Consider the following 226059-nt stretch of genomic DNA (forward strand, 5'->3'; position numbering starts at 1 on the left):
GGCGCCCGGGTGCACCCCCCCTCGGTCATTCTCGTCTCGGGGGGGGGGGGGGTACGGGGGGCCGCGGGGGGGCACCACCCCCTGTGCAATTTCTACTGGGGGGCGCGCGCCCCCCCCCCCCCGCCCCGAGCCTTTTGAGCGATCATGAGCTTGACCCTCACACCGTGTGAGGCTCGAACCTGGAGGAGTCATGTTCAGTATCGGAGACTTCGCCAGGTTCGGATCGGTGTCGGTGCGAATGCTGCGCCATTACGACGAGATCGGACTGCTGCCGCCGTGCGAGGTGGATCCGTATTCGGGCTATCGGTTCTATGCGGCCGATCAGCTCGCGCGGCTCAACCGCATCGTCGCGTTGAAGGATCTCGGCTTCACCTTGCATCAGGTGGCCGAGATGCTCGACGGGCAGCTGTCCGCGGATCGGTTGCACGGCATACTGCAACTGCGTCGCGCGCAGCTGGCCAATCAGGTGGCCGCGGATACCGCCCGGCTCGCGAGCGTCGAGGCGAGGCTCCTGCGTATCGAAAGGGAGGGCGTCATGCCCGAGCAGGAAATCGTCGTGAAAGCACTGTCCGCCACGCTGGTCGCCGAAATGAGCGATGTGGCAGCCGAATCCGGTGAGGCCGCGGTCGGCCCGATCATCGAGCGGCTGTATGCCCGTCTCGGCAAGGCGATTCCGGAGTCCGGACTCACCATCACCGGCGCGCCGGTCGTGTATTACGAAGAGCTCGAGGAAGGTCTGCGCGTGCACGTCGCGCACCAGGTCGCCGGTGAGTCTGTCCCCGGCGCCGACTTCGACCTGCGGCGCCTGCCCGAGATCACCCACGCCGCCACGCTCGCCCACCGCGGCAGGCTCACCGACCTGTGCGTGTCCTTCGAGGCGATGGGGCGCTGGGCCGACGAACACGGATACACCCCCAACGCACCCATCCGTGAGGTCTACCTCAACGCCCCCGGCGATCCCGCGTCCGCCGAATGGGTCATCGAACTGCAGATGCCGGTCGTGCGGGCCACGCGTCCGTGACCCCTCACGCCCGCGCGTCGGCCTGATCCGGCAGGGATTCGGCCGAAGGTGCTCGAAACAGTGCGGCGCACAGCAATCGCTGTGCGCCGCACTGGATTCGGTGGCTAGTCCGGTCCGCCGTTCCCACTGCCGGACGGGGGCGGGATGCGCACGACGCGGTCGTCGTACTGGTTGGGATTGCCGTCGGGCTTGTTGACGGTGCCGGCCCAGATATTGCCGTCGCCGCCGATCGCCGCGCCGTCGAGGCGGCCGTACTTGTCCTGCGCCAGCAGCGCCGGCGTGGCGGTCACCGCGTGGGTGTTCTTGTCGGCCGCGGCGATGGCCAGCGCCTTCTGATTGGTCATGGAGATGGCGACCGCGTCGGTGGCGGCCGCGCAGCCCGCGACGCCCGGATGATCGGACCAGGTCCACGCCTTCACCGCGACGCCGTCGGCGCCGATACGTTGCAGCCGGTCCTCGGTGGCGGTGCGGTCGGTGAACCAGATGGAATCCTTGCCGTCCGCGCACACGCCGCCCGCCACGCCGATCCCGGACGCCATCACCTCGGGGGCCGCGCCGGGCGCGGGGGCGGTGATACCGAGCAGCTTCCCGGCCAGCGAACTGGTGTCCCCGGCGAGCACCGGGTTGCCCGCGTCGCCGGTCAGGACCAGCATGCGACCGTGCAGGAAGCTGATGGAACCGCGATTGCCGTTGGCGCCCTTCGGAATTCCGGTCAGGATTGGCTTGGGCGCGCCGCCGTCGGTGGAGACGCGCACCACCCGGTTGTCGCTCGGCGTCGTCACGTACGCGTAGAACAGGCCGTCCTCGTCGAAGGTGGGCGACAGCGCCAGGCCGGTGACCCCGCCGTCCCCGGAGGGATCGACGTCCAGCCGCGCCACCTCGACCGGCGCGGGCGGCTCGCCCTCGTCGGTGGCGACCACCTTCAGGATGCGCCCGGTGGTGCGTTCGGTCACCAGCGCGCTGCCGCCGTCGGGCAGCGCGACCAGACCGCCGGTGGTGTCCAGGCACGAGACCACCACGGCCAGATCGGGATCCACGCACGGCAGATCCGGACGCTTGGCATTGCTCGGCGGCGTCTTGGGGGTGGTGGTCTTGGGCTCGGCGTCCTGCCAGGTCGGCTCGGTGGTGAACGGGCTGGAGGCGCGATCGTCGAAGCGCGCGCACCCCGACAGCAGCACCGCGCCGAGTGTCATGCCCAGCACGATCCGCCCGGCGCCCGCGCGGACCATCCGTGCACCCACCCCGACACGGTCAGCGGCAACCAGACTCATGGTGGAGACGTTACGGAAAACCTGCCGTCACCGCTCGGACGGGGTATCGCAAAAAGGCGTGCCGTGGCGAAACAATCCACCGTGGCGTGAATCGGACAGCGGACACGCCCGCGTTCTGCCGGGTGCCGGACGGTTGCGGCTAATACTCTGGCCCGGGTGACGAACAAGCCGAACGAGCCGTCCGCCGCGGCGGGCGACGCCACGCCCGCAGCTCCGCGCCCAGCCGGTGCACCGGTCCGCAGCCCCTTCGACTCGCCGACCGAGCAGTTCGCCGCCCCGTCCGGCGTGCAGACCACCGAGACGATCACGCCGCCCGCCGACCCCCTCGGTCAGGCCGCCGAGCAGACCGGCCCGGCCACCGAACAACTCGGCCAGATCGGCGGCCAGGCGACCGAGAAGATCACGCCGCAGAAGGTCGGTCACGGCACCGAGCGGAATCTGCCGCGCACCGACGAGGAACTCGGCCTCGATCTGGACGTCCCGCTCTACTCACAGGTCAAGAACGCCATCCCGGGCGCGGCCGACAGCAGCACCGCCGAGCCGTCCTCGACCTACTCCTTCGCGAGCATCCCCCCGGCCCCGGCCGCGCCCCCGGAGAACAACGGCCGCCGCCGTCGCGACGACCGCCGCGGCACCCTGGACCTCGGACTCCTCTTGCTGCGCTTGGTCATCGGCGGCACGTTCATCTACCACGGCCTGCAGAAGGCCTTCGGCTGGTTCCACGGACCCGGCTTCGACGGCATCAAGACCTCCATGGAAGGGGGCGGCTGGAAGCATGTCGACCTGGCCGCGCCCATGCTCATCGCGGGCGAGCTCGGCGGTGGCGTGCTGGTGGTGATCGGCCTGGCCACGCCGCTGGCCGCGGGCGCGCTGCTCGCGGTGATCCTGGACGCGTGGATGTGGAAGCAGGGCATGGTGCCCGGTTTCCAGTACTCGGCCAAGACCAACTCGGTCGAGATCGACTCGATCCTGGTCGGCATCACCACCGCGCTCATCCTCACCGGTCCCGGCCGCTACTCGATCGACCGCAATCGCGCCTGGTCCACCCGCCCGTTCCTGGGCTCCCTGGCCGCGTTCGTCGCGGCGATGGCCGCGGCCATCCTGGTCTACATCTACCTGCACGGCGGCAACCCGCTCACCGGTATCGGCCCGTTCAAGTAATAGGCCGCGGCCGCGGACGACGTGGCCATGGGCTCGAAAAACCAAGCGGCCGGGCTCGATCCACTGGATCGAGCCCGGCCGATTCGTATCCGGGGTGCGGGGCGGGGGCCCCGCGGATCTCCTCGAGGAGTGTGTGGGGGCTTGCCCCCGGCCTCACTGGCGTGCGGTCCAGGCTTCCCACTCTTGGAAGGTCTCCTGGTGGAGCTGGAGCACCCGGCTCGACTTCGCGTCGATCTCGCGCTGCAGCAGCGCCCGGTGCGCCCCGATCCGAACCTGCTCGTCGGGAGTCGCCATGAACTCGGCATTGTCGAGGTCACGCACCTCGGCCGCCAGGGCCTCGGCGTCGGCGAGCAATTCGCGGGCCTCGGCATTGCGGGCGTCGGAGCGATGCAGCATCGCCGTGTAGTCGGCCAGCATGGATTCGGCCTTGCCGACGAATTCGGTCTCGGCCTGGCCGATGTATTCGATTGTCATTCCCTTGCTTTCTCGATTACGGCACGCGCCGGACGGCACCCTTGTCGGCGGAGGTGGCGAGCGCGGCGTACGCGCGCAGCGCGGTGGTGACCGGGCGCTCCCGGTTCACCGGCTGCCACGGCCGCTCGGAGGCTTCCATCTTCACGCGGCGCTCCGCGAGAACGTCTTCGGGAACCAGCAATTCGAGCGCGCGGGTGTGCACGTCGATGCGGATGCGGTCACCGTTCTCGATGAGTCCGATGGATCCGCCGCCGGCGGCCTCCGGGGACATGTGGCCGATGGACAGGCCGGAGGTGCCGCCGGAGAAGCGGCCGTCGGTGATCAGTGCGCAGACCTTGCCCAGGCCCACGCCCTTCAGGAACGACGTGGGGTGCAGCATCTCCTGCATGCCCGGACCGCCGCGAGGACCCTCGTAGCGGACCACGACCACATCGCCGGGCTGGATCTCCTTGCCCAGGATCTTGGAGACCGCTTCCTCCTGGGACTCGACCACCACGGCCGGGCCCTCGAAGGTGAACAGGTCCTCGTCGATGCCGGCGGTCTTGAGGATCGCGCCGTCGGGAGCGATATTGCCGCGCAGTACGCACAGGCCGCCCTCGACGGTGTACGCGTGCGGGACGTCGCGGATGCAGCCGCCCTCGGCGTCGGTGTCCAGCGAGGACCAGCGGTTGGCGGTGGAGAACGGCTCGGTGGTGCGGACCCCGCCGGGCGCGGCGTGGAACAGCTGCACGGCCTCGTCGGACGCCTTGCCGGAGCGCACGTCCCAGGTGTCGAGCCACTCGTCGAAGGAGGCGGTGTGCACGGTGGTCACGTCGGTCTCCAGCAGCCCGCCGCGGCGCAGCTCGCCGAGGATGGCCGGGATGCCGCCGGCGCGGTGCACGTCCTCCATGTGGTAGTCGGAGTTGGGGGAGACCTTCGACAGGCAGGGCACGCGACGCGAGATCTCGTCGATGGTCTGCAGATCGAAGTCGATCTCACCCTCCTGCGCGGCGGCCAGGGTGTGCAGCACGGTGTTGGTGGAACCGCCCATGGCCACGTCCAGCGCCATGGCGTTGCGGAAGGCCTTGGCGTTGGCCACGTTCCGCGGCAGCACCGAGGCGTCGTCGTCGCGGTACCAGCGGGTGGCGATGTCCACGATGACCTTGCCGGCCTTCTGGAACAGCGCGCGGCGGGCCTCGTGGGTGGCCAGGGTGGAGCCGTTGCCCGGCAGCGCCAGGCCCAGCGCCTCGGTGAGGCAGTTCATCGAGTTGGCGGTGAACATGCCCGAGCAGGAGCCGCAGGTCGGGCAGGCGGAGCGCTCGACCTCGCTGAGGCCCTCGTCGCTGACGGCCTGCGAGGCGCTGGCGGAGATGGCGGTGATCAGGTCGGTCGGGGCCTGCGCGACGCCGTCCACGATCACGGCCTTGCCGGCCTCCATCGGGCCGCCGGAGACGAACACGGCCGGGATGTTGAGCCGCATGGCGGCGTTCAGCATGCCGGGGGTGATCTTGTCGCAGTTGGAGATGCAGACCAGCGCGTCGGCGGTGTGGGCGTTGGCCATGTACTCCACCGAGTCGGCGATGATCTCGCGCGAGGGTAGCGAGTACAGCATGCCGCCGTGACCCATGGCGATGCCGTCGTCGACGGCGATGGTGTGGAATTCGCGCGGGACGCCACCGGCCGCCCGCACCGCCTCGGCCACGATCTCGCCGACGTCCTTCAGGTGCACGTGGCCGGGTACGAACTGGGTGTAGGAGTTCGCGATGGCGACGATCGGCTTCCCGAAGTCGGAGTCGGTGAGGCCGGTCGCGCGCCAGAGCGAGCGAGCGCCCGCGGCATTGCGTCCGACGGTGGTGGTGCGTGAGCGAAGCGGTGGCATTGGTCCTCGGTTCGTGTCGCAGGGGGCTGTTGAGCGACTGTCCGGTGGTTCACGACACGAGAATTCGGGTCTCGCGACGTTCTTCCGGCGGCTCTCAACGTTACTCCCGGCCCATGACCCCGATTACCGCCGGTGGAAACTCTGCACCCTCGAAACGCCTAGGACTTGCCGGATTCGCCCTCGGTCTCGGTGCCTTCGGTGTGAGATTCGTCCGCTTCGACCGGTTCGTCGGTTTCTTCCGGCTCCTGGGCGAACGGGTCCGGGATGCGCCCGCCCGAGGCGTCCACGAGGTCGGCGAGCCGGTTGTAGCCGACTGCGGGCAAGGTCACATCGGTGTCGTCGGCCAGGTGCAGCCGCAGGTACCCGCGCTTGGGGATGACCAGCCCGCGCACGTCGGCCCAGTCGATGTGCCGGGAGCCGAACAGGGTGCGGGCGTCGATGCCGTTGTCCGAGACGGTGGTCCGGGTCCGCTCGATCCACACCACCAGCGCGGCCGGGATCGCGAACAGGATCCACAGCACCTTGGGCGCCCCGAAGAACGGGAAGGCCACGGAGAACAGCAGGATGAACACCCCGAGGTGAGCGAGCCGGGGGATGCGGATCACGCGACCCGCGTCCGATTCGGCACCGGGCGTGTGGGACGATCGAGCAGGTGGCACGGACTGATGCTGTGAGGACACACCCACATCCTCGCATCATGGTGAACGGACCCGAACAACCGCACTGTCTCACATAATGAGACCCCATAGGTCAGCTGTTTGACTGAACGAGTAGCGCGCGCATACCGTCGAGCGCGTGAATCGAATCGAGTTGCTCGTAATCGGCCGGCGCGTCCAGCGCTGAGCCGACGACTGTAGGTCCATTACGTCAGCTCGCAGCTGCGACGCGCCACCCTCGAACAGCCCATGGCTGTCGGGGGCTTTTTTGTGTTCAGGCAAGTCCACGACTGGAACGACAAGCAGTAAGGAACCAAGACGGTGAGCGCACCTACCGCACGGCCCGGGCCCTCGGCCCGCAAGCCGGCGCCTTCGGCCACTCAGCCGACCGCGGCTCCGGCCGCGACCCCGAACCGCCGCCAGGTCCCGCCCGAGCGGGTCACCGGCGCGCAGTCGGTCGTCCGTTCGCTCGAGGAACTGGACGTCGACACGGTATTCGGCATTCCGGGCGGTGCGATTCTTCCCGTCTACGACCCGCTCTTCGATTCCACGAAGGTCCGCCACGTGCTGGTCCGCCACGAGCAGGGCGCGGGTCACGCCGCGACCGGCTACGCGCAGGCCACCGGCAAGGTGGGTGTGTGCATGGCCACGTCCGGTCCGGGCGCGACCAACCTGGTCACCCCGATCGCGGACGCGCAGATGGACTCGGTGCCGCTGGTCGCCATCACCGGCCAGGTCGGCCGTTCGCTGATCGGCACCGACGCCTTCCAGGAAGCCGACATCTCCGGCATCACCATGGCGTGCACCAAGCACAACTTCCTGGTCACCGACCCGATCGACATCCCGCGGATGATCGCCGAGGCGTTCCACATCGCCTCCACCGGCCGTCCCGGCGCGGTGCTGGTCGACATCCCGAAGGACGTGCTGCAGGCGCAGACCACGTTCTCGTGGCCGCCGGAGATGAAGCTGCCCGGCTACCGTCCGGTCACCAAGCCGCACGGCAAGCAGGTCCGCGAGGCCGCCCGCATGATCATGGAGTCCAAGGCTCCGGTGCTCTACGTCGGCGGCGGCGTGATCAAGGCCGACGCCTCGGCCGAGCTGCTCGAACTGGCCGAGCTGACCGGCATCCCGGTGGTCACCACCCTGATGGCGCGCGGCGCGTTCCCCGACACCCACACCCTCAACATGGGTATGCCGGGTATGCACGGCACCGTGGGAGCCGTTGCGGCGCTGCAGCGTTCGGATCTGCTGATCACCCTGGGCGCGCGTTTCGACGACCGCGTCACCGGCCAGCTGGACTCGTTCGCGGTCGGCGCCAAGGTGATCCACGCCGACATCGACCCCGCCGAGATCGGCAAGAACCGCCACGCGGACGTGCCGATCGTGGGTGACTGCCGCGAGGTCATCACCGAGCTGATCGAGACGCTGAAGGCCGATCCGGCCACCGGCGGCAAGACCCCGCTGCTGGACCTGACCGAGTGGTGGGGCTACCTGAGCGGTATCCGCGATGCCTACCCGCTGGGCTGGAAGACCCCGTCGGACGGTTCGCTGTCGCCGGAGTTCGTGATCGAGAAGCTGGGTCAGCTGGCCGGTCCCGAGGCGATCTACTGTGCCGGCGTCGGCCAGCACCAGATGTGGGCCGCGCAGTTCATCAAGTACGAGAACCCGCGCACCTGGCTGAACTCGGGCGGTCTGGGCACCATGGGTTACGCGGTGCCCGCGGCCATGGGCGCCAAGATGGGCATGCCGGACTCCGAGGTCTGGGCCATCGACGGTGACGGCTGCTTCCAGATGACCAACCAGGAACTGGCCACCTGTGCCGTGGAGGGCGTGCCGATCAAGGTCGCGCTGATCAACAACGGCAACCTGGGCATGGTCCGCCAGTGGCAGACCCTGTTCTACGAGCAGCGCTACTCCAACACCGACCTGGGCACCCACACCCTGCGCATCCCCGACTTCGTGAAGCTCGCGGAAGCGCTGGGCTGCCACGGTATTCGCGTGGAGAAGGAAGAGGACGTGGAGGCCGCGATCCGCGAGGCGCAGTCGATCAACGACCGTCCCGTGGTGATCGACTTCATCGTCGGCAAGGACGCGCAGGTGTGGCCGATGGTCGCCGCCGGCACGTCGAACGACGAGATCATGGCCGCGCGCGGCATCCGCCCGCTGTTCGACGACGACGAGCAGGCTTCCGAGCCGGCCGTCATCCACGAGGCCATGTCGCACGAGAAGGCTTCGCTGGCCGCCCACGAGCGCGCCTCCCAGAAGGGGACCGAGGAATGACCACCACCCACACCCTCTCCGTGCTGGTGGAGGACAAGCCCGGCGTGCTGGCCCGCGTGGCCTCGCTGTTCTCCCGGCGTGGCTTCAATATCCAGTCGCTCGCGGTCGGTGGCACCGAGATCCCGGAGATCTCGCGCATGACCATCGTGGTGACCGTGGAGGACCTGCCGCTCGAGCAGGTCACCAAGCAGCTCAACAAGCTGGTCAATGTCATCAAGATCGTGGAGCAGGACACCGATTCCTCGGTCGCCCGTGAACTGATCCTGGTGAAGGTGCGCGCCGACGCGAGTGTGCGCACCCAGGTGATCGAGGCCGTGAACCTGTTCCGCGCCAAGGTGATCGACGTGTCGCCCGACGCGCTGACCATCGAGGCCACCGGCACCCGCTCCAAGCTGGACGCGCTGCTGCGCATGATGGAGCCGTACGGCATCCGTGAGATCGTGCAGTCCGGCGTTGTCGCCGTGGGCCGCGGACCCAAGTCCATCACCGCGACCCGATAAAGCCCGCGATAACCGCTGGCCCGATACTTCTCACTAACCAAACAATCTGAAGGGAACCACTGTGGCAGTCGAGATGTTCTACGACGACGATGCCGATCTGTCGATCATCCAGGGCAAGAAGGTCGCCGTGATCGGCTACGGCAGCCAGGGCCACGCCCACTCGCTGAGCCTGCGCGACTCCGGCGTCGACGTGCGCATCGGCCTCAAGGAGGGCTCGAAGTCCCGTGCCAAGGCCGAAGAGGCCGGCCTGACCGTCGGCACCCCCGCCGAGGTCTCCGAGTGGGCCGACGTGATCATGGTGCTCGCGCCCGACACCGCGCAGGCCTCCATCTTCACCAATGACATCGAGCCGCACCTGAAGGACGGCGACGCGCTGTTCTTCGGCCACGGCCTGAACATCCACTTCGGTCTGATCAAGGCTCCGGCCAACGTCACCGTCGGCATGGTCGCCCCCAAGGGCCCCGGCCACCTGGTGCGTCGCCAGTTCGCCGACGGCAAGGGCGTTCCGGCCCTGATCGCCATCGACCAGGACCCGACCGGCACCGGTCAGGCGCTGGCCCTGTCCTACGCCAAGGGCATCGGCGGCACCCGCGCGGGCGTCATCAAGACCACCTTCAAGGAAGAGACCGAGACCGACCTCTTCGGTGAGCAGGCCGTGCTCTGCGGTGGCACCGAGGAACTGGTCAAGACCGGTTTCGAGGTCATGGTCGAGGCCGGTTACGCGCCGGAGATGGCCTACTTCGAGGTCCTGCACGAGCTCAAGCTGATCGTCGACCTGATGTACGAGGGCGGCATCGCCCGCATGAACTACTCGGTCTCCGACACCGCCGAGTTCGGTGGCTACCTGTCGGGCCCGCGCGTCATCGACGCCGGCACCAAGGAGCGCATGAAGGCGATCCTGACCGACATCCAGGACGGCACCTTCGTCAAGCGCCTGGTCGCCAACGTCGAGGGTGGCAACAAGGAGCTCGAGGGTCTGCGCAAGGCCAACGCCGAGCACCCGATCGAGGTCACCGGCGCGCAGCTGCGCAGCCTGATGAGCTGGGTCGACCGCCCGATCACCGAAACCGCGTAAGGTTTCAGGTACTCGAAAGGGCCCGGCATCCGATTCGGATGCCGGGCCCTTTCGTCGTCGTGTCCGGCTGCTCCCTCCCCGGTTGGGCACGCCGGCGTCACGCGGCGGCGCGGCGCGCGACCTTCTCCAGATCCACGCGCAGGGATCGGGCCAGCAGCGGTGCGATGACCGGCAGCAGGATTCTCGCGAACGTGGCGGTCGGTTCGATGTGCCAGCGGTAGGCGACCCGGGTGTTCTGTCCCTCGGGGTGGAAGTCGATCTCGTACCGGCCCCCGAAGGGACTGTCGAGCACCGCGTTGACCGAGCGGCAGGGTCGTTCGTACACGGTGTAGTCGGAGGTACTGCGGATGGCGCCGGGGCCGACCTTGGTCACCATCACGTAGCGGGGAGTGCCGTCGGCCCGCATCTCGTAGTGCTCGACCGCCGCGATCGAGTCGGACAACTCGACCAAGTGCTTCATCTCGTCACCGAAGACGAGATCCCAGGTCTGCTCCGGCCCGAGCGGAAACAGGGCCTCGCCGTGGATGGTTCGGGTGGTCATGGGCGTGCCATTCGTCGTAGTTGGTGCCGGGCATGGCGTTTCGCGCACGCCATCCGGATCAGGTAGACGGGGTTCGGGGGGACCCAGCCGAGCTGCTGTGCCATCCCGAGGTCGTCACGATTCGCCCAGTGCTCGGCGATCTTGCCGTTGTCGATTCGGAACCAATGGGATTGGGTGATCGCGAAGGGCTTGCCGGTGGCCGGGAAGACGGTGTCGACCCGGCCGTCCGCGGTGTGGAAGACGATGGCGCCGGTGTGGCGACCGCGCATGGTCGAGTTGACCGTGACGAGATCGCCGTCGGTGACGGCGTGGTGGATCTCGTACGACAAACCCTCGAATGCGGCCCGCAGCCACCGCGCCAGTTCGTAGAAGGCCGCGGGCCCGTTTCCCTTCGCCGCCGGCGGCGCGGCCCGGCGTTCCCGGGTGAAGCCGTCCTCGGCGATGACCTCGTCGAAGTCTGCGCGGCTGCCGCGCGCCATGGTGTGGATGCTGCGGATCGCAGTGGATTTCGGGTCGCTGGATACGGCCGTGAAGTTGGCGTTCATCATTGCCCCAAATGGATACAGTTAGACTGTATCTAAAGTATCGGACGGGTGATGAACGAAGTCAAGAGGTCATACGACGCCTCCCGACGCCGGGACCAGGCACGAGGGCGTCGGCGGGCGGTCGTGGTGGCGGCGCAGGAGCTGTTCGAGCGGGACGGTTTCCGTGCGACGTCGATCGCGGCGGTCGCGCGTCTGGCGGGGGTCTCGGCGGAGTTCGTCTACAAGGCGTTCGGCACCAAAGCCGCACTGGCCAAGGCGGTTTTCGACTTCGTGATCGGGGGCGACGACGAAGAAGTGCCGGTCGCGCAGCGTTCGTCCGTCCAGAACGCGCTGGCCGAACCCGACGTGCGGCGCAAGATCGAGCTCTATATCGACGGCCTGGCCCTGCGTCAGCAGCGCTCCGCGAAGGTCCAGATCCTCATTCGCGACGGGCGGCACACCGATGACGCGCTGGTGGAGGTCTGGCAGAAGCTGCTCGACGAGCGGCTCGCGGGCATGACCATGTTCGGGCGCCATCTGCTGGATACCGGGCAGCTGCGCGACGGGCTCGACCTCGACGAAGTCCGCGACGTCCTGTGGACCTCCATCGCCGTGGAGTTCTACGAACTGCTGGTCCTCGCCCGCGGCTGGTCGTTGGATCGCTACGCGCAGTGGACCGCGCGCGCTATTACGGCAGCCCTGACCTGAATGCGCGAAGGCCCGCCGGGGAATCCCGTGGCGGGCCTTCGCCGTTCGCGCGGGAAGGAGGGCCGCGCGAGCGTGGTTACCAGCTGCCGAAGCTGCCCGGCAGCATGTGCCGCCACCAGCAGTCGTTGTCGTGGCGGTGGGGGCGGTTCCAGTCGTCGCGATCGCGATCGCGCCACCAGGCGTCCCGATCCCGATCCCGGTCGTGACCGCGGTCCCGATCCCACCAGGGGTTGTTCTGCTGGTGCGGCCAGGCGACGTCGGCGGGCGCGCTGTCGACGGGCACCTCGGCGCTCGCCGGAATCGTCACAGCCGCAAGAGGAATCACAGCAATAGCACCGGCGACGGCCACGCGGGCCGCCGTCCGGCGTAGAAATGTCTGCTTCATGATCTGCACAATGCCCCAGTAACCTCCGCGCGGGGAATGCTTTTCCTGTGAATTCAGGGCCGAATGGTCCTTCTGTATGACATTCACCCCGAGACACCCTGAAACTCATTGCACGGCAACGGCCCCGCAGGATTCCTCCCGCGGGGCCGTTCGCAATTCGACTGTGGCAGTGGATCAGTAGTGCGTGCCGCCGTCGATCCGGATCTCGGTACCGGTGATGAACGCACCGTCATCCGACGCCAGCATGGCCACCACACCGGCCACCGTGTCCGGCGACGCGAAGCCCTGCCCGATACCCGGCGCCAGCTTCATGAACAGGCTCAGATCGGCGTCCGCGGGCAGACCCGGCCCCCGGCCGCTGGTCATATCGCTCGAAATCGACCCCGGCGCAACAGCGACCACACGCAGCCCCTGCTTGGAGTATTCCGCGGCCAGCGCGTGCGTCATCGACATGATCCCGCCCTTGGACGCCGCATACGCGGACATGTACGGGTGCGCGAAGAACGCGGACGTAGAGGTGAAGTTGACGATCACACCCTTGTCCGAAGCCAGCAACTGCGGCAGCGACTCCTTGATCATCAAGAAGGTGCCCGTCAGATTGATGGCGATAATCTTGTTGAAATCCTCGACCGGCTGCTCATGCGTATGCGCCGACCGCAGAATCCCCGCCGCATTGATCAGCGCATCGATCCCGCCGAGCGCCTCGGTAGCGGCAGCCACCCCAGCTTTCACCGACGCCTCATCCGAGATATCCACGGTCAGGGTCGTAAGCCGATCCCCATTCCCGTTCTCCGCCGCCTGCTTGGCAGTCTCCGCCAGCCCCGCCTCATTGACGTCAGCCCCCACAACCTGCCCACCCTCGGCCAGGATCCGGTGCACGGTAGCCCGCCCAATCCCCGACCCAGCCCCGGTGATCACTACTCGACGCCCGTCAAAACGCTCCATTGCGACTCTCCTTAGCTATGTTCCAGCCTCTACAAGACACGTTACGCCTATGTGGCACGCCATGCCAGACTGGCATCCCGTCGACTAGGATTGGTTCAACCAGCCCACCCAAAGGAGGTGAAAATGTCCGCCCACCCCATACTCCGCCCCACCCTCGCCGAACGCCGCAAACAAGAAACCCGCATGGACATAGCCCGAACCGCCGCGCGGTTGTTCGCGGAACACGGAACCTCCGAGGTGACGGCGGAGCAGATCGCCTCCGAATCGGGCGTGGCCCTGCGCACCTTCTACCGCTACGCCCGCACCAAGGAGGAAGCGGTAGAACCCCTCCTGGCCACCGGCGCCCAACGCTGGCTCGAGCTGGTAGCCGCCGGCCCCCGCCGCCTCCCCACCCTCTCCGAACTGGAAGCGGCCATCCAAACCTCCCTCACCTTCGACGGCGCCCTCGAAGACCTGGAAACCACCCGCGGCCTCATCCACGCCATGGACGACGACCCAGCCCTCCGCACCCTCTGGCACCGCATCAACCTGGAAGGCGAACGCGACCTACTCCGCGTCCTCACCGATTTGGCCGGTCCTACCGCGGACCCTTTGCAGCTCCGCCTCCTTGCGGCCGCCGCAGCGGGTGCCATCCGAATTGCCGTGGAACAGTGGGCATCCGACAACGCCCCGGCCACCGGCCCGGGCTCTCCGGCAGACTTGGCGGTACGTTCGCTCGGCGCCCTCGCGGGCGGTATCAGCGTCTGAAACGGCCTCTCACGCTGAGGGTCAGCGGCTGTCGGCTTCGGAGTCGGTCATGGCGGATTCGATCGTCCATTCGGCCCGAGCCAAAAGCTCGTCGAATGTAACGACTTCGGGTTGGACCAGTTCGCGGCGGTAGAGCTCGAAAGAACGCACCTTGTCCTGATTCTCGCCGCCGCTCTCGCCGTACAGACTCGCGAGATTGCCGATGACCAGATACGACCGCGGGCGCAATAGATAGGTGAACTTGCCAGGGATGTCACTGCCATCCGCGGCAGTATCGTTCAGTCGCTCGCCGATCTGTGTCACCGCGCGATGAACTGTTCCTTGGATCTGGACCACGCCGCCGGACAATTCGAATGACGGAGCCCAGCACCCGGAGCGGTAGGGCTCCCGGACTGGTTCGAGCAGTTCTTTCCGGTGCGTTTTGATCTCGGCGAAAACCATTGACTGGATACGGCCGGAAGTCCGGAGCAGTGCATCGGTGCGTTTTCCGACCGACGCGATCGAGTGGCCGGCGACCACCTGCTCCAGCTTGTCCGGACTCCACGAGGTCAACAACTGACCCGAGAGCGAGACGCCGAAGATCCAGGGATTCCTTTCGAAGAAATCCTGCCAGACCGCTTCGCATCCCTGATTCGGAAAGTTCGTCTTCCGCACTGCATCGAAATAGTCGTCATCCGTCATCAGTCGGCTGAAAGTCTCGACTTGTTTCCTACGGTTGGCCAACGCAACCACATCGGCGGCCGTGTCGTCGCTGCTGATCAGTGCTCGAAATACCTCGGGGTTCTTTCGATAGAGGTGCGCGAGCGACCGAACATCCGCTGTGGTTCCGCCCGCAGGGAAAGCGACATCCAGCCGCGGCTGCAGGTTCAGCTGCAGAGCATCATCGCCGAACGTGTCTCGGAGAATGTCCACCAGCTCGGCGGCGATCCCGGCGTCGAACTGCAGGGATTGGCTGCTCTTGCGATGAGACTCCCGATTCTTGGAGCCGAAGGTCGACAGGTGGAGCAGAGTGTCTCCACCGTCATCGGTGACCTTCTTGTGCTCGCAGTCAACGCCTTTGTCTACGTCATGTGCCTCGATCCGCTGCTGGCCCGGTGTCAGGCGGAGCACTCGTGCCATGTCAGCACGCCTCCTGGAAGCGTTCGAAGCGAATGCGTAGCCGGTCAGTGTCGGGCCGGTCTGAGGTGCGGGTCGGTAAGGCGATTTCTCCGCCGTTCAGCTGTTGAAACCCGTACTGGATGACGGGGCTTTCGTTCGACCCGAGCAGCTGAGGACTGATGTGAATGCGATAGTTCGGGTCGATCCCGAGCAGTGCTGTGTCGTAGGCACCATGGTGGATCTTGCACAGACTCAGGCCGTTATCGACAGTTGGAGTACCGTCCTCGTCCGGATCGGGAATGATGTGCGCCGCGTCCAGCAAACGCCCATGGTCCAGGCGGCAGACAGCGCATCGCGACTTGTAGGCGAGGAGTACCCGTGCGCGGAATTCCGGCTGGTGTAGTCGACGCTTCGTAATCTGGCTGACGTACTTCCGCTCGAGTGGGGTGGGACTCGATGGTTGTGCGATGTTCAGTAGGTCGGCGTCGAGTGCGATCAGGAACTGCCGCTTTTCCGTATCGTCCTCCACGACGTAGACCGGGCAGATAGGAACATAGACGCCCGGGGATAGCCTGCGAAGCAGGATGATGGGCAGCTCGAGCTCGTATGCCCGGCGTAGCTTCGCATTGTCGCCATCGACGGTGCCCTCTCGATAGGCATAGGCGAACAATGACCCGTCAAGGTCTTGATCGGTATAGGGGCCGTCAGGTGCGGACATGATCGATAGCGTGGCCTGCATATCCCTCGGGTTGCGGATGCCGCGACTTCGATCGATCAGCCGGTGCGTTGTTCCATCGAGATCGAAGTCCCAAAGTTGTTCGCGCGTCACGGTTCCCGATGCGCTGACGATCCCCTTGAGATGCTCGATGATCTGTCCCCTGAGGATCTTCTCCGCCCCGATACTCATGCTGAGAGCATGCCACCGGTGGTGCAGCTTGTCGATCTTGTTTGCGCGACCGTGTCTGTTGCAGTTTGCCTGTGGTGCAGTTGATCTGAGGGCGCTAGCGTGGGTTATGACTGCTGATCAGGATCCGCCGGTAATCCCGGGTGTTCGTCGAAGCTATGTGGAAGCGCGGGGTGCTCGATTCCACGTGACGGAGGCTGGGGAGGGGGAGCCGGTGTTGGCGTTGCATGGGTGGCCGCAGCATCACTATGTGTACCGGGATCTGTTGGGGAATCCGCCGGTGGGGATGCGGGTGATTGCGCCGGATCTGCCGGGGTACGGGTGGTCGGGGGCCGCGGGGCATCGGTGGGCCAAGGATGATGTGGCGAGTGATTTGTTTGCGCTGATGGATGCGCTCGGGTTGGAGGGGAAGACACTGCTGGTCGGGCATGACTGGGGTGGGTTCGTCGGGTTTCGGATGATTCTGCGGGAGCCTGAGCGGTTTCGGGGGTTCCTGGTCTGCAATATGGCGCATCCGTGGGCGCCGGCTGGTGTGGTGGCTCGGCAGTTCTGGCGGCTGTTGGCGTATCAGCCGTTGATGGCGAGTGTGGGGGTGCCGTTGCAGCAGCGGACGCGGTTCTTGGAGGCCCTTTTCGGGGCGGCTGCCAAGGGGGAGGGTCGGTTCGATCCGGAGACGATTGCGATCTTCGCGGATCGGTTCAAGGATCCGCGGGTTGCGCGGGCTGCGCGGGATACGTATCGGACGTTCCTGTTGCGGGAGGTGCCTGCGTCGATACGGAATCCGGAGCGCCGGCGGGCATCGGTGCCGGTGCGGGCGCTGTTCGGGAAAGACGATGCGGCGGTGCACTATTCGCTGGCCGCGGCGGAGACAACCAAGGCGGACGACTACACGCTCGAATTGGTGGACAGGTGCGGGCATTTCGTCGTCGACGAGCGGCCCGATCTGGTGCGGGCGCGGTTGATCGCGTTGGCGGCCGAGACCGAGTAGGCAGCTAGCTGATGGTGAACACCCAGGAGCCATTGCAGCCCGACGCAGGGGCCCAGCCGGGCTCGTAGCGCCAGGAGGTTTGTGCGCTGCCGGGGGTGTAGCTGATGTTCCATCCGCCGGTGGCGGTCGCGATGGGGTTGTCGTTGTAGTTCAAGGAGGACAACGTGTAAGGGCTGATGTCCCAGTCGACATCGCCGAGAATGCTGCTGTGGACGGTGATGTAGGCGGTGCCGGCCAACTGGTTGTCCACGTATAGGCAGGCGTTCGGATAGAGGTCGGCGTGCGCCGGCGCGGCCATGCCGGTTGCCGCGGTCGCGGTCGCGGCGGCTGCGAGTGCGATTCTGACTGCGGACGTCGGTCCCATGCTTTTCACCTTTGCGGCTCGATATCAATTGATTTGTGCTGGAACGGAAGTGCTCCGCAGAGGTAGTTGATCGTGGTGACCTTGAGGGTGGCTTAACGATTGCTTGGAGGTGTGGTTGGCCTCCGGCTCCAAAACGGGTGGCTGCCGGCCAGGAAACTGACTAAGGGAGGGGTGTTTTGGAGGGATAGGACAGTCAGGGGTGCCAGCGGGTTCGGCGGCGGTGGCGGATCGCCGCAGCTGCTTCGTCCGCGCACGCATCCAGACGTTGGAAGACGTCGGCCGCGGCGTACCGAAGGATGAACCACCCCTCGAGGGCGAGAGCGTTCTGCCGACGGCGATCATGTCGGAACGCTGCCGGGCTCGAATGGAACTCGCGTCCGTCGATCTCGACGATGGTGGACGAGCGTTCATCCACGAAGTCGCACGTGTACTGGCCGACTGGATGGTTCTGGAGTAGACGGATATTGCGCTCGAGCATGGCGCGGCCGAAAATCCGTTCCGGTTCCGAGGCGAAGCCTGCTGCGGCGGCTCTGAGGTGCGCGCGCAAGGCAGGCGAGCCGTGCAAGCCCGAACAGAGGTCGAGCAGATCCTGTGGTCGCACAGTATGACCGGCGTGATTGTCGATCAAAGCCTCGGCTTCGGACTTCGAGAGGACCCGGAGGCAATCCAGCAGAGTGCGGGCAACGGACGTCACCGGAAGGTCGGCTGTGAGGTCGACCCAGTCCGGCCGGAGGTCACGGCGGTAGAGATGCAACCAAGGTGGTGTCTTTCGGCGGATGGTGGTCGGAGCGGTCGCCTCGATCTGAGGCGGTTCGGGGAGCATTCCGGCCAGCCAGGCCGCGGTGCGGTGGCTCAGGACGGCGGACGGGAGCCAACTGATCACCGCGTGGCATTTCACGAGGGTGGTCGGCTCGACGGCGCAGTAGATCCCGGGAAGCAGTCGGGTCGAAGTGCCCTGGCGGCAGCGATAGTCGATGGTGCTGTCGGGTATGCCGTCGGCTCGGAGTTCGGCGCGGGTGCGGATCACTATCCGAGCGTGGCAGAGCTGGTGAGGTGACGGTCCACCTCCAACTGGGCGAACACCGCGAGCTGTGGACAACCCTGAGGGTGTGAAGAATGCCGGGCGGACTGGCGGTGACCTGGCGGTATCGGCGCGTATGAGGGGCGAGGTGGGGCTGCGGCGGATAGGGTGGCGGGGGCGATTCTGGACGGATGGCTAGAAATTGGTCAAGTGACCGACTAGTCTTCGGGCAACCTGAAATGGAACAGGTTCACTCTTTGGCGTCGAGCGGCTGGGTCGTGGTGGCGCGGTGAGGATTGTGAGGGTCTTATGAGTCTGTCCCGGCGGGCTGTGTTGGCTGGCGCTGCTGTTGGTGGCGTCGGGGCCAGTGTGGCGTTCGGTGCGAATATTGTTGGGGCGCAGCCCATCAAGCATCGGGAAGCTGGGGCGGGTTATCTGGTTGGCGTGGGGATCGCTGACATCACCGGTGCGCCTGCGGGCCAGGGGATGATGGGGTATTCGGAGGCTGATCAGATCACCACGGGGCTGTTGTCGCGGTGTTATGCGCGCGCCTATGTCGTGGTGGATCAGGCGACAGGGGATCGGGTGGTGTTCGTCAATACGGACAATGCCTGTTTGTTCCAGTCGGTGCATCTGGTGGTGATGCAGCAGTTGCAGCAGCGGTTCGGTGGGTTGTACACCGAGCGGAACGTCAACCTCAATGCGACGCACAATCACAACTCTTGTGGTGGGACCGCGCGGGAGTACGCGTATTCGCTAGCGGCCATGGGGTTTCAGCAGAACTCGTATGAGGCCGAGGTGAGCGGGATCGTCAAGGCGATCGTCAACGCGCACGAGAATTTGGCGCCGGGGGCGATCATGCTCGGGCGCGGGGAGTTGCATGACGCGAGCGTGAACCGGTCTCGGGGGGCGTTCGAGGACAATCCGGCCGAGGATAAGGCAGCGTTCCCGGATGCCATCGACCCGCAGCTCACGGTGTTGAAGTTCCGGCAGGGTGGCAAGGATGTCGGGGCGATCACCTGGTTCGCCACGCACGGGACCTCGATGACCGACCGGAACACGTTGATCTCGCAGGACAACAAGGGGTACGCCAGCTATCGCTGGGAGCACGACGAGATGGGGGTGCGGCATCTGGATGGGCCGCCCGCATTCGTGGCGGCGTTCCCGCAGACCAATGCCGGCGATATGACGCCGAATTTGTGGATCAAGAAGATGCACCCGTCGGGGCCCACCGAGGACAATCGCACCAACTGCGCGATGATCGGCGAGCGTCAGTATCAGGCGGGGCGGAAGGCTTTCGACGCCGCGGCGCCGATGAGCAGCACCGGCGTCGACTCGGTGCTGCATTACGTGGACCTGTCGGACACCGCGATCGACGGCGCGTACACCCCGGACGGGAAGCCCGCCCGTACCGCGCCCGCCATGATGGGCGCCGCGGCGATGGCGACCAGTACCGAGGACAACTGGAATTCGCAGCTGTCGTTCCTGCAAGAAGGTGACGCCAACCCGATGGTGGCGGCGCTCGGCGGATTGAACTCGCCGATCGAGGACTGGATGCGGGATGTGCAGTCGCCCAAGCTGATCCTCGCGCCGCTCGGCGTGCTGCCGCCGCGGCCGTGGGTGCCGCAGGTGGTGCCGCTGCAGTTGATGCGGATCGGCGATCTGGTGCTTGCGTCGGGGCCCGCGGAGTACACCGTCGTGTCGGGGCTGCGGATCCGGCGGCTGGTGGCGCGGGCGCTCAACGTTCCGCTGGAGAACGTGCTGCTGCAGGGTTACGCCAACGGGTACTGCGGGTACGTGACCACGCCGGAGGAGTACGCCAGCCAGCAGTACGAGGGCGGCGAGACGCTGTTCGGACGGTGGACGCTGTCGGCGCACATGCAGGAATTCGACCGGCTGGCAAAGGCTTTGGCGGCGCGCGTCGACCTCGGACGCGGACCCGCGCCGCTGGACTGGGCCTTCGGATTGCAGCCCAACCTGCTCGTCCCGGTCCCCGCCGACACCCCGCATGCCGGTCGTGCCTACGGCGACGTGCTGACCCAGCCGCAGGCGAACTACGCGGCGGGACAGACGGTTTCGGTGGAGTTCGTCGGAGCCCACCCGAACAACGACTTCCGGCTCGACGGCACCTACTTCGAGATCCAGCGGGGCAGCGGCGACGACTGGCGGCGCGTCTACGACGACAACGACTGGTGCACCGAGCTGCACTGGTCCCGCCCGGCCGGCCAGGACACCGCCTCCACCATCGCCATCCAGTGGACGGTGCCCGACAGCGCGCCCGCGGGCCGCTACCGCATCCAGTACACCGGTGACAGCCGCGACGGCGCCGGCGTCAACCATGAATTCACTGGCACAACAGCGGAATTCGTGATCGGCTGAGCCGATGTTCATCCGACCCGCCGAGCCCGCCGACGAGAAACTCCTCTGGGCGATGCTCTACGAAGCCTCCTACGCCCGTGACCAGGGCATGGACTCACCCGACCAACTTCGAGACGTGTCCGGACTCGGGCACTACGTCGAAGGATGGGGAGCCGCAGGCGATCTCGGCGTGGTCGGCGGCTTCGACGGAGTGCCGCTCGGCGCCGCCTGGCTGCGGTTGTTCAGCGCCGGGGACCCGGCCTTCGGCTACGTCGACGCCGACACTCCGGAACTGGCCATCGGTGTCGCGCCTGAGAGCCGTGGCACCGGACTCGGCACCGCGCTGATGACCGCGCTCATCGACGCCGCGCGGAAAGACTACGACGCCGTCTGTTTGAGTGTGCGGCAGGACAATCCGGCGCTCCGGCTCTACCAGCGCCTCGGATTCGTCGCGGTCGACGGCTCCGACAAGGTCAATCTCGCCGGAACCACCAGCATCACAATGGTTCTCCGCTTCCGCTGACATCTGTGCTGCCCGCCTGTGCCCCCCCGCGGAGAGCGTGCCCGATAGTGCGGTAAGACTTGTCCCCGGATTCGGCGTCAGCGACCCGGGCATCGGGTTCGCCCTCGCGGTCAAGTTCGCCCCCAGCGACGACGGCTGCTCGCGCGGCGCGGCGGACAGCGCTGCCGGGTACGGTCGGTCAGCCGACGATCGCCGGACCGCCGTGTCAGCCGGTCAGGGAAGTCCCAGCGCCCCGGTTGTTTCGTGGCGCCGCCACAGCCGCTGGGCGAGGCCACTCGCGGTGGCAGCGGCATCATCCGCGCCGTTGTTGCGACTCAACCCTTCGGCGCGAGGTCGAACGATAATCTCCCGGGCGCGAGGTAGTCGTCGCGGTCCAGCAGCATCCGGATCTCGGGCCGCGAGCCCTCTGGCAGGCGCTCCAGCTCCGCGTGCAGCGGGGTCACGAACGCCTCGCCGCGGGCCGTGATCAACGGCAGCCAGTTGTCGTGATGGTTGGGCACGAACACCTTCGGCCGCAGGGCCTCGATGTAGCTGCGCGGGTCGCGCAGCCCGTTGGTGAACTGGTTGTAGCCCTGCACCGCGCCGATGTGTACATCAGAGGTGGGCAGACCCCGCAGGACGTCGAGAACCTCCGGCGCCTTGTCCAGCAGCGGGCCGGAGGAATCGTGCCACGTCAGCACGAAATCGCCGAGCCGGAACTGGTAGAGCAGCACCCCGCCCTCCGGCGCGAGCAGGTTCCGGGCCAGGTGTCCGGCCTCGGATCGGCCCGGGGGATAGGCGCGGATATCGCACAGGCACGGCCTGGGCCGGATCGGTGCGGAGGCGTCGGGCCCCTCGTGGCGAGGCGTGCGGGCCGAGTGCAGGTGCCGGACGGCGGTCACCGACAGCCCCGGCGCGAGTTCGAAGTCGTAGCGGTCGCCGGGCGCCGACGCGTCGGAACCCAGTTCCCGGCAGGCCAATTCGGCCCCGCCGACCTGCTTGCGAGCGGTCGCGCAGTGCGAGGCCGTCCCGTGCACCACGGCCCCGCCGGCCGCGGCGATGGCCCCGGCGTCGGCGGCGTGGTCGAAATGCCCGTGCCCGATGAAGATCGCCGCGGGCTCGAGCGCCGCGACCTCCTCCGGCGTGGTCGGCACGTACCCGGCGGTGAGCCCGCGCGGCACCCAGGCGTCCAGCAGGAACACCACCCCGCCCATGGCCACCGCGAAACTGGCGCAGCCGAACCAGGACACGAGCACCCGGTCCGCGCGCACGGCCCCGCTGCCGGGGTCCACGGCGTCCGCGCCGAAGAAGCGCTGTCGTGCCGCGATCATCCGACTGTCGGCCACCGTTCCCCCTGTCTCCGTGGGTGGCGGACCGCGCTGTCCGCCGGGGAGCATTCTGCCCCGAACCGACCGGACTGTCACTCAACGGCTTCCATCGGGACACGGAAGCGGTTGCCGAGATCTTGCCGTTGCTCTGGGCTACCGCCAGGTGAATCCTGGAATCACACCGTGACGAAGTGGTGGGTGAATGTTCAGCGCGTTGTTAATCAATCGGCGTTGCATCGTATTCAGAGGTAGCTGAACGGAGGCTGCCCCGAGGGCAATTGGGGGCCCACCATGTACAACGACGTGCATGTGGCCGCGCAGGATCGCGAGGACCGCAAATACACGATGCGCATCAGCCGGTTGGCGATCGACAAGCTCGGCATCCGGCTCTACGACCGGGTCTCGGCGGTGCTGGCCGAACTCATCGCCAACTCCTACGACGCGGACGCCACCGAGGTCGAGGTGGTGCTGCCGTGGGGCGCGATGCTGGCCGGAACCATCAGGGCCGCCGACGAACCCGCCTACGAGATCGTGATATCCGACAACGGGCACGGCATGACCGCGGCCGAGGTCAACGAGCACTACCTGATGGTGGGCTCGGACCGGCGGGTCCGCACCGGCTCCGACCTGTCGCGCGAACGGCGGCGTCCGGTCATGGGGCGCAAGGGAATCGGGAAACTGGCCGCCTTCGGCATCTGCCGCACCATCGAGGTGATCACCGCGGGCAGCCGCGACGACGACCGAACCCCGATGGGCTGGACCGTCTCCCACATCGTCATGGACCTCGACGACATGCTCTGCGACACCGAGAGCGACTACTTCCCGCGCCCGGGCGCCCTCGACGGCACGGTCACGGCCACCCGCGGCACCACGATCATCCTGCGCAACTTCTTTCGGAAAAGGGTGAATTCGGGAACCGAACTGAATCGGCAACTGGCCGCGCGTTTCGGGATCGAACGCCAGGACTGGCGGGTGGAGGTCCGCAACGCCATCGGCCGGGAGAGCTTCGTGCTCAGCCGCCTGCCGATCGACGTCATGGAGGAGACCCGCATCGATGTCAGCCGCGTCCCGGTCCGCTTCGGCCGGCAATATCTGCCGGTGACCGGCTGGATCGCCTATTCGAAACAGCCCTACCGGGACGAGGCCATGGCCGGGGTGCGCATTTACGCGCGCGGCAAGATCGTCGCCCAGACCCGGGATTTCGGTATTTCCTCCGGATTCACCGGCGAATTCAAACTGCGCTCCTACCTGGTCGGCGCGATCGACGTGGACTGGCTCGACGATGACGACGACCTGGTCCGCTCCGACCGCCAGGACATCATCTGGAACTCCCCGCGCGGCGAGGCCCTCGCCGAGTGGGGACAGGCCCTGATCAAGGAGATCGGCCGGCTCGGCGAGAAATCCATTCGCCGCCGGGTCTGGGAGGAATTCGTGGAACGCTCCCGTATCCACGAGACCCTCGACGCGATCGCCCCCGGGGACCGCCTGTTCCGTGACTCGGTGCTGGACGCGGCGCGAATCCTGGTCGCGCACAAGGACAGAGCCTCGCTCGACGATCCCGCGCACCTGGAGAACATGCTGCGGCTGGCGCTGTCGCTGGGCCCGCAGCGCAGCCTGCTCGACACCCTCAAGGAGATCGCCGAGGACGCCGACCCCGCGCTGGACGTGGTGGTCGCGCTCTTCGAACGCGCCCGCGTCGCCGAGATCTACTCGCTGGGCCAGATCGCCAGCGAACGGGTCGCCGTGGTGGATCGGTTGCGCTCGCTCATCGACGACCGCCGTTCCCTGGAACGGCCCTTCCAGGAGCTGATCGAATCCGCGCCCTGGCTGCTCGCCCCCGAATGGACCCCGCTGGGCATGAACGAATCCCTCAAACGCGTGCGCGCCAGCTTCGAACGCTGGTACGCACAGAAATTCGGGACGCCGCTGGTGACCACCACGATCGGCAGCGAGAAACGCGAACCCGATTTCGTGCTGCTGCACGACTCCGGCGAACTGTGGATCGTCGAGATCAAGCGCATGGACTACCACCTCACCGACGAGGAGTACAACCGCGCGGTCAACTACCTCTACGAACTCGACCACTTCCTCGACGAGAACCCGCGCATCGGTGCGCAATTCCCGCGCCGGCGGCTCACTTTCATCGTGGACCACATCGATCGCCTCGGCCCGGCATCACTGTCCTCGCTGGTCAGTGACCAGCGCGTGGATCGCCGCACCTGGCGCGAACTGCTCGACGCCACCCTGCGCGCGCACCGCGACTTCCTCGAACGGGTGTACGCCATGCGTGTTTCCGAGCCGCCGGGCGACGCGGCCTCGAATACGAGAGCGGGCTGAGCGGCCACCGCGCCGCACCGCCGCACCGGGCCGGATGGGCGCGACCCGGGTGAGGCGGTGGTGCGAGGTGCGGGAAATGCGGGTGTCCGGGTCGCGGGGAAGGGCCGGCCCGGACACCCGCTCCGGCGTGCCGCGAAACGCGTTGCGCGCGTGCGGGTCCGCGCCCGCCCGGGATTGTCGGAGGTACCGCTGATACGCGGCGGCTCCGGTTCCCGATAACGGTGCAAGGGAGCGCGGGCGGAGCGCAGTCGCATCGGGGCTGGCCAGAGCGCGTGACCACCCGCGATAGCCGCGGCCGTGACACCATGGACCGCGGCGCGCGGGGGGACGTGATTGTCCGGTCGGTTCGAGAAGGTTCGGTAATGGTGCACGGCACGGTGAAGTGGTTCGACAGTGAGAAGGGGTTCGGGTTCCTGACCCCGGACGTCGACGGCCCGGAGGTATTCGTGGAATACACCGCGCTATCCGGCGCCGGATTCCGGTCGCTGGCCGAGGGGCAGCGCGTCGAATTCGAGGTGCGCGGCACCAAGCCGGGGCCGGAGGCGGTGGCCGTGCGGGTCATCGCGGGAGCCGACTACTGACCTCCGCTCGCGCCTCGGGCAGCTGGATGCGGCGAACGCCGGCTGCCTTGGCTCGGATGGCAGCCCACCGTTCTGCCTGGCGCTCACCGCGCGTCGAGGACCGCCGCCGCAGCGGCGTCGGTGCGATCCGGCTTCAGCCGACCTCGAGCGGCAGCGACTCGTCGGAGACCTGGCGGGCGAAGCCGTGCGTGTCCGCTGTGGCGATTATGAACTGCCGGTCGGGAACGGGCTCGACAGACTGCAGCCGCCCTGTGCGACAGGGGTGTCCGGCGTGCTGCCGGGCAGGGCTGCCTCGACGTCGACGGCGAGCGTCTTCGTGGACTTACCGTCGTCGACCGTGATGACGTGGTGCCCCGCCGTCGCCGGGACCCACTCCACGACTGCGGCGAAGGTCTCGCCCAGTATCGAATTGAAGTGTGCCGCCGACTTTCCGATGCACTGGCCATTGTCATAGAAGGCCATCATCGATTCGGGGTCGGATCCCGCCGTGATGCGGTAGTCGGTTCCGACGTAATAGGTTTGCGCCGGCGTCTCGAATTTTACCCACGTGACGGCGGCGGATGCGGTAGGTGCGGCGCCCGTGACGATGGCGACCGTCGCGGCCAATCCGGTGATGCCACAGCCGATTCGGCGGCCATGGCGGGTGCTTGTGATCATCGTTCTCCTGTCTAGAACCCGAGGTTCCGGGCCAGGAGAAGCTATCGCTCGACCTAAGTGAAACGTATGGATTTCAACATCTGGGGGTGACCCAATCTGGGGCGGTCACCGGGGGCCGGTCCAGAGCCGCAGCTCGCCCCTGAACCGGCCGGCCGGCGCGGGCGATGCCCGGAGGATTCTCTCAGCCCCGCACTCGGCGTCGGAAGAACTCGGCTGAGCGGGCCTGTGCGTGTTCCCGCCGGGCCGGATCCACCTTCGCGAACTCCAGGGCGGCCCGCTCGAACTCGGCTGAGATGAACTCGGCGATCGGTGCGGGCACCTCCCCGGAACCCATTTCACGCGTGCGTGACTTCAATTCCGTCAATTCCCGGACGGAATCCACGAAATCACTGCTCAGCTCACATTCGCCGAGCAGGGTCGGCAAATGCATGGGAGCAACCGCATTGTCCGGATGCTCGTGTAGCCACCGCAATGCCATTGCGGGATGCAAAGAGTAGAACACCTTTTTCAACGATCGCTTGGAATCGAAGAGACGCCATTGCCGGCGGCCCAGATGCAGGTAATGTCGAGCCACCCGATCCCGGTCGGCGATTTCGTCCGCCAGCGCGCGCAATTCGTCCCGGAATCCGCTGTCGCCGCGATACACGATCGGCGACATCAGCCATTCGATGAGCACCGCGTTGCCGTTCACCAGCAGGCGCAGCGCCTTCACCAGATCCCATCCGTTGACATCCAACAGACCTGCCAAGGGCGTCTCGATGACGTCGCGGCCGGGCCACGGCGTCAGGTAGTCGTCGATCGGCCGGAGGTAGACGAAACGGCAGTCGTAGTCCGAGTCGGGTGACGGGAATCCCCAGGCGCGGCTGCCGCTCTCGATGGCGAGCAGCACGTCGACGCGGTGTTCGCGCGCGATCCGGTCGAGTTCGCCGTCGATCGTGGCGACCACCGCCGGGTCCATGGATGCGGGGATCGAGCGCAGGGTCATGGCAGGCGACGGTAGCGCCCGCGATCACGCTGGTCCATGAGTTTTCCGCGCGCCCGCGCCCCCAGAAATGGGGGCGTGATAGGTGCGTTATATGGCGGGAATTCGACACCATATGAACGAGGCCACAGAATTCCGAACCCGTGACGCCGGTCACATCGCGTAAATCCCCCGTAACGTCCGGCGAAATCGGCCCGATAGGCTCCACGTCAGAAAGTTCGTACGGATTTCAGAAGAGGTATTCCCATGATCCCCGTTATCATTGACACCGGTTCCGCTGCTCTCAGTGGCCTGCTCGACACCGGCTCGGCCGCGCTGCACGGCATCCTGAACACCCTGTGGACCGGTTCTTTCGGTCGCTAAGGACTGCTGACGTCGTTCAATCGACTTTCGAAAGCCCGGCCTCGGACTCCGTAGCTCCGACGCCGGGCTTTCGGGTTTTCATGCGCTGAAGATCGGCGGAAAGTGGCGCCCGAATTTTCGTGTGGACGTGGGCGCGGCAACCCCCCGACCTGGACGGTTGCCCAATATTGCGGTCGCCGGTCCGATGCCGTCCACCGAGACAGCGGCCGGAATCACACTGGCCCGCCGAAGCCGTACCGCGCGGCCGGTTCCGGTCGGCGCCGGTCGCGGCCACGCCGAAACCCGCAGTTCACGGCTGTGATGGCGGTTGCCTACCAGGCGGTACAGCGCCGCGAATCCCAGCCCACTAAGCTGACGCCCGTAAATCCCGGATCCCATCCTCAGGAGTACCCCACCGTGAGCCAAGCAGGCCGTCCTGTTGTTCTGATCGCCGACAAGCTCGCCCAGTCGACCGTCGACGCGCTGGGCTCCGATGTCGAGGTGCGCTGGGTCGATGGCCCCAACCGCCCCGAGCTGCTGGCCGCCGTGCCGGAAGCCGATGCGCTGCTGGTCCGTTCGGCCACCACCGTCGACGCCGAGGTGCTCGAGGCGGGCAAGAACCTCAAGATCGTCGCGCGCGCCGGCGTCGGCCTCGACAATGTCGATGTGCCCGCGGCCACCGAGCGCGGCGTCATGGTCGTCAACGCGCCGACCTCCAACATCCACACCGCCGCCGAGCACGCCGTCTCGCTGCTGCTCTCGGCCGCGCGCCAGATCCCGGCCGCCGACGCCACCCTGCGCGAGCACACCTGGCAGCGCAGCAAGTTCAACGGTGTCGAGATCTTCGGCAAGACCGTCGGCGTCATCGGCCTGGGTCGCATCGGCCAGCTGTTCGCGCAGCGTCTCGCCGCCTTCGAGACCAAGATCGTCGCGTACGACCCCTACACCTCCCCGGCCCGCGCCGCCCAGCTGGGCATCGAGCTGCTGACCCTGGACGAGGTGCTCGAGCGCGCCGACTTCATCTCCATTCACCTGCCCAAGACTCCTGAGACCAAGGGCATGCTGAACAAGGAGACCCTGGCCAAGACCAAGAAGGGCGTCATCATCGTCAACGCCGCCCGCGGCGGTCTGATCGACGAGCAGGCCCTGGCCGACGCCATCACCTCCGGCCACGTGCGCGGCGCCGGCATCGACGTGTTCGAGACCGAGCCGTCCACCGACAGCCCGCTGTTCGAGCTGCCGCAGGTCGTCGTCACCCCGCACCTGGGCGCCTCCACCGCCGAGGCCCAGGACCGCGCCGGCACCGATGTCGCCAAGTCCGTGCAGCTGGCCCTCGCGGGCGAGTTCGTGCCCGGCGCGGTGAACGTCACCGGTGGCGCGGTCAACGAGATCGTCGCCCCGTGGCTGGACATCGTCCGCAAGCAGGGCGCGCTGCTGGGCGCCCTCGCCGACGAGCTGCCGGTCTCCATCGAGGTCCAGGTGCGCGGCGAGCTGTCCTCGGAAGACGTTGCGGTGCTGGAGCTTTCGGCGCTGCGCGGCGTGTTCTCGGCTCTGATCGAGGACTCGGTGACCTTCGTCAACGCCCCGTCGCTGGCCAAGGAGCGGGGCCTCGAGGCCACCGTCACCACCCACAGCGAGTCCCCGACCCACCGCAGCCTGGTGGACCTGCGCGCCGTGTTCGGCGACGGCCGCACCCTGAACGTGGCCGGTACCCTGACCGAGCCCGCCCAGGTCGAGAAGATCGTCAACATCAACGGCCGCAACTACGACATGCGCGCCGAGGGCCTGAACTTGGCCGTCCTCGCCTACGAGGACAAGCCGGGTCAGCTCGGCCGCCTGGCCACCAAGCTCGGCGACGCGGGCATCGACATCCTGGCCGCCCAGCTCACCCAGGACCTGAGCGACGAGGGCGCCACCGTCGTCCTTCGCGTCAACAAGGAGGTCCCGGCCGACATCCAGGCCGCCATCGCCGAGGCCGTCGGCGCCGCCAAGGTCGCCCTGGTCAGCCTCGACTAGTAGATCTCGCGCAACGCGATACGGGCCCCCTCCACGGAAAGTGGAGGGGGCCCGGTGCGTTCGGTGGGGTGGGTGACCGCCGTCAGCGGCGATCGCGGGCTTCGACCGCGTCGCGCGCCTCGACCAGACTGGCCGTCGGATCCTGCTCGCGGTACGCCTTGATGGCGTGGATCTTCTTGCCGCGCAGCAAATGCTCGTCGATCGCGGTGTAGTCGATGGCGCTGTCGGGATCGTCGATGCCGAGATGTTCGAGGATCAGATCGATCTTGCGTTCCAGACGGCGGAGTTTGCGCTCGAGACGGAGATTGTCGAACATCCTCCCGACACTACCGGCGCGATCCGCCGATCGAGAGCTTCGCGCGACCGCGTCGATCCCACTGGTTGGGAGCGATTCGCCCTGGTGAAAGGGGTCATGGCGGCACCCGCTATGGTGGCCGGGACTCTCCTGTCAGCGCGGAGAGGACCACCCGCGCGTTATCGAAACGGAGCATGGATTTCATGAAACTCGCTGTCATTCCGGGCGACGGTATCGGCCCCGAGGTCATCGCCGAGGCCCTCAAGGTGCTCGATGTGGTGGTGCCCGGTGTCGAGAAGACCGCATACGACCTGGGAGCCAAGCGGTTCCATGCCACCGGCGAGATCCTCCCGGAGAACGTGATCCCGGAGCTCAAGCAGCACGACGCCATCCTGCTGGGCGCCATCGGCGACCCGTCGGTGCAGTCCGGCCTGCTCGAGCGCGGCCTGCTGCTGCGCACCCGCTTCGAGCTGGACCACCACGTGAACCTGCGCCCCTCGAAGCTGTACCCGGGCGTCACCAGCCCGCTGGCCTCGAACCCGGACATCGACTTCGTGGTCGTGCGTGAGGGCACCGAGGGTCCGTACACCGGCACCGGCGGCGCGATCCGCGTCAACACCCCGCACGAGGTGGCCACCGAGGTCTCCACCAACACCCGCTTCGGCGTCGAGCGCGTGGTCCGCTACGCCTTCGAGACCGCCCGCAAGCGCCGCAAGCACCTGACCCTGGTGCACAAGAACAACGTGCTGGCCTTCGCCGGTTCGCTGTGGTCGCGCACCGTGGCCGAGGTCGGTGCCGAGTACCCGGACATCGAGACCGCCTACCAGCACATCGATGCCGCCACCATCCACATGGTCACCGACCCGGGCCGCTTCGACGTGATCGTCACCGACAACCTGTTCGGCGACATCATCACCGACCTGGCCGCCGCCGTTTCCGGTGGCATCGGCCTGGCCGCCTCGGGCAATATCGACGCCTCGGGCACCAACCCGTCGATGTTCGAGCCGGTCCACGGTTCGGCCCCCGACATCGCGGGCCAGTCCAAGGCCGACCCGACCGCCGCGATCCTGTCGGTGTCGCTCCTGCTGAACCACCTCGGCAAGACCGAGGAGGCCGCCCGCATCGAGGCCGCCGTCGCCAAGGACCTGGCCTCGCGCTCGGGCGCCGCCTCGACCGTCGAGGTCGGCGACCGGATCGCCGCGTCGCTCTAGGGTTTACACGCCGCCGATGACGACCGAAGCCCCCGTTCCGCAACCGCGGAACGGGGGCTTCGTCGTCGTGCCGGAGCCTCTCCGGAGTGTCATCCTGGAGGGGATTCGGTGAAATCAACTGGGCCAGTGGGGCGTTTCGTCCGGATAGTGAGGCGTATCGCACAAATGCATTCGGATGCGAAAACGTAACGGGCGCAGGTCTTCCTGATTTGCCGCGAATCAGCCGCTACCGGGAACCCCTGGGTACCAACGGGACTGCCGCCAGTGCGATCAGCGACGTCAGCAGGTAGGTGATCGGAAAACCGGCCGCCGTGATCAGCGCGCCGAAGGCCGGGGCGATCGCCGCCGCCGCCAGATTCTGGCCCGTGTTCTGGATCCCCAGCCCGCGACCCGACCAATACGGTCCCGCGATCTCGGCCACCGCCGTGAAGGCCAGGCCATTGTCGGCCACCGTGATGACCGAGGCCGCGATCAGGATCGGGATCGCCGCCCACCACTGCTGCGTCCAAGCCGCTACGGCCAAGGCGGACAGGGAGATTACCGCCGCCACCGCCACCGTGCGCAGCGGCCGCAGGCGGCTGCCGACCCGGTCCGACCACGCACCCGCGCCGATCCGCCCGGCCGCGCCCAGGATCTGGGTCACCGTCACCAGCGCGCCCGCCGCGGGCAGCGACAGGCCCACATCGCGGTGCAGCCACAACAGACCGAACGTCCAGATGGTGGCCTGGGGGATGACCAGCAGCACCGACACCACGTGGATGCGCAGCAGCGTGGAGTCCCCGCGGTACGGATTCGCGGGACGTCCTGAGCCCCCGGCGGATTCGGGTCGCGGCGGATCCACAATCCCGGCCAGGCAGCCGATCGCGGCCGCGCCCGCCATCACCGCGGGCACCAGCACCGCCATCGAGAACCCGTGTGCCGCAGCGATGGCCGGGATCGCCAGCGCCCCGATCGCCACGCCCAGCGGCTGTGCGGTCTGCCGGATGCCCATGGCCAGCCCGCGCTGATCGGTCGGGAACCAGCCCACGATGACCCGCCCGCTGGCGCCGTTGGTGCTGCCCGCGCCGGCCCCGGCCAGGAACAGCAAGGCCCCCAGCGCAACGTAGTTCGAGACGGCTGCGGCGGCCAGGCCGGCCGCGAACATGACCACCGGACCGGCCACCAGCGCCTTGCGCTCGCCGACCTGATCGACCACCCAGCCCCACGCAATCAGCGTGCAGCACAGGCCGACCAGGGGCATGGCCACCAGCAGACCGGCGGTGGCCAGCGGCATTCCGCGCTGGGTCAGCGCGGGCAGCAGGAAGGCGGCGCCGTTCACCATCACGGCGCTGGCGGTCTGGGCGAAGACGCCGAGGCCCAGCATGGTCCACCGTCGTGTCGTGCCCATCTCCGTCACGGTGGTCATGGCCTCACCTCGTGTCTCACTATATGGAATCGATGTCCTACAGTTTGAACATCCGGCCTTACGGTACACCTGGGGCGCAAGACGATTTCCGGGGCGAGCTGTCTATTTGCTCACATCTGGGCGTTGATCTTGTGAGTCCCGCGGGCCGGTCCGAGATCGCTTGCGTGTAAGGGCATTCCACATTCGGTCCGGGGCGCTGCGGGCCGGTATGCCCACCCGGTCCGGGGCCCTCGCGGGCATCCCCGCCGCCGCCGTGCCCCCGCCCGGTCCCGCCCCGCGGTCGGGCGCGTTCGGGCAGGTCGAAGCCGGTCGATAGGATGCCAACCATGCGCCTAGGTCGAGTTGCCAGCCCAGATGGAGTCGCTTTCGTCAGCATCGAAGGGGACGGCTCCGACGCCGTCGCCCGAGAAATCGCCGAACACCCGTTCGGTACCCCGACCTTCACCGGTCGCAGCTGGCCGCTGGCCGATGTGCGCCTGCTGGCCCCCATTCTGGCCAGCAAGGTGATCTGCATCGGCAAGAACTACGCCGCGCACGCCGAGGAGATGGGCGGCCCGGCCCCGGCCGACCCGGTCATCTTCATGAAGCCCAGCACCTCGATCCAGAGCCCCAACGCCCCGATCACCCTGCCGCCCAGCTCTTCTCAGGTGGACTACGAGGGCGAACTGGCGATCGTGATCGGCCGCCCCTGCAAGGACGTGCCCGCCGCCCGTGCCAACGAGGTCATCCTGGGCTACACCGTCGCCAACGACGTCACCGCCCGTGACCAGCAGCGACACGACGGCCAGTGGACCCGCGCCAAGGGCTACGACACCTTCTGCCCGCTCGGCCCGTGGATCGAGACCGCCCTGGACCCTTCGGATCTGGAGATCGTCACCGAGGTCGACGGCCAGGTGAAACAGCGCAGTCGCACTTCACTTCTGCTGCACGATATTCCGAAGCTCATCGAGTGGGTCACCACCGTAATGACCTTGCTGCCTGGCGATGTCATCCTCACCGGCACCCCCGAGGGCGTCGGGCCGCTGCAGGCCGGTCAGACCGTGTCGGTGACCGTGTCCGGTATCGGCACCCTGTCCAATCCCGTTGCCGCCAAGCGCTGAACGAAAGAGAGCCATGTCTGACGTCCGGGTTCGTTTCTGCCCGTCACCCACCGGCACGCCGCACGTGGGTCTGGTCCGCACCGCCCTGTTCAACTGGGCCTTCGCGCGCCACCACGGCGGCACCTTCGTCTTCCGCATCGAAGACACCGACGCCTCACGCGATTCCGAGGAGTCCTACGCGGCCATCCTCGACGCCCTGCGCTGGCTCGGCCTGACCTGGGACGAGGGGCCCGAGGTCGGCGGCCCCTACGCGCCCTACCGGCAGTCGCAGCGCCGCGAGATCCACCTCGACGTGGTGCAGCGCCTGCTGGCGGCGGGGGAGGCCTACGAGTCCTTCTCCACTCCAGAGGAAGTCGAGGCCCGCCACAAGGCCGCCGGCCGCGACCCCAAGCTGGGCTACGACAACTTCGACCGCGACCTGACCGACGAGCAGATCGCCGCCTACAAGGCCGAGGGCCGCCCCGCGGTGGTGCGCCTGCGCATGCCCGACCGCGATCTCACCTGGAACGACCTGGTGCGCGGCGAGACCACCTTCCGCGCGGGCGTGGTTCCCGACTTCGCGCTCACCCGCGGTAATGGCGATCCGCTTTATACGCTGGTCAACCCGGTCGACGACGCGATGATGAAGATCACCCACGTGCTGCGCGGCGAGGACCTGCTGTCGTCCACCCCGCGTCAGCTCGCGCTCTACGACTCGTTGAAACGAATCGGCGTCGCGGAGTTCACTCCCGAGTTCGGTCATCTGCCCTTCGTGATGGGCCAGGGCAACAAGAAGTTGTCGAAGCGTGATCCGGAGTCGAATCTGTTCCATCACCGCGACCGCGGGTTCATTCCCGAGGGTTTGCTGAATTATCTGGCACTGCTCGGCTGGAGCATCGCCGATGATCATGACGTCTTCTCCATGGCGGAGATGGTGGCGGCGTTCGAAATCTCGAAGGTGAATTCGAATCCGGCCCGATTCGATCAGAAGAAGGCCGACGCACTCAACGCCGAACATATTCGGATGCTCACCCCCGGTGATTTTGCTCACCGGCTGCGGGAGTTCCTCACCGGACACGGACATATCGGCGCCGAGATCGACGAGAAGCTGTTCGAAACCGCGGCCGATCTCGTGCAGACCCGCATCAAGGTGCTCGGGGATGCCTGGGATCTGCTGAAGTTCCTGTTCATCGCGCCCGCCGACTTCGCGATCGACCCGGCCGCGAAGGAAAAGAATCTGGGCGCCGATGCCGCTCCGGTGCTGCAGGCGACGGTGAAAGCCCTCGAAGGCGTCTCGGAATGGGCCACGTCCCCGCTCGAGACCGCGCTGAATACCGCGCTGATCGAGGAGCTCGAGCTCAAGCCGCGCAAGGCGTTCACCCCGGTGCGCGTCGCGGTGACCGGATCCCACATCAGCCCGCCGCTCTACGAGTCGATGGAACTGCTGGGTCGCGAGGTCACCATGGACCGGTTGCGCGCGGCCCTCGCGGAGATCGGCTGACGCCGGTGTCCGGCCGGGCCTGAGGGTACGCCGAATTGATGCACAAACCGGCCTCTGACCAGCCGGTTTGTGTATCTACCGGGGGATGCTGCTAATCTTCTTCTCGGCCGCAGAGCAGCCAGGAACTTCCTCCGGGGAGATCCTGAAAGCCCAGGTCAATGGGGTATGGTGTAATTGGCAACACAGCTGATTCTGGTTCAGCCATTCTAGGTTCGAGTCCTGGTACCCCAGCTGCGAGAGCTCCGGCTCTCGAATTCGAGAAGGCCGGTGGATTGCGAAATCCGCCGGAATCTCATCCTGGTCCCGTCGTCTAGCGGCCTAGGACGCCGCCCTCTCAAGGCGGTAGCGCGGGTTCAAATCCCGTCGGGACTACAAAGTGCAGGCCCCCAGCCAACCGGCTGGGGGCCTGCACTGTTTCCGGGGTTCTTACGGCTCCTGACCGTGGGTGCTGCCGCCCAGCGGCATGGCGGGCAGGCCGAGTTTGCGGTGGTCCCAGCTGCGGGTCCGCTCGGGCACCACGCGCACCGCCACCCGCTTGTGCAGCATCTGCTCCACGAACGGCTTCATCTCTTCGCTGTAGGGCCCGGTATAGCGTTCCCACACGCTGATTCCCACTTTGAACAGCGCCTCGGGGTCGTCGACGACCTCGGCGCGGCCCTCGATGGCAATGCCGCGCAACTGGTCGTAGGTGTCGCCGGCCTCGACCATCACGGTGATGCGCGGATCGCGCCGCAGATTCACCGTCTTCTGGGCCTTGGCCTTGGTCTCGAACCAGATCTCGCCGTCGATGAGCGCGTACCACATGGCCACCAGGTGCGGCCTGCCCTCGGCGCTCAGCGTGGCCATGGTGGCGACCCGGCTGCGCTCGAGGAATCCCGTGATCTCCTCGTCGGACATCACGATCTGCGCGCGTTGATTAACTCCCATGGGCCGACTGTAATTTACGGCGTATGAGCGCGGTCACACCGGCCATTTCCTGCCACGCGCGGGGTGTCACCGGCCGGTTGCCGGGCCTCGGAGACGCCGCAGCCCCCGCCGGATCCGGCGGGGGCTGCGATCGGCGCCCGGTTCGCGGGCTGTCAGGAGTGTCGAGCGGCCGCTGAGGCTGTCGTGACGGCTGTGGCCACCCCGAGGGTCACCCGGGGCCGCAAAGTCCGTCAGAGACGCTTGTGGAGGGCGTCGGCGGCGGCCACCAGGTCCGCGGCCCAGCGTGCGCCCGGGCGGCGGCCCATGCGGTCGATGGGTCCGGAGACCGAGACCGCCGCGATCACGCCGCCCGCCGCGTCGCGCACCGGCGCGGAGACGCTGGCCACCCCGGCCGCGCGCTCGGCCGCGCTCTGCGCCCAGCCGCGGCGGCGGACCTCGGCCAGCGCCCGCTCGCCGAAGACGGCCTCGGGCAGGATGCTTCGCTGCGATTCGGGATCGGCCCAGGCCAGCAGGACTTTCGCGGCCGAGCCCGCGGTGAGCGGTAGTCGGGCCCCGATGGGCACGGTGTCGCGCAGGCCCGCGGCCGGTTCCATGGCGGCCACACAGACGCGGGCATTGCCGTCGCGGCGGTAGAGCTGCACGCTCTCGCCGGTGATCTCGCGCAGGCGCGGCAGGATGGAGGAGGCGGCGTCCAGGAGCGGGTCGCTGGCAGTTGTCGCCAGCTCCGACAGGGCCGGACCGGGCCGCCACAGGCCCTGGCTGTCGCGGGCCAGCATGCGATGCGTCTCCAGGCCCACGGCCAGGCGATGCGCGGTGGCGCGGGGCAGGCCGGTGCGGGCGCACAGCTCGTTGAGGCCGCAGGGTTGCTCGGCTACGGCGTGCAGGACGGCCATGGCTTTGTCCAGAACCCCGATACCGCTATGCTGTCTCATAGAACGATATTAGCGTCTCGCATGTTGGGAAATGCAAATTGACTGCGCGGCAAACCGGCCGCTCCCCGGCGTCGGACGCGAGCCACCGTGTCACCAGCCCGGGCACGGGAATGTCTATCGAGAGGTGATGGAGCTATGGCCGACCGGCCACGCACTCTGGCGGAGAAGGTCTGGGACGAGCATGTCGTCGTGCGCGGCGAAGGCGAGGGTGAGCACCGCCAGCCCGACCTCATCTACATCGACCTGCACCTGGTGCACGAGGTCACCAGCCCGCAGGCGTTCGACGGCCTGCGCGCCGCGGGCCGCCCGGTCCGCCGCCCGGATCTCACCATCGCCACCGAGGACCACAACGTCCCCACCGTCGACATCGACAAGCCGATCGCGGACCCGGTCTCGCGCCTGCAGGTCGAGACGCTGCGCAAGAACTGCGAGGAATTCGGTGTCCGCCTGCACTCCATGGGCGATGTCGAGCAGGGCATCGTGCACGTGGTGGGCCCGCAGCTGGGCCTGACCCAGCCGGGAACCACGGTGGTGTGCGGTGATTCGCACACCTCCACCCACGGCGCGTTCGGCGCGCTGGCGATGGGTATCGGCACCTCGGAAGTGGAACACGTGCTGGCGACGCAGACGCTGTCGCTGCGCCCGTTCAAGACCATGGCCATCAATATCGACGGTGAACTGCCCCACGGCGTCACCGCCAAGGACGTCATCCTGGCGGTCATCGCCAAGATCGGCACCGGCGGCGGTCAGGGCTATGTGCTGGAGTACCGCGGCGCGGCCGTGCGCTCCATGTCCATGGAGGCCCGGATGACCATGTGCAACATGTCGATCGAGGCCGGCGCCCGGGCGGGCATGGTGGCCCCCGACGAGGTCACCTACGAGTACCTGAAGGGCCGTCCGCACGCCCCGCAGGGCGCGGACTGGGATGCCGCCGTGGCGGCCTGGGACGCCCTGAAGAGCGACGAGGGCGCGGTTTTCGACGCCGAGGTGCATCTGGACGGCTCGGCGCTGACCCCGTTCGTCACCTGGGGCACCAACCCGGGACAGGGTGCGCCGCTGGGCGACTCGGTGCCGGATCCGGAGCAGATCCACGACGAGAACGAGCGCGCGGCGGCCGAGAAGGCGCTGGAATACATGGACCTGACCCCGGGTACCCCGCTGCGGGACGTCACCGTGGACACGGTTTTCGTGGGTTCGTGCACCAACGGCCGGATCGAGGATCTGCGCGCGGTGGCCGACATCCTGAAGGGCCGCAAGGTCGCGGGCGGGGTGCGGATGCTGATCGTGCCGGGCTCGATGCGGGTGCGGTTGCAGGCGGAAAAGGAGGGTCTGGGCGAGATTTTCACCGCCGCGGGCGCGGAATGGCGTCAGCCGGGCTGCTCGATGTGCCTGGGCATGAACCCGGATCAGCTTTCCCCCGGTCAGCGCTGTGCCGCCACCTCGAATCGCAACTTCGAAGGGCGACAGGGCAAGGGCGGGCGTACGCACCTGGTCTCGCCGCTGGTCGCGGCGGCCACCGCGGTGCGCGGAACCCTGTCCTCACCTGCGGATCTGAACTGATCGCCCGCCGGTAGCGGCCCAGATTCCGCTGCCCCCACTGACTCAGGAGAAACAACGATGGAAGCCTTCAAGGTCCACAAGGGGATCGGTGTTCCGTTGCGCCGATCCAATGTCGACACCGACCAGATCATCCCGGCCGTCTATCTGAAGCGCGTAACCCGAACGGGTTTCGAGGACGGCCTGTTCGCGGCATGGCGGACGGATCCGAACTTCATTCTGAACACCGAGCCTTACAACCGGGGTAGTGTCCTGGTCGCCGGTCCGGATTTCGGGACCGGATCCTCACGTGAGCACGCGGTTTGGGCCCTCAAGGACTTCGGGTTCCGGGTGGTGATCTCCTCTCGCTTCGCCGACATCTTCCGTGGGAACGCGGGCAAGGACGGGCTTCTGACGGCCCGGATGGCCCAGAGCGATGTGGAATTGCTCTGGAAGTTGCTCGAGGAACAGCCGGGTTTGGAATTGGCGGTGGACCTCGAGGCGCGCACCGTGTCGGCCGGAACCGTCGTGTTGCCGTTCGATATTGACGACTACACGCGGTGGCGCCTGCTGGAAGGCCTGGACGACATCGGTCTCACTCTCCGGCACAGCGACGAGATCAGCCAGTTCGAAAACGCAAGGCCGACTTGGAAACCCGCAACCATTCCGGCCCGTATTTCGCAGACGTAATCATTGATGGGCGTTAGCTGGACGCCCTCAAACCCGGTAGCTGAGCGTGTGCCATGCGTCATGTATTTCCGCGTGGCACATAGACTCTTGCCCCGAAAGGGTTTACCGTGGTACCTAGTCGGTCCGACGACGGGCCAATTAGTCTGCGGAGGATTCAATGAACAAGGCGGAACTGATCGATGTTCTGACCGAGAAGTTGGGTACTGACAGGCGCACCGCTACTGCAGCTGTCGAGCAGATGGTCGACACGATCGTGCGTGCTGTGAACAAAGGTCAGAGCGTCACCATCACGGGATTCGGCGTCTTCGAGCAGCGGAAGCGCGCGGCGCGTGTCGCTCGCAACCCGCGCACCGGCGAAACCGTCAAGGTGAAGCCGACTTCGGTCCCGGCCTTCCGTCCCGGTGCCCAGTTCAAGGCGATCATCGCGGGCAAGCAGAAGATCGCCTCGAGCGGCCCGGCCGTGAAGCGCGGTGTGGCTGCCCCGGTTTCGGGCAAGGCCGGTGCGAAGAAGACCACCGCCAAGAAGACCGCGAAGAAGGCCGCCACCAAGGCTCCGGCCAAGACCACCGCCAAGAAGGCGGCGTCGAAGGCTCCCGCCAAGAAGGCCGCCGTCAAGAAGGCAGTCGCCAAGAAGGCCGCCGTGAAGAAGACGGTCGCCAAGAAGGCCCCGGCCAAGGCCGCTGCGGTCAAGAAGGCCGCGGTCGCCAAGAAGGTCACCGCCTCGAAGGCCACCACGGCCAAGAAGGCGGCCAAGAAGGCTCCCGCCAAGAAGACCGCCGCCAAGCGCGCCGCGCGCCGCTAATCCGGCGACAACCCGTCGCTGACGGGGGTTTTCGAGCAGGACGACACGTGAGACGGCCCGGCATCGCCGGGCCGTTTCGCATGTCCGGGGCAGGTTTTCGGGCGTTGGGGGAGCGATGGGGGCCGGTAGGGGGCCGGAATCGGCCGTCCGCCGGGTGGATTCGGCCGGACAGCGGCCGGTACGGCGGCGTTCCAAGGGTTCTGGGTGGCCGCCGGATGACAGATGACCCGGTCAGCCCTGGGGTAGGTCGGCGGGGACGAGAATGCGGTCGAGATGGTCGGCGGCGACCAGGCGACCGCCGTGGAAGGACAGCACCCACACACTGCCCTTGCGATTGCGGGCCGGTGGCAGGCTCACCCCGTCCTCGGCGGCCCACCACTCCAGCAGATCCGGAATCACCTTGCCCTGACTCGAGATCACCCGGACCGAGTCGGCGGAGACCAGGTCGCGGGCGCGTTTGCGGGCGGCATCGGGTGCTGTCGCGTAACCGGATTCGGAGAACAACGGCTCCAATTCGATATCGACGCCCAGTTTCTCGGCCAGCGGGGTCACGGTTTGGACACAGCGCGATGGTGGGGCCGAGATGATTTCGGCCGCGCCGAAGGCGAGCAGGTTGGGCACCAGGGCGCGAGCCTGTGCGCGACCGGCCTTTTCGAGCGGCCGCAGGTCGTCGTCCCCGGCGTAGCGGTCGCTGCGCCCGGCTTTGGCGTGCCGGACCAGCAGCAGGGTGGCGGTGTCGGCGGGCTGGCGCAGGAAGTTGCGGATGATGGTGCGATCCATGGGATAGGAGACGGCGTCCATCACCCGGTCGAGGCGGTACCAGTGCAGGACGTCGACTTCCGAGTTGGACTCGAAGGCCCCGTCGACGACCTCGGCGGCCCAGTAGTCCACCCGCTTCAGCTTCCGATGGCCCGGGATCGGATACGTCACGTGGCCGAGATAGCGCCCCAGGCGCGAATTCAGCCCGGTCTCCTCGGTGACCTCGCGCACGGCCGTGATCACCGGCGTCTCACCGGGATCCAGCTTGCCTTTGGGCAGCGACCAGTCGTCGTACTTGGGGCGGTGCACGAGGGCGATCTCGACGGCGTCGGTGCCCGGGGCGTGCCGCCACAACACCGCCCCCGCCGCGAGGATGTTGGCCTTGACCGGTGGATCGGTGAATTCGGCGGCGGGGTCCTTGGTGGTTCTGCTCACTGGCGGTCCGGACGACGCAGCCGCATGAGGTACTCCTGGTGGTCGCGAATCTGGTCGGAGGGCACCTCGGGGCCGGGCTGGGCCTGCCAGCTGCCGTCGGGGCGCAGCACCCAGCAGCGGGTTGCCGGATGCGTGGCGGAGTCGAACACCTGTCCGAGCCGGTCGGCCAGACGCGGATCCTTCACCTGCGCCAGCACTTCCACGCGCCGGTCGAGGTTGCGGTGCATCATGTCGGCCGAGCCGATCCAGTACTCGTTCTGCGCCTGGAAGTGCAGCACCCGTGAATGTTCCAGGTACCGCCCGAGAATCGAGCGCACCTGGATGTTGTCGCTCATGCCGAGCACGCCGGGGCGCAGGCCGCAGATGCCGCGCACCACGATCTCGACCGGCACCCCGGCCTGGGAGGCCCGGTAGAGCGCGTCGATGACCTGTTCGTCGACGATGGCGTTGGCCTTCACGCGGATTCGCGCGTCGGCGCCCTCGCGCGCCAGTTCGATCTCGCGTTCGATCCGCTCGATGATCCCGGCGCGGACGCCGACCGGGGCCACCAGCAGGTTGCGGTAGTTGGCCTTTCGCGAATAGCCGGTCAGCGAGTTGAACAGGTCGGTGAGGTCCGCGCCGATCTCCGGTGCGGCGGTGAGCAATCCGACGTCCTCGTACAGGCGCGCGGTCTTGGGGTTGTAATTCCCGGTGCCGATGTGACAGTAGCGACGGATGGTGGCTCCCTCGCGCCGCACCACCAGGCAGGTCTTGCAGTGGGTCTTGAGCCCGACCAGGCCGTAGACCACGTGCACGCCCGCCTGCTCCAGCGCCCGCGCCCATTTGATGTTGGCCTGCTCGTCGAAGCGGGCCTTGATCTCGACCAGCGCCACCACCTGCTTGCCCGCCTCGGCGGCGTCGATGAGGGCGTTGACGATGGGGGAGTCGCCGGAGGTGCGGTACAAGGTCTGCTTGATGGCCAGCACCTGCGGGTCGGCGGCGGCCTGTTCGATGAACCGCTGCACGCTGGTGGAGAAGGAGTCGTAGGGGTGGTGCACCAGCACGTCGCCCTCACGCAGGGCCGCGAAAACGTTTCGGGGCGTTTCGCGTTCGCCGAAGGCGGGCGGGGTGGCGGGGACGTAGGGGGCGTCCTTGAGGTTGGGCCGGTCCACGCCGTAGACCTGCCACAGGCAGGACAGGTCGAGCAGGCCGGGCACCTCGATGACGTCGGCGGGGTCGACGTCGAGTTCGCGGAGCAGCAGATCGAGCATGTGCTCGGTCATGTCGTCGGAGACTTCCAGGCGCACCGGAGAGCCGAAGCGGCGGCGGGCGAGTTCGCGTTCGAGGGCCTGCAGCAGGTCCTCGTCGCGGTCCTCCTCGACCTCCAGGTCGGCATTGCGGGTGATGCGGAACGAATGCTGTTCCACCACTTCCATTCCCGGGAACAGCTGATCCAGGTGCGCGGCGATCAGCTCCTCCATGGGGAGGAAGGCGGCCAGGGACGGGCCTTGTGCCGCACCGGATTCACGGCTGCCGGCCCGGCGGACCCGCACGAAGCGGTCCACATTGTCGGGCACCTTGACGCGGGCGAAGTGCTCGCCGCCGGTCACCGAATCCTTCACCGTCACGGCGAGATTCAGACTCAGGCCGCTGATGTAGGGGAAGGGGTGGGCCGGGTCGACCGCCAGCGGGGTCAGCACCGGGAACACCTGATCCTGGAAGTATCCGGAAAGGCGTTCCTTTTCGCTGTCCTCCAGGTCGGTCCAGCGGATGATGTCGATGCCCTCGGCGGTGAGCGCGGGCAGCACCTGGTCCAGGAAGACGCGGGCGTGCCGCGCGGCGATCTCCTGGGTGCGGACGGCGATCATCTCGAGCTGCTCGGTGGGGGACAGGCCGTCGGCGGACCGTACCGACAGCCCGGTCTCGGCGCGGCGCTTGAGGCCCGCGACGCGCACCATGTAGAACTCGTCCAGATTCGACGCGAAAATGGCGAGGAATTTGGCGCGTTCGAGCAGCGGCTGCGACTGGTCCTCGGCCAGCGCGAGTACGCGGGCGTTGAAGTCGAGCCAGCTGAGTTCCCGATTGACGTACCGGTCCGCGGGCAGCGGCGGTATCGCGGTGGGCGGTGGGGTTGCCGCGGGCGGCGCCGCCGGTAGTAGCGGCGATTGCTTGACGGTTTCCGTATCGCTCACTCTCACGATCATTCCTTATGTCGTGGGTGTGGTGCTGTTCTGACACCGTCCAGTGCAGCGCAGATCACGCCGCGTCAGGACAGTGATGATTCGGCCCGGCACCTGTTCCCGGTTTCGTGACACGCTTGCGACACGGTGATTTCTCGGAGTAGCGCGCTGGTCGCCGGCCCGACGCCGAGCGCGGCGGCGCGCTCGAGATCCGCGGCGGTATCGACGTCCTGACGCAGTCCAGGCCAATCGCCCAGCAACTCCACCGCGCCCCCGGCGATATGGCGGCGGGCGGAGTCCGGACCGAAGAGCGGGTTCAACGCGGCGGTCAGGGGATCGTCCCCGCCGCGCACCAGCAGGGCGACGGTGCCACTGCCCTCGTGGTCGGTCACCACCGACCGGCGATGCCCGGCCCTCATGAGCAGCTCGCCCAGTTCGGCGGGACGCAGCGCGGGCAGATCCGCTTGCAGGGCAAGCAGATCGACCGGACCGTGCGCCCGCCGCACCGCGTCCGCGCCCGCGGCCAGGGCCGCGTTCAGACCGGTGGTGTGCGCGGGGACCACCTCGGGTTCGGGATGCACACGCGCGCCGAGTTCACGAACCAGATCCGACACGGCCGGATCCGGCGTCACGACAGTGACCGACGCGATGCCACGCGCCGTGGCGGCCGCCGTCACGGTGTCTGCCAGCATGGCCAGCACCAGCCGGGGCCGGTACTCGGGCGCCAGCCCATCGGCCAGCCGACTCTTGGCGAGCCCCAGGCTCTTGACCGCGATGACCGCGTGCACTGTGTCCAATTTGCCCTCCGCTTCGCTCCGGGCTGTTCGCGGCCCCCGAGGTCTCGGTTCTTCCCTCCTCCGCTCCTCCGCTTCGCTCCCCCGCTCCAAGCGCGGGGAGGCGGAGCGCAGTCCAGAACCGAGACGGGCCGCGAACCTGAGGGTCGAACCATGGCGGGGCGCGCGCATGTCCGAATCTTCCCACTCGTAGGTGACGGGCGCGTGAGCGGCGTCGAATTTCCGGGAGACGCCACTGCGGGGTGGCTCACAGCGTGCGCGCATATATTTGTCTGATGGCAAGGGCAGCGGTGTTGGGAGCGGGGTCATGGGGGACCGCGTTCGCGAAGGTGTTGGCGGAGGCGGGAACCGAGACCACCATGTGGGCTCGGCGGCCGGAGGTGGCCAAGGTGCTGGCCACCGAGCATCGAAATCCCTGGTATCTGCCGGATGTGGTGTTGCCGCCGCTGGCCGCGTCCGATGATCCGGCCGTCGTGCTGGACGGGGCCGACATCGTGGTGCTGGCGGTGCCGTCGCAGTCGCTGCGCGCCAATCTCGCGGCCTGGAAGGACCTGATTCCGGCCGAGGCCACGCTGCTGAGTCTGGCCAAGGGCATCGAGACCGGGACGCTGCTGCGGATGAGCGAGGTGATCGCGGAGGTCTCCGGCGCGGATCCGGGCCGCATCGCGGTGCTGTCGGGCCCGAACCTCTCGCACGAGATCGCGGCCGGGCAGCCCGCCGCGACCGTGATCGCCTGCCCGGACGTGGCGCGCGCGGAGGCGGTGCAGCACGCCTGTGCCACCGGCTATTTCCGGCCGTACACCAATTCCGACGTGATCGGCTGCGAGATCGGCGGGGCGTGCAAGAACGTCATCGCGCTCGCCTGCGGGATCGCCTCGGGCATGGGGTTGGGTGACAACTCGATCGCCACCCTCATCACGCGCGGGCTGGCCGAGATCATCCGGCTGGGGGTGGCGGTCGGCGCCGAGCCGGTGACCTTCGCCGGACTGGCCGGCGTCGGTGATCTGGTGGCCACCTGCACCTCGTCGCTGTCGCGTAATCGGTCCTTCGGGCACGCGCTGGGCGCGGGCGGCACCATGGAGACCGCTCTGGAAGCGACTCATGGCCAGGTCGTGGAGGGTGTGAAGTCCTGCACATCGGTGCGAGCGCTGGCCGCCGCGCACGGGGTGGAGATGCCGCTGACCAACGCGGTGCATCAGGTGTGCCACGAGGGCCTCTCGGCGGCCGAAGCGGTGGGGCAGCTGCAGGGACGCCGTCTCAAATCGGAATGACCTGCGCCCGGGTCGGGACGACCGCGTAACACTGCCGCCACAATCGACCGGGTACGGTTCGGGGCATGACCAACAGGACCAGGGTGGCGGTGGTGTTCGGCGGCCGCAGCAACGAGCACGGGGTGTCGTGTGTGTCCGCGCGCACCGTGTTGGCGAGCCTCGATCCCGAACGCTACGAGGCGGTTCCGATCGGCATCACGCGGGACGGTACCTGGGTGCTCGGCGACGCCGACCCGCGGACGCTGTCCGCGCAGGATCGGGCGCTGCCCATGGTCGACGACAAGGGCACCGCGCTGGCGCTGACGGCGGATCCCTCGCGTGCCGGCGCGCTGGTGCCGCTGGATGGTGCGGAGACCGTGCTCGGCGCCGTCGACATCGTGTTCCCGGTGCTGCACGGCGCGTTCGGTGAGGACGGCACCCTGCAGGGTCTGCTGGAACTGGCCGAACTGCCCTATGTCGGTCCGGGCGTGCTGGCCAGCGCGGCCGGCATGGACAAGGAATTCACCAAGAAACTGCTTGCGGCCGAGGGTCTTCCGATCGGCGTGCAGATCGTGCTGCGCCCCGGCGTCGCGACCGTCTCCGCCGCCGATCGCGATCGCCTGGGCCTGCCGGTGTTCGTGAAGCCCGCGCGCGGCGGCTCCTCCATCGGCATCACCAAGGTGGACAGCTGGGACCTGCTCGACGCCGCCATCGAGGAGGCGCGCCGCCACGACCCGAAGGTGATCGTGGAGGCCGGGATCGTCGGCCGTGAGGTCGAGTGCGGCGTGCTGGAATTCCCGGACGGCCGGGTGGAAGCCAGCGTGGTGGCCGAGATCCGGATGCCGGAGGACGACGCGCAGGCCCCCGACTTCTACGACTTCGACACCAAGTACCTCGACGACGTCTGCGAGTTCGACGTCCCCGCGAAGCTGGACGACGCTGTGTCCCAGGAGATCCGGGAGCTCGCGGTGCGCGCCTTCCGCGCCCTGGACTGCCAGGGCCTGGCCCGCGTCGACTTCTTCGTGACCGCCGACGGGCCGGTCATCAACGAGATCAACACCATGCCCGGCTTCACCTCGATCTCCATGTACCCGCGCATGTGGGAGGCCGCGGGGATCGACAACCGGACCCTGGTGAGCACCCTCATCGAGACCGCCCGCGCCCGCGGCACCGGCCTGCGCTGACCCTCGTCGCGAACGGCTCGGTTCATCATTTCGGATGATGGACCGGGCCGTTCGCGTGCGACCGCAGGGCGACGCCGGCCGCCCGGCCCGCGCGTAGCCTCGACGGTGTGCTCGTCGCCCTCACGATTCCCGGTCTGGCCCTGCTGATCATCGCGGTGGCCTTCGCCGACGTCGCGTATCGCAAGCTGACCGGGCGCACCGCACTGCCGTGGATGCGGAACGAGGACGGCCGGGGCGCGGCGGCCATCGGCCTGGAACAGTTCGACGCGGCCTTCAGCTCCGGTAAGCGGCTGGAGATGGAACAGCGGCAGTCGGTGCTCATGCACCGGGAGAATCCGGGCGACGGCGACGAGGGCCCGGAGGTCGACCTCACCGCGGGGAAGGCCACGCTCCGCAAGCTCTGAGCGACCGGCCTTCTCCCTATATATCTGTCAGTTGGGGATGGGGTTCGGATCCATCGGCTTCTCGGGCATGGCCTTCTTGATGGCCTCCGAAACCTCCTGCAGCGGAGTCGCTCCGGCATTGTCGGGCATGGTCAGCGCGACATAGGTGCCGCGGTCCACGGCCCACCAGGTGCCGGAGGTGACGCCGCTGGTCTGGTCGCGCAGCTCGAACCAGTTGACCCCGTTCACCACCTGCAACGGCGAGGACTTGGTGAATTCCAGCGGCCGGTCCAGACCGCAGCGCACCACGATGGCGTCACCGCCGTCGGGCAGCTGCCAGGCGTGGGTGGCGGGCGGCGCGGGCTGCACCAGTTCGGCGGTGGTGTAGTCGCCGACCTTGTCGGGCAGGGCGGGGAGCAGCGCGGTGCATTCGGGTCCGGCGGCCGCGGGCGCGGGCACCGCACCGAGGGCCAGCGGGTCGCGGCTGTGGTGCCGGTTGGCCAGCACGCCCATGACGATCAGTCCGACGACCAGGGCGACCGGCAGGGCGACGGCGGTGGCGATGAGCGCGGGCGAGCGACGCATCTCGTACTCGGCGTCGCCGTCCCCGGCGTCCCCGGCGTCCCCGCCGTCCCCGGCGTTCGCGGACTCCGGCGTCGAGTCGGCGTCGGCCTCGGTGGCGGGCGTCTCGGCCGCCGTGCCGTCGAGGGCGTCGGGCGCCGCCGCGTCGCTGTGGTCCGGTTCGGTGCCGCGGGTGTCGTTGCTCATCCGGTCGTCGATCCCCGATCGTGCCGTGCCGGGTGTGCGCATCCTCGCGGTGTGCTGCCCGGCTGCTGGTCGTCGATTGCGGGTTCGAGGGTACCGTCGAGCGGTCGGCCGCCCGCATCACACTCGCCCCGAAGGAGACCGCCATCACCACCGCCAGCGATCCGCAGTCCGTTCCGGCCGCCCGTACCGTGGGCGAGCTCGGCGAGTTCGGGCTCATCGCGCTGGTGAACGCGGGGCGCACGCAGACGCCGGGCGTGCTGCTGGGCCCGGGTGACGACGCGGCCGTGATCGCCGCGCCCGAGGGCCGGTTCGTGGTAACCACCGACATGCTGGTGCAGGACCGGCATTTCCGGACCGACTGGTCGAGCCCGCGGGAGATCGGCCGCAAGGCCATCGCCCAGAACGCCGCCGACGTGGTGGCCATGGGCGCGGTGCCGAGCGCGTTCGTGGTGGGGCTGGGCTGTCCCGCGGAGACGCCGGTCGAATTCGTGCGCGCGCTCGCCGACGGGATGTGGGCCGAGGCCGGGCGGGCGGGCGCGTCCATCGCGGGCGGCGACATGGTGCGCAGCCCGCTGATCATCATCAGCGTCACGGCCTTCGGGGATCCGCGTCGCGCGCCGATCAAGTTGTCGGGTGCGCGGCCGGGCGATGTGGTGGCGGTGGCCGGGCCGCTGGGTCATTCGGGTGCGGGGTTCGCGGTGCTGTCCGCGGGCACGGCCGGGAAACCCGAGTTCGCGGACGTGGAGACGGAGTTCGCGGACGTGGTTGCCGCGCACCGGGTTCCGCGGCCCCCGTACGACGCGGTGCTGGAGCTGCCCGATACCGCGGAGATCACCGCGCTCACCGATGTGTCGGACGGCTTGCTGGCCGACCTCGGGCATATCGCCGAATCCTCGCGGGTGGCCATCGATCTGGAGTCCGCCGCCCTGGCGGATCCGGAGCTGGAGGCGGTCGGCAAGGCGCTGGGCGTCAGCCCCTTGGACTGGATTCTGGCCGGCGGCGAGGACCACGCCTTCGCCGCGACCTTCGCCGATTCGGGCGATGTGCCGGAGGGCTGGCGGCGCGTCGGCCGGGTTGTCGCGGGCGAGGGCGTGACGGTGGATGGAACCTCCCGAACCGGACCTGCCGGTTGGGATTCCTTCGCATAGCAGGGCTCGGTACCGCGATGAAACTCGACACGATAAGTTTTCCCGACATGGGCACGAAACCACTGTCGGAAGTCATCGATACGGGCTGGGCCGAGGCCCTCGAACCGGTGGCCGACCGTATTGCCGCGATGGGTGAATTCCTGCGAGTCGAAAACGCCGAGGGGCGTGGCTATCTCCCGAAGGGGGAGAATGTGCTGCGGGCCTTCCAGCGGCCGTTCGACAAGGTGCGGGTACTCATCGTGGGTCAGGATCCGTATCCGACGCCGGGGCATCCGGTGGGCCTGAGTTTCTCGGTGGCCCCGGACGTTTCGCCGATTCCGCGCAGCCTGACCAATATCTACTCCGAGCTGACCAAGGACCTCGGCCTGCCGATGCCGTCCAACGGTGACCTGTCGCCGTGGTGCGATCAGGGCGTGCTGATGCTCAACCGCGTGCTGACCGTGCAGCCGGGCCAGCCGGCCTCGCATCGCGGCAAGGGCTGGGAAGCGGTGACCGAACAGGCAATTCGCGCGCTGGTTGCCCGTGACCAGCCGCTGGTGGCGATCCTGTGGGGCCGCGACGCGTCCACGCTGAAGCCGATGCTGGGCGATACTCCGTACATCGAATCCGCGCATCCGTCACCGCTGTCGGCTTCGCGAGGATTCTTCGGATCTCGGCCTTTCTCCCGAACCAACGAATTGCTGGGTACCCTAGGGGCCGCGCCGGTCGACTGGCGTCTGCCGTAGCGCTGATCCGTTACCTGATTCAGGAGCATGTGTATGCAGAAGAAGACTGCCCGTGGTGTTTTCGTCGCTCTGGCCGCCGGTGCCGCGCTGGCCTCGGCCCCGGCCATCGCCAATGCCGAGCCGTTGACCCTGGACCCCTACGTCCCCGAGTCCACCACCTCGGTCACGCCCGTCGGCAGCCTGCTCGACACCAACAGCGTGAGCGGACTCTCGTCCAACGTCACCTCGCGGACGGCGTGCCTGCTGCAGTCGATCAGCCAGCAGGTGGATTGCCTCAACGGCGCGGCGTGAACCGCGGCGCCGGGCCTCACCCCGTCAGGGCCCGGCGCACCATCCGCACTTGCATTGCGGGAGAGAAGGCTTCGACTCGGCGTTCACCGTCGGGTTCGAAGCCGTATTTCGTATAGAAGGCCCGCGCGCGGGGGTTCTCCTCGAACACCCACAGCGCGATGTCGCCGGTCTCCGGCAGCACCTCGTCCATCAGCGCCTGGGCCACGCCCGTGCCGTGATAGGTCGCGCGCACGTAGAGGGCGCTGAGCTCGTGTTCGGCGGCGGGTGATTCCTCACGGTTCTCGCCGCTGCCCGCGAAGCCGATGACGGTGCCGTCGTCGAGCACCGCGACCCGGATCCGCCCCGGGTACTCGAACAGGATCCGGCTCCACGCGGCCGCCCGCCGCTCCACGTCGAAGGCGTCGAGCACATGCTGGGGCACCAGGCCCCGATACGCCTCCCGCCAGCAGGCGATGTGGCATTCGGACATGCTGCGGACGTACTTCGGTTCGAGTGGAACGACCTGCCACTCACCCATGGTTGCCACCCTGTCTCGTCCCTGGAACGACAAAAGCCCCGGTTCACCCATTCTGGGTGCCGGGGCTTCCGACGAAAAGCGCTTATCAGCCGCGAACGACCTTGCCCGCCTTCAGGCAGGAGGTGCAGACGTTCATGCGGCGGGTGTTGCCGGGGGCAACCTGGGCGCGAACGGTCTGGATGTTCGGGTTCCAGCGACGGTTGGTGCGCCGGTGCGAGTGCGAAACCGACTTACCGAAGCCGGGGCCCTTGGCGCAGACGTCACAGACGGCAGCCATAGTCGCGAGCTCCTTCATGTCATAGAGGGACCCGCTGCACGATGTACAGCGTGTCCGAAAGCCTAATGTCTTGGACCGTACCTACCGGCTGAGAGCCGGTGAACGCATGCCGATGCCTGAGCGAGCAGGACCGTGCCTGCGTGAGGCAACCGCCCAAGAGTAGCCAACCCGTCCCGGGCGTGTCCAATCAGCCGTTCACGGAATGTGCAGTTCCGGTCCGTGACCTGCCCGATTGCTCGAGCAGGGTTGACCCGCAACCACAGTCTCGGGTCTTCCCGTGGCAATACCACTGCCCGGCGAACCGGGTCTGACATGGTTTCCATCGGGCAAGTTTTCCGTCCCGCCGCAACTCTGCGAGGACGCCAACACCGCTAAATTCCGGGCGGCGTTGAGATCGCGGTCCAGTATCAGCCCGCATTGATCACAGATGAACACCCGCTCCGACAGGTCCAGTTTGGCTTTCACCGCACCACACGAGGGGGACGAACACTTTTTCGAACTCGGGAAGAACCGATCCGCCACCAACAGGCGACCACCATGGCGGAGGGTCTTGTAGCTGAGTTGGCGACGAAACTCACCGAACCCGGCATCAGCGATATGTGTGGCCAGGCACCGATTCTTCAGCATCCCCGCCACATTCAAATCCTCCACAACGATGTTGCCGAACCGGGCCGCGAGCGCGGTGGTGAGTTTGTGCAGGCCGTCACGGCGCATCGCAGCGACCCGCGTCTCGAGCCCGGCCACCTTCGCATTCGCCTTGCACCACCGTCGTGACGGTGGCACCCCACGGCGGTGGTCGGGCCCTCGGCGGCGGGCACGAGCACGAGCCAGACGCCGCCGAGCCCGCTGCACCCGCTGATAGTGGCGTGGATTGAGCACCCGCCCTTCAGTATCGGTCACCCCCGGCACCGGTTGGGAGACAACCGCGAGGGCTTTCACCCCGACATCCGTCCCTACCCGCGCATCGGGCCGGACCGGCGGCCGGTCACGGCGCTGCACGTGGACGGTGAACGACACCCACCAGCGGCCACCCCGCCGAGAGATGATCATCGACCCGATCCGGGCGGTCCCGTTCACCAACCGCCGCGCGAGTTTGCGGGTCGATTCCCCGGTCCGCACCAACCCGATGCGCGGAATCTTCACCCGGCGACACCCCTCGGCGAGGCCGTAGGACCCGGTGGTCACAGTGAACGCGGCCCGCGATTGCTTTCTCTTCCAGCGCGGCAGTCCCATCCGTGGCCCGGCGCGGACACCACGCTTGGAGGCGGTGTAGTTCGCGAACGCGGTGGCAAGTTGGGCGAGTCCGCTCGCGTAAGCCTCCTTGCTGTTCTCTATCCACCAGGGTGCGACCCGGTCCTTGTCGGCGTTCCACGCCTTGCGCAAGCTGTAGGCGGACGTGCTGACCCGGGGGGTGAGATGTTCGGCTGCGATCCCGTAGCTGGTTTCTGCGGCACGTTGGTCCCAGTTGGCGAGGACGTGCCGCAGGCCCCAGTTGTAGGCGAAACGGGCTGCCCCGCAATGGGACCGCAACAACTGTTCCTGATCGCTGGTCGGTTCCAACGCGAACCGGTAGGCCTGCACCGTCGGCTCCGACACCACCTCTGGTGACGCGGTCTCGGGCCCGGTTTCGCTCACGTGTTCGAGGCTAGGTAATTCCTCGGCGACACGGCAAACCCCAACCAGTCGACACGCCACATCGATTCGCCCGGTGACGGCACGAAATTTCGCAGAACACACAAATTAGCCCAAATCGCCCAGCAGCTCGAATCCCTGGCATCAGGTTCGTATGCGGTGTGCGAATGTCAGGCGAGGGTGCGGTGTCGGTTGCCCCGACTAGGCTGGCGAGGGGATTTCACGACGTGAGCGGAAGGACGGTGACGGTGCCCGGGGTAGCGGACGCGCTCGACGGTACGGCCCTGTTGAACTGGGGTCGCCACACCCTCACCGCCCTGGAACGCCACCGGGACGAGATCAACGCCCTCAATGTCTTCCCCGTCGCCGACTCCGACACCGGCACCAACCTGTTGAGCACCATGCGGGCGGCCGTCGGCGGGGCCGAAGCCGCGGCCCGGTCGGGCGCTGCCGCCCCGACGGGCGACTCCGACCTATCGGTCCGGGACGCCGCCGACCTATCGGCCCGGGACATCGCGGCCGCCATGGCGCGGGCGGCGACCGTCGGGGCCCGCGGAAACTCCGGGATCATCCTGTCGCAGGTATTGCGCGGTATCGCGGACGCGGTCGCCGAGGGGCCGCTGACCGAGCGGGCGTTGCGGGTCGCGCTGCGGCAGGCGGCGCGGCTGGTGCGGGAGGCGTTGAGCTCGCCGGTCGAGGGGACCATGCTCACCGTGCTGGACCGGGCCGCCGAACGCGCCGCCGATACCACCGAGCGGGATCTGCTGGGGGTGGCGCTGGCGGCGGCGGACGGGGCGGTCAAGGCGCTGGGGGAGACGCCGACCCAATTGGGCGTGCTGGGCGAGGCCGGGGTGGTCGACGCGGGAGCGCGCGGCCTGCTCGTGCTGTTGGACGAATTGGTGGTGGCGGCCGGGGGCAGCGCGCCCGCGCGCCCGGTGTACCGGCGGGGCGCGCCCGAAGGGCGGCCGTCCCGGATCCCGGACCGCGAGGCGCGAAGTACGGAACCCGCGTCCTGGACGGGCGTGAACGGTTCCGGGTCCTCGGCATCACCGAGCCGTTCCGAGTTCTCGGCGGCGGAGGACGAGTACGGCCTCGGTGCGGCCGGTCCGGACGGCGATCACGTCGATCATCCGGCAGCCGCGCACGCCTCCGGCGCATCCGCATCGAATTCCATTGCGGCGGTACTCAATTCGGGTGCGCATGCGCTGCGCTCCGCGGTCGGCGGTGGTGTCCCGCACTACGAGGTGATGTTCCTGGTGCGCGGGACCGAGGAGCAGCGCATCGGCGAGCTGCGGGATCGGCTGGGGGCGCTGGGGGATTCGGTCGTGGTCGTGGGCGACGGCGCGGAAACCTGGTCCGCGCACGTGCATTGCGGGGACGCGGGCGCGGCGGTCGAGGCCGGGCTGGCGGCGGGGGCGTTGAGCGGGATCCGGATCGAGGTGCTCGACGATTCCGGGCACAGGCCGGCGGGAAGGGTCGATCGCGCGATCCTGGCGGTGGCGTCGGGGGCCGGGGCGGTGCGGTTGTTCGAGGACGCGGGGGCGGTCGTGATCGAGGGGGCGGTCACCTCGGAGGTGCTGCTCGAGGCGATTCGGAGAATTCCGCATCGGGAGGTGCTGGTGCTGCCGAACGGGGCCTTGCCCGCGCACGAGCTGGTGGCGGTGAGTGTGGCGGCGCGCGACGGGCAGCGGGAGGTGTTGATGCTGCCGTGCGCGTCGATGGTGCAGGGGCTGGCGGCGCTGTCGATGCACGATGCCGGACGGGTCGCGGCCGATGACGCGTTCGCCATGTCGGAGGCGGCGGCCGGAACCCGGTGGGGTGCGTTGCAGGTTGCGCCGGAGCGCGCGCTGACCATGGTGGGGATGTGCGCGGCGGGCGACGGGCTCGGGCTGGCCGGCCACGATGTGGTGGTCATCGATTCCGATGTGCGGGCCGCCGGTCGTACGCTGCTGGACCGAATGCTGGGCCTGGGAGGGGAATTGGTGACCATGCTCGTGGGCGGCGATGCGCCCGAGGGCCTTTCCGACGACTTGACCGCGCATGTGGCGGCGGGCTTCCCGGGTGTGGAAGTGGTGGTGTACCCGGGCGGTCAGACCGGTGACCTGGTGCAGATCGGGGTGGAATAGATGGCGACGCTGGCTGATCGGCTCGATCACGTGCTCGGGGTGAAGGCGGCGGAATCGCTGCAGGAGCACTTCGACATGCAGACCGTCGAGGATCTGCTGCGGCACTATCCGCTGCGCTACGCCACCCAGGGGCAGCCGCTCACCGAGGAGCAGCCGGAGGAGGGCCAGCACATCACGGTGATGGGCCGGGTCACCAAGACCGATCTGCGCCCGATGAAGAACCGTCGCGGCAGCCTGCTCAAGGTGAACCTGGACACCGGCGGCCCGCGCCCGGTGGAGATCACCTTCTTCAATGGCGACAAGGTCCGCTATCTGGTGAAAGACGGTGTGCGGGCGATGATGTCGGGCACCGTGCACTGGTGGCGGCCGGACCGCTGGAACCTCTCGCACCCCGACTATCTGATCCTGCCCGAGCAGGGCGAGTCGATCGAGAACCTCACCTCGGTGCGCGGCGGCGGCGCGTTGCGCGGCCTGGCACAGACCGCGAAAGGCGCGGGGGGAGTGGATGTCTCGTTCTTCGAGCGCGAGTTCATCCCGGTGTATCCGTCGACGGCGAAGGTGCAGAGCTGGGATCTGCTGCGCTGCATCCGGCAGGTGCTCGATCAGCTGGACCCGATCGACGACCCGCTCCCGGAATCGCTGCGCACCGAGCATGCGCTGCTGCCGGTGTCGGACGCGCTGCGCCTGATCCACCTACCCGAGCACAAGGCCGATATCGAGGCCGCCCGCGGCCGGCTGCGTTTCGACGAGGCGATGGCCCTGCAGCTGGTGCTGGCCGAGCGCCGCCATCAGACCGAGGGCCGCACCGCGAAGCCGTGCCCGCCGCGCACCGACGGCATCGCCGCCGCCTTCGACAAGCGGCTGCCGTTCGAGCTGACCGAGGGTCAGCGCGCGGTCATCGACGAGATCTCCGCGGACCTGTCGCGTCCGCACCCCATGCATCGGCTGTTGCAGGGTGAGGTGGGTTCGGGCAAGACCATCGTGGCCCTGCACGCCATGCTGCAGGCGGTGGACAACGGTCAGCAGTGCGCCCTGCTCGCCCCCACGGAAGTCCTTGCCGCCCAGCATTATCGGTCGCTGTCGAAGATGCTCGGCGATCTGGGCACGGCGGGGGAGCTGGGCGCGGACGAGAACGCCACCAAGATCGTGCTGGTGACCGGTTCCATGTCGGCGGGGCAGAAGAAGGCCGCTCTGCTGGACGCGGTGACCGGTGACGCCGGTCTGGTGATCGGCACCCACGCCCTGATCCAGGACAACGTGGAGTTCTTCGACCTGGGCATGGTGGTGGTCGACGAACAGCACCGGTTCGGTGTCGAGCAGCGGGATGCCCTGCGCGCCAAGGCGAAAGGCGCGGCGAGCCCGCACCTGCTGGTGATGACCGCGACGCCGATTCCGCGCACCATCGCCATGACCACCCTCGGTGATCTGGAGACCTCGGTGCTGACCCAGCTGCCGCGCGGCCGGTCGCCGATCACGTCGAAAGTCGTTCCCGCCAAGGTGAAACCGGCGTGGGTGGATCGCGCGTGGGAGCGCATCCACGAAGAGGTGTCGCAGGGCCGGCAGGCGTACGTGGTGTGCTCGCGCATCGGCGACGAGGAGGAGAACGGGAAGGGCAAGGGCCGCAAGGCGAAAGCCGAGGAGGAGAAGGAAGGCCCCACCACCCATTCCGCCGTCGACATGTACGAGATGCTCGCGGCGGGCCCGTTCAAGGGCCTCCGCGTGGGCCTGTTGCACGGCCGGCTGCCCGCGGACGAGAAGGACCGCGTCATGCGGGATTTCAACGACGCCGAGATCGATGTGCTGGTCTGCACCACGGTGGTCGAGGTCGGTGTCGACGTCCCGAACGCCACCGTCATGGTGATCGTGGACGCGGACCGCTTCGGTGTCAGCCAGTTGCATCAGCTGCGTGGCCGGGTCGGGCGTGGCAAGCACGCGGGCCTGTGCCTGCTGATCACCGAGACAAATCCGATGGGGACGGCCATGGCCCGCCTGGAGGCGGTCGCGGGCACCACCGACGGCTTCGAACTCGCGGTCCTGGATCTCAAACAGCGTCGCGAGGGCGATGTGCTGGGGTCGGCGCAGTCCGGCACCGCCCGTAGCCTGCGCCTGCTGTCGCTGCTGGACGACCTCGAAGTCATCACCGCCGCACAGGAAGTGGCGCGTGAGATCGTGTCCTCGGATCCGGGCCTGAAGAACCATCCGGGTCTGGCGGGCATGATGCGCGCGGCCGTGGACGGCGAACGTCTGGAGTATCTGGCCAAGTCCTGACGGACTATTCGGCGGTGGCGTCGTCGGGGGTCAGCCCGGCGAGTTCGCGCCACCGCGCCATCTCCTCCTCGTGCGAGCCGGACAGCGTGGCCTCGGTGACGTCCACCGCGGCGGCGTCGTCGCTGTCGCCGTCGCGGGTGAGCAGCATCAGCGGCCAGCTCGGTTCGTCGGTGTGGGCCGGGCCGAACGGCTGCCAGTCCCAGGGCCCGCCGAAGCGCCAGGCGCGGCCGGAGGAGTCGGCGACCTCGTCGCCCGGTTCGAGGAAAGCGTAGGGGCGGAACCGCAATTCGACGGTCCGGGGGATGCCGTCGTCGGGATCGAACACCGGTTCCCGATCGGTTGCTCCGGGCTCGTCGGCGAGACCGGCACGCAGGTAGGCGATCTCCCGGCGCGGCCGGGGCAGCCGGCCGGTGGCGCGCGGCGGTTCGTGCTCGCGCAGCCCGGTCACGCGGACCAGGGTCGGCGGAATCCCGACTCGGCACGGCGCGTCGGCCGCGAGTTCGCCGTCGGCGGGCCGGATTCGGAACAGCTCGTGTTCCCAGCCGGGTGCGCCGGGTTTGGTCGGCACCGTGACCACGCCGTTCCAGCCGTCGCCGTCGGGATCGTCGGCCCACCAGGGCCATTCGACGCGGACCTGGTCCGCCGCCAGCTCGGTGACCCGCGCCGCGGTGAACGGACAGGACAGCTCGAGGATGTCACCGACCCGGTATTCGAACGCCACAGCCACCGAACCTAGCCCGTCCGTGGCGTGGACGTCCCCTTCGCCGGGCTAAACGGCGGCGGGGAATTCGTCGGCCTTGACGCCCTCGATGAAGGATTCCCACTCGCGCACGGTGAAGAGCAGCACCGCGCCGTTGCTGCCCTCCTTGCTGTGGGCGACCACGATGCCGCGGCCGGGCCAGTAGCCGACCTGCACGCAGCTGCCGTTGGCGCCGCCGACGGTGCTGGTCCGCATCTGCAGTCCGTCCGGCAGATCTGCCTTGGTAGTCATGAGCGGGTTCCCTTCGTCCTTTCACAGTCGGGTTCGGACGCGAGGCGAAGAAGAGCAGCCGGGGTCCTCGATGCGGGACAACGCCGTCTGGCATCGGCTGACGCGGTTCACACTACCGGCTCGGTGCTGGAAGTGTGCCCGGTATCGGCTGTCAAAATGGTGACCCGTCATGGGGATTCAGAGTGGTGTTCGCCCGTACGGGGATTCGGCGAATTCGCCCGTACGGGCACCCGGGTTCGGCGCGGAACAGGTCACACCTCGAGGTCTTCCTCGATGCCCTTGAGGCGGTGGCGGGCCATGGCCAGGTTGGCCCGGGCGCGGTCGAGCGCCAGATACAGGAACAGGCCCTTGGATTTCCGTCCGGTCATCGGCCTGATGATGTGGTACTGGCTGCTCAAGGTGATGAGGACGTCCTCGATCTCCTCCTTGATGGCGAGCTGGTCGATGGTGCGCATCTTGGCCCGCACCACCTCGGTGTTGCCCGCGGCGGCGACCTGGAGGTCCAGCGCCTTCGAGCTGCCGAGCATGCCGAGCGCCATGCCGCTGTTGTAGTCGACCACGGCCGCGCCGATCGCGCCGTCGATCACCATCATGTCCTTCAGTGCGATATCCATGTTGGACATGGGGTTTCCTTTCAATCGGTGTTTCACTTGGGGTTCGAAGTCTGTGTTCCGGGCGGCAGCGCGGCGGCGGGATCGGCGTCGCCGGTGACGGCCGCGAGATGGTCGGCGATGGCCCGGGCGGTGGGTCGCGATTCCAGGTGCACGCGGCCGATATTCGTGCCGGGCCCGGCGAGCACGGTGAGCGAGGCGGTCCAGCCCACGGCGTAGATGACGACGTCGCCGCTCTCGCCGTGCACCACCACCTCGTGGAAGCCGCCGCCGTGCGCGGTCGCGGCGAGCCGGTGCGAGAGCGAGAGCTGTGCGGCGGTGAGCGCCGCCATGCCCGCCGGCTCGATGTGCGCGGGCAGATCGTGTGCGATGAGCAGCCCGTCGGTGGACGCCACCAGCGTGCCGGTCAACTGCGGCACCCGGTCCCGCAGCGCCTTCAGCTCCCTGTGTACCTGCGTGTTCGGTTCTGGGCCGGACATCGCCACTTTGGTCAACCTTCCTATCAATTCGCCGAGCCGCCTTCGCCGCGCGGTCACGCGAGCTCCTCCAAGGCCGCCTCCCTATCCGTTCGCGGTCATGCCAGTTCCTCCAGTGCCGCCCGTAGCCGGATGAGGACGTCCCGGTCGGGCGGTTCCCAGCGGTCGGGGACGGCGACCGCCGCGGCCTGCCGCACCCGGCGGCGCAGCGGCGGGGCGGAATTCGTTGCCGCCGCGGAGTTCTCGTCCGCGGCGGGGGATGGTTCGGCCGGTGCCCGGTCCGGCTCGGCGACGGCGCCGATGTGGTCGGCCAGGGCCACCATGACCGGCGCCTCGATCAGCCCCGCCGCGGTGAGTTCGCGCACCGCGAGCAGGCAGCCGTAGGTGGTGCGGCCCAGATCCTCGGCGAGCCCGCTGATGCTGCGGCGGGCGTCGACCGCGGCGAGCACTTCGGCCTGGCCGCCGGTGAGCACCACCCGCCGCCGCTGCACCCGTCGCACCGGGACCACGGCGACGCGATCCACCAGCTCCACCGGCCACACGCCCGCGGCCGGGTCGCCGCGGCGGGCGCATTCGTGGATGAGCGCGCCCGGGGTGATGCGGCAGGCGTGGGCCAGCCAGTGCGCCGGCTCTTCCCGGAACTCCACCCGGGCGGGCGCGGCCAGCAGTAGGTAGGCGGCGTCGAAGACCGACAGCAGCGCAAGGGTTTCCAGCCGCGGGCCGGTCGGTAGCTGGTCGGGGGTTCCGGACCGGGCGCGGCGCCAGCCCTCGGCATCGGTGAGCCCGGCGGTTATCGCCAGGCGATCGAGTCCGGTGGTGCGCCGGCAATCGGCGGCCACGATAGCGCCCTCGACGAGATGAAATGCGCCATCGCCCACGGTGAGTACGCCGGTGCCGCGTTGCTGTTCCAGCCGCCGCAGTTCGATGACAAGTTCACTGTCCATGATCATCCTCGGAGAATTCGGCGAGAATTATCCGCAGCTGGTACCTGGCCATGGCGAGATTACCGGTGTCGCCGTCGAAGAGAACGTGCACGAATAGCCGTCCGTCGAAATCACCGTCGATCAAATTCAGCAGGTGATATCCGCCGGTTCCGCACACGATGATCTCGGTGATGTCGTCGCCGGGGCGGCCGGTGGCCATGGCCGGGGAGGTGAGCACCGAGCGCACGACATCGGTTGCGGCAGCAGCGTCTTCGTGTTGATCGACGACGTCGTGGCGGCCGGCGGCGGCGATGGCCAGCCCGCTCGCGCCGTCCACGAGGGTGACGCTGCATGCACCGGGAATGTCCATGATGCGTTTGAGGCATCCGTCGATACCGATCACTGCCGCCCACCGCTTGTTCCGAGAAATCTTCGAGCGAATCCAGACGCTACACAGGATGGGCGGGAGATGGGGAGCAAACGCCGGATTAATCCGGGTAACTCATGATTTTCCAGGTGCGCGATCAAGAATACTAGACAGTATTAATACCTTTCGGTATTTGATGCAATCGGGCGAAATGGATATCCAAAATGGGTGAGGGCAAGCATGATGCAAGCCCCGCTTCCGGCTCTCCGGCCTCAGCGGGGCAGACGGGGGTACGGCAGATCCGAACTGGTGTGCTCGTCGATCGCCAGCGGCCGCCCGATCTGTGGGAAGGCGCGCTGGGCGCAGGACGGGCGCTCGCACACCTTGCAGCCCGCTCCGATGGGTACGGCCGCGGCGGGATCCTCGATCTCCAGACCGCGTGAATAGACCAGGCGGTCCGCGTATTCGATATCGCAGCCCAGTCCGATGGCGAATTCCCCTCCGGCGCCGCCGAACCCGCTCGGCGTGGGCGCGGTGGTGCGGGCCACCCACAGGTAGCGCCGTCCGTCGGGCATGGACGCCACTTGCGACAGCATCCGGCCGGGCTGGTCGAAAGCCTCGTGCACCACCCACAGCGGGCAGCTGCCGCCCACCCGGGAGAAGTGGAACGCGGTGGCGGACTGGCGTTTCGAGATATTGCCCGCCCGGTCGCTGCGGATGAGGAAGAACGGCACCCCGCGCTGCCCCTGGCGTTGCAGCGTGGCCAGGCGGTGGCAGACGGTCTCGAAGCCGACCTCGAAGCGCAGCCCCAGCAGGTCGATGTCGTAGTGCAGTTCCTCGGCCGAGCGCAGGAACTTGCCGTAGGGCAGGATCAGCGCGCCCGCGAAGTAGTTGGCCAGCCCGATCCGGGCCAGCGTGCGGGATTCACCACTGAGGACGGGGTTCTCGTCGAGCACCTCGTCGAGCAGGGCGCCGTGCAGCAGGAAGGCCAGGGTGGCGGCGATCTGGAAGGCGCGCTGTCCGGGCCGCAGCCGGCGGGCCAGGGTGAGCGTGCGGGTCTCGGGTTCGTAGTGGCGCTTGGGGATGTTCGGGTCGGCCCCGTCGCCGCGCACCAGGACGGTGACGCCCGCGCGTTCCTCGGCCACCCGCGCCAGCTGGCGGTCCAGGGAGCCGATGGTCAGTCCGCTCTCCTCGAACAGCCGCTCGGCGGCCAGGTCCAGCTGGGCGATGTGATTGTGGTGATCGTAGAAGAAGTCGCGCACGTCCTCGTAGGGCATCGCGACGCCGGGCACGCCGGCGGGGGTGGCCACCTTGGAGGACAACAGATCCAGCTGGTCGGTCGCGGCCCGTAGTCGGCGATGCATGGCCACAACGATTTTCGCGACCTCGGGCATGCGGGTGGCCAGATCCTCGACCTCGGCCACCGGCGCGGCATTGCCGCCCGCGGCCTCCACCAGGATCTCGTGCAGGTCCGAGACCAGCCGCGCGTCGGAGTCCGCGGCGAAGAACTGCACGTCCAGGTCGAAGGTGGAATTCAGTTTGAGCAGCACGGGAATCGTGAGCGGTCGCTGATCACGCTCGAGCTGGTTGAGGTAGCTGGGCGACAGGTCCAGGGATTTGGCCAAGGCCGCCTGGGTCATCCGCCGTTCCTCGCGCAACCGCCGTAGTCGGGCCCCCGCATACATCTTGCGCACGTGGGGGATGGTACCGATTCGGCTTCGCAAACATCGCAATTTGAGGAGACTCGCGGTGATTTCGCCGACGCTGCGTGGTGCTTCACCGTGCCGTCCAGCATGCGTAGCATGCGAATTCGAGACTACCGGCGGTTTTGCGCGCGAGTGCCCATCGTACGACCAACGCCACGCCGACGGGCTGGAACGGCGGTCGGAATGTGCCCCGAAATCGGCGCGCTCACCCCAGAATCAGGTGAACCTGGAGTTCGCCGACCAGGAATCCGAGCACCGCCCCGATCGCGACCAGCTTCCATTCGTCCTGCTTGAAGGCGGGGCGCAGCAGGCCCTCGTACTCGTCGTCGGACAACTGCTTGGTCTTCTCGATGACCAGACTGCGGACATCGAGGGCCTCGATGGCGTGCTGGTCGAAACCGGAGTGGGCGGCGGCCTTGATGTGGTCGAGGACGAAGGTGACCGCGTCGCGTTCGATGGCGGTGTAGCTGTCACCCGCGACCATCATGACCAGCGGGCGGGCCGGGCCGGTCTGGAGTTCCAGGAACTCGCTGACGTGGTGGCTCAGCAGGGATGCCAACCGGTCGGCTCGTTCGCCGTGGAGGACGGCCTCGAGAATGCGTGCGGGGGTGAGGATCTCGGTGGCGATCAGGTCGCCATAGTCGGTGCAGACCTGCTCGCGCCGCTTGTGGAACAGGCCCTGCCACTTGAACGGTCCAATACCGATCGGGCGGATCGGACGGAAGATCATCTGCAGCGCCAGCCAGTCGGTGAGCAGTCCGGTGAAACCGCCGAACGCGGGCATGAGCAACGGGTTGTGGGTCAGCGACCAGGTGAACATCTGCACGAAACCCAGCACGGTGCCGAAGATCAGCCCGGAGCGCACGATGAAGCGCAGCTCGTTGTTGCCGACCCGGCGCACCATCTCCACCAGCAGCGACTTGTCGTCGACCAGGGCGCTGATGGCCATGCCGCGCAGGTCCATCACCTGGTCGATATTGGTGCGCAGGTCGAAGACGATGTCCTCGATCAGGTGCGGCAGATCCCGTTGCGCGCGTTCGATGATGGCGCGTTGCGCGGCCTCGGGCATGTTCACCCACAGCCGCGGCTCGTGTTTCATCATCATGGTGCGCACCATGTGGTCGACGCCCGCGTCGAGGGGTTCGCGCAGGCGTGTGGTGAGTTCGCCGATGTCGATGCGGGCGATGATGTCCTGCGGATCGATCAGCTTGCCGAACATGAGGTCCACGGCGATGGTGGCCATGCGCGGCGCGGAGCGGGGGATGACGCCCTGCCAGCCCAGCCACGGCGGGATGCCCTTGAACTCGAGCGGCTTCATGAGCATCTGCACGGCGACGATCTTGGTCACCCAGCCGATGAGCGCCGCGACGAGCGGGATGGAACAGTACAGCAGCCAGTGGTCGGCGAAATCCGCGATCACGACCCGCTCGGCCCCTGTGCCCTGGTTGCCATGCCCTGCTCCTCGATGCGACTATTCGTACCCAGCCGTACGGCTATTTGTCGCGGCTCAGGCTAGGAGACCGTGGTGCCCACAGGCAAGACCGAGAGTTCGCCCCCCACCCAGCGGGTGGTGGCGATCGTGGAACTGCTCGCCGCCCAACGCGACTCGCTCACCGCCGCCGAGATCGCCGACACCCTCGGCTTGAACCGCTCCACCGCGGGCTCCATTCTGGCCGCGCTCGCCGACCGGGGCTGGGTCCGCCGCCTCCCCAACCTCAGCTACGAACTGGGCGGCCGCCTCGCCGCCATCGGCGCCCGCGCCGCCGCGGGCCGCCATGATCGTGCCTGGTTGGAGCGCGAATTGGAGGAACTGGCCGACCGTGTGAATTGCGGCGCCGCCCTCACCGCGCTCAGCGGCGGCCACCTCAAATTCGTCGCCGTCACCCGCGACCGCCTCACCATCGGCATGGAATCCGGAGTCCGCATCCCCCTGCTGGCCCCCGCCGGCGCCGCGATCATCGCCCACACCGGCAAGGCCCGCCAACGCGACTGGCTCGATACCCGCGGCACCGAACGACGTGACGAATATCGCGCCGTCCTCGACACCCTCCGCGCCGCCGGCTACTGCGCCTGGCGCCTCGAACCCGACAGCCTCCCCGGCCTCCGCGTCCTCTCCGACGTCGCCACCCACCTGGCCGAACACCCCGGCGACAAGGACCTCCGAGGCCGAGTCCTGGCCCAGCTGGCCACGTTCGGCGGCAGCGCCTACGACCAGCCCACCTTCGACTCCGAAGCCACCCTCCCCCTCAGCTACATGAGTGCCCCGGTTTTCGACGACAGCGGCCACGCCGTCATGGAACTCCAGATAGGCCCCCTCCGCCCCGACGTCACCCTCCCCGAACGCCGCCACTACCTAGCCGAACTCTCCGCCGCCGCCCGCCGCATCGGCGACGGCCTGGAATCGATCCCCGCCCGAACCCACCGCTTCCCCTCCTGACCCGCCGCCGCGGTCAGCCCTCACCCCACACCACCGCCTGCGCGGCGATAACGGCGACACCGTTGAACGTGACGGCGGGCGAGCCGTGCAGGCGATAACCCTGCTCCAGCAACGCGCTGATCCGCTCGCAGAACGTCGCGTCATCGGGGCCGGTGATCAAGCGGTAGCGCAACAGAGGCCGGTCGGTCATCGCGCCAGCCTAGAACGGCGCCTCGTCGGGCGCCTATTGGAGTTCGCGGGTGGTGGCGATCAAGAAGGTGATGGTGTCGCGGACTTTGGCGTCGGTCATCTTCAGGGGGACCGAGCTGGTGGCGGCGATCTTGTCGTCGATCGCGATCATGCCTTCCCAGGTGCCGATTCGGGTGAGGAAGGAGTCGTCGGCGGAGCGCCAGACTTCCTCGTCGAAGCCGTCGAGGCGGTGGTAGCGGCCGCCTTCGGGGTCGGTGTGGTCTGGTTTGCGCATATTGCGGAGGGTCAGCCAGGCCACGTAGGGGGCTCGGGGCTTGAGGTTGAGGTAGCAGGAGCCGGTCATGCCGATGGTGGCGTTGATGGTGCCTTGGCTGAGTTCGGCTACCTGGGCCTCGGGGACACCGAGGGTGGTGTGGAAGAAGTCCAGCATGCGGGTGCACACGTCTTTGTTGGTGTGCGCGGAAGGGGTTGAGCCCGGGTCGGATTGGGAGGCGGCGGGCGAACCGCAGGCGGTGAGGAGGAACGCGGCTGCGAGCAGGAGGCATCGGAGGATCCCCCACCGTCTTCCGAACACCACGACCTCCTTTTCGGGGCGGAGCGTAACAAGACCGCGGTGGCACGCCAACCGGGCTGGCACACTTGCGCCACCCCGCCCATGGTCGCTCGAGACGTGGATCACGCTGGCGCGCAGGGAGTTCCGGGGGCCGTGTCCGAGAAGCCGCCTACAGCACCTTCGCGATCGCGGGGACGATCTTCTGGATCGCGACATCCGCGGAGGTCGGGGTCCAGGTCTGGAAAGACTGCGCGGTGGCCGGGTCGTCGACGATGACCAGACGGGCATGGGTGAGATTGGACGACAGGAACGAGCTCGGCAGGCCGCGCAGGCCGCCATTGCCCGCCTGTTTGTCGGTGCGCACCACGATGACCAGGTCGACGTCGGGGACCGTCTCGCCGGACGCGGACAACGGGCGCGGGGAGGTCTCGTCGGGTTTGGCGCGGAAGTCGGTGGCGTAGCGGAAGCCGATGTCCTGCAGGAACTTCGCCTGCTCGCTCGAATCCAGATCGACGGACAGGGAGCTGTCGCCGAGGTTGTAGGCGGCGACGGTCTTGTTGAGGAACGACGGATGCGCGGCGCGGACCTGGGCCGGGGAATCGCTGGGGGTGGAGGTGGTCTGGGTGATGGGGTCGCCGCCGGAATCCTGGTGCGTGGCCAGGTAGACCGCGGTGCCGGAAACACCCAGCAGCGCAACGGCCGCCGCCCCCGCGAGGGCGCGCCGGCGTGTGGTGCGGGAGCCGCGGGTCGTGGACAGGGTCCCCGAGCCGACCGGCTGTGGCCGGGTGATCCGCTCGGTCGGCCGCTCGGACTCGACGATCGGTGGCGCGGACGGCATCCGGCCCTGCACGGCGAGCGCGGCGTCATCGGTGAAGTCCCGGCAGGTGGCGTAGCGGTCGTCGGGATTCTTGGCCAGCACCTTCGCGATCACCGCGTCCAGTGCGGGCGGCAGATCGGCGCGCAGCGTGGCCAGCGCGGGCGGCGGATCCTGGAGGTGGCCCAGCGTGGCCTGGGCGATGGAATTCACCGGGAACGGCGTACGCCCGGTGAGCAGCTTCACGAAAGCGCAACCGAGACTGTAGATATCGCCTCGATGATCCAGCGGCCCGGCGACCAGCCGCTCGGGGGCCGCGTAGGCGAGGGTGGCCATCATGGCGTCGGTGGCGGTGAGTTCGCGGCCGTCGGTCACCGACTTGGCGACGCCGAAATCGGTGAGCAGCACCCGTTCCTCGCCCGGATGCGCGTCCTCGTCACGGGAGAGCAGGAAGTTGGCGGGCTTCACATCCCGGTGCAGCAGCCCGCGCCGATGCGCGTAATCCAGGGCCTTGCCCACCTCGGTGACGATGCGCAGCGCCCGCTGAGGCGTCATGCCCTCGGGGTGCTGTTTCAATTCCACCGAGGCGTCGGTGCCGGGGATGTACTGCATGGCGATCCACAGCCGCCCGTCCTCCTCCCCGCGTGCGTAGACCGTCACGATGTTCGGATGATCCAGCTCCGCAGCGAGATTCGCCTCGCGTGCGAACCGCGCCCGATACACCTCGTCGTGCGACAGATCGTTGCTGAGCACTTTCAGCGCGTCCAGCCGCCCCGGGAACATGGGATCCTGCACCAGATAGACGGTCCCCATCCCGCCACTGCCCAGCACCCGGATGATCCGGTGGCCGCCCACAACGGTGCCGGGCCGCAACGGCATGCTTATCCGCCTCTCCGGGCCTTCAGTGGCCCGCTCATTGCCGTTGCCGAATCACGTTCGGCTGTACCCGGCGAGCTACCCCGAACTCGCGAGATCAGTTGTCGCCCTTGTCCAGGCCCTTGGAATGTAGCAACGATCGCCGGACCCGGCCGAGTGTCAGATGTGGCCATAGGCGAGCAGCTGATATTGGGCCGAAAGCCGTTGGCGCAGATCCTGGGACTGATCGGCGTACACCTCGGCGACGTAGCGCTGGTAGGGCAGGTAGCACATGAACTTCGCGCCGATGGCGTACTTCACGTCCTTCAACTGCAGGCAGCGTGCCGTCGCCAGGCCGGGCGGCGGGTCGACGGGCTTGTAGCGGTCGAGCAGTTCGTCGGCGAAGGCGGCGATGAAGCGCTGGGCGGCCGCATCGTCCTTCGTCCGATAGATATTGCTGAGCGAACTGGCCATCACGTCGATTCCGGCGTCGGCGTACGCGCGGCGGGAGGCGGCCGGTCGATCGTCGTGGGTGAGGGCGGCGTGCGGGCCGTACAGTCCCTCGCTCGCCCGGACCTGGCCCTTGCCCGCGGGCAGCACGCGGCTGAGCAGATCGTCGGGATCGCTGAGCAGGCCCGCCAGCTGGTCGGGCGGGGTGGGGCGATAGTCCCGCATCGATTCGGTGGCCTTGTCCAGCATTCGCTTCGCCACGTCCATCAGGAATGCGGGACCGTCGGGAACGGTCAGGTCGTCCTCGACGTGCAGCCAGTACAGGTACTCGCCCTGCGGGTACAGGGCCCGCACCCATTCGAGGGAGGTGAGCGCGGCCCGTGCGGCCGGATAGCCGGGGATCTGCACCGGCCCCTTGTCCGGATACTCCGGACTCGCCTGCGAGGCGAGGAAATCCGCTGCCGTCGCCGCCTGCGCGGGCTTGCCGAACCGCAGCACGGTGAGATGCACGTTCAGCCCGAGCGAGACGTCGTACCGATGCCGTCCACCGGTCTGCCAGCCCGCGACCAGCCCCGGCGCGCGATCGTTGAACCCGTCGATCCCCATCGGCGGATAGTCCGCGGTGATCGCGCTCCCGCCGGACCCGTACCCCAGCCGCTCGTCGATCTCCAGGGGCAGCGGGACGTGCTCGCCCAGCCGGATCGCCTCCTGCACCACGTCCCCGACGCTGATGTCGGGCTTCATGGTGGTGATCTGCCGCGGCACCACCGGATAGTTCCCCGGATCCAGTTGCGACACATCGACGGTCGCGGCGGGTGACGCGGGCGCGGCGGGGTCGGTCGGTCCGGATCCGCAGCCACCGGCCAGCGCGGCCGCCGCCGTGAGGGCCAGCAGCCGGGTTCTCGCTCGTGCGATCCTCATCGCTATCCGCTCCTGGCCAGCATCGAATACTGCGCCGACACCCGCTGCTCGAACGAAGCGGGCGCGCCGCCGCCGAACCGGGCCTGCGCCCCGATCACCGCCACGTACCGGCCGTAGACCACCGCGCACAGATACGTGGCGTCGCGGATCGGCTCGGGTTCGTCGAGCCGCACGCAGTGCGCGTCGGTGATACCGCCGGGGTTCGGGACCTCGTCGTCGTCGCGGCCCAGCCGGGTCAGCGCGGTCTGTAAGCCGAAGGCCGCCTTCAGATCCCGGGTGCGGTACACCGTCGCCCCGTTGCGGGCGACCAGATCCACCCCGGCCGCCTCGAACGCGGGCCGCGCCACCGCCGTGTCGCGCTCGAAATGCAGTGCGCCCGCGGGCGTGTAGACCCCACCCTGACCGCGACCCCCGGACTGGTCGGAGTCGGAGCTGTCGTACTGATTGGGCAGCGTGAGATCCAGGATCTTGTCCGGATTGCCGGCCAGGTCCGGAAGATCCTCGAGCGGAGTGGGTTTCAGCTCCGCCATCGCGGTGAGCTGGGCGCGCAGCATCTCCCGCAGCCGGGTGCCGAGCGCCGCCGGATCGTTCTGCGGGATCACGGCATGGCCGATGATCACGTACACGCCGCGCGCCGCGACCACCTCGCCCTTCTCGTCGGTGCGGGAGGACGCCCGCACACTGTCATGGGTGTCGGCGGGCAGATCGGCGGTATCGATCGGAATCGGATGCCGCCCAGGGTCGTTCAACGCCTCCCAGTACCCGTCGACGGCCGCGCGGGCGGCCTGCTCGGTGGGGAAGCGCTGGATCGCGAGGGTGATGTGCTTGCGCGCCCGCACGCTGTCGTTGTTGCGCCAGATGTAGGCGCCCGCGATGAGCCGATTGCGTTCCGCGACCGGCCGCCAGTTCTTCGGGAACGGCCCGTTGTCGTCGTCGAAGTCGGCGCCGGAGTTGCTCAGCAGCCGGGCCCCGCCCAGATACCGGACGTCTGGATCGATGCGGTCGGGCCCGGCCAGATACGTCATCATGCGCCGCGATTCGATCGCGTACGCGTCGGCGACCGTGCCGTAGAACGGCACGAATTCCGCCGGGGCCGACGGATACGGTCCGACCTTCAGTTTCGGCAGATCGGCCGCGGTCATGCCGGGTACCGCGTGTCCGGACACCGGCCACGACCCGACCGCGTACCCCGCGCCGAGGACCGCCACGGCGGCTGCCGCCAACGCCATTGTCCGCAGTCGTCTCATCCGGTCACCTGCTCGTCAACAGGACGTACTGGGCGGCTGTCTTCTGATATAGCTCGGCCAGGTTGCGCGCGCCGACCTGCACGTTGTATTTGTCCACGTGGAAGGTGCACTGGTGGAACATGACCCGCCCGTTCTCCAGATCCGCGAAGCAGCCGATATCCCCGGGGAAGCGCGGCGGCGGGTCGACGGCGCGATGCTTGTCGGAGGGTTCCTTGGCCGGATTCCACTTGTCCCACAGCGCCCGCGCCGCCGCGCCGGTGCGGCTGTGGAACACCAGCGCGTCCCCGTAACCGACCAGATCGACATCGCCGATGGTGAGGAATTCCAGGTCCGCGCTGTCGAGGCTCTGCAACGAGCCGCGCCCGGTATACACCCCGTCCGGGTCCGGGCGCAGCGGCAGTTCCGGATTCGTCGGCAGGGTGCGGCCGAGAATGCCGTCCGGGTCGAGCGGAATGTGCTCGAACCGGTCGGTCGGCGTGGGCTGGAACGTGTCGAGCAGCGGCAGCGCCACGTCGAGCATGCGTTCGGTGCGCGCGCTCAGATCCGCCAGATCCGGCGCGGCGGCCAGCTCGTCCACCAGTTTGATGTACACGACGTAGCGGTCGCGCACCGTCCACGAGCCCAGCGACGCCACGTTCGGTCGCCAATGCGCTTTGCTCGCAGGGTATTTGACCAGCGTCACCGGCTGATTGCCGGTGTTGTAGGTGAAGTCGTCATGTTCGAGCACCGGCCCCACCGCCGCGGCGCGTCCGGGGTCGGGCAGTTCCAGCACCGCGATGCTGAGCCTGCGGTGCTTCTCCTCGGTGGCCGCGCCGGTGCACCAGGTGGTCACCCACCCGCCGCGCAGATCGTGGACGACCTCGTCGAAGGTGTCGTTGATGACGATGTCGCCCAGCCCCTTGTGATTGGTGACCAGGTGCGGGCGGACATTGTTGGAGCACTCGTAGGTGTAGTCGTGGTCGGCCTCGAACGGCAGCGCCACGTAATCCGACAGCCGCTGTGACTCCCGGATCCGGGATTGCTTGCCGGTCTTGGCATTTCCCACCGTGCGCGGCGTGGTCTGGTAGTTGCCGACCTCCAGGCTCGCCGGGTCGGTCGGCTGCCGCACCGGGTGGCCGGGAACGCTGCTCGCGCAGCCGGTTCCGGCCGCGAGCGCCATCGTGAGGCCCAGCAACGCCGCGAACAGTCTCACCGGCCCCTCCTCCCGGGGCGGATTTTACCGTCGCTCAAGACTTCTCGCGCAGCTTCGGACGCGACTGCTCCCGCACCGTCGGACGCGCCGGGTGTGGTCTCGGACACGATCGCGCGGCGATCCGGGCACCGTGACGTCTCGGTCCGCGCGCCCCGCCCGGCCGCTGCCGGGCCGGTCTTCGTTAGCACGGCGGCGAATTCCGTGGTCGGGGGCGCGTAACCCTCACCGGCAGGCATGTATCGCGGTGATTAACACAAATTCGCAAGCGAGGAGTCCGGCCTGTGAAGATTGCACCGAACGGGACTTCGATGCCCGATCCGTATCCCCGGGCAGGTACCTTCTACGCATGTTCTCCAAAGTCCTGGTCGCCAACCGCGGCGAGATCGCCATTCGCGCCTTCCGCGCGGCCTACGAACTCGGCATCGGTACCGTCGCGGTTTTTCCGTACGAGGACCGCAACTCCGTGCACCGGCTCAAGGCCGACGAGGCGTACCAGATCGGTGAGCCCGGCCACCCCGTCCGCGCGTATCTGTCGGTCGAGGGCATCATCGAGGCCGCCAAGAGCGCGGGCGCGGACGCCATCTACCCCGGCTACGGCTTCCTGTCGGAGAACCCGGACCTGGCCGCCGCCTGCGCCCGCGAGGGCATCACCTTCATCGGCCCGGCCGCCTCGGTGCTCGAACTGACCGGCAACAAGGCCCGCGCCATCGCCGCGGCCAAGGCCGCCGGACTGCCGGTGCTGAGGTCCAGCGAGCCGTCCGCCGACGTGGACGCGCTGATGACGGCCTCGGAGTCGATGGAGTTCCCGCTGTTCGTGAAGGCCGTCGCCGGTGGCGGCGGTCGCGGTATGCGCCGCGTCGCGGACCCGGCCCAGCTGCGCGAGTCCATCGAGGCCGCCGCGCGCGAGGCCGAATCCGCCTTCGGCGACGCGACCGTGTTCCTCGAGCAGGCGGTGGTCAACCCCCGCCACATCGAGGTGCAGATCCTCGCCGACCAGCACGGCAATGTCATCCACCTCTACGAGCGCGACTGCTCGCTGCAGCGCCGCCACCAGAAGGTGATCGAGCTCGCGCCCGCCCCGAACCTGGATCCCGCACTGCGCGACCGCATTTGCGCCGACGCCGTGGCCTTCGCCCAGCAGATCGGCTACTCCTGCGCGGGCACCGTGGAATTCCTGCTCGACGAGCGCGGCAACCACGTGTTCATCGAGATGAACCCGCGCATCCAGGTCGAGCACACCGTGACCGAGGAGATCACCGACGTCGACCTGGTGCAGTCGCAGCTGCGCATCGCGGCGGGGGAGAGCCTCGCGGATCTCGGCCTGAGCCAGGACGCCATCCACATTCGCGGCGCCGCCCTGCAGTGCCGCATCACCACCGAGGACCCGGCCAACGGCTTCCGCCCCGACACCGGCCGCATCACCGGCTACCGTTCCCCGGGCGGCGCGGGCGTGCGCCTCGACGGTGGCGCGAACGTCGGCGCGGAGGTCGGCGCCTACTTCGACTCCATGCTGGTCAAGCTGACCTGCCGCGGCCGCGACTTCAGCGCCGCGGTGGCGCGGGCCCGGCGCGCGGTCGCCGAATTCCGCATCCGCGGCGTGACGACCAATATCCCGTTCCTGATGGCGGTGCTCGACGACCCGGACTTCCGGGCGGGCCGGGTCACCACCTCGTTCATCGACGAGCGGCCGCAGCTGCTCACGCTGAAGAGCTCCGCCGACCGCGGCACCAAGATCCTCAACTACCTGGCCGACGTCACCGTGAACAAGCCGCACGGCTCACGGCCGACCAAGGTGTACCCGCACGACAAGCTGCCCGCCCTCGACCTGACCGTGCCGCCGCCGGCGGGCTCGCGGCAGCGGCTGCTCGAGCTCGGCCCCGAAGGCTTCTCGCAGTGGCTGCGCAACCGGGAGGGCGTGGCCGTCACCGACACCACCTTCCGTGACGCGCACCAGTCGCTGCTCGCCACCCGGGTACGCACCAACGGCCTGCTCGACGTGGCCGGGCACGTGGCGCGCATGACGCCCGAACTGCTGTCCATCGAATGCTGGGGCGGCGCGACCTACGACGTGGCGCTGCGCTTCCTCTACGAGGACCCGTGGGAGCGCCTGGCCGCGCTGCGCGAGGCCGTGCCGAACATCAACCTGCAGATGCTGCTGCGCGGCCGCAACACCGTCGGCTACACGCCGTACCCCGAAAAGGTCACGCGCGCTTTCGTTTCCGAGGCCACCGCCACCGGCATCGACATCTTCCGCATCTTCGACGCGCTCAACAATGTCGACCAGATGCGCCCGGCCATCGACGCCGTCCGCGAAACCGGCACGGCCCTGGCCGAAGTCGCGCTGTCCTACACCGGCGACCTGTCCAACCCGAACGAGGACCTCTACACCCTCGACTACTACCTCAAGCTCGCCGAGCAGATCGTCGAGGCCGGGGCGCACGTCATCGGCATCAAGGACATGGCCGGCCTGCTGCGCGCGCCCGCCGCGTCCACCCTGGTCACGGCGCTGCGGCGGGAGTTCGACCTGCCCGTGCACGTGCACACCCACGACACCCCGGGCGGCCAGCTGGCCACCTACCTCGCCGCCTGGCAGGCCGGGGCCGACGCCGTGGACGGCGCGTCCGCGCCCATGGCGGGCACCACCTCGCAGCCCGCGCTCTCGGCCATCGTCGCCGCGGCCGCGAACTCGCCCCACGACACCGGGCTGAACCTGCAGAACGTGTGCGACCTCGAGCCGTACTGGGAAGCGCTGCGAAAGGTGTACGCGCCCTTCGAGTCCGGGCTGCCGGGCCCGACGGGCCGCGTCTACCACCACGAGATCCCCGGCGGGCAGCTGTCGAACCTGCGCCAGCAGGCCATCGCGCTGGGCCTGGGCGACCAGTTCGAGGAGGTCGAGGCGAAATACGCCGCGGCGGACCGGATGCTGGGCCGCCTGGTCAAGGTCACCCCGTCCTCCAAGGTGGTCGGCGACCTGGCGCTGGCGCTGGTCGGCAGCGGCGTCGACGTCGACGACTTCGCCGCCGACCCCGCCCGCTACGACATCCCGGACTCGGTGATCGGCTTCCTGCGCGGCGAACTCGGCACCCCCGCCGGTGGCTGGCCCGAGCCGTTCCGCAGCCGCGCCCTCGAGGGCCGCGGTCCCGCCAAGCCCGAAACCCAGCTCACCGCCGCCGACGAGGCCGGACTGAACGGCACCTCCGCCGAACGCCGCGCCACCCTCAACCGGCTGCTGTTCCCCGGACCCACCGCCGAATTCATCGCCCACCGCGAGAAGTACGGCGACACCACCGGGCTGTCGGCCAACCAGTTCTTCTACGGCCTGCGCCACGACGAGGAACACCACGTCCAGCTGGACAAGGGCGTCACCCTGCTCATCGGCCTGGAAGCCATCTCCGAGCCCGACGAGCGCGGCATGCGCTCGGTCATGTGCATCCTCAACGGGCAGCTGCGCCCCATCCAGGTGCGCGACCGCTCCATCGCCAGCGAGATCCCGGCGGCGGAGAAGGCCGACCGGAACAACGCCGGTCACATCGCCGCCCCGTTCGCCGGTGTGGTGACCCTGGCCGTCTCCGAAGGCGATTCGGTGTCCGCGGGTGACACCATCGGCACCATCGAGGCCATGAAGATGGAAGCCGCCATCACCGCCCCCCGCGGTGGTGTGGTGCGCCGCGTCGCCATCGCCAAGGTCCAGCAGGTGGAGGGCGGCGACCTGCTCGTCGACGTGAACCTGAACGAGACCGCCGCCGAATGACCCGCATCGTGGCAGGTACCGCCGGGGGCCGACGCCTACGCGTCCCCCCGGCGGGCACCCGCCCCACCTCCGACCGCGTGCGCGAGGCCCTGTTCAGCTTCCTGCACGCCCGCATGGATTTCGACGGCCTGCACGTCCTCGACCTCTACGCGGGCTCGGGGGCCCTGGCCCTGGAAGCCCTGTCCCGCGGCGCTTCCCACGCCCTCCTCATCGAGGCGGACCGCAAGGCCGCCGCCATCATCCGCGGCAATATCGGCGACCTCGGCCTCCCCGGGGCGGAACTTCGCCAGAACAGCGTCGGTTCCGTGCTCTCCGGCGCCGCCCCCGAGCGCTACGACCTGGTCTTCTCGGACCCGCCCTACGACCTCGACGTCGCCGACGTGCAGTCCGACCTGCGGTCGCTGGCCGAGAACGGCTGGCTGCACGACGACGCCCTCATCGTCGTCGAACGCTCCACCCGCTCGCCCGACCTGGTCTGGCCCGACGGGTTCGCACCCCTGAAGTCCCGCACCTACGGCGAGACCCGACTCGACTTCGCCGAGTTCGCCGAAGCCAACTGACACAAGGGCTTTCGCTGTTTCAGCGGGTGTGCCGCGGCCGCGGTCGATAGAATCACCTCGGGGTGATCGATCGCGGTGAGGGGGTTCGAGCGATGCACACGGGACGCGTTGCCGTCATCGGCCTGGGGGCCGCGGGCCTGTCCGCGTGCGTCGCGGCCGCGGAACTCGGGTGGTCGGTCATCGGATTCGATCGGAGCACCATCGGCGCGGACGCCGCGGCCTCCGCGGGACGGTCGAAGATCATCAGGTTCGGTTACACGGACCCGTTCTACGCCGAGCTGATGCGCGATACCCGGCCACGCTGGGAGCGGCTCGAGCACGACACCGGAACGTCGTTGATCGATCTGTGCGGGATGCTGCACTTCGGGATCGGCGGCGAATCGGGGACCGACGCGGTCATCGAATCGCTCGAACGGTCGGGGCAGGACCGCGAAATCCTCACCGGCGGTGCGTCGGCCACGCGGACCGGGCTGCACCTGCGGGCCGGGGAGATCGGCGTCTACGAACGCAATGCCGGGATGATGACTCCGGCATCGGTGCTGCACGCGCTCGCGGTACGGGCGAATGCGCTCGGCGTGACCCTCCGCGAGCATGCCGCCGTCTCGGCGATCGACGAGACAGGAGGCTCCGTCACGGTGGTGACATCGGACGGGCCGGTGCACGTGGATCGCGTGATCATCGCCGCCGGTGGACAATTCGGGCGATTCGCACCGGCTGCCGCCGCCCATATCACCGTCACCCGCCAATATCAGATCGTCTGCGAATCGACCGAGCCCATCGCGGGCGGCCGCGGGTGCAGCTGGATGGATGTCACGGCCGACGAATGGTACGGGATGGTCAACGCGGGCAACGGTGTACAGATCATGGGCGTCCACGAGCCCGCGACCATCGTGGATACCGACCAGCCGATCGAGGACGCCGAACTGAAGGCGTCGGTCGACGCGCAACTCGAGTATCTGCGGGAACGGCTGGCCCTGAACTCCCGGCAACTCACCCTCCGCGAAGTCCGGACCTGCCACTACACGAACACGGCAGCTAAGGATTTCGTGATCGACCGCCTGCCGGGCCGCGCGGCGGTGCTGCTGAGCGCCTGCTCCGGGCACGGCTTCAAATTCACCATCACCAGCGGCCACCTGGCGGCGCGGCTCGCCTGCACCGACGCGGCGCCGGTACCCCGATTCCAGCTGTCCGCCCTCGCCACCGAGGCGCGGCCATGACCACCCCGGCCCCGCAGCCGCCACCCGAGCCGCCGGTGAGCAGCAATACCGCGGCCAAAGTCACGCTGATCATCGGAATCCTCGTCACCGTCCTGGGCTCGATGTGGGGCATCATCTCGAGTTCCGGCGGCAAGGTCGTCGCCCCGATCGACACCATCATCGCCGGAGCGCTGACCGCGGTGGGCGGCGGCATCGTCGGCGCGTCGATGCAGGATCTCTTCTCCCGCACCAACGTCGAACGCGGGCTCAGCGCGGTCTCGCGCATGATGTCCGATGTCGTCGCCGAGAACTCGCGGGTCCTGACGGCCGTGACCGACCGGCTGACCGATGTCGCCGACGGGATCGGCGGCTCCGCCCGGGCATCCCACGACAACATCCGGAACACCTTGGCCGGGTCCCTGTCCGCGCGGTTCATCTCCGACGAGCAACAGCTCGCCCCGCTGCGAAAAGTGTGGCATCACTATCACGTCACCCAGGCGGGTCGTGAATTGCGCTGGCTGTATTCAATATTCCCCTTGGACGCGGGCACCAGCCCCTCGACGATCACCACGCCCATCGTCCTGGTCGATCTGGCGGGCGTCGGCCACGTCTACAACGCCGAGGTCGGCATGCGCACGAATCGACTGTTCGTCAACTTCACCCGCGCCGACGGCACCGAGCCGAGCTGCTCGGAGATCTTCCCGCACATGCAGACCTTCCGCGACACCCACGCGGGCTTCGGTATCCGCCAGACCTGGGACGGCTCCCACCTGCTCGGTCGCGCCATCATGAGCGAACGCCCCGTCATCCCCGACGCCGAACCCGGCATGATCCCCGCCGAACACAACCCCACCCTCGACGACGTCTGGCTCACCGGCTTCCTCCAGAACCGCGTCCACCTCGACGACCTCCCGGCACGCCAGTCCTGAGGGCCGACCGGCCCTCGCGAAATTCTTCGGCGACGCCCGACGGATTCCTCACCTCCCGCTGGTCTCAATACCTGACAGGAACAGACCGGAGTTGGGAGTGCGTGATGACGGAGTCGAAGCAGACCGCGGTGGTCACGGGTGCGAGCCGGGGATTCGGGCGGGGAATCGCCGCCGCGCTCGTCGCCTCGGGGATGAAGGTCGTCGGTATAGCCCGCGACGGGCAGGCGCTGGAACAGGTGGCGGACGAGCTCGGGGCGGCGTTCGTACCCGTCACCGCCGATGCCACCGACGAAGCGGTGGCGCAGCGCGTGATTCACGAATTCGCGCCGGCGGTGCTGGTGCTCAACGCGGGGGCCACGCCGCCGCTGGCGCCGATCCACGAGCAGAGCTGGGAGAGCTTCACCCGCAACTGGCAGACCGACACGAAGCACGCGTTCGTGTGGACCGGGGCCGCGCTGCGCGAACCCTTGACGCCGGGCAGCGTGGTGATCGCCATGTCGAGCGGGGCCGCATTGAACGGGTCGCCGCTGAGCGGCGGATACGCCGGGGCCAAGTCGGCGATCCGGTTCATCCGGACCTATGCGGCGGACGAGTCGGAGCGGGCCGGGCTCGGGATTCGGTTCGTGGCCCTGCTGCCCCGGCTGACCCCGGCCACCGGGCTCGGGGCGACGGCGGTCGCGGCGTATGCCGCCCGGCAGGGCATCGACGTCGACACCTACGTCGCGGAGATGGGGCCCGCGCTCACGCCCGAACAGGTCGGCAAAGCGGTGCTCGAACTTGCCGGGGATCCAGGGAGCGCGGCGGAATACTTGGTGAGCGGCGCCGGGCTGCGGCTGATCGGCTGAGGTGGCGCGACCATGACCATCAGCGCACCCACAGGAGCATCGGACATGTCCCCGGGCATCGAACGCCACCGCGGCACCGAACGGTCGTCGGACGCCGAGCCGGCGTCCGGCACGGAGCGGATGTCCGGCACGGAGCGGCCGGCCGGCGGCGAGCGGATGCCGGCCGCCGAGCGGGTGTCCGGCGGTGTCGGAGCGGCTGCCTTCGAGCGGCCCTCCGAACGCGAATTCGCCGGTCTCACCGAGCGATTCCGGCCGGAACTACTCGCGCACTGCTATCGGATGCTGGGGTCGATCCACGATGCCGAGGATCTGGTGCAGGAGACCTATCTGCGGGCCTGGCGGGGATACGGAGGGTTCGAGGGGCGCGCGTCGGTACGGAACTGGCTGTACAAGATCGCGACCATGGCATGCCTGACCGCGTTGGAAGGACGGGCACGCAGGCCGCTGCCGTCGGGGCTGGGGGCGCCCGAGGACGATCACCGGGTGGCCGTCGCGGCCCGCGAACCCACCGTGCCCTGGCTGCAGCCCGCGCCGGACGCGTTGTTCGGTTTCGACGACCCGGCCACGATCGTCGCGGATCGGACCGGAGTGCGACTGGCTTTCCTTGCGGCACTGCAACTTCTGCCCGCCCGGCAGCGCGCCGTCCTCACGCTGCGCGACGTGCTCGCCTTCCGTGCCGCCGAGGTCGCCGCCATCCTCGACACGACCCCCACCGCCGTGGACAGCGCGCTGCGGCGGGCCAGATCGCGGCTGGCACAGGCGGGCCCGGTACAGACCGATCTGGCGGAACCCGATGAACGGATGCGGCGTCGCCTGCTCGACGACTACGTCACCGCGTTCACCACCGCCGACCACGCCGCGCTGGTCGCCCTCCTGCGCGCCGACGTCGAGATGGAAATGCCGCCCACCCCAACCTGGTTCACCGGGCGCGACGCCGTCGCCGGATTCCTCACCGCCCGAATCCTCAGCCGCGGCCTGTGGCGCATGCTCCCCGTCCGCGCGAACGGGCAGCCCGCGTTCGTCGTGTACAAACGCTCGGCCGAGGGGCGTGACGAGGCGTACGGAATCCAGGTGCTGACGCTGATCGGCTCCCGCGTCGCCCGCATCACCGCGTTCAACGACCCGGCCCTGGTCCCGGCCTTCGGGTTCCCGGTCGTGGCCGAAGCCTGAATCGGGAGAAGCCGCCGGAGTCGTTCTCGACCGGCACCGCCTTCCGCGGTTTCCGGATTGCGAACCATCGCTGACCAGGCATGTCCGCTTTGTGAAGTTTGGGGCGGGCACGGACGGCACCCCGGAATGCGGTAGCGTGCGGCCATGGCTGGAGCACTGTGCCCCGGGTCCTTCGACCCGGTGACCAACGGACATCTCGACGTGATCGCCCGCGCCGCCGAGCAATTCGACGAGGTGGTCGTGACCGTGGTGGTGAACCCCAACAAGCAGGGGATGTTCACCGTCGAGGAACGCATGGAGCTGATCCGCGAGGTGACCGCCCACCTGCCCAACGTGCGCGTGGAATCCTGGCGTGGACTGCTGGTGGACTTCGCCAAGCAGCAGGGCGTCACCGCGATCGTGAAGGGCCTGCGCGACGCCACCGATTACGGCTACGAAGTCCAGATGGCGCAGATGAACCGCAAGCTCACCGGCGTCGACACCTACTTCATCGCCACCAACCCCGCCTACAGCTTCGTCTCCAGCTCCCTGGTCAAGGAGGTCGCGACACTCGGCGGCGACATCGCCGACCTGCTGCCCCCGGCCGTCCACAAGCGCCTCATGGCCCGCATCGCCGAACGCAAAGCCAACGCCTGACGAACACGCATTCGCTGGGCCGCAACCCCATACGGCCCAGTGGGTGCGCGAATTCGAGCCTCCCGCCACCCGGCGCGGCTGTCCAGCGACGCTGTCTCGCGCGCGGCTGTGTCGAGGCCCCGGCGCGGTGAAGCCTGTTCGAGGCCCCGTGTCGGTGAAACCGGCTGAGGCCCCCGCGTCGTGGCTGATCCAGGACAGGCCATGTTCCACGGTGCTGTGCATCTGTGGGTCACAGCGCGCGGATCGAGGCCGGGCGGGCCGGTAGTGCGGGGGCGGGCTCGATTCGTCCGTCGGGTCGCGGGCGGGATCGGGAGAGCGCGGAGCGCAGGCGGCGGGCGGCGCGGTCACGGATGAGGTCGTCCCAGGTCCAGCGGACCACCTCGAAACCCAGGGCGCGCAGGTAGGTTTCGCGGATTCGCTCGCGGTGGATGGTGGCCGCGAAGTCCTGGCCGGGGCGGAGTAGGCGGCCGTACTCGGTGGGGCCGTCGAACTCGCACAGCACGCCCGCGGACTCGTAATAGAAGTCGACGCGCGCCACGAAACGGCCGTCCGGGGTCAAGACATTGCCCTGGGAGCTCGGCAGCGGCAGCGCGTGCCGCTCGATCATGGTGCGGCTGACCGATTCCCCGATGCTCTGGCTGCGGCCGTCGAGCAGGGCGATCACCTCTTTCGCCTGGCCGATGCCGTAGCGGCCCTTGGCCTTCGCGATCTCCTCGCCGAGTTCGGCCGTGGTCAGTCCGAACCTGCCGGCCAGCGCGTCACCGGCGACGACCGCCGCCTCGAACGGCAGCGTCAGCGCCAGATCCACCACGGTCCGCGCCGGGGTGGTGACCGGCAGTCCGTCGACCTCGACCGCGCGATCCACCGGCGAGCCATGGACTTTCGCGAACGGGCGGGTCCGCCCGCCGCCCTTGCGATTGCGGGTCACGCACACCCGGTCCAGCGGCGTCCGCCACAGGGTGGTCCCGTACAGCACGGCCGCCGACTGATGACTCACCACGCTGCCCGCCGCCATCTCCGGCAGCAACGCCCCGATCAATTGCCGATGCTGTTCCCGCCGGTCCAGCGCGGTCGGGACCGGTTCGTGCACCCGCTGTCCGGATCTGCCCCGCGATCCGGCGACCGATGGCAGTCCCTTGCCCCGGTGCGTGCCACACCCCGCGAGCAGCGCCCTGCGCGATTCCCGTGCCCCGCACTGTCGTCCACCGTCCGCGGCCCTCACCTGCCTCCCGCTGGTCGTCGTGGGCTCGGCCGAGCTGGTTGCCGGGGAGTCGGCCGATCCGGTCGTAGGGGCGTCGCCTGAACCGGTCGCCGGGGAGTCGGTCGAGTCGGTCGGAGCGGCGTCGACGCCGGTCGAATCGGTGGCGGTGGTCGGCATGGCGGTCATTCGCCCTCCCGCCGCGGCGGCCGCGGCCGACGATGCCGCACGCACGATCCGCACCCCCGCCCGGGGGGTCGCTGGGGCCGTGGTCCGCTCGTATCTCGCCGTCCCCCAAGGCATCCGCGCGCACGGTCCATGTCGGAACCCCTTTCGTCGTCGATACTGGCTTGGACGTCGACGCGCCGAAAGGGGTTCCCGCGTTCGCGGAGAACATGTGGGGGAGTGGGCTCAGAACACCCAGAGCCGCAGGGTGAGGAAGCGCATGGTGCCGACGACGGCCGTAATGCCCAGGACGGCAACGGCTTCGGCGATATCGCCCATGCCGGGTGCGGTGACCTCGAGAATCGCCAGGCCCGCCGAGGTGATGGCGAGCCCGGCCAGCGCCAGCGCCCCGCCCTCGATCTGCGCGGTGTACCAGCGCACCCGGTCCGCGGCCTGGAAGGTGAGCCGCCGGTGCATCTCGTTGGCGAGCGCGGTGCTCACGATGGATCCGGCCAGATTGGCCACCTGCGCGCCGCCGCCGTAGAGGGCGAGGAACAGCAGGATGTATCCGACGTTGCTGAGGCCGCCGACGAGGGCGAAGCGAATCAATTGCGCGAGGGCGGCATCGCCGCGCAGCCAGGCCCCGATCCGGGCCGACCAGCGGACGCCGGTCGCGCGCAGGGCGTCGGCGCTCCGGTCGAACGCCTCGGAGCCGTAGGCGAAGGCTTCGGAACCGAGGGTATAGGTGTGCACCAGACCGGGCACGGGCATCGTCGCCCGCTCCGGAATCTCGTGGACAGCCATCGTCTACCCCATCCGAACACACCATTACTTGTCTTGCTCATCAACGGTAAACCAAGTGGAGCTATTTCCTCCACTTGTTTTCGGGTCACGATCTGTGAACTAGGCCATGTTGCGGAAAACCCGCGACACGCCGTGTCGGACCTTGTTGACAGCGCGGAGATTGGCAGACTGGCGGAAGCGGAGAGTCTCGCCGTGAGTCCTGGCAGGAGAGTGGGGTAGCACATGTACCGGGTATTCGAAGCGCTCGACGAACTGGTGGCCATCATCGAAGAGGCCCGCGGCATCCCGCCGACCCGAAACTGCATCGTGCCGCGCGGCGAGGTGCTGGAGCTACTCGATGACGTCCGCGAGGCGCTGCCCGGCGAGCTCGACGACGCCCAGGACGTGCTCGATCACCGCGACAAGATCGTCACCGACGCCCGCACCGGCGCCGAGACCACGGTCAAGACCGCCAACGACCAGGCCCACCACACCGTGTCCTCCGCCCGCGAGGAGGCCGACCGCATCCTGGCCGACGCCAAGGCCCACGCCGACCGCATGGTCGCCGAGGCCCGCGCCCACGCCGACCACCTGGTCGCCTCGGCCGAGGAGGAGGCCGAGCGCACGGTGTCCGACGGTAAGAAGGAGTACGACTCCCTCACCGGCCGCGCCCGCGCCGAGGCCGACCGTCTCGCCGCCGCCGGCCAGGCCTCCTACGACCGCTCGGTCGCCGACGGCAAGGCCGAACAGGATCGCCTGGTCTCCCAGACCGAAGTCGTCCGGGCCGCCCACACCGAGTCCGCCCGCCTCATCGACACCGCCCAGGCCGACTCCGACCGCCTGCGCTCCGAATGCGACGACTACGTCGACGGCAAGCTCGCCGACTTCGAGGAGACCCTGCACAACACCCTGCGCATCATCGGCCGCGGCCGCCACCAGGTGCGTTCGGACTCGTCCGTGCCGGACTACGCCTCCGAGTTCCGCACCGAGTCCCCCGGCTTCCGCCGCTGATCGACAACCCGGTTCCGCACCGAGCTTCAGGCTTCCATCGCTGAACATCACCCGAAGGTTCGCGGCCGTCCCGATTCTGGACCGACGGAGCGGGGGAGCGAAGCGGAGGAGCGGAGGAGGGAAGAATCGGGACCAGGGGCCGCGAACCCGCCCGGAGCGAAGCGGAGGGCAATTGAATACTGCCCATTTGGGTGGCGAGCGGGGCTTTCGGTATTGTTGGGTGGTTGCCCATTCCCAGCCAGCTCGAAGGTGAGTTCAGAGATGTCCGCCGATTCCGGTAATGCCTCGCGTCATCGTCACAAGATGACCGACGCGGGTTTCGTGCTGGATGTACGCAGTCTCGGACGCGCCCCGGGCTCCATCAAAGAGCTGCGTCGCACCGTGACGACCGCGGAGAAGATCGGCCTCGATCTCGTCGCGATCCCGGCCGGTGCCGATGTCGAGCTGGATCTCACGCTGCAGTCGGTCTCCGAGGGTGTCCTCGTCACCGGCACGGTCACCGCTCCCATCGAGGGCGAATGCTCGCGCTGCCTGGACTCGTTCACCGACGAGCTCGCGTTGCAGCTGACCGAGTTGTTCGCCTACCCGGACAGCGCGACCGAGCAGACCACCGAGGAAGACGAGATCCCGCGTCTGGTGGACGATTTCATCGACCTTGAACCGGTGATCGTCGACGGCGTCGGCATGGAGCTGCCGCTGCAGCCGTTGTGCGAGCCGGACTGCCCGGGTTTGTGCCCGGAATGCGGCGTCAAGATGGCGATTGCGGGTTCCGGCCACGGTCATGAGATACTTGACCCTCGCTGGGCCGGGCTCGCGAATTTCGCCGCTGAGTCCACCGACGCAGACACTGCGTCGGACCCATCAACCGATTCCACCCTTGCGGGACACAACGGTGCCGCAAGTAAGACAGAGGAGAGCTAGTCGTGGCCGTTCCGAAGCGTCGGATGTCCCGTGCCAACACCCACGCGCGTCGCAGCCAGTGGAAGGCCACCGCGCCGACCCTGATCACCTGCCCGAACCGCGCCTGCGGTCAGCAGACCCTGCCGCACATCGCGTGCCCGAGCTGCGGCACCTACAAGGGCCGTCAGGTCACCTCCGCGATCTGATTCGCGTATAGCCCACCGTGACCGCCAGCAAGGACGCGGCGGATTTTCCCGCCGTAGGTGACGCCGCCGACCATGCCAGCCTGCTCGAGGCGCTCGGCGTAGACGTACAGCCGGAGCTGTTGCGCCTCGCGCTCACGCACCGGTCGTACGCCTACGAGAACGGTGGCCTGCCGACCAACGAGCGCCTGGAATTCCTGGGCGATTCGGTGCTCGGCCTGAGCATTACCGAGCGCCTGTATCTGGAGCACCCGGACAAGTCCGAGGGCGAACTGGCGAAGCTGCGTGCGAGCGTTGTCAACATGCACGCGCTCGCCGAGGTCGCTCGCGGGCTCGGGGCCGGCGGTCTCGGCCGCCACCTCCTGCTCGGTAAGGGCGAGGAGCTCACCGGCGGCCGGGACAAGCCCAGCATTCTCGCCGATGGCATGGAGTCGTTGCTGGGTGCGGTGCACCTGCAGCACGGCATCGATGTCGCGCGGGAAGTGGTGCTGCGCCTGTTCGCCGCTCTGCTCGAGCGCGGTCCCCGGATGGGGGCCGGGCTCGACTGGAAGACGAGCCTGCAGGAGCTGACCGCCGAGCGCGGCATCGGCGTGCCCAGTTATGAGATCACCTCCACCGGACCCGACCACGACAAGGAGTTCACCGCCACCGCGGTGATCGGCGGGCAGGGTTACGGCCAGGGGGTGGGCCGCTCCAAGAAGGAAGCGGAGCAGAAGGCCGCTGGCGCGGCCTACCGGTCGTTGAACGCCGATAACGTGCCAGAGGGCACCGTGGCGGACGGCTCGCAGAGCTAGATGCCCGAACTTCCCGAGGTCGAAGTCGTCCGGCGCGGACTCACCGAGCATGTGGTGGGCCGCGTCCTGGACAGCGTCACCGTCAAGCACCCGCGTTCGGTGCGGCGGCACGCGTTCGGCGGGGACGATCTCGCCGCCCGGTTGACCGGTCTGCGCGTCGACGCCGCGCACCGGCGGGGGAAATTCCTGTGGCTCACCTTCGACGAGCCCGACACCTCCCTCGTCGTGCACCTCGGCATGTCCGGGCAGATGCTGGTCCAGCCCGCGTCCGCGCCGCTCGAGAAGCACGCGCACATCATCGCCACTCTCGACGACGGCAATGAACTCCGTTTCGTCGACCAGCGCACCTTTGGCGGCTGGCAGCTCTCCGACCTGGTCGAGGTGAACGGCACCTGGGTCCCGGAATCCGCGGCCCACATCGCCCGCGACCCCCTGGACGAGCGTTTCGACGCCGACGCCGTGGTGAAGACCTTGCGCGGCAAGCACTCCGAGATCAAGCGCCTCCTGCTCGACCAGACCGTCGTCTCCGGCGTCGGCAACATCTACGCCGATGAGGCGTTGTGGCGAGCGAAGATCCACGGCGAGCGCCCCGCCGCGAACCTGACCCGCCCCGCGCTGCACACCCTGCTCGCCGAGACCCGCACCGTCATGGACGAGGCCCTGCGCGCGGGCGGCACCTCCTTCGACGCCCTCTACGTCAACGTGAACGGCCAGTCCGGCTACTTCGAACGCTCCCTCAACGCCTACGGCCGCGAGGACGAGCCCTGCCGCCGCTGCGGCGCCCTCATGCGCCGCGAGAAGTTCATGAATCGCTCCTCCTTCTCCTGCCCGCGCTGCCAGCCCCGCCCCCGCGGCTGAGGATCGTGGAGCGAGCGAAAGGGGGAAAGTTCATGAAGCGTTCGATTAACGCGAGACTGCGCCGTCAAGGGCGGTTCCGCGCCTGAGACCAGCAGGTTTTCTTTCGAGCCGGGCAGTCCGACTATCTCAGACCCGGCCTGTCGCTCAGGTTCAGGCGCTACCTTTTCAGTAGCGGCACGCGTGGTGCCGGCTGGAGGAAACACATGCGCAAACTGACCTACTACGTCGCGGCCACCATCGACGGATTCATCGCCACCGATGACGGCTCGGTCGACTTCTTCCCGGTCGGGGGTGATCACGGGCCCGCGATCATGGCGCAGTATCCCGAGACGCTGCCGACCAAGGTTCGTCAGGTGCTCGGCGTCGACAAACCGTGCCAGAACTTCGACACCGTGATCATGGGGCGCAAGACCCACGACTTCGGCGTGCGGACCGGCACGTCCAGCCCGTACTCGCATCTGCGGCAGTTCGTGGTGTCCACGACGCTGCCGGAGAGCCCCGCGGCCGGGGTGGACCTGATCTCGGAGGATCCGCTCGCGCGGGTGCGGGAACTCAAGCGGGAGAAGGGGCTCGGCATCTGGCTGTGCGGCGGCGGTGAGCTCGCCCAGACCCTGCTGCCGGAGATCGATCAGGTGTTCCTGAAGCTGTACCCGATCGTGCTGGGGCATGGGCGGCCGCTGTTCGGAGCCGCCGGACGGCTGCCGGAACCGGCCAAGTTCCGGGTGCTCACCAGCCGGATCTTCGAGGACGGCGTGGCCTTCCTCAAGTACAGCCGGATTCGCTAGCGGTCAGAGGATCGCGAACGCGACCACCAGGCCGATCGAGAATTGAGCGGCCGCCACCACCAGGGACTCGGTGCTGAATTCCGGCTTCTTCAGCAGTTCGCCGATATCGATGCCGATCACGAATTCCAGCACTCGCACCGAGATCACCTGGGCCACAATGCCGACCAGGCCGAAGACGGTGGCGGCCAGCAGCCCCTCGGACAGCTTGCCCGCCTGCGCGTAGATGGCCAGTACGACGATCAGCGCCATGCTGATCATGGCCGACGCGCTGACGACGACGGCGTTGGGCAGGCCGCGCGACACCATGGCGCGCAGCGGGCCGGGGGTGGTCACGTCCACGGCCTGGAAGCCGATCAGCATGAGCACCAGGCCGAGCAGGGCGTAGGCCAGGATGGCGCCTACGCCGCGGCCGAGTGAATGCCAATACCCGGCTTCGAGGGCGAGAGCGGTGGTCATCGGTGGTCCTCCGAGGTGTGGTTACTGCGGGATGCGGTGCGGGACGAAGGTGGAGCTGTCATCGGTGATGAGGCCGACGGTCTCCCGGATGCCCAGCCCCGCGGACGTGTCGCCCACGATCCAAGCACCGAGTACCGGTCGCATACCGTCGAATTCGGGCAGCGGGTCCAGCAATTGGTAGACGTAGCCCTCGTCGCCGTAGACGCCGCCGGTCGCGGTCTCCAGGCCGGCGCCGACGATGGTCATGTTCGCGCCCTCGCGGCCAAGTTTGGGCTTGCGAATGTACTCGGTGAGCTCGTGCGGGTCGTCGAGGTAGGTGGGCAGCAGATTGGGGTGGCCGGGGTACATCTCCCACAGCACCGCCAGGATCGCCTTGTTCGACAGCAGCGTCTTCCACAGCGGTTCGATCCACATGGTCTCCGGCAGCGACTCCACCACGCGGCGGCCGAAGTCGTCGTCCAGCGCCCATTCCCACGGGTACAGCTTGAAGATCGCCTCGATCGGGGCCTCGGCCAGATCCACGAAACGATCCAGCTCCGTGTCGAATCCGACCTCCTCGATGGGCAGGGCGATGGTGTCGAACCCGGCCTCGGCGGCGGTCTCCTGCATGTACGCGGTGGTGACGTTGTCCTCGCCGGAACCGTCCGAACCCGACCAGGTGAAGTGCAGCTGACTGCCCGGCAGGTTCTCGCGCAGTTCACCCCAGCGCTCGACCAGCTTCTCGTGCAGGGAATTCCACTGATCGTCGTCGGGGTGGGTGTCGGTCAGCCAGTGCCACTGCACGATCGCCGCCTCCAGCAGGGAGGTGGGCGTATCGGCGTTGTACTCCAGCAGTTTCGCCGGGCCGCGGCCGTCGTAGCGCAGGTCGAAGCGGCCGTAGACGTGCGGGTCGGAGCGGTGCCAGGACTTGGTGATGTGCTCCCAGCTCCATTGCGGCAGACCGAAATCGGCGAATCGCTCCATGAGGACGACCTGTTCGACCGCGTGCAGGCACATCGAGTGCAGCACCTCGACCTGCGCCTCCATGGCGAGGATCTCGTCCATGTCGAACTCGTAGTGCACCGATTCGTCCCAGTAGGGCCGCGGCAGGCCGTCGGGGTACTGCCCGGGAGAGCCGTAGACCAGACCCTGACCCTCGATGATCCGCTGCCAGCCCGGCCGCGGAGTGCTGCGAACCCGCCGCACTAGGAACCTCCACCGATCTTCGCTCCGAGGCCGCCGCGCTGAATCGTGCTGCCGCTCTTGGTCTTCACTGTCGCGCCCTTGGGGGCCACCGTGGTGCCACCGGTGGGCGGGCGCCCGATGGTGGTGTTGCCGCCGTAGTAGTAGCGGTAGGAGTGGCCCAGGTAGATGAACGTACTGGTGTGCGTTCCGGGATGCCCGCCGGATGTGGCGCTCGAGCAGTAGTTGTCCGGGACCACGATCTCCTGGTTGTCGCGGTCGGCGGTCACGGTCTGCCCGTTGCCGATCGGCACGATCTCGCCCTTGTCGGCGACCACCGTGCAGGACGCGGTCACGTCGGGTCCGCTCCATGCCGAGGCCACCAGGTAGCCGCCGCCGACCAGCGCCGCGATGCCCGCCACGGCGGCCCCGCCGATCAGGATCCGCTTCTTCTTGCGCTGCTTGGCTTCCGCGGCCTCCGCCTCGGCCTGCTGCTGCTCCTCGGCCCGTTTGCGCGCCTTCTCCCGGGCTCGCACCTCGGCCACCGTCGGCGGGCGCGGCTGCGTGATCCCGGCTTCCTGCGAGATGATGCTCCCGCGCCGCGGCGGCTGCGGAACCGCGGGCACCGGTGGTGCGTCGGGTTCCAGCGAGGGCATCGGCAGGGTGAACGGCGGCTCGACGCCGGGCGGCGGGGTGACCGCGCCGAGCGGGGCGGCGCCGGGGCTGCCGAAAGTGCCCGCGCCGCCGGGGGATTCACCGGCGAGCGGAGGGGTCGGGTACGGTCCGCCCGCATCCGGCGGGGTCGCGGACGCTCCGGATAGTGGCGGCGTCGGATGGCTCCCGCCACCGGGCTCCCCAGCGGGGAACCGGAGCGTCGGCGTGGGACCCGAAGGCCCGGAACCGGACTCGCTGGGCGAATCGGACGTGGCTGCGGGCTCGTCGGTCGCGGTGTCCTTGTCGCCGCGGGGTCCGCCGGGCATAGGAATGGTGGGGTCGGAGCCCGTGCGCGCGCGAATGGTCGGGGCGTTGCGGTCGCTGCGCGGCGGGGTGGGCGTATCCGGCGTCGGCTCGGCCGGACTGCCGGAAGCGGCGGATTCGCTGGGAGGACTGGGGGGTTCGGACGGCTGCGCGGGGTCGGGGGTGGGACGGTCCGGGTTGTCCGGACCGCCGGGACGGTCAGTGGCCATTCGTCGACTCCGTGGGCTCGCCGCGCGTTAGCGTTCTTCGAATCCTGTCATTCCGCCCGCGGCGGTACCCCAGTCTTCCACCACCAGGCTTACCCGTCCCGGTGTTGTACCGGAACGTAGCAGGCCGAGTAGCGATTCGCAGGCATCGCGGGGGCCTTCGGCGATGACGTGCACGCGGCCGTCGCGATGATTGCGGGCGTAACCGGTCAGGCCGAGCTCCAGGGCGCGGGCACGGGTCCACCAGCGGAAGCCGACGCCCTGGACCATGCCGTGCACCCAGGCGCTGAGCCGGACCGGGTCGTCGCTCATTCGTCGACGCGGAAGGTGAGGTTGACCGTGGTACCCGCCTTGAGCGTGCGGCCGACCGTGCATACCTTGTCGATGGCGCGCTGCGCGGCGACCAGCAGCCGCTGGCGTGACTCCTCGTCGAGTTCGCTGAGGTCGAGCTCGACCTCCTCGTTGAGCTCGGGGTAGAGCTCGTTCTCGCGGTCGGCGTCGCCGGAGACGTGGACGGTGGCGTCGAAGGAGTCGCCCAGGCGGCGCGCGAGGGTGAAGTCGGCGCTCAGGCCGGTGCAGCCGGCGAGCGCGATCTTCAGCAGCTCACCCGGGGTGAATGCGCCCGGCACGCCCGCGGACGCGATCAGCACTTCGCCGCCGCGGTTGTTGCGGCCGGTGTAAGCGCGGGTGCCGGTGCGTTCGGCCCAAAGCTTGACCGGCTCGGCCGCCGGGTCGATGGCGGGGGTCTGCGGTGCGGCGATCTGTTCGGACATGGGTCAAATCCTCCCATTTTGGTCACCCGGGACGACCATCTGGTCGCCGATCGTTCGGAACACCGAGGTGGTCAGCGGAATTCCGCCACCAGCTCCGGTGTGACCTGGGTCAGGCTGTCGGCGACGTAGGCGGACGCGGCGAGCGCGTCGGCGGCGGGCGGGTATTTCGGGTGCGGGACGGCGATCACCGTCATCCCGGCGGCGTGCGCGGCGCGCAGCCCGTTGCTGGAATCCTCGATCGCCACACAGACGCCCGGGTCCAGGCCGAGGCGGGCGGCGGCCTCGAGGTAGCCGTCGGGAGCGGGTTTGCCGCGCTCGACCTCCTCGGTGGACACCGTGGCCGCGAACAGGTCGGTGACGCCCATGTGGTCGAGCACCACGTCGATGAGCCGGCGCGGGGAGGAGCTGGCCAGGCCGAGGGTGTAGCTCGCGGCCAGCCGGCGCACGGTGGCGACGGCGTCGGGCATGAGCGGGAGGTGGTCGGCGTAGCGGGCGGCCATGCGCGCGATGACGTCCTCGGCGACCTCGTCGGGGGTGCGGCGGCCGTCGAGCAGGTCCTCGCTCAGGTATCGCGACCATTCCGCGGTGCTCATCCCCATGAACCGGTCCTGGGTGTCAGGCAGCCAGCGCCCGCGCATCTCGTCGATGTACTCGCGCCGCACCTCCTCCCAGATGGGTTCGGTGTCGATGAGCACACCGTCCATGTCGAACACGATCGCGGCAACAGACATGGCGTCCATGGTGGTTCATGGCGGTCCACTGACTGGGACCGCCCTCCGGAACCGCGCCGCCGGATCGCGTCCGGGATTAGCGTCCGAAGCGAAACAGGCATACCCGCAAGTGAATACCGAGGTGGACCGTGGGCACGGTCAGCGACATCTATGACCCCGAGCTGTATGTGGCGGGACCGATCCACGAGATCTTCGCCGAGCTGCGGCGCACCGATCCGGTGCACTGGCAGGAGATGCCGGGCGAGCCCGGGTACTGGGCGATCCTCAAGCACGCGGACGTGGCGCACGTGGCCCGCCATCCGGAGTTGTTCTCCGCCGAGGTCGAGGGCGTGATCCTGGAGAACCAGCCGCCCGAACGGCTCGAGCAGACCCGCAACATGCTGCTCATGATGGACCCGCCGCGGCACACCGAATACCGCAAGCCGCTGGCCGAGCATTTCAAGGCGCGGGTGGTCGGCGATATGGAGGATCGCGTCCGCGAGCTCACCGTCGCCCTGCTCGACAGTGTCGACGGCGATGTGGAATTCGTGCACGATGTGGCGGGCGTGCTGCCCAGCCAGGTGGTCGGCGGCCTGTTCGGGATTCCGGCGGAGGACTGGCCGAGCCTGCGCCGCTGGGCCGAACAGTCGGTCAGCCAACAGGATCCGGACCTGGTCGGCGATTTCGACGTCACCGCCGAGCTCACCAATATGGCCATCTACGCCATCCAGTTCTCCATGGCGCGGCGCACCGAGCCGCCGAAGGAGGATCTGACCTCGCTCATCCTGGCCGGTTCCTTCGGCGGAACCGCCATGTCGGATCTGGAGTTCGGCAGCTTCTTCACCCAGCTGGTCACCGCGGGCAACGACACCACCAAGACCATGCTCTCGTCGGGACTGCAACTGCTGATGCAGCACCCCGAGCAGCTGGCGGCGATGCGCGCGGACCCGTCGCTGATTCCCGGTGCGGTGGAGGAGATCCTGCGTTTCGCCAACCCGCTGCACTACTTCCGCCGCACCGCCACCGCCGACACCGAGATCGGCGGTGTCCCGATCAAGGCGGGCGACAAGGTGGCCATGTGGTACACCTCCGCCAACCGCGACGAGGACGTGTTCGCCGATTCCGGCAGCTTCGACATCCGCCGCAACCCCAACCCGCACCTGTCCTTCGGCCTGGCCCAGCACTTCTGCCTGGGTGTGCACCTGGCGCGGCTGGAGGGCCGGGTGTTCTTCGAGGAGCTGCTGGTGCGCTTCCCGAAGCTGGAGCAGACCGGCGAGGCGCGCCGCATCCGCTCGAACCTCAACAACGGCCTCAAGTCGTTGCCGGTGCGCATGACCCGGTGAGCGCCACGCCGCCGACGCGCTGAACACGCGGCAGCCGTCGCGAATGCCCGGCCACTGTTCGCGCGCCCATCACCGCGCGGACGCCCGGCCGTCACCCGCCCCGGCGAATCTGGCCGCACCCCGGGGAATTCGCCGTCGTGACCGAACCCACGCCGGCCCTGCCGAACCCCGGGGCTGCGAACAGGATCAGGGAGCTCCCGGGGAGCTCCCTGATCTTCTACGGCTGGAAGCGGTAACCCATGCCCGCCTCGGTGAGCAGGTGTTTGGGCTGTGAGGGGTCGTCCTCGAGTTTGCGCCGGAGCTGGGCGAGATAGACACGCAGATAATGGGTTTCGGTGGCGTAGGACGGGCCCCACACCTCGCGCAGCAGTTCCCGGCGGCCGACCAGTTTGCCCTGGTGGCGGACCAGCATCTCCAGCACGCCCCACTCGGTGGGGGTCAGGTGGACGTCGCGGCCGTGGCGGGTGACCTTCTTGGCCGCCAGATCGACGGTGAACGAGGCGGTTTCGATGACCGGTTCCGAGGTGTCGGCGGTGACGGCCGAGCGGCGCACGGCCGCCCGCAGACGGGCCAGCAGTTCGTCCATGCCGAACGGTTTGGTGACGTAGTCGTCGGCGCCCGCGTCCAGGGCCTCCACCTTGTCGGAGGAATCGGTGCGGGCCGACAGCACGATGACCGGGGTGGTGGTCCAGCCGCGCAGCCCGCCCAGCACCTCGATGCCGTCCATATCGGGCAGGCCGAGGTCGAGAATGATGACCTCGGGGTGCTTCTCGGCGGCGGCGCGCAGGGCGGCGGCGCCGGTGGAGGCGGTGGTCACCTCGTAGCCGCGGACCGACAGATTGATGCGCAGGGCGCGCAGGATCTGTGGTTCGTCGTCGACCACCAGCACTTTGATCGGCGCTGCCGCCGCGTTGGTCACCTGTTCTCCTCGGTCGTGTCCGCGGGTTCGTCGCCCCCGGGTAGATCTATCACCATGGTCAGGCCGCCACCGGGGGTGGGTTCGGCGTGCACCACGCCGCCCATGGCGTCCACGAATCCGCGCACCACCGACAGGCCGAGGCCGACGCCGGTGGAGGTGTCGCGATCGCCGAGCCGCTGGAAGGGCTCGAAGAGCTGATCTTCCAGGCCGGTCGGTACCCCGGGCCCGGTGTCCACCACCGTGATCGCGACCCGCCGGCCGACCTGCTCGGCAGCGACCCGCACCATCGAATCCCTGGGGGAGTAGCGGGCCGCGTTGTCGATCAGGTTGGCCAGGACCCGTTCCAGCAGACCGGAATCCGCGTACACCGCGATGGTGCCGACATCCACCTTGACCCGGTCCATGGTGGTGCGGCGCATGCCGCGGGTACCCATCCCCATGAGCGCGTGATGCACCACCTCGTCGAGGTAGACCTTGCGCATCTGCGGCGTGATCACCCCGACCGCCAGGCGCGAGGAGTCCAGCAGATTGCCGACCAGGGCGGTCAGCTGATCCACCGATTCCTCGATGGTCTCCAGCAATTCGGCGGTGTCCTCGGGGGAGAACTCCACGTCGTCGCTGCGCAGGCTCGACACCGCCGCCTTGGCCGCGGCCAGCGGGGTGCGCAGGTCGTGGCTGACCGCCGACAGCAGCGCGCGGCGCAGCTTGTCGGCCTCCATGACCGCCTGGGCCGCACTGGCCTCGGCGCGCAGCTGTTTCTGCTGCACCAGTCCCGCCGCCTGGTTCGCGACCGCGCCCAGCACCAGGCGGTCTGCGGACGTCACGGCTCGTCCTCGCAAGAGCAGCCAATGCATGTCATCGCCCGCCTCCACCGCGGTCTCGGCGTCGCCGACCTTGGTCGGCGGCTGATCTCCCACCGACGCGATCACCTCGTCGTCGGTGACGAGGCCGACCGCGTCCTGGCCGTAGGTCTCCCGGGCGCGTTCGAGCAGATCCTGCAGGTTCGCGCCGTGCAGCACCGAGCCCGCGAACAGGGTCAGCAGCTCGGCCTGGCGAGAAGCCTTGCGCGCCTCGAAGGTTCGCTTGGCCGCCACATCCACCAGCGCCGCCACCGCGACCGCCACCAGCAGCAACACCACGATGGTGAGGAAGTTGTCGAGCTGGTCGATGGTGAGGCTGTAGCGGGGCTGGGTGAAGAACCAGTTCAGCAGCACGCCGGACAGCAAGGCGGACAACGCCGCCGGAGCGACGCCGCCCAGCAGCGCCACCGCGATGACGCCGATGAAGAACAGGGCGCTCTCGCCGCTGAGATCCAGCAGTTGGTCGAACCAGAAGTAGATGACCGCGCAGATCAGCGACGGCACGAGGACCGCCGCCGACCAGGAGCCCAGTTTGCGTTCGCCCCGAGTCAGCGCGGACCAGCGGAAGCCGCCTTGGTTGGATTCCTCGTGGGTCACCATGTGGACGTCGATCTTGCCGGACTCCTGCACCACGGTGGCGCCGATGCCCTCGTCGATCATGCGCGCCCAGCGCGACCGCCGGGAGGTGCCCAGCACCAGCTGGGTGGCATTGACCTGCCGGGCGAAATCCAGCAGCGCGGTGGGGACGTCCTCGCCGGTGACGGTGTGCAATTCGGCGTCGAGTCCGGTGGCCAGATCGCGCAGACGGTGGAGACGTTGCGTCGAGACTCCGGCCAGTCCGTCGCCGCGCACGATGTGCAGCACGATCAGCTCGGCGCTGGATTTGGCGGCGATGCGGCTGGCGCGCCGCACGATGGTCTCCGACTCCGGGCCGCCGGTCACCGCCACCACGACGCGTTCGCGCGCCTCCCAGGTGGTGGTGATCTGGTGGTCGGCACGGTATTTGGCGAGCGCGGCGTCGACCTGGTCGGCCAGCCACAGCAGCGCGAGTTCGCGCAGCGCGGTCAGATTGCCGGGCCGGAAGTAGTTGCGCAGCGCGGCGTCCACCTTCTCGGCGGCGTACACGTTGCCGTGGGACATTCTGCGCCGCAGCGCTTCCGGGGTGATATCGATCAACTCGACCTGGTCTGCGGCGCGAACCACCCAGTCCGGCACGGTTTCCCGCTGCACCACGCCGGTGATCTGCTCGACCACGTCGTTGAGGCTCTCGAGGTGCTGCACATTGACCGTGGACACCACGTCGATGCCCGCGTCGAGCAGGTCCTGCACGTCCTGCCAGCGCTTCTCGTGCTTGCCGCCGGGAATGTTGGTGTGCGCCAGCTCGTCCACCAGCACCACGGCGGGATGCCGCCGCAGCACCGCCTCGACATCGAGTTCGGGCAGCGTCGCGCCGCGGTACTCGACCAGCTTGGGCGGGATGCGCTCGAGTCCGGCGAGCAGTTCGGCGGTCTTGCTGCGGCCGTGGGTCTCCACGACGGCGGCCACCACGTCGCGGCCGCGTTCCAGCCGTCGATGGGCTTCGGCCAGCATCGAGTAGGTCTTGCCTACGCCGGGCGCGGCCCCGAGGTAGATGCGTAATTGGCCGCGTTTCACTCGTCCATCATCGCGCGGGGTGCGCGGATGTCCTGCGGTGCCATGCGGACGGGTTCGCGGGCGGCTTCGGCGTTGGCCATGGCGCGCAGTATGAGCGCGCAGCCGATGAACCCGAAGATCACCATCAGGGTGACGGCGACGTGCGGCACGGTGTCTCCTTGGATGTGTACGGCGATCGCCCCGGCCGTGGCCGGGCTCCCCACTTCATACCTCCGATGCTGGTCAAGTCCCCGATCCTGACGGTTTCTTTACGGGGTGTGTCGGGTTGTTGACGTCATCCGAGCGAGCGAGTCCGCCGTGGCCGCTCCCTACTGGTGTCGCCCATGCGCTCGTTTCGGAGCGATACCCTTGAACAGGAGGTCTGGTGGAAAGGTGACGATGCGGGGCTACTACGGTACGAGGTCGCATCGCGCGTAGCCGCCGTGTAATCGCCTGGGGCTGATCTGGAGCTGCCGATGCACGAGCCGATCGATCTGGTCGATTCAGCTGAACGAACCCGCACAGCGCTCGCCACTGTCGTGGCACTGTTTTCAGAGGCTTGGGCATCCGGGTTCCCACCCGACCTGTCGGCATATCTACCCGGTGAACCGGTTGATCGGCGGACGATATTGATCGAACTGATCAAGATCGACCTCGAATACCGCTGGCTTCGTCATCACTTTCCCAAACGGCTGACCGAATATCGTGCGGAATTCGCGGAGCTGCAGAATGGTCCGCTGCCGGCCGAGCTGGTCTACGAGGAATTCCACGCCATGCGCCGCGGTTCCGCCGCCGCCGATGCGACTGCCACGCGTGCCGAGGCCACTGCCATGGCCGGCCCTGAACCGGCATGGCTCACGAGTGATTACCGCAGCACGATGATTGCTCGTCCTCGTGCCCAAGTAGTTCTCGACGCCATCGATGTCGGCGAGCGTATCGACGATTTCGACCTCCTGATGAGGATCGGATCCGGTGCCTTCGCCCAGGTGTATCTCGCTCGGCAGCAATCGATGCAGCGACTGGTCGCGGTCAAGATTTCCCACAATCACGGCATCGAGCCGCAGACCCTCGCCCAACTGGACCACGACTACATCGTGCGCATCTACGACCAGCGGCTGATCGCCGATGGCGAGCTGAAGCTGCTCTACATGCAGTACCTGCCCGGAGGAACACTGCTCGATGTGCTGCGCTGTCAGCGCGCGAGACCCGCGGAACACCGCAGTGGGCAGCTGCTGCTCGATGCCATCGACGAGGTACTCGCGGCGAAGGGCGAGGTTCGGCCCACCGAATCCGCCGTTCGGACCCGGACCGCGGCACTGACGTGGCCGGAGACCGTCGCCTGGCTGGGCCGCCGACTTGCGGACGCGCTGCAGCATGCGGCCGAACGCGGGGTGTTGCATCGAGACATCAAACCCGCGAACGTGCTGCTGAGTGCTGAGGGAATCCCCAAGTTGGCCGACTTCAATGTCAGCTCCAGCAACCGCATCAAGGGCACGAGCCCCCTGGCGTACTTCGGCGGTTCACTGGCGTACATGTCGCCCGAACAGCTCGAGGCCTGCCATCCGGACTTGCCGGCGACCGCCGCCGACCTCGACACTCGAAGCGACATCTTCGCGCTGGGTGTCATGCTGTGGGAGCTTCTCACGGGCCGCCGCCCATTCGCGGACGAGGCGTCGGCCGGCGAGTCGGAGACATCGCTGGCCCGCATGCTCGAGCTGCGGCGCAAACCCGTCGAGCCGGAGTTCCTGTCGGAGCTTCCGCCGGATTGCCCGATGGCGCTGCGCCGAGTGCTGTTGAAGTGTCTGTCGCCCAACCGCGAAGACCGCTACTCGTGCGGCACGGAATTGGCTCAGCAGCTCGACTTGTGCCTCGAGGACAGGGCCCGTGACCTGGTCTACCCACCGCCGAACAGTTGGCGGGCACGACTTTCCCGACAGCCCACCCTCATCCTGTGGTCATCTTCGCTGGTCGGCGTCAGCCTGGCTCATATCTATGGGGGCGTGCACATGCGGGCACTGCTCGCCGACCACCTGACCGATGCCACCATCATGCAGCTCCTCAGGGGCGTCATCGTTTTCGAGCTCTGTGCCCTGCCCTTGTCCGTCCTCGTCTACGTGTACATGTCGCGTGATCTGCTCGCGGTTCCGCGCGGCTTGCGCCATGGCAGACGCTACGACGAGGTAATGCTCGCGCGGGTGCGGTCGCGAACACTGTTCTGGGGCGACCTGTGTGCGATGAACACTCTCCTGTTCGCGGTTCTCGGGACCGCGATGGGGGTGGTGCTGCTCATCCGGTTCACCGACCTCCCGGCGCGGATGGTGGTCCACGCGGTGACGACCGTTCTGGTGATGGGCACCGTCTCGGTTGCCTACACGTTCTTCCTTTCGACGTTCTACGTCGTCCGCTGTGTTTATCCCATCTACTTGCGCCGCGGCCGTACCACGGCGGATGACTCCGCCGATCTTCGCGCGCTGCGTCGCAGAACCACGGCCTATCTCGCGGTGACGGCATCAGTGCCGCTGGTCGGGGTGCTGGCCGGATTCACCACCCTCGAACCGGAGGAGCTTCCGCTCGTGCGCGATTCGGTTCTGGGGTTGTGCGCGGCCTCCGGGCTCGCATTCGTCGCCGTCTACTGGTTGTTCCGCAAGCTGCACGCAGACCTGCGCGCGCTCGAGCGGGTGGTCTAGCAAATCAGCCACGGCCTGCCCGAGGTACGGCCGTGTCCCATGTTGTTGACAGGATCCGCGCGGGATTCGAGACAGGCCATGGCGTTCAGCCGAAAATAGCTACCGATCAGCTATCGTTCGTGACGCACGTGTCCATCACCGGTAGTCAGGGGAGCGTTTCCAAGTCGAATCCAGCGAGAGGGTGGTCGAATGGCTCGTCGGTATGGAGGATCCCGGACCCGCGCGTCGCGACGCGCCCTGGTGCCGATCGTCGGCGCGATACCACTGGCCGTCGCCGTGACCTGCTCCATCGCCACCGCCGAGGCAGCGGCGCAACCCGGCGACCCGGCCCCGGTGCTTTTCGAGCAGCTGCAGAACGGCCTGGCACAGCCCGGCGTGCCGGCGATTCCCGCCGCCGTCCTCGATCAGGCGAAGAACGCCGCGGCCGCCGCTCAGGCCGCCGTCGGCGACGGACTGCACCCGGTCCCCGTCGCCGCCGGCTACTCGGACAACGCCACCAACCTGAACGTGGGCAGTGGCGCCGCCGGTCTGATCATCGGCGCGGTCCTGGGGACGGTATCGGGCGCCGTGGTCGGGGCAGTGCCGGGAGCGCTCATCGGGGCTGCGGCCGGTGCGGCCGTCGGCGGGGTCGCGGGTGGCCTCGCCATGGGTATTCCGACCCTGGGAGTGGGTGCGCCCATCGGGATCGGGGGCGGCGCCCTCGCGGGGGCCGGCGTCGGTGCCGTGATCGGTGCGGTGCTCAGTGCGATCGTGGCCGGTGTCACCATCGGCGCCATCAGCGCGGCTGTCGGTTACGAGCTCGGCGCGGCCACCGGGATCGGCAACGCATTGCAGGGCGGCTGAGGGAGCGACCGGCCGCGGTGCCGGCGGGATCCGGGCGGGCCGGAAAAGACCAACCGGTACCAGATCTCGCGTAGGCAGTGTGGGAACCCTAAGCTGACGTCCGTGAATTCCGGGCGGGCAATGGTCGACGGGCGTTTCGAGTTGATCGAACCACTCGGCAGCGGTGGCATGGGCACGGTGTGGCGCGCGTACGACGTGGCCCTGCACCGTGAGGTCGCGCTGAAGGAAGTGAAGGCCGAGGGCGAGGCCACCGCCGCCGAGGTGCAGCGCGAACGCGTGCTGCGCGAAGCCCGCGCCCTGGCCCGCATCACCCACCCCAATGTGGTGGCGATCCACCACATCGTGGACACGCCCGCCGAGCAGCATCCGTGGATCGTCATGGAGCTGGTCGCGGGCGGCTCGCTCGGGGACCGGCTCGGCGACGGGCCCATGACGCCCGCGCACGCCGCCCTGGTCGGCCGCGGCATCCTCGCGGGCCTGCGCGCCGCCCACGCCGTCGGCGTCCTGCACCGCGACGTGAAACCGCCGAACGTGCTGCTGCGCACCGACGGTTCGCCCGTCCTCACCGATTTCGGCATCGCCGCCGTCAACGACCTGACGGGGCTCACCTCCACCGGCAGCGTCGTCGGCTCCCTGCCCTACGTCGCCCCCGAACGCCTCCAGGGCCACGAGGGCAACCCCGCCTCCGATCTCTGGTCCCTCGGGCTGGTCCTGTTCGCCGCCGTCGAGGGCTACCAGCCCATGCGCCGCGACACCGACGTCGCGACCCTCGCCGCCGTCCTCATGGGCTCGGTCCCGGCCCCGCGGCAGGCCGGACCGCTCACCCCGGTCCTGCAAGCCCTCCTGGTCCCCAATCCGGGCCACCGCCCGCCCGCCGACCAGATCGACCGGATGCTCTCCCAGGTGATCGCCACCGGCGACACCGCCCCGGAACAGGTTGCGCACCACCAGTTCTCGGGCTCGCACGGCACGGTCACCTCCCCCCAGGATCTGACCCCGCCACCCCAGGCGTTCCAGACGTTTCCGGTGACCCCGCAGCCCCAGGCCTACGCGACGGTGGCTCAGCCCCAGCCGTTCGCGGCTGCGGCCCAGCCGCAGCCGTTGCTGACGACGCCGCCGGGATTCGCGACGACCATCCCGCACCCGGGCGGCTACACCGCTCCGCAGGCGTTCGTTCCGATGCCGCCGAACCCCACACCCGTTGCGCCGCAACGCAATGCGCGACCGTGGATCTTCGCCGGTGTCGCCGTCGGCCTGGTGGTCGCCGTGGCCGCCGCCATCGCCCTGTGGCCCTCGTCCGACAGCCAGGGCGGGGTGAGCCTGCCGACCGGCCAGACCGATCCCACCGACATCATCCTGAGCAGCGGGGTCGCGCAGCCCACGATCATCGCGCCCACCACCGCCAAGGGCGCCCCCGCCGTCGATCTGCTGACTCCGGACGGAGTCCGCAAGGCCATCGCGGCACTGGAGAAGGTCACCGGCGGAAAGCAATTCACCGAAACCACCATCTATCCCGAACACGTGTCCTCCGGCGCACCCGTCGCGACCGAGCCCAACCACTACGACACGTTCAGCTACAGCAACGGCGCCGCCAAACGCGACGGCGTGGGCGGCCAACTCACCGGCAAAACGCTCGATCTGAGCTCTATCAACTGGGATATCCTCCCGGGCCTGCTGGCCGAGGCAACTCAGAAACTGAAGGTCTCCAACCCGACGACTCGCTACATCATCGTCGACACCGACGGGACTTTCAGTGACGGGCGGCAGGTCCTTCGCGTCTACATCGACAACGTGTACAACGACGGCGGCTATGTCTCCGCGAGCCTGGACGGAACCATCCTCAGGGTGCTCGGGCGCTAGGTCATCGGGCTGTCCGAGGCCTGAGACAGCAGGTCCTGACAGTTCTTTGATGGACCTGGCCGGTATGTGGACGACATCCGTACGGCCCCCGGAGCGACGCTGTAAGTGGAGCGTCAAGGCGACCGGGCGGTCCGCTAAGAAGGCGTAAAGGCCCTCGGAATCGGGGCTGACGGGCGCTTGACTCACTCCGGCGCGTCTTGGGACGCGCCGTTCAGAGAGAGGTCAACAGAGATGTCCGTCGTGGTGTTCACGGTGCTGACGGTGGCGTTGTTCGCGCTGTTCGGCTTGATCCAACGCGGGGTGGAGCGGCTGTGATCCAGAACGTTGTGGGTCTGATTCTGGCCGTGGGGATCGCCGTCTATCTGGTGGTGGCGCTGCTGTATCCGGAGAGGTTCTAGTGAGCACTACGACCGCCGGGATCCTGTTCGCGGTATCCCTGATCATCGCGCTGGTCGCGGTGCATGTGCCGCTGGGCGATTACATGTACCGGGTCTACAGCAGCGAGAAGCACAGCAAGGCCGAGAAGGGGATCTATCGACTGATCGGCGTGCAGCCGGGGGTCGAGATGACCTGGGCCGTCTACGCGCGCAGCGCGCTGGCGTTCTCGGCCATCAGCGTGCTGTTCCTGTTCTTCCTGCAGCTTCTTCAGGGCAAACTGCCGTGGCACCTGAATGATCCGGGCACGAAGATGACCCCGGATCTGGCGTGGAACACCGCCATCAGCTTCGTCACGAATACGAACTGGCAGAACTATGCCGGTGAGTCGACGATGGGTCATGTCGTTCAGGCCGTGGGTCTGAGCGTGCAGAACTTCGTGTCGGCGGCGGTCGGGATGGCCGTGGCGGTCGCGCTGGTGCGCGGTTTCGCCCGGCACCGGACCGGCGAGCTCGGGAACTTCTGGGTGGATCTGGTGAGGGGAACCACCCGAATTCTGTTGCCGCTGGCCGTGTTCTTCGCCATCGTGCTGGTCGCGGGCGGTGTGATCCAGAACCTGCACGTGTACGACCAGATCGCTCGGACGGTGGGCAACACCGGTTCACAAACCCTGCCGGGTGGACCCGTTGCCGGCCAGGAGGCGATCAAGCTGCTCGGCACGAACGGCGGCGGATTCTTCAACGCGAACTCCGCGCACCCGTTCGAGAACCCGACCGCGTGGACCAACTGGGTCGAGATCTTCATGCTGCTGGTGATCAGCTTCTCGCTGCCGCGCACCTTCGGGCGCATGGTCGGCTCGCCGAAGCAGGGTGTGGCCATCGCCGCCGTCATGGCGACCCTGGCCGTGCTCAGCCTGACGGCGATGAACATCTTCCAGTTGCGGCATCACGGCACGGTGCCGTCCGCGGTCGGCGCGGCCATGGAGGGCGTGGAAACCCGCTTCGGCGTCTCGAATTCGGCGACCTTCGCCACGGCGACCACGCTCACCTCCACGGGTGCGGTGGATTCGGCGCACGACTCGTACACCAGCCTCGGCGGCATGATGACCATGTTCAACATGCAGCTCGGGGAGGTCGCGCCCGGCGGTACCGGGTCGGGGCTGTACGGGATGCTGATCCTCGCGGTCATCACCGTGTTCGTGGCGGGCCTGATGGTCGGCCGCACCCCGGAGTACCTGGGCAAGAAGATCACTCCGAAGGAGATCAAGCTCGCGGCCGCCTACTTCCTGGTGACGCCGCTGATCGTGCTGACCGGAACCGCTGTCGCGATGGCCCTGCCGGGGGAACGCGCGAGCATGGCGAACTCGGGTCCGCACGGGCTGTCGGAAGTGCTGTACGCCTTCACTTCCGCGGCCAACAACAATGGTTCGGCCTTCGCCGGTCTGTCCGGCAATACCGTGTGGTGGAACACCGCACTGGGCCTGGCCATGGTGTTCGGCCGCTTCCTCCCCATGATCTTCGTGCTGGCGCTGGCGGGCTCGCTGGCGGCGCAGGGCCACACCCCGGCCTCCGAGGGCACGCTGCCGACGCATCGGCCGCAGTTCGTCGGCATGGTCGCGGGGGTCACCGTCATCCTGGTCGCGCTCACCTTCCTGCCGATGCTGGCGCTCGGCCCGCTCGCTGAAGGAATCCACTCATGAGCACTCCCACCATCGATTCCGTGCCCGTGCGGACGGCGCACAGCAACCCGAAACGCAGTGTGTCAGCGGGATTGTTCGACCCGAAGATGCTGATCAAGTCGCTGCCGGACGCGTTGAAGAAGCTGGATCCGCGCATCATGTGGCGCAATCCGGTGATGTTGATCGTCGAGATCGGCGCGGTCTGGACCACCATCCTGGCCATCGCGAACCCGACGTTCTTCGCCTGGGCGATCGTCGTCTGGCTGTGGCTGACAGTGATTTTCGCCAACCTGGCCGAGGCCGTGGCCGAGGGCCGCGGCAAGGCGCAGGCCGACACGCTGCGAAAAGCCAAGACCGACACCGTCGCTCGTCGTCTGGCGAACTGGTCGCCGGGCGCGCGCGTCGTCGAGGAGCCGGTGGCGGCTCCGGAGCTGCGTCGCGGCGACTACGTGGTCGTCGAGGCGGGTCAGGTCATCCCCGGCGACGGTGATGTCGTGGAAGGCATCGCCTCCGTGGACGAGTCGGCCATCACCGGTGAATCGGCTCCCGTCATCCGCGAATCCGGCGGTGACCGGTCGGCCGTGACCGGCGGCACCACGGTGCTGTCGGACCGTATCGTCGTCCAGATCACCCAGGAGCCGGGCGGCTCGTTCATCGACAAGATGATCGCGCTCGTCGAGGGCGCGTCGCGGCAGAAGACGCCGAACGAGATCGCGCTCAACATCCTGCTGGCCGCGTTGACGATCATCTTCGTGTTCGCGGTGGCGACGCTGCAGCCGGCGGCGATCTTCTCGAAGGCCAACAATTCTGGCGTGCTGGACAATCCGGCCCTGGACGGCCATGGCGTCACCGGCATCGTGCTGGTCTCGCTGCTCGTCTGCCTGATCCCGACGACCATCGGCGCGCTGCTGTCGGCCATCGGCATCGCGGGTATGGACCGCCTGGTGCAGCGCAATGTGCTGGCCATGTCCGGTCGTGCCGTGGAGGCCGCGGGCGACGTGAACACCCTGCTGCTCGACAAGACCGGCACCATCACCCTGGGCAACCGCCAGGCCTCGGACTTCGTGCCGATGCCGGGCGTGACCGCCGACGAATTGGCCGACGCCGCACAGCTTTCCAGCCTCGCGGACGAGACCCCCGAGGGCCGCTCGATCGTCGTGTACGCCAAGGTGGCGTACGACAAGCGCGAGCGCACCGCCGGTGAGCTCACCGGCGCGACCTGGGTGGAGTTCACCGCCCAGACCCGCATGTCGGGTGTCGACCTGTCCGACGGACACCAGTTGCGCAAGGGCGCGGCCAGCGCGGTCACCGAGTGGGTGCGCGCCCACGGCGGCGAGATCCCGAGCCAGGTCGGCGAGACCGTCGACGGCATCTCGGCCTCCGGCGGCACCCCGCTGGTGGTCGCGGAGATCAAGCGGGACACCGCCAAGCTGCTCGGCGTCATCCACCTCAAGGATGTGGTGAAGCAGGGTATGCGGGAGCGCTTCGACGAGATGCGCCGCATGGGCATCCGCACCGTCATGATCACCGGCGACAATCCGCTGACCGCCAAGGCCATCGCCGACGAGGCGGGCGTGGACGACTTCCTCGCGGAGGCCACTCCGGAGGACAAGCTCGCGCTCATCACGAAGGAGCAGGCCGGCGGCCGCATGGTCGCCATGACCGGTGACGGCACCAATGACGCGCCCGCGCTCGCGCAGGCCGACGTGGGTGTCGCCATGAACACCGGAACGTCCGCCGCGAAAGAGGCGGGCAATATGGTGGATCTGGATTCCGACCCGACCAAGCTGATCGAGATCGTCGAGATCGGCAAGCAGTTGCTGATCACGCGGGGCGCGCTGACCACGTTCTCGATCGCCAACGACATCGCCAAGTACTTCGCGATCATTCCCGCGCTGTTCGTGTCGATCTTCCCGGGCCTGGACCTGCTGAACGTCATGCGGCTGCATTCGCCGCAGTCGGCGATCCTGTCGGCGGTGATCTTCAACGCCCTGGTCATCGTGGCCTTGATCCCGCTGTCACTGCGCGGCGTGAACTATCGACCGTCCAGCGCGTCGAAACTGTTGAGCCGCAACCTGTCCCTGTACGGCCTCGGCGGCATCGTCGCGCCGTTCATCGGGATCAAGCTCATCGATCTTGTCATTCGATTCTTCCCGGGGATGTCCTGATGCGTATGTCGGCCTGGATCAGGCAACACGTCGCGGCGCTGCGCGCGCTGCTGGTGCTCACCGTGATCACCGGAATCATCTATCCCGCCGTCGTTCTCGGTGTCTCGCAGCTGCCGGGCCTGAAGGACAAGGCGAACGGCTCGCTGATCGAGCGGGACGGCAAGATCGTCGGGTCCAGCCTGATCGGCCAGGCCTACACCGACGCCAAGGGCAACGCGCTGGTGCAGTACTTCCAGACGCGGCCGTCCAATGCGGCGTGGTCCGAGGAGAGCACCGACGGCTACCACGCGCTGAACTCCGCCTTCGGCAATATGGGCCCGGAGTCCACCGTGGACACCCTGGACGCGGAGGATCCGAGCAAGGACAAGCTCAGCCTGCTGAGCACGGTCTGCGCGCGCAGCGCGGCGGTCGGCACGCTGGAGGGCGTGGACGGCAGCCGCCCGTACTGCACTTCCGGCGGCGTCGGCGCGGTGCTGGCGGTCATGGGCGAGCGTGACGCGCACGGCCTGGTCACCCGCCCGACCCGGGTGATCAGCGTCAACGAGGCGTGCTCGGCCGATCCGAAGCACGAGACCACCCCGTTCCAGGAGGCGTACGAGGGCGTGAAGGTGGAGTGCGCCCAGCGCGGCGAGGACTACTCCGCCGGGCAGATCGTCCCGATCCGCGGTGACGCGTCCTCCGACACCTCGGTGCCGACCGACGCGGTGACCGCCTCGGCCTCCGGCCTGGATCCGCAGATCTCCCCGGAGTACGCGGCCATCCAGGTGGCGAGGGTCGCCAAGGCGCGCAACGTGTCCGCCGACCAGATCGAGGCCGTCGTGGAGGCCCACAAGAGCGGCCGGACCCTGGGCTTCCTGGGGGAGCCCACAGTCAATGTCGTCGAGCTGAACTACGACTTGGACAGCAAGTACCCGTTCCGGGGCTGATCAGCCGATACCTGGGGTCCGGTCGCCTCGCTCACGAAGGCGACCGGGCCCCTTGGTCTTTCACCGCTACGGCGAACAGGTGGTCGGGTTCGGCAGTTCGCCGCACGGGGTATTGCCCCGCGACCGCAGCACGTCCTTGCCGGTCCCACCGGTGAGGAAACGCAGGAACGCCGCGGCCGGTGAGTCGGCGGGGAGTTCACCGTTGCTGTAGGCGTATTCGACGCTCCAGAACGGATAGGCGTGGGCGAGTACCTGTTCCCGGGTGGGCGTGTGACCATCGATGGTCACCGGCTTGACGCCGGTGGCCTTCGCGGCGTCGGAGAATTCGCTGTAGCCGATGGAGCCCGGCAGATCGGCTACCGTTCGCAGCATGTCATTGGTCACCGGGACCTCGCAGAAGGCGGGACCAGGAGGCTTGGTGGCGGCGATGGTGCGGCAGCTGGTGGCGGCCGGCGCGGGCGGCTGGTCGTCGCCGAGCACATGCAGGCGGAACGTCTCCCGGGAGCCGGATCCGAGCATCCGATTCACCACGCGCACCGGCAGATCCGGGCCGCCGACCAGCTGCCAGTTGTCGATCCGGCCCGCGTAGATGTCTCGGATCTGCTGGGTGGTCAGGTCGTGAACTCCCACCGCGGGGTTGACGATCATCGTGAACAGTGACAGCGCGAGCGGGCGGGGGAGCAGCGTCGGGTAGCCGACGCCCTTCGGGCCGTCGGTGATCGCGAGCAGTCCCGGCTCGTTCTTGCCTTGCTCGTCCACCCGGCTCAAACCCCGGTCACTGCTGTCGAATTCGAAGTCGAACGCCAGCGCGGAACAGTTCTTCGCGTACGCCGCCGCGGCTTCGCGGATGGTGGGCTCGAAGGCTGTGGACCCGACCAGCGTGAGCTTGCCGGACCCGCAATCCGCCGCGTCCTTCCTGCCCGAATCATCCAGTCCGACGACGAATTGCACGGCGATGACCGCGACCAGGAACCCGATGAGCGCCAGCAGTTTCGGTGAGGCGCCGATGCGGCTGCGGGTCTCCGACACCCGCCCGCCCTTGAGTTTGGCCCGCACCACCGGCGGCGGATATTCCCCGGCCCCGGCCGTCCGTTGCAGGATGGCCAGGATCTTGTAGTGATCGCCCCGATCCATCGGCACCTTGGGCAGGTCGATGATCCCGACCCGATGCTGCGCGTCCTCGCGGCTCCCGATCCCGGTGTCCGGTTTCAGGCTGTCACCCATCGCGTCGTCGGACAGTTCGGTCACCGCCATACCGATCACCCGCCGATGCGGGAAATGGATGTGCATCCCGACCCGATCGCTCTCGGGCGACGCGTAATCGGTGCTGTCGACGTCGGTGAGGCCGTTGTTCTCGATCCGCACCAGCACCACCGAGAGATCCTGCAGATCCGGTGCGGCTCCGTCGCCCTCGGGCCGCAATTGCGGTAGCACGCCGGGGAAGACCGATTCGATCTCCCCGGTCACCGGGGTGTCCATCTGCACCCGATATCCGAGCCGTTTCCGCCCCACCAGCACGAATTCCCAGACGAAGGCCATGATCGGCACCGCGATACCGATCAGGGCCAGCACGATCTCCACGGGAAAGCCGTTCACAGAAACCCCGAATTCTGTTGTCCTACCGCTTCGCCGGTAGAGCGTACGGGATCACCACCAGCCGAGGATCGGCCGCAGTTCCCGTCCCAGTTCGGGGGCCAGGGAGCGCGAATAGCTTGCGGTCAAATGGTGTTCGTCGTGGTAGACGAGAATATTGCCCTCGACGACCGCGCAGACGGTGGGCTCGCAGACCGCGTCGTTGGGGTCGATCAGGTGCATGTTCGGGAAGGCGGACGCGGGACCCTCGGCGGGGTTCTGGGGCGAGAGCGCCTCGGAGCGCTTCAGGCCGCAGCCGACCCGATCCCCGCCGCTGGCCAGGCAGTCGATGGCGCGGTAGCGGATGCCGTTGCGGCGCAACCACGGGGTGTCACGGATACCGATGACCTCGAGGCCGCGATCGGACAGGGCCGACCAGACGTCGATGTAGTCCTGCGGGGTTTCGTCGCCGCCATTGTCGCTGGGCCGGGTGGCCGTGGTGAAGACGTAGTCGGGGCGCTCGATGCCGAGCCGGTCGATGACCTCGGCGGACCAGTCGCGGCAGTCCGGGTTCTGCTGGCCCTTGTACATGGGCTCCTCGGCGACCGTCAGCGGGCAGCCCATCTTCAGGTAGACGACGACCCGGAAACGATACTGCTCGCCGAGCAGCTGCAGCGCCGGAATCCAATGCTCGGCATGGGAATTGCCGACCACCGCGATGGTGCGCTGGGCGTTCTGGTCGCCGTAGGTGCAGGTGATCACCGCGCGGGTGTCGAAGTCGGAGATGCAGCCGTCCCGGGTGGGGTAGGCGATATCGGCGGGAGCTTCCTCCGTGGTGGGGCGCATGGGGGCGCGCGGCACCAGGGCGTGATCGGTGAGAGCCGCCGCGCCCGGGTACTTCGCGGGATCCAGCTGGCCGACCGCGTGCGCCTTCGCGCCGTTGTTCCACTGCCACGCCACCGTCGAACCCAGCAGCAGCACACCGACAATCGTGACCGCGATACCGGTGAGCAGACTGCCCCGCCCGGCGAGCAGGCGGACCGGGAACGCGAGCGCGCGACCGGCGAATCGGCCGTCGAGCAGCCGGGCCGGTCCGGTGACTACGCGACCGCGCTCCGGGGCGGCCACAGGCTTGGAACGCTCCCGCAGCGGCTCCTCCACCAGATGGTGGGTGCCGTAGGCGAGCAGCAGCGAGACCACGATGATGACCAGACCGTCCAGCGCTCCGGCCCGGCGCAGATGCTGTTCACCCAGATAGAAGATCAGAATCGGCCAGTGCCACAGGTACAGCGCGTACGCGAAACCACCCAGCTGCACGATCGGGCCGGTGGCCAGCAGCCGGTTCACCACCGGCTGATCGGCGGTGTCGCGGCCCGCGCCCGCGAGAATCAGCGCGGAGGTGGCCAGCACGGGGATCAGGGCGGCGGGGCCGGGGAACACCAGGACGCCGTTGACGACCCAGCCGCAGCAGGCGATCACCGCGATTCCCATCCAGGCCAGTGCTTCCCGCGCGGGGGTGGGCAGCCGGACCAGGGGCGCGCCGAGCGCGAGCAACGCGCCCGCCAGCGGTTCCCAGGCGCGCGCGAAGGTGTCGTAGTAGTTCCAGCCCTGCTGGGTCGAAACGCCCTCGGCGGCATAGCCGAACGAGATCACCACGGCGATCGTGAACACCACCGCGAGCGCAACCCGCAGCATTCCGTCCCGGCCCAGCCACCGCACGATCGGATGCGCGGCAATGAGTTTCCAGGTGAGCGTGAGCCGCAGTCCGGTCGCCACCAGCGCCACCACCAGTAGCAGCGCCAGATACATCTGCCCCTGCACCGACATCGACCACAGATGCTGCAACGGACTCACCGACGGGTCCGCGGCCAGGTAATCCGACCAGGACAGCGCCAGATACCAGTTCTGGTAGTAGAACAGCGAAGCCAGCGTCTGCCCCGCGATATCCGACCAGCGCGTGTGTGGCAGCAGCACGACCGCGGCCACGACCACCGCGGCCAGCACCACCACCATGGCGGGCAGCAGTCTGCGCAGGGTGCGCCGTACGGTCCGCAGCACACCCACCGAGCCCGTGCCGGCGCGCCGCACCAGCATGCCGGTGAAGAAGAAGCCCGACAGCACCAGGAACACGTCCACGCCGCCCGACACCCGGCCCGCCCAGATGTGGAAGGCGACCACGAGGGCGATAGCTACGCCGCGCAGGCCGTCCAGATCGTGTCGGTAGGAGCCGGGCCTGACAGGGGCGCCCGGGGCCGGCTGGCGGTCGCGATCGGGCGCGGTCGGATGATCGGTGCTGGATATGGACATGGCGGCTGCCATTGTCGGTCAGGGGTCGTGGAAATCCCCAATCGCCACACAGGAGGTGTCCGGAATATCCCCCTTTGTGCTGGTCGGACGAATGCGAAATAGCGCAGCCAGAGATAGGGAGCGGCCACCGCAATAGTGACAGCGGTCACCGGAACGCCCGTGCGGGTGAATTCCCGGAACGAGATCGGATGGTCCGAACAACGCGCGATCCCGAGCGGCACCACGGTCGCGCTGCCCCCGACTGCTGTGAGATTGCCACCGAAATCCGCGCCCAGGGCCAGCGCCCACCACGGCGCGTCCGTCCCCGGGTCGGCGACGTGCTCGACCGGCTCCGCGGCCAGTGGGCTCGTGGTCGCCACGGGTGGGATGGTGTCGATGACACTCGACGGCACCGTCCAGACCGCCGGTATCGGCACGGTTGCCACGAGCCTGTTTCCGCCGGTGAGTTCGGTCGTGATTTTCGACGCCCGCGTGATCACACCGGTTTTCGCCGACGGCGGGGTCCCTCATTCCGTCGACCGGGGTAATCGCGTTGCGGCAGACCGGAAATCGACATGAGCGCATTCGCCCCGGGTAATGCCACCGGGGACGGGCCGGGGCGGAAAGCGGGTGGCCGGACAATTCCGCGAAAACCGCCGACGACGCGATTCCGCACGTGATCAGCAGCGTCGGATCGCAAATGGGGACCCGCTAGTCGGGGGCGGTCCGAGCGGTCAGCTCGTAGATCCGGTAGGCGGTCCGAATTACCGGGTGCGAGACATTGCGGACCTCCACCCCGCCCGCGGTGCGGCCGAACTCGGTGCCGCCGTGGGCGTGTCCGTGGATCGCGAGGTGCGCGCCGCCCGCGTCCACCGCGTCGGCCAGCTCCGCGCAGCCGAGGCCCGGATAGATCTCGGCGGTTCGCCGACGAGGGTGTCGACGACGGGGGAGAAGTGCAAGCGCGCGATGCGCAGGTCGCTGTCGAGGGATTCGAGGGCCGCGCGCAGGCGGGCGGCGTCGGCGGGGCCGCGGCGGTACCGGGCCCGGTACTCGGCGCTGCCCTCGTCGGGATTGCCGGGGTGGCCCGGGAATCCGCCACTGCCGCCCATCACCCCGGCGATGCCGAGCCGAATACCGTTGACGGGCACTGTGATCGCGGTGCCGTCGAGCACCTGAACGCCGATCTCGCCGAGCCGCACCGCGATCCGGAAGCCGAGCCGGCACGGCCCACACGGTCAGCCAGCCACACGAACGACCGGCGTGTCAACGCTATTCGGCCGGCGGCCGCCGAGACCACCTCACCTAGTCGCCGAGCGGCTCCAGCCGCAGCGGGACGCCGATGCGGTTCCACAGGTTGATCTGCGCGGTCACCGCGACCAGACCGGCCCGCTGGCCGTCGTCGAAGTGCTTCTCGACGCCCGCCCAGATCTCGTCGCTCACCCCGTGCGGGCCGAGCTGTGTTGCGGCCTCGGCGTATTCGAGCGCGGCCCGCTCGGCCGGGGTGAACAGCGCCGACTCGCGCCAGGCGGCGAGGTGCCAGAGCCGGCGCTCGGTCTCGCCTTCCTTGCGGGCCTCGGTGGAGTGCATGTCGACGCAGAAGAGGCAACCGTTGAGCTGGGAGACCCGGATCTTCACCAGCTCGCGCACGGTGGCGTCGAGCGGGCCGCGCCGGATCGCGGTCTCGGCGGCGAGCCAGGCCTGGTAGACCTCGGGAGCGGCCTCGTGCATGGTCAATCGCGACATGGTGTCGTCCTTCCTGGGATGGTGTATCCCTTGGACGAGACAGGTCTTGCGGACGTGACGGGCGGGCTGCTGTGGCCTCGATCACACTCGAGGTACGGCGGTCGCGCTGTCGTTGCCTTGGATTAGCCGAAATTGGCCGAAACACCCCGAGGCGGACAATAATCCGCACGTGGGAACCGTTCTACTGATCGCCCTGAGTCTGTTGTGCTTCGTCACCGGACCGGCGTTGGCGCTGGTCATCGTGTCCGCGGTGCGCCGGTCCGCCCGGCATGTCGCCGCCGAACTCCGGCGTGGCGCGGATGAATCGGGTTCCGGTGGATCGGTCACGCGATCCACCGGAACCCGATCCGGCACCGGTCACCCCTGAGCCGGTGCGTGGGCGGGCCCGCTACGGCCGCGTCAGTGAGGCGTAGCGGGCAATGTGCTGGTCGGTGGTGCCGAACTCGTACTGGACGGCGGTCAGACGCTTGAAGAAGTGGCCGATGGCGAGTTCCTCGGTCATGCCCATGGCGCCGTGCAGCTGCACCGACTCCTGGCCGATCCTGCGGGCGGCGCGGCCCACGGTGGCCTTGGCGGCCGAGGCCGCGCGGGCCCGTTCGGCGGCCGGGGCGTCCAGCTTCAGGGTCACCAGATACGTCGCGGCCACGGCCTGTTCCAGCTCCAGCAGCATGTCCACCATGCGGTGCTGCAGGGCCTGGAAGCTGCCGATCGGGACGCCGAACTGGCGGCGCTGCTTGGCGTAGGCGACGGTGTCGTCGACCACCTTGCGCATGGCCCCGACCGTTTCCGCGCACACCGCCGCGATGGCCTCGTCCACGGTCGCGGCGATGGCCTCGCCGGCGGACGCGAGCAGCAGGGCGTCGGCGGGGACGCGCACAGCGTCGAAGGTCAGGTCGGCGGCCTGACGCTCGTCGATGGTCCGGTAGGCGCGTGCGGTCAGGCCCGCGGGCGGCGCGGCCGGGTCGACATCGACGGCGAACAGGGCGATCTCGCCGCCCGCGACCGCGGTCACCAGCAGGTGGGTGGCCAGCGGGGCCGCGGTCACCACCGTCTTCTCGCCGGTGATCACCCAGTCGTCGCCGTCGCGCACCGCCGTGGCCGCCACCGCGGTGTAGTCGTAGCCGGATCGCGGCTCCAGCGCGGCGAATCCGGTCACCACCTCACCGGCGGCGATGCCCGCCAGCAGGTCCTCGGCGCGCTTGCCGGTGGCGCGGCGCAGCAGGCCGCCGCCCACCACGACGGTGTCCACGTACGGCTCCAGCACCAGGGCCCCGCCCAGCGCCTCGGCGATGATCATGGTCTCGACCGGTCCGCCCCCGATGCCGCCCGCCGACTCCGGCAGGCTCGCCCCGAGAATCCCGACCTCCTCGGCCAGGCCGCGCCAGATCTCCGGCTGCCACCCGGCCCCCGTGCGCGCCGCGGCCCGGCTCGCCTCCAGGGGGTAGCGGGCCGTCAGGAACTCGGTGACGGTGTCGCGCAGCAGTTCTTGTTCCGCGGTGAAAGAGAAGTCCATGTCACAGTCCCAGGGTGGCTTTGGCGATGATGTTGCGCTGAATCTCGTTGCTGCCGGCGTAGATCGAGCCGGCCCGGTCGTTGAAGTACCGCAGCGCGGCGACCGCCTGCCATTCCTCGCCCGCGACGAAACCGTCGGCGGGCGGGGTGAAGTCGGCGATCGGGCCGCCCGGCATGGTGGCGTGCGGCTGATAGGCGCGGCCCCGCGGACCGGCGGCCTCCAGTGCCAGCTCGGTCAGCGCCTGGCTCAGCTCGGTGCCCAGGATCTTGAGCGTGGACGCGGCCGGACCCGGGTCCTTGCCGCTGGAAACCAGTGCGAGCGTGCGGTATTCGAGGATCTCCAGCACATCGGCGCGCAGCCGGGCATCGGCCAGCTTGGCGGCGAAGGCGGGGTCGTCGATGAGCGCGCCGCCGCCCGGGGCGACCTGCTCGGTCGCGGCCTGCGCCAGCTCCTCGGCCATCACCTGCAGGGCCGGGGCGACCGCGCCGCCGCCGCGCTCGAAGTTGAGCAGGAACTTGGCCACGGTCCAGCCGTCGTCGATCTGGCCCAGCACGTTCGCCTTCGGCACCCGGACCTGGTCGAAGAACACCTGGTTCTGCACCTGCTCGCCGGAGGTCATGACCAGCGGCCGGATCTCGATGCCCGGGGTGTGCATATCGATCAGCAGGAAGGTGATGCCTTGCTGCTTCTTGGCCTGCTTGGAGGTGCGGACCAGCGCGAAGATCCAGTTCGCCTCGGTGGCGTGGGTGGTCCAGATCTTGGAGCCGGTGACCACCAGGTCCTCGCCGTCGGCGACCGCGGCCATGGACAGCGAGGCCAGGTCCGACCCGGCCTCGGGCTCGGAGTAGCCCTGGCAGAAGAAGACCTCGCCGGTGAGGATGCCGGGCAGGAAGAAGTCCTTCTGCTCTTGCGTGCCGAACGCCATGATCGCGTGCGAGACCATGCGAATTCCCATGGGGGACAGGTTCGGCGCCCCGGCCAGGGTGCATTCGCGGCCGAAGATGTAGTGCTGGGTGAGGCTCCAGTCGCAGCCGCCGTACTTCACCGGCCAGGCCGGGGCTGCCCAGCCGCGCTCGTGCAGGATGTGCTGCCACTCCATGCTGGCCTCGTGGTCCGGGTAGACGCTGGTCGCCAACCGTCCCGCTCGGCGTAGATCGTCCGTTAACTTTTCGTCGAGAAAGCTGCGCACTTCATCACGAAACGCCAGATCAGCAGGCGACCAGTCAAGGTCCACGATGACTCCTTGTCCGAGAACTGGCATCAACCATCTCATCGCATCCCCCCTGCTGGCAAATGTGCTGGCACCCGCCATCACTTGAATCCCTTGAACATTCCAATGTGGAGGTTTATCCTGGATTCACGTTCCACAATGGAATATCTGGCAGCGCCCGACCGTTAAGGATCGACATGGACATCACCACCGGCACCCGCGCCTCCGACGCCGAGCGCGCCCAGATCGCCGATCTCCTGGGCCGCCACCTGTCCGAAGGCCGCCTGGACCTCGCCGAATACAACGACCGCCTCACCAGCGTCTACGCCACCGCCACCCGCGAAGACCTCCAGCTGGTCCTGCGGGACCTGCCGAAACTCTCGAAGACCGTTGCGCCGCAGACCACTTCGCGCACCCGCCTCCCGCTCTGGCAGCAGATCGAGGGCAGTGCCTGGCTCGGCGTGAGCCTGCTGTGCCTGTTCATCTGGGCCGCGATCTCGGTGGCCGCAGGCGAATTCACCTATCCCTGGCCCATCTGGGTCATCGGCCCCTGGGGTGCGGTGCTGATCTTCCGCGTCGTCATGGGCTGGGAATCCGCCGCCTGGAACCGCTACCGCGCCCGCTGACCCGCGACCCGGATCGCGCCGTGGCGCAGAAGGGACGCGGGGTCGGCATACTCGGGGCAATCTTCGGTGAGCGGGTAGTCTGAGCCGCTGTGCACCTGAAGAGTCTGACGTTGAAGGGGTTCAAGTCCTTCGCGTCCGCGACGACGTTGCGATTCGAGCCGGGGATCACCTGTGTGGTGGGGCCCAACGGGTCGGGCAAGTCGAACGTCGTCGACGCGCTCACCTGGGTGATGGGTGAGCAGGGCGCGAAAGCGCTGCGGGGCGGGAAGATGCAGGACGTCATCTTCGCCGGTACCGCGGGCCGCGCCCCGCTCGGTCGTGCCGAAGTCACGCTGACCATCGACAACTCCGACGGGGTGCTGCCCATCGAGTACTCGGAAGTATCGATCACCCGCCGCATGTTCCGCGACGGCGCCGGCGAGTACGAGATCAACGGCAACTCCTGCCGGTTGATGGACGTGCAGGAACTGCTGTCGGACTCCGGCATCGGCCGCGAGATGCACGTCATCGTCGGTCAGGGCCAGCTCTCGGCGATCCTGGAATCGCGACCGGAGGATCGGCGGGCCTTCATCGAGGAGGCCGCGGGCGTGCTCAAGCACCGGCGGCGCAAGGAGAAGGCAGTCCGCAAGCTGGACGCCATGCAGGCCAATCTGGCCCGACTCACCGACCTCACCACCGAACTGCGCAGGCAGCTCAAGCCGCTGGGCCGTCAGGCCGAGGTGGCGCGTCGCGCCGCGACCGTCCAGTCCGAACTGCGGGACGCCCGACTGCGGCTCGCCGCCGACGATCTGGTCAGCCGCCGCCGCGAACTCGAGAGCCAGCAGAGCAAGGAGGCCTACGCGCGTGAGCAGCACGTCACCGTGCAGGCCGAACTCGATGCCGCCAATGCCGCACTGGCACAGCAGGAATTCGAGCTGTCCAAGCTGACCCCCAGCGCCGAGGCCGCCGCGCAGACCTGGTTCCAGCTGTCCGCGCTGACCGAACGCGTCAACGCCACTATCCGGATCGCGCGTGATCGCGCGCGCAACCTGACCATCGAGCAACCGACCGGCACCGGTCGAGATCCGGAACAGCTGGAGCGCGAAGCGGATCGGGTCGAGGCCGAAGAAGCCGAACTGCGCGAAGCCGTCGAAATCGCCACCGAGACGCTGGAAGCGGCCCGCGAGCAACTTTACGAACGCGAGCAGGCCGCCAAGGCCGCCGAGCAGGCGCACCTGGCCGCGGTCCGCGCCGTCGCCGACCGCCGCGAGGGCCTGGCCCGGCTCTCCGGCCAGGTCGACACTCTGCGCATCCGCGCACAGTCCGTGGACGGCGAGGTGGCCCGCATGTCCACCGCCATCGCCGAGGCCCGCCGCCGCGGCGAGGACGCCAATGCCGAATTCGAGGCCGTGCAGGGCGAACTCGACGAACTCGACGACGGCGAGGAAGGCCTCGACCACGCTTACGAGCACGCCGCCCAGGCCCTCGCGCTGGCCGACCAGCGCGTCACCGAACTACGCGAGCAGGACCGCGAGGCCGGCAAACGCGTCGCCTCCCTCACCGCCCGCATCGAAGCCCTCGCCATGGGCCTGCGCCGCAAGGACGGCGCGGCCTGGCTGCTCGAGCACCGCGCCGACGGACTGCTCGGCCCGCTGTCCGGCCTGATCCGCGTGCACGGCGGCTTCGAGTCCGCGGTCGCCGCGGCCCTCGGTCCGCTGGCCGACGCCGTGGCCGCCGACACCGGGCCAGCCGCGCACGCCGCGGTGCGCGCGCTCAAGGAGACCGACGGCGGCCGCGCCGCCCTGGTCTACGCCGACGCCGCGCACCTCCCTGCGGCGCAGGCGAATTCCCCCCTGCCCGGCTCCGCCCGCTGGCTCGCCGATGTGGTCGACTGCCCCGCCAACCTGCGCGGCGCGATCACCGCCCTCACCGCGGGCATCGCCGTCGCCGACGACCTCGCCACCGCCGCGCAGGTCATCGCCGCGCGCCCGGAACTGCGGGTCGTCACCCGCGACGGCGACATCACCGGCAGCGGCTGGCTGCTCGGCGGCTCCGACCGCGCCCCCAGCCAGCTCGAGGTGCAGGCCGACATCGATTCCGCCACCGCCGAATTGGCGTCCTGGCAGCGGCAGGCCGAGGAACTGGAAGCCGCGCTGGCCGGGGCGCTCGCGGAGCAGACCGACCGCAAGGAAGCCGTCGACCACGCCCTGCTCGCCCTGCACGAATCCGACCAGGCCCTGGTCGCCATCTACGACCGGCTCGGCCGCCTCGGCCACGCCGCCCGCGGTGCCCAGCGCGAATGCGACCGGCTGCTGGCCCAGCGCGCCGACGCCGAGACCGGCCGCGAGGAAACCCTCGCCAAGCTCGCCGAACTCGAGGACCGGCTGCGCCACGCCGAGGACGAACAGGCCGACCTGGACCCGGAATCCGCGGGCACCGAGACCGCCGGGTACGCCCGCGAGGAGGCCGCCGCCGCCCTCGCCGAGGTCCGCTCCATGGAGGTCGAGGCCCGCCTGGCCGTGCGCACCGCCGAGGAACGCGCGGAATCGGTGCGCGGCAAGGCCGATTCGCTGCGCCGCGCCGCCCGCGCCGAACGCGAGAACCGGGCCCGCGCCGAACGCGCCCAGTCGGCCCGCCGCCAGGCCGCCGCCCTCGCCGCCGTGGTCGCCGCGTCCGCGGAGAAGATCGCCGCCGAACTCGAGCAGGTGGTGGCCCAGGCCGCCGCCCGCCGCGACGAATTGGTGCGCCGCCGTGGCGAATTCGCGGCCCAGGCCGATCAGACCAAGGAGCGTTCACGCGCCCTGAACACCCAGCTCGCCCAGCTCACCGACGCCGTGCACCGCGACGAGGTGGCCCGCGCCCAGGCCGCGCTGCGCATCGAACAGGTCGAGACCACCATCGCCGAACAGTTCGGCGTCAGCCTCGACGACCTCATCGCCGAATACGGCCCCGACGTCCCCATGCCGCCCACCGCGCTGGAGATGATGGAGTACGAGCAGGCGCGTGAGCGAGGCGACGCGGTCAGTGAGCCGCAGCCCATGCCCTACGACCGCGCCACCCAGGAACGCCGCGCCAAGCGGCTCGAGAAGGACCTGGTCACGCTCGGTAAGGTGAATCCCCTGGCGCTGGAGGAGTTCGCGGCCCTCGAGGAGCGCTACACCTTCCTCAACACCCAGCTCGAGGACGTCAAGAAGGCCCGCCAGGACCTGCTCGACGTGGTCGCCGAGGTCGACGAGCGCATCCTGCAGGTCTTCACCGAGGCCTACGAGGACGTGGAACGCGAGTTCACCGGCGTCTTCGGCCGCCTGTTCCCCGGCGGTGAGGGGCGGCTGCTGCTCACCAACCCCGCGGACATGCTCACCACCGGCGTCGAGGTCGAGGCCCGCCCGCCCGGCAAGAAGGTCAAGCGGCTGTCGCTGCTCTCCGGTGGCGAGAAGTCCTTGGCCGCGGTCGCTTTCCTGGTGTCGATCTTCCGCGCCCGGCCTTCTCCCTTCTATGTGATGGACGAGGTCGAGGCCGCGCTGGACGACACCAACCTGCGCCGGCTCATCGGACTGTTCGAGCAGCTGCGGGAGAAGAGCCAGCTGATCGTGATCACCCACCAGAAGCCGACCATGGAGATCGCCGACGCCCTCTACGGCGTCAGCATGCGCGGTGACGGCATCACGCAGGTGATCTCGCAGCGGATGCGCGGGGAGAACCTGGTCGGCGCGACGCCGTAGATTCGCCGCGGTGTCCCGCTGAGCGGGAATTCATCCCGATGTCAGAGTGAAACACCTGCGCGTCCCATTGGGTTGCCGCTAGCGTCCGGCCCCATGAAGCGCTCCATCGCCGTCCTGGCCGCCGGACTCACCGTCGGCCTCGCCGCTCCGCTCCCGCTCGCCCTCGCCGACACCGGATCCGCCGGGTCCGGCTCGGGCACGGGATCCCTGTCGGGTTCCGGCGGCAGCAACGCCAACCTCCCGCCCTACAGCCAGTGGATCAGCGACGTCACCACCGTCGCCAACGCCGCCCAGGCCTACCTGACCACCGCGCTGCCGGGCGTCACCAAGCCGGCCATCGTCCTCGACATCGACAACACCTCGCTGGAGACCAGCTACCACGCGGCACCCATCACCCCGGCCATCCCGCCCATGCTGACGCTGGCCAAGTGGGCGAAAAGCCAAGGCGCGTCGATCATCTTCGTGACCGGCCGCCCCTCGGTGATGAACATCTACAGCCAGATCAACCTGACCACGGTCGGCTACCCGGTCGACGGCCTCTACGGCGGCGGCCTCACCACCGGGTCCTCCGGCGCGGGCGCGCTCGCCGACTACAAGACCGCCACCCGCGCCTCGATCGAGGCCCAGGGCTACACCATCGTCGCCAATATCGGTAACAGCGCTTCCGACCTGTCCGGCGGCCACGCCCAGCAGACCTTCAAGCTGCCCGACTACAACGGCGCGCTGAACTGATCCACCCGGACCCCGATCGAGCCCGAGCTCGTCAATCCAGTAGCGACTTCAACCGCGCCGCACCGGATTCGGCGAGCCACGCCTCGAAAGTCCGCAGGCCGGGATGGATCTCGCGGACCGCCGGGATATCGGCGTGCCAGCCCCGGCCCTCCCGGGACAGCCGCCAGACCACAGCGACCTCGGGGCCCATGGCCTCGGCATCGGCCGGCGAGGCCTCCACGTAGCGGACCTGATGCCCGGTCGCGGCGGTGATGGCCGTCGCGGCCTCGGTCATGGTGAGAGCGTCACCGGCCAACTCCAGGACCTCGCCGTGGAAGCGGGCCGGATCGTCGAAGGCCAGCTGCGCGATCACCGCGATGTCCTCGATCGCGATGGACTGGATCGGCTTGTCGGCCGGGAACAGATGCCGGTGCACGCCGTCGTTGATGCCGTCCACCGGGAAGCCCCGCATGAGGTAGTTCTCCATGAACCGGACCGGACGCAGGATCGTCCAGTGCAGGCCGCTCGCGCGCAGCGCCGCCTCCACCCGGCGTTTGCCCTGCGCACCCCACTGGCCGTCCTCGGTCAGCGAGGCGACGGTCGTGAACACGATGTACTCGACGCCGGCCGCGGCCGCCGCGTCGATGAAAGCGGTGCCGCGCGCGACCTCCAGGTCGACATCCCAGCCCTCGGGGCCGTAGGCGGCGGGCGGCACCAGGAACGCCGCTCCCACACCCGCCAGGGCCGGCGCCAGGGTCTCGGGCCGGTCGAAGTCGCCGACGGCGAGCTCCGCGCCCGCCGCGGCGAGGGCCTGCGCCGCAGCCGATTCCGGATCACGCACCAGGACGCGCACCGACCGGCCGGTGTCGAGCAGCCGGCGCGCGGTGACGCCACCCTGCTTGCCGGTCGCGCCGGTCACCAAGATCAGGTCATGACGAGAGGACGCCAGATCCTTCTGAGTAGACATTCTCACCCGTTCGTTCGGTAGTATTCGGGTCGGTCGACCCGGATATGCACGCTAGGACCACCGCGTTTCCGTTGGCCAGCACCGGAAAGGACGCGCGTAACGAAATGCCCGCACCCACCAGCGGCCTCGCCCCCAAGTCCCGCGCCGACGCGCGCCGCAATCGCGCCCTGGTCCTGGCCGCCGCCCACCGCGCCCTCGCGGAGGGCGGGCTCGCGGTCTCCCTGGCCGAGGTGGCCCGCCGCGCCGGGGTCGGCGCGGGCACCGTGTACCGCCATTTCCCCACCAAGACCGCGCTGCTGGAAGCCGTTATGCAGCAACGCATCGACCGGCTCACCGGCCTGGGCCACCGGCTGCGCGACGCCCCCGACGCCGGGACCGCCTTCTTCGCTTTCTGCGCCGAGGTGATCACCTCCAGCCATCGCAACCAGGCCGTGTGCGACATGGTCAACAATGACGGCTGGCCGCGTGAACTGGTGCGCGATGCCGGAGCCCGTTTCCACGCCGCCCTCGGCGACCTGCTCACCGCCGCCCAGCGGCAGGGCTCGGTCCGCGCCGACCTCACCGTTCCCGACGTCCTCGCCCTGTTCACGGGATGTGTTGCGATCCAACGCCTGTCCCCGGACCGCGAACTGTCCCGCCCCGCGGCCCTCGTCCTGGACGCCATGCGCACCCGCCCTCCGGCGCGGCCCGTAACGAAAGGCGGGAACGCGATCGCCGCGCGTGACGAAACGGCCATCCGTGACGAAACCCCGGCCCCGCATTGCCCGATCTGCGCCACCCCGATCCACCCGACCGGCACCGGCCGCCCCGCGCGCTATTGTTCGGCAGCCTGCCGTCAGAAGGCCCACCGCCGCCGCCACGCGGTACCCGCCTGACCCCTCCGCCGGGCCCCGATGAAAGCCGTTGGGGCCCTTCGTGACCTGCGTGTGCCCAAACGGATGCGAAGGTGTGACGAGGGGGCTGAATCGGCGAAAAATACTGGTAGAAGGCCATATACGGCGTTGCGGTATGCCCCCCGCGAACCGCCGGTGGGCAGTACGCTCCCTGCGTGGTTTGGGTGTCGGCCGCGGCGTTCGGTGCCGCATGGTGGCTCGGTTTGTATCTACTGGCGCGGGATCCGCGAAAGCTGTTGTTACGCAGAGCGGCAATCGGGTTGCTGGCGTTCGCCGCCGCGGTGGTGGCGGATCGGATGGCAGGGGGGAGTCCCTGGTTCGACGGTGTGCGCATCGTGCTGGTGTGCGCCCCGGTGCTGGCCTTCAGCGGTGTCTTCGTGCGGCTGCTGCCCGCCGGGGTGGAACGCGTCGACCGCTGGTGGCGGGTCGGGCTGGTGCCGCTGTGCGCGGTGCTGGCGATGCCGGCCGCGGGCGGCTTCCTGCCCGCGGGCTACGTGCTCGGCGCGGTCACCCTGCTGGCCCTGCTCGGCACCATGCTGGCCATGCTCGGCCAGCAGGCCGAATGGTCCGAGGACTCACGCCGTTCCGCGGCCGGGCTGCTCACCGTGGGCGCGCTGCTGCTCGGGATGAGCGCGGCGCTCATCCTGCTCGGGTTCAACGTGCTGCCCAGCACGGCCATGCTGTCGGTGACCGCCGCCGACCTGGTGGTGCTGGGCCTGGGCATCGCGGTGCTCGACGCCTACGACGAGGGTGAGGCGCTGCGCGCGGACATGACCCACTCGCTGGTCATCTCGGCGGCCACCGCGGCCGTGTTCGGCGGCCAGGCGGCGCTCACCCTGGCCCTGGCGGGGGAGCGGCCCGCGCTGGTGGCGCTGTTCTTCGGGGCCATCGCCGGTTCCATCACCCTGCAGGTGCTCAACGGCCCGCTGCACGCGGGCGCGGACCGGGTGGCGTTCGCCTCCGATCCGCGACTGTTCGCGGCCCGGGTCGAATTGCGCAGCGCCACCGAGGCTTTGCTGCGCAAGGGCGTCGACGACTAGAGCGGGCGCCGGCGACTAGAGCAGGTCGCTGACGTCGTCGGGGACGTCGACGGCGTATTTGCGCAGCGTCTCCATGGGCACCACCTCGAGGGCGTTCTCATGGGTGGCGGCCAGCACCACGGGTGCGGCCACCCCGTCCTCGTGGGCGTGCAGCCAGCGCACGGCCACCACGCACCAGCGGTCACCCGGTTGCAGGCCGGGGAAGTTGTTCTCCGGCCGCGGGGTGACGAGGTCGTTGCCGATCGACTTCTGGTGCTCCAGGAATTCCGCGGTCACCACCGTGCAGACGGTGTGGCTACCCAAATCCTCGGGACCGGTGCTGCAGCATCCGTCCCGGTAGAAGCCGGTGAGAGGATCGGTGCCACACTCCTCCAGCGGTCCCCCAAGCACATTTCGATCGGTCACGTCGCCGATCCTATTGTCTCGGTGTCGCATTCGCCGCTCCTTCCGCACTGTGGCACGTAGTCGAGCAGACCGGTTGGTAGATGGTCGGATTTTCGGCCCACACCCCGGCGTGTCGTACATCCCACGGCCCCGCCGTGTGATATCGGCCACGGCCCCCGACGCGACGGTAGGTGCGTGAATCCGACATGGCAACCACCTCTGAAAGGATGGGGACGTGACGACTGCAGAAGTTTGGATTCTCATCGCCGCCATCGCCGCGGTGCTGCTCGTGGCGCTGGTTGCCGGATATGCCCTGAACAAGCGCCGCCGGATCTCGCTGACCCCGGAGGTCACCGAGACCAAGGAGCTGACCGACAGGTCCGGCGGATACCAGGCCGCGAGCGGATTCAGCTTCAGCCAGGGCACCTCCGCGCCCGAACGCGAGCAGGTCCCGGCCACCAAGAACAAACCGGTGCCGCTCCCGCCCGAGCGCACCGACGACGAGGGGCAGCCGCACATCGGCGACGACGCGGCCATTCCGCGCGACTCCGGCAAGCGCAGCATCCACGAGGTGCGTCTCCCGGAACCTGTCCAGGGGCCCGAACCCGCCGCTGCCGCGGAGACCGTCACACCCGCCGAGGACACGACCGCGAGCGCGGCCGACACCGCGAGCGCCGCCGAGGCCGCCGAGGAGACCGCTCCCGCCACCGATGCGGCAGTCACGCCCGCCACCGACGCCCCCGCCGAGTCGGATGACGCCGCGGCCCGCGCCGCGGCCGTCGAGGCCGCCGAAGCGGCCGGGGAGATCGCCGCGGGCAAGGCCGCCGGTGATGTCGCCGAGCAGCCGCTCTCGCAGGAGGCCGCGGCCGAGGAAGCCGCCGAGGCCGCCGTCGCCGCCGCCGAGATCGCGGCGGGCGCCGAGGCCGCTGTCGCCGCCCACGCCGGTGCGCACGCCCCCGAGACCACCGCTCCGGCCGAGGCCGCCGCCCCGGCGATCGCCGAGATCGAACCCACAGCGGGACGTCTCACCAAGCTGCGCGGCCGCCTGTCCCGTTCTCAGAACGCCGTCGGCAAGTCCCTGCTGGGGCTGCTCGGCGGTGGCGATCTGGACGAGGACTCCTGGGAGGAGATCGAGGACACCCTCGTCATGGCCGACCTGGGCACCGCCAGCACCGCCGCCATCGTGGAACGTCTGCGCGAGGAGATGGCCGGACGCAGCATCCGCACCGCCGCCGACGCCCGCGCGCTGCTGCGCGAGGTGCTCGTCGAGGCGCTACGTCCGGAGCTGGATCGCTCCATCCGCGCGCTACCGCACCACGATCACCCGTCGATCCTGCTGGTCGTGGGCGTGAACGGCACTGGAAAGACCACCACCACCGGCAAATTGGCGCGCGTGCTCGTCGCCGACGGCCGCCGCGTGCTGCTGGGCGCGGCCGACACCTTCCGGGCCGCGGCCGCCGATCAGCTGCAGACCTGGGGTGAGCGCGTGGGCGCCGACACCGTGCGCGGCAAGGAGGGCGCGGACCCCGCCGCTGTGGCGTTCGACGCGGTGTCGGCCGGCATCGATCGCGGCGTGGACGTGGTGCTCATCGACACCGCGGGCCGCCTGCACACCAAGACCGGCCTGATGGACGAGCTGGGAAAGGTCAAGCGCGTGGTCGAGAAGAAGGCCGCCGTCGACGAGGTCATCCTGGTGCTGGACTCCACGGTCGGTCAGAACGGTCTGATGCAGGCGCGGGTCTTCGCCGACGTCGTGGACATCACCGGTGTGGCGCTGACCAAGCTGGACGGAACCGCCAAGGGCGGCATCGTCTTCCAGGTGCAGCATGAGCTGGGCGTACCGGTCAAACTGGTCGGTTTGGGTGAGGGTGCGGATGATCTTGCTCCCTTCGAACCCGGCGCCTTCGTCGACGCCCTGCTGGGTTAACCCCTACTGAACTGCGCCGATATCGAAACCAACATCATCCTCACAATGCTGTCGTAACAGTGGTGCGGGACCGGAAACGTGACCGCAACACTGCAATCTCATCCGTTCACCTACGCGAAACGCCGCAGGATCACGGAGGAAACACCGACTGACGAATCTCATTGCAGGCTTATGCGCAGGTTGCTGCGGGGCCAGAGATGAGGAGGACATAAGGTGGCGTTTCCCGTAATCGGTGCAGCCGACACCGGCGACACCGCATGGATGCTGGCCAGTTCAGCACTCGTGCTTCTGATGACACCCGGATTGGCGTTCTTCTACGGCGGTATGGTCCGCTCGAAGAACGTCCTGAACATGATCATGATGAGCATCGCCTCGATGGGCGTGATCACTGTTCTATGGGCGCTGTACGGCTTCTCCGTCGCCTTCGGCGACGACAAGGGCAGCCTGATCGGCAGCCCGACCCAGTACTTCGGGCTGAAGTCGCTGTTCGGTGGCACCTACCTGGCCAGCAGCACCGACCAGACGATCAAGTCGGCCATCCCCCTGGCGGGAACGGTGCCGGCGACGGTCTTCGTGGCCTTCCAGCTCATGTTCGCGATCATCACCGTCGCCCTGATCTCCGGTGCGGTAGCCGACCGCCTGAAGTTCGGGTCCTGGGTGCTGTTCTCGGCCGTGTGGGCCACCGTGGTCTACTTCCCGGTCGCGCACTGGGTCTTCGCCTTCGACGGCGTCACCGGTGAGCACGGCGGCTGGATCGCCAACAAGCTCAAGGCGATCGACTTCGCCGGTGGTACCGCGGTCCACATCAACGCCGGTGTCGCGGGCCTCGTCCTGGCGATCGTGCTCGGCAAGCGCAAGGGCTGGCCGAAGACCCCGATGCGTCCGCACAACCTGCCGTTCGTGATGCTCGGCGCCGGTCTGCTGTGGTTCGGCTGGTACGGCTTCAACGCCGGTTCGGCCGTCGGCTCCAACGGCATCGCGGGCGCCACCTTCGTCACCACCACCGTCGCCACCGGTGCCGCCATGCTGGCCTGGCTGCTCGTGGAGAAGATCCGCGACGGTCACGCCACCTCGTTGGGCGCCGCCTCGGGCATCGTGGCCGGTCTGGTCGCCATCACCCCCTCCTGCTCCTCGGTCAACGTCATCGGCGCGCTCGCCATCGGTGTGGTCGCCGGTGTCCTCTGTGCTCTCGCGGTGGGCCTGAAGTTCAAGTTCGGCTTCGACGACTCGCTCGACGTGGTGGGCGTCCACCTGGTCGGCGGTATCGCGGGCACCCTGATGGTCGGCCTGGTCGCCGCCCCCGAGGCCCCGGCCGCGGTCAAGGGTCTGTTCTACGGCGGCGGCTTCGATCAGCTGATCAAGCAGGCCGTGGGAGCCGGTGCGGTGCTTGCCTTCTCGGGCATCGCGACCCTGATCATCGCGCTCGCCATCAAGTACACCATCGGTCTCCGGGTGAACGAGGAAGCCGAGTTCCAAGGCTTGGATGAGTCCGAGCACGCAGAATCGGCATACGATTTCGCTGCTGTGAGTGGTGCGGCGCGCACCGCCGCCGTCAAGGAGGCATGACGAACATGAAACTGATCACTGCGATCGTGAAGCCGTTCACCCTGGAGGACGTGAAGACCGGCCTGGAGCAGGCGGGCGTGCTCGGCATGACCGTCAGCGAGGTGCAGGGCTACGGCCGTCAGAAGGGCCACACCGAGGTCTACCGCGGCGCCGAGTACTCGGTTGATTTCGTCCCGAAGGTCCGGGTCGAGGTTGTGGTGGACGACGCCTCCGTCGACAAGGTCGTCGAGGTCATCGTCGAAGCCGCCCGCACCGGCAAGATCGGCGACGGCAAGGTCTGGGTCACCCCGGTCGACGCCATCGTCCGGGTGCGCACCGGCGAACGCGGTTCCGACGCTCTGTAATTCGAGCGGGATCCCCGTGGCGGCCCCGGCCCCGTCGGTGTCGAAACCGGCGGTGACGGGGCCGTCCCCGTGCCGGGGCGGCGAACTGAATTGAATCGAGAGGGGCGGTTGTGGGTTTCCAGCAGGAACGCGAAGACAAGGCCGAGGACACCAAAGTCCCCGGAGGCGCCTCGGACCTGGTCCGGGCCCGCAACCAGCTGCTGGGCGAGCACGGCTCGAACGGCCGCGCCACCCGTCTCGACGCCGAGGCCCTGCGTGAGGCCCTGGTGGATCTCTACGACCTGTGGCTGACCACCAAGGGCCACGAGGTCGGCATCACCGCCGACAGCGGGCTCGCCCTGGTCGCGGTGGGCGGACTGGGCCGCCGGGAGATGCTGCCCTATTCCGACCTGGATCTGGTGCTGCTCTACGACGACGTCGACCCCGCCCGGGTCGCCGAGGTCGCCGATCAGCTCTGGTATCCGTTGTGGGACGCCCACATCAAGCTCGATCACAGCGTGCGCACCGTCCCGCAGGCGTTGCGCGTGGCCGCCGACGATCTCACCGCCGGCCTCGGCATGCTCGAGGCGCGGCACATCGTCGGCGACGACGGATTGAGCAATCTGCTCATCGGCGGCGTGCGCCGGGACTGGCGGGCCGGGATCCGGTCCCGTTTCGACGCCCTGATCGAGCAGGCCCAGACCCGCTGGCGCCGGAGCGGAGACGTCGCCCACCGCGCCGAACCCGATCTCAAGAACGGGCGCGGCGGACTGCGGGACATCCAGTTGCTGGACGCCCTCGCCATCGCACAACTGACCGACGCCATGCCGGGGCTCGGTCCGGAAGTGCCGGGCGGCGGGCTGAAGCAGGCGCACCGCCGCCTGCTCGATGTACGCACCGAGCTGCATCGGGTGGCGGGCCGCGCCCGCGACCAGCTGCGGGCCCAGGACGCCGACGAGATCGGGGCGGCCCTGCGGATCGGTGACCGCTTCGATCTGGCCCGCACGCTCAGCGACGCGGCCCGCACCATCGGCTACTCCACCGATGTCGGGCTGCGGACCGCCGGGAACGCGCTGCCCCGCCGCGGGCTCGCGCGCTTGCGCCGTGTTCCGGTGCGCCGACCACTCGATGAGGGGGTGGTCGAGCATTCCGGAGAAGTGGTGCTCGCCCGCGATGCCCGCCCGCAGCGCGATCCCGGCCTGATCCTGCGGGTGGCCGCGGCGTCGGCGCAGACCGGGCTGCCGATGTCGGCCACCACCCTCAACCGCCTCGGCGAGGACGCGCCCGAGCTGCGCGAGCCGTGGCCCAAGGAGGCGCTCAACGACCTGCTGGTGCTGCTGGGCGCGGGCCGCGGCAGTGTCGACGCTGTCGAGGCCCTGGACCGGACGGGCTTGTGGGGCAGGCTGTTTCCGGAATGGGGCGTGGTGCGCGATCTGCCGCCGCGCGACGCCATGCACACCTGGACCGTGGACCGCCACCTGATGGAGACCGTCGCCCAGGCCGGGGCGCTGTCCACCCGCGTCTCGCGCCCGGACCTGCTGCTGCTGGGCGCGCTGTTGCACGACATCGGCAAGGGCCGCACCGAGGACCACAGCGTGGTCGGCGCGGAACTGGCCGTATCGATCGGAAATCGCCTGGGGCTGTGGCCCTCCGACGTGCAGACGCTGGCGGCCATGGTGCGCCACCACCTGCTGCTGCCCGATACCGCCACGCGCCGCGATACTTCCGACTCCGACACCGTGAAGATGGTGATCGACGCCCTCGACGGCGACCCGCACCTGCTGGAACTGCTGGCCGCGCTGGCCGAGGCCGACGCGCTGGCCACCGGGCCCGGGGTGTGGAACGACTGGAAGGCCTCGCTGATCGGCGACCTGGTCCGCAACTGCCGCCACGCCATGGCGGGCGATCCGCTGCCGGAGCCGACCCCGATCCCCGAGGAATTGCGCGCTCGGGCGGCATCCGGTGGCGTGCACGTGGATCTGAAGCCGGGGGACGGGCGCTACCACCACGTGGTCACCGTGGTCGCCCCGGACAGTCCGGGCCTGCTGTCGGAGGCCGCGGGCGTGCTGGCCGTGCATTCGCTGCGGGTGCTGTCGGCCGAGCTGGCCAGTGTGGGCGAGTCGGCCATCGACACCTTCGTGGTGGCCCCGCGTTTCGGTGATCCGCCGGACGCCGGTCTGCTGCGGCAGGAGCTGATCCGCGCCATCAACGGCGACCTGGATCTGGCGTCGGTGCTGGCCCGCAAGGAGCGCGACGCGGTCGGCACCCAGCCGAGTCCGTTCGCGCAGGCGCGGCCGCGGGTGTTCTGGCACGAGACCGCCGAGCCGGGGCGGGTGTTGCTGGAATTGCGGGCCGAGGACCGCATCGGGTTGCTGAACCGGTTGGCCGCGGCGCTGGCCGAATCGGGGGTGAACGTGTCGTGGGCGAAGGTGGTGACCATGGGTTCCGCGGTCGTCGACACCTTCTGCCTGGATCTGGGCGATACCGACACGCCCGGGCGGCGAGCCGAGATCTCGGCGGCGGTGCTTGAGGTGGTGCCGCCCCAACAACCGAAGAAATCGCCTGAATCGGACAGCTGAATCGGATCTTCCAGCGGTTTTCCGGTTGGAGAGCAGGAGACGGAAGTAACCGGCAAACCAGGCGTTTGCCCGTTGATCAGAATGTTGCAGGAGATTTGCTGCAATGCTGTCGAGTGACCGGCGTCACACCCTAGTATTCCGCGTGCACGTGTCCGTCATGAGTCGCGAACACGAGGGGAGTGAGTCGGTGGCAATCGAAGTCGTTTCCGCGTCGATGATGACGAGCGATCTGACCGCGCACATCGCCCGCTGTGTCGGTGGCGACCGCTGGGTGGTCTCCTGGCTGCCCGGCCGGACCCTCACCGGGCAGCAGGCCGTGACCGCCATGACCATCGCCTCCGCCGTCACCGGCGAGAGCCCGTCGGACGCCGGCTGGGCGATCCTCGACGGGCTCGCCCTGGAGCTGGGCCTCACCGCCCGCGAGGCGGTCGGCATGGTTGCCATCGAGAAGCACGACCTGCGCCGCCCCGGCCCCCGCCCGCGGTCGCTCGAATAACCACTACCCTGGTATCTCGAGTGAACGTCCCTCGAGATCAGGAGCATCGGTGTTCGAATCCCTTTCCGACCGGTTGGCCGGTGCCCTCAAGGATCTGCGTGGCAAGGGACGCCTGTCGCCGGCGGACATCGACGCGACCGCTCGGGAGATCCGCCTGGCCCTGCTCGAGGCCGACGTCGCGCTGCCCGTGGTGCGCGGCTTCATCGCGAAGATCAAGGAGCGCGCCAAGGGCGCCGAGGTCTCCGCGGCGCTGAACCCGGCCCAGCAGGTCGTCAAGATCGTCAACGAGGAACTCATCAATATCCTCGGCGGCGAGACCCGGCGGCTGCGCCTGGCCAAGAACCCGCCCACGGTCATCATGCTGGCCGGTCTGCAGGGTGCCGGTAAGACCACCCTCGCGGGCAAGCTCGCCAAATGGCTGAAGGGCCAGGGCCATACGCCGCTGCTGGTCGCGTGTGACCTCCAGCGTCCGGGCGCGGTCACCCAGCTGCAGGTGGTCGGTGAGCGGGCCGGGGTGCCGGTCTTCGCGCCGCACCCGGGCACCTCCATCGGCGGCGGCGAGAACCCGCTGGGCGTCTCCGCGTCCGATCCGGTCGACGTCGCGAGCGCCGGCATCGAGGAGGCCAAGGCCAAGCAGTACGACGTGGTCATCGTCGACACCGCCGGTCGCCTCGGCATCGACGAGGAGCTCATGCGGCAGGCCGCGGGCATCCGCGACGCCGTCAACCCCGACGAGACCCTGTTCGTCCTCGACGCCATGATCGGTCAGGACGCGGTCTCCACCGCCGAGGCCTTCCGCGACGGTGTCGGCTTCACCGGTGTCGTGCTCACCAAGCTCGACGGTGACGCCCGCGGTGGCGCGGCGCTGTCGGTGCGTGAGATCACCGGCCAGCCCATCCTTTTCGCCTCCACCGGCGAGAAGCTCGAGGACTTCGACGTCTTCCACCCCGACCGCATGGCCTCGCGCATCCTCGGTATGGGTGACCTGCTCACCCTGATCGAGCAGGCCGAGCAGGTCTATGACGCCAAGCAGGCCGAGGAGGCCGCCCGCAAGATCGGCTCCGGCGAGCTGACCCTCGAGGACTTCCTCGAGCAGATGCTGGCCATCCGCAAGATGGGCCCGATCGGCAACCTGCTGGGCATGCTGCCGGGCGCGGGCCAGATGAAAGACGTTCTCGCGCAGGTCGACGACAAGCAGCTCGACCGCGTGCAGGCCATCATCCGCGGCATGACCCCCGCCGAGCGCGCCAACCCGAAGATCATCAACGCCTCGCGCCGCCTGCGCATCGCCAACGGCTCGGGCGTGGCGGTCTCCGATGTCAACCAGCTCGTGGACCGCTTCTTCGAAGCCAAGAAGATGATGGGCGCGATGAGCCGCCAGTTCGGCTTCCCCGGCGGCAACCGGGGCGGCAAGAACACCAAGAAGGGCGGCAAGAAGGGCAAGAAGGGCGGACGCGGCCCGACCCCGCCCAAGGTGCGCGGCGGCTTCCCGGGCATGCCCGGCCTCCCGGGCGGCATGCCCGGCGGCATGCCGGACCTCTCCAACCTCCCGGCCGGCCTCAACGAACTCCCCCCGGGCCTCGAGGGCTTCGATCTCAGCAAGCTGAACTTCCCCAAGAACTGACGGATAGCAGCGGGTTTCGTGTCGCCGTGTGCGGCGGTCGGATCGTCGGTACGGTTCGGGCGTGAAAATCGATCAGGTTTCCGATTCCGTGTACGTCGTGGCGGGGACGAACGTCAACTGGGCGTTGGTCAGTGATGATCGTGGTGTGACCGTGGTGGACGCGGGGTATCCCGCCGATACCGCCGCGGTGCTGAGTTCGGTGTCCCAGATCGGGCATCAGCTCGGCGATATCGCGGCGGTCCTCGTGACCCACGCGCATCTGGATCACATCGGGGCGATCCCGGCCTTGGTGGAGCGGGCCGGGGTGCCGGTGTACACCGGGGCCGAGGAGGTTCGGCACGCCAAGCGGGAGTATCTGCAGCAGATCACGCCGCTGCAGATGGTGGGGCAGTTGGGGAGTCGGCGCGGGGCGGTGTGGGTGGCGCAGACGCTGCGGGCCTGCGTGGGGCATATCGGGATGAGCGTGCCGACCGCGGTGGCGGCGGATGCGGAGACCCTGGCGGCGCTGCCAGGCGGGTTCGTCGCGGTGCCGACGCCCGGTCACACGAACGGTCACACCGCGTACTTCATGCCGTCGGAAGGCGTGCTGTTCTCCGGGGACGCCCTGGTCACCGGTCACCCCATCGCGCGGGGGACCGGTTTGCAGTTGCTGCCGGGCGTGTTCAACCACGACGAGCCCGGCGCGCTGGCGAGCGCGCGGAGCCTCGCCGACCTGGGGGCCGAGGTGATGGTGCCCGGGCACGGACTCCCGATCCGCGAGGACCTGCCCGCCCTGCTGGGCGCTTTCGCGAAGTCCTGAGTCTCAGCTCGCCGGCTGTTTCACGAGCGCGGTGATCCGCGCCTCGATCTCGGGGGTCAACTCGACGATGGCGAAGCTGGTCGCCCACAGGCCGCCGTCGTCGAGATTGGCCGCGCCCTCGAATCCGAGGGTGGTGTAGCGGTTCTTGAACTTGGCCGCGGGCTGGAAGAAGCAGACGTTCTTGCCGTCGCGGAAGCGGCGGCGGCCGGAGGCTTCTTCGAAACCGATCGATTCGGTGGCCGTGCGATAGTGATCCCATGCGGCTGCATTTCCGTGGCTTTGTCCTGCCCGACGGTGAACTCCGCGATCTGTGGGTGCGCGACGGGGTGATCTCCGCCGAGCCGGTGCCCGGCGCGGATACCGTGCACGCCTCCGGCTGGATCCTGCCCGGCCTGGTCGACGCGCACTGCCATGTCGGCATCAAATACGGTGGCGGGCACGAGGATTCGGATGGGTTGATCGCCCAGGCCGAGGTCGAGCGGGACGCCGGGGCGTTGCTGCTGCGCGACGCGGGCTCACCGGTCGACACCCGTTTCCTCGACGAGCGCGCCGACCTGCCGCGCATCATCCGCGCGGGCCGCCACATCGCCCGCCCCAAACGCTATATCCGCGAACTCGGCATCGAACTCGACGACGAGCGCGACCTGCCCGACATCGTGGCCGAGCAGGCCCGCCGCGGCGATGGCTGGGTCAAGATCATCGGCGACTGGATCGACCGCGCGGTCGGCGACCTCGCGCCGCTGTGGTCGGATCCGGTCCTGAAGGCCGCCATCGACGCCGCCCACCGCGAGGGCGCCCGCGTCACCGCCCACGTCTTCGGCGAGGACGCCCTGCCGGGCCTACTGGGTGCGGGCATCGACTGCATCGAACACGGCACCGGACTCACCGATGACACCATCGCCGCCATGGCCGCCCAGAGCACCGCCCTGGTCCCCACCCTCGTCAATATCGACACCTTCCCCGGAATCGCCGACGGCGCAACCAAATTCCCCACCTACGCCGCCCACATGCGCGACCTGCACCGCCGCTCCCGCGACACCGTCGCCAAGGCCCACGACGCCGGGGTCCCCGTCTACACCGGCACCGACGCGGGCGGCTCCATCCGCCACGGCCGCATCGCCGACGAGATCATCGCCCTGACCGAAGCCGGTTTCAGCCCCCACGACGCGCTGGGCGCGTCCGCCTGGAACGCTCGCGACTGGCTCGCCCACCCCGGTATCACCCCGGGCGCCCCCGCCGATTTCGTCGTCTACCAGGAAGACCCCCGCGTCAACCTCCGCATCCTCACCACCCCGTCCACGGTCGTCCTGCGCGGCCGCGTCTACGACCGCCGCGACCCGGTGACCGCATACCGCTGAGCCTGCCGGTGCGTGGATCAGCGGCGCCCCGGTCTCGGTCGAGATCGCAACTGCGGAGCTTCGCTGATCGGTCCGCGCTGACCGAACCACGGCGTATAGGTATCCGAATCCGTCACCCGGCAGCCGAAATGCCGGAACTTAGGATCGCCCCCTGCATTGTCGCGGAGAGTTTCCGCAGCATTCCGTGGGAGGGAACCATGCTCGAACCATCCGATCCCAGCGTCCGCGTGGCGGGGCCGTCGGACCAGTCGCCCGGGGAGTCCGAGGAAGTGAATCTCGCTGGGGGGCCGACGGTTTCGGCTGACGGTCCGGGGGAGTGGCCGCGGGAGGCGGGCGGGTATCCGCCGCCGGGGGGAGTTGTGCCGTCGGGTGACGCGCCGGGGATTCCCACCTCGGCGCCGCGGAAGCGGCGGTGGTGGGTGTGGGGCGCGGTGCTGGCGGTGGTGATCGTCGGGGCGGCGTCGGCGTTGTTCGGGTGGGTGCTCACCCGGCCGGATCCGGTGGCGTTCCCCGTCGGGTCGTGTGTCGCGGTCGAGACGCTGGTGAAGCCGGTGGGGTACGGGTGCGGTGACGACCACTCGCTGTACAAGATCGTGGGTCGCGAGGATCTGGTGTTCCCGGTGGAGGGGGCGTGCGCGAAATACTCCGACGCCACCCGAGCCGTGACCGAGCCGACCGCGTCGGATAAACAGGTGAACACCATCTTGTGCCTGACCCCGACTCGGTTCAATCTCACCGATCCGGGATCGTTGCAGGCCGAGGACTGCGTCGATGTGAAGGGTGCGGGCGACACCCTGACCCGGGTCGACTGCGGGATGACGCCCGCGCCGGCGAAAGTCGTTGCCGTCGAACTGCATACGAAGGTTCCGGTGACCGATCAGGCGTGTAAACAGCATCCGGTGGCGCGGATGGCGTTCGCGCAGTCCTCACTGGGCGGCCGGGCGATCGTGGTGTGCGCCAATGACACCGACGCCACGTCGATGGGCACCGCGAAACTCGGTGACTGTGGTGACCGCAACACCATGAAGAAGGTGGCCTGCACCGATCCGGGCGCCTCGCAGCGGGTGTTGTCGGTGCGCACCGTCTACGGCAAGCCCGCGCGCCCGGAGTGCCCGGACGATCTGGGGGCGAACTCGGTGTTCACCCGCGGCAACGACAAGACGGATCTGGTGCTGGTGGTCTGTATGGGCCCGGCGGATCTGAGTGATTCGCGGTACGCGGTGGTCGGTGACTGCATCACCGACGACAATGTCCGCGCGACCTCGGCGTCGGCGACGCACCGGATCGATTGCGGGGACCCCGGGGCCCGGTACGAGGTGACCGATCGCCACGACTCGAACGACAACGTGTGTCCCGCCGGCACCGCGGTCAGTCTGACCTACGGTCCGGGCACCACCGCGGGCCTGACCATCTGCATGCGTCGCCGGTAGGACTGTTCTGTCGATTCGCCTGCGCGGGGATAGTGAATCGTGCATGCTTCACACGTTTCATTTCTCGACCCCTGATGAGGAGAACGACCGTGGGTTCCATCGAAGCCCTGGCCATCAGCGTGCTGGCCGGACTGATCGTGAAGCTGCTGACCTCGGGCAGCTCGACCCCGAACTAGCGGCGGGTACGGTCACAGCCCATCGGGACCCTCCGGTGGGCTGTCGCCGTTTCCGGGGGTTGCGGGGCGATTTCTCCGGTCGGATGGGGGTCTGGCAGAATGAACGACCGTCCTCATCGAGGACAGTGTCAGCCCGTCTCCGGTTCCGTACCGCGCGGCGGTCACAGCACTTGACGCAAAACCGGGCCCACCGCGAGTGGGTCGCTGAATTGCGACGTGACCAACCTTTGAAAGGAAGCAGCTGATGGCTGTTCGTATCAAGCTGACCCGTCTGGGCAAGATCCGCAACCCCCAGTACCGCATCGTCGTCGCCGACGCCCGCACCCGTCGTGACGGCCGCGCCATCGAGTCGATCGGCATCTACCAGCCGAAGCAGGAGCCCTCGCTCATCCAGATCGACTCCGAGCGTGCCCAGTACTGGCTGGGTGTCGGCGCGCAGCCGACCGAGCCGGTGAAGCGTCTGCTGGAGATCACCGGCGACTGGCAGAAGTTCAAGGGCCTGCCGGGCGCCGAGGGCACCCTGAAGGTCGCGGCCCCGAAGCCGTCCAAGCTGGACCTGTTCAACGCCGCGCTGGCCGCCGCCGAGAACGAGCCCGTCGCCGAGGCCGTCACCCCCAAGAAGAAGGCCGCCAAGAAGGACGAGGCCGCCGAGGCCGAGGCCGCTGAGGCCACCACCGAAGCCGCCGAGTAACCGTGAACGAGCGCAGCGAGCGAACCAATGGCACAGCCGCCTCGGCGGTTATGCCGGAGGCGAGCGCCAGCGAGGTGCAGGCATGAGCGCCGTTGTGGCTGATGCTGTCGAACATCTCGTTCGCGGCATCGTCGCCAATCCGGACGACGTCCACGTCGAGCTGATCACCAGCCGTCGTGGCCGCACCGTCGAGGTGCACGTGCACCCCGACGATCTGGGCAAGGTGATCGGTCGCGGCGGTCGTACCGCGACCGCCCTGCGCACCCTGGTCGCCGGCATCGGCGGCAAGGGTATTCGCGTCGACGTGGTCGACACGGATCAGTAGATGACGGAGCTCGTGGTCGGACGGGTCGCCAAATCGCACGGTGTGCGTGGCGAACTCGTCGTAGACGTCCGCACCGACGAGCCGGAACTGCGGTTCGCGCCCGGCAGCGTCCTCACGGGGAAGCTGCCGCGGGCGAAGCAGACGCAGGAATTCGTAGTGGAGTCGGCCCGGGAGCACTCGGGCCGGCTTCTGCTGCGTCTGGACGGGCTCGTCGATCGCACCGCCGCGGATGCGTTGCGCGGCATGCTGTTCGTGGTCGACACCGCCGATCTGCCGCCGTCGCAGGATCCGGACGAGTACTACGACCACGAGCTCGAAGGGCTCCGCGTCGAACTCGCCGACGGCACCGTCGTCGGCACCGTCAACGAAGTGCTGCATTCCGCTGCGGGAGAACTGCTCTCGATCAAGGCCGGGGACGCCTTCCCGCCCGCGGGCCGGGAGATCCTGGTGCCGTTCGTGCTGGCCATGGTGCCGACCGTGTCCGTCGCCGACGGGCTGATCGTCATCGACCCGCCCGAGGGCCTGCTGGACCCGGAGTAGCGGCATGCGTATCGACGTCGTCACGATCTTCCCCGAATACCTCGAGCCGATGCGAGCGGCCTTGCTGGGCAAGGCCATCGACAAGGGACTGCTCGAGGTCGAGGTGCACGACCTGCGCCGCTGGACCCACGACGTGCACAAATCCGTGGACGACACCCCCTACGGCGGCGGGCCCGGCATGGTCATGAAACCGACCGTGTGGGGCGACGCCCTCGACGAGGTGTGCCCGGACGACGCCCTGCTCGTGGTGCCCACCCCCGCGGGCGTGCCGTTCACGCAGGAGACCGCGCAACGCTGGTCCGGCGAACAGCACATCGTATTCGCGTGCGGCCGCTACGAGGGCATCGACCAGCGGGTCTTCGATGATGCCGCGCGGCGCGTGCGGGTCGAGGAGGTCAGCATCGGCGATTACGTGCTGATCGGCGGCGAGGCCGCGGTGCTGGTCATGACCGAGGCGTTCGTCCGGCTGATCCCGGGCGTGCTCGGCAATCAGCAGTCCCACGAACAGGATTCGTTCTCCGACGGCCTGCTCGAGGGCCCGTCCTATACCCGGCCGGTGAGCTGGCGTGGACTGGATGTGCCGGAGATCCTCTTGTCCGGCAATCACGCCAAGGTCGCACAGTGGCGGCACGAGCAGTCGCTGGAACGCACGGCCGCGCGCAGGCCCGATCTGCTGCCCGAGGCCGCGGCGACCGAACTCGGCTGAGACCGGTCAGCGTTTCGGGATCGCGGCGAATGCGTTGTCCGAGCCCGTGACGAGGATTCCCCACGGCGCGGGATAGAGCCGTGTGTGCGAGATGTCCAGATTCATGGTGAGCGTGGGCTTTTCGCCCGCCGCGGTCGGCCCCGGGCCGAGTACGACGGTCCGTTTGCCGTTACCGGTGTCGTAGGCCACCAGCCACGCCTTGGCCCCGCCGCTCTCCCGCATGAGCAGGAAGACCTCGTTGCGGCTGCTCACCATCAGCGGCAGCATCTCTTCCTTACTCGCGTCCAGCGGCACGGTCCAGCGGACGCTGCCGTCGGGGGCTTGCAGTCGCATGTCCTTGTTGTCGGCGATGACATAGCTGTCCATCGTGAGCGACGACCCGTCGGCGAGCAGGGCGCGGAATTCCTTGTCGGAGGCCGCTTTCCGGCTGCCGAGCGAGGATCCGTCGGCCATGTCGACGGTGTCGACGGTGCCCTCGGTCACCACGATCGCCATCCGGCCGGGGCCGCGCAGGAAGCTGCCCTTCTCGGGGATGTCGCGATGCCAGACCGTGGATCCGGCGGTGCGGTCGAGTCCGCCGACGATGGTCCGGCCGCCTGCCGCGGCGCAGCGGAACACCACCACGCCGGGACCTTCGGCCAGGCTGGGCGCATCCGAATCGAACAGGGCCGGAAGGTCTTTCGGCAACGGCGTGGCGCAACCGAGCGCGCCCGGATCGATCGACCAGCGCTGCTCGCCGGTGCGCGGATCGAAGTGGACGAATTGCCCGGTGGCGGAGTCCGACTCGAACCACTGCTCGGCGGGAGTGTCCCACAGCCGCTTGCCGGAGGTGGTGTCGTAGGCGGTCAGTCCAGGGGTGCCCTGCCATCCGGCCAGCATCACATGTCCGCGGTCGAGCACCTGGATCTTGCCCTGCTCGGGCGGAGCGCCGGTGGACGCGATCTTCCAAAGCTGTAGTCCGGTACGGATATCCACGCGGGTGATCCCGTCGTCGGCCAGGGTGTATACCCCCGTGGACATGACCCCGAAGGATTCGTTCGGGCCCAGCGACAGCGTCTTGACAGCGCTCAGGTCCAGGTCGGGCACCGTGGAGCCGTCGGCGATGGTGGCGGAACCGCTCGAACCGCAGCCCGCCGCGGCAGCCGCCAGCCCCGCCGCCAGGGCGACGCGGGCGTAGGCCCGGAACACTCGACGTGGAACACGTACGCGCAGAGTCGGGATCGGCACGGGGGCGATCCTGCCACCGGCCTCGCGGCGCGCCGATCCGAGACTCGCGGGACAGAACGGACCGAATCGCGCGTGGGCGTTGCACCGGGTGTCGGGCGACGGCGGTAGTGTCTGCGGGCGTGACGACAGCCTCCGAAACCGTCAGCGCAGCATCCGCAGGTGCCACCGGCACCGTCCGCCTCGCCAGCGTCGGCCGGCGTATCGCCGACGAGCTGGGCGTGCGCGAGGAGCAGGTGCGCTCCGCCGTCGAACTCCTGGACGCCGGCTCGACCGTGCCGTTCATCGCCCGCTACCGCAAGGAAGTCACCGGCGGGCTCGACGACGCGCAGCTACGCACCCTCGACGAGCGCCTCCACTACCTGCGTGAACTCGACGAGCGCCGGGGCTCGATCATCGAATCCATCCGTGGCCAGGGCAAATTGGACGACGCGCTGCACGCGCAGATCATGCTCGCCGACACCAAGGCCCGCCTCGAGGACATCTACCTGCCGTTCAAGCCGAAGCGGCGCACCAAGGCGCAGATTGCGCGCGAGGCCGGGCACGAGCCGGTGGCCGACGCGCTGCTGGGCGACCCCGCCACCGATCCCGCGCAGTACACCGCCGAACAGCTCGACGGCGCCCGCGCCATCCTGGTGGAACGCTTCGCCGAGGACGCCGACCTGGTCGGTGAACTGCGCGAACTCATGTGGGAGCGCGGCCAGGTGTCCTCGACCGTGCGCGCGGGCAAGGAGGAGGCGGGCGCGAAGTTCGCCGACTACTTCGAATTCTCCGAGCCGTTCCACAAGCTGCCCTCGCATCGCATCCTCGCGCTGCTGCGCGGTGAGAAGGAGGAGGTGCTCAACCTGCACCTCGAACCCGACACCGAGGAGCTCGAGGACGGGCAGCGCTCCATCTACGAGGGCCGCATCGCCGTCAAGTTCGACATCGCCGATCGCGGCCGGGCCGCCGACGGCTGGCTGCTGGACACCGTGCGCTGGGCGTGGCGGACCAAGCTGCAGGTCAGCCTGGGCATCGACACCCGGATGCGGTTGCGCCAGTCCGCCGAACGCGACGCCGTCGACGTGTTCGCCGCCAACCTGCGCGACCTGCTGCTGGCCGCGCCCGCCGGCACCCGCACCACCATGGGCCTGGACCCGGGCTACCGGACCGGTGTGAAGGTGGCCGTGGTCGACTCCACCGGCAAGGTCGTCGCCACCGAGGTCATCTACCCGCACAAGCCGCAGGGCCAGACCGAGAAGTCCCTCGCGGTGCTGGGCGCACTGGTCGCCCGGTTCAACGTCGAGCTCATCGCCATCGGCAACGGCACCGCCTCCCGCGAGACCGACGCCCTTGCCGCCGAACTGATCTCGCGCATCCCCGAGCACAAGCCCACCAAGATCGTGGTGTCCGAGGCGGGCGCGTCGGTGTACTCGGCCTCGGCGTACGCCTCGGCGGAGCTGCCGGACATGGACGTGTCGCTGCGCGGCGCGGTCTCCATCGCCCGCCGCCTGCAGGACCCGCTGGCCGAGCTGGTGAAGATCGACCCGAAGTCCATCGGCGTCGGCCAGTACCAGCACGACGTGTCCGAAACCCTGCTGGCCCGCTCGCTCGGCGCGGTGGTCGAGGACGCGGTGAACGCGGTCGGCGTCGACGTGAACATCGCCTCGGTCCCGCTGCTGTCGCGGGTGTCGGGCATCTCCAACTCGATCGCCGAATCCATTGTGGCCCACCGCGATGCCAACGGCCCGTTCCGTAACCGCGCCGGGCTCAAGGACGTCCCGCGCCTGGGCCCCAAGGCCTTCGAGCAGTGCGCAGGCTTCCTCCGCATCCGCGAGGGCGACGACCCGCTCGACACCTCCGGCGTGCACCCCGAGGCCTACCCGGTGGTCCGCCGCATCCTCGACGCCAGCGGCAAGGGCATCAAGGAGATCATCGGCAACACCTCCGCGCTGCGCGCCCTGCGCCCCGCGGACTTCACCGACGAGCAGTTCGGTGTCCCCACCGTCAGCGACATCATCTCCGAGCTCGAGAAGCCCGGCCGCGACCCGCGACCGGAGTTCAAGACCGCCGAATTCGCCGCGGGCATCGAGAAGGTCGCCGACCTGAAGCCCGGCATGGTGCTCGAGGGTGTCGTCACCAATGTGGCCGCCTTCGGCGCGTTCGTCGACGTCGGCGTCCACCAGGACGGCCTGGTCCACGTCTCGGCCCTGTCCCACAACTTCGTCAAGGACCCGCGCGAGGTCGTGAAGTCCGGCGACGTGGTCAAGGTCAAGGTCCTCGAGGTCGACGTCCAGCGTCAGCGCATCGGCCTGTCCCTGCGCCTGGACGACGAGCCCGGCAAGCCCAAGCCGGACCGCGGCGACCGCGGCCCCCGCGGGAACCAGGGTGGCGGCCAGCGCGGCGGGCGCGACAACGGCGCCCGCCAGGGCGGCAACCGTCAGGGCGGCCAGGGCGGCGGCAACCGCAACCAGGACCGCCGCAACCAGCCCGCTGCCAGCGGCTCCATGGCCGACGCATTGCGCCGCGCCGGCTTCGGCAAGTAACGCCACACGACGTGCGGGCCCCGGAATCCCCGGGGCCCGCACGGCTTTTCGGGCCTGCCCGATCAGTTCGGGGCGAGCCGCCACGGCGAGGTGATCTCGCCGCCTCGCGGCTCGCCGGGGCGCGCGCAAGTTCAGACGTTCGGCGAGGCCGGAGATGACCAGCCGGCCTTCGCTGCCAGCCCTGGCGCCGCGCCCACGCAAAGCCGTCGACAGCGAGACGCTCTCGGACCGGGAGGGATCGGCGGGCTAGCGGTGGAGCGGAGAGCCGACTCGGTGCAGGGTGCCGTCGGGGTCGACGTAGGCGAATTCCCGTAGACCGTAATCGGTGTCGGCCGGAGCGGTGAGACAGCCGGGGAGGTCCGCGGCGGACCATTCCGCGTGCAGGGCGTCCGCGTCGGACACATAGAGGTAGACGGCCGAGGCGGTGCGCTTCGGATCGTGCTCGCTCCATTCGGTGAGGTGCAGCGCTATGCCGCCGCGATCGGCGAAGCCGTAGCGGGCCTCGCCCTCGTAGGCGCGGGCGGTGAAGCCGAGGCGGCGGTAGCGGTCCAGGGCCGCGTCGAGGTCGAGGACGGGGATGACCGGGGCGACGCTCTCGAAGGCGATCTCGTTCGGCATGCGGATTCCGTTCGTCGACGGCGGTATGCCCGGGACGGTACCGGTGCGGACCGACAGCCCGGCCGTCCTGACGGGTCGAGCGGGTGGTGAAAAGTGGAGCGGCCGAGGGGGATCGGGTCCGGCTCGGCCGTTCCGGGGCGGCTATTCGACGCCGAGCGAGACTTCGGTCGATTTGATCAGGACCTTGACGGGCGTGCCGTCGGCCAGGCCGAGGTCGTCGGCGGCGTCGCGGGTGATGGAGGAGGTGATCTCGTCGCCACCGGTGAGGCGGATGCGGACGACGGCCATGGCCTCGCCGCGGGTGACCTGGGTGACCGTTCCATCGAGTTGATTTCGTGTACTCAGTCGCATGGTCGCCAGCGTAGTTGTCTGCCAGGTTGCTGTATCTCGTCGTCGGGTGATTGTGATCTCCGCGTGCCGATCTTGGACACGGGTAGCGTGGCGGGGGTTGCGGTTCGCGCGAGAATTCCGGAGGCGACACGGGCATGCATGTGCGGCAGTGGTGGGAAGATGTCGTGGTGGCGCACGGCCGATTGCCGCTGGCATGCCTGCTGCTGGGGTTCATCATCGGATTCCTGTTGATCCGGATCAGTGTGCGGCTCATCCGCAAACAGGTGCGGTGGTGGCCCGGCAATGTGCGGGCCGGGGACGTGCACATCCATCACATGGTGTTCGGCGTGATCCTGGTGCTCGGTTCCGGCATGGGGCTGGTGGCGCTGTATCAGAGCTCGGACGGCGTGATCAGTGCGCTGGCAGCGGTTTTCGGGCTCGGCGCGGCCCTGGTGCTCGACGAGTTCGCGCTCATCTACTACCTGCGCGACGTGTACTGGGAGGAGCAGGGCCGGACCTCGGTGGACGCGGTGTTCGTGGCCCTCGCGGTGACCGGACTGCTGCTGCTCGGGTTCCATCCGCTGTGGCTGCTCGATATCGGCGATGTGCGGGACCTGCGGTCCGAACCGAATGTGCCCGAGCGTTTGCTGACCATCGCCTTCGCGCTGATGAACCTGCTGCTCGCCGCCATCGTCATCGCCAAGGGCAAGATCTGGACCGGTCTGTTCGGCATGTTCTTTCCGCCGCTGCTGTTCATCGGCGCGCTGCGCCTGAGCCGTCCCGGCGCGCCCTGGGCCCGCTGGCGCTACGGCTCGCGGTCGGGCCTGATGCGCCGCGCCATGCGCCGCGAACGCCGGTACCGCCGCCCGATGATCCGCGCCAAGATCTTCGTCCAAGACCTCCTCGCCGGCAAACCCGACGCCGCGCACGTCCTGCGCGCCACCGAGGAGGAGCTGACCCGTACCATCGTCCCGGCCCCGCCCGCCCCGCCGCCGACGCACATCCATCTGCTCCCGGTCCGCAAGCACGAGGAGCGGCCCCCGGAGCCCGTCGACAGCCAATAGCCGGGGCCCGACCCCCGATTCCCGTCCGGGCCGCGTCGTCTGGCACAATGCTCAGGTTGCCTTGGGCGCACTTCGCCCGGGCACCGCCCAATTATCCGGAGCACGAACCGGTAGAGCACCCTCCCCGGGTAGCCGCCAGGTTCCTCTGTTCGCGCGAAAACCAATAAGGACGGACATGAACACCCTCGACTTCGTCGACGCAAGCTCGCTGCGCAACGACATCCCGGACTTCCGCCCGGGTGACACTGTCAACGTGCACGTGAAGGTTATTGAAGGCAACAAGGAGCGAGTCCAGGTCTTCAAGGGCGTCGTCATCCGCCGCCAGAACGGCGGCATCCGCGAGACCTTCACCGTGCGCAAGGTGTCGTTCGGTGTCGGCGTGGAGCGCACCTTCCCGGTGCACAGCCCCAACCTCGACAAGATCGAGGTCGTGACCCGCGGTGACGTGCGTCGCGCCAAGCTGTACTACCTGCGCGATCTGCGCGGCAAGGCCGCCAAGATCAAGGAGAAGCGCTGAGGTAGCGACCGTCCCCGACTCGTCGGGGATCGGTTCTCACAGAGCATCACCGTCGGCTCGCCACAATGCTTCATTGTCGGCTCGCCACAATGCCTCATTGTCGGCTCGCCGACGCCGAGTAGCCCGGCACCGCATGGTTCTTCGCGGTGCCGGGCTACTCTGTTCCGGTGGCAGACGAGAGCGAGTCGGTGACGAAGTCCGGGTCGGGCGATGGCAATGGGTCCCAGACGCCTGAACCCCTTCAGCCGAAAGCGAAGAAGAAGCAGCGCCCGTTCTGGCAAGAGCTGCCCATCCTGATCGGTTTCGCGGCGTTGATCGTCGCGTTGCTGGTGACCTTCATCGGGCGGCCGTACGTGATCCCGTCGCAGTCCATGGAACCCACGCTGCACGGGTGCGCGGGCTGCACCGGTGACCGCATCTACGTGCAGAAGCTGAGCTACTACTTCGGCGACCCGGAGCCGGGCGACGTGGTGGTCTTCGTCGGCCCGACCGACGACTGGAACCGGCACTACAAGTCGATCCGCTCGTCGAACACCGCGGTCCGCGGCGTCCAGAACTTCCTGTCCTTCTTCGGCCTGGTACCGCCGGACGAGAACGACCTGGTCAAGCGCGTCATCGCGACGGGCGGCCAGTCGGTCAAATGCTGTGACGCGCAAGGCCGGATCCTGGTCAAGGACAGCGCCCCCGGTTCGGAGTGGAAGCCGCTCGACGAGCCGTACGTGCTGCACAACAACCCGTTCAACGCACAGAACCCCGACATCCAGTTCAATGCCGGCGGTCGCGCGTTCCCCGAGGTCAAGGTGCCCGAGGGCAATCTGTGGGTGATGGGCGACAACCGCGCCGAATCCGCCGACTCCCGCTATCACATGCGCGACGAGCTGAACGGCACCGTCCCGGTCGACGATGTGCGCGGCAAGGCCGTGTTCAAGATCTGGCCGCCCAGCCGCATCGGTCCGGTCCGGGCCGAGAACCCGCAGACGAACTGAGAATCGCGAGATAATCGACCGGTGGGGAAGATGGCAGGCGAAGCCGCCGGCGCGCGCCGGAAGGAGCGCGGCGGCAAGAAGATTCAGCGGATCGACCGCGGCGACTGGCCGCCGCGCGTGGTGATGCGGCAGGCGGGCGGGCTACGCACGCTCGAGGCCGCGCTGATCCGCAGCGGACTGGGCCCGGTCGCGGGCGTGGACGAGGCCGGGCGCGGTTGCTCGGCCGGACCGCTGGTCGTCGCCTCCTGCCTGCTACCACCCAAGTCCTACACCTCGCTGGCCGGTCTCGACGATTCCAAGAAGCTCACCGAGAACACCCGTGAGCAGCTGTTCCCGATCATCAAGCGGATCGCGCTGGCCTGGTCGGTGGTGGTGATCCCGGCCTGGGAGATCGACGCCATCGGCATCCACGTGGCCAATATCGAGGGCATGCGGCGCGCGGTGGCCGGACTCGATCCGGTGCCCGGCTACGTGCTCACCGACGGTTTCCGGGTGCCGGGCATTCCGGTGCCGTCGCTGCCGGTGATCGGCGGCGACGCGTCCGCGGCCTGTATCGCCGCCGCCAGCGTGCTGGCCAAGGTGACCCGCGACCGCATGATGGTCGAGATGGACCGCGAGTATCCCGGCTACGGATTCGCGGCCCACAAGGGCTACAACACCCCCGAGCACAATGAGGCGCTGACCCGTCTCGGCATCACGCCCGAGCACCGTCGATCGTGGCGAAACGTCCGGGAGACCGGCCGAGTGGCTACCGACACGGCGTATGCGGGATGATGTCTCTACACCCAGTTGGGCGACAAGGAGGACGTTCCACCCGATGAGCGCCGAGGACCTCGAGAAGTACGAAACCGAGATGGAGCTATCCCTGTACCGCGAGTACAAGGACATCGTCGGGCAATTCTCGTACGTGGTGGAGACCGAGCGTCGCTTCTACCTCGCCAATTCCGTCGAACTGCGTCCGCAGAACGCCGATGGCGAGGTGTACTTCGAGGTTCGGATGTCGGATGCATGGGTGTGGGACATGTACCGGCCCGCCCGCTTCGTGAAGCACGTTCGCGTGATCACCTTCAAAGACGTGAATATCGAAGAGCTGGAGAAGACCGACCTGCGGCTTCCCGACTGATCCACAGGCTGGAGGTTATCCCCAGCCCCGCTGTTTTCCCAGTTCGGCATGGCCGCGTCCGGTACGGGCGCGGCCATGCTGGCTGAATGGCACAGCATCTGGCGCTGGGAGCGCAGGGGGAAGACCTGGCCGCGGACTATCTCCGCACGTCGGGCATGTCGATCGTCGCCCGCAATTGGCGATGCCGCTACGGCGAACTCGACCTCATCGCCCGCGAGGGCGACATCACCGCCTTCATCGAGGTCAAAACCCGCCGCAACCTGACCTGCGGCCGCCCCGAGGAGGCCGTCACCCTCCTCAAACAGCAACGCATCCGCACTGTGGCCCGCCATTGGCTGCACGCCAACCCCGGCCCCTTTCAGCGCATCCGCTTCGACGTCGTCTCCGTCATCCTGCGCCCCGGCCGCCCACCGGAGATCCTGCACCTGAAGGCGGCGTTCTGACATGCCCCTCGGCAGGGCCTACTCCGTCGCCGTCAACGGCGTCGAAGGCCAACTCGTGGAAATCGAAGCCGACATAGGCCAGGGCCTCCCCTCGGTCCACCTCGTCGGCCGCCCCGACACCACCCTCCAGGAATCCCGAGACCGAGTCCGAGCCGCCGTATCCAACACCGGCGAGAAATGGCCCGATGGCCGCGTCATCCTGGCCCTGTCGCCCGCCACCCTCCCGAAGGTGGGCAGCGTCTACGACCTCGCCCTCGCCGGCGCGGTCCTCGACGCGGCGGGCGCGATCCCGTCGAACCGCCTCGCGGAGTCCGTCCTACTCGGCGAACTGGCCCTCGACGGCCGCGTCCGCCGAGTACGCGGCATCCTCCCCGCGGTCCTCGCCGCCCGAAACGCCGGCCGCCGAACCGTCATCGTCCCTGCCGCCGCCCTTCCCGAAGCGGGCCTGGTCGACGGCATCCGAGTCCTCGGCGCAGCCACCCTCCTGGAACTGCTCGACTGGCTGCGCGGCGGGGGAGAACTGGCCGTCCCGGATCCGGTCCTGCCGGTAGCCGATCCGCCGATCGGAGACCTCAGCGAGGTGGTGGGCCAGGACGAGGCGCGCTGGGCGCTGGAGGTGGCCGCGGCCGGTGCGCACCATCTGCTGCTGACAGGTCCGCCCGGCATCGGGAAAACCATGCTGGCGCAACGCCTTCCAGGCCTGCTGCCACCGCTGCGTGAGCGGGATTCCCTCGAGGTGACCGCGATCCATTCGGTCGCGGGCACGCTCTCCGGCGACGCACCGCTGATCACCGCGCCGCCCTTCGTGGCACCCCACCACTCCTCGTCTGTCACGGCGATGATCGGCGGCGGTTCCGGTTCCGCGCGCCCGGGCGCGGTGAGCTGCGCCCATCGCGGTGTCCTGTTCCTCGACGAATGCGCGGAGCTGGGCGCCAAGGTCCTCGAAGCCTTGCGAACTCCCTTGGAGGAGGGCGAGGTTCGCATCGCGCGCAGGGACGGAGTCTCCCGCTTCCCGGCGAGATTTCAGCTCGTGTTGGCGGCCAATCCGTGTCCGTGTGCTCCCGCCCGGGATATCGACTGCATCTGTGCGCCCCTGGCTCGCCGCCGCTACCTGGGCAAACTCTCGGGCCCACTGATGGATCGCATCGATATCGCCGTGCAGATGCACGCCCAGGCCGCGGGCGCGTTCACCGGCGACGAGGTCGAGACCAGCGAGGTCGTCCGCGCCCGCGTGACCGCGGCCCGCGCGGCAGCCGCGAAGAGGTGGATCGAACTCGGCATGTCCACCAACGCCGAAGTCCCCGGCCACGTTCTCCGCCAACGCTTCCGCCTCCCCCGCGAGGCCCTCGCCCCGGTCGAGAACGCGCTCCAGCACGGCCGCATGTCCGCCCGCGGTGCGGACAGAGCCATCAGAGTCGCCTGGACTGTCTGCGATCTTCGTGGTGGCGACATTCCGAATGCCCAGGACGTCCTGCAAGCCTTGAGCTTCCGGCAGCGAGGTACCGCATGAGCGAGAACGAACATGGCTCCGCTGGAGTCGGTGAGGGCGGGACCCGGGAGGCCGGCAACGCTGAACATGGCCGCGGCTCCGGTTGGACCGGCGTGTTGTCCGGGAAGGCACTTCACGACGGCGGTTCGGTCGCGAGCGGTGATGCGGAGGAGCGGCGGTTGGCGTGGGTGTACTTGTCGCGGGTGGTGGAGGGGCCTTGTGCGGCGTTGTCGGCGTTGATCGATTCGGTGGGGGTGGTGGAGGCGGCTCGGGCGGTGCGGGAGAGGGAGTTGCCGGAGGTGTTGCGGGGGCCTACCGAGCTGCGGCGCGGGATCGAGCAGGCGGACGCGGATCTGGCGCACATCGAGCGGCTGGGCGGGCGGGTGGTGACGCCGGAGGATGCGGAGTGGCCCGCGTGGCGAATGCTCGGGTTGCGCCAATTGGATCCGGCGCATGATGCCGATGGGGCCGTGCCGCTGGTGCTGTGGGTGCGCGGGAGCAGGTCGCTGCTGGAGACGACCGAGCGGGCGATCGCGGTGGTCGGGGCGCGGTGCAGTACCGGGTATGGCAATCACGCGACCGGGGAGATCGCCGGGGAGCTGGCCGCGCGGGGATGGACCGTCGTGTCCGGGGCCGCGTTCGGGATCGACGGAATGGCTCACAGGGCCGCGCTGGGAGTCGGCGGCATGACGATCGCTGTACTCGCGTGCGGTCCTGATCGCCCGTATCCGGTGCAGCACGATCATCTGCTCGCCGAGATCGCCGATCGTGGTCTGGTCGTCACCGAGTACCCGCCCGGAACATCCGCGCGCAAGCACCAGTTCCTCGCTCGGAATCGGTTGATAGCCGCCCTCGCCGACGGTGTTGTCGTGGTGGAGGCCGGGATTCGTAGTGGATCACGGAACACCGTGAAGTGGTGCCGGAGGTTGGGGCGGCCGGCGATGGCGGTGCCGGGGCCGATCACCTCGGCGGCCTCGGTCGGGTGTCACCGGATGATCCGGGAGGGGGAGGCGTTCATCGTGACGCGGGCCGAGGACATTCTCGATGAGGCCGGGCCGTTGCGGTTGTCGTTGCCGGGAGCGGTCGCGACCGCTCCCGAGGACAACCTGTCCGGGGATGAGGCATTGGTCCTGGCCGCGTTGCCCGCGACCGGGTCGCGGCTGCCGCGGGCGGTGGTCACCGATACCGGCCTGGCGTTGCCGACGGTGCGAGCCACCTTGTCCGCGTTGGAGATCGCCGGTCTGGTCGGCTGCGACGGCAACGGCTGGTACCGGATGCGGTCGCCGGGGACCGGCGCGGGCGGCGCCATTGTCGCGAGCCATGAGGACCATCGGTGATCCCGTCCGCCGGAATGGGTGTGGCGCGATCGCGCGGCGGGGGTGCTTGAAAAGGCGGCGGAATGCGGTCAGCGTGGGGGGATGAGTGGGTTGCCCGAGGATTTGGAGGCATTGCTGGCCGAGTACGGCCGGCATTTGCGGTTGGGCCGGAATCGGTCGGCGCATACGGTGCGGGCCTATGTCGGGGATGCTCGCGGATTGCTGGAACATTTGCTGGAGCGCGCGGTGGATTCCGGTGTGGGGGAGGTGGATCTGGCCTTGCTGCGGTCGTGGCTGGCGGCGCAGGCATCGGGGGGAGCGGCCCGGACCACGATGGCGCGACGGGCGTCGTCGGCGCGGACATTCACCGCATGGCTGACGCATACAGGTCGGCTGGCCGTGGATCCGGGGCCGCGCCTCGGGTCGGCGCGAGCACATCGGGTGCTGCCGTCGGTGCTGGGGAAGGAGCAGGCCCGAGCGGCCATGGAGGCGGCGGAATCGGGTGCGGCGCAGCAGGATCCGATGGCGCTGCGGGACCGGCTGATCGTGGAGATGCTGTACGCCACCGGGATTCGCGTGAGCGAGCTGTGCGGGCTCGACATCGAGGACGTGGATCGGGAACGGCGCCTGGTGCGGGTGCTGGGCAAGGGCAACAAGGAGCGTTCGGTGCCGTTCGGCGGGCCCGCCGAACAGGCCCTCGAAGCCTGGCTGCGGTTCGGCCGGTCGGCCCTCGCGACGCCGGACTCGGGTCGCGCGCTGCTGCTGGGCCGCCGCGGCCGCCGCATCGACCCCCGGCAGGCGAGAACCGTGGTGCACGAGGTGGTTTCCGCGATTCCCGGCGCACCCGACATGGGCCCGCACGGGTTCCGCCATACCGCCGCCACCCATCTGCTGGAGGGCGGCGCCGACCTGCGCGTGGTGCAGGAGATTCTCGGCCACGCCAGCATGGCCACCACCCAGCTCTACACCCACGTCTCGATCGACCGGCTCAAGAAGGTGCACGACCAGGCGCACCCACGCGCCTGACCGGCCCGTTCGTCGGGGCCGGGAAGCGGTGGGTGATCTACGGCCTATCGGAAAGCTATCGACGACCTATCGACACCCGTGCTAGCGTCAGTTAGGTAACCCTAATTATGCACTGACCATGGAGGTGTCCTTTGGCACGCACACGCATCACGCTGGTGGTCCAGAACACGGTTCACCTGACCGATCACCTGATCCGGGTCCGATTGGGTGGCCCCGGCTTCACGTCCTTCCAGCCCAACGACAGCACCGACGCCTACGTCAAACTGATCTTCCCGGCCCCGGACGGCGACGTCATGCGCACCTACACCGTCCGCGAAGTCGACCGCGCCGCCCAGGAGATCGCCATCGACTTCGTTCACCACGGCGATGAGGGCGTCGCCGGCCCCTGGGCGGCCGCCGCCCAGCCCGGCGACACCATCGACCTGTTCGGACCCGGCGGCGGCTACGCCCCGCGCCCCGACGCCGACTGGCACCTGCTCGCCGGCGACGAATCCGCCCTCCCCGCCATCGCCGCCGCCTGCGCGGTCCTCCCCGCCGATGCCGTCGGCCAGGTATTCGTCGAGGTCAGCGGCCCGTCGGACGAACTCGCCTTCCCGCACCCGGAGGGTGTGGAGCTCACCTGGATCCATCGCGGCGACGCCGAACCCGGCGAGCGGCTGGCCGCCACCGTCCGCTCCGCACCCTGGCGAGACGGCCAGGTCCAGGTCTTCATCCACGGCGAGGCCCGTGCGGTCATGCACGACCTGCGCCCTTACATCCGCAAGGAACGCGCCGTCCCCGCCGAATGGGCGTCCTCCATCTCCGGCTACTGGCGACGCGGCCGCACCGAAGAGGGTTTCCGTGCCTGGAAGTCCGAACTGGCCGAACGCGAAAAGGCCGCGCCCGCAGCCGTTTAGCCGATCGCGCCGTACGCCACGCGGATGCGTGACGTCCGTGCCGGCCGGAGGGCGGCGGCTGTGCGCGCCGGGAAGGAGTCGGGTACGCGCCGCCAAGCACTCGATCACCGGGTGTGCCAGCCGAATTCCCCGCCGGCGACACCCGGTCGCTGAGATCCGGTTTGGGGCATATCGGCGGGTAGCGTCGATTGTCATGACGACGCCGCCCGCCGAGACCCCCGCCCTACGCGAACGCCTCCGCGCAGCACTCCCCGCCGCCATGAAAGTCCGTGATCGTCACGCCACCGCCGCTCTGCGCTCGGCGTTGGCCGCGATCGACAATGCCGAGGCCGTCGACGGTTCCGATGTTCGCGCCGGAGCGATCGAGGGCAGCGCCGTCGGCGTGGGCGCGGCCGAGCGTCCCCGCCGCGCCCTGACCGAAGCCGAGGTCGTCGCCATCGTCCGCGCCGAGATCGATGAACGTCTGACCGCCGCAAGGGAATACGCCGAGTTCGAGAGTGGGGCGGATCGCGCGGCCGGTCTCCGTGCCGAGGCCGCCACCCTCGCCGCTCACCTCAAGGGTTGACCTCGCTTCGGTGATGGCGAACCGCGCGCCGACCGATCATGATCCGGTCGAGTGCGGGGTGGTCCGCGCCGCTCAGTGGGGCTCGAGCGCGGCGATGTAGCGACCGGAGAACCAGCGTTGGACGAGGCGGACGACCGGTGCGCCGAGGCGGGCGTACCAGGGGTCGGGGTTGGAGAACGAGGCGATGATCCCGTACACGGAGTCGTCGGCGGGGTCGTATTCGACGGCGAAGAGCTCCTCACCGCGCAACGGGTGGCCGGGGAGCGTGCCGTAGGCGAATCCGCGGCGGTTCGGTTCGTCGACGACATAGACGACGCGGCAGGGCGCGGTGAAGCCGATCGGGCCCACGCCGATGCGGACGGTGATGTCGGTGCCGGGCCGGGCCTCGGGTGTGGTCGCATGCTGGAAGACGCCGCTGCCGCGTTGCATGCGGTAGGTGAGGACCTGTTCGGCGGCCTGGTCGAAAAACGCACGGCCGGAACCGATTCGGCGCCGCAGCCGGAAGTGGTGGTACCCCGGCGGGAACTCGCCCGCGGTCGCGCCGACGTCGGGATAGGTGAAGGTCTGCTGCGGCATCGATCCATCATGGCCCGCCTCGTGACCCGGTGGATGGATCTGTGAGGGGTTTCAACCGGATCGGCGCGCGATGGATCAGGCCGAGTGGATCGACGTAGTCGCCGTCGCGCCGGGCGCCCCAGTGCAGGCAGGGGGAGCAGGGCGGATGTCCGGTGTCGAGCACGCCGATCACGGCGCCGCGAGTCAGCCTGCGGCCCACCTCGATCGACGCGGTGACCGGCTCGTAGGTGGTGCGCAGTCCGCCCGGGTGATCGATGGATACCACCGGTTTCCCGGCCACGAGTCCGGCGAACACCACGATCCCGTCACCCGCCGCCAGCACCGCCTGGCCCCGGCTCCCCGCCAGGTCCACGCCACGATGTCCGGGCAGCCAGTCGTGCTCGGGTTTGTCGAAGACTCGAACCACGGCGGGCCGCGGCGCGAGCGGCCACCCGAACTCCCCGCCGGGCGCCGCGGACGCGGGCGCGGCCAGGACGACCGTCATCATCACCATCGCCGCGGACGGAAATGCGCGGCGAAATTCCGGATCGAAGTAGTTCGCGGACATGCGAATCAGCGTGCGCCCCGCGACCGTCGTCCAGCCCCTTCCGCCCCGCGAGTGTGGATGAAATTCAGTATTGTGAATAGAACAAGCGCAGCGTTCTGACCTGCGTCGACGGGTCCGGATCCGCCCCCGCTCCGGGCCCGATTTCGATCTGACGGAACCGCTGCGTAAACTGATTCAGCGGTTTGCGTTAACGCGGACCGACTTCGCGCGCCCACAGTGAGTGTCGCCGGCTGGTCCCCCTGATTCGTTCTCGGAGGGTTCCGGTGGCCGTGGGCGCCAGGGCAGGGATCGCCGATTCCTGTGTCAACCAGCAACGAGAGGAAGTTACGGAGCCATGGCTGTCGTAACAATGAAGCAGCTGCTCGACAGCGGCGCGCACTTCGGTCATCAGACCCGCCGGTGGAACCCGAAGATGAAGCGTTTCATCTTCACCGACCGCAACGGCATCTACATCATCGATCTGCAGCAGACGCTGACCTACATCGACAAGGCCTACGAGTTCGTCAAGGAGACCGTTGCCCACGGCGGCACCGTCCTCTTCGTCGGCACCAAGAAGCAGGCCCAGGAGTCGATCGCGTCTGAGGCGACCCGTGTCGGCATGCCCTACGTGAACCAGCGCTGGCTGGGCGGCATGCTCACCAACTTCCAGACCGTGCACAAGCGGCTGCAGCGCCTGAAGGAGCTGGAGTCGATGGAGCAGACCGGCGGTTTCGAGGGTCGCACCAAGAAGGAAATCCTCATGCTGACGCGTGAGAAGAACAAGCTGGAGCGCACCCTGGGCGGCATCCGGGACATGGCCAAGGTTCCCTCGGCCATCTGGGTTGTCGACACCAACAAGGAGCACATCGCCGTCGGCGAGGCTCGCAAGCTGAACATCCCGGTCATCGCGATCCTGGACACCAACTGCGACCCCGACCTGGTCGACTACCCGATCCCGGGTAACGACGACGCGATCCGTTCGGCCGCGCTGCTGACCAAGGTCGTCGCTTCCGCCGTCGCCGAGGGCGTGCAGGCTCGTGCCTCGCGCGCCGGTGGCGACTCGAAGCCGGAGGCCGGCGCGGGCGAGCCCCTCGCCGAGTGGGAGCAGGAGCTGCTGTCGCAGGCTGCCCCGGCCGAGGCTGCCGCCGAGGCCCCCGTGGAGACCGCTGCCGAGGCGGAGCTGAAGGAAGACCCGGCCACCAAGACCCCGGCCGACTTCTGATCCACCGCCGCCAGGCATCTGTTCACCTTGCCGACCGCTGTCGTTCGATGACGGTCGGCAAGGTGTGACCACCACAGACTTTCACTCACACAGGGAGGCTCGCCCGAGATGGCGAACTACACCGCCGCCGATGTGAAGCGGCTCCGCGAGCTCACCGGCTCCGGCATGATGGACTGCAAGAAGGCGCTCGAGGAGAACGCGGGCGACTTCGACAAGGCCGTCGAGTTCCTGCGTATCAAGGGCGCCAAGGATGTCGGCAAGCGTGCTGAGCGCGCCACCGCCGAGGGCCTGGTCGTCTCGCAGGACGGCGTCCTGATCGAGATCAACTCCGAGACCGACTTCGTGGCCAAGAACCAGGAGTTCCAGGACGTCGCGAACGCCATCGTGGCCGCCGCCGCGAAGGCCCGCCCGGCCGACCTGGACGCCCTGAAGGCGGTCGAGGTCGACGGCCAGACCGCCGACCAGGTGCTGCAGGCGCTCGCCGCCAAGATCGGCGAGAAGCTCGAGCTGCGCCGCGTCGCCGCGTTCGACGGTCAGACCACCGTCTACCTGCACAAGCGTGCCACCGACCTGCCGCCGTCCGTCGGCGTGCTGATCGAGTACACCGGCACCGACGCCGACGCCGCCCGCGCCGCCGGCATGCAGGTCGCGGCCCTCAAGGCCAAGTACCTCACCCGCGAGGACGTCCCGGCCGAGCTCGTCGCCAAGGAGCGCGAGATCGCCGAGGCGACCGCCAAGGAAGAGGGCAAGCCGGAGGCCGCGCTGCCGAAGATCGTCGAAGGCCGCGTCAACGGCTACTACAAGGACGTCGTCCTCCTGGAGCAGGCTTCGGTCACCGACTCCAAGAAGACCGTCAAGGCCCTGCTGGACGACGCCGGTGTCACCATCACCCGCTTCGCCCGCTTCGAGGTCGGCCAGGCGTAATCGCCTGACATAGTCGAAAAGGCCCCTCGCCCATCGGTTCCCGATGAGCGAGGGGCCTTTTGTCGTACCTGTTCAGCTGCACATCCCGTGGCAGGGGTCGGTCGACGGTTTCGGGAAGAGCCATGCGAGCAGCCCATTGACAGCACCGGTCAGGATGCTGCTTCCAGTGTCGGTGGCGACCGGGGTGGCCACCGAGGGGACCGGTGTCTCAGCCGCGGCCGGACCCGCCGCGACGGTGAGAGCGGCGGCGAGTGTGAGTCCGGCGAGTCCGATGCGGATCGTGGGGTTCTTGATATTCACGAGCCGAACATATGTGAAACGCAATTGCTTACATTTGGAAACGAGGGCCCCAGCTTCCAGGGGCATCCGATGGCTCGAACAGGCTCGCGTCCATCGTGATTCGATGAGCGAAGGGCCGTTCGCGTACCTGGCTCGGGCGCTCGGCTGCAGACGGAGCGGCCACCCGGGTGGTGGCCTTCATGGTGTGAAGTCCGATCTGCGGTGGGTGATTGTCTACTCGGGGTCGTTGGCGCAGCCGTGGCAGGGCTTTCCGCCCATCAGGATGGTGATCGCGTCGATCAGGTTGCCCATGACGCTCGCGCTGCCGGGGGAGATGTAGGGGACGACCGGGCTGTTGGCGGAACCGGTGTAGGGGTTCCAGGATCCGGTGCCGGAGCCGGTCGTCGTGCCCGCGACGGCGGTCGGCGCCTCGGCGGGGGTGAGGGCGATCTCCGCGGAGGCGGGCGCGGCGACCGTGGTGAGGGCGGCGGCGAGGGCGAAGGCGGCGAATCCTGTTCGGGCCGTGAGATTCTTCGAGTTCACGAGCCGACGATATGTGAAATGCGAGTGCGTTAAATCTGAATGCGTGCCCCCGATTTCTTGGTGGCACATCCTTGCCGGGCCCGGCCGGTACGGTGGGAAGGGCATAGCTTCGCGATTGCTGGAACAGTTGCCGCGAGGACTCTCGTGCGCCCGGATTGTGACGAACCGGTAGGCCGATACGAGGGTCGCCTCACGCTCGTGACCGGTCGTGAGGCAGGATGGATGGAGCTTTGTTGCCGTCCCGTGCAATTCGTCGGCCGGGATGGTCTTTTCATGTGCCTGCGCACGCTCGAACGTCTGGACAAGGAGACCGATGACGGACCCGGATACCGCCCCCGATCGCAAGGGCTATCGCCGAGTGCTCCTCAAGCTGGGTGGCGAGATGTTCGGCGGTGGCCGTGTCGGGCTCGACCCGGATGTGGTGCAGGCGGTCGCGGAGCAGATCGCGGAGGTCGTCGAGGACGGCGTCCAGGTGGCCGTGGTGATCGGCGGCGGCAACTTCTTCCGTGGCGCCGAGCTCGAGGAGCGCGGCATGGAGCGGGCCCGCTCGGACTACATGGGCATGCTCGGCACCGTCATGAATTCCCTTGCGCTGCAGGACTTCCTGCAGAAGCAGGGCATCGACACCCGGGTGCAGACCGCCATCACCATGGGTCAGGTCGCCGAACCGTATCTGCCGCTGCGCGCCAAGCGGCACCTGGAGAAGGGCCGCGTCGTGATCTTCGGCGCCGGTATGGGCATGCCCTACTTCTCCACCGACACCACCGCCGCGCAGCGCGCCCTGGAGATCGGCGCCGAAGTGGTGCTGATGGCCAAGGCCGTGGACGGCGTCTTCACCGCGGACCCGCGGGAGGACCCCGACGCCACCATGTTCACCCAGATCACCCACAAGGAAGCGCTGGAGCGGGGCCTCAAGGTCGCCGATGCCACCGCTTTCAGCCTGTGTATGGACAACCAGATGCCGATGCTGGTGTTCAATTTGTTGACCAAGGGAAATATCGCCCGCGCCGTCGCCGGTGAGAAGATCGGCACCCTGGTCCGGTCGTGACCGACGACAAGAACCATGACGCAGTGGAGGAAACGCCGTGATTGAAGAAGCGCTCTTCGACGCCGAGGAAAAGTTCGAGAAGGCCGTCTCGGTGGTGAAGGACGACCTGGCCTCGATCCGGACCGGTCGCGCGAATCCTGGTATGTTCGCGCGGATCGTGGTCGAGTACTACGGCTCGATGACGCCGATCACCCAGATCTCCTCGATCACCGTGCCCGAGCCGCGCATGGTGGTGATCAAGCCGTACGAGCAGGCGCAGATGCAGCCGATCGAGACCGCGATCCGCAATTCGGATCTCGGCGTGAACCCCACCAACAACGGTGACATCATCCGGGTCTCGATCCCGCAGCTCACCGAGGAGCGGCGCCGGGAAATGGTCAAGCTGGCCAAGTCCAAGGGCGAGGACGCGAAGATCTCGATCCGCAACGTCCGCCGGAAGGCCATGGAAGAGCTGGGCCGCATCCAGAAGGACGGCGAGGCGGGCGAGGACGAGGTCGGTCGCGCCGAGAAGGAACTCGACAAGACCACGCAGAAGTACGTCGCGCAGATCGACGAGCTGGTGAAGCACAAAGAAGGCGAACTGCTCGAGGTCTAGGACGGCCGATCTTCGGCCGGGGGTAGGGAACGGACGACAAGTGAGCGACGGGACAATCGTGGCCGAAGAGACTGCCGCCACCGGCGAGCTGCCGGAGGAAGCCACCGCATCGCCGGCCGCGAATTCGGCCACACCGAACAATGCGGGCGAGGCAGCCTCGGATGGGAAGCCGAGCGCGCCCGCGTCGAAGGCGGGCCGCAACCTGCCCGCGGCGCTGGGCGTCGGATTCGGGCTGGGGTTGTCCCTGATCGCGATCCTGCTGTGGGCCCCGAAGGTGCTCGTCGGCGTGATCGCGGTCGCGGTGGCGGTGGCCACCTGGGAGGTGACCAAGCGGCTGCGTGAGGCCGACGTGCTGGTGCCCCGGATTCCGCTGTTGATCGGCGGGCAGGCGGTGGTGTGGCTGGCCTGGCCGGTCGGACCGGAGGGCGTGCTCGGCGCGTTCGGCGCGACGGCGCTCACCCTCATGGTGTGGCGGCTGTTCGACCACGGCCTGACGGCCACCCCGCGAAACTACTTGCGCGACACCGCGATCTCGGTGTTCACGCTCACCTGGATTCCGCTGCTGGCCTCGTTCGCGGTGCTGATGCTGTCCGAGGACAAGGGCAACCTGCGGGTGCTGACCTTCATGATCCTGGTGGTCTGCTCCGACGTGGGCGGTTATGTGGCGGGCGTGCTGTTCGGCAAGCACCCGATGGTGCCGCACATCAGCCCGAAGAAGTCCTGGGAGGGCTTCGGCGGTTCGCTGGTGTTCTGCGTGATCGGCGGTCTGCTGACGGTGACGCTGCTGCTGCAGGCGAATTCGATGATCGGCGTGCTGCTGGGCGTCGGGCTGGTGCTGGTGGCGACCAGCGGCGACCTGATCGAATCGCAGGTGAAGCGGGAGCTGGGCATCAAGGACATGGGCACGCTGCTGCCCGGGCACGGCGGGATCATGGACCGGCTCGACTCGATGCTGCCGTCGGCTTTCGTGGCGTGGCTGGTGCTGACCGCCTTGCTCTGATCGATCGCGCGGCTTCGGTCACCTGGTCCAGGTGGTGTGACGAGCGCATCGCACCCCGCGGCGCCGAACGCGTGTTTCGGATGGAACACTGGAAGGGTTATGACTACCCCGTTGCCCCTCGTTTTCGACGCCCCTCGTCGCGGTATGCCGCCGCGGCATCTCGCCGACCTCGATTCGCGGGAGCGCAAGGCGGTGGTCGAGGAGCTCGGCCTCCCCAAATTCCGTGCCGACCAGATCGCGCGCCAGTACTACGGCCGCCTGGTCGCCGACCCGGATCAGATGACCGATCTGCCCGAGGCGATGCGTTCCAAGGTCGCGGAGGCGCTGTTCCCGCAGCTGCTGACCGAGATCCGGCACATCGAATGCGATGACGGCACCACCCGCAAGTCGCTGTGGCGCGCCAATGACGGCACCCTGCTCGAGTCGGTGCTCATGCGCTACCCCGACCGCAACACCCTGTGCATCTCGTCGCAGGCCGGTTGCGGCATGGCGTGCCCGTTCTGTGCCACCGGTCAGGGCGGTCTGAACCGCAACCTGTCCACAGCCGAGATCGTCGACCAGGTTCGGGCCGCCGCGGCCGCCCTGCGCGACGGCGACGTCGCGGGCGGACCCGGCCGCCTGTCCAACATCGTGTTCATGGGCATGGGCGAGCCGCTGGCCAACTACAAGCGCGTGGTGAACGCGGTCCGCCGCATCACGTCTCCGTCGCCGGAGGGCTTCGGCATCTCGCAGCGCTCGGTGACGGTCTCCACGGTCGGCTTGGCGCCCGCCATCCGCAAGCTCGCCGACGAGGACATGTCGGTGCGGCTGGCCGTCTCGCTGCACACCCCCGACGACGAGCTGCGGGACACGTTGGTGCCGGTCAACAATCGCTGGCCGGTCGCCGAAGTCCTCGATGCCGCACGCTATTACGCCGACAAGTCCGGCCGCCGCGTCTCCATCGAGTACGCGTTGATCCGCGACATCAATGATCAGGGCTGGCGCGCCGACATGCTCGGCAAGAAGCTGCACAAGGCGCTGGGCCCGCTGGTCCACGTCAACCTGATCCCGCTCAACCCGACGCCGGGCAGCAAATGGGACGCTTCCCCGAAGCCGGTGCAGGACGAGTTCGTCCGCCGGGTCCAGGCGCAGGGCGTCACCTGCACGGTCCGTGACACCCGCGGGCAGGAAATCGCCGCCGCCTGCGGCCAGCTCGCCGCGGAAGGCTGACCCGGACGCCGGTCTCGGCCGGGCTTTGGTCAAGTCGGCTATCCGGCATGACTTTCCGTGCCAGCAAACAGTGGGTAACCACTCTGGCGGGCCATCACCGATGTGGCGGCCTACACCCACCTGACATCCGCCGATGTTCGCGAGTTCGGCGACCGGCTCGACGAGATCCGGCGGTCGGTGGAGCATGACCTCGGTGAGCGCGACGCCCGCTACATCAGGAACTGGGCAACGCCGTGTACGTCGTACCGGTCTCGATGCTCTACGAGTTCGGGATGTGCGTCTATCACCTGGAGATCCCGAAAGTCGTGGCGGGGCGCAAGGATCCGCAGGAGCTGCGGGGGCCCGCGACGAGATACTCCGCAAGGCGAGCAAACAGCCGAGACCCGGGGGGAGTGGTATCTCCGGCAGTTCCTCGGCAGCGCGAACTTCCCGTCCGGTCCGGTCGGGAGAATCTTGACCGGGTCATTGGGGTACCAGATCGAACACCATTTGTTCCCGGACCTACCGAGCAACCGGCTGCCGGCTGTTTCCCGGCAAGTCCGGGGCCTCGCCGCACAGTACGGGCTGCCCTGCAACTGCCGATATGGAACGCCACCGGCTCGATATTCCGGATTCCCTTCGCCGGGAGGGCGCTTGACCTAGCGTTTGCTTCATGTTGCAGCAACCGCTCGTAGGGCACGTGAACGAAGCCGATATCCCCTGGGTGTGGGCGGGTGATGTCGGCTTGCAGTTGCTGCGCGTCTCGCCGTCGGGGTTCGTGCTGCGCAATCGGTTCAAGGCCGGATTCAGCCTGCCCACGCACAAGCACACCGGCGCGGTGAACGCGTACACCTTCTCCGGCGACTGGTTCTACGCCGAGCAGGGCATCCACTACACCGCCGGGACCTTCATCCACGAGCCCGCCGGGTCTGTTCACACCCTCACGGTCGCCGAGGACGCCGATGTCCTGTTCATCGTCGAGGGTGCGTTCATCGACCTCGACGCCGACGGCGCTGTGACGGGTGTCGTCGATTCGAAGACCATTCAGGACGCCTACTTCGCGCTCTGCGATGTCGCCGGTATCGCCCGCCCGACCGGAATTCTCGAATAGCGCCCCCACCGGCGGATTGTTGCCCAAACGTAGCTAAGCCGCCGATTTCCTGTCGCCGGGTGTCCCGTGCTTCCTACACTGGGGTGAACGCGGACGCTTGCCGGGCGTCCGATCGGCCGAGGAGCGCATGATGCCAATGCCGCAGCTCACGACCATCTCTTCCTTCGTCATCGTCATCGACGGCCTCCAGATCGCGTCCTTCGCGGACCTGGGCGGCATCGTGTCCGAGATCGAACCGGTGTCCTACCTCGAAGGCGGTGGCGGCGGTCCGATCCAACTGCCCGGAAAGGTCAAGCCGCCCCAGGTCACCCTGTGCCGCGGCCGCACCGGCACCGCCGACCTGTGGGCCTGGCACCAGTCGGCGCGCAACGGCCAGATGGCCGTGGCGCGCCGCGACTGCACCCTCACGATGTACGACCACGAGGGCACCCCGGTTCCGTGCTACCTGCTCGAGCACGCGTGGCCGTCCAAGATCGAGGTCTCCGCCCTGCGGGACGGCCCCGGTGAAATGCTGTACAACAGCGTCACATTGGTCTGCGAGAACCTCCACCACATGGCGGCCTGACCGGTCGCGGTCGGGAGGCGGCGACCGACGGTCGCCGCCTGACCCGAGGACGTCGGCCGGCGCGCTCCGTATCGCCCGGGGTGGGAGCCGCGAGATATCGGCTGAAAACCAGTAGCCTGACGGCAGGCCCGGCGATTGCCGAGCCGCTCGAGGCCTCTCTGCGGTCCTGTTCTCGAATCGCGATGCCGCCCGAAATTTCTCGGAGAGGCACATGTGGCAACGACCGCAGGCGAAACGAATGACCGGGATTTCGCAGACGGCGGGACGGAGAGCGCCGACACCGACGCCGGGATCTGGGACGAGGACGAGTCCCCGGCCCTGCGCCGGGCGCGCAAGGAAGCCGGGCTCACCGCGAGTGGGGATTCGACGCGGGCGTATCTGAAGCAGATCGGCCGGGTTCCCCTGCTCTCCGCGGAGGAGGAGGTCGATCTGGCGGTCCGGATCGAGGTGGGGCTGTACGCGGCGGAGAAGCTGCGGATCGAATCCGAGGGGCCGTCCGGTCTCACCGCCGCGCGCTGCCGCGATCTGACCTGGATCGTGCGTGATGGCGTCCGGGCCAAGGATCATCTGCTCGAGGCGAATCTGCGCCTGGTGGTGTCGATCGCCAAGCGGTACACCGGGCGGGGCATGGCCTTTCTGGATCTGATCCAGGAGGGCAATCTGGGTCTCGTGCGCGCGGTCGAAAAGTTCGACTACAGCAAGGGATTCAAGTTCTCGACCTATGCCACGTGGTGGATTCGCCAGGCGATCAGCCGTGCCATGGCCGATCAGTCGCGCACCATTCGCATTCCCGTGCACATGGTGGAGATCATCAACAAGCTCGGGCGCAGGCAGCGTGAGCTGCTGCAGGAGCTGGGTCGTGAGGCCACGCCCGAGGAGCTCGCGCAGGAGTTGAACATCACGGCCGCGCGGGTGCTGGAGATTCAGCAGATGGCCCGGGAACCGATCTCGCTGGACCAGACGATCGGTGACGAGGGCAGCGGCCAGTTCGGCGACTTCATCGAGGACACCGAGGCCGTCGTCGCGGTCGAGGCGGTGGCGTTCACCCTGCTGCAGGAGCAGCTGCAGGCGGTGCTGGGCACGCTCAGCGAGCGCGAAGCCGGAATCGTGCGCCTGCGTTACGGACTGGGCGACGGGCAGCCCCGGACCCTCGACGATATCGGGAAGATCTACGGCGTCACGCGCGAGCGGATCCGGCAGATCGAGTCGAAGACGATGTCGAAGCTGCGGCATCCGTCGCGCTCGCAGTTGCTGCAGGATTACCTGGAGTAGCGCGGGCGGGTGGCCGGGCGGATCTGCCGCCCGGCTTCGGACGTCAGAGGGTCGCGATCATCCGCTGCGCGGTGGCGGCGTGACCGTACTGGTTCGGATGGAATTGCGCGCCTTCGCCGTTGTCGACCGAGGTGCCGTTGACCCACCGGTCCGGGATGGCCTCGCAGACGTCGTGGCCGTCGTAGAGCTCGTAGGTGCTGAAGTAGGTGGTACCGGGCTGGGAACGCAGCATGGTGTTGAGGCCGCCGATCACGCTGTCGTGGATCCAGTCGGCGTCCGCGGCCAGGACCGGCTGGCGGCCCGCGCACAGGGATGCGTTGTCGGGCAGGATCTTCGGGTAGCCGACCAGGACGATGCGGGCCTGCGGGGCCTGGGTGCGGATGGCGGCGAGCAGCTGGGCGAGCTTGGCGGCGGTCATCGAGAGGCGCCCGGGCATCTCCGGGCCGTACTTGTTCTTGCAGCCCGCCACCAATTCGGCGACCGCACCCGCGCTGCCGCTGGCGCTGCCCGTCGCGAGACTGCCAGTGCCGCTGCCCGTTCCGAGGGTGCCCGCGAGCACACAGTCCTTGACCAGCTGCCCGAAGCCGATATCGTTGCCGCCGACGCCCAGGGTGACCAGCGTGGTGTCGGCGGTGACCGCGGAGAGCTGAGTGCTGGTCACCGAGTCGATGGTCGCGCCCCCGCAGGTGACATCGGTGAGCGCATACCCGCGCTGAGCCGCGAACAGATGTGCGTAGTTGCGGTCCGACCGGGAACAGCTCTTGTCGAGAATGGTCGAGATGCCCACCCCCGCCGCATACGAATCGCCGAGCGCCACATACTTTCCGCTGTCGGCGGTGGCCGGGGTGATGCTGGTCAGGGAGGCGGCGACGATCATCGCAATTGCGGACAAGCAGTGTTTCAGTTTCAAGGCGGAGTCCTGGTGGCAGAGCGGGGAGGGGATCGCCGCCGACCCTAGAAGATGACCTACCACCCGGTAGGTTGGTTGGCGGAATCGTTATCGATTCGGCCCGCCGCCGCTGAGCGGCCGCTCTCGCGGGTTGGATGACCGGAGCCGTCGCTGGAGTATTCTGTGGCGCGTGAGCGAGGCTGACGACTGGTCGTGGCTGCGTACGACAATCCCGATCGTCGACATGGCGATGTATCTGGCCATGCCCGAAGACATCGCCCGCACGGTGGAAATTCGCGACGGCATGATCGTGCACTGTGAGTCTCCGTCGCCCAATCATGTTGCGATCAGCGACAACATCAAAGGGGCGCTGCGCGAGGCGGTGTCCAAACGATCCGGTGATCTGCCATGCCTGCGTGCGAGCGGTGAACTCGACATGCTGATCTCGGAGGTCCCGTTCCATTACAAGCGGCCCGACGCCATCGTCTATCGCTGTATCGACGAGCCGCGGGGGAGATGGAAGACGAAGCCGATGGCTTCGGACACCTTGCTGGTCGTCGAGGTCGTATCTCCCAACACCGTGACCGCGGACCTGGTCGAGAAGCGGGCCGAGTATGCGAGACTCGGTATCCCCTCCTATTGGATCGTCCGCATGGTCCAGGACGACGGCCCCGCCGCGTCCATTGAGATGCTCAGGCTGACCGCGGACGGCACCTATATCAGCGAGAACATGTCGCTGCGGGCGCGCGGCGACGCGTTGGCTGTCGACGTCGCCGATCCGCTCGACGTCACGATCAGCTGGAATCGACTGGATATCGGTCTGGACTGATACTTCTCAGCGCGCACCGCGGGCGCGTCTGAGCACCTCCTCCTCGGTGAGAGCGCTCGATGGGTGATGGCTGAGGCACATCGGCACATTGATCTTGGTAAAGCCGACTCCCTCGGTGGCGCCGTAGAAGCGCCCGGCGGGCAAGCGGGAAATATCGTCCAGCCGACCGCCTTTGGCGCGGGCCAGCTCCTGGGCGGCCTGAATGTGCACCGGCGCGTTCAGCAGACCGATGATCTGGGTGGCGGCATTGCCGGTGACCATGGGGTGCAGGGCTTTCGGCGCCTGGGTCGCGTACACGAGTCCCAGCCCGTACTTGCGTGCCTGTGTCGCGAGAGTGAGGGTGCTCGCGCTGGACGGTGTCGTGTGGCGCGACGGCGCGAAGGTCTGTGCCTCGTCCAGAACCAACAGTCCGCCGAGCGGGCGGTCGGCCGCCGGGTTGCGCTTGATCCAGGCGAACAGTGCCATCTCCAGCTGGCCGACGAAGGTCTGCCGTTGCTCGGGTGTCGCGAGCCCGATGCAGCTGATCACCGACACTCGCGCTCTGCTGTCGCCTGCCGGGGTCAGCAGGACTCCTGGATCGAGGCGCTGGCCCGCGCCGCCGAAGACGGGATCGTTGATCATGGCCGCATGCAACTGGTCGGCCATTTCCTGGGCAAGCTGAGCGGCCTTCCGGACCGTGCTGACATCGTCCGGAAGGTTGGCGAGCAGTTCCACGAAGTCACCCAGTTCCTTGCCACCGCGCCTGGCGAAGTAGGTCAGTGACTCGGTCAGGACCGCGGTCCCGGTAGGGAGTTTGCGTCCGGCCAGGCCGGTCCGCGGTAGGAGACCGGCGACCGATGCGTCGATGGCGGTCCGGAACTCATCGGGATCGTCGACCACTCCCTCGAAGTCGGGCAGCGGGTTCAGCGCTATCGGACGTCCGGCCTCACGACGTGGCGTCCAGACGACCACTTCGACCTCGGCGAAGTAGCGCGCGGCCCGTTCGGGGTCGTTCGGGGACCAGGTGCCCGGCGGCGACGGCCACGAGTCGCCGAGGCGGGCGAGGTCATTGTTGGTGTCGACCAGAATCGACGAAACACCCTGTAATGCGGCTTCTTCCACCAGTCGCCGCAGCAGGACGGTCTTTCCCGACCCGCTGCCGGCGAAAATAACAGCGTGCTTGCGCAACTGGATCAGCGGGACGTGGAATGCCGTGCCGGTCTTGGCATCCCGGCCCAGCGTGATCGACGGCTCGGCCGGTGGGTCGTCAGTGACTGCGGCGGCCGGTGTGTCGATCTCCAACGGTTCGATGCCCGGTTCCCTTATGCCGTTCCGTTGCGGCACGGGCACATCGCCGGTCGTCGGCGTCAGGAACTGATCGAACAGATGGGTTCGGGTAGCCGGACGTCGGGCCTCGAGCCAATCCCCGAACCCCGGTGTCATCCGGAAGTCGGTGAGCAGGGATTCCAGCGCGGTGAAGGTTCGTAGATCGTCCTCCGAGATCGGGATCGCGATACCGTGCGCGGCCTCCATCTCGGCAACCGCCTTCACCGTCGCCTTTCCCGAGGAGAACGGGGTGTTGCGCAGGACGACCAGATGCCGCTTCGGGCTGTCCGGTTCGATCTCCGCCTCGAGGCAGGCCGACCGCAGACGGGACAGCACCGCCGAATGATGGCCATGTGCGATGGCTCGGAAGCTCCAGTGCTCTTCGTCCTCTGTGGCTTCGTCGAGGGTGCGGCGCAGCCTGCCGTGGAGGGCGGGCTGGACCTTGCTCCGAGGATCGATCGTCAGCTCTGCACCGCTGGCATTCTGTTCGCGGATGTAGCAGCGCAGTGCGGCGTCCATCAACGCGGGCATCCGCTCGTCCTCGCGTTCTGGATCCAGCGGGTTCAGGATGTCCGCCATATCCCGCAAGGCGGCGAATCGGTCATCCCACAGACTCAATTCGCCGGCCGTCGGTGGCGTCGCGATCCGTGCGGTGTCCATGGATGGCTTGCCGAACTGCTCGAGCTCACTGACCGTGTTCGCGTCCAGGCATCGCCGCACATGCTCTTCGACCAGCTGAAGGAGCCTGCGCGGCGTGAGGCTGGGGACCGAGACGTCATCGAACGCCACGGGCCGTACCGGCCAGGTGGGGTAGGGCGGTTCGAAACCTGATTCACCGTAGAGGGTTCCGAGGTGGCGTTCGACGATCGCCCGGGCGACGGCGGCGGACGGCATCGCGGTCGACAGGTCGACTCGGGTGAAGCGGTCGACCGCGGAATTCACGGCGCGGGTGGCGATGAGCTCCCACGACCTCGGAATACACGCGGCCACGATCAGAGTCCGCGTGGTTTCCTCCCGCATGCGCATGAGTCCATCCGCGAGCTGATTGGCGAGTTCGTCTCTGCCGGACTGCCCGGATCTGGCTATCACGCTGTCGATTTGATCGACGGCCAGCACGATCGGGCCGGTGAGGGCGAACAGCCGGGACAGGTCATTGAAGATCAGCTGCGGAATCCGCGCGCCATCGCGAAAGCCCCAGGCAACGCGTTCGCCGTTATCGATGCCCTCCTCATTGATCAGGAAGCTGCGGCCGATCTCCTTCTGCTCCTTGCCGTTCGCCTGGAACAGGACGAGGGCACGCAGCGTGTCCTGGCATTCGAGTACGACATTGGGATCCAGCTCGGCTACCCGTTCCACGAAGGTATCCAGGTCTCCTCGGCTCAAGGGTATGTTGCCACGCAAGCGCATCCGGAGCTCGGAACCACAGTGGGTGCGCTCGGCGAGGAGGTCGAGCATCCGGCCGAGTTGTCCGCCATCGGAATCCGATAGACGGGTCACGACCCCGTGCACCGCGCCGGTCCAGAACGAGCGGCCGTCGAGCAGTTTGGGCATGAAGAACGAACCGCCCTGTTGCTGCACATGATGTCTGAGCCAGCCGAGCATATGTGTCTTACCGACACCGGCGTCACCGGTGAGGGCAATGCCGGTCGGTGTGATGCCCGGCCGGTTCGTGGCGGCGGTGACAGCGCGGGTGATGACGTCGCTCGCTCGTGGATGCAGGCCGTCGACGTGATAGGTCATCGGGCTCCACACGGCATCGGGCCCCAGCGCGCTGCTGAACTGAACCGAGGCGAGCGCGTGGTATTGCTCCTCGTTCACCGTGACACCTCGATCGCGAGCAGATGCCTTGCGGTGCCCCCCAATACGAGCGCGTCCGTGTGATCCCGATCGGTGAGCGTCCGCTGGTCCGATTCCGCCCGAATATGGACATCGTCGCGGCGCGACAGCAATTCGAGCGCCCTGTCGATCTCACCCCTGGGCAGTTCGTTCAGCCGTTCGCGCAAGTGCGTCAACCGGACCGCCATGCCGTGCCCGGATGTCAGTTCCAGGTACGCCGCTTCGACTTGCCCGGCCACATCCGGCCGGAAGACATCGGCCAGGGACTGCCCGGTGTCGTCGAGGTGGCGACGCAGCCCGGCCAGCACGGAGTACAGGGCTCCGCCCGCGCTCCCGGACTTGTCCGGCCGTTCGCGTGACAGCTCCTCGGCGCACCACACCGCACCCCGGTCGGTGAGTTCGTGTAGGAAGGCGCGGTTCACCATCGTGCTGGCGACCAGGTCGAGGTCATTGAGATGTCTGCGGTTCCTGCCGTCGAGTTTGATGCCCGCCGCCTCGTGAAGCTCGGCGTTGGTGAGTTCTCGCGCTTCCGCCATCAATACGAACAGGACACAGCGCTCATTCAGCGTCAGACGGTCGATGGACATCTGGTTTCCGGTACCTTTCTATGGTTTTCAGGAGAGTGGGTCGTCGATGACGGTGAATCCATTCGACGCGACGGTGATCTCCGTTCCGCGGCGATGACGGGTGGCGGGCCCCTCCGCACGAACCGTGCGGCCGTCGCGATGCGCGGACAGCGCTGTCGCGTAGATCCTGTCGTCGGGCGCCGTGACTGTGACGGTGCGAATTCCATCGGCGGCTGCGCCGTCCAGCTCGAGCGTTCCCCGGATCTTGACGCGTCGTCGTGCGCCGCCGGGATCGTCGGACAGCGCGATGATCGACCCCTGCACCACCCCGGACACCGGCTCCGCGTTCTGGCGGGCACGACCGTTGCTCAGGCGGCGGATCCTTTCGCCCGCTTCCGCGGGGACCGAAACGCTTTCGTCCGAGCGAGGTGCGAGCCATGACCAGTGGAAGTCGAGTTCGAATGCCTGGGGGTCGTCCGGTCCGGTCAGTTCGGCGAACGCACGGCACTCCGCCGGAGATATTCCGTGGCGCGCGAGATAGTCGAGTGAATGGGGCTCTGGACCATCCGCGGCCCGCAGGACTGCGGTCGACAGTGCCGAGATGCGTACAGCTGTACGGCGGCTGAGGTGGTTCGGATCGCCCTCTCCGATCGGGAACCCGACTCTCAGCGTCAGCGGCTCCCCGGTCATCGACAGCCAGGAATCGTTCAAGAGCTCGCGAACCTGGTCACGGGTGGTGACGCCCAGAATCGATGGCCGGGCTTCGCCGAGCACCTCGGCGGCGCAGACCGTGATCAGTTCACCGAGCGCCAGGACGGTGCGGGATGCCGCGGAGAACGCGATCGAGCCGGCGTTGTGGACCGTGCGGTACGACAAGACGTCGATGGCCGGAGATGTCAGGTCCTGCCACACGGCCTCCGGCGACCGCCCTTCCGCGTCGGCGACACACAGCGTCAACTCGCGCAACCTGCTACCGGCGTCGGCCATCGAGTCCGTCGGCGGCACCAGGACCTCGAAATCCCGCAGACTCCAGATACTTCCGTTGCGCCATCGGCCGGAGACCGTCCAGCCGTGAGCGCTCAGATAGCGGACGACATTGTCGATCGGCGGACTTTTGTGCATGTCGCAGTCGCTATCGGGCGGGGCCCGCGGAACTGCTGGCGACGAGCGCGCGCAGGCTGGCGGCCGTGAGGATGTTGCCGACCGGTATTTTCACCCGTACTTTCCGGCGTCGATCGGAGGTAGCCAACGGCTCGTGGTCATCGAGCGACAGCCAGTATCCGATGTGCCGGAGTAGAAGTCCTGACGTGTACAGGTCCGCGTACTCGGAGGACTGGACCGGAACGTGGACCAGGAAAAGATACCGCGGCACCGTGAAATCCTGACCGGCGAGTTTGTTGTACTGAGACTGGTCGAGATTGTCGAAATCGATCGATCCGTGCCGGACCTGGAGCTTGGCGACTGTCTTCACCTGGACCTCTATCCGAGGTGAGAAACCCCGCGGGGTGCGCCCGGGAGCCTTGAGGCACAGATCGACGCCGTCGAGGTCGACATCGTCCTGCGACCAGATGAGCCCTGCGGCCGACGCGAGAACACGAATGTAGTCGGCCCCGAATTTCCCCTGATGATTTCGTGCGTCGAGCACGATCTTCCCCCTGAAAACGCCTGCACCACCAGCTGATCGGATAACTGTAGGCATTGATCGGTTCCCGGGCAACCGCTCGAGGAATTGCTCATCAAAAACTGTTGTCCGGTTTGTTATTTCATCGAGCCTCGTTCATAACGACAACCTGAAATCAGGCCTCGAAGTATTCTTCTGTGAAACCGAGAATTTGCGACGCCAATGTGTTAGATGGTCTGGCTGCGGGCGTCAGTCCGCGAGCAGGGTGGCGATGCGGTGGCGGTCGGCGGGGGTGGCGGGGAGTTGGACGACCAGGAGGAGGTCGGGGTTGTCGACCGGGCGGAGTTGGTGGACGTCGAGGTCGAGGGGGCCTGCGGTGGGGTGATTCAGGGTGATGGTGGCGGGGCGGAAGTCTTGGACGGGGTATTCCTGCCACCAGGTGCGGAATTCGGGGCTGACCGCGGTGAGGTCGGTGATGAGGGCGGTGAGAAGGGGGTTGTCGGGGGTGCGGCCGGCTACGGCGCGGAATTGGCCGAGGATGGCTCGGGCGGCCCGTTCCCAGCGGGGCATCATGGCGCGGGTGCGGTCGTCGGTGAACATCCACCACAGCAGATTTCGGCGGTCGGCGGGGAGTTCGGCGGGGTCGATGCGGACGCGGGCGAAGGCGGCGTTCCAGACGACGAAGTCGAAGCGGGCGTCGTGGACGACGGCGAGGTCGGGCATCAGGGCATCGACCAGGCGTTGTAGTCGGCCGTCGTCGATGTCCTTGTGCTCCAAGGGATCCGCGAGGCCCGCCAGGGTGCGCAGGTGGCGGTGCTCGGCGGGGGACAGGAGCAGCGCGCGGGCCAGGGCGTCGACCACCTGGGGGCTGGCCGCGATCTTGCGGGCCTGTTCGAGCCAGGTGTACCAGGTCAGGCTGACCCCGGCGAGCTCGGCGACCTCCTCGCGCCGCAGCCCGGGGGTGCGGCGGCGGCCGGGCTCCAGATCGTTGAGCAGGCCGACGTCCTTGGGGGTGAGCCGGGCCCGGTGCGCTTTGAGGAACGCGGCCAGTTCGGAACGGTGATTGTCGGGCATCGCATCCTCTTGTGGCTAGCAGTATCGGTACCAGGACCAGGTGTCGGCGCGTCCCTAACGTCAGAGGCATCGGTGATCGACACGCATCACCGCTCACGGGGAGAACGACATGACGAACGACAAGGGACCGGTTCTGGTCATCGGCGCGACCGGCCGGCAGGGCCGGGCGACCACCCGGCAGCTGCTCGAACGCGGCTGGGAAGTACACGCTTTCGTGCGCGACCTGGAGTCGCCCGCCGCGACCGCGCTGCGCGCCGCGGGCGCGAACCTGATCCAGGGCGACCTCGACGACACCGACTCGATCCGGGCCGCCATGGAAGGCGCGTACGGCGTGTTCATGATGCTGACCATGATGGAAGGCGTCCACATCACCACGGAAGGCATTGCGGCCGAACAGCGCCGGGGCCGAACGGTCGCGGAGCTGGCGAAGGAGCTGGGCATCGAGCACTTCGTCTACAGCTCGCTGCGCGGCGCGGGCCAGGACACCGGCGTGGAGTACTACGCGGCGAAGACAGCCATCGAGGCGTACATTCGCGAACTCGAACTGCCCGCCACCATCCTGCGGCCCACCTTCTTCATGGACAACCTCAACGCCTTCAACCGGCCGGTGCTCGACGAGAACGGCGTGCTGCGGCTCGATCTCGCGGTGCGCGGCGACATTCCGGTGTCGCTGATCTCCACGCGCGACATCGGCGCCTTCGCCGCGATCGCCTTCGACCGGCCCCAGGAGTTCCTCGGCCGCATGGTGCCGCTGGCCGGGGACTACCTGACCCCGCCGCGGATCGCGGAGATCATCGGAGCGCACGCCGGACTGCCCGCGCGCAGCACTGTGGTGCCGCTGGAACAGGTCCGGGCGTTCGACCCGCACGTCGGGCAGATGTTCACGCACTTCAACGAGAGCCCGGACGGGCCGCTGGACCTGGCGGAATTGCGGGCCCAGCACCCGGGGCTGCTGGATCTGGCGGCGTGGCTGCGGTCGGTCGAATGGAAGCCGTGACGGGACACGGTCGCCGAGGGCGGCGCGGAGCTCGTGGTTCGCGCCGGCCTTTCCGCGTGCGCTCACGCCGGACCTCCCGTATCGGCGAGTCGGTCGACCGACTCTAACCGGATCCGGTTGCGGCGCACGGCGACTCGGAGTCGATTCGGCGACGGCTGTTGCCGTCCGGGCGGACGGATCGGGTGGCGGGGTGCGAAGTTCTCGTATTGCCGCGGTGTCGCCGGACCGCGGCGCAGCCTGGATGGCATGAACGCACACCGAAGTCGAATGGACTCGGCGACAACGCCGTTGAAGCGGGCCGCCGCGGCGGCCCGGCTGGATATCGCCGTCACCGATCTGCCGGAGCTGGGTGGTGGCTGGACCGTGGGGGAGGTGTGGCGGCTGCGGCGGGAACGGCCCGATTGGCTCGACGACGCGCGGCGGCGGTTCACCGGGCGCGGGCCGCGCGGGCGGGCCCGGGCGCGCGGGGATCGCATTGGTCCCTCCGGCGGGCGGTGATCGGCGTGTTCTCGGTGCCACCGGCTTGTTCGGGTATCACGGTCGCCGTGGCGTGATCGCCGGACGGCAGCGGGCTTTCAGGTGTGACCGGTGTGATCGGGGGTGTGATCAATGCGGGGGATAGGTCGGACAAAACGGTCATGTGGTGTGACTAGAGTGAACGCGCTGGAAATGGTGCTAGGCAGGGATGACGGGTGTGACTGAACCTCTACGTGAGGCGCATGAGCGGGCCAGTTGGGCGGAGTTGTTCTTCGACCTGGTGCTGGTGTTCGCGGTGACGCAGGCCGCGCATGTGGCGGTGGCCGGAGAGAGCTGGGGAGCCGTCGGGCAGACGGTGTTGCTGCTGGCGATCATGTGGTGGTCGTGGGTGGGGACGACGCTGTCGGTGCACGGGGTCGAGGACTCGAATCGGCAGCGGATCTTCCTGTTCGCGTGCGGGCTGTGCATGTTCGTGATCGCCATCGCCGCGCCGCACGCGTTCATCGGGCGCGCGCTGCCGCTGATCCTGGCCGTGGCGCATCTGGTGCTGCGGCTGCTGCTGTGGGTCGAGATGCGGCGCAAGCGGGCGCTCTCGCAGGCGGGCGTGTTCGGCAGCTGGGTCAATCCGTTCACGATCACCCTCGTCGCGGCGGTGCTGCTGGTGATCGCGGCGCTGGTTCCGGAAGGCGGGGCGCGCAACGCACTCTGGATCGTCGCGGTGCTGCTGGCCTTCGGCGGCCCGGCGCTGCTGGCGCGGCGGATGGAGTCGGTGCAGTTCGGCGCGACGCATCTGCCGGAGCGGTTCGCCACCTTCGTCATCATCGCGCTCGGCGAGACGGTCGCGTCGGTGGGTTCGGAAGCGGCGGAAGCGCATCTGGGCGTGATGTCGTGGATCGCGGTGGTGCTGATCTTCGTGCTCGGCTGCGGCCTGTGGTGGCTGTACTTCGCCTACGGGTTCTCCGCGGTCGAGCATTCGTTGCGCACCAACCAGGTTCGCGGCACCGTGGTGCGGGATGTGCTCAGCTACGGCCACATTCTGCTGGTGATCGGCCTGGTCGGGGTGGCGGTGGGCGCGCGCAGCATGGTCGAGCATCCGACCGCGACCGCGCACGGCGTCAACGCGTTCCTGCTGCCGATCGGCGCGACCCTGTACGTGTCGACCTTCCTGTTCACCCGTTGGCGCATGTTCGGCGCGGCCACCCTCGGCCGGTTCATCGCCGCGCTGGTGCTGGCGGCGCTGACCCTCGCCTCGACCCTGCTGCCGGAGATCGTGACGCTGGCCGCGGTGACCGCGGTCCTGGTCGGTCTGAATGCCTGGGAGTACTGGGTGGTTTCGACCGGACGCCCCCTGCTGCTGATGACCCGCACGCGGGCGAACTGACCCTCAGCCCTCGACCTCGGCCAACCGGCGGCGCAGATAGTCGCGCTCGGCGTCATTGGCGGTGAGGTCGAGGGCTGCCCGGTATTCGATGGCCGCGCGATCATCGCGGCCCAGCCGCCGCAGCAGATCGGCCCGCGTCGCGGTGACCTGCCGGGCCACCTCCGACCCGGCCGGGGCCGCCACCGTGTCGAGCAACTCCAAGCCCGCCTCGGGCCCGGAGCGCATGGCCACGGCGATGGCCCGGTTCACAGCCACCGTGGGGGAGGGGATCCGGGCCCACAACATGTCGTACAGCTCGGCGATCCGCGCCCAATCCGTCTGCTCCGGACCCGCGGCGGTGACATGACAGCCGACGATCATGGCCTGTAACTGATACGGCCCCAGCCGATCCCGGCGCGCGGTGCGCCGCAACTCGGCCAGCCCCGCCGCGATGAGCTCCCGATCCCACCGCCCCCGATCCTGCTCGTCGAGCGGCACCAATACCCCGTTCAGCGTCCGGGTCGCGGCCCGCGACTGCTGGAGCAGGACAAGCGCGTTCAGCCCGCCCGCCTCGGGATCATCGGGCATCAACTCGACCACCAGCGCGGCCAGCCGCCGCGCCTCCGCCGCCAGATCCGGCCGTTGCAGATCCGGCCCCGCCCCGGCCAGATACCCCTCGTTGAACAGCAGATAGATCACCCCGAGTACGGCAGTGGTGCGCTCGGGCAGCAGATGCGGGGGCGGCACCCGATACGGGATGCCCGCGTCGCGGATCTTCTGCTTGGCCCGCACCAGCCGCTTGGCCATGGTCGGCTCGGGAACGCCGAACGCGCGGGCGATCTCGCCGGTGGTCAGCCCGGTCAGCGTGCGCAACGCCAGCGCCACCTGCGCCTCGAACGCCAGCGCCGGATGGCAGCAGGTGAAGATCAGCCGCAGCCGATCGTCGGGAATATCGGTGCCGGACACGGCCTCTCCCACATCGGGGATCGCGGTGCGGGCCAGTTCCCGCAGTTTCCCGGCCCCGACACCTTCGCGGCGCAGCCGGTCGACGGCGCGGCGACGGGCCGCGGTCAGCAGCCACGCCCCGGGCCGCTCGGGCACGCCGTCGCGCGGCCAGGTGCGCCAGGCCAGCGCGAACGCCTCCTGCGCGCATTCCTCGGCCAGGTCCCAGTGGCCGAACCCGCCGATCAAGGTGGCCACCAGCCGCGCCCATTCGGTGCGGAAGGCGTCGGTGATCGCGGCGTCGACCTCGGTCACAGCGTCAGCACCGGCCGGATCTCGATCTGCCCGAACCGGCTGGCGGGATGGCGGGCCGCGATCTCGATGGCCGCGTCCAGATCCGCCACCTCGATCAGCGCGAATCCGCCGATCTGATCCTTCGACTCCGTGAACGGCCCGTCGGTGAGCAGCACCTCGTCCCCGCGCACCCGGACCGTGGTGGCGGTGTGGCTGGGATGCAGGCCCTCGTGGGCGGTGAGCACGCCGCGGGCGAGCAGGTCGTCGAGCCAGTCCCGGAACTCGCTCATCCCGTCGTCGGTGCGGTGCTCGTCGACCCGGCTCTCGTCGGCGCTGATCAGCAAGAGATATCGCATGGTCGTCTCCTTTCACCCGCACGACGAACGGGACGGACGCGGATGGACATCACTATGCCGACCGCCGCTGTCCATCGCCGGGATTCCCGTTCGTCGATCCGGTATCGAGTCCACCCACAGACCGGAGACGACCATGCCCACCGTGACGTCCGCCGACGGCACCACCATCGCCTATCACCGCGCCGGCGCAGGCCCGGCCATCGTGTTCCTGCCCGGCGCCTTCAATGACAGCGGCACCTGCGCGGCCCTGGCCGAACAGCTCGCCGACCGCTACACCGTGGTCCGCCCGGACCGCCGCGGCCGCGGCGACAGCACCGACGCCCTCGCCCCCGCCGACGCCGGCCGCTACGACGTGCGCCGCGAGATCGAGGACCTGGACGCGGTCATCGCCGATATCGGTGGCAGCGCAGCGGTTTTCGGCTTCTCCTCGGGCGGCATCCTGGCCCTGCGCGCCGCCGCGGCGGGATCGCGCATCACCCGCCTGGCCCTCTACGAACCGCCGTTCGCGCTGGGCGGCCGCGCCGATCACACGCCGCGGCGGTTGCCCGAACGACTGGCCGACCTGATCGCCCGGGGCGAGCGCGGAGCCGCCGTGGAATTGATGCAGCTCGAGGGCATCGGCCTGCCCCCGGCCGTGGTCGAGCGGGTCAAGCGGTCACCGATCCGGCCGCAACTCGAGGCGATCGCCCAGACGGTGGTCTACGACGCCGCCATCTGCCGTCCGCCGAACGTGCCCACCGAGGAGATGGCCCGCCTCGATATCGAGACCGTGGTGATCAGCAGCCCCGAATCGTGGCCGGGCGTCCGTTCCGCCGCCGAGGCCCTGCCCGCCCGCCTCGCCCGCGCCCACTACGCGGAGGTGCCCGGCGGCGCGGACCACGGCATCCCAGCCGCGGCCACCGCGACGCTGCTCGACGCGTTCCTCGGTGCGGACGTGACCCGCTGAGCCGGACCGGAATCGACGCGGAGCCACCCGAAAACCGTTGCGCCCGCCCGGATCGTGCGACCGGCGCCGCGGGTGACCGGCCCCGTCGGTACCGTGGCGGACATGAATTCGCTGATGCACCGGATCCTGGATATCGCGCCGGTCTGGGTGTACCTCGTCGTCGCGCTGCTGGTGTTCGCCGAGGACGCGATCTTCGTCGGCTTCGTCATTCCCGGCGAGACGGCCGCGGTGCTCGGCGGCGTCGCCGCCAGCCAGGGCCACGTGCAGTTGTGGCTGATGATCGTGCTCGTGATCGCCGCCGCGATCATCGGCGACAGCGTCGGCTACGAGGTCGGCAAGCGGGTGGGCCCGAAACTGTTGCAGGCCCGGATGCTGGACCGCCACCGCGGCCGCCTCGACAGCGCCCAGGACTACCTGGCCCGCCGCGGCGGCTGGGCGGTGTTCCTGGGCCGGTTCACGGCCTTCTTCCGGGCCATGATGCCGGCGCTGGCGGGCACCTCCCGTATGCCGTACCGCCGCTTCCTGATCTTCAACGCGATCGGCGGAATCGTGTGGGGCGCAATCTTCGTGGTGCTCGGCTTCGTCGCGGGACAGTCCTACGAGGCGGTCGCCAAGACGGTCGGCCGGGATCTGGCCCTGGGCGCGGCCGCGATCGTGGTGGTCGCCCTGATCGTGTGGAAGCTGCGGGAACGCCGCCGCGAGCGCTCCTTCGAGGCCGACTACGAGGTGTCCCATGCCGGCCCGATGACCCCCGAGACCGACTGATTCCCAGCGATCTCCCAGGGAACGCCGCGGCCGTACCGCGCATACTGGGGCCGTGGTTCGGATCGACGCACCGCTGCAACTGAGCGGACTGGTGAGCGCCTGGCGGTGGGACGCCTCGACGGCGCTGGTCGTCGCGCTGCTGGGCTTCGCCTACGCGTCCTGCTTCGTGCGGGGCCGCCGACGCGGGGAACAGCTTCCGGTGATCCGGGCGGTGTACTTCGGCGTCGCCGGGCTGGGCGTGTGGCTGTACACCGGCCTCGGGATGCCCGGGGTGTATTCGGACACCTTGTTCTGGGTGCGCGCGCTGCAGGTGCTGTTGCTGCTGTACGTGGTGCCGTTCGCGCTCGCGGCCGGAGCGCCGTTCACCGTGTTGCGCGCGGCGCTCGGCGAGGCGGGGCGGAAACGCCTGGACGCCATGCTGTCCGGCGACGTGGCCCGGCTGCTCACCCATCCGGCCACCGCGTCGATGCTGATCCTGCTGCTGCCGTGGGCGCTGTTCCTCTCGCCCTGGTACGAGGCGGTGCTGCGGCACGGCGCGGTCGACGCGGTCACGCGAATTCTGGTGGTGGCCATCGGGTTTCTGTACTTCTACTCCCGCTTGCAGATCGATCCGGTGCCGCGGCATTTCACGCAGGGGCTGTCGCTGCTCATCACGGTCGGCGAATCGCTCGCCGACGGCATCCTGGGCATCGTGTTGTGGCTCGGCCCGCTCGTCGCCGCCGGGTACTACGGTTCGCTCGGCCGCACCTGGGGACCTGATGTCCGCCTGGATCAGACGATCGGCGCGGGCATTCTGTGGCTGCTCGGGGATCTGCTCGGATTGATCTACTCCCTGGTCGTGATGCGGCGTTTCGCCGACGACGAGCAGCGGGAGGCGGGTGCGCTGGACGCCGAACTCGATGCCGTCGAGGCCGAGGAGCCGGTCTCCACGGGCCTGTGGTGGGAGCACGATCCGCAGTTGCGGGAACGCTTCCGCCGCTGATCGCGCGGGCCCAATTGTGGCCCGCGTCACCAGTTCTGACACTGAGTGATGTTCGCTATCAAAGGAACATTTCTGGCTATTCCTCAGTACTTTCTTATTGGACGCTCGATCAGGGAAGCTCGAACTGCGTCCCTTCCGATCTTCCGGGCCAACCCGGTGGAAGCCCGCCCGTAAGAAAGCCAGAAGTCATGCAGTTCAGCAAATTCACCGCCACCTCAGCGCTGGTTATCTCGGCCCTCGGCATCACCGCCGGTGTCGCCTACGCCGACCCCGCCCCGGCTCCGGCGCCCGTTCCGGTTCTGCCCTCGCTGATCGACGGCGTGAACCAGGGCATCGACCAGGTGGCCCCCGCCATCCATTGGAACGCCCGCATCGAGGGCGACGCCATCGTCGTCGATACCGACAAGGGCTCGATGACCACCGACAACGGCCAGCTCCAGGTGCGCGACGACAACGGCATCGTCGTCGCCGCGGTCCCGCTGTCGTACACCGTCGACGATCTCGACTACCCGATCCAGGCCGGTGTCGAGGGCCTGCGCGCCACCCTGACCCCGAATACCGATCGGGCTGCCGCGCGCCCGGCCAACCTGCCGCTGCACGAGGTCACCAGCGACCACCAGGCCAGCTTCGATGACGCCGTCTCGGCCGCGGCCACCCAGTTCGGCCTGGCCACCGCCATCGGCACCCTGGTCGGCACCGTCATCGGCGGCACCCTCGGCTTCCTGATCGGCGGCCTCGCGGGTGGCGGCGTGCTGTCCATCCCCGGCGCCCTCGCCGGCGCCGCGACGGGTATCACCCTGGGTGGGGCGGCCGGTCTGGTGCTGGTCGGCGTCCCCGCGGCGATCATCGTCGGCATCATCTTCTTCAACCGCGTCAACAACCCGGCTGAGCAGTAACCGGTAGTTCGCGCATCGCGGCCCGCGACCATGCCTCTCCATGAGGGTGTGACGCGGGTCGCTTCGTGTTCTGGGAAGTTGCTCAGATCACCGAACAGATGATCGGCAAACACCGTCTTTACGCAAAACATACGTTCAGGACCGTTTTCGCCACGATTTGGCAACAAATAGGCAACATTTGCTGACTTATCTTGTCTCGGGTGCTCGATGAGGACCTCGCTCCCGTGAGGGAAGCGCCCAGTCAAGAAAGCGACGAAAAGTAATGCGTTTCAAGAAGTTTGCTGCCACCTCGGCTCTCGCCATCGCGGCCGTCGGCATCTCCGCCGGTACCGCCGATGCCGCCCCGGCCGCCGCCCCCGAGGGCATCCACTGGGATACCAAGATCGAGGGTGCTTCCGTCGTTCTGAAGACTGACGCGGGCTCGCTGACCACCGAGAACGGTCAGTTCCAGGTGCGCGCCGCCGATGGCGCGGTCGTCACCCAGTTCCCGCTGAGCTACGTGACCGGCGATGTGGCCCACCCGGTCGCCGCCCAGATCGACGGCAACACCGCGACCCTCACCCCGAACCTGGACCCGGCCGCCGCCTTCCCCGCCCCGGCGCTGCCCGCTCCCGCCCTGCACAGTGTCGCCAGCCAGGCTGATCAGGACGCCGCCATGTCGGCCGCGGTCAACCAGTTCGGTCTGTCCACCTCCATGGGCACCCTGCTCGGCACCGTCATCGGTGGTGTCGCGGGTTGCGCCATCGGCGCCGCGGGCGGTGCGATCGCCGGTGTCGTGATCATGTCCGTGCCGACCGGTATCGCGGGCTGTGTCGCCGGCGCGGCCATCGGCATCCCGCTGGGCGCCGCGTCGGGTCTGGTGCTGACCGGTGTGCCCGCGGCCATCGCGGTCGGCATCGGCCTCTACAACCGCATGACCGCTCCGGACTCCGCCCCGGCGAACTGAGGCGGTAGCTCCGCCGGTCGCGACCACAGGCCGGCGGGCGAACACAATTCGGTCCGGATCGCGTGCAGGGCGATCCGGACCGAATGTCGTTGTGGGGCTACGCGACTAGCGCGGGCGACGCGACAGGATGGAGTCGCGGATCAGGATGATCGCGAGGCCCGCCGCGAACAGCACGAGCGAGACGTAGCCGATATTGCCGGTACCCGACGAGCTGCCCTGCTGGTTCTCGAACAGCATGGTCAGCAGGATCACGACGACGACCCAGCCGGCGATGCGGAAGGTCCGGCGGGACTCGCCGCTCCAGCCCCACGCTGCGGACGGAACCTCGGCGGTGTCGACCTTGGTGACGACCTCAGAGGGGTGCGCGGGTTCCAGTTCCGTGGCGGCCACTGTGGCTCCTTTACGGCTCGAATCGATTGCTGGCCAATATCGTGACATACGACCCAGCGTCGTAGCGACCAGGGGGCGGGGGACAATAAGTGCGTGTCCGACGTTGTGAGAGTTCTGCTGCTGGGCAGCACCGGTTCGATTGGTACGCAGGCACTGGAGGTGATCGCCGCCAATCCCGACCGCTTCGAAGTGGTGGGACTCGCGGCCCGCGGGGGTAACACCGAACTACTGGCGAGCCAGATCGCGGCCACCGGCACCACCAATGTGGCGGTCGCCGACGAGGCCGCGGCTGCGGAACTCGGTGTGGCGCTGGCCGGTCCGGACGCCGCGACCGAGCTGGTCCGCCGCACCGACGCGGACGTGGTGCTCAACGCGCTGGTCGGCTCGCTCGGGCTGGAACCCACCCTGGCCACCCTGGAGTCGGGGCGGCGGCTCGCCCTGGCCAACAAGGAGTCCCTGGTGGCGGGCGGTTCGCTGGTGACGCGGGCGGCCACGCCGGGGCAGATCGTGCCGGTGGACTCCGAGCATTCGGCGCTGGCCCAGTGCCTGCGCGGCGGGCGCGCCGACGAGGTGTCGAAGCTGGTGCTCACCGCCTCGGGCGGCCCGTTCCGGGGCTGGACCACCGAGATGCTGGAGTCGGTGAATCCGTCCGAGGCCAAGACCCATCCGACCTGGTCCATGGGTCCGATGAACACGCTCAATTCGGCGTCGCTGGTGAACAAGGGCCTCGAGCTGATCGAGACGCACCTGCTGTTCGGCATCGGCTACGACGACATCGACGTCACCGTGCACCCGCAGTCGATCGTCCACTCCATGGTCACCTTCAAGGACGGCTCGACCCTGGCCCAGGCCAGCCCGCCCGATATGAAGCTGCCCATCGCGCTGGCCCTCGGCTGGCCGGACCGGGTGCCCGGCGCGGCCGCCGCCTGCGACTTCTCCACCGCCTCGACCTGGACTTTCGAACCCGTCGACAACGAGGTGTTCCCGGCCGTCGAGCTGGCCCGCAGCGCCGGTAAGGCCGGTGGCTGCGTGACCGCGGTCTACAACGCCGCCAACGAGATCGCGGTGCAGGCGTTCCTCGACGGTCTCATCCGATTCCCCGACATCGTGCGAACCGTTGCGCGCGTCGTGGAGTCCGCCGACCGCTGGGCCGCCGAACCCGGTAGCTTGGACGAGGTGCTCGCGGCCGATACGTGGGCGCGCGACACCGCTCGCACGATCGTGCGCGGCTGACTGCAGGAGAGGGCTCGTAACCGGATGGTCTACGCGATCGGCTTCGCACTGTTCGCCCTCGGGATCACGGCCTCGGTCGCCCTGCACGAATGCGGTCACATGTGGACCGCGCAGGCCACCGGCATGAAGGTGCGGCGCTACTTCATCGGTTTCGGGCCCAAGATCTTCTCGTGGCGGCGCGGCGAGACCGAGTACGGTCTCAAGGCGCTGCCGCTGGGCGGCTTCTGCGATATCGCGGGCATGACCGCCCTCGACGAGCTCGAGCCCGAGGATCTGGACCGGGCCATGTACCGGCAGGCCACCTGGAAGCGCCTGCTGGTCATGTCCGGCGGCATCCTGATGAACTTCCTCATCGGCTACATCCTCATCGTGATCCTGGCCGTCGGCTGGGGCCTGCCCCGCTTCGACCAGCCCGCGGAAACCCAGCTCGGCAAGCTCGGCTGCGTCTCCGACATGACCGCCGACCAGAAGCTGATCGACTGCACCGGCACCGGCCCCGCTCAGTCGGCCGGACTCCAGCAGGGCGACAAGGTCACCAAGGTCAATGACGTCCCGATCACGACGTGGAAGGAATTCCGCGCCGAGACCGAGAAGCAGACCGGCCCCTTCACCTACACCTTCGAACGCGACGGCAAGACCATGACCGCCCCGGTCACCCCGAAGATGGCGGTCGTCTACCCGGAGAAGAACGGCGCCCCCAAGACGGTCGCCAAGGTCGGCGTCGGCCAGGACTTCTACGGCCCGGTGCAGTACAACGTCCTCTCTGCCATCCCCGCCGCCGGCGCCTTCACCGGCCAGATCGCGGTCCGCACCGTCGAGTCCCTCGCCCAGATGCCGTCCAAGGTCGTCGACCTCTGGCACGCCGTCACCGGCGGCACCCGCGACCCGGAAACCCCCGTCTCGGTCTACGGCGCCTCCAAGATCGGCGGCGAAACCGCCGAACACGGCCTCTGGTCCATGTTCATCCTCACCCTGGCCAGCCTGAACTTCTTCCTCGGCGCCTTCAACCTGCTGCCGTTGCTGCCCTTGGACGGCGGCCACATGGCCGTGGTCATCTACGAGAAGCTCCGCAACCTCTTCCGCAACCGCAAGGGCCTCCCCGACGGCGCCCCCGTCGACTACCTGAAGCTCTTGCCCGCCACCTACGTCGTGGTCGTCCTCGGCGGCGCGTACATGATCCTTACCTTGGTCGCCGACATCGTGAATCCGGTGAAGCTCTTCCCGTAGTTCGCCTGAAAAGGCCGAACGAATTCGGCTGTTACCTATCCGCGTGGCGGTCTCGGCCCGCACCATTGGATGAGAGTGAAGCGCGCTCGAGGATAGTCAGTGCACCGTGCTGTGGTCAGGTTCCATCGCCGACACAGATAAGGACAGCCGATGATTCCGATCGACGGCGGCGTAATGCGTGCTATCGCACCACATTTCACCGGCCAGGCGGGGGTCCGGCAAGCCCAGATCATCGCCGAGGTCGCTCCGGTCCTGCAATCGACGCTGGAGAGCTTCGACATCACGACCTCGCTGCGGATCGCGCATTTCCTCGCGCAGACCTGCCACGAGTCGGCCGGCTACCGCACCACCGAGGAGTTCGCCAGCGGCGACCAATACGAGGGGCGCGTCGACCTGGGCAACATTCACCCCGGCGACGGCCGCCGCTACAAGGGCCGGGGCCTGCTGCAGCTCACCGGCCGGGCCAACTACCGCACCTACGGGGAAGCGCTCGGCGTCGACCTGGAAGGCAATCCGCTGCGGGCCGCCGAACCGGCACTCTCGCTGCGGATCGCGTGTGAGTACTGGAAACGGCACAAGATCAATCCGGATTGCGACCGCGACGACATCATCACCGTGACCAAGAAGATCAACGGCGGCCTCAACGGGCTGGCCGATCGCCGAACACTGCTCGCGAGGGCGAAGAGCGAGCTGGCCCGCATCGAGGCGCATCGGATTGACGGCCGACATCCCGACCCCCGTCCGGTATTGCACCGGGGTTCGGTGGGCGAGGCGGTCGGCGCACTGCAGACCTTGCTCCGGACGTTCGGCTTCGAATTGGCGATCGACCAGGATTTCGGACCCGCCACCGAGCTCGCCGTGAAGGAGTTCCAGCGCGCCCACGGTCTGACGGTCGACGGGATTGTCGGCCCGAAGACGTGGGATGCGCTCGACCCCCGGCGGGACCCCGCCGAGGACCCGAACTTCCCGCGAATTCGCGCCTACCGATCATCGGACGATCCCGAATGGCCGGCCTACTGGTCGATTGAGCCCACCGAAAGGGACTTCGCCGCGATCGCCGCACAGGAGGCCCGATAATGCCCATAGACCTCACCGACTATGCCCACACCGCCGCCGACCGCGGCTGGGGCAGCGGCTGGCCCAACTGTGTCGCCGGCTCGGACCTGGCCACCGTGGTGTCCGCACGGTCCGGTACCAGCCTCGCGGTCCGCAAAGCACTGGCGGTGCTGGTGGACACGCTGGTCGACTGGACCGAGCGCCCCGAGGGCGGCAACTACCGGCTGAAGCCCGAACAGTGCGGCGGATTCAACTGCCGTCCCATCGACAACACCAGTGTCGCCTCCAACCACTCCTGGGCCATCGCGGTGGACCTGAACTGGAAGGACAACCCGTTCAGCTTCGACCCCCAGCACACCGTGACCGACCTGGTGGCCACGGTATGGAAGTGGTACGGATTCGCGTGGGGCGGCAACTACCACGGCAAGAAGGACTGGATGCACTTCGAGTTCATGGGAACCCCGGCCGACGCGGCCGAACGCACCCAGGCCGCCCTGGTGGACCTGGCCGTCGGCGCGGTCCCCGGGCTACCGCTGAACCTGGACAGCGCCGGCCCGGCGGTGGCCATGCTCCAGGCGCGCCTCGACCGCGACTTCCCCGATTTCGCCCACCTGGTCGTCGACGGTGACTACGGCCCCAAGACGAAAACAGCCGTCCGGGAGTTCCAACACCGTGCCGGCTTGGCCGAAACCGGTGACGCCGACCGAATCACCCTCGAGAAGCTGGGTCTGGTGTCCCCATAGAAACCCCGCAACCGTTGCGCCTGAGGGCATATCGGGTGCGGCGTCGGCGAGGGCATGCTCGAATCGGAGCCGCGGTTCTGCGGCGTTCGGTTTGTCGGAACTGGCTCTCAGGGCCGCACCTGGGAGATTTCGCGCAGCAGGTCGCGGCAGAGGCGGTCGGCTCGGCGGGTGGTCTCGGGCTGGCGGAATTCGGGGGTCAGGGCGAGGACCTGGGCGCATGCGGTGTCCAGGTCGATGAGATGGCCTACCGAGACGAAGACGGGTTTGACGCCGGTGCGGGTGCGCAGGGCGCGGCCGACCGGGTCGTCGTCGATGGTGATGACGCTGGAGGAGCCGCGTTCGGGGGCGGGTTCGGTGTAGTCGCCCCAGGCGTTCTTGGCGACGCCCACGGTGGGGATTCCGGTCAGGAGGCCGAGGTGGCAGGCGAAGCCGAAGCGGCGGGGGTGGGCCAGGCCCTGGGCGTCGCAGATGATCAGATCCGGTGTGGTGGTGAGGGTTTCGAGGGCGGCGACGGTGGTGGGGAGTTCTCGGAAGGCGAGCAGGCCGGGGACGTACGGAAATGCCGTGGTGCCGCGGGCGGTGGCGGTTTCGAGGGTGTCCAGGGTGGTTGCGTCGAGAACGACGATGGCGGCGGCCACATTTCCCTGGTCGTCGTAGGCGGAATCGAGGCCGGCAACCGTCCGGAACTGCGGTGGCCGGGGATTCGCGGCGATGACCGCGCTGCGCAGCCGATCTTGAAGTGCCACTGCCTGTTCCGGTGTGGACGGCCAGTCGCCGGGATTCGCTACCTTCACTTCTCGGAGCGTAAACCTTCGCGTCGATTGCAACGAATATGGACTGTAGGTCCCGGCCGCTTCCGAGTCCCGCTTCCGGCGCGGGTACCGTTGTCGCCGCCGTCACAGGGCGACCGGTATTCGAGCCTCGGTAAGCTCGGAGCCGGTAAGGGTGAGGAATCAGTGGAAAGTAGGCAGCCGATCGTGAGCAGTGCCATCGCATTGGGGATGCCGGCCGCACCGGCGGCCGTCCTCGCACCACGGCGTAAAACGCGCCAGCTGATGGTGGGCAATGTCGGAGTGGGGAGCGAGTTCCCCGTCTCGGTTCAGTCGATGACCACCACCAAGACCCATGACATCAACGCCACCCTCCAGCAGATCGCGGAGCTGACCGCGTCCGGCTGCGACATCGTGCGTGTCGCCTGCCCGCGTCAGGAGGACGCGGACGCGCTGGCGACCATCGCCAAGAAGTCGCAGATCCCCGTGATCGCCGACATCCACTTCCAGCCGCGCTACATCTTCGCCGCCATCGACGCCGGGTGCGCCGCGGTCCGCGTCAACCCCGGCAACATCAAGGAGTTCGACGGCCGCGTCAAGGAGGTCGCCAAGGCGGCCGGTGACGCCGGTATCCCGCTGCGCATCGGCGTCAACGCCGGTTCGCTGGACAAGCGGCTGCTCGAGAAGTACGGCAAGGCCACCCCCGAGGCGCTGGTCGAGTCCGCGCTGTGGGAGGCGGGCCTGTTCGAGGAGCACGGCTTCGGCGACATCAAGATCTCGGTCAAGCACAACGACCCGGTGATCATGGTCGAGGCCTACCGCCAGCTCGCCGCCCAGTGCGACTACCCGCTGCACCTGGGCGTGACCGAGGCCGGTCCGGCGTTCCAGGGCACCATCAAGTCCGCCGTCGCCTTCGGCGCGCTGCTCAGCGAGGGCATCGGCGACACCATCCGCGTCTCGCTCTCGGCCCCGCCCGCCGAGGAGATCAAGGTCGGCTCGCAGATCCTGCAGTCGCTGAACCTGCGCCCCCGCAAGCTGGAGATCGTCTCCTGCCCGTCCTGCGGTCGCGCCCAGGTCGACGTCTACACCCTCGCCAACGCGGTCTCCGCGGGCCTCGAGGGCATGGAGGTCCCGCTGCGCGTGGCCGTGATGGGCTGCGTCGTGAACGGCCCCGGTGAGGCCCGCGAGGCCGACCTGGGTGTCGCCTCCGGCAACGGCAAGGGCCAGATCTTCGTCAAGGGTGAGGTCATCAAGACCGTGCCCGAGCACCTCATCGTCGAGACCCTCATCGAGGAGGCCCTGCGCATCGCCGAGGAGATGGGCGACGAGGCAGGTTCCGGCGCCCCGGTGGTCACCGCGGGCTGACCCACCCCGATCGACACGGCCCGGCCCGCGCGAGATTCGCGCAGGACCGGGCCGTCGCCGTCTCCGATCCCCCTGGGCGCGTGATATTTTCGCTGGTCGCCGGGCGGCTGGTGGCAATCTTGCGGCGCGCGGCGGGAAGTTCTGGCAGGCTGTGAGCGTGCGGAGTGTGCTGGAGCCGACTCGCCGGGGCCGGATGTCCGGGGCCCGTCAGCTCGCGAACCGCGACCTGACGCAGGTTCTGCGTGTGCTCGACACCGATCCCGTGGCGACCTGCATGGTGGCCGCGCGCCTGCAGGAGTTCGGACTGGATCAGCGCGGCGTCTACGGCGAACTGTGGAGCCGCGGCGGCCCGGAGGATTCGCTGTGCTTCTCGGGGGCGAATCTGGTGCCGCTGCGCGGCGGCCGCGAGGATTTGCGCGCCTTCGCGGAGAAGGCGATCAAGAATCCGCGGATCTGCTCGTCGGTGGTGGGGCGACGCGAGCTGACGCTGCCGCTGTGGGAGTTGCTGGCCGGGCACTGGGGGCCGCCGCGGGAGCTGCGCGCGGATCAGCCGCTGCTCGCGCTGGATCGGCCCGCGGGCATCGCCCCGGATTTGCGGGTGCGCCGGGTGCGGCCCGAGGAGATCGACCGGTATCTGGTGGCGGCGATCGCCATGTTCACCGAGGAGATCGGCGTCGACCCGCGGAGCGGGGACGGCGGGCGCAGTTATCGCCGCCGGGTGGCGGGACTCATCGAATCCGGCCGGGCCTGGGCGCGTTTCGAGGACGGCGAGGTCGTCTTCAAGGCGGAGGTCGGCGCGTTGTCGCGACGTACCGGGCAGATTCAGGGCGTATGGGTCCATCCGGACAAACGCGGCGAAGGGTACGGGACCTCCGGGACCGCCGCCGTGGCCAATGTGGTGGTGTCCTCGGGGCGCACGGCCAGCCTGTATGTCAACTGCTACAACGAGGTTGCGCGCCGCGCGTACGCGAAGGTCGGTTTCCGGCAGATCGGCACATTCGCGACAGTGCTGCTGGATTGACCGAAATTTCGAGCGCGGGGTGGCGGAGCGGGATATCGGCGTGAAATCCGTTCCGGTGCAGTGTGTCGCACCGGTTTGCCAGTAGTTGGCTCCTAGCATCGGATCCGATGTCAACTCGGGTCTTCTCCACGCTGATCGCCGCCGCGGTCGCGGTCGCCGCGGCCGGCTGCTCCTCGGGTCCCCAGGGTCCCGCCCAGGCCGCCGAGGCCTTCGTCTCCGATTTCGCCGACCACGATGTGGACGCGGCCGCCGACCGCACCAGCCAACCCGAAAAGGCCCGTGCCGCACTCGGTTCGGCATGGGACCAGTTGCAGGCGGAGAAGCTGGTGGCGACCACCGGCGCGGCGCGGATCACCGGCGACACCGCCATCGTCGACTACACCTACGAATGGCATCTGCCCAAGGACCGCGTCTGGACCTACCAGGGGCAGTTGCAGATGGGCCGCGCCGGCGGCCAGTGGCAGGTGCGCTGGTCGGCCGCCGACATCCATCCGCAGCTGGGCAATACCCAGACGCTGCAACTGCGTTCGAATCCGGCGCCGCGGGCCCGGGTGAACGAACGTTCCGGCGGGGACGTGCTGGTGCCGGGCGCGCTGTATCGGGTGCAGTTCAAACCGTCCGCTTCGTCTGATCCGAACGGCGTCAGCATCGCGCTCGCGAATGCGTTGCGCCGCTTCGACGAGAAGATCGACGCCGCCACGCTGCTGCGGACCGCGCGCCGCGCCGACGGCCCCTACACGGTGGCCCAGCTCTCGGAATGGGAGTTCGGCGAGGTCAATTCGGTCCTCATGGGCTTGTCCGGGGTCACCTTCAACAAGGAGTTCGACCTGGTCCCCACCGACCGCCACTTCGCCCCGGATCTCATGACCCAGATCCGCAAGACCGTCATCGACGAGGTGGACGGCAAGGCGGGCTGGAGCGTGGTGACCGTCAACGCCAACGGCGTCGACACCGACGTGCTGGAGGAGGTGGATCCGCAGACCTCCCCGTCGTTCTCGCTGAGTGTCGACCGCTACGTCCAGAATGCCGCGCAGCACGCGGTGGACGTCCGCAAGGAGCAGGCCATGATGGTCGTGGTGCAGCCCTCGACGGGCGCGATCCTGGCGGTCGCCCAGAACGAGGCGGCCGACAAGGACGGTCCGGTGGCCGCGACCGGTCTGTACCCGCCGGGTTCGACGTTCAAGACGGTGACCGCCGCCGCGGCCATGACCGCCGGCCACGCCACCCCCGACACGGTGGTCCCGTGCCCGAGTCAGATCGTGGTGGGGGAGCGCACGATTCCGAACTACGACCTGTTCAGTGTCGGCAGCGTGGCCATGGCGACCGCCTACGAGCGGTCCTGCAACACGTCCTTCGCCAAGCTGGCCTCCGAACTCGAGGGCGACGATCTACGCACGGCCGCGGCCGCGCTCGGCCTCGGTCTGGACTACACGATCGCGGGCCTGCCGACGGCCTCGGGTTCGGTGCCCGCCGACCACGATCTGGTGCAGCGCGCCGAGGACGGCATCGGGCAGGGCAAGGTGCTGGCCAGTCCGTTCGGGATGGCGTTGGTGGCGGCGACGGTCGCGCACGGTTCGGCGCCGACGCCGTATCTGATCGCGGGTCATCAGACCCAGGTGTCGGGGGACCGGCCGCAGTTGAAGCCGGAGGTGATCGACGGTCTGCGGTTGATGATGCGCAAGGTGGTGCTCGGCGGTACGGCAGAGCGCATCGTCGATCAGGGTGAGGTGTACGGGAAGACCGGTGAGGCCGAGGTGGACGGCGGTTCGCATTCGTGGTTCATCGGGTACCGCGGTGATCTGGCCTGGGCCACCCTGGTGGTGCGAGGAGGCAGTTCCGACAATGCCGTGGCGGTGACCCGCGATATGGTCGCGGCCCTGCCTACCGGGTATTGAGGCTGCCTGTCGGTGTTCTCGAGGCGAGTTCTGGGTCGGTGAGTACTCGGGAGTGAAGTCAGCGCCCGGTGTAGCGGCCGTCGACCTTCACGCATGCGGCGGACTGGATCTCACCGACGTTGTCGGTCACGAATCGCTGGTCGGCGAGGGTCCTGATGGGTGGTCCCTCGACGGATCCGTCACCGAGCATCTCGGTGACACCGGCGCCCGCGAGAATCATGCCCGCGGTGGTGACTAGCAAAAGGGCCGAGCGCTTCATATCCCGCTCCCTTGTTTTTGGGATGAGTAAGGAGACCCGAACGGTGTGGATTCGGTGATCCGGTCCTCGATGAGAGGTTGGCTGATTGTTTGCCGATGAAGAAAACGGTAATCGGTGACGTATGCCGAGGCAAGGCGCAAATGTGCTGCCGCACTCCGCTTGTGGCGAAGAACGGCAGGTTGCGGCGACTATCCGACCGTAAAGTTCACTTTCAGTTCGTGCGCTGCAGGGTTGCGGCCAGATGGTGCGTGAGAGGTTGCTCGACGGCAGCCATGCGCAAGGAGTAGTCGAGAGTGTCGCCTGTGACGGAGATGGTCCGGCCCAGCGCGGTCACCGACTTCGCGGTGCTGCTCATCCCGATCGAGGTGGAGTCGAGTTCCAGGCGCAGCTCGCCGTCCTCGCTGACCAGCCGGCCCTCGCAGATCTCGGTGATGCCGGTGGGGTGGGCCAGGATCAGTTCGATCCGATCGTCTGGCAGCGCGCGCAGATAGCCGGTCTCACTGTGCATGGGACGGCTGCCGTCGGCGGCGCGGGTGCGCTGCCGGTAGGTCAGGAAGGGGCGGCCGACATGGCCGAAGTGCACTTCCTCCAGGTACTCGAACGAGTCGATGGTCGGGTATTCGCCGCGGCCGCGGCCGCGCCACGTGCCCAGCAGCGGGGCCAGGTGGGCGATATCGGGGTGGGGCGCGACGGTGGTTTCGGGTTCGAGCACGGCGGACAGCTTAATCCGCCGCCCGCGTCGCCGGGGGAGGTCGGGGCACTCGCGCGCCGACTTTCCGGATAGGGGTATTGATCTTTCAGCTGCGGCTTGCCCGCCGATAGCCGTAGCCGGCGGGGACGGCGAACACGATGATCAACCCGAGCGACCACATGACCGTCTTGAGCAGCGGCCCGGCGACCGGACCGCCCGCGGCCAGCGCCCGCATCGTGTCGACCGCCACCGACATGGGCTGATGCTCGACCACCGGTTGGATCCACTGGGGGTAGGCCGCGAGCGGCACGAAGCCGGTGCTGAAGAACATGAGCAGCGAGGACAGCAATGCGACCGCCTCGACCAGGGCGGCCTTGGCGGTGAAGACCGCGATGGCGGTGACCATGGTGGCGAAGGCCAGCCCGAACAGCACCGGAATGCCCAGGAACGCGAGCGCCTGCCAGGGACCCCGCTGGAAGCGGAAGCCGAGCGCCATGCCGAAGCAGATGATGACCACGGTTCCCGCGAAGATCCGGATCCCTTCGGCGATGATCCGCGCGGCCAGTCCGGAGGCGCGGTGCACGGGCAGCACCCAGAAGCGGGCCAGGATCCCCGCCTCGCGTTCCCGGCCGAGCATGACGCCACTGGCCACCGTCCCCGACAGCGCGCCGACCAGGGTCACCATGGGCGTGGATCCGTACAGGGCGCTGTGCCCGGAGAACTTCTCGATCTGCGAGCCCACCACGATGTCGAGCATGAGCAGCAGCAGGCACGGCACGACGAGGGTTTCGAGCAGGGTGACCGGGTCGCGCACCCAGCGGGTCAGCAGCCGCTGGGTCTGAATCCAGGTGTGCCGCAACAAGGCCGGGGCGGAGCCTTCGCCGAACAGGAGGGTGTCGGTGGCTTCGGGGTGTGCGAGGGTGGCCATCACGACCTCTTCAGGTTCTGCCGGGCGATGAAGTAGCAGGACACGGCGACGGTGCCGACGAGCCACAGCGCCGTCGGCATCATCAGTGACCAGGTGACCGGGTGCGCTTTGCCGCCCGGGTCGCCGCCGAGTGCGCGCAGCGCCTCGGCGAATTGCGAGACCGGCTGGTTGCGGACGAAACCCTGTACCCAGTGTGGGAATTGGTGGGCGGGGGCCAGGCCGGTGGAGAGCATGCCGAGGATCAGCGGTGGCAGCACCAGCATCTGGGTGGTGGCCTCGGGGCTGCGGGTGGCGGTGCCGATGGCGTCGGCGCCGAGGCAGAAGTTGATGCCGATGAGCAGGCCGAGCACCAGGAATCCCAGGGTGTGGGCGAAGCCGGCGGAGAACCGGAAGCCGATCACATAGGTGCTGATCACGCCCGCCACGAGACCGATGAGCAGCCGGAACACATTGGAGGCCATGCGCGCCGCGGCGGGCACGATGGGGTTCATGGGCATGGCGTCGAAGCGCCGGTCGAGTCCGGAGACGGCGTCGGTGGCGGCGCGGAAGGCGGCGGAGACGCCGGTGAACGCGCAGGCCTGCAGGATGACGATGGGCGCCATGAACTGCGCGTAGCTGCTGAATCCCAGTCCGGCGAAGGTCATCACGCGGTTGAGCGGGATGTAGAAGCTGGCGGTGAAGGTGACGGGTGCGGCGATGGCGGTGATGATCTCGCCGGTCTTGACCGAGGGCACGATCAGCCGCACGGTGAGCACCCACCATTGGGCGAGGGTGGCGGGTGTGGCGCGGACGTCGGTGAGCCACCCGGTGCGTGCGGCGGTGGCGGTGGCGGTCATGCCCGGGTCCGATCCTCGGCGGCGCGGTGGCGGCCGCCGTCGGCGCGGAGCCGGATCGAGGGTGAATCCTCTTCGGGTTCCTCGGCTTTGGGGATGTGCCCGGTGAGTTCGAGGAATACGTCGTCGAGGGAGGGCCGGCGCAGCGCGATGTCGACCAGTTCCAGTCCGGCCGCGTCGAGTCGTCGCAGCGCCTCGGCGAGGGTTTTCGCGCCTTCGGGCGCGGGGATGGCGAGCCGGTCCGAATCCTCGGTCAGCGCTTCGCGAACGGTGTCCGGGAGCAGGTCGCCGAGGGCGGTCATGAGGGCGGGCAGGTCTTCCAGGCGGAGCGGGACGATTTCGCAGTAGCTGCCGCCGGTGCGCGCCTTGAGTTCGTCGGCGGTGCCGGCGGCGATGACGAGGCCGTGGTCGATGACGATGATGCGGTCACACAGCGCGTCGGCTTCTTCGAGGTATTGGGTGGTGAGCAGGGTGGTGATGCCGTGTTTGCGGAATCCGCCGACCAGGTCCCAGACGCCTTGCCGGCTGCGGGGGTCGAGTCCGGTGGTGGGTTCGTCGAGGAACACTACTTCGGGTCGTACGACCAGTCCGCAAGCGATATCGATGCGTCGCCGCATGCCGCCGGAGTAGGTGCCGACGCGGCGTCCGGCGGCCTGGATGAGGTCGAATTCCTCGACGAGTTCGTCGGCGCGGGCGCGGGCGGCGCGTTTGCGCAGACCCATCAGGCGGCCGAACATGACGAGGTTCTCGTAGCCGGACAGGGCGTCGTCGAGGGCCGCGAACTGTCCGGTCAGCATGATCGAGCGGCGGACGGCGGCGGCGTCGGCGACGACGTCGTGCCCGGCGACCACCGCTCGCCCGGCGTCGGGTGCGATGAGGGTGGACAGGATGTTGACCATGGTGGTCTTGCCCGCGCCGTTGGGTCCCAGAATGCCCAGGACCTCGCCGGGTGCGGCCTTGAAGGTGACTCCGCGCAGTGCTTGGACCGCGCCGAAGGACTTCTCGACGCCTTCGACGACCACGCCGTCGACCGAGGTGTCCGCCGAGCTGGTGAGGGTGGCCGGTTCGGCGGCGGCGGGGGTGGCAGCCGGCTCGGCGGTGCCGGGGGTGGCCGGTTCGGCGGTGCCGAGGGTGCCTGCTGTGGTGTTCACATCGGTGGTATCGGGTTTGCCATTGTCGGTGTTCACGGCGTCCCTCCCAGGTGCGCGTCGAGAATTCGGGCGATGGCCGCGAGCGCGTGCGGTGCGGTCAGTTCTTCGTGGCTGACGTCGATGTCGTGGTTGGTGATGGCACCGGTGATCCAGGGCCGCCAGCCTTCGGGGCCGAAGATGTCGGAGGTGTGCACGGTGGCGCTGAAGTACAGTGCGTCGCCGTGGAAGACGGGCCGCTGGTAGCCGGTGCGGGTGGCGGCGGAGGCGTTGTAGGAGGCGGCCATCCGTTCCAGGGTGGTGGCGTCGACCAGGTCGACCCCGCCCATGCGGTCGCGGATCATGGCGGCGGCCTGCGCGGCGGTGGTGTCGGCGGGGATGTCGGTGATGCCGAAGACGGACCCGAAGGTCGCGACGAAGGAACCGGCGGTGAGCTTGTCGATGCTGTCACCGTCGATATCGGTGCTGTCCGCGTCGAGTAGGGCCAGGGTGGCGACCTCGTCTCCGGTTGCCTCGAGCTGGGCGGCGACGGCGTGCGCGATCAGGCCGCCGAATGACCATCCGAGCAGATGATAAGGCCCGTTCGGTTGGAGTCTGCGAATTTCGGCCACGTAGCGTTCGGCGAAGTCGCCGATGCTGCGGGCGTGCGGTTCGCCGGAAAGGTCCGGTGCCTGCAGGCCGTAGATCGGCCGTCCGGGAGCCAGGGCCTCGGCGAATCCGAGGTAGGTCCAGGCGATGCCGGACGATGGATGGACGCAGAAGAGCGGTGGCTCGTCGCCGCCGGGCCGGATGGGCAGCACCACATCCAGGCCGAGTCCGGGACCGGCTTCGGCGCGCGAGGCGGCCAGCGCGGCGGCCGCCTGCTGCTCGCGCAGTTCGGCCATGTGCTTGCGTTCGGCCTCGGCCGCGAATTCGGCGGCGGGCGAGGTGGCGAAGTACGCCGCGGCGGCGAGCGCGTCGGTCCACAGGTGGGCGAGCATGGTGATCTCGTGCCGGGGCAGCAGGGTCTGCGGGAAGGTGAAGGCGGCCTGCAACCGGTCTCCGGCCACCACCGCGTTGATCTCGATCTCGGCGGTGACGGGCACGTCGGCGTGTTCGGTGGTGCGCAGGTCGCCGAATTCGTCGGTGGGCAGCCAGCCGAGGTCCTCGAGCCCGGCCGGGATGTCGGCGGTGGCGTAGCGGCCGAGGTAGTTGAAGCCGATGCGCCCGGGCACCCGGTGCGGCAGGGCCGCGGCGGTCTCGGGGTTGAGGTAGCGCAGCAGGCCGTAGCCGATGCCCTTGTCCGGCACGGCCATCAGCTGGTGTTTGACGGCCCGGATGGCCGCGCCCATGGCGGGTCCGCCCGCGAAGGCGTCCCGGATCGGGATGTGGGACAGGTCGAGTCGCACCGGGTAGACGGTGGTGAACCAGCCGAGGGTGCGGGACAGGTCCGCGCCCGGCACGATCTCCTGCTGCCGTCCGTGTCCTTCGAGCCGGACCAGTACCGCCTCGGACGGGTCCATGCGCCAGCGCATGACGGCCAGGGCGAGCGCGGCCAGCAGGGTGTCCTCGACGGTGCCGTCGAAGAGTCCGGGCAGGGTGGTGAGCAGGGTGTCGGTGGCCTCGGCGTCGAGTTCGATCTCCACGGCGCGCACCGTGGGGACCCGGTCGACGGCCGGGTCCAGTTCGCGCGGCCCGACCGGCGGGTCGGGGGTGGCGGTCACCTCGCGCCAGTAATCCAGTTCGGCCGTGCGGGTTTCGCGCCGTGCGGCCTCCTCGAGGGCGTGCGCCCAGCGGCGCAGCGAGGTGCCGGTCTCGGGGAGGATCGGGGTGGCGTCGCCGCTGATCTGTGCCCAGGCCGCGATCAGGTCGGGGACGAGGATGCGCCAGGAGACGCCGTCGGTGACGAGGTGGTGGGCGACCAGGATGAGCCGGCCGCGGCGGTCGGCGGGGCTGCCGGGCGCGGGGTCGAGCCACACCAGTTGCAGTACGGTGCCGGTGGCGGGATCGAGGCGGCCGAGTGCGGAATCGGTTTCGGTGATGGCGTATTCGCGCAGGTCGACCGCGTCGGCGGTATCGAATTCGATGCGGTACAGCAGTGCGTCGACGTCGACCGAGCCCGGTTCCCCGATGCTCATCCGCCATTCGCCGTCTTCCTGGGCGAGCCGGGCGCGCAGCGCGTCGTGGTGGTCGACGACGGCGGTGACGGTGGCGACCAGTTGTTCGCGGCTGATCCCCTGCGGCAGTTCCAGGACCGCGGTCTGCGCGAATCGCCGGTGGTCGCCGCCGCGTTCGAGCATCCAGCGCACGATCGGGGTGAGCGGCAGGTCGCCGACGCCGCCGCCGGGCAGTTCCTCGAGGACGACGGTGTCGCCTCCGGCCGCGGCGAGCGCGGCCAGCGCGGCGACGGTGCGGTGTTCGAAGATCTGCAGTGGCGTCAGTTCGATGCCGCGCAGTTTGGCCCGCGACACCAGCTGGATCGCCAGGATGCTGTCGCCGCCGAGGGCGAAGAACGAGTCGTGCACGCCGACCTTGTCGCGGCCCAGCAGTTCGGCGATGATCTCGGCGAGCGCGGTCTCCAGGTCGCCGCTGGGCGCGCGGTATTCGGTCTCGGCCTCGAACACCGGGGCCGGCAGTGCGCGCCGGTCGAGTTTGCCGACGGCGTTGAGCGGGATGGCGTCGAGCACCACGAAGGCCGAGGGCACCATGTAGCCGGGCAGCCGGTCGGCGGCGTGGGCGCGCAGGTCGGCGAGGTCGATCTCACGGCCGGGTTCGGGCAGCAGGTAGGCGGCCAGGGCGGTGGCCCCGCCGGGGCCGGGAACGCCGAGGGTGACGGCGAATTCGACGCCGTCGGCGGCGGACAGCGCGGCGTCGATCTCGCCGAGTTCGATGCGCTGTCCGCGCACCTTCACCTGGAAGTCGGTGCGTCCCAGGTATTCCAGGCGCGGTTCGTCGAGGTAGCCGGTCCAGCGTACGAGATCGCCGGTGCGGTAGAGCCGTTCGCCGGGCCGCCCGTACGGGTCGGCGACGAAGCGGGCGGCGGTGAGGCCGGGTCGATTGTGGTAGCCGCGGGCCAGCGCGTGCCCGGCGAGGTACAGCTCGCCGGCGACGCCCATGGGGACCGGTCGCAGCCGGTCGTCGAGGACGAGGGTGGCCGCGCCCCGGATCGGCGCGCCGATGGTCACGGGCTGCCCCACCACCAGCGGGTCGGAAGCTGTTGCCCAGATAGTGAATTCGGTGGGACCGTACAGGTTGATCAGGGTGCGCCCGGTGGCCCAGCGCGCCACCAGATCCGGCCCGATGGCCTCGCCCGCCACGGCCAGCACGCGCACGCTGGACACGGCGTCCGGGTCCAGGGTGGCCAGCGCCGACGGCGTGATGACCAGGTGTGTGACCCCTTGGGTGGCGATGAGTTCGGTGAGCGGTTCGCCGCCGAACACGTCGGGCGGGGCCACGATGGCGGTGCCGCCGGATCCGAAGGCCATGAGCGCTTCGAAGGCGGAGGCGTCGAAACTCGGTGAGGCGACCTGGAGTACGCGGCAGTGCTCGCCCAGCGCCAGCTGTTCCCGTTGGGCCCGCACCAGATCGGCGATGCCGCGGTGCGATACGGACACGCCCTTGGGTGTGCCGGTCGACCCGGAGGTGTAGATCAGCCACGCGGGCTGGTCCGGGTGGCTGCGCATGGCGCGAACTCGCCCGCCCCCGAGCGGGATTCGCACGCTGGAGGCGGCCGGGTCGTCGAGCACCAGCCAGCCGATCCGGTCGGGCAGCGCCTCGAGGTGCGCACCGGTGGTGAGCCCGAGCACCGCGTCCGAGTCGGCGAGCATGTGGTCGATGCGGTCGAGGGGGTGGCGCGGGTCGATGGGCAGGAACGCGGCCCCGGCCTTGGCGCACGCCCAGATCGCGGTGATGAGTTCCGCGCCGCGCGAGAGGGCCAGCGCCACCACGGTTTCCGATCCGGCTCCGGCGGCGGAGAGTTGCATGGCCAGCCGCTGCGAGGCGGTGTCGAGTTCGCGGTAGGACACCGCGCGCCCGTCGGCGATGATGGCCGGGCACAGCCGGTGCGCGGTGGCGGCGGCCCGGAACACCTCGGCCAGGGTGGTGATTCCGCTGGTCCGGGGTCCGCGCACCGGGACCAGGGCGGCGCGTTCGGCGAGGTCGAGCAGTTCGATGTCGGAGAGCCGGATGCCCGGGTCGGCGGTGACGGCGGTGAGGACGCGCCGCCAGCGGGTGACCAGTCGCGAGGCGGTGGTCTCGTCGAACAGGTCGGTGGCGAAGGTGAGGGTGCCGTCGAGTCCGGCCTCGTCGAAGCCGGGCAGCGGGGCGCGCAGGTCGAAGGTCAGGTCGAACTGGGAGGCGTCGCGTTCGATGGGTTCGACCTCGACCCGCAGGCCCGGGAATTCCACGGTGGGCGGTTCGAAGTTCTGCAGCGACAGCGAGACCTGGAACAGCGGGTGCTGGGCCGTGGATCGCGGCGGGTCCAGGACCTGCACGAGTCGTTCGAACGGCACGTCGCCGTGCGCGAACGCGTCCAGGTCGGCGGTCCGGACCTGCGCCAGGAAGTCCCGGAATCCCAGGGCCGGGTCGACCGGGGTGCGCAGCGCGAGGGTGTTGACGAACATGCCGACCAGGTCGTCGAGGGCGGCCTCGCCGCGCCCGGCCACCGCGGTGCCGATCAGGACGTCCGGGGTGCCGGCCAGTCGGGACAGCAGCACCGCCAGCGAGGCGTGCAACACCATGAACAGGCTGGTGTCGGTGGCCGCCGCCAGGGCGGTGAGCGCTTCGTGGGTGCCGGCGTCGATGCGGAATTCGAGGTCGCGGCTGTGCAGGCTCTGCACCGCGGGCCGCGGCCGGTCGGTGGGCAGCTCCAGCACGTCCGGTGTCGAGGCGAGACGCTCCTTCCAGAACCGGACCTGTTGTGCGGCACGGGATTCGGGATCGTTCTCGTCGCCGAGCAGTTCGCGCTGCCAGATCGAGTAGTCGGCGTACTGCACCGGCAGCGGCGGCCGTTCGGGCTCGGCGCCGTGGGTGCGAGCGAGGTAGGCGGTGACGAGGTCGGTGGCGAGCGGCGCCATGGAGGCCCCGTCCGCGCTGATGTGGTGCACCACCAGCACCACCACGTGTTCGGCGGGTTCGCCGGGGCGCGGGGTGAGGCGCAGGACGTGCACGCGCAGCGGGGCTTCGCGGGTGAGATCGAAACCGGTCCCGGTGTTCTCGGCGATGGCGGCGTGCAGGTCGGGGCCGTCGTCGGTGTCGGCGAAGCTGATCTCGGGGGCCGCGGCGTCGGCGCTGAGCACCACTTGGCGGGGGCCGTCGGCGTCGGCGGGATAGATGGTGCGCAGCGATTCGTGCCGCGTCACCACGTCGGCGACCGCCCGGCGCAGGGCGTCGACATCCAGTTCGCCGGTGAGGCGCAGGGCGGCGGTGATGTTGTAGGCGGCCGAGTTCGGGTCGAGCCGGTTGAGCACCCACATGCGTTGCTGGGCGGGGGACAACGGGATCCGGTCCGGCCGGATGCGCGGGGCCAGGGTCGGCAGGCCGGGGAGTTCCGCGCCGGGCACGATGCGCGAGGACAGTTGTGCGACGGTGGGCGCGTCGAACAGGTCGCGCAGTGCGATGGTCGCGCCGAGGGCCGCGTTGACCCGGGCCACCACGCGGGTGGCGGTGAGGGAGTTGCCGCCCAGTTCGAAGAAGGACCGGTCGATGCCGACCTGGTCGGTCTCGAGGACGTCGGCGAACACCTGGGCGACGGCGGTCTCGACGGCGGTGCGCGGGGCGAGGTACCGCTGGTCGAGGGTCGCGAAATCCGGTGCGGGCAGGGCGTTCCGGTCCAGTTTGCCGACAGGCGTGAGCGGCACGTCGTCGAGTTCGATGAGGTAGCTGGGCACCATGTAGCCGGGCAGCGCCGCGGCGATGCGGGTGCGCAGCAGTTCGGTGTCGAGGCGCTGTCCGGCGGCGGCGACCACGTAGGAGACCAGCACGGTCTGCCCGCCGGGGCCCGGGCAGCCGAGGGTGGCGGCGTAGTCGACCTGCTCGTCGGCGGCCAGCACGGCGTCGATCTCGCCCAGTTCGATGCGCAGGCCGCGGATCTTGACCTGGAAGTCGCTGCGCCCCAGGTATTCCAGTTCCAGCTGGGTGCCGTCCGCGGTCTTGACCTCCACCCAGCGCACCATGTCGCCGGTGCGGTACATGCGCGCGCCGGGCGCGGTGAAGGGATTGGCGACGAAGCGGGCCGCGGTGAGCCCGAACCGGTTGAAGTAGCCGCGGGCCAGCGCCGGCCCGGCCAGATACAGTTCGCCGGTCACCCCGAGCGGCACCGGCCGCAGCCAGCTGTCGAGCACCAGGGTGGCGGCGCCGCGCACGGGGGCGCCGATGGTGATCTGCTCGCCGGGCCGCAGCTCGCCGGGGCCGGTGGCCCACACGCTGAATTCGGTGGGCCCGTACAGGTTCACCATGCGCCGTCCGGCCGACCAGGCCGCCACCAGTTCGGGTCCGGCGGCCTCACCGGCGACCGACAGGCAGGTCAGGTCGTCGAGTCCGGCGGGGTTCATGGTGGCCAGCACCGACGGCGTGATGACCGCGTGCGTGACCCCTCCGGTGCGCAGCAGCTCCTCGAGGGCGTCGCCGCCGTAGACGTCGGGCGGCGAGATGACCAGCCGCCCGCCCGCGCCGTGCGCCATGAGCAGCTCGTGCACCGAGGCGTCGAAGCTGGGCGAGGCCACCTGCAGGGTGCTGGAGGTCTGGTCCAGATCGAGCAGGCTCTGCTGGGAGGCCACGAGATTGGCGAGTCCGCGGTGGCTGAGCAGCACGGCTTTCGGTTTGCCGGTGGATCCGGAGGTGTAGATGAGGTACGCGGTCTGGGCGAGGTTGATGGGCCCGCCGCGTTCGTCGTCGGTGATGTGCGCGTCGGAGACGGTCATGACGCGCCGGATGGTGTTGAGGTCGTCGAGCAGCAGCCAGTCGATGGTGCCGGGCAGGGTCTCGCCAACCGAGCACACGGTGACGCCGATGGGCGCGCGCGAGTCGGTGAGGATGTGCTCGATGCGTTCGACCGGATAGTTGGGGTCCAGCGGCAGGAACGCCGCGCCGGTCTTGGCCAGCGCCCACACCGCGACCACCGATTCCACCGACCTGGTCAGGGCCAGTACCACGAAGGTCTCGCGACCGACCCCGCGCCGCAACAGGACTCGCGCGAACCGGTTGGACCAGGCGTCGAGGTCGCGGTAGGTCATGGACACGGCGCCGGAGCTGATCGCGACGCCATCGGGGTTGGCGCGCGCGCCCGCGGCGAGGATGTCGGGCAGGGTGCGCAGCGGGGTGGGCGCGCCGCCGCGAACCGGCACCAGCTGCGCCCGCTCCAGGGGGTCGCAGTGCTGCAGCTGCGCGGTGCGGCGTTCGGGGTGTTCGGCGATCTGGTCGAGCAGCAGCAGGAACCGGTCGAGCAGTCGCCGCGCGGCCGCCTCGGGCAGTTCGTCGGCCATGAATTTGACGGTGATGCGCAGGCTTTCGCTGCCGTCGGCGGCGCGCTGCGGGATCACCATCAGGTTCAGCGGGTAGGGGGTGGCGTCGGTGCCGGACACGTCCAGGATTCGCATGCCCGCGATATCCAGTGCCCGCGAGAGGGTTTCGCGGTCGATGGGGTAGGACTCGAACACGGTGAGGGTGTCGAACAGTTCCGGCAGCCCGACCGCCCGGTGGATGGCGGCCAGCCCGACGTGCTGATGGTCCAGCAGCCGCGCCTGCTCGGTCTGCACCCGCGCCAGCAGATCGCCCACGCGCTCACCGGGATCCAGTCGCACCCGCACCGGCAGGGTGTTGATGAACAGCCCCACCATCTCCTCGACGCCGCCCAGCTGCGGCGGCCGTCCCGAGACGGTGCCGCCGAAGACCACGTCGGTGCGTCCGGTGAGCATGGCCAGCAGCAGCGCCCACCCGGCCTGCACCGCGGTGTTCACCGTGGCCCCGGCGGCGCGTACGGTCTCGGTGAGCTGCTCCAGTTTCGCCGTGCCGAAATCGGCGGAGACCATGCCGGATTCGGTGGAGGTGATGCCCGCCAGCGTGGGGATCGCCCGGGTGGGGGAGTCGACCCCGGCCAGGGCCTCGGTCCAGGCGGCCAGCGAGACGGCGTCGTCCTGTTCGCCGAGCCAGGTCAGGAATTCGCGATAGGAGTGCGCCGGGGTCTGCGGGATCTCGTGCCCGGTGACCGCGGCCAGATAGCCCGCGAGGAGTTCGCGCACCACCAGCGGCGTGGACCAGCCGTCCAGCGCCAGATGGTGATTGGTCATCAGCAGCGTGTACGCCTCGGCGTCGGTGCGGATGAGGCTGAAGCGCAGCAGCGGCGGCCGGGTGAGATCGAAACGGGTGCCCGCGTCCACCGCGATCAGGCGCGCCAGTTCCCGCTGCCGTTCCGCCGGCTCCGCGATGCCGGTGAGATCGATGTCCTGCCAGGGGATCTCGGCCTGGCCGAGCACCAGCTGCCGGGGCCCGTCGGGGGTCTCGACGTAGGCGACGCGCAGCACCTCGTGCCGCTCCAGCAGGGCCGCCGCCGCGGTGCGCAGCCGCCCGGAGTCGACGCGCCCGGCCAGGTTCAGCTGGGTCTGCACGGTGTAGCCGTCGGCGGTGTCGGTGTCGTAGCGGGCGTGGAAGAGCAGGCCGTACTGCAACGGTGACAGCGGCCAGACCTCGGTGAGGTCGGGGTATTCGCGTTCCCAGGCGTCGATCTGCGCCTGCTCGACGGCCACCAGCGGGAAGTCCGAGGGCGTGTGCCCGCCCGCCCCGGCGCGCCGGGCGTGGGTGACCAGCGCGGTCACCGCCAGCCCCCACAGCCGCGCCAACTCCTCCACCTGCGCGGCGGACAGCACCCGCGACGCGTAGGCCCAGGTCACCTCGAGTCCGGCGGCGGTGTGGAAGGCATTGATGTCGATGACGGCGGCCAGCGGCGCGGCGTCGTCCTGGGTGGCGGCGAATCGGACCGGTACCCACGGGGTTTCCGCACCGCCGGGATGCTCCACGCCCGCGCCCGTGCGGCCGAGATAGTTGAAGCTGATCTGCGGTGTGGGCGCGCCCTCGAGTTCGGCCGCCGTCGCGGCGTCGAGCCGGCGCAGCATGCCGAAGCCGACGCCCTTGTCGGGGATGGCCCGCAGCTGCTCCTTGACTGCCTTGAGCGCCGCGCCCGCCGCGGGCCCGCCGTGGAAGGCGTCGTCGAGATCGAGCTCGCCCAGGTCGAGGGCGACGGGGAACACGCTGGTGAACCAGCCGATGGTGCGGGAGATGTCCGCGCCCGGCAGCACCGCTTCCTCGCGGCCGTGGCCCTCGACGGTGAGCAGGGTCCGCGGCGTCTGCCGCAGCTGACTCGAGGCGAGGGCGAGCGCGGTCAACAGCGCGTCCTCGAGTCCGCAGTGGAACCGCGCCGGAATGAGTTCCTGTGCGGCCGTGGCGGTATCGGGGTCGATGAGGGTGCGCAGCTGACCCATGGTGGCCACGGTGTCGAGCTCGGGGTCCAGGGCGCGGGTGCCCAGCCGCGGGTCGGGCGCGGTGAGGACCTCGCGCCAGAAGGGGAGTTCGGTGGCGCGGGCCGGGGCCTGTTCCGACTGCCCGTGCGCCCAGCGCCGGAAGGAGGTGCCGACGGGCGCGAGGGTGCCGCCCGCCCACGCGGTGGCCAGGTCCGGCAGCAGGATGCGCCACGAGACGCCGTCGGTGACCAGGTGGTGCAGCACCACCCACAGCAGGGGCAGGGCCTCGCCGCGGTCGATGAAGACGAACCGGGCCACCACCCCGGCCGAGGGGTCGAGCAGGTCGGCGGCGCGCTGCAATTCGTCCTCGCCGTCGCCGTCGCTGTCGGGTTCGGCGGTGACGGTGTCGATGAGGGCTCCGGCCTCCACCGCGCCGGGCTCGCCGACCCGCCACACCCAGGGGTGCTCGCCGGTGCCGGGCTCGTGGGTGAGGGTGCTGCGCAGCAGGTCGTGGCGGTCGAGCAGGGCCTGGACGCCCGCGGCGAGCTGGGACCGGGCGGCTTCGCCGGAGGCGAATATGTCTTCAGTGTGCGGCAGCGGAATCAGCACGGCCTGAGCGAATCTCGGCCAGGTGTCGCCCTGCTCGAGCATGTCGTGCACGATCGGGGTGAGGGTCACCGGGCCCACCGCCCCGCCGGGCAGCTCCTCGATCACCGGCGCGGTGACCGCGGTGGCGACGGCGGCCAGCCCGGCGACGGTCTTGTGCTCGAACACATCCCGGGCGCGCAGCCCGAGTCCGGCGGTCTTGGCCCGCGCCACCAGCTGGATGGCCACGATGCTGTCGCCGCCGAGGGCGAAGAAATTGTCGTCGGCCGACACCGATTCCACACCCAGCACGGATTCGAATACCGTGGCCAACGCCCGTTCGGCGTCGGTCGAGGGTGCGCGTCCGGCCCGCGGCCCGGATCCGAAGTCGGGTGCGGGCAGCGCGCGCCGGTCCACCTTGCCCGCGGGGGTCAGCGGCAGCGTGTGCAGCACCATCACCACCGACGGCACCATGTGCGCCGGAAGCTGCTGGGCGACGGTGGTTTTCACGTCTTCGGGCGCGACCACCGAATCGGCCGCCAGCACGTACGACACCAGCGCGGTCGCCCCGCCGGGTGTGGTCGCGCCGATCGTGACCGCCATCTCGACGCCCGGGTGCCGGGCCACGGCCGCGTCCACCTCGCCGAGTTCGATGCGGAAGCCGCGCACCTTCACCTGGGTGTCGCCGCGGCCCAGATACTCCAGCTCCCAGCGGCCGGACCGCCGCCGCCAGCGCACCAGGTCGCCGGTGCGATAGATCCGGGCGCCGGGATCGACGGGGCTGGCCACGAACCGTCCGGCGCTGAGCCCGATGCGCTGGTGGTAGCCGCGCGCCAGACCCGCACCGCTCAAATACAGTTCGCCGACCACCCCGGGCGGCACCGGCCGCAGCCACGGGTCGAGGACCAGCGCCCCCACCCCGCGCGACGGCGCGCCGATCGTGATCGCCTCGCCCGGCGTCAGCGGCGCGCTGAGGGTCGCGGTGATGGTCGCCTCGGTCGGCCCGTACCCGTTGATGACACACCGCCCGGCCCACCGCACCGGCAGCTCCGGCGGGCAGGAGTCGCCGCCCACCACCACGGTCCGCAGCCGCGGCAAGGTCTGCGGTTCCAGCGAATTCGCCACCGCCGGAGTCACATTCAGGTGCGTGACCTCGAGCGTGCGCAGCACCCGCGCCAGATCCTCGCCCGCGTAGGCGGCCGGGGGCACCACGCCCACCGTCGCGCCGACCGCGAACGCGACCAGCAGCTCCTCCACCGAGATGTCGAAGCTGGGGGAGACCGCGTGCGCCACCACGGCGTCGGAGCCGACCCCGAACGCCGCCCCGGACCCGGTCACCAGATTCGTCAAACCACGATGGGTGACCGCGACGCCCTTGGGCAGACCCGTCGAGCCGGAGGTGTAGATGAGGTACGCGACCTGGTCCAGGCGCACGGGCGCGGACCGGTCGGCGTCGGTGATAGGAGCGGAATCCGTTGCGGCGATGGTGTTCTCGGTCTCCGGATCGTCGAGGACCAGCCACCGCACCCGGTCCGGCAGCGCGGCCCGCGAGCCCGCCACCGTGACGCCGGCGACCACGCCGCTGTCGGTGAGCATGTGCTCGATCCGGTCGATCGGATAGCCGGGATCGACGGGCACGAACGCCGCGCCGGTCGCCGCGACCGCCCACATGGCCAGCACCGACTCGGCGGAGCGGGGAATCGAGATCGCCACGGCGCGTTCGGGTCCCGCGCCCGCGGCGATCAGCACCCGCGCCAGCCGGTGGGCGTACTCGGTGAGCTCGCGATAGGTGAAGGCGGTGCCGTCCACCCGCAGCGCGATGGCCGACGGGGACTTCGCCGCGCCCGCCGCCAGGATCTCCGGCAGGGTGTGGGGCCGGCTGCCGTCGCGGCCGCGCGCGGGGGCCAGTGCGGCGCGTTCGGCCTCCGACAGCGCGGTCACCGCGGTCAGCGACTGTTCGACGCCGCCCGCCAGGAAGCGGTGCAGGAAGTCCAGGAACCGGGCGTGCAGTGCCGCGAGTTCGGGTTCGTCGTAGCGGTTGGGATTGGCCTGGAAGTCGATGTGGGTGGGTTCGCCACCGGTGCCCGGATAGACGTTGACGAACAGGTCGTCGATCATGCCCGAGGTCAGCACGTGCAGCTGCCCGGTGACCCCGCCGAGACGGATGCGGGTGTCGGCCAGCATGAGGTTGACGGTCGGCCCGAAGCCGGCGACCTCGTCCATGGCCCAGCCCAGGTCGCGGAAGATGTCCTCCTGCCGGTACCGCTGGCGGCGCAGCGCCGCGGTCAGCTCACCCTGGGTGGCGCGCAGCAGGTCGCCGACGGTGGCGGTGGGGGACAGCGGCAGGCGCAACGGCACCACATTGGCGACCATGCCGCCGGATCGGCGCAGCGTGGCGGTGGTGCGGCCGGACACCGGCAGGCTCAGCACGATCTCGCCCGCCCCGGTCATGGCTCCGACGTAGGCGGCGAAGGCGGCCACCACGACCGGCGCCGGACTGGTGGACTGCGCGGCGGTCAGCGAATCCAGCAGGGCCGCCGTGTCTTCGGGCAGCGCGCCGCTGAGCAGTCGCGGGTGGGCGTCGACCGCGCCGGTGCGCCGCCCCAGCAGCGCGGGCTCCGGCATCCCTGCCAGGTGCTCACGCCAGTAGTCGCGGTCGGCCTGCAGCTTGTCCGAATTCCGGTAGGCCGCATCGGCTTCCACGATGCGTTGCAACGGTTCGGCCTTGCCGGCCGGGACCTCCTGCCCGGTGGCGGTGGCGTTGTAGATCTCCGAGGTGCGCTGCAGCATGGTGAGCGCGCCGACGCCGTCGAGCAGGATGTGGTGGAACCGCGAGTACCAGTACCAGCTGTCCTCGCCCAGCCGCAGCATCACCATGGTGCACAGGCGGTCGCGGGTCAGGTCCAGCGGCGCGGTGTACTCGGCGCGCATCCACTCCTGGGCGGCGGCGCGCGGGTCGGGCGCGCCGGTGCAGTCCACGGTCTGGACGGCGTCGTCGAGGGTGGTGTCGACCAGCTGCCAGGGCAGTTCGTCGATCTCGATCAGCCGCAGGTAGCCGGTGCCGAACTCGCGTCCGGCCCGGCGTGCGGCGTCGGCCAGCAGTTCGGCGTCGATCGGCCCGGTCAGCTCCACGTACTGGGCGATGGAGACGGGGGTGTCCCCGGCCAGCTGCTGGGCGAACCAGATGCCGCGTTGTGCGGCGGAGAGGGCGAACGCTCCCGAGGTGTCAGGGGCCGCCGAGGTGTCAGGGGTGGAGGGCAGGGGACTGCTGAAAGCCATACTGCGGGAACCTTCTGCGGGCTGCGGCGGCTTCGGCGCGGTCAGGAGGCCTTCCGCGCCAGGTTCAGTTCGGCCTCGCTGAGCGGGGCGTCCGAGCCGGTGAGGTACTGCACCAGCGTGCTGCGGTCATCGAGCACCAGCCAGCGGCTCGGGTCGGTGACCAGATCCAGTCCGGCCTTGGTGGTGACGCCGAAGTCGGCGCGGGCCACGCTGGACTCGGTGGTCACCGGGACGGGAGTGGCGCCGGTCTTCTCGATGGCCAGGCGGGAGACCACGGCCTCGACTCGCGGCGTCTCCGCGATCACGATCTTGGCCCCGGGGTGGACCCCGAGAGCGAGCAGCATGCGCGCCACCCGGTTGCTCCAGCGATCCAGTTCGGCGTAGCTCAGGTCGCAGTCGGCGGTGGTCACCGCGATGGCCGTGGGAGCCGCGGGCGATTCGACCGTCTTGCACATGAACATCATCCTCTCGGAGGGGCCGCTTGCGGTGGCGTTCGGTATGTATCCACTGTCGCCGCCGCGAGCCGCCGCCGGTAGCGACCACAGTGCTGCCGGAATCCGCTCCGAGGGTGCGCGTTGTCCCACCCTGGGGTGGGTGGAAGATCAGCCGTTCAAGGCGTCCATGGCCGCCGAGATCATGGTGATCGAGTCGCGCGGGCTCAGCGCCATGGCCCGGAGCTGGTCGAACATCACCCCGTAGCGGCGCACCTCCGGGTGGCCCTCGATCAGCTCGTCGCTGGCGATGCCCTCCACGTACACCAGCTCCGGGTCGGCGGGGTCGGGGAAGTCGAGCAGGGTGAAGGAGCCCAGCATGCCCGGGTGCGCGCCGGCGTCGAAGGGCAGGATCTGCAGGATCACGTTCCGCTTGTTGGTGTGGTCGAGCAGCTGACTGAACTGTTGGTTCATCACCTCGGGGCCGCCGACCATGCGGCGGATGACGGCCTCGTCGAGCACCACCCACAGCTCCAGGGGGTTGTCCTTGGTGAGCACCTTCGATCGCTCCTGCCGAGCCCGAATCCGTTGCTCGATAACCTGATCCGACACCTTGGGCATGGTGGTCTGGTAGACCGCGCTGGCGTACGCCTCGGTCTGCAGCAGTCCGGGGACGTAGGTGGATTGGAAGAACCGCGCCGAGAGCGACTCGGCCTCGAAGTTGATGTATGCGCCGTAGACCTCCGACACCGCATCCTCGAAAGACCTTGCCATGCCGGGGCGTAACGCGTCGACCAGCAACTGCAAGGCATCTGAACGCGCGGGTTCACCGATGCCGTAGAGGTCCAGCATGGCCGTCAGGGTGCGGCGCTGCGGCCTGGCCTGGGCGGTCTCGATCCGGTACAGCGTGGTGACGTTGATGCCGGTCTTGGCGCTGACCACTTCTTTGCTGAGCCCGGCGCTCTCGCGCATCTCGTGGAGCATCGCGGCGAGCCTCCGCAAACGGACAGTGAGCACGGTGCGCTTGCCTGCCATGACGACCCTTTCGCTTGGCGCACTTGCTAGAACGCAGTATTGCGTTCTTGCATTTGTAAGAGCATGATCCAGCTAGCCTATTCGTGAACAACCGATCCGATGACCGGTATAGCTGAATCCGGAGACCAATCATGTTGGTGCGATTAGTGATGCTGTCGGGTGCGTATAGGGAGTCTCGATGACCATGTCGATAGCCGGCGTTCTGCCGACCGCTCCGCAATTGCTCTGTGCGTTCCAAGGGAGGCGATTTCAAGATCGAGTGTTGCTGCGGTCCGCGCACGCACTCGCCGAACTGCACGAACGTCGCGCCCAGGTACGGGATCCCATGATGGTCAGCGAGATCGATTGCCGCCGCGGCGAACTCGTTGACGATATCAACGATTGGGTGGAGCAGGAACTGCCGCAGCACCGCAACGGCGCCACCATGCACACCGAGAGCCTGGGCGCCGTGGTGGACCGCATGGCCCGGAGCTGGGTCGAAGCCAACCAGGTGATCGATCACGAGGGCGCTTCCAGTGACAACACCCATAAACACTGGTACCACCTGGCCGAACTGGTTGACGGCTACACTGATCTCGTATTCGACGTGGCCGGTGGCCGTCGCCGTTTGCCGGAACAGTGACTCCGAATGCATTGACACAATTGATGTATTGCCACCGAATCGTTGATTCGTCCCGCCCGTAGACGGCGGGCGCAACGGGGCGCCCCGCCCGGCGTGCCGCGTGGTCGACTGGCGCGGCACGCCCGCCCTGAATTAGTGGGAAGCGTTTAGAACCAACCGTCCGGTGTTTTATTCGCGAAGTATTTCATTCACACGGACTCGAATTCATGACCGTGCGGGTGAAATACGGCGTTCCGCACTATGAGGGGGGAGTTCGACATGAACCAGGGCGAGGGCGCCGCCACCGACCTGTATCAACGGGCCCGCGCCGGCGACTTCCGGCTGGACGTCGCCACCGCGCGCCACTGCGCCGCAACCTTCCTGCGGTTCGCGGCCATGCTGGATCCGCACATCGACCGCAGCCACCGTGTCCACACCCTCGGTGGCTTCGGCGATTTCGGGTCCGCCCGGCAATTGCGGCGCGGCTTCGAACGCAAGGGCCGCGACCTCACCGGCACGCTCACCGCGCTGCGGAGCTCCGCCGAGGACATGGCCGCGGCCTATCTACTCGCCGCGGGCCTCATCCGCGCCACCGACGACACCCATTCCCGCGCCCTCCTGACCACCGCCGCGGGTCTCTGACCCGCACCCCGCTCGAGCGAAAGTGGTTGGGTCAGCGAGGTTTCCAGTAGTTGTCGGGCCCGACCAGTTGCAGGACGGTGCGCGACGGCGCGTCCAGGCTGGGCTGGAGCGAGGCGTCGACCGCGAGATCGATCGACAGCGAGTACGCCTCGTACAGGTACCGGTACTGCCAGCGACCCCAGCTGGAATAGGTTGCGGCCCACAGGGTATCGAGGTCGGACTGGCAGACGCTGGCGCCGATGCCCTGGGTGGGGCACCACACGTCCCAGGTCTGCTTCTGGCCCTTGAGGCTGGTGTAGATGGCCTCGGCCTCGGTGCTGGAGGGGAAGGCGAACACCTCCAGCGACGTCATGAGCTTGTCGGACTTGTCGATGTAGGTGCCCGTCACCATCTGGACGCACTTGTTGGCCTGCAGCGCGGTCTTCACGTTCTGCGACATATTGCTCGCGACGCAGTCCTTCACGCCGGAGGAGCGGCGGGTGAACACCACACCCTTGCTGTCGGTGAAGCTCGACGGGAGCAGGGCGTCGGCGGTGAACGGGGTCTTGTCGGTGCCCTGCTGGTTGAGGGTGGCCTTGTCGACCCCGGAGGTGCCGAGGGTGCCGGAGGTGGACGGGGCGGTGGTGCTGGTGGTGGTCGTCGGTGCGGTGGTGGTGATGCTCGAGCCCTTGGCGCCGTCGGTGGTCTTGTCGTCGCCGGAGAGCACGACCACGCCCACGCCGATGGAGATGACGAGGACCACCAGCAGGACGCCGAGGATCACCTTGAGGGCGGTATTGGTCGAATTCGATGGGGGCGCACCGTGATATGTCACCAGCGGCTGCGGTGCGGACCAACCGGTCGGTGAGGTGTGGGTCGGCGGCAGCGGCGCTGTCGACGAGCCGAAACCCGCCTGCGTCAGGTACACCGTCCGCAGCGTGTCACCCCACTCCTGCGCGGACGGCCGGGCGTCGGGCCCGAATCCGCCATTGCCGAAGGCCCGGTCGAACAGCGCCCGCACCCGCGGATCGAGATCGGCGGGCACGCCGCCCGGCTGCCACGGCGCGCCGGGCGGGCCCGCGCTGTCGGGCAGCAGGGTCCGGTAGAGCAGCGCCGCCAGGTCGTACCGATCCTTGTACCGATCGTGCGCCCGGTCGGCGGGCATCAGCCCGGCGGTGTCGATGAGATAGGCCAGCGGCGCGGCGGGCTGCCACAACACGTTCGCGGCCGACAGGTCCCCGTGGATCAGCTGCCGTTCCTCGAGCACCCGCACGATCTCGCACAGCCGAACCGCCAGTCCCGCACGGAGATACGGTGTGGTCTGCCCGGGTGCGGCCCACAGGTGATCCAGGGTGCGCGGCCTGCCGTCGGGTTGCAGATAGTCCATGGGGATCAGCGGCAGGACCGCGCCGATCAGCGCCGTGTCGTGCTGGACGAGGTCGATCGGCCAGTTCACCGCCTCGGCCGCCCCGGACGATCCGCCCGTGGCGGCGAGCACGGTCTGCCGCCCGAAAAGCATGGCCTGCCGGGCCCATTCGATCGCATCCGGCGCGGTGACCGGGTTCCGGTAGAGCTTGTAGAGCCGCTGGTGCCCGCGTGGATCCCGGCAGAGGTACTGCACCGAGCGCGCGCCCGCGGCATAGAAGGGTTCGCCGTCGACGTCGTAGGACTCGCCGGACAGACCTGTGACAACCACCATCGAACAGCCCCCGCCCGATACCTGAGTTCCAGGCGAGTTTACCGGCCCGGGCGTCGCCACGCCCGGGCCTCGACGCAAGACACCGCTGACCGTCCCCTCATGACCCGGTCAGCGGTGCGGGTGCGGCCGCGCCGTTCAGCGCAGCGCCGCACGTCCTTTCAGGCGGCCCAGCAGTACCAGGGCGACGAGGGTGACGAGGACCAGCAGGGTGGTGCTGGCGGCGGCGTCGAAGACCGCGCCGCGGTCGGTGGCCGCGAAGATGCTCACCGGCAACGTCTTCCAGGTGGCCGGGTACACCATGATGGTGGCGCCGAGTTCGCCCATGGACAGGGCGATGGCCAGTCCGGCCGCGGCCCCGAGGGCGGGCAGCAGCAGCGGCAGGGTGATGCGCAGCAGGACGCGCACCGGGCCCGCGCCGAGTGATTCGGCGGCCTGCCGGTAGCCCGGATCGAGCCGGTCCAGGGCGGCGGAGACGCCGCTGAACGCGTACGCCAGCACCAGCACGGTGTGGGCCAGGATGACGATCCACCTGGTGCCGCCCAGCAGCAGCGGGCGTTCGTTGAAGGCGATGAGCACGCCCAGCCCGATCGCCACCGACGGCACCGCGACCGGCACGTGGAACACCGCGTCGGTGAGCCGCCGCAGCCAGGCCGGGGCCTCCATCGCGGCCAGGGCCGCCCAGGTGCCGAGGATCAGCGAGAACAGGCTCGCCAGCAGCGCCGTCTGCAAGCTGACGGACAGGCTGGCGGACTCCTCGCCGGAGAGCGCCCGATCGAAGTTGGCGAAGCCGAGATCCGAGGGCAGTGGCCCGGTCCAGTGCCCGGCCAGCGCCGCGGCCACCACGGTCGCGATGGGCGCGACGAACACCACCGTGACGACGATCCCGAAGACCGCGAGCACCACGGCCCGCCCGCGACGCGTCCACACCAGCATGGGTCAGCTCTCCTCGCGCGCGCCGGTGAGGCGCGCGAACAGCAGTCGGTATCCGAGGTACAGGCTCAGCGACAGCAGCACCTGCACCGAGGCCAGCACGGCCGCGCCGGGCAGATCGAAGGTGACGATGCCGCGGGTGTAGATCAGCGCGGGCAGCGTGATCACGCCCTTGGCGCCGGTGAACAGCACGATGCCGAATTCGTTGAGCGTGAGCAGCAGCACCAGGCTGCCGCCCGCCGCCAGCGCGGGCCACGCCTCGGGCAGCACCACCTGCCGCAGCACCCGCCACGGCGAGGCCCCGAGACTGGACGCCACATCCAGCTGTTCCCTGGGCAATTGGGCGAACGCCGCCAGCAGCGGCCGCACCACGAACGGGGTGAAGAAGGTGACCTCGGCCAGGATCACGCCCCAGGGTGTGCTCAGGAAGTCCAGCGCCGGCTGCGTGCCCCCGGTGATCCGATCGATGAACGCGTTCACCGCGCCCGCCGTCCCGTACAGGAACGTGAACGCCAGCGTCACCAGGAACGACGGCAGCGTCAGCACCGAATCGATGAGCCGCCCCACCACCTGCGATCCGGGAAACGGCACGAACGCCAGCACGATCGCCAGGAACGTCCCCAGCGCCACGCACCCCGCCGTCGAGCTGACCGCGATGGTGACGGTGCGCCACAACGCGTTCCGGAACGACTCCTCGGCCAGCACCTTCGACCAGGTCCCGACCCCTCGACCGGACCTGGTCTCGGTCGACTCGAGCAGCACCCGGACGATCGGATACACCGCGATCAGCAGCACCACCAGCACCGGCGGCAAGGTCCACAGCACGGGTCGCCACGACCGTCCGGCCTTCCGGGCCTCGGGATCGGAAGGTGCGGAGGGGGATTCGAGCAGTGCGGTCATGCGCGAACCTCGGGTTCCGCTGCGGCGGAGGGGGTCCCGATGCCCGGCGGGATCAGAACACCCGCCGGGTCGGCGAAGCGGACGCCGACGTGGTCGCCGGGGGCGATGTCGGTGTGGCCGAGGATGTCGGCGGCGAGCGCGGTGGGCAGGCCCGCGATATCGAGGTGCAGGCGGGTCGAGGCGCCCTTCCAGACGCTGGTGATCACGGTGGCGCGCAACGCGTCTCGTTCGGTGAGCGGGACGACGCGGACGGTGTGGGGACGGACGCAGAGCTGGGCTTCGGCGTTCGGGACCCAGTCGGGGCGGCCGACGCCGGGCGGCGGAGCGTCGGCGCGCAGTGTGTGCTCACCGGCGGTGACCAGGGCCGCGGTGCCGGAGACGTGCTTGACCTCGCAGGCGACCAGGTTCGCGCCGCCGAGGAACGACGCGGTGAACCCGGTCGCGGGCCGCTGCCACAGGTTGCGGGCGGTGTCGATGTCGACCAGCCGGGCGTCGCGCATCACCGCGATGCGGTCGGCCAGCGCCAGCGCCTCGGACTGGTCGTGGGTGACGTACAGCATCGCCGTGTCGGGCAGCGCTCGGCGCAGCTGCTGGAGTTCGCCCAGCATGCTCTGCCGCAGCTGCGCGTCCAGGGCGGCGAGCGGTTCGTCGAGCAGCAGCACCTTGGGCCGGATGGCCAGGGCGCGCGCGATGGCGACGCGCTGCTGCTGCCCGCCGGACAGTTCGCGCGGCAGCCGGTCGGCGTAGCCGCCCATGCCGACCATCTCGAGGGCTTCGGTGACGCGCCCCCCGATCTCGTTGCGCGCCACCCGATGTGCCTTCAGCCCGAAGGCCACGTTGTCGCGCACCCGCATGTGCGGGAACAGCGCGTAGGACTGCACCACCACCCCGATCCCGCGCTTGGCGGGGGACAGGTCGGTGACGTCGCGGCCGGCCAGTCGCACCGCGCCCGAGGTGGGCCGGACGAATCCGGCCAGGGCCTTGAGCGCGGTGGACTTGCCGGAGCCGCTGGGCCCGAGCAGCGCCACCGTTTCCCCCGCGGCGACGCGCAGGTTGAAATCGGCCAGTGCGACAGTCGATGTGCGACCGCGGCCGTAGGTGACCCCGACCCGGTCGAACACGATGGCCGGTTCGGCGGTGGTGTCGGTGACCACCGTGGATGTCGTCAACGCGGAGGACATGGCTGCTGCTCCTGTGGGTGGGTTAGCTACCGGTGGCCTTGGTGTAGGCCGCCAGGTCGGCGTCGAGCTCGTCGAGGACCTTGGTCCAATCCGGGTGCAGGACCTCGACGTTCTTGATCACCTGCGCGGGCGACTGCGCGCCGGCGGCGGACGGCGCGGCGTCCTTCAGCTCCTGGCGGGCGGGCACCGCGTAGGCGTCCGGCAGCGCCTTCTGCGCGTCGGCCGACAGCAGGAAGGTCATCAGTTTCTTGCCCGCGTCCGAGTGCGGCGCGCCCTTGGCCAGGCCCATCAGGTAGGGCACCGCCACGGTGGACTGCTTGCCGCCCGCCGCGGCCGGGAAGAAGACGTTGAACTTCGAGCCCTTCTCCTTCACGGTGGCCAGGTTCATCTGCACGTCGCCGTTGGCCAGCAGGATCTCACCCTTGTCGACCTTGGCCTGGAGCTTGCCGGTGGAGGACGACGGGCCGACATTGTTGGCCTGCAGCTTGCCCAGGTAGTCCAGCGCGCCCTGCTTGCCCATCAACTGCTGCAGCAGGATCAGCACCGCGGTGCCGTCACCGGCCTGGCCGGGGGTGGAGTACTGCAGCTTGCCCTTGTACTCCGGCTTCAGCAGGTCGTCCCAGGTCAGCTTGGACGCGTCGACCGAGGGGTTGGCGATGAAGCACAGGTAGTTGCCCGCCAGCGTCACCCACTTGCCGTTCGCGTCCTTGTCGGTGGCCGCGACGGCGGCGGTGTCCACACCGCTGGTCTGCAGCAGACCCGACTTGTCGGCCTTCTGCATGAACGGCGGCAGCGTGACGACCACGTCGGCCTGCGGGTTGGACTGCTCCTTGTCGACGCGGCTCACGACCTCGGCGGACCCGGCCTCGACCAGGTTGACCGCGATGCCGGTCTGGTCCTTGAACTTCGCGAACTGGGTCTTGTACCAGTCGCCGACGCCGTCGGCGGAGTAGACGGTGACCGTCTTGTCCCCGGAGTCGCCGGCGCCGGTGCCGCCGCAGGCGGTCAGGCTGAAGGCGACCGCGGTGGCGGAGGTCAGGATCAGGGCGGTCCGGGCGATGGTGCGTGCGAGGCGGTTGTTCGGATTACGCACGGTGACTGCAACTTTCAGTTCAGGGGAGGTGACGGATCGTAGGAACTGGGGGGGGGGTGATCCGCGGCCCCGGCGAGGCGCGCCGGGGCCGCGGAATTCTCTAGCCGCGCTCGGCGAGCAGCAGCTGCGCGAACTCGGTGACCGAGGGCAGCACGTGGGTCGCGCCCGCGGCCCGCAGCTGCTCCTCGGTGTGCGCGCCGGTGAGCGTGCCCGCGACGATGCGCGCGCCCGCGGCCAGACCGGTGGCGATGTCGCTGGACGTATCGCCCAGCACCGCCACGCGATCCACGGCGTCGATCTCCAGGCGCAGCACCGCGGTGAGCACCATGTCCGGGTAGGGGCGGCCGCGACCGGCGTCGGAGGGCGCCAGGGTCAGATCCGCGATGTCGTTCCAGTCCAGCGCGTTCAGCAGCTTGTCCTGCGTCTCGCGGCTGAAGCCGGTGGTCAGCGCCACCTTGATCCCGGCGGCCCGCAGCGCGGCGATGGCTTCGGCGGCGCCGGGAATCGGGGTCACCCCGGCCGCCTCGGCGAGCTCGGTGTAGGCGGCCTCGAAGGCGCGGTTGGCGGCCTGCGCGCGGTCCTCGTCGCCGAGCAGTGTGCGGAAGCACCAGATCTTGGACTGACCCATGGTGTCTCGCACGAACGTCCGGGCGGCCTCGCGCTCCGGGCCCTCGGTGGGCACGCCCGCGGCGGTGACGGCCACCTCGAACGCCTGCTCCACCAGCCCGTCGTCGGCCACGGTGGTGCCCGCCATGTCGAAGACGGCGAGTTCGATCTGCTTGTCGGACACGATGATTCCTTAGGTGAGGTTCGGTCAGAGCTCGAGGAGGTCGGCGGTCTGTTCGCCGAGCGCGGGGCCCAGCGTCATACCGCGTCCGCCCGGACCGGTGATGACCCACACGCCGTCCGCGGCCTGCGCGCGGGTGACGATGGCGCCCGGGTCGATGGACTGGCTGTACACCCCCGCCCAGCGCCGCACGATCGGCGGCAGCTTGCGGCCCAGCAGCTCCTCCATCACGCCGGTGAGGTGCTCGTAGGGGGCCTCGTCCACGTCGAAGGTGAACGGCTCGTCGTATTCGTGGGTGTCGCCGATGGTGAGCCCGCCGTGCAGGCGCTGCACGGCCAGGAGCTGCATCTTGTGCTGGGCGGCCGTGAACGGCTGCGCCTCTTCGCGATTGAGCCGGTCCAGTTCCGGTCCGGCGAAGGCCGGGTAGTAGCGGAAGCTGTCGCCGTCGGCGATCGCGGTGGTGAGCGGTTCGCCCAGGGGAGCGGTCTGCATCATCTGCAGGCGCACCCGGCGCACCGGGAGGTCGCCGGCCAGTTCGCGGGTCAGGCCGGTGTGCGCCGCACCCGGGCAGACCAGGACCAGGTCGCCCTCGTGGCGGCGGCCGCGATCGTCGATCACGGTGGTGCCGGTGACGGTGCGCGCCTCGGTGCCGGCGAAGAAGCTGTAGCGCCCGCTCGCCTCCAGGTAGCGGCGCAGCGCGGGCAGCGCCTGCCGCGACTCGACGGCGGCATCGGTCGAACAGTGCAGGCCCGCGAGGAATTTGCCGCGCAGCGCGGGGTTGAGCGCGCGCACCCGCTCCGGGTCGAGCAGTTCGAAGCCGCGTTCGGCGGCCGAGGGGTGCGCCACGGCGGCCTCGGCGACCGCGAGCTCGTTCTCGCCGCGGACCAGGGTGATGGAGCCCGCGGGCCGGAAGCCCACGCCCGGCACCTTGCCGCCGATCTCCTCCCACAGCTGCCGGGAGCGCAGCGTGAGATCCAGTTCGTTCACGCTGCGCCCGGATACCCAGACGAGTCCGAAGTTGCGGACGGTCGCGCCGCGCGCCTCCACCTCGCGTTCGAGGTGGACGACGTCGTGGCCGCGCCCGATGGCGGCGAGAGCGTGGGCGGTACCGAGGATCCCTCCGCCGATGATGACCAATCGCATGGATGTCATCGTGGGCAATGGTCTAGACCTACGGGTGTTTCGTGTGGAAACGGTAGGTTAATAATTGGTATAGACCAATCCTGTGTACGCTGGGGGCATGGAGACGAGGGAGGCCGCCGGGGTGGAAGACCAGGCGGGGCCGGGCCGTCCGGCGGCCGGAACAGCCGGCGCGGGAACCGATTCCGCGTCCGCCGGGCGCATGCCCAAGTCGTACCGGGTGCGCGCCGAACTGGAGGCGCTGCTCGGTGAGCTCTCCGAGGGCGACCCGGTGCCGTCCGAGCGCGAACTCGCGCTGCGCTGCGGCGTCGCCCGCGAGACCGTGCGTCAGGCGGTGCGGGAACTGCTGGTGGAGGGGCGGATTCGCCGGCAGGGCCGCGGCACCGTGGTCTCGCGCCCGAAGATGGTGCAGCCCTTGTCCTTACGCTCCTACACCGAGGGTGCGATCAAATTCGGCCGCAAACCGGGCCGTCTGCTCGTCGACTGGTCCGACGTCCCCGCCGATCCGGACACCGCTCACGATCTCGCCGTGAAACCGGGCACCCCGGTCATGCACCTGGAACGCATCCTGCTCGCCGACGGGGAACGCATCGGCCTGGAGAGCACCTGGATGCCGTTGCACCGCTTCGCCGTCCTGCGCGAGTTCTACGACCCGCAGACCTCGCTCTACGTCGCCACCCGCGGCATGGGCGTGGTGTACGCGGTCGCCACCGAACGCATCGAGACGGTCCTGGCCTCCCCGCGCGAGGCCGCCCTGCTGGAATGCACGACGGCCCTGCCCATGCTGCTGCTGCACCGCCGCAGCGTGGACGGGGAAGGCGTGCCGATCGAACGCGTGCGCTCGCTGTACCGCGGCGACCGGATCGCCTTCCAGGCCAGGCTCACCGACTACTGAGTTCGCGGTCAGCCCAGCTGCGGAGCCACTTTCGCGCCCAGCAGCTCGATGCTGTGCAGCACCTTCTCGTGCGGCAGCGTGCCGACGCTGGTGTGCAGCATGAACCGGTCCAGTCCGAGGGTGTCGCGCACCTCGGCGATCTTCTCGCCGACGTAGTCGGGCGTGCCCACGAACAGCGACCCGCTCTGCGAGCGCAGCGCGTCGAACTGGTCGCGTGTCATCGGACCCCAGCCGCGCTCACGCCCGATGCCGGTCATGGCCCGCGCGTAGGAGCCGTAGAAGTCCGCCACCGCCTGCTTGTCGGTGTCGGCGATGTACCCGTGTGCGTGCACCGCCACCGGCTGCGGCTCGTGCCCGCCCTCGGCCAGTGCCCGGTGGTACAGGTCCACCAGCGGCTTGAACCGCGCCGGCTGCCCGCCGATGATGGCGATGGCCAGCGGCAGGCCCAGGAGTCCCGCGCGCACAACGGATTCGGGGCTGCCGCCGACGGCGATCCACACCGGCAGCGGCCGGTTCTCGGTGCGCGGGTAGACGATGGCGTTGTCCAGCGGCGCGCGGAACTTGCCGGACCAGGTGACGGGTTCGTCCTCGCGGATCTTCAGCAGCAGCGCGAGCTTCTCCTCGAAGAGCTCGTCGTAGTCGGTGAGGTCGTAGCCGAACAGCGGGAACGATTCGATGAACGAGCCACGCCCGGCCATCAATTCGGCGCGGCCGTTCGACAGGCCGTCCAGGGTCGCGAAGTCCTGGTAGGCGCGGACCGGGTCGGCGGAGCTGAGCACGGTGACCGCGCTGGTGAGCTGGATGCGCTCGGTCCGCGAGGCGATGGCGGCCAGCACGACCGCGGGGGAGGAGGCGGCGAAGTCCTTGCGGTGATGCTCGCCGACGCCGTACACGTGCAGCCCGGCCTGTTCGGTGGCGACGGCCTCCTCGACCACCTGCCGCAGGCGTTCGCCCGCGGTCGGCACCGGCCCGTCGCCGCCGACGGGATTCGTTTCGGCGAATGTCGTCAGTCCCAGTTCCACGGCCGTTGCCCTTCTCGAGTCTTGTTGCCAAGTCAACCGACAGCATAAACGGACCGTGGTCCGGAAGAATTCCCGCGTGCCCCGGACCTGGGAATCCCACCATTCGGACCGGCAGATAGTCTGGTACCCATGTCTGTGCGCACCCGCAAGCCCCTCGCACCCGGCACGCAGTCGCCCATTCGCGAGGTCCCCAAGAACATCGAACGGCCGGAGTACGTCTGGAAGAAGACGGTCAACGAAGGCCGCGAGCCCTGGGTGCAGACCGCGGAGACCATCGACAAGATGCGGATCGCGGGCAAGATCGCCGCGCAGGCGCTGGAAGAGGCGGGCAAGGCCGTCGCGCCGGGCGTCACCACCGACGAGCTCGACCGGATCGCCCACGAGTACATGCTCGACCACGGCGCGTACCCGTCGACCCTGGGCTACAAGGGATTTCCCAAATCCTGCTGCACCTCGCTGAACGAGGTCATCTGCCACGGCATCCCCGACTCGACCGTGATCGAGGACGGCGACATCGTCAATATCGACGTCACCGCCTACATCCACGGCGTGCACGGCGACACCAACAAGACCTTCCTCGCCGGTGACGTGGACGAGGAGGTGCGCCTGCTGGTCGAGCGCACCGAGGAGGCCACCAAGCGGGCCATCAAGGCGGTCAAGCCGGGTCGCGCGCTCAATGTGATCGGCCGCGTCATCGAGGCGTACGCCAACCGCTTCGGCTACGGCGTGGTCCGCGACTTCACCGGCCACGGCGTCGGACCCACCTTCCACTCCGGCCTGGTCATCCTGCACTACGACCAGCCCGCCGTGGAGTCGGTCATCGAACCGGGCATGACCTTCACCATCGAGCCCATGATCAATCTGGGCGGTATCGACTACGAGATCTGGGACGACGGCTGGACCGTGGTCACCAAGGACCGCAAGTGGACCGCCCAGTTCGAGCACACTCTCGTCGTCACCGACGAGGGCGCAGAGATCCTGACGCTGCCGTGAAAATCGCCATGCCCCAGCGGGGCGTCACCACGCGCGGCATCGGCTCCCGCGGCCCCCGTCGCAAGCCCTCCCGTGTCCTCCCCCCGAACCCCCGGGACGAGGGCCTGGGCGCCCTGCGCGCCACCATGCGCCGCCACGTCGAACTCTCCGCCGGTCGGCCGGTCGACGACGCCGAGAAGCAGGACGTCGTCGCCGACACCCGCGGCGATTACGACAACCGGGACGCCTACACCAGCAGCGGCCGCGACCACTACGTCTACCGCCCGCGGGCGGAGTACAGCACCCGGTGAGTCGGCGCGCGTGAAGGGTGCGCTGCTGGTCGCCGGAACCACGTCCGACGCGGGCAAAAGCGTTGTGGTGGCGGGGCTTTGCCGGATGCTGGCGCGGCGCGGGGTGCGGGTCGCGCCGTTCAAGGCGCAGAACATGTCCAACAACTCCGTCGTCACCCTCGACGGCGGGGAGATCGGGCGGGCGCAGGCCTTGCAGGCGCGGGCCTGTGGGCTCGAACCCAGCGTGCGGTTCAATCCGATCCTGCTGAAGCCCGGCAGTGATCGGCGGTCGCAGCTCGTGGTGCGGGGCAAGGCCGTCGACACCGTCGGAGCCAAGGACTATTTCCGGCATCGGCGGGAACTGCGAAACGTGGTCGCCGGGGAATTGGCCGCACTGCGCGACGAATTCGATGTGGTGATCTGTGAGGGCGCGGGTTCACCCGCCGAGATCAATTTGCGGGCAACCGATCTCGCGAATATGGGATTGGCGCGCGCCGCGGGACTTCCGGTCGTGGTGGTCGGCGACATCGATCGCGGCGGCGTGCTGGCCCACCTGTTCGGCACCGTCGCGATTCTGGAACCCGAAGACCAGCAACTGATCTCGGGCTTCATCATCAACAAATTCCGTGGCGACGTGGACCTGCTGCGGCCCGGCCTGGATCAGCTCACCGCACTCACCGGCCGCCCCACGCTCGGCGTCATCCCCTTCGCCGAGGACCTGTGGATCGACGCCGAGGACTCCCTCGGCACCGTCGCCGACGCCCCCGTGGGCCGCTCCCGGCCGCCACTGGGCCGCGACTGGCTGACCGTGGCCGCCATCCGCTTGCCGCGCATCTCCAACTCCACCGATGTCGAGGCCCTGGCCTGCGAGCCCGGCGTCTCGGTGCGCTGGGTCGATGACCCGTCCCGCCTGGCCGGGGCCGACCTGGTGGTGATCCCCGGCAGCAAATCCACCGTCAGCGACCTGGAGTGGTTGCGCCGCACCGGAATCGCCGACGCCCTCACCGCCCGCGCGGCCGCGGGCGGCCCCATTCTCGGCATCTGCGGCGGCTACCAGATGCTGGCCCGCACCATCGTCGACCGCGTCGAGTCCGACGCGGGGACCGTCGCGGGCCTGGGTCTGCTGGACCTGGACATCGAATTCGCGGATCCGAAGGTGCTGCGCCGCTCCGGCGGCCGGGTCCTGGATCGCGCCGGTGACACCGATCTCCCCGTGCACGGCTATGAGATCCACCACGGCCGCGTCACCCGCACCGCCGACCGGCCCTGGTTCGAGCTCGACGGCACTCCGGAAGGCAGTGTGCGCGAGTCGGTGTGGGGCACGCACCTGCATGGGGCCCTGGCGGCGGACGAGTTTCGCCGGGCCTGGCTGCACCAGGTCGCCCGGCGCGCGGGTCGCACCGATTTCGTTGTCGCCGAGGATGTCTCGGTCGACGAGGTGCGCGCGTCCCAGCTCGACCTGCTCGCGGATCTGATGGAGAAGCACCTCGATCCGGACGCCCTCGAGCGTCTGATCGACGCCGGCGCGCCCCTGGATCTCCCGACTCTGACCGTGGGGAAGTGACCACGGTCACAGTAATCCGACCGACCGGCGGTCGGCCTCCACACCCCTCCTGTAGCGTGATCGACCATGGAATCTCGGCGGATCACGGTCGGTGACCGCGAGTGGGCGGTGCGAGTCGGCGGGCCCGACACCCGGCACCACGTCCTGCTGCTCCCCGATGCGGGTGATCCGGCCGATGTTTACGACCAGGTCTGCGAACGGCTGCAGACCTCGGACCTGCACACCATCGCCTTCGAGTCGATCGACGGCCTCGACGCCGCGACGGTGGTCGACATCCTGGGCCGGCTGAAGGTCCCCTACGTCAACCTGGTCGGTATCGGCGCGGGCGCGGAACTGGCCTGGGAACTGGCCGCCCGCCACTTCAGCCACTTCATGAGCCTCATCGTGGCCGGTGGCGGCCACCCGGCGGTGCCCGGTGTGGACGGCACCGTCCGCGACGCCTCCTGCCCGCCGGTGGAGATCCCCACCACCCTGCTGGCCACCAAGCCCTTTCCGCGCGAGGTGGCCGAGGGCTCGGCCCGGTTCGTCTACGGCGAATTCCGGCTGGTCCCCATGGATGTCACCGCCGTGGCCGCCGAAGCGGGCCACGAACTGGCCACCGAGGTCGTGCTACGCACCAGCTTCTGGTGAGCCGGCGGCCGCGACGGGCCTGGAGGCGGTAGCCTCCGCCGCTGCTTCGGCCTGCCACTTCAGCCAGGAGTCCAGTTCCCGCAACGCCTCGGTGCGCGGCTTCTCCGACGACAGGAACACGTCGTGCCGCGCACCCTCGATCGGCACGATATTGGTACGCGTACCCAGACAGCCCGACCAGCGCTGGATCTGCCGCACATCGAGCACCACGTCCGACACATCGGCCGCGGGTCCGTAGTTGCGCATGAACTTGGTGACCTTGGAGCGCAGGATCAGCGCGGGCACCCCGATGTCGAGCCCCTTGTGCAGCCGCAGGTGCCCGCGCCGGATGGCGCGTAGCCAGCCCGCGTGAACGGGGAAGCCGCTCAACGGTTTCCAGTCCAGGTTGTAGTCCCACTCACCGGCCTGGGTGTGGTGCAGGCTGTCGCCGTAGCTGGTGGACACGCCCAGCGGGAGCCGGGCGAAAGCCCGCAATCGGCCCAGGCCCTCGACCAGCGGCGTACCCACCGAGCGGTAGTAGCCGGGCCCCTGCAGGTCGAACCACGGGCTGTTGAGCACCAGTCCGGTGATGCCCTGCGCGCGCACGCCGCCCGCGGCTTCGAGCCGGTTGAGCCACAGCGAGGTCACCAGACCGCCGGTGGAGTGGGCCATGATCAGTACCGGCAGCTCGGTCTCGGCGCGGATGACCTCGAGCGAGCGGTTGAGCTCTTCGTCGTAGAGGGCCAGGTCGCTGACATAGTGCGGGGTCTGCCCGGCCCGCGTGGAACGCCCGCATTTGCGCAGGTCCAGCGCGTAGAAGGCGTAGCCCTGGGCGGCCAGGTGCTGGGCCAGGTGTTCCTGGAAGAAGTAGTCGGTGAAGCCGTGCACGTACAGCACGGCTCCGGTCGCGGCGGGGGCGTCGGCGGGGGTGTAGCGGACCAGGGTGGCGACGGCGTCGCCCTGACCGTCGGGGTCGGGGCCCATCGACAGCGTCAGCTGCTGGTAGTCGGCGCCCAGGACGTCGGGCTGCCAGGCGGTGGTCGAAGACGTGGTGGAGGACGTTTCGCGGGTCACCCGCTCAACATAGACCGCGGTGCGTAGATGTCTATTTGGGAGGGATCTCTCACATTCGGGGATTTCGAAGCGGGATTCGGGAATGGTCAGGGGCAGAATTGAGTCCAAGTGAACGACGGGTAACCTAACCCCCACCTGGTGACCCAAAAAAGACAAGGAAGTCGATCCCCGCCGTGTCGAACGCTGCCACGATTGAAAAGACCGATGTAGTACTCATCGGTGCCGGCATCATGAGTGCCACCCTCGGTGCCCTTCTTCGTCAGGTGCAGCCGGATTGGTCGATCACCGTCTTCGAGCGCCTCGAAGCCGCGGCCGCCGAGAGCAGCGACCCGTGGAACAACGCGGGCACCGGCCACTCGGCCCTGTGCGAGCTGAACTACACGCCGCGGAACGCCGACGGCTCGGTCGAGATCGCCAAGGCCATCGACATCAACGAGCGCTTCCAGGTCTCGCGCCAGTTCTGGTCCTACTCGGTCGAGAACGGCGTGCTGGCCAACCCGTCGAACTTCATCAACCCCATCCCGCACGTGAGCTTCACCCACGGCGCGGACGGCGTCGAATACCTGCGCAAGCGCCACGAGGCGCTGTCGCGGCATCCGCTGTTCGAAGGCATGGAGTTCATCGACGACGCCGACGAGTTCGCGCGGCGACTACCGCTGATGTCCAAGGGTCGTGACTTCTCCGACCCGGTCGGCCTGAACTGGACCGACTACGGCACCGACATCGACTTCGGTGAGCTCACCAAGGAACTGCTGGCCTACCTGGGCGCGTCGGGCGCGGACATCGCGTTCGGCCACGAGGTGGTCAACCTGACCAAGCAGTCCGACGGCTCCTGGCTGGTGAAGGTGCGCAACCTGCGCAGCCACAAGGTTCGCGTCATCAACGCCAAGTTCGTGTTCGTGGGCGCGGGCGGCGGCGCGCTGCCGCTGCTGCAGAAGTCGGGCATCAAGGAGATCCGCGGTTTCGGCGGTTTCCCGGTGTCGGGCCTGTTCCTGCGCTGCACCAACCCGGCTCTGGTGGCACAGCACGAGGCCAAGGTGTACGGCCAGGCCTCGGTCGGCGCGCCGCCGATGTCGGTGCCGCACTTGGACACTCGCGTCATCAACGGTGAGAAGGGCCTGCTGTTCGGCCCGTACGCCGGCTGGACGCCGAAGTTCCTCAAGGACGGCAAGCTGACCGACCTGATCAAGTCGGTGAAGCCGAACAACCTGTTCTCCATGCTGGGCGTCGGCGTCACCGAGATGGGCCTGGTCAACTACCTGGTCGGTGAGCTGCTCAACTCGCAGAACGACCGGATCGGCTCGATGGAGGAGTTCATCCCGCGCGCCGACGGCGACGACTGGGAGCTGATCATCGCCGGTCAGCGCGTGCAGGTCATCCGCCGCAAGGGCGCGGGCGGCGTGCTGGAGCTGGGCACCGCGGTCGTCGCGGCCGAGGACGGCACCATCGCCGGTCTGCTCGGCGCCTCGCCGGGCGCGTCCACCTGTGTGAGCGCCATGCTCGACGTGATGAAGAAGTGCTTCCCGCGCGAATTCTCCACGTGGGAGCCGAAACTGAAGGAAATGGTGCCGTCGCTGGGCGTCAAGCTCTCCGAGAACCAGGCCCTGTTCCGCGAGGTGTGGGACTGGTCCACCAAGGCCCTGCAGCTGGACGTCGCCAACACGCCGGAGCCCGCGGGTATCGCTTCTCACGCGGAGATGTGATAGCAAGACGCGATGATGTCAACGGTTGCTCTCAAACGGTCGTGGTCCCAAGACCTGGACACCGCGACGCTGTACAAGCTGTTGAAACTTCGCGTGGAGGTTTTCGTCGTCGAGCAGAAGTGCGCCTACCCGGAACTGGACGGGTTCGATCTATTGCCGGAGACCCGTCACTTCTGGCTCGACGACGAGGGTGAGACCATCTGCACCCTCCGTCTCATGGAGGAGCATGAGGACGGCGTCAAGTCCTTCCGGATCGGCCGCCTCTGCACCACCCCGGAGGCTCGCGGCCACGGCTACACCACCCGCCTGCTGCAGGCCGCCCTGGCCGAAGCGGGTTCGGCGACGGTCCGCCTGAACGCCCAGACCTACCTGCTCGACATGTACACCAAGCACGGCTTCAAGGTCGACGGCCCGGAGTACATCGAAGACGGCATCCCGCACATCCCCATGCGCCGCGGCTGACCCCGCCCCGCACCCTTCCGCGCCCGCTGTGAAACCCACAGCGGGCGCGGCTGTTTCATCGGCGCTGCTCCGGAACGGCGGGCGGGCGGGCGCATCGGGGATGGGGTCGTGGGGGTTCGGCCGGTGGGCGCGCATAGAGTTGGGGCGTGTCTGTTCCTGTGGCTTACTCCGAGAGTGTTCGCGCGGCCGGTGACGAGGCCGGGTTTCCGTTCTCCGCGGTGGTGGGGCAGGAGCGGCTGCAGCTGGCGTTGATCCTGTGCGCGGTGCATCCCGGCATCGGCGGGGTGCTGGTGCGCGGGGAGAAGGGCACCGCCAAGTCGACCGTGGTGCGCGCGCTCGCGCAGCTGCTGCCCCCGGTCGTGGACGAGTCCGGCGCGCGGCCCGCGCGGCTGGTGGAACTGCCGGTCGGCGCGACCGAGGACCGCGTGGTCGGATCCCTGGACCTGGAGCGGGTGCTGCGGGACGGGGAGCAGGCGTTCAAGCCGGGCCTGCTGGCCGCCGCCCATCACGGCGTGCTCTACGTCGACGAAGTGAATCTGCTGCACGACCATCTGGTCGACGTCCTGCTCGACGCGGCCGCCATGGGGCGGGTGCACATCGAGCGCGACGGCGTCTCGCACACCCATCCGGCCCGATTCGTGTTGGTGGGCACCATGAATCCCGAGGAGGGGGAGCTGCGGCCGCAGCTGCTGGACCGCTTCGGCCTCACCGTGGACGTCGTCGCCTCCCGCGACGTGGACACGCGCATGGCCGTGGTCCGCCGCCGCCTCGACTACGAGGCCGACCCCGCCGCCTTCGCCGACCGCTACGCGGGCGCGGATCGCGCGGTGGCCGAACGTATTCTGACCGCCCGCGACCACCTCGCCGAGGTCAGCCTCGACAATGTCGAGCTGCGCCGCATCGCCGCCCTGTGCGCCGCCTTCGACGTCGACGGCATGCGCGCCGACCTGGTGGTGGCCCGCACCGCCACCGCCCACGCCGCCTGGCGCGGCGCCACCGAGGTCACCGAGTCCGACGTCCGCGTCGCGGCCGAACTCGCGCTGCCGCACCGCCGCCGCCGCGACCCCTTCGACGAACCCGGCATCAGCGAGGAACAACTCGACGACGCCATGCGCCGAGCCGCCGACGAAGCCGCCCGCGCCGAGCAGG

The 226059-nt window shown here is 68.7% G+C and carries 209 protein-coding genes, 2 tRNA genes and 1 pseudogene (1 of these 212 cut by a window edge); 119 read left to right on the forward strand and 93 right to left on the reverse strand.

Translation table 11 applies throughout. The annotated features are described in order from the left end of the window. Positions 1-190: 190 nt before the first annotated feature. Positions 191-1021, forward strand: coding sequence for a MerR family transcriptional regulator (locus ACFRAQ_RS20095; RefSeq protein ID WP_379101638.1), 831 nt, complete (start codon positions 191-193; stop codon positions 1019-1021). A 104-nt stretch (positions 1022-1125) separates the two neighbouring features. On the opposite strand, the gene ACFRAQ_RS20100 is transcribed toward ACFRAQ_RS20095, so the two are convergent. After that, a complete protein-coding gene (locus ACFRAQ_RS20100; RefSeq protein ID WP_379102186.1) occupies positions 1126-2250 on the reverse strand; it encodes a PQQ-dependent sugar dehydrogenase in 1125 nt (374 codons plus the stop codon). Positions 2251-2448: 198 nt separating this feature from the next. On the opposite strand from ACFRAQ_RS20100, the gene ACFRAQ_RS20105 reads away from it, so the two are divergent. Beyond that, a complete protein-coding gene (locus ACFRAQ_RS20105; RefSeq protein ID WP_379101640.1) occupies positions 2449-3453 on the forward strand; it encodes a DoxX family protein in 1005 nt (334 codons plus the stop codon). 153 nt (positions 3454-3606) lie between these two features. Here the strand turns inward: ACFRAQ_RS20105 and ACFRAQ_RS20110 are convergent, their stop codons facing one another. The 3 genes from ACFRAQ_RS20110 to ACFRAQ_RS20120 form a co-directional block, all read right to left on the reverse strand. Continuing rightward, a complete protein-coding gene (locus ACFRAQ_RS20110; protein WP_379101642.1) occupies positions 3607-3927 on the reverse strand; it encodes a hypothetical protein in 321 nt (106 codons plus the stop codon). Between the two features lie 16 nt (positions 3928-3943). Further along, entirely contained in the window at positions 3944-5785 is a 1842-nt protein-coding gene (gene ilvD / locus ACFRAQ_RS20115; protein ID WP_379101644.1) for a dihydroxy-acid dehydratase, read from the reverse strand. 158 nt (positions 5786-5943) lie between these two features. Further along, positions 5944-6444 (reverse strand): PH domain-containing protein, encoded by a 501-nt coding sequence (locus ACFRAQ_RS20120; protein ID WP_379101646.1) that lies wholly within the window; start codon positions 6442-6444, stop codon positions 5944-5946. A gap of 318 nt (positions 6445-6762) precedes the next feature. On the opposite strand from ACFRAQ_RS20120, the gene ACFRAQ_RS20125 reads away from it, so the two are divergent. From ACFRAQ_RS20125 to ilvC, 3 genes are all read left to right on the forward strand, one after another. After that, positions 6763-8721 carry an acetolactate synthase large subunit gene (locus tag ACFRAQ_RS20125; protein WP_357279268.1) on the forward strand — a complete coding sequence of 653 codons (1959 nt, stop codon included), beginning with the start codon at positions 6763-6765 and terminating at the stop codon, positions 8719-8721. After that, positions 8718-9221: an acetolactate synthase small subunit gene (gene ilvN / locus ACFRAQ_RS20130; protein WP_040860049.1), complete on the forward strand. Its 504-nt coding sequence runs from the start codon at positions 8718-8720 to the stop codon at positions 9219-9221. The genes ACFRAQ_RS20125 and ilvN overlap by 4 nt, the downstream gene beginning before the upstream one ends. Positions 9222-9294: 73 nt before the next feature. Continuing rightward, entirely contained in the window at positions 9295-10296 is a 1002-nt protein-coding gene (ilvC, locus tag ACFRAQ_RS20135) for a ketol-acid reductoisomerase (RefSeq protein ID WP_213561376.1), read from the forward strand. Positions 10297-10393: 97 nt separating this feature from the next. On the opposite strand, the gene ACFRAQ_RS20140 is transcribed toward ilvC, so the two are convergent. Both ACFRAQ_RS20140 and ACFRAQ_RS20145 read right to left on the reverse strand, forming a co-directional pair. Further along, positions 10394-10837: an SRPBCC family protein gene (locus ACFRAQ_RS20140; protein ID WP_379101650.1), complete on the reverse strand. Its 444-nt coding sequence runs from the start codon at positions 10835-10837 to the stop codon at positions 10394-10396. Then, a complete protein-coding gene (locus ACFRAQ_RS20145; RefSeq protein ID WP_379101652.1) occupies positions 10834-11385 on the reverse strand; it encodes an ester cyclase in 552 nt (183 codons plus the stop codon). The genes ACFRAQ_RS20140 and ACFRAQ_RS20145 overlap by 4 nt, the downstream gene beginning before the upstream one ends. Before the next feature lie 48 nt (positions 11386-11433). On the opposite strand from ACFRAQ_RS20145, the gene ACFRAQ_RS20150 reads away from it, so the two are divergent. Further along, the gene (locus ACFRAQ_RS20150; protein WP_379101654.1) at positions 11434-12069 is read left to right on the forward strand and encodes a TetR/AcrR family transcriptional regulator; all 636 of its coding nucleotides are present in this window, start codon (positions 11434-11436) and stop codon (positions 12067-12069) included. Between the two features lie 76 nt (positions 12070-12145). On the opposite strand, the gene ACFRAQ_RS20155 is transcribed toward ACFRAQ_RS20150, so the two are convergent. Together ACFRAQ_RS20155 and ACFRAQ_RS20160 are read right to left on the reverse strand one after the other, a co-directional pair. Beyond that, positions 12146-12454, reverse strand: coding sequence for a hypothetical protein (locus ACFRAQ_RS20155; RefSeq protein WP_379101656.1), 309 nt, complete (start codon positions 12452-12454; stop codon positions 12146-12148). Between the two features lie 174 nt (positions 12455-12628). After that, a complete protein-coding gene (locus ACFRAQ_RS20160) occupies positions 12629-13399 on the reverse strand; it encodes an SDR family NAD(P)-dependent oxidoreductase (protein ID WP_379101658.1) in 771 nt (256 codons plus the stop codon). Positions 13400-13522: 123 nt separating this feature from the next. Between ACFRAQ_RS20160 and ACFRAQ_RS20165 the strand changes: the two genes are divergently transcribed. Next, positions 13523-14146 (forward strand): TetR/AcrR family transcriptional regulator, encoded by a 624-nt coding sequence (locus ACFRAQ_RS20165; RefSeq protein WP_379101661.1) that lies wholly within the window; start codon positions 13523-13525, stop codon positions 14144-14146. A 21-nt stretch (positions 14147-14167) separates the two neighbouring features. Here ACFRAQ_RS20165 and ACFRAQ_RS20170 read toward each other — a convergent pair whose 3' ends face one another. Together ACFRAQ_RS20170 and ACFRAQ_RS20175 are read right to left on the reverse strand one after the other, a co-directional pair. Continuing rightward, positions 14168-15265, reverse strand: coding sequence for a Shedu immune nuclease family protein (locus ACFRAQ_RS20170; RefSeq protein WP_379101663.1), 1098 nt, complete (start codon positions 15263-15265; stop codon positions 14168-14170). A gap of 1 nt (position 15266) precedes the next feature. Then, positions 15267-16151 carry an HNH endonuclease gene (locus tag ACFRAQ_RS20175; RefSeq protein ID WP_379101666.1) on the reverse strand — a complete coding sequence of 295 codons (885 nt, stop codon included), beginning with the start codon at positions 16149-16151 and terminating at the stop codon, positions 15267-15269. Positions 16152-16257: 106 nt separating this feature from the next. Between ACFRAQ_RS20175 and ACFRAQ_RS20180 the strand changes: the two genes are divergently transcribed. Continuing rightward, positions 16258-17136 carry an alpha/beta fold hydrolase gene (locus ACFRAQ_RS20180; protein ID WP_379101668.1) on the forward strand — a complete coding sequence of 293 codons (879 nt, stop codon included), beginning with the start codon at positions 16258-16260 and terminating at the stop codon, positions 17134-17136. 4 nt (positions 17137-17140) lie between these two features. Here ACFRAQ_RS20180 and ACFRAQ_RS20185 read toward each other — a convergent pair whose 3' ends face one another. Together ACFRAQ_RS20185 and ACFRAQ_RS20190 are read right to left on the reverse strand one after the other, a co-directional pair. Further along, positions 17141-17500 (reverse strand): hypothetical protein, encoded by a 360-nt coding sequence (locus ACFRAQ_RS20185; protein WP_379101670.1) that lies wholly within the window; start codon positions 17498-17500, stop codon positions 17141-17143. Between the two features lie 193 nt (positions 17501-17693). Beyond that, a complete protein-coding gene (locus tag ACFRAQ_RS20190; protein ID WP_379101672.1) occupies positions 17694-18527 on the reverse strand; it encodes a DUF559 domain-containing protein in 834 nt (277 codons plus the stop codon). A 303-nt stretch (positions 18528-18830) separates the two neighbouring features. Here ACFRAQ_RS20190 and ACFRAQ_RS20195 point away from each other — a divergent pair, with 303 nt between their 5' ends. Next, positions 18831-20900: a neutral/alkaline ceramidase gene (locus ACFRAQ_RS20195; RefSeq protein WP_379101674.1), complete on the forward strand. Its 2070-nt coding sequence runs from the start codon at positions 18831-18833 to the stop codon at positions 20898-20900. A gap of 4 nt (positions 20901-20904) precedes the next feature. After that, the gene (locus ACFRAQ_RS20200) at positions 20905-21402 is read left to right on the forward strand and encodes a GNAT family N-acetyltransferase (RefSeq protein ID WP_379101676.1); all 498 of its coding nucleotides are present in this window, start codon (positions 20905-20907) and stop codon (positions 21400-21402) included. Between the two features lie 314 nt (positions 21403-21716). Here ACFRAQ_RS20200 and ACFRAQ_RS20205 read toward each other — a convergent pair whose 3' ends face one another. Next, positions 21717-22727: an MBL fold metallo-hydrolase gene (locus tag ACFRAQ_RS20205; RefSeq protein ID WP_379101678.1), complete on the reverse strand. Its 1011-nt coding sequence runs from the start codon at positions 22725-22727 to the stop codon at positions 21717-21719. A gap of 273 nt (positions 22728-23000) precedes the next feature. On the opposite strand from ACFRAQ_RS20205, the gene ACFRAQ_RS20210 reads away from it, so the two are divergent. Both ACFRAQ_RS20210 and ACFRAQ_RS20215 read left to right on the forward strand, forming a co-directional pair. After that, positions 23001-25046, forward strand: coding sequence for an ATP-binding protein (locus tag ACFRAQ_RS20210; RefSeq protein ID WP_379101680.1), 2046 nt, complete (start codon positions 23001-23003; stop codon positions 25044-25046). Between the two features lie 362 nt (positions 25047-25408). Then, a complete protein-coding gene (locus ACFRAQ_RS20215) occupies positions 25409-25627 on the forward strand; it encodes a cold-shock protein (RefSeq protein ID WP_379101683.1) in 219 nt (72 codons plus the stop codon). A 204-nt stretch (positions 25628-25831) separates the two neighbouring features. Here the strand turns inward: ACFRAQ_RS20215 and ACFRAQ_RS20220 are convergent, their stop codons facing one another. Next, positions 25832-26284, reverse strand: coding sequence for a hypothetical protein (locus ACFRAQ_RS20220; protein WP_379101685.1), 453 nt, complete (start codon positions 26282-26284; stop codon positions 25832-25834). 181 nt (positions 26285-26465) lie between these two features. Then, complete coding sequence (locus tag ACFRAQ_RS20225; protein WP_379101687.1) at positions 26466-27269, reverse strand: DNA polymerase beta superfamily protein; 804 nt, start codon at positions 27267-27269, stop codon at positions 26466-26468. Positions 27270-28025: 756 nt separating this feature from the next. Here ACFRAQ_RS20225 and serA point away from each other — a divergent pair. Beyond that, positions 28026-29624 (forward strand): phosphoglycerate dehydrogenase, encoded by a 1599-nt coding sequence (gene serA / locus ACFRAQ_RS20230; RefSeq protein WP_379101690.1) that lies wholly within the window; start codon positions 28026-28028, stop codon positions 29622-29624. 82 nt (positions 29625-29706) lie between these two features. Here serA and ACFRAQ_RS20235 read toward each other — a convergent pair whose 3' ends face one another. Continuing rightward, entirely contained in the window at positions 29707-29940 is a 234-nt protein-coding gene (locus tag ACFRAQ_RS20235; RefSeq protein ID WP_357279213.1) for a hypothetical protein, read from the reverse strand. 182 nt (positions 29941-30122) lie between these two features. On the opposite strand from ACFRAQ_RS20235, the gene ACFRAQ_RS20240 reads away from it, so the two are divergent. Beyond that, entirely contained in the window at positions 30123-31130 is a 1008-nt protein-coding gene (locus ACFRAQ_RS20240; protein WP_357097590.1) for a 3-isopropylmalate dehydrogenase, read from the forward strand. A 226-nt stretch (positions 31131-31356) separates the two neighbouring features. Here the strand turns inward: ACFRAQ_RS20240 and ACFRAQ_RS20245 are convergent, their stop codons facing one another. Beyond that, on the reverse strand, positions 31357-32535 hold the full coding sequence (locus tag ACFRAQ_RS20245) for an MFS transporter (RefSeq protein ID WP_379101694.1): 1179 nt from the start codon (positions 32533-32535) through the stop codon (positions 31357-31359). Positions 32536-32861: 326 nt separating this feature from the next. On the opposite strand from ACFRAQ_RS20245, the gene ACFRAQ_RS20250 reads away from it, so the two are divergent. From ACFRAQ_RS20250 to ACFRAQ_RS20265, 4 genes are all read left to right on the forward strand, one after another. Beyond that, the gene (locus ACFRAQ_RS20250; protein ID WP_379101696.1) at positions 32862-33635 is read left to right on the forward strand and encodes a fumarylacetoacetate hydrolase family protein; all 774 of its coding nucleotides are present in this window, start codon (positions 32862-32864) and stop codon (positions 33633-33635) included. A gap of 13 nt (positions 33636-33648) precedes the next feature. Continuing rightward, complete coding sequence (gene gltX / locus ACFRAQ_RS20255) at positions 33649-35115, forward strand: glutamate--tRNA ligase (RefSeq protein WP_379101698.1); 1467 nt, start codon at positions 33649-33651, stop codon at positions 35113-35115. A gap of 159 nt (positions 35116-35274) precedes the next feature. Further along, positions 35275-35346, forward strand: a tRNA-Gln gene (locus ACFRAQ_RS20260). A 68-nt stretch (positions 35347-35414) separates the two neighbouring features. After that, positions 35415-35487, forward strand: a tRNA-Glu gene (locus tag ACFRAQ_RS20265). A gap of 54 nt (positions 35488-35541) precedes the next feature. On the opposite strand, the gene ACFRAQ_RS20270 is transcribed toward ACFRAQ_RS20265, so the two are convergent. Next, on the reverse strand, positions 35542-36042 hold the full coding sequence (locus tag ACFRAQ_RS20270; RefSeq protein ID WP_379101700.1) for a pyridoxamine 5'-phosphate oxidase family protein: 501 nt from the start codon (positions 36040-36042) through the stop codon (positions 35542-35544). 230 nt (positions 36043-36272) lie between these two features. Further along, entirely contained in the window at positions 36273-36974 is a 702-nt protein-coding gene (locus ACFRAQ_RS20275; protein WP_357097580.1) for an IclR family transcriptional regulator, read from the reverse strand. Positions 36975-37109: 135 nt separating this feature from the next. On the opposite strand from ACFRAQ_RS20275, the gene leuC reads away from it, so the two are divergent. From leuC to ACFRAQ_RS20290, 3 genes are all read left to right on the forward strand, one after another. Further along, positions 37110-38534, forward strand: coding sequence for a 3-isopropylmalate dehydratase large subunit (gene leuC / locus ACFRAQ_RS20280; RefSeq protein WP_379101701.1), 1425 nt, complete (start codon positions 37110-37112; stop codon positions 38532-38534). 57 nt (positions 38535-38591) lie between these two features. Then, positions 38592-39200 (forward strand): 3-isopropylmalate dehydratase small subunit, encoded by a 609-nt coding sequence (gene leuD, locus ACFRAQ_RS20285; RefSeq protein ID WP_379101703.1) that lies wholly within the window; start codon positions 38592-38594, stop codon positions 39198-39200. A 157-nt stretch (positions 39201-39357) separates the two neighbouring features. Beyond that, positions 39358-40002, forward strand: coding sequence for an HU family DNA-binding protein (locus ACFRAQ_RS20290; RefSeq protein ID WP_379101705.1), 645 nt, complete (start codon positions 39358-39360; stop codon positions 40000-40002). A gap of 231 nt (positions 40003-40233) precedes the next feature. Here the strand turns inward: ACFRAQ_RS20290 and ACFRAQ_RS20295 are convergent, their stop codons facing one another. From ACFRAQ_RS20295 to cofC, 3 genes are all read right to left on the reverse strand, one after another. Further along, positions 40234-41196, reverse strand: coding sequence for an NUDIX domain-containing protein (locus ACFRAQ_RS20295; RefSeq protein WP_379101707.1), 963 nt, complete (start codon positions 41194-41196; stop codon positions 40234-40236). Continuing rightward, the gene (locus ACFRAQ_RS20300; RefSeq protein ID WP_379101709.1) at positions 41193-43379 is read right to left on the reverse strand and encodes an RNA degradosome polyphosphate kinase; all 2187 of its coding nucleotides are present in this window, start codon (positions 43377-43379) and stop codon (positions 41193-41195) included. Before ACFRAQ_RS20300 ends, ACFRAQ_RS20295 begins: the two co-directional genes overlap by 4 nt. Positions 43380-43441: 62 nt before the next feature. Beyond that, positions 43442-44152: a 2-phospho-L-lactate guanylyltransferase gene (gene cofC, locus ACFRAQ_RS20305; RefSeq protein ID WP_379101711.1), complete on the reverse strand. Its 711-nt coding sequence runs from the start codon at positions 44150-44152 to the stop codon at positions 43442-43444. 272 nt (positions 44153-44424) lie between these two features. On the opposite strand from cofC, the gene ACFRAQ_RS20310 reads away from it, so the two are divergent. The 3 genes from ACFRAQ_RS20310 to ACFRAQ_RS20320 all read left to right on the forward strand — a co-directional run bounded on the left by ACFRAQ_RS20310 (position 44425) and on the right by ACFRAQ_RS20320 (position 46987). Continuing rightward, a complete protein-coding gene (locus ACFRAQ_RS20310) occupies positions 44425-45420 on the forward strand; it encodes an NAD(P)H-dependent glycerol-3-phosphate dehydrogenase (protein ID WP_379101713.1) in 996 nt (331 codons plus the stop codon). 65 nt (positions 45421-45485) lie between these two features. Next, positions 45486-46583, forward strand: coding sequence for a D-alanine--D-alanine ligase family protein (locus ACFRAQ_RS20315; protein WP_379101715.1), 1098 nt, complete (start codon positions 45486-45488; stop codon positions 46581-46583). 107 nt (positions 46584-46690) lie between these two features. Next, entirely contained in the window at positions 46691-46987 is a 297-nt protein-coding gene (locus tag ACFRAQ_RS20320; RefSeq protein ID WP_379101717.1) for a DUF6191 domain-containing protein, read from the forward strand. 27 nt (positions 46988-47014) lie between these two features. Here ACFRAQ_RS20320 and ACFRAQ_RS20325 read toward each other — a convergent pair whose 3' ends face one another. Next, positions 47015-47734, reverse strand: coding sequence for a DUF3515 domain-containing protein (locus ACFRAQ_RS20325; RefSeq protein WP_379101720.1), 720 nt, complete (start codon positions 47732-47734; stop codon positions 47015-47017). 188 nt (positions 47735-47922) lie between these two features. On the opposite strand from ACFRAQ_RS20325, the gene ACFRAQ_RS20330 reads away from it, so the two are divergent. From ACFRAQ_RS20330 to ACFRAQ_RS20340, 3 genes are read left to right on the forward strand one after another with little or no spacing between them, the layout of a single operon-like run. Further along, entirely contained in the window at positions 47923-48882 is a 960-nt protein-coding gene (locus tag ACFRAQ_RS20330; RefSeq protein ID WP_379102189.1) for a thiamine-phosphate kinase, read from the forward strand. 47 nt (positions 48883-48929) lie between these two features. Continuing rightward, entirely contained in the window at positions 48930-49607 is a 678-nt protein-coding gene (locus tag ACFRAQ_RS20335; RefSeq protein ID WP_379102191.1) for a uracil-DNA glycosylase, read from the forward strand. Between the two features lie 33 nt (positions 49608-49640). Further along, the gene (locus ACFRAQ_RS20340; protein WP_379101722.1) at positions 49641-49898 is read left to right on the forward strand and encodes a hypothetical protein; all 258 of its coding nucleotides are present in this window, start codon (positions 49641-49643) and stop codon (positions 49896-49898) included. A gap of 16 nt (positions 49899-49914) precedes the next feature. Here the strand turns inward: ACFRAQ_RS20340 and ACFRAQ_RS20345 are convergent, their stop codons facing one another. The 3 genes from ACFRAQ_RS20345 to tnpB form a co-directional block, all read right to left on the reverse strand. After that, positions 49915-50415 (reverse strand): GNAT family N-acetyltransferase, encoded by a 501-nt coding sequence (locus tag ACFRAQ_RS20345; protein WP_379101724.1) that lies wholly within the window; start codon positions 50413-50415, stop codon positions 49915-49917. A gap of 85 nt (positions 50416-50500) precedes the next feature. Further along, entirely contained in the window at positions 50501-50692 is a 192-nt protein-coding gene (gene rpmB, locus ACFRAQ_RS20350; RefSeq protein WP_011210730.1) for a 50S ribosomal protein L28, read from the reverse strand. Positions 50693-50887: 195 nt separating this feature from the next. Beyond that, the gene (gene tnpB, locus ACFRAQ_RS20355) at positions 50888-52327 is read right to left on the reverse strand and encodes an IS607 family element RNA-guided endonuclease TnpB (RefSeq protein ID WP_379101727.1); all 1440 of its coding nucleotides are present in this window, start codon (positions 52325-52327) and stop codon (positions 50888-50890) included. 224 nt (positions 52328-52551) lie between these two features. Here tnpB and ACFRAQ_RS20360 point away from each other — a divergent pair, with 224 nt between their 5' ends. Both ACFRAQ_RS20360 and recG read left to right on the forward strand, forming a co-directional pair. Beyond that, positions 52552-54450, forward strand: coding sequence for a DAK2 domain-containing protein (locus ACFRAQ_RS20360; RefSeq protein WP_379101729.1), 1899 nt, complete (start codon positions 52552-52554; stop codon positions 54448-54450). Beyond that, positions 54451-56718, forward strand: a complete 2268-nt coding sequence (gene recG / locus ACFRAQ_RS20365; protein WP_379101731.1) for an ATP-dependent DNA helicase RecG — start codon at positions 54451-54453, stop codon at positions 56716-56718. It begins immediately after the preceding gene. A gap of 4 nt (positions 56719-56722) precedes the next feature. On the opposite strand, the gene ACFRAQ_RS20370 is transcribed toward recG, so the two are convergent. The 8 genes from ACFRAQ_RS20370 to ACFRAQ_RS20405 all read right to left on the reverse strand — a co-directional run bounded on the left by ACFRAQ_RS20370 (position 56723) and on the right by ACFRAQ_RS20405 (position 63212). Further along, positions 56723-57439 carry a hypothetical protein gene (locus tag ACFRAQ_RS20370; protein ID WP_379101733.1) on the reverse strand — a complete coding sequence of 239 codons (717 nt, stop codon included), beginning with the start codon at positions 57437-57439 and terminating at the stop codon, positions 56723-56725. A 48-nt stretch (positions 57440-57487) separates the two neighbouring features. Then, positions 57488-57709 (reverse strand): DUF397 domain-containing protein, encoded by a 222-nt coding sequence (locus ACFRAQ_RS20375; protein WP_357097547.1) that lies wholly within the window; start codon positions 57707-57709, stop codon positions 57488-57490. 251 nt (positions 57710-57960) lie between these two features. Beyond that, complete coding sequence (locus ACFRAQ_RS20380) at positions 57961-58332, reverse strand: hypothetical protein (RefSeq protein ID WP_357097545.1); 372 nt, start codon at positions 58330-58332, stop codon at positions 57961-57963. Positions 58333-58355: 23 nt separating this feature from the next. Further along, positions 58356-58799 (reverse strand): roadblock/LC7 domain-containing protein, encoded by a 444-nt coding sequence (locus ACFRAQ_RS20385; protein ID WP_357097543.1) that lies wholly within the window; start codon positions 58797-58799, stop codon positions 58356-58358. 95 nt (positions 58800-58894) lie between these two features. Continuing rightward, entirely contained in the window at positions 58895-59740 is an 846-nt protein-coding gene (locus tag ACFRAQ_RS20390; protein ID WP_379101736.1) for a hypothetical protein, read from the reverse strand. After that, on the reverse strand, positions 59730-60122 hold the full coding sequence (locus ACFRAQ_RS20395; protein ID WP_357097539.1) for a hypothetical protein: 393 nt from the start codon (positions 60120-60122) through the stop codon (positions 59730-59732). The genes ACFRAQ_RS20390 and ACFRAQ_RS20395 overlap by 11 nt, the downstream gene beginning before the upstream one ends. Positions 60123-60358: 236 nt before the next feature. Next, positions 60359-61780 (reverse strand): short-chain fatty acyl-CoA regulator family protein, encoded by a 1422-nt coding sequence (locus ACFRAQ_RS20400; protein WP_379101738.1) that lies wholly within the window; start codon positions 61778-61780, stop codon positions 60359-60361. A gap of 217 nt (positions 61781-61997) precedes the next feature. Beyond that, entirely contained in the window at positions 61998-63212 is a 1215-nt protein-coding gene (locus ACFRAQ_RS20405) for a DUF445 domain-containing protein (protein ID WP_379101740.1), read from the reverse strand. 105 nt (positions 63213-63317) lie between these two features. Here ACFRAQ_RS20405 and ACFRAQ_RS20410 point away from each other — a divergent pair, with 105 nt between their 5' ends. After that, complete coding sequence (locus ACFRAQ_RS20410) at positions 63318-64229, forward strand: helix-turn-helix domain-containing protein (protein WP_379101742.1); 912 nt, start codon at positions 63318-63320, stop codon at positions 64227-64229. A gap of 13 nt (positions 64230-64242) precedes the next feature. Here the strand turns inward: ACFRAQ_RS20410 and ACFRAQ_RS20415 are convergent, their stop codons facing one another. The 6 genes from ACFRAQ_RS20415 to ACFRAQ_RS20440 form a co-directional block, all read right to left on the reverse strand. Next, positions 64243-64419 carry a DUF1737 domain-containing protein gene (locus ACFRAQ_RS20415; protein WP_379101744.1) on the reverse strand — a complete coding sequence of 59 codons (177 nt, stop codon included), beginning with the start codon at positions 64417-64419 and terminating at the stop codon, positions 64243-64245. A gap of 33 nt (positions 64420-64452) precedes the next feature. After that, positions 64453-64992 carry a hypothetical protein gene (locus ACFRAQ_RS20420; RefSeq protein WP_379101746.1) on the reverse strand — a complete coding sequence of 180 codons (540 nt, stop codon included), beginning with the start codon at positions 64990-64992 and terminating at the stop codon, positions 64453-64455. 148 nt (positions 64993-65140) lie between these two features. Then, positions 65141-66664, reverse strand: a complete 1524-nt coding sequence (locus ACFRAQ_RS20425) for a serine/threonine-protein kinase (RefSeq protein ID WP_379101748.1) — start codon at positions 66662-66664, stop codon at positions 65141-65143. A 156-nt stretch (positions 66665-66820) separates the two neighbouring features. Beyond that, positions 66821-68011 carry a hypothetical protein gene (locus tag ACFRAQ_RS20430; protein ID WP_379101750.1) on the reverse strand — a complete coding sequence of 397 codons (1191 nt, stop codon included), beginning with the start codon at positions 68009-68011 and terminating at the stop codon, positions 66821-66823. A gap of 2 nt (positions 68012-68013) precedes the next feature. Next, positions 68014-69258, reverse strand: a complete 1245-nt coding sequence (locus ACFRAQ_RS20435) for a hypothetical protein (protein WP_379101752.1) — start codon at positions 69256-69258, stop codon at positions 68014-68016. Between the two features lie 4 nt (positions 69259-69262). After that, on the reverse strand, positions 69263-70450 hold the full coding sequence (locus tag ACFRAQ_RS20440) for a hypothetical protein (RefSeq protein ID WP_379101753.1): 1188 nt from the start codon (positions 70448-70450) through the stop codon (positions 69263-69265). A 346-nt stretch (positions 70451-70796) separates the two neighbouring features. On the opposite strand from ACFRAQ_RS20440, the gene ACFRAQ_RS20445 reads away from it, so the two are divergent. From ACFRAQ_RS20445 to coaD, 7 genes are all read left to right on the forward strand, one after another. Next, complete coding sequence (locus ACFRAQ_RS20445) at positions 70797-74201, forward strand: pyruvate carboxylase (RefSeq protein ID WP_379101755.1); 3405 nt, start codon at positions 70797-70799, stop codon at positions 74199-74201. Beyond that, positions 74198-74761, forward strand: a complete 564-nt coding sequence (gene rsmD, locus ACFRAQ_RS20450) for a 16S rRNA (guanine(966)-N(2))-methyltransferase RsmD (protein WP_379101757.1) — start codon at positions 74198-74200, stop codon at positions 74759-74761. The genes ACFRAQ_RS20445 and rsmD overlap by 4 nt, the downstream gene beginning before the upstream one ends. Positions 74762-74853: 92 nt before the next feature. Then, positions 74854-75978 carry an FAD-dependent oxidoreductase gene (locus ACFRAQ_RS20455; protein ID WP_379101760.1) on the forward strand — a complete coding sequence of 375 codons (1125 nt, stop codon included), beginning with the start codon at positions 74854-74856 and terminating at the stop codon, positions 75976-75978. Beyond that, positions 75975-76886, forward strand: a complete 912-nt coding sequence (locus ACFRAQ_RS20460) for a hypothetical protein (RefSeq protein WP_379101762.1) — start codon at positions 75975-75977, stop codon at positions 76884-76886. Before ACFRAQ_RS20455 ends, ACFRAQ_RS20460 begins: the two co-directional genes overlap by 4 nt. A 104-nt stretch (positions 76887-76990) precedes the next feature. Beyond that, positions 76991-77731 (forward strand): SDR family oxidoreductase, encoded by a 741-nt coding sequence (locus tag ACFRAQ_RS20465; protein WP_379101764.1) that lies wholly within the window; start codon positions 76991-76993, stop codon positions 77729-77731. A gap of 12 nt (positions 77732-77743) precedes the next feature. After that, a complete protein-coding gene (locus ACFRAQ_RS20470; RefSeq protein WP_379101767.1) occupies positions 77744-78901 on the forward strand; it encodes an RNA polymerase subunit sigma-70 in 1158 nt (385 codons plus the stop codon). A 144-nt stretch (positions 78902-79045) separates the two neighbouring features. Continuing rightward, positions 79046-79537 (forward strand): pantetheine-phosphate adenylyltransferase, encoded by a 492-nt coding sequence (gene coaD, locus ACFRAQ_RS20475; protein WP_379101769.1) that lies wholly within the window; start codon positions 79046-79048, stop codon positions 79535-79537. Positions 79538-79766: 229 nt separating this feature from the next. On the opposite strand, the gene ACFRAQ_RS20480 is transcribed toward coaD, so the two are convergent. Together ACFRAQ_RS20480 and ACFRAQ_RS20485 are read right to left on the reverse strand one after the other, a co-directional pair. Further along, entirely contained in the window at positions 79767-80924 is a 1158-nt protein-coding gene (locus ACFRAQ_RS20480) for a hypothetical protein (protein WP_379101772.1), read from the reverse strand. Positions 80925-81146: 222 nt separating this feature from the next. Continuing rightward, the gene (locus ACFRAQ_RS20485; RefSeq protein WP_379101774.1) at positions 81147-81704 is read right to left on the reverse strand and encodes a GtrA family protein; all 558 of its coding nucleotides are present in this window, start codon (positions 81702-81704) and stop codon (positions 81147-81149) included. Between the two features lie 222 nt (positions 81705-81926). Here ACFRAQ_RS20485 and ACFRAQ_RS20490 point away from each other — a divergent pair, with 222 nt between their 5' ends. The 6 genes from ACFRAQ_RS20490 to ACFRAQ_RS20515 all read left to right on the forward strand — a co-directional run bounded on the left by ACFRAQ_RS20490 (position 81927) and on the right by ACFRAQ_RS20515 (position 86234). Then, on the forward strand, positions 81927-82694 hold the full coding sequence (locus ACFRAQ_RS20490) for a DivIVA domain-containing protein (protein ID WP_379101776.1): 768 nt from the start codon (positions 81927-81929) through the stop codon (positions 82692-82694). A gap of 303 nt (positions 82695-82997) precedes the next feature. Beyond that, entirely contained in the window at positions 82998-83615 is a 618-nt protein-coding gene (locus ACFRAQ_RS20495) for a YceD family protein (protein WP_379101778.1), read from the forward strand. A gap of 2 nt (positions 83616-83617) precedes the next feature. Then, on the forward strand, positions 83618-83800 hold the full coding sequence (rpmF, locus tag ACFRAQ_RS20500) for a 50S ribosomal protein L32 (RefSeq protein WP_033088742.1): 183 nt from the start codon (positions 83618-83620) through the stop codon (positions 83798-83800). A gap of 17 nt (positions 83801-83817) precedes the next feature. Beyond that, positions 83818-84591 (forward strand): ribonuclease III, encoded by a 774-nt coding sequence (gene rnc / locus ACFRAQ_RS20505; protein ID WP_379101780.1) that lies wholly within the window; start codon positions 83818-83820, stop codon positions 84589-84591. Further along, positions 84592-85449 (forward strand): bifunctional DNA-formamidopyrimidine glycosylase/DNA-(apurinic or apyrimidinic site) lyase, encoded by an 858-nt coding sequence (gene mutM / locus ACFRAQ_RS20510; RefSeq protein ID WP_379101783.1) that lies wholly within the window; start codon positions 84592-84594, stop codon positions 85447-85449. A gap of 203 nt (positions 85450-85652) precedes the next feature. After that, on the forward strand, positions 85653-86234 hold the full coding sequence (locus ACFRAQ_RS20515) for a dihydrofolate reductase family protein (protein ID WP_379101785.1): 582 nt from the start codon (positions 85653-85655) through the stop codon (positions 86232-86234). Between the two features lie 3 nt (positions 86235-86237). Here ACFRAQ_RS20515 and ACFRAQ_RS20520 read toward each other — a convergent pair whose 3' ends face one another. The 6 genes from ACFRAQ_RS20520 to ACFRAQ_RS20545 form a co-directional block, all read right to left on the reverse strand. Next, on the reverse strand, positions 86238-86690 hold the full coding sequence (locus ACFRAQ_RS20520; RefSeq protein WP_379101787.1) for a DUF350 domain-containing protein: 453 nt from the start codon (positions 86688-86690) through the stop codon (positions 86238-86240). Between the two features lie 21 nt (positions 86691-86711). Then, positions 86712-87875, reverse strand: coding sequence for a glutathionylspermidine synthase family protein (locus ACFRAQ_RS20525; protein ID WP_379101789.1), 1164 nt, complete (start codon positions 87873-87875; stop codon positions 86712-86714). Further along, positions 87875-89038 carry a hypothetical protein gene (locus ACFRAQ_RS20530; protein WP_379101791.1) on the reverse strand — a complete coding sequence of 388 codons (1164 nt, stop codon included), beginning with the start codon at positions 89036-89038 and terminating at the stop codon, positions 87875-87877. The genes ACFRAQ_RS20525 and ACFRAQ_RS20530 overlap by 1 nt, the downstream gene beginning before the upstream one ends. Before the next feature lie 27 nt (positions 89039-89065). Then, positions 89066-89347: an acylphosphatase gene (locus ACFRAQ_RS20535; protein WP_357279096.1), complete on the reverse strand. Its 282-nt coding sequence runs from the start codon at positions 89345-89347 to the stop codon at positions 89066-89068. Continuing rightward, entirely contained in the window at positions 89344-89808 is a 465-nt protein-coding gene (locus ACFRAQ_RS20540) for an OsmC family protein (protein ID WP_379101793.1), read from the reverse strand. Before ACFRAQ_RS20540 ends, ACFRAQ_RS20535 begins: the two co-directional genes overlap by 4 nt. A 71-nt stretch (positions 89809-89879) precedes the next feature. Further along, positions 89880-90539 (reverse strand): HAD family hydrolase, encoded by a 660-nt coding sequence (locus ACFRAQ_RS20545; protein ID WP_379101795.1) that lies wholly within the window; start codon positions 90537-90539, stop codon positions 89880-89882. 128 nt (positions 90540-90667) lie between these two features. On the opposite strand from ACFRAQ_RS20545, the gene ACFRAQ_RS20550 reads away from it, so the two are divergent. Further along, positions 90668-91861, forward strand: a complete 1194-nt coding sequence (locus tag ACFRAQ_RS20550) for a cytochrome P450 (protein WP_379101798.1) — start codon at positions 90668-90670, stop codon at positions 91859-91861. A gap of 217 nt (positions 91862-92078) precedes the next feature. Here the strand turns inward: ACFRAQ_RS20550 and ACFRAQ_RS20555 are convergent, their stop codons facing one another. The 3 genes from ACFRAQ_RS20555 to ACFRAQ_RS20565 are packed head-to-tail and all read right to left on the reverse strand — an operon-like array spanning position 92079 to position 95442. Further along, entirely contained in the window at positions 92079-92780 is a 702-nt protein-coding gene (locus tag ACFRAQ_RS20555; protein WP_379101800.1) for a response regulator, read from the reverse strand. Beyond that, positions 92777-95293 (reverse strand): ATP-binding protein, encoded by a 2517-nt coding sequence (locus ACFRAQ_RS20560; protein WP_379101802.1) that lies wholly within the window; start codon positions 95291-95293, stop codon positions 92777-92779. The genes ACFRAQ_RS20555 and ACFRAQ_RS20560 overlap by 4 nt, the downstream gene beginning before the upstream one ends. Then, positions 95290-95442: a hypothetical protein gene (locus ACFRAQ_RS20565; RefSeq protein ID WP_379101804.1), complete on the reverse strand. Its 153-nt coding sequence runs from the start codon at positions 95440-95442 to the stop codon at positions 95290-95292. Before ACFRAQ_RS20565 ends, ACFRAQ_RS20560 begins: the two co-directional genes overlap by 4 nt. Positions 95443-95748: 306 nt before the next feature. Here ACFRAQ_RS20565 and ACFRAQ_RS20570 point away from each other — a divergent pair, with 306 nt between their 5' ends. From ACFRAQ_RS20570 to ACFRAQ_RS20600, 7 genes are all read left to right on the forward strand, one after another. Beyond that, a complete protein-coding gene (locus ACFRAQ_RS20570; protein ID WP_379101806.1) occupies positions 95749-97959 on the forward strand; it encodes a protein kinase in 2211 nt (736 codons plus the stop codon). 189 nt (positions 97960-98148) lie between these two features. Then, positions 98149-98802 carry a hypothetical protein gene (locus ACFRAQ_RS20575; RefSeq protein ID WP_379101808.1) on the forward strand — a complete coding sequence of 218 codons (654 nt, stop codon included), beginning with the start codon at positions 98149-98151 and terminating at the stop codon, positions 98800-98802. A gap of 102 nt (positions 98803-98904) precedes the next feature. Beyond that, positions 98905-100662 carry a serine/threonine-protein kinase gene (locus ACFRAQ_RS20580; protein WP_379101810.1) on the forward strand — a complete coding sequence of 586 codons (1758 nt, stop codon included), beginning with the start codon at positions 98905-98907 and terminating at the stop codon, positions 100660-100662. 326 nt (positions 100663-100988) lie between these two features. Further along, positions 100989-101060 carry a K(+)-transporting ATPase subunit F gene (kdpF, locus tag ACFRAQ_RS20585; protein ID WP_379102194.1) on the forward strand — a complete coding sequence of 24 codons (72 nt, stop codon included), beginning with the start codon at positions 100989-100991 and terminating at the stop codon, positions 101058-101060. Next, entirely contained in the window at positions 101060-102736 is a 1677-nt protein-coding gene (gene kdpA / locus ACFRAQ_RS20590) for a potassium-transporting ATPase subunit KdpA (protein WP_379101812.1), read from the forward strand. Before kdpF ends, kdpA begins: the two co-directional genes overlap by 1 nt. Continuing rightward, complete coding sequence (gene kdpB / locus ACFRAQ_RS20595) at positions 102733-104883, forward strand: potassium-transporting ATPase subunit KdpB (RefSeq protein WP_379101814.1); 2151 nt, start codon at positions 102733-102735, stop codon at positions 104881-104883. Before kdpA ends, kdpB begins: the two co-directional genes overlap by 4 nt. After that, positions 104883-105809 (forward strand): potassium-transporting ATPase subunit C, encoded by a 927-nt coding sequence (locus ACFRAQ_RS20600; RefSeq protein WP_379101816.1) that lies wholly within the window; start codon positions 104883-104885, stop codon positions 105807-105809. The genes kdpB and ACFRAQ_RS20600 overlap by 1 nt, the downstream gene beginning before the upstream one ends. A 66-nt stretch (positions 105810-105875) precedes the next feature. On the opposite strand, the gene ACFRAQ_RS20605 is transcribed toward ACFRAQ_RS20600, so the two are convergent. Both ACFRAQ_RS20605 and ACFRAQ_RS20610 read right to left on the reverse strand, forming a co-directional pair. Continuing rightward, positions 105876-107405 carry a substrate-binding domain-containing protein gene (locus ACFRAQ_RS20605; RefSeq protein WP_379101818.1) on the reverse strand — a complete coding sequence of 510 codons (1530 nt, stop codon included), beginning with the start codon at positions 107403-107405 and terminating at the stop codon, positions 105876-105878. Positions 107406-107456: 51 nt separating this feature from the next. Continuing rightward, positions 107457-109688: an acyltransferase family protein gene (locus ACFRAQ_RS20610; RefSeq protein ID WP_379101820.1), complete on the reverse strand. Its 2232-nt coding sequence runs from the start codon at positions 109686-109688 to the stop codon at positions 107457-107459. A 375-nt stretch (positions 109689-110063) separates the two neighbouring features. On the opposite strand from ACFRAQ_RS20610, the gene ACFRAQ_RS20615 reads away from it, so the two are divergent. Beyond that, entirely contained in the window at positions 110064-110246 is a 183-nt protein-coding gene (locus ACFRAQ_RS20615) for a hypothetical protein (protein WP_379101822.1), read from the forward strand. A gap of 185 nt (positions 110247-110431) precedes the next feature. Here ACFRAQ_RS20615 and ACFRAQ_RS20620 read toward each other — a convergent pair whose 3' ends face one another. Further along, on the reverse strand, positions 110432-110866 hold the full coding sequence (locus ACFRAQ_RS20620) for a hypothetical protein (protein WP_379101824.1): 435 nt from the start codon (positions 110864-110866) through the stop codon (positions 110432-110434). 103 nt (positions 110867-110969) lie between these two features. Continuing rightward, entirely contained in the window at positions 110970-111410 is a 441-nt protein-coding gene (locus ACFRAQ_RS20625) for a carboxymuconolactone decarboxylase family protein (RefSeq protein ID WP_379101826.1), read from the reverse strand. A gap of 169 nt (positions 111411-111579) precedes the next feature. Between ACFRAQ_RS20625 and ACFRAQ_RS20630 the strand changes: the two genes are divergently transcribed. Further along, positions 111580-111777 (forward strand): hypothetical protein, encoded by a 198-nt coding sequence (locus ACFRAQ_RS20630; RefSeq protein WP_379101828.1) that lies wholly within the window; start codon positions 111580-111582, stop codon positions 111775-111777. Positions 111778-111798: 21 nt separating this feature from the next. Here ACFRAQ_RS20630 and ACFRAQ_RS20635 read toward each other — a convergent pair whose 3' ends face one another. Further along, positions 111799-112923 (reverse strand): acyl-CoA dehydrogenase family protein, encoded by a 1125-nt coding sequence (locus ACFRAQ_RS20635; protein WP_379101830.1) that lies wholly within the window; start codon positions 112921-112923, stop codon positions 111799-111801. A gap of 1 nt (position 112924) precedes the next feature. Then, complete coding sequence (locus tag ACFRAQ_RS20640) at positions 112925-114157, reverse strand: acyl-CoA dehydrogenase family protein (RefSeq protein WP_379101832.1); 1233 nt, start codon at positions 114155-114157, stop codon at positions 112925-112927. A 173-nt stretch (positions 114158-114330) separates the two neighbouring features. On the opposite strand from ACFRAQ_RS20640, the gene ACFRAQ_RS20645 reads away from it, so the two are divergent. From ACFRAQ_RS20645 to ACFRAQ_RS20655, 3 genes are all read left to right on the forward strand, one after another. After that, positions 114331-114759, forward strand: a complete 429-nt coding sequence (locus ACFRAQ_RS20645; protein ID WP_379101834.1) for a DUF1707 domain-containing protein — start codon at positions 114331-114333, stop codon at positions 114757-114759. A gap of 89 nt (positions 114760-114848) precedes the next feature. Next, positions 114849-118460: a chromosome segregation protein SMC gene (smc, locus tag ACFRAQ_RS20650; protein ID WP_379101836.1), complete on the forward strand. Its 3612-nt coding sequence runs from the start codon at positions 114849-114851 to the stop codon at positions 118458-118460. Positions 118461-118553: 93 nt separating this feature from the next. Then, the gene (locus ACFRAQ_RS20655; RefSeq protein ID WP_379101838.1) at positions 118554-119192 is read left to right on the forward strand and encodes an HAD family acid phosphatase; all 639 of its coding nucleotides are present in this window, start codon (positions 118554-118556) and stop codon (positions 119190-119192) included. A 31-nt stretch (positions 119193-119223) separates the two neighbouring features. Here the strand turns inward: ACFRAQ_RS20655 and ACFRAQ_RS20660 are convergent, their stop codons facing one another. Then, entirely contained in the window at positions 119224-120138 is a 915-nt protein-coding gene (locus ACFRAQ_RS20660) for an NmrA family NAD(P)-binding protein (protein ID WP_379101840.1), read from the reverse strand. A 104-nt stretch (positions 120139-120242) separates the two neighbouring features. Between ACFRAQ_RS20660 and ACFRAQ_RS20665 the strand changes: the two genes are divergently transcribed. Next, a complete protein-coding gene (locus ACFRAQ_RS20665) occupies positions 120243-121013 on the forward strand; it encodes a TetR/AcrR family transcriptional regulator (RefSeq protein WP_379101842.1) in 771 nt (256 codons plus the stop codon). 173 nt (positions 121014-121186) lie between these two features. Then, positions 121187-122071 carry a hypothetical protein gene (locus tag ACFRAQ_RS20670; protein ID WP_379101844.1) on the forward strand — a complete coding sequence of 295 codons (885 nt, stop codon included), beginning with the start codon at positions 121187-121189 and terminating at the stop codon, positions 122069-122071. A gap of 15 nt (positions 122072-122086) precedes the next feature. On the opposite strand, the gene ACFRAQ_RS20675 is transcribed toward ACFRAQ_RS20670, so the two are convergent. Next, positions 122087-122476, reverse strand: a complete 390-nt coding sequence (locus ACFRAQ_RS20675; RefSeq protein ID WP_326357779.1) for a DUF2237 domain-containing protein — start codon at positions 122474-122476, stop codon at positions 122087-122089. Between the two features lie 214 nt (positions 122477-122690). Here ACFRAQ_RS20675 and ftsY point away from each other — a divergent pair, with 214 nt between their 5' ends. The 13 genes from ftsY (at position 122691) to trmD (ending at position 136995) form a co-directional block, all read left to right on the forward strand. After that, the gene (ftsY, locus tag ACFRAQ_RS20680; RefSeq protein ID WP_379101847.1) at positions 122691-124382 is read left to right on the forward strand and encodes a signal recognition particle-docking protein FtsY; all 1692 of its coding nucleotides are present in this window, start codon (positions 122691-122693) and stop codon (positions 124380-124382) included. A gap of 261 nt (positions 124383-124643) precedes the next feature. Further along, on the forward strand, positions 124644-125948 hold the full coding sequence (locus tag ACFRAQ_RS20685; RefSeq protein WP_357281594.1) for an ammonium transporter: 1305 nt from the start codon (positions 124644-124646) through the stop codon (positions 125946-125948). A gap of 5 nt (positions 125949-125953) precedes the next feature. After that, the gene (locus tag ACFRAQ_RS20690; protein WP_040859831.1) at positions 125954-126292 is read left to right on the forward strand and encodes a P-II family nitrogen regulator; all 339 of its coding nucleotides are present in this window, start codon (positions 125954-125956) and stop codon (positions 126290-126292) included. 110 nt (positions 126293-126402) lie between these two features. Beyond that, on the forward strand, positions 126403-128850 hold the full coding sequence (locus ACFRAQ_RS20695) for a [protein-PII] uridylyltransferase (protein WP_379101852.1): 2448 nt from the start codon (positions 126403-126405) through the stop codon (positions 128848-128850). Positions 128851-129037: 187 nt separating this feature from the next. Further along, complete coding sequence (locus ACFRAQ_RS20700; RefSeq protein ID WP_379101854.1) at positions 129038-129346, forward strand: hypothetical protein; 309 nt, start codon at positions 129038-129040, stop codon at positions 129344-129346. 49 nt (positions 129347-129395) lie between these two features. Next, on the forward strand, positions 129396-130970 hold the full coding sequence (ffh, locus tag ACFRAQ_RS20705; protein WP_357281591.1) for a signal recognition particle protein: 1575 nt from the start codon (positions 129396-129398) through the stop codon (positions 130968-130970). A 61-nt stretch (positions 130971-131031) separates the two neighbouring features. Continuing rightward, on the forward strand, positions 131032-131769 hold the full coding sequence (locus ACFRAQ_RS20710) for an MBL fold metallo-hydrolase (protein WP_379101856.1): 738 nt from the start codon (positions 131032-131034) through the stop codon (positions 131767-131769). Positions 131770-132026: 257 nt separating this feature from the next. Continuing rightward, entirely contained in the window at positions 132027-133127 is a 1101-nt protein-coding gene (locus ACFRAQ_RS20715; RefSeq protein WP_379101858.1) for an amidohydrolase family protein, read from the forward strand. 197 nt (positions 133128-133324) lie between these two features. After that, positions 133325-134557 (forward strand): hypothetical protein, encoded by a 1233-nt coding sequence (locus ACFRAQ_RS20720; RefSeq protein WP_379101861.1) that lies wholly within the window; start codon positions 133325-133327, stop codon positions 134555-134557. Positions 134558-134977: 420 nt separating this feature from the next. Then, entirely contained in the window at positions 134978-135424 is a 447-nt protein-coding gene (gene rpsP, locus ACFRAQ_RS20725) for a 30S ribosomal protein S16 (RefSeq protein ID WP_357092641.1), read from the forward strand. 82 nt (positions 135425-135506) lie between these two features. Continuing rightward, the gene (locus ACFRAQ_RS20730) at positions 135507-135749 is read left to right on the forward strand and encodes an RNA-binding protein (RefSeq protein WP_029930032.1); all 243 of its coding nucleotides are present in this window, start codon (positions 135507-135509) and stop codon (positions 135747-135749) included. Further along, complete coding sequence (gene rimM, locus ACFRAQ_RS20735) at positions 135750-136289, forward strand: ribosome maturation factor RimM (protein ID WP_379101863.1); 540 nt, start codon at positions 135750-135752, stop codon at positions 136287-136289. It begins immediately after the preceding gene. A gap of 4 nt (positions 136290-136293) precedes the next feature. Beyond that, entirely contained in the window at positions 136294-136995 is a 702-nt protein-coding gene (gene trmD, locus ACFRAQ_RS20740) for a tRNA (guanosine(37)-N1)-methyltransferase TrmD (protein ID WP_379101865.1), read from the forward strand. Positions 136996-137001: 6 nt separating this feature from the next. Here trmD and ACFRAQ_RS20745 read toward each other — a convergent pair whose 3' ends face one another. Beyond that, positions 137002-138222 carry a PQQ-binding-like beta-propeller repeat protein gene (locus ACFRAQ_RS20745; protein ID WP_379101867.1) on the reverse strand — a complete coding sequence of 407 codons (1221 nt, stop codon included), beginning with the start codon at positions 138220-138222 and terminating at the stop codon, positions 137002-137004. A gap of 119 nt (positions 138223-138341) precedes the next feature. Here ACFRAQ_RS20745 and ACFRAQ_RS20750 point away from each other — a divergent pair, with 119 nt between their 5' ends. Then, on the forward strand, positions 138342-140744 hold the full coding sequence (locus ACFRAQ_RS20750; protein WP_379101869.1) for a Tex family protein: 2403 nt from the start codon (positions 138342-138344) through the stop codon (positions 140742-140744). 246 nt (positions 140745-140990) lie between these two features. Here ACFRAQ_RS20750 and ACFRAQ_RS20755 read toward each other — a convergent pair whose 3' ends face one another. Together ACFRAQ_RS20755 and ACFRAQ_RS20760 are read right to left on the reverse strand one after the other, a co-directional pair. After that, on the reverse strand, positions 140991-141350 hold the full coding sequence (locus ACFRAQ_RS20755) for a bleomycin resistance protein (RefSeq protein WP_379102197.1): 360 nt from the start codon (positions 141348-141350) through the stop codon (positions 140991-140993). 153 nt (positions 141351-141503) lie between these two features. Further along, the gene (locus ACFRAQ_RS20760) at positions 141504-141713 is read right to left on the reverse strand and encodes a TOBE domain-containing protein (protein WP_357281576.1); all 210 of its coding nucleotides are present in this window, start codon (positions 141711-141713) and stop codon (positions 141504-141506) included. A 140-nt stretch (positions 141714-141853) separates the two neighbouring features. Between ACFRAQ_RS20760 and ACFRAQ_RS20765 the strand changes: the two genes are divergently transcribed. From ACFRAQ_RS20765 to ACFRAQ_RS20815, 11 genes are all read left to right on the forward strand, one after another. Beyond that, positions 141854-142756: a hypothetical protein gene (locus tag ACFRAQ_RS20765; protein WP_379102199.1), complete on the forward strand. Its 903-nt coding sequence runs from the start codon at positions 141854-141856 to the stop codon at positions 142754-142756. 175 nt (positions 142757-142931) lie between these two features. Next, a complete protein-coding gene (gene rplS, locus ACFRAQ_RS20770) occupies positions 142932-143273 on the forward strand; it encodes a 50S ribosomal protein L19 (RefSeq protein ID WP_120737548.1) in 342 nt (113 codons plus the stop codon). A gap of 167 nt (positions 143274-143440) precedes the next feature. Next, on the forward strand, positions 143441-144259 hold the full coding sequence (gene lepB, locus ACFRAQ_RS20775; RefSeq protein WP_379101872.1) for a signal peptidase I: 819 nt from the start codon (positions 143441-143443) through the stop codon (positions 144257-144259). 30 nt (positions 144260-144289) lie between these two features. Further along, positions 144290-145033, forward strand: a complete 744-nt coding sequence (locus tag ACFRAQ_RS20780; RefSeq protein ID WP_379102201.1) for a ribonuclease HII — start codon at positions 144290-144292, stop codon at positions 145031-145033. A 43-nt stretch (positions 145034-145076) separates the two neighbouring features. Then, positions 145077-145382 (forward strand): DUF2469 domain-containing protein, encoded by a 306-nt coding sequence (locus ACFRAQ_RS20785; protein ID WP_040859817.1) that lies wholly within the window; start codon positions 145077-145079, stop codon positions 145380-145382. 86 nt (positions 145383-145468) lie between these two features. Then, positions 145469-145825 (forward strand): YraN family protein, encoded by a 357-nt coding sequence (locus ACFRAQ_RS20790; RefSeq protein ID WP_379101875.1) that lies wholly within the window; start codon positions 145469-145471, stop codon positions 145823-145825. 1 nt (position 145826) lies between these two features. Beyond that, entirely contained in the window at positions 145827-147335 is a 1509-nt protein-coding gene (locus ACFRAQ_RS20795; RefSeq protein WP_379101877.1) for a YifB family Mg chelatase-like AAA ATPase, read from the forward strand. 158 nt (positions 147336-147493) lie between these two features. Continuing rightward, positions 147494-148651, forward strand: coding sequence for a DNA-processing protein DprA (gene dprA / locus ACFRAQ_RS20800; protein ID WP_379101879.1), 1158 nt, complete (start codon positions 147494-147496; stop codon positions 148649-148651). 81 nt (positions 148652-148732) lie between these two features. Continuing rightward, on the forward strand, positions 148733-149656 hold the full coding sequence (locus tag ACFRAQ_RS20805; protein WP_357281566.1) for a tyrosine recombinase XerC: 924 nt from the start codon (positions 148733-148735) through the stop codon (positions 149654-149656). A gap of 131 nt (positions 149657-149787) precedes the next feature. Then, the gene (locus ACFRAQ_RS20810; protein WP_379101882.1) at positions 149788-150552 is read left to right on the forward strand and encodes a siderophore-interacting protein; all 765 of its coding nucleotides are present in this window, start codon (positions 149788-149790) and stop codon (positions 150550-150552) included. A gap of 193 nt (positions 150553-150745) precedes the next feature. After that, a complete protein-coding gene (locus ACFRAQ_RS20815) occupies positions 150746-151117 on the forward strand; it encodes a hypothetical protein (RefSeq protein WP_379101884.1) in 372 nt (123 codons plus the stop codon). Positions 151118-151189: 72 nt separating this feature from the next. Here the strand turns inward: ACFRAQ_RS20815 and ACFRAQ_RS20820 are convergent, their stop codons facing one another. Further along, positions 151190-151693, reverse strand: a complete 504-nt coding sequence (locus ACFRAQ_RS20820; RefSeq protein WP_379101886.1) for a DUF1990 family protein — start codon at positions 151691-151693, stop codon at positions 151190-151192. 7 nt (positions 151694-151700) lie between these two features. Beyond that, a complete protein-coding gene (locus ACFRAQ_RS20825) occupies positions 151701-152186 on the reverse strand; it encodes a M23 family metallopeptidase (protein ID WP_379102203.1) in 486 nt (161 codons plus the stop codon). Between the two features lie 388 nt (positions 152187-152574). Between ACFRAQ_RS20825 and rpsB the strand changes: the two genes are divergently transcribed. Beyond that, positions 152575-153441 carry a 30S ribosomal protein S2 gene (gene rpsB / locus ACFRAQ_RS20830; protein WP_357281558.1) on the forward strand — a complete coding sequence of 289 codons (867 nt, stop codon included), beginning with the start codon at positions 152575-152577 and terminating at the stop codon, positions 153439-153441. Positions 153442-153549: 108 nt separating this feature from the next. Further along, entirely contained in the window at positions 153550-154365 is an 816-nt protein-coding gene (gene tsf, locus ACFRAQ_RS20835) for a translation elongation factor Ts (RefSeq protein WP_379101888.1), read from the forward strand. Positions 154366-154437: 72 nt separating this feature from the next. Here the strand turns inward: tsf and ACFRAQ_RS20840 are convergent, their stop codons facing one another. Beyond that, complete coding sequence (locus ACFRAQ_RS20840; RefSeq protein WP_379101890.1) at positions 154438-154665, reverse strand: hypothetical protein; 228 nt, start codon at positions 154663-154665, stop codon at positions 154438-154440. Positions 154666-154878: 213 nt separating this feature from the next. Beyond that, the gene (locus ACFRAQ_RS20845) at positions 154879-155187 is read right to left on the reverse strand and encodes a hypothetical protein (protein WP_379101892.1); all 309 of its coding nucleotides are present in this window, start codon (positions 155185-155187) and stop codon (positions 154879-154881) included. A gap of 313 nt (positions 155188-155500) precedes the next feature. Here ACFRAQ_RS20845 and pyrH point away from each other — a divergent pair, with 313 nt between their 5' ends. From pyrH to ACFRAQ_RS20885, 8 genes and pseudogenes are all read left to right on the forward strand, one after another. Beyond that, positions 155501-156235: a UMP kinase gene (gene pyrH / locus ACFRAQ_RS20850; RefSeq protein ID WP_357092686.1), complete on the forward strand. Its 735-nt coding sequence runs from the start codon at positions 155501-155503 to the stop codon at positions 156233-156235. A 37-nt stretch (positions 156236-156272) separates the two neighbouring features. Continuing rightward, complete coding sequence (frr, locus tag ACFRAQ_RS20855; RefSeq protein ID WP_213556998.1) at positions 156273-156830, forward strand: ribosome recycling factor; 558 nt, start codon at positions 156273-156275, stop codon at positions 156828-156830. An 88-nt stretch (positions 156831-156918) separates the two neighbouring features. Next, positions 156919-157830, forward strand: a complete 912-nt coding sequence (locus tag ACFRAQ_RS20860) for a phosphatidate cytidylyltransferase (RefSeq protein WP_379102205.1) — start codon at positions 156919-156921, stop codon at positions 157828-157830. A gap of 99 nt (positions 157831-157929) precedes the next feature. Then, complete coding sequence (gene rlmN / locus ACFRAQ_RS20865) at positions 157930-159039, forward strand: 23S rRNA (adenine(2503)-C(2))-methyltransferase RlmN (RefSeq protein WP_379101895.1); 1110 nt, start codon at positions 157930-157932, stop codon at positions 159037-159039. 177 nt (positions 159040-159216) lie between these two features. Beyond that, complete coding sequence (locus ACFRAQ_RS20870) at positions 159217-159681, forward strand: fatty acid desaturase (RefSeq protein ID WP_379102207.1); 465 nt, start codon at positions 159217-159219, stop codon at positions 159679-159681. A 10-nt stretch (positions 159682-159691) separates the two neighbouring features. Further along, the gene (locus ACFRAQ_RS20875) at positions 159692-160129 is read left to right on the forward strand and encodes a 2,4'-dihydroxyacetophenone dioxygenase family protein (protein WP_357281544.1); all 438 of its coding nucleotides are present in this window, start codon (positions 159692-159694) and stop codon (positions 160127-160129) included. A 130-nt stretch (positions 160130-160259) separates the two neighbouring features. After that, positions 160260-160694: a phage tail protein gene (locus ACFRAQ_RS20880; RefSeq protein WP_379101898.1), complete on the forward strand. Its 435-nt coding sequence runs from the start codon at positions 160260-160262 to the stop codon at positions 160692-160694. Positions 160695-160898: 204 nt separating this feature from the next. Beyond that, positions 160899-161966: pseudogene (locus ACFRAQ_RS20885) on the forward strand (RNA polymerase sigma factor); the annotation flags it as partial. 43 nt (positions 161967-162009) lie between these two features. Here ACFRAQ_RS20885 and ACFRAQ_RS20890 read toward each other — a convergent pair. Next, the gene (locus ACFRAQ_RS20890; RefSeq protein ID WP_379101903.1) at positions 162010-162858 is read right to left on the reverse strand and encodes an SGNH/GDSL hydrolase family protein; all 849 of its coding nucleotides are present in this window, start codon (positions 162856-162858) and stop codon (positions 162010-162012) included. A 187-nt stretch (positions 162859-163045) separates the two neighbouring features. Here ACFRAQ_RS20890 and ACFRAQ_RS20895 point away from each other — a divergent pair, with 187 nt between their 5' ends. Beyond that, positions 163046-163684 carry a Uma2 family endonuclease gene (locus ACFRAQ_RS20895; RefSeq protein WP_379101905.1) on the forward strand — a complete coding sequence of 213 codons (639 nt, stop codon included), beginning with the start codon at positions 163046-163048 and terminating at the stop codon, positions 163682-163684. A 6-nt stretch (positions 163685-163690) separates the two neighbouring features. Here ACFRAQ_RS20895 and ACFRAQ_RS20900 read toward each other — a convergent pair whose 3' ends face one another. The 5 genes from ACFRAQ_RS20900 to ACFRAQ_RS20920 all read right to left on the reverse strand — a co-directional run bounded on the left by ACFRAQ_RS20900 (position 163691) and on the right by ACFRAQ_RS20920 (position 170086). Then, complete coding sequence (locus ACFRAQ_RS20900; protein WP_379101907.1) at positions 163691-166807, reverse strand: ATP-binding protein; 3117 nt, start codon at positions 166805-166807, stop codon at positions 163691-163693. Next, a complete protein-coding gene (locus ACFRAQ_RS20905; protein WP_379101909.1) occupies positions 166804-167412 on the reverse strand; it encodes a hypothetical protein in 609 nt (202 codons plus the stop codon). The genes ACFRAQ_RS20900 and ACFRAQ_RS20905 overlap by 4 nt, the downstream gene beginning before the upstream one ends. A 27-nt stretch (positions 167413-167439) precedes the next feature. Beyond that, entirely contained in the window at positions 167440-168513 is a 1074-nt protein-coding gene (locus ACFRAQ_RS20910; RefSeq protein WP_379101911.1) for a hypothetical protein, read from the reverse strand. 10 nt (positions 168514-168523) lie between these two features. Further along, complete coding sequence (locus tag ACFRAQ_RS20915; RefSeq protein WP_379101913.1) at positions 168524-169036, reverse strand: DUF4365 domain-containing protein; 513 nt, start codon at positions 169034-169036, stop codon at positions 168524-168526. 225 nt (positions 169037-169261) lie between these two features. Then, a complete protein-coding gene (locus tag ACFRAQ_RS20920) occupies positions 169262-170086 on the reverse strand; it encodes a helix-turn-helix transcriptional regulator (RefSeq protein WP_379101915.1) in 825 nt (274 codons plus the stop codon). Between the two features lie 109 nt (positions 170087-170195). Here ACFRAQ_RS20920 and ACFRAQ_RS20925 point away from each other — a divergent pair, with 109 nt between their 5' ends. From ACFRAQ_RS20925 to ACFRAQ_RS20935, 3 genes are all read left to right on the forward strand, one after another. After that, positions 170196-171083 carry an NmrA/HSCARG family protein gene (locus tag ACFRAQ_RS20925; RefSeq protein WP_379101917.1) on the forward strand — a complete coding sequence of 296 codons (888 nt, stop codon included), beginning with the start codon at positions 170196-170198 and terminating at the stop codon, positions 171081-171083. Positions 171084-171350: 267 nt separating this feature from the next. Then, positions 171351-171581: a hypothetical protein gene (locus ACFRAQ_RS20930; protein ID WP_379101919.1), complete on the forward strand. Its 231-nt coding sequence runs from the start codon at positions 171351-171353 to the stop codon at positions 171579-171581. 196 nt (positions 171582-171777) lie between these two features. Next, on the forward strand, positions 171778-172941 hold the full coding sequence (locus ACFRAQ_RS20935) for a low temperature requirement protein A (RefSeq protein ID WP_379101921.1): 1164 nt from the start codon (positions 171778-171780) through the stop codon (positions 172939-172941). Between the two features lie 3 nt (positions 172942-172944). Here ACFRAQ_RS20935 and ACFRAQ_RS20940 read toward each other — a convergent pair whose 3' ends face one another. Next, positions 172945-174177 carry an RNA polymerase sigma factor gene (locus tag ACFRAQ_RS20940; protein WP_379101923.1) on the reverse strand — a complete coding sequence of 411 codons (1233 nt, stop codon included), beginning with the start codon at positions 174175-174177 and terminating at the stop codon, positions 172945-172947. Continuing rightward, positions 174174-174512 (reverse strand): YciI family protein, encoded by a 339-nt coding sequence (locus tag ACFRAQ_RS20945; RefSeq protein WP_379101925.1) that lies wholly within the window; start codon positions 174510-174512, stop codon positions 174174-174176. The genes ACFRAQ_RS20940 and ACFRAQ_RS20945 overlap by 4 nt, the downstream gene beginning before the upstream one ends. Before the next feature lie 133 nt (positions 174513-174645). On the opposite strand from ACFRAQ_RS20945, the gene ACFRAQ_RS20950 reads away from it, so the two are divergent. From ACFRAQ_RS20950 to ACFRAQ_RS20970, 5 genes are all read left to right on the forward strand, one after another. Continuing rightward, a complete protein-coding gene (locus ACFRAQ_RS20950) occupies positions 174646-175458 on the forward strand; it encodes an alpha/beta fold hydrolase (RefSeq protein WP_379101927.1) in 813 nt (270 codons plus the stop codon). Between the two features lie 102 nt (positions 175459-175560). Continuing rightward, positions 175561-176223, forward strand: coding sequence for a DedA family protein (locus ACFRAQ_RS20955; RefSeq protein WP_379101929.1), 663 nt, complete (start codon positions 175561-175563; stop codon positions 176221-176223). A gap of 52 nt (positions 176224-176275) precedes the next feature. Next, a complete protein-coding gene (locus ACFRAQ_RS20960; protein WP_379101931.1) occupies positions 176276-177205 on the forward strand; it encodes a cytochrome c oxidase assembly protein in 930 nt (309 codons plus the stop codon). Between the two features lie 188 nt (positions 177206-177393). Next, a complete protein-coding gene (locus ACFRAQ_RS20965) occupies positions 177394-178101 on the forward strand; it encodes a hypothetical protein (protein WP_379101933.1) in 708 nt (235 codons plus the stop codon). A 262-nt stretch (positions 178102-178363) separates the two neighbouring features. Further along, complete coding sequence (locus tag ACFRAQ_RS20970; RefSeq protein ID WP_379101935.1) at positions 178364-179047, forward strand: ammonium transporter; 684 nt, start codon at positions 178364-178366, stop codon at positions 179045-179047. 105 nt (positions 179048-179152) lie between these two features. Here the strand turns inward: ACFRAQ_RS20970 and ACFRAQ_RS20975 are convergent, their stop codons facing one another. After that, complete coding sequence (locus ACFRAQ_RS20975; RefSeq protein ID WP_379101937.1) at positions 179153-179437, reverse strand: DUF2631 domain-containing protein; 285 nt, start codon at positions 179435-179437, stop codon at positions 179153-179155. A gap of 93 nt (positions 179438-179530) precedes the next feature. On the opposite strand from ACFRAQ_RS20975, the gene dxr reads away from it, so the two are divergent. From dxr to ACFRAQ_RS20995, 4 genes are all read left to right on the forward strand, one after another. Continuing rightward, positions 179531-180670, forward strand: a complete 1140-nt coding sequence (gene dxr / locus ACFRAQ_RS20980; RefSeq protein ID WP_379101940.1) for a 1-deoxy-D-xylulose-5-phosphate reductoisomerase — start codon at positions 179531-179533, stop codon at positions 180668-180670. A 24-nt stretch (positions 180671-180694) separates the two neighbouring features. Further along, positions 180695-181897, forward strand: coding sequence for a M50 family metallopeptidase (locus ACFRAQ_RS20985; RefSeq protein ID WP_379101942.1), 1203 nt, complete (start codon positions 180695-180697; stop codon positions 181895-181897). 150 nt (positions 181898-182047) lie between these two features. Next, a complete protein-coding gene (locus ACFRAQ_RS20990; protein ID WP_379101944.1) occupies positions 182048-182974 on the forward strand; it encodes a peptidoglycan-binding protein in 927 nt (308 codons plus the stop codon). Further along, positions 182974-183696 (forward strand): peptidoglycan-binding protein, encoded by a 723-nt coding sequence (locus ACFRAQ_RS20995; RefSeq protein ID WP_379101947.1) that lies wholly within the window; start codon positions 182974-182976, stop codon positions 183694-183696. Before ACFRAQ_RS20990 ends, ACFRAQ_RS20995 begins: the two co-directional genes overlap by 1 nt. Positions 183697-183803: 107 nt before the next feature. Here ACFRAQ_RS20995 and ACFRAQ_RS21000 read toward each other — a convergent pair whose 3' ends face one another. After that, complete coding sequence (locus ACFRAQ_RS21000; RefSeq protein WP_379101949.1) at positions 183804-184490, reverse strand: endonuclease V; 687 nt, start codon at positions 184488-184490, stop codon at positions 183804-183806. A 207-nt stretch (positions 184491-184697) separates the two neighbouring features. On the opposite strand from ACFRAQ_RS21000, the gene ispG reads away from it, so the two are divergent. The 3 genes from ispG (at position 184698) to ACFRAQ_RS21015 (ending at position 188747) form a co-directional block, all read left to right on the forward strand. Beyond that, the gene (ispG, locus tag ACFRAQ_RS21005; RefSeq protein WP_379102210.1) at positions 184698-185831 is read left to right on the forward strand and encodes a flavodoxin-dependent (E)-4-hydroxy-3-methylbut-2-enyl-diphosphate synthase; all 1134 of its coding nucleotides are present in this window, start codon (positions 184698-184700) and stop codon (positions 185829-185831) included. Positions 185832-186024: 193 nt separating this feature from the next. Further along, entirely contained in the window at positions 186025-186852 is an 828-nt protein-coding gene (locus ACFRAQ_RS21010; RefSeq protein WP_379102212.1) for a GNAT family N-acetyltransferase, read from the forward strand. A 107-nt stretch (positions 186853-186959) separates the two neighbouring features. Beyond that, positions 186960-188747, forward strand: a complete 1788-nt coding sequence (locus tag ACFRAQ_RS21015) for a penicillin-binding transpeptidase domain-containing protein (RefSeq protein ID WP_379101951.1) — start codon at positions 186960-186962, stop codon at positions 188745-188747. 58 nt (positions 188748-188805) lie between these two features. Here the strand turns inward: ACFRAQ_RS21015 and ACFRAQ_RS21020 are convergent, their stop codons facing one another. From ACFRAQ_RS21020 to ACFRAQ_RS21055, 8 genes are all read right to left on the reverse strand, one after another. Beyond that, positions 188806-189006 carry a hypothetical protein gene (locus ACFRAQ_RS21020; protein WP_379101953.1) on the reverse strand — a complete coding sequence of 67 codons (201 nt, stop codon included), beginning with the start codon at positions 189004-189006 and terminating at the stop codon, positions 188806-188808. Positions 189007-189217: 211 nt separating this feature from the next. Continuing rightward, complete coding sequence (locus ACFRAQ_RS21025; protein WP_379102214.1) at positions 189218-189727, reverse strand: peroxynitrite isomerase; 510 nt, start codon at positions 189725-189727, stop codon at positions 189218-189220. Positions 189728-189803: 76 nt separating this feature from the next. Then, complete coding sequence (locus ACFRAQ_RS21030) at positions 189804-190625, reverse strand: ABC transporter permease (RefSeq protein WP_379101955.1); 822 nt, start codon at positions 190623-190625, stop codon at positions 189804-189806. Then, positions 190625-191461: an antibiotic transporter gene (locus tag ACFRAQ_RS21035; protein ID WP_379101957.1), complete on the reverse strand. Its 837-nt coding sequence runs from the start codon at positions 191459-191461 to the stop codon at positions 190625-190627. The genes ACFRAQ_RS21030 and ACFRAQ_RS21035 overlap by 1 nt, the downstream gene beginning before the upstream one ends. Further along, the gene (locus ACFRAQ_RS21040) at positions 191458-192480 is read right to left on the reverse strand and encodes an ATP-binding cassette domain-containing protein (RefSeq protein WP_379102216.1); all 1023 of its coding nucleotides are present in this window, start codon (positions 192478-192480) and stop codon (positions 191458-191460) included. The genes ACFRAQ_RS21035 and ACFRAQ_RS21040 overlap by 4 nt, the downstream gene beginning before the upstream one ends. A gap of 161 nt (positions 192481-192641) precedes the next feature. Then, a complete protein-coding gene (locus tag ACFRAQ_RS21045; RefSeq protein ID WP_379101959.1) occupies positions 192642-205901 on the reverse strand; it encodes an amino acid adenylation domain-containing protein in 13260 nt (4419 codons plus the stop codon). 41 nt (positions 205902-205942) lie between these two features. Continuing rightward, positions 205943-206356, reverse strand: coding sequence for an AMP-binding protein (locus ACFRAQ_RS21050; RefSeq protein ID WP_379101961.1), 414 nt, complete (start codon positions 206354-206356; stop codon positions 205943-205945). A 147-nt stretch (positions 206357-206503) separates the two neighbouring features. Continuing rightward, positions 206504-207367 (reverse strand): helix-turn-helix transcriptional regulator, encoded by an 864-nt coding sequence (locus ACFRAQ_RS21055; RefSeq protein WP_357281481.1) that lies wholly within the window; start codon positions 207365-207367, stop codon positions 206504-206506. Between the two features lie 262 nt (positions 207368-207629). Between ACFRAQ_RS21055 and ACFRAQ_RS21060 the strand changes: the two genes are divergently transcribed. Together ACFRAQ_RS21060 and ACFRAQ_RS21065 are read left to right on the forward strand one after the other, a co-directional pair. Further along, entirely contained in the window at positions 207630-207989 is a 360-nt protein-coding gene (locus tag ACFRAQ_RS21060; RefSeq protein WP_379102218.1) for a DUF4254 domain-containing protein, read from the forward strand. Between the two features lie 258 nt (positions 207990-208247). After that, entirely contained in the window at positions 208248-208610 is a 363-nt protein-coding gene (locus ACFRAQ_RS21065) for a hypothetical protein (protein ID WP_379101963.1), read from the forward strand. 31 nt (positions 208611-208641) lie between these two features. Here the strand turns inward: ACFRAQ_RS21065 and ACFRAQ_RS21070 are convergent, their stop codons facing one another. The 7 genes from ACFRAQ_RS21070 to ACFRAQ_RS21100 all read right to left on the reverse strand — a co-directional run bounded on the left by ACFRAQ_RS21070 (position 208642) and on the right by ACFRAQ_RS21100 (position 216322). After that, positions 208642-210288, reverse strand: a complete 1647-nt coding sequence (locus ACFRAQ_RS21070) for a hypothetical protein (protein ID WP_379101965.1) — start codon at positions 210286-210288, stop codon at positions 208642-208644. Between the two features lie 135 nt (positions 210289-210423). After that, positions 210424-211221 carry an ABC transporter permease gene (locus ACFRAQ_RS21075; RefSeq protein ID WP_379101967.1) on the reverse strand — a complete coding sequence of 266 codons (798 nt, stop codon included), beginning with the start codon at positions 211219-211221 and terminating at the stop codon, positions 210424-210426. A gap of 3 nt (positions 211222-211224) precedes the next feature. Next, positions 211225-212118, reverse strand: coding sequence for a 2-aminoethylphosphonate ABC transporter permease subunit (locus ACFRAQ_RS21080; protein WP_379101969.1), 894 nt, complete (start codon positions 212116-212118; stop codon positions 211225-211227). After that, positions 212115-213299: an ABC transporter ATP-binding protein gene (locus ACFRAQ_RS21085; protein ID WP_379101971.1), complete on the reverse strand. Its 1185-nt coding sequence runs from the start codon at positions 213297-213299 to the stop codon at positions 212115-212117. Before ACFRAQ_RS21085 ends, ACFRAQ_RS21080 begins: the two co-directional genes overlap by 4 nt. Before the next feature lie 22 nt (positions 213300-213321). Next, the gene (locus ACFRAQ_RS21090; protein WP_379101973.1) at positions 213322-214392 is read right to left on the reverse strand and encodes a 2-aminoethylphosphonate ABC transporter substrate-binding protein; all 1071 of its coding nucleotides are present in this window, start codon (positions 214390-214392) and stop codon (positions 213322-213324) included. A 100-nt stretch (positions 214393-214492) separates the two neighbouring features. Next, positions 214493-215182, reverse strand: coding sequence for a phosphonatase-like hydrolase (locus ACFRAQ_RS21095; protein WP_379101976.1), 690 nt, complete (start codon positions 215180-215182; stop codon positions 214493-214495). 24 nt (positions 215183-215206) lie between these two features. After that, entirely contained in the window at positions 215207-216322 is a 1116-nt protein-coding gene (locus ACFRAQ_RS21100; RefSeq protein ID WP_379101978.1) for a TIGR03364 family FAD-dependent oxidoreductase, read from the reverse strand. 199 nt (positions 216323-216521) lie between these two features. Between ACFRAQ_RS21100 and ACFRAQ_RS21105 the strand changes: the two genes are divergently transcribed. Further along, the gene (locus ACFRAQ_RS21105) at positions 216522-217214 is read left to right on the forward strand and encodes a GntR family transcriptional regulator (RefSeq protein ID WP_379102220.1); all 693 of its coding nucleotides are present in this window, start codon (positions 216522-216524) and stop codon (positions 217212-217214) included. An 8-nt stretch (positions 217215-217222) separates the two neighbouring features. Here the strand turns inward: ACFRAQ_RS21105 and ACFRAQ_RS21110 are convergent, their stop codons facing one another. Next, positions 217223-218236, reverse strand: coding sequence for an LLM class flavin-dependent oxidoreductase (locus tag ACFRAQ_RS21110; protein ID WP_379101980.1), 1014 nt, complete (start codon positions 218234-218236; stop codon positions 217223-217225). A 129-nt stretch (positions 218237-218365) separates the two neighbouring features. On the opposite strand from ACFRAQ_RS21110, the gene map reads away from it, so the two are divergent. The 4 genes from map (at position 218366) to ACFRAQ_RS21130 (ending at position 221692) form a co-directional block, all read left to right on the forward strand. Beyond that, positions 218366-219229 (forward strand): type I methionyl aminopeptidase, encoded by an 864-nt coding sequence (gene map, locus ACFRAQ_RS21115; RefSeq protein WP_379101984.1) that lies wholly within the window; start codon positions 218366-218368, stop codon positions 219227-219229. After that, positions 219226-219519: a hypothetical protein gene (locus ACFRAQ_RS21120; RefSeq protein ID WP_379101986.1), complete on the forward strand. Its 294-nt coding sequence runs from the start codon at positions 219226-219228 to the stop codon at positions 219517-219519. The genes map and ACFRAQ_RS21120 overlap by 4 nt, the downstream gene beginning before the upstream one ends. Positions 219520-219529: 10 nt before the next feature. Then, on the forward strand, positions 219530-221062 hold the full coding sequence (locus tag ACFRAQ_RS21125) for a cobyric acid synthase (protein WP_379101988.1): 1533 nt from the start codon (positions 219530-219532) through the stop codon (positions 221060-221062). A gap of 66 nt (positions 221063-221128) precedes the next feature. Beyond that, the gene (locus tag ACFRAQ_RS21130) at positions 221129-221692 is read left to right on the forward strand and encodes an alpha/beta fold hydrolase (protein WP_379101990.1); all 564 of its coding nucleotides are present in this window, start codon (positions 221129-221131) and stop codon (positions 221690-221692) included. Here ACFRAQ_RS21130 and ACFRAQ_RS21135 read toward each other — a convergent pair. Further along, the gene (locus tag ACFRAQ_RS21135) at positions 221672-222655 is read right to left on the reverse strand and encodes an alpha/beta hydrolase (protein ID WP_379102222.1); all 984 of its coding nucleotides are present in this window, start codon (positions 222653-222655) and stop codon (positions 221672-221674) included. The two genes, ACFRAQ_RS21130 and ACFRAQ_RS21135, sit on opposite strands and share 21 nt — an antisense overlap. Before the next feature lie 263 nt (positions 222656-222918). On the opposite strand from ACFRAQ_RS21135, the gene mqo reads away from it, so the two are divergent. The 3 genes from mqo to ACFRAQ_RS21150 all read left to right on the forward strand — a co-directional run. Continuing rightward, the gene (mqo, locus tag ACFRAQ_RS21140; RefSeq protein ID WP_379101992.1) at positions 222919-224448 is read left to right on the forward strand and encodes a malate dehydrogenase (quinone); all 1530 of its coding nucleotides are present in this window, start codon (positions 222919-222921) and stop codon (positions 224446-224448) included. A 12-nt stretch (positions 224449-224460) separates the two neighbouring features. Then, complete coding sequence (locus ACFRAQ_RS21145; RefSeq protein ID WP_357281453.1) at positions 224461-224910, forward strand: GNAT family N-acetyltransferase; 450 nt, start codon at positions 224461-224463, stop codon at positions 224908-224910. A gap of 146 nt (positions 224911-225056) precedes the next feature. Further along, a protein-coding gene (locus ACFRAQ_RS21150; protein ID WP_379101994.1) for a magnesium chelatase subunit D family protein crosses the window boundary here: on the forward strand, positions 225057-226059 show its start. It continues 1151 nt past the right edge of the window; only the first 1003 of its 2154 coding nucleotides appear in the window; it begins with the start codon at positions 225057-225059; its stop codon lies off the right edge, out of view.

The organism is Nocardia sp. NPDC056611 (assembly GCF_042792755.1).
In the GTDB taxonomy this organism is placed as follows: domain Bacteria; phylum Actinomycetota; class Actinomycetes; order Mycobacteriales; family Mycobacteriaceae; genus Nocardia.

What these genes read in the sequence shown, in the direction of transcription:
- ACFRAQ_RS20240 (WP_357097590.1), top strand. Translation starts at nt 30,123, where the DNA reads ATGAAACTCGCTGTCATTCCGGGCGACGGTATCGGCCCCGAGGTCATC.
- ACFRAQ_RS20540 (WP_379101793.1), bottom strand. Translation starts at nt 89,808, where the DNA reads ATGTCCGAACAGATCGCCGCACCGCAGACCCCCGCCATCGACCCGGCG.
- ACFRAQ_RS20520 (WP_379101787.1), bottom strand. Translation starts at nt 86,690, where the DNA reads ATGACCACCGCTCTCGCCCTCGAAGCCGGGTATTGGCATTCACTCGGC.
- ACFRAQ_RS20270 (WP_379101700.1), bottom strand. Translation starts at nt 36,042, where the DNA reads ATGGGAGTTAATCAACGCGCGCAGATCGTGATGTCCGACGAGGAGATC.
- ACFRAQ_RS20690 (WP_040859831.1), top strand. Translation starts at nt 125,954, where the DNA reads ATGAAACTGATCACTGCGATCGTGAAGCCGTTCACCCTGGAGGACGTG.
- ACFRAQ_RS21030 (WP_379101955.1), bottom strand. Translation starts at nt 190,625, where the DNA reads ATGGCCACCCTCGCACACCCCGAAGCCACCGACACCCTCCTGTTCGGC.
- ACFRAQ_RS20880 (WP_379101898.1), top strand. Translation starts at nt 160,260, where the DNA reads ATGCCAATGCCGCAGCTCACGACCATCTCTTCCTTCGTCATCGTCATC.
- ACFRAQ_RS20465 (WP_379101764.1), top strand. Translation starts at nt 76,991, where the DNA reads ATGACGGAGTCGAAGCAGACCGCGGTGGTCACGGGTGCGAGCCGGGGA.
- ACFRAQ_RS20425 (WP_379101748.1), bottom strand. Translation starts at nt 66,664, where the DNA reads ATGCCGTTGCGGCCCGGCACCGTTGTGGGCGGCCACCGGATCATCCGG.
- coaD (WP_379101769.1), top strand. Translation starts at nt 79,046, where the DNA reads ATGGCTGGAGCACTGTGCCCCGGGTCCTTCGACCCGGTGACCAACGGA.
- ACFRAQ_RS20495 (WP_379101778.1), top strand. Translation starts at nt 82,998, where the DNA reads ATGACCGACGCGGGTTTCGTGCTGGATGTACGCAGTCTCGGACGCGCC.
- ACFRAQ_RS20385 (WP_357097543.1), bottom strand. Translation starts at nt 58,799, where the DNA reads ATGTCCGGCCCAGAACCGAACACGCAGGTACACAGGGAGCTGAAGGCG.
- ACFRAQ_RS21010 (WP_379102212.1), top strand. Translation starts at nt 186,025, where the DNA reads ATGTCCGGGGCCCGTCAGCTCGCGAACCGCGACCTGACGCAGGTTCTG.
- gltX (WP_379101698.1), top strand. Translation starts at nt 33,649, where the DNA reads ATGTCTGACGTCCGGGTTCGTTTCTGCCCGTCACCCACCGGCACGCCG.
- tsf (WP_379101888.1), top strand. Translation starts at nt 153,550, where the DNA reads ATGGCGAACTACACCGCCGCCGATGTGAAGCGGCTCCGCGAGCTCACC.
- ACFRAQ_RS21070 (WP_379101965.1), bottom strand. Translation starts at nt 210,288, where the DNA reads ATGGTGGTTGTCACAGGTCTGTCCGGCGAGTCCTACGACGTCGACGGC.
- rpmB (WP_011210730.1), bottom strand. Translation starts at nt 50,692, where the DNA reads ATGGCTGCCGTCTGTGACGTCTGCGCCAAGGGCCCCGGCTTCGGTAAG.
- ACFRAQ_RS21045 (WP_379101959.1), bottom strand. Translation starts at nt 205,901, where the DNA reads ATGGCTTTCAGCAGTCCCCTGCCCTCCACCCCTGACACCTCGGCGGCC.
- rsmD (WP_379101757.1), top strand. Translation starts at nt 74,198, where the DNA reads ATGACCCGCATCGTGGCAGGTACCGCCGGGGGCCGACGCCTACGCGTC.
- ACFRAQ_RS20485 (WP_379101774.1), bottom strand. Translation starts at nt 81,704, where the DNA reads ATGGCTGTCCACGAGATTCCGGAGCGGGCGACGATGCCCGTGCCCGGT.
- ACFRAQ_RS20415 (WP_379101744.1), bottom strand. Translation starts at nt 64,419, where the DNA reads ATGACCGACCGGCCTCTGTTGCGCTACCGCTTGATCACCGGCCCCGAT.
- ACFRAQ_RS20375 (WP_357097547.1), bottom strand. Translation starts at nt 57,709, where the DNA reads ATGACTACCAAGGCAGATCTGCCGGACGGACTGCAGATGCGGACCAGC.
- rimM (WP_379101863.1), top strand. Translation starts at nt 135,750, where the DNA reads ATGACGGAGCTCGTGGTCGGACGGGTCGCCAAATCGCACGGTGTGCGT.
- ACFRAQ_RS20610 (WP_379101820.1), bottom strand. Translation starts at nt 109,688, where the DNA reads ATGTCCATATCCAGCACCGATCATCCGACCGCGCCCGATCGCGACCGC.
- ACFRAQ_RS20100 (WP_379102186.1), bottom strand. Translation starts at nt 2,250, where the DNA reads ATGGTCCGCGCGGGCGCCGGGCGGATCGTGCTGGGCATGACACTCGGC.
- ACFRAQ_RS20950 (WP_379101927.1), top strand. Translation starts at nt 174,646, where the DNA reads ATGCCCACCGTGACGTCCGCCGACGGCACCACCATCGCCTATCACCGC.
- rpsP (WP_357092641.1), top strand. Translation starts at nt 134,978, where the DNA reads ATGGCTGTTCGTATCAAGCTGACCCGTCTGGGCAAGATCCGCAACCCC.
- ACFRAQ_RS20515 (WP_379101785.1), top strand. Translation starts at nt 85,653, where the DNA reads ATGCGCAAACTGACCTACTACGTCGCGGCCACCATCGACGGATTCATC.
- ACFRAQ_RS20470 (WP_379101767.1), top strand. Translation starts at nt 77,744, where the DNA reads ATGACCATCAGCGCACCCACAGGAGCATCGGACATGTCCCCGGGCATC.
- ACFRAQ_RS20955 (WP_379101929.1), top strand. Translation starts at nt 175,561, where the DNA reads ATGAATTCGCTGATGCACCGGATCCTGGATATCGCGCCGGTCTGGGTG.
- ACFRAQ_RS20170 (WP_379101663.1), bottom strand. Translation starts at nt 15,265, where the DNA reads ATGGCACGAGTGCTCCGCCTGACACCGGGCCAGCAGCGGATCGAGGCA.
- ACFRAQ_RS20275 (WP_357097580.1), bottom strand. Translation starts at nt 36,974, where the DNA reads ATGAGACAGCATAGCGGTATCGGGGTTCTGGACAAAGCCATGGCCGTC.
- ACFRAQ_RS20780 (WP_379102201.1), top strand. Translation starts at nt 144,290, where the DNA reads ATGGCAGGCGAAGCCGCCGGCGCGCGCCGGAAGGAGCGCGGCGGCAAG.
- kdpB (WP_379101814.1), top strand. Translation starts at nt 102,733, where the DNA reads ATGAGCACTCCCACCATCGATTCCGTGCCCGTGCGGACGGCGCACAGC.
- ACFRAQ_RS21065 (WP_379101963.1), top strand. Translation starts at nt 208,248, where the DNA reads ATGAACCAGGGCGAGGGCGCCGCCACCGACCTGTATCAACGGGCCCGC.
- ACFRAQ_RS20300 (WP_379101709.1), bottom strand. Translation starts at nt 43,379, where the DNA reads ATGATCGTGAGAGTGAGCGATACGGAAACCGTCAAGCAATCGCCGCTA.
- recG (WP_379101731.1), top strand. Translation starts at nt 54,451, where the DNA reads ATGGCGACGCTGGCTGATCGGCTCGATCACGTGCTCGGGGTGAAGGCG.
- ACFRAQ_RS20925 (WP_379101917.1), top strand. Translation starts at nt 170,196, where the DNA reads ATGACGAACGACAAGGGACCGGTTCTGGTCATCGGCGCGACCGGCCGG.
- ACFRAQ_RS20310 (WP_379101713.1), top strand. Translation starts at nt 44,425, where the DNA reads ATGGCAAGGGCAGCGGTGTTGGGAGCGGGGTCATGGGGGACCGCGTTC.
- ACFRAQ_RS20315 (WP_379101715.1), top strand. Translation starts at nt 45,486, where the DNA reads ATGACCAACAGGACCAGGGTGGCGGTGGTGTTCGGCGGCCGCAGCAAC.
- ACFRAQ_RS20805 (WP_357281566.1), top strand. Translation starts at nt 148,733, where the DNA reads ATGAGTGGGTTGCCCGAGGATTTGGAGGCATTGCTGGCCGAGTACGGC.
- ACFRAQ_RS21085 (WP_379101971.1), bottom strand. Translation starts at nt 213,299, where the DNA reads ATGTCCTCCGCGTTGACGACATCCACGGTGGTCACCGACACCACCGCC.
- ACFRAQ_RS20655 (WP_379101838.1), top strand. Translation starts at nt 118,554, where the DNA reads ATGAAGCGCTCCATCGCCGTCCTGGCCGCCGGACTCACCGTCGGCCTC.
- ACFRAQ_RS20715 (WP_379101858.1), top strand. Translation starts at nt 132,027, where the DNA reads ATGCGGCTGCATTTCCGTGGCTTTGTCCTGCCCGACGGTGAACTCCGC.
- ACFRAQ_RS20530 (WP_379101791.1), bottom strand. Translation starts at nt 89,038, where the DNA reads ATGGCCACTGACCGTCCCGGCGGTCCGGACAACCCGGACCGTCCCACC.
- ACFRAQ_RS20390 (WP_379101736.1), bottom strand. Translation starts at nt 59,740, where the DNA reads ATGGACAGTGAACTTGTCATCGAACTGCGGCGGCTGGAACAGCAACGC.
- ACFRAQ_RS20965 (WP_379101933.1), top strand. Translation starts at nt 177,394, where the DNA reads ATGCAGTTCAGCAAATTCACCGCCACCTCAGCGCTGGTTATCTCGGCC.
- ACFRAQ_RS20575 (WP_379101808.1), top strand. Translation starts at nt 98,149, where the DNA reads ATGGCTCGTCGGTATGGAGGATCCCGGACCCGCGCGTCGCGACGCGCC.
- ACFRAQ_RS20175 (WP_379101666.1), bottom strand. Translation starts at nt 16,151, where the DNA reads ATGAGTATCGGGGCGGAGAAGATCCTCAGGGGACAGATCATCGAGCAT.
- ACFRAQ_RS21105 (WP_379102220.1), top strand. Translation starts at nt 216,522, where the DNA reads ATGCCCAAGTCGTACCGGGTGCGCGCCGAACTGGAGGCGCTGCTCGGT.
- ACFRAQ_RS21100 (WP_379101978.1), bottom strand. Translation starts at nt 216,322, where the DNA reads ATGCGATTGGTCATCATCGGCGGAGGGATCCTCGGTACCGCCCACGCT.
- ACFRAQ_RS20815 (WP_379101884.1), top strand. Translation starts at nt 150,746, where the DNA reads ATGACGACGCCGCCCGCCGAGACCCCCGCCCTACGCGAACGCCTCCGC.
- ACFRAQ_RS21080 (WP_379101969.1), bottom strand. Translation starts at nt 212,118, where the DNA reads ATGACCGCACTGCTCGAATCCCCCTCCGCACCTTCCGATCCCGAGGCC.
- ACFRAQ_RS20685 (WP_357281594.1), top strand. Translation starts at nt 124,644, where the DNA reads ATGCTGGCCAGTTCAGCACTCGTGCTTCTGATGACACCCGGATTGGCG.
- ACFRAQ_RS20875 (WP_357281544.1), top strand. Translation starts at nt 159,692, where the DNA reads ATGTTGCAGCAACCGCTCGTAGGGCACGTGAACGAAGCCGATATCCCC.
- ACFRAQ_RS21055 (WP_357281481.1), bottom strand. Translation starts at nt 207,367, where the DNA reads ATGGCAGGCAAGCGCACCGTGCTCACTGTCCGTTTGCGGAGGCTCGCC.
- ilvN (WP_040860049.1), top strand. Translation starts at nt 8,718, where the DNA reads ATGACCACCACCCACACCCTCTCCGTGCTGGTGGAGGACAAGCCCGGC.
- ACFRAQ_RS20535 (WP_357279096.1), bottom strand. Translation starts at nt 89,347, where the DNA reads ATGAGCGACGACCCGGTCCGGCTCAGCGCCTGGGTGCACGGCATGGTC.
- ACFRAQ_RS20785 (WP_040859817.1), top strand. Translation starts at nt 145,077, where the DNA reads ATGAGCGCCGAGGACCTCGAGAAGTACGAAACCGAGATGGAGCTATCC.
- ACFRAQ_RS20760 (WP_357281576.1), bottom strand. Translation starts at nt 141,713, where the DNA reads ATGCGACTGAGTACACGAAATCAACTCGATGGAACGGTCACCCAGGTC.
- ACFRAQ_RS20545 (WP_379101795.1), bottom strand. Translation starts at nt 90,539, where the DNA reads ATGTCTGTTGCCGCGATCGTGTTCGACATGGACGGTGTGCTCATCGAC.
- ACFRAQ_RS20245 (WP_379101694.1), bottom strand. Translation starts at nt 32,535, where the DNA reads ATGACCACCGTGACGGAGATGGGCACGACACGACGGTGGACCATGCTG.
- rpsB (WP_357281558.1), top strand. Translation starts at nt 152,575, where the DNA reads ATGGCTGTCGTAACAATGAAGCAGCTGCTCGACAGCGGCGCGCACTTC.
- ACFRAQ_RS20720 (WP_379101861.1), top strand. Translation starts at nt 133,325, where the DNA reads ATGCTCGAACCATCCGATCCCAGCGTCCGCGTGGCGGGGCCGTCGGAC.
- ACFRAQ_RS20995 (WP_379101947.1), top strand. Translation starts at nt 182,974, where the DNA reads ATGCCCATAGACCTCACCGACTATGCCCACACCGCCGCCGACCGCGGC.
- ACFRAQ_RS20600 (WP_379101816.1), top strand. Translation starts at nt 104,883, where the DNA reads ATGCGTATGTCGGCCTGGATCAGGCAACACGTCGCGGCGCTGCGCGCG.
- ACFRAQ_RS20140 (WP_379101650.1), bottom strand. Translation starts at nt 10,837, where the DNA reads ATGACCACCCGAACCATCCACGGCGAGGCCCTGTTTCCGCTCGGGCCG.
- ispG (WP_379102210.1), top strand. Translation starts at nt 184,698, where the DNA reads ATGCCGGCCGCACCGGCGGCCGTCCTCGCACCACGGCGTAAAACGCGC.
- ACFRAQ_RS20570 (WP_379101806.1), top strand. Translation starts at nt 95,749, where the DNA reads ATGCACGAGCCGATCGATCTGGTCGATTCAGCTGAACGAACCCGCACA.
- ACFRAQ_RS20635 (WP_379101830.1), bottom strand. Translation starts at nt 112,923, where the DNA reads ATGGACTTCTCTTTCACCGCGGAACAAGAACTGCTGCGCGACACCGTC.
- rlmN (WP_379101895.1), top strand. Translation starts at nt 157,930, where the DNA reads ATGACTACCCCGTTGCCCCTCGTTTTCGACGCCCCTCGTCGCGGTATG.
- leuC (WP_379101701.1), top strand. Translation starts at nt 37,110, where the DNA reads ATGGCCGACCGGCCACGCACTCTGGCGGAGAAGGTCTGGGACGAGCAT.
- ACFRAQ_RS20340 (WP_379101722.1), top strand. Translation starts at nt 49,641, where the DNA reads ATGCAGAAGAAGACTGCCCGTGGTGTTTTCGTCGCTCTGGCCGCCGGT.
- ACFRAQ_RS20250 (WP_379101696.1), top strand. Translation starts at nt 32,862, where the DNA reads ATGCGCCTAGGTCGAGTTGCCAGCCCAGATGGAGTCGCTTTCGTCAGC.
- ACFRAQ_RS20345 (WP_379101724.1), bottom strand. Translation starts at nt 50,415, where the DNA reads ATGGGTGAGTGGCAGGTCGTTCCACTCGAACCGAAGTACGTCCGCAGC.
- ACFRAQ_RS20660 (WP_379101840.1), bottom strand. Translation starts at nt 120,138, where the DNA reads ATGTCTACTCAGAAGGATCTGGCGTCCTCTCGTCATGACCTGATCTTG.
- pyrH (WP_357092686.1), top strand. Translation starts at nt 155,501, where the DNA reads ATGACGGACCCGGATACCGCCCCCGATCGCAAGGGCTATCGCCGAGTG.
- ACFRAQ_RS20195 (WP_379101674.1), top strand. Translation starts at nt 18,831, where the DNA reads ATGAGTCTGTCCCGGCGGGCTGTGTTGGCTGGCGCTGCTGTTGGTGGC.
- ACFRAQ_RS20970 (WP_379101935.1), top strand. Translation starts at nt 178,364, where the DNA reads ATGCGTTTCAAGAAGTTTGCTGCCACCTCGGCTCTCGCCATCGCGGCC.
- ACFRAQ_RS20235 (WP_357279213.1), bottom strand. Translation starts at nt 29,940, where the DNA reads ATGTTCGACAATCTCCGTCTCGAGCGCAAACTCCGCCGTCTGGAACGC.
- ACFRAQ_RS20150 (WP_379101654.1), top strand. Translation starts at nt 11,434, where the DNA reads ATGAACGAAGTCAAGAGGTCATACGACGCCTCCCGACGCCGGGACCAG.
- ACFRAQ_RS20990 (WP_379101944.1), top strand. Translation starts at nt 182,048, where the DNA reads ATGATTCCGATCGACGGCGGCGTAATGCGTGCTATCGCACCACATTTC.
- ACFRAQ_RS21135 (WP_379102222.1), bottom strand. Translation starts at nt 222,655, where the DNA reads ATGGGCCCCGACCCCGACGGTCAGGGCGACGCCGTCGCCACCCTGGTC.
- ACFRAQ_RS20910 (WP_379101911.1), bottom strand. Translation starts at nt 168,513, where the DNA reads ATGCACAAAAGTCCGCCGATCGACAATGTCGTCCGCTATCTGAGCGCT.
- ACFRAQ_RS20380 (WP_357097545.1), bottom strand. Translation starts at nt 58,332, where the DNA reads ATGTCCAACATGGATATCGCACTGAAGGACATGATGGTGATCGACGGC.
- ACFRAQ_RS20460 (WP_379101762.1), top strand. Translation starts at nt 75,975, where the DNA reads ATGACCACCCCGGCCCCGCAGCCGCCACCCGAGCCGCCGGTGAGCAGC.
- trmD (WP_379101865.1), top strand. Translation starts at nt 136,294, where the DNA reads ATGCGTATCGACGTCGTCACGATCTTCCCCGAATACCTCGAGCCGATG.
- ilvC (WP_213561376.1), top strand. Translation starts at nt 9,295, where the DNA reads ATGTTCTACGACGACGATGCCGATCTGTCGATCATCCAGGGCAAGAAG.
- ACFRAQ_RS21050 (WP_379101961.1), bottom strand. Translation starts at nt 206,356, where the DNA reads ATGTGCAAGACGGTCGAATCGCCCGCGGCTCCCACGGCCATCGCGGTG.
- ACFRAQ_RS20615 (WP_379101822.1), top strand. Translation starts at nt 110,064, where the DNA reads ATGACACTCGACGGCACCGTCCAGACCGCCGGTATCGGCACGGTTGCC.
- ACFRAQ_RS21020 (WP_379101953.1), bottom strand. Translation starts at nt 189,006, where the DNA reads ATGAAGCGCTCGGCCCTTTTGCTAGTCACCACCGCGGGCATGATTCTC.
- ACFRAQ_RS20180 (WP_379101668.1), top strand. Translation starts at nt 16,258, where the DNA reads ATGACTGCTGATCAGGATCCGCCGGTAATCCCGGGTGTTCGTCGAAGC.
- ACFRAQ_RS20490 (WP_379101776.1), top strand. Translation starts at nt 81,927, where the DNA reads ATGTACCGGGTATTCGAAGCGCTCGACGAACTGGTGGCCATCATCGAA.
- ACFRAQ_RS20215 (WP_379101683.1), top strand. Translation starts at nt 25,409, where the DNA reads ATGGTGCACGGCACGGTGAAGTGGTTCGACAGTGAGAAGGGGTTCGGG.
- ACFRAQ_RS20155 (WP_379101656.1), bottom strand. Translation starts at nt 12,454, where the DNA reads ATGAAGCAGACATTTCTACGCCGGACGGCGGCCCGCGTGGCCGTCGCC.
- ilvD (WP_379101644.1), bottom strand. Translation starts at nt 5,785, where the DNA reads ATGCCACCGCTTCGCTCACGCACCACCACCGTCGGACGCAATGCCGCG.
- rplS (WP_120737548.1), top strand. Translation starts at nt 142,932, where the DNA reads ATGAACACCCTCGACTTCGTCGACGCAAGCTCGCTGCGCAACGACATC.
- ACFRAQ_RS21075 (WP_379101967.1), bottom strand. Translation starts at nt 211,221, where the DNA reads ATGCTGGTGTGGACGCGTCGCGGGCGGGCCGTGGTGCTCGCGGTCTTC.
- ACFRAQ_RS20210 (WP_379101680.1), top strand. Translation starts at nt 23,001, where the DNA reads ATGTACAACGACGTGCATGTGGCCGCGCAGGATCGCGAGGACCGCAAA.
- ACFRAQ_RS20905 (WP_379101909.1), bottom strand. Translation starts at nt 167,412, where the DNA reads ATGTCCATCGACCGTCTGACGCTGAATGAGCGCTGTGTCCTGTTCGTA.
- ACFRAQ_RS20145 (WP_379101652.1), bottom strand. Translation starts at nt 11,385, where the DNA reads ATGATGAACGCCAACTTCACGGCCGTATCCAGCGACCCGAAATCCACT.
- ACFRAQ_RS20220 (WP_379101685.1), bottom strand. Translation starts at nt 26,284, where the DNA reads ATGATCACAAGCACCCGCCATGGCCGCCGAATCGGCTGTGGCATCACC.
- ACFRAQ_RS21145 (WP_357281453.1), top strand. Translation starts at nt 224,461, where the DNA reads ATGATGTCAACGGTTGCTCTCAAACGGTCGTGGTCCCAAGACCTGGAC.
- ACFRAQ_RS20110 (WP_379101642.1), bottom strand. Translation starts at nt 3,927, where the DNA reads ATGACAATCGAATACATCGGCCAGGCCGAGACCGAATTCGTCGGCAAG.
- ACFRAQ_RS20820 (WP_379101886.1), bottom strand. Translation starts at nt 151,693, where the DNA reads ATGCCGCAGCAGACCTTCACCTATCCCGACGTCGGCGCGACCGCGGGC.
- ACFRAQ_RS20160 (WP_379101658.1), bottom strand. Translation starts at nt 13,399, where the DNA reads ATGGAGCGTTTTGACGGGCGTCGAGTAGTGATCACCGGGGCTGGGTCG.
- ACFRAQ_RS20325 (WP_379101720.1), bottom strand. Translation starts at nt 47,734, where the DNA reads ATGAGCAACGACACCCGCGGCACCGAACCGGACCACAGCGACGCGGCG.
- ACFRAQ_RS21130 (WP_379101990.1), top strand. Translation starts at nt 221,129, where the DNA reads ATGGAATCTCGGCGGATCACGGTCGGTGACCGCGAGTGGGCGGTGCGA.
- ACFRAQ_RS20645 (WP_379101834.1), top strand. Translation starts at nt 114,331, where the DNA reads ATGGACATCACCACCGGCACCCGCGCCTCCGACGCCGAGCGCGCCCAG.
- ACFRAQ_RS20200 (WP_379101676.1), top strand. Translation starts at nt 20,905, where the DNA reads ATGTTCATCCGACCCGCCGAGCCCGCCGACGAGAAACTCCTCTGGGCG.
- ACFRAQ_RS20455 (WP_379101760.1), top strand. Translation starts at nt 74,854, where the DNA reads ATGCACACGGGACGCGTTGCCGTCATCGGCCTGGGGGCCGCGGGCCTG.
- ACFRAQ_RS20225 (WP_379101687.1), bottom strand. Translation starts at nt 27,269, where the DNA reads ATGACCCTGCGCTCGATCCCCGCATCCATGGACCCGGCGGTGGTCGCC.
- ACFRAQ_RS20795 (WP_379101877.1), top strand. Translation starts at nt 145,827, where the DNA reads ATGCCCCTCGGCAGGGCCTACTCCGTCGCCGTCAACGGCGTCGAAGGC.
- ACFRAQ_RS20920 (WP_379101915.1), bottom strand. Translation starts at nt 170,086, where the DNA reads ATGCCCGACAATCACCGTTCCGAACTGGCCGCGTTCCTCAAAGCGCAC.
- mutM (WP_379101783.1), top strand. Translation starts at nt 84,592, where the DNA reads ATGCCCGAACTTCCCGAGGTCGAAGTCGTCCGGCGCGGACTCACCGAG.
- ACFRAQ_RS21035 (WP_379101957.1), bottom strand. Translation starts at nt 191,461, where the DNA reads ATGACCGCCACCGCCACCGCCGCACGCACCGGGTGGCTCACCGACGTC.
- leuD (WP_379101703.1), top strand. Translation starts at nt 38,592, where the DNA reads ATGGAAGCCTTCAAGGTCCACAAGGGGATCGGTGTTCCGTTGCGCCGA.
- ACFRAQ_RS20945 (WP_379101925.1), bottom strand. Translation starts at nt 174,512, where the DNA reads ATGCGATATCTCTTGCTGATCAGCGCCGACGAGAGCCGGGTCGACGAG.
- map (WP_379101984.1), top strand. Translation starts at nt 218,366, where the DNA reads ATGTCTGTGCGCACCCGCAAGCCCCTCGCACCCGGCACGCAGTCGCCC.
- ACFRAQ_RS20985 (WP_379101942.1), top strand. Translation starts at nt 180,695, where the DNA reads ATGGTCTACGCGATCGGCTTCGCACTGTTCGCCCTCGGGATCACGGCC.
- ACFRAQ_RS20185 (WP_379101670.1), bottom strand. Translation starts at nt 17,500, where the DNA reads ATGGGACCGACGTCCGCAGTCAGAATCGCACTCGCAGCCGCCGCGACC.
- ACFRAQ_RS20335 (WP_379102191.1), top strand. Translation starts at nt 48,930, where the DNA reads ATGGGCACGAAACCACTGTCGGAAGTCATCGATACGGGCTGGGCCGAG.
- ACFRAQ_RS20435 (WP_379101752.1), bottom strand. Translation starts at nt 69,258, where the DNA reads ATGAGACGACTGCGGACAATGGCGTTGGCGGCAGCCGCCGTGGCGGTC.
- ACFRAQ_RS20165 (WP_379101661.1), top strand. Translation starts at nt 13,523, where the DNA reads ATGTCCGCCCACCCCATACTCCGCCCCACCCTCGCCGAACGCCGCAAA.
- ACFRAQ_RS20480 (WP_379101772.1), bottom strand. Translation starts at nt 80,924, where the DNA reads ATGACCGCCATGCCGACCACCGCCACCGATTCGACCGGCGTCGACGCC.
- ACFRAQ_RS20825 (WP_379102203.1), bottom strand. Translation starts at nt 152,186, where the DNA reads ATGGTGATGATGACGGTCGTCCTGGCCGCGCCCGCGTCCGCGGCGCCC.
- ACFRAQ_RS20730 (WP_029930032.1), top strand. Translation starts at nt 135,507, where the DNA reads ATGAGCGCCGTTGTGGCTGATGCTGTCGAACATCTCGTTCGCGGCATC.
- ACFRAQ_RS20930 (WP_379101919.1), top strand. Translation starts at nt 171,351, where the DNA reads ATGGACTCGGCGACAACGCCGTTGAAGCGGGCCGCCGCGGCGGCCCGG.
- ACFRAQ_RS20445 (WP_379101755.1), top strand. Translation starts at nt 70,797, where the DNA reads ATGTTCTCCAAAGTCCTGGTCGCCAACCGCGGCGAGATCGCCATTCGC.
- ACFRAQ_RS21015 (WP_379101951.1), top strand. Translation starts at nt 186,960, where the DNA reads ATGTCAACTCGGGTCTTCTCCACGCTGATCGCCGCCGCGGTCGCGGTC.
- ACFRAQ_RS20790 (WP_379101875.1), top strand. Translation starts at nt 145,469, where the DNA reads ATGGCACAGCATCTGGCGCTGGGAGCGCAGGGGGAAGACCTGGCCGCG.
- ACFRAQ_RS20290 (WP_379101705.1), top strand. Translation starts at nt 39,358, where the DNA reads ATGAACAAGGCGGAACTGATCGATGTTCTGACCGAGAAGTTGGGTACT.
- ACFRAQ_RS20095 (WP_379101638.1), top strand. Translation starts at nt 191, where the DNA reads ATGTTCAGTATCGGAGACTTCGCCAGGTTCGGATCGGTGTCGGTGCGA.
- ACFRAQ_RS20430 (WP_379101750.1), bottom strand. Translation starts at nt 68,011, where the DNA reads ATGAGGATCGCACGAGCGAGAACCCGGCTGCTGGCCCTCACGGCGGCG.
- ACFRAQ_RS20665 (WP_379101842.1), top strand. Translation starts at nt 120,243, where the DNA reads ATGCCCGCACCCACCAGCGGCCTCGCCCCCAAGTCCCGCGCCGACGCG.
- ACFRAQ_RS20625 (WP_379101826.1), bottom strand. Translation starts at nt 111,410, where the DNA reads ATGTCGCGATTGACCATGCACGAGGCCGCTCCCGAGGTCTACCAGGCC.